Origin of the sequence: Staphylococcus pseudintermedius (genome assembly GCF_034042775.1) — a bacterium.
Taxonomy (GTDB): domain Bacteria; phylum Bacillota; class Bacilli; order Staphylococcales; family Staphylococcaceae; genus Staphylococcus; species Staphylococcus pseudintermedius.
Window position 1 is genome coordinate 1554364 of sequence record NZ_CP120150.1, and the last position, 230686, is coordinate 1785049.

218 protein-coding genes, 1 tRNA gene, 4 pseudogenes and 1 riboswitch (2 of these 224 running past the window's edge) are annotated in these 230686 nt (G+C 37.5%); of the genes and pseudogenes, 49 read left to right on the forward strand and 174 right to left on the reverse strand.

Annotated features, from left to right (window positions below):
* The 17 genes from P3U61_RS07360 to ylqF all read right to left on the reverse strand — a co-directional run.
* Positions 1-182, reverse strand: partial view of an undecaprenyl pyrophosphate synthase gene (locus P3U61_RS07360; RefSeq protein ID WP_063278811.1) — the beginning only. 580 nt of this gene lie to the left of the window's left edge; only the first 182 of its 762 coding nucleotides appear in the window; its start codon is at positions 180-182; its stop codon lies off the left edge, out of view.
* A gap of 243 nt (positions 183-425) precedes the next feature.
* A complete protein-coding gene (frr, locus tag P3U61_RS07365; protein WP_063284340.1) occupies positions 426-980 on the reverse strand; it encodes a ribosome recycling factor in 555 nt (184 codons plus the stop codon).
* A 17-nt stretch (positions 981-997) separates the two neighbouring features.
* Complete coding sequence (gene pyrH / locus P3U61_RS07370; RefSeq protein ID WP_014614080.1) at positions 998-1720, reverse strand: UMP kinase; 723 nt, start codon at positions 1718-1720, stop codon at positions 998-1000.
* Between the two features lie 151 nt (positions 1721-1871).
* Complete coding sequence (gene tsf / locus P3U61_RS07375) at positions 1872-2750, reverse strand: translation elongation factor Ts (protein WP_014614081.1); 879 nt, start codon at positions 2748-2750, stop codon at positions 1872-1874.
* A gap of 89 nt (positions 2751-2839) precedes the next feature.
* On the reverse strand, positions 2840-3637 hold the full coding sequence (gene rpsB / locus P3U61_RS07380; RefSeq protein WP_014614082.1) for a 30S ribosomal protein S2: 798 nt from the start codon (positions 3635-3637) through the stop codon (positions 2840-2842).
* Positions 3638-3803: 166 nt separating this feature from the next.
* Positions 3804-4577, reverse strand: coding sequence for a GTP-sensing pleiotropic transcriptional regulator CodY (gene codY / locus P3U61_RS07385; RefSeq protein ID WP_014614083.1), 774 nt, complete (start codon positions 4575-4577; stop codon positions 3804-3806).
* A 19-nt stretch (positions 4578-4596) separates the two neighbouring features.
* Positions 4597-6006: an ATP-dependent protease ATPase subunit HslU gene (gene hslU, locus P3U61_RS07390; RefSeq protein ID WP_014614084.1), complete on the reverse strand. Its 1410-nt coding sequence runs from the start codon at positions 6004-6006 to the stop codon at positions 4597-4599.
* 14 nt (positions 6007-6020) lie between these two features.
* Positions 6021-6563, reverse strand: coding sequence for an ATP-dependent protease subunit HslV (gene hslV, locus P3U61_RS07395; RefSeq protein ID WP_014614085.1), 543 nt, complete (start codon positions 6561-6563; stop codon positions 6021-6023).
* 6 nt (positions 6564-6569) lie between these two features.
* A complete protein-coding gene (gene xerC / locus P3U61_RS07400) occupies positions 6570-7481 on the reverse strand; it encodes a tyrosine recombinase XerC (RefSeq protein WP_015729043.1) in 912 nt (303 codons plus the stop codon).
* A gap of 99 nt (positions 7482-7580) precedes the next feature.
* A complete protein-coding gene (gene trmFO, locus P3U61_RS07405; RefSeq protein ID WP_015729042.1) occupies positions 7581-8885 on the reverse strand; it encodes an FADH(2)-oxidizing methylenetetrahydrofolate--tRNA-(uracil(54)-C(5))-methyltransferase TrmFO in 1305 nt (434 codons plus the stop codon).
* Between the two features lie 27 nt (positions 8886-8912).
* A complete protein-coding gene (gene topA / locus P3U61_RS07410) occupies positions 8913-10982 on the reverse strand; it encodes a type I DNA topoisomerase (RefSeq protein WP_014614088.1) in 2070 nt (689 codons plus the stop codon).
* A gap of 83 nt (positions 10983-11065) precedes the next feature.
* Entirely contained in the window at positions 11066-11953 is an 888-nt protein-coding gene (gene dprA / locus P3U61_RS07415) for a DNA-processing protein DprA (RefSeq protein WP_100006559.1), read from the reverse strand.
* Positions 11954-12187: 234 nt separating this feature from the next.
* Complete coding sequence (gene sucD, locus P3U61_RS07420) at positions 12188-13093, reverse strand: succinate--CoA ligase subunit alpha (protein WP_014614090.1); 906 nt, start codon at positions 13091-13093, stop codon at positions 12188-12190.
* A 21-nt stretch (positions 13094-13114) separates the two neighbouring features.
* Positions 13115-14281 (reverse strand): ADP-forming succinate--CoA ligase subunit beta, encoded by a 1167-nt coding sequence (sucC, locus tag P3U61_RS07425; protein WP_015729040.1) that lies wholly within the window; start codon positions 14279-14281, stop codon positions 13115-13117.
* A 266-nt stretch (positions 14282-14547) separates the two neighbouring features.
* Entirely contained in the window at positions 14548-14823 is a 276-nt protein-coding gene (locus P3U61_RS07430) for a hypothetical protein (protein ID WP_015729039.1), read from the reverse strand.
* A gap of 91 nt (positions 14824-14914) precedes the next feature.
* Positions 14915-15700, reverse strand: coding sequence for a ribonuclease HII (locus P3U61_RS07435; RefSeq protein WP_100007381.1), 786 nt, complete (start codon positions 15698-15700; stop codon positions 14915-14917).
* Positions 15693-16565 carry a ribosome biogenesis GTPase YlqF gene (ylqF, locus tag P3U61_RS07440; RefSeq protein ID WP_015729037.1) on the reverse strand — a complete coding sequence of 291 codons (873 nt, stop codon included), beginning with the start codon at positions 16563-16565 and terminating at the stop codon, positions 15693-15695. The genes P3U61_RS07435 and ylqF overlap by 8 nt, the downstream gene beginning before the upstream one ends.
* A gap of 227 nt (positions 16566-16792) precedes the next feature.
* On the opposite strand from ylqF, the gene P3U61_RS07445 reads away from it, so the two are divergent.
* From P3U61_RS07445 to P3U61_RS07465, 5 genes are all read left to right on the forward strand, one after another.
* Positions 16793-17176, forward strand: a complete 384-nt coding sequence (locus P3U61_RS07445) for a GtrA family protein (RefSeq protein ID WP_015729036.1) — start codon at positions 16793-16795, stop codon at positions 17174-17176.
* Between the two features lie 19 nt (positions 17177-17195).
* On the forward strand, positions 17196-19805 hold the full coding sequence (locus P3U61_RS07450) for a YfhO family protein (protein ID WP_100006556.1): 2610 nt from the start codon (positions 17196-17198) through the stop codon (positions 19803-19805).
* Complete coding sequence (locus P3U61_RS07455; protein ID WP_063284335.1) at positions 19802-22396, forward strand: YfhO family protein; 2595 nt, start codon at positions 19802-19804, stop codon at positions 22394-22396. Before P3U61_RS07450 ends, P3U61_RS07455 begins: the two co-directional genes overlap by 4 nt.
* A 227-nt stretch (positions 22397-22623) precedes the next feature.
* Entirely contained in the window at positions 22624-23256 is a 633-nt protein-coding gene (locus P3U61_RS07460; protein ID WP_063284334.1) for a hypothetical protein, read from the forward strand.
* A 704-nt stretch (positions 23257-23960) separates the two neighbouring features.
* Positions 23961-24098, forward strand: coding sequence for a beta-class phenol-soluble modulin (locus P3U61_RS07465; protein WP_014614102.1), 138 nt, complete (start codon positions 23961-23963; stop codon positions 24096-24098).
* A 267-nt stretch (positions 24099-24365) separates the two neighbouring features.
* Here the strand turns inward: P3U61_RS07465 and rplS are convergent, their stop codons facing one another.
* From rplS to P3U61_RS07570, 21 genes and pseudogenes are all read right to left on the reverse strand, one after another.
* The gene (gene rplS / locus P3U61_RS07470) at positions 24366-24716 is read right to left on the reverse strand and encodes a 50S ribosomal protein L19 (protein WP_014614103.1); all 351 of its coding nucleotides are present in this window, start codon (positions 24714-24716) and stop codon (positions 24366-24368) included.
* 107 nt (positions 24717-24823) lie between these two features.
* Positions 24824-25555 carry a tRNA (guanosine(37)-N1)-methyltransferase TrmD gene (gene trmD, locus P3U61_RS07475; RefSeq protein WP_014614104.1) on the reverse strand — a complete coding sequence of 244 codons (732 nt, stop codon included), beginning with the start codon at positions 25553-25555 and terminating at the stop codon, positions 24824-24826.
* Positions 25552-26055, reverse strand: a complete 504-nt coding sequence (gene rimM / locus P3U61_RS07480; RefSeq protein ID WP_014614105.1) for a ribosome maturation factor RimM — start codon at positions 26053-26055, stop codon at positions 25552-25554. Before rimM ends, trmD begins: the two co-directional genes overlap by 4 nt.
* Positions 26056-26377: 322 nt before the next feature.
* Positions 26378-26653 (reverse strand): 30S ribosomal protein S16, encoded by a 276-nt coding sequence (rpsP, locus tag P3U61_RS07485; RefSeq protein WP_014614106.1) that lies wholly within the window; start codon positions 26651-26653, stop codon positions 26378-26380.
* 213 nt (positions 26654-26866) lie between these two features.
* On the reverse strand, positions 26867-27538 hold the full coding sequence (locus tag P3U61_RS07490) for a hypothetical protein (protein ID WP_063284333.1): 672 nt from the start codon (positions 27536-27538) through the stop codon (positions 26867-26869).
* A 68-nt stretch (positions 27539-27606) separates the two neighbouring features.
* Positions 27607-27876, reverse strand: a pseudogene (locus P3U61_RS07495) (hypothetical protein); the annotation flags it as partial.
* 821 nt (positions 27877-28697) lie between these two features.
* A complete protein-coding gene (gene ffh, locus P3U61_RS07500; RefSeq protein ID WP_015729019.1) occupies positions 28698-30065 on the reverse strand; it encodes a signal recognition particle protein in 1368 nt (455 codons plus the stop codon).
* 13 nt (positions 30066-30078) lie between these two features.
* A complete protein-coding gene (locus P3U61_RS07505) occupies positions 30079-30414 on the reverse strand; it encodes a putative DNA-binding protein (protein WP_014614119.1) in 336 nt (111 codons plus the stop codon).
* Positions 30415-30417: 3 nt separating this feature from the next.
* The gene (gene ftsY, locus P3U61_RS07510) at positions 30418-31617 is read right to left on the reverse strand and encodes a signal recognition particle-docking protein FtsY (RefSeq protein ID WP_063278821.1); all 1200 of its coding nucleotides are present in this window, start codon (positions 31615-31617) and stop codon (positions 30418-30420) included.
* Position 31618: 1 nt separating this feature from the next.
* Positions 31619-35191: a chromosome segregation protein SMC gene (gene smc, locus P3U61_RS07515; protein WP_063284331.1), complete on the reverse strand. Its 3573-nt coding sequence runs from the start codon at positions 35189-35191 to the stop codon at positions 31619-31621.
* Between the two features lie 3 nt (positions 35192-35194).
* Positions 35195-35926 carry a ribonuclease III gene (rnc, locus tag P3U61_RS07520; RefSeq protein ID WP_063284330.1) on the reverse strand — a complete coding sequence of 244 codons (732 nt, stop codon included), beginning with the start codon at positions 35924-35926 and terminating at the stop codon, positions 35195-35197.
* 897 nt (positions 35927-36823) lie between these two features.
* Positions 36824-37057, reverse strand: coding sequence for an acyl carrier protein (locus P3U61_RS07525; RefSeq protein WP_014614123.1), 234 nt, complete (start codon positions 37055-37057; stop codon positions 36824-36826).
* A gap of 228 nt (positions 37058-37285) precedes the next feature.
* A complete protein-coding gene (gene fabG / locus P3U61_RS07530) occupies positions 37286-38023 on the reverse strand; it encodes a 3-oxoacyl-[acyl-carrier-protein] reductase (RefSeq protein WP_014614124.1) in 738 nt (245 codons plus the stop codon).
* Positions 38016-38942: an ACP S-malonyltransferase gene (gene fabD / locus P3U61_RS07535; RefSeq protein ID WP_063284329.1), complete on the reverse strand. Its 927-nt coding sequence runs from the start codon at positions 38940-38942 to the stop codon at positions 38016-38018. The genes fabG and fabD overlap by 8 nt, the downstream gene beginning before the upstream one ends.
* Positions 38935-39921: a phosphate acyltransferase PlsX gene (plsX, locus tag P3U61_RS07540; RefSeq protein WP_063284328.1), complete on the reverse strand. Its 987-nt coding sequence runs from the start codon at positions 39919-39921 to the stop codon at positions 38935-38937. The genes fabD and plsX overlap by 8 nt, the downstream gene beginning before the upstream one ends.
* Position 39922: 1 nt before the next feature.
* The gene (fapR, locus tag P3U61_RS07545; protein WP_026066989.1) at positions 39923-40483 is read right to left on the reverse strand and encodes a transcription factor FapR; all 561 of its coding nucleotides are present in this window, start codon (positions 40481-40483) and stop codon (positions 39923-39925) included.
* A 126-nt stretch (positions 40484-40609) separates the two neighbouring features.
* Positions 40610-42655, reverse strand: coding sequence for an ATP-dependent DNA helicase RecG (gene recG / locus P3U61_RS07550; RefSeq protein ID WP_014614128.1), 2046 nt, complete (start codon positions 42653-42655; stop codon positions 40610-40612).
* Positions 42656-42657: 2 nt separating this feature from the next.
* Complete coding sequence (gene sdaAA / locus P3U61_RS07555; protein WP_031254141.1) at positions 42658-43527, reverse strand: L-serine ammonia-lyase, iron-sulfur-dependent, subunit alpha; 870 nt, start codon at positions 43525-43527, stop codon at positions 42658-42660.
* Between the two features lie 18 nt (positions 43528-43545).
* The gene (sdaAB, locus tag P3U61_RS07560) at positions 43546-44211 is read right to left on the reverse strand and encodes an L-serine ammonia-lyase, iron-sulfur-dependent subunit beta (RefSeq protein WP_014614130.1); all 666 of its coding nucleotides are present in this window, start codon (positions 44209-44211) and stop codon (positions 43546-43548) included.
* A gap of 973 nt (positions 44212-45184) precedes the next feature.
* On the reverse strand, positions 45185-46849 hold the full coding sequence (fakA, locus tag P3U61_RS07565; protein WP_014614131.1) for a fatty acid kinase catalytic subunit FakA: 1665 nt from the start codon (positions 46847-46849) through the stop codon (positions 45185-45187).
* Between the two features lie 12 nt (positions 46850-46861).
* Positions 46862-47236 carry an Asp23/Gls24 family envelope stress response protein gene (locus P3U61_RS07570; RefSeq protein WP_014614132.1) on the reverse strand — a complete coding sequence of 125 codons (375 nt, stop codon included), beginning with the start codon at positions 47234-47236 and terminating at the stop codon, positions 46862-46864.
* 332 nt (positions 47237-47568) lie between these two features.
* Here P3U61_RS07570 and rpmB point away from each other — a divergent pair, with 332 nt between their 5' ends.
* On the forward strand, positions 47569-47757 hold the full coding sequence (rpmB, locus tag P3U61_RS07575) for a 50S ribosomal protein L28 (RefSeq protein WP_014614133.1): 189 nt from the start codon (positions 47569-47571) through the stop codon (positions 47755-47757).
* A 70-nt stretch (positions 47758-47827) separates the two neighbouring features.
* On the opposite strand, the gene P3U61_RS07580 is transcribed toward rpmB, so the two are convergent.
* The 3 genes from P3U61_RS07580 to rsgA are packed head-to-tail and all read right to left on the reverse strand — an operon-like array spanning position 47828 to position 49994.
* Complete coding sequence (locus tag P3U61_RS07580; RefSeq protein WP_063284327.1) at positions 47828-48469, reverse strand: thiamine diphosphokinase; 642 nt, start codon at positions 48467-48469, stop codon at positions 47828-47830.
* Positions 48469-49119, reverse strand: coding sequence for a ribulose-phosphate 3-epimerase (gene rpe / locus P3U61_RS07585; RefSeq protein WP_063284326.1), 651 nt, complete (start codon positions 49117-49119; stop codon positions 48469-48471). The genes P3U61_RS07580 and rpe overlap by 1 nt, the downstream gene beginning before the upstream one ends.
* Positions 49119-49994: a ribosome small subunit-dependent GTPase A gene (gene rsgA, locus P3U61_RS07590; RefSeq protein ID WP_014614136.1), complete on the reverse strand. Its 876-nt coding sequence runs from the start codon at positions 49992-49994 to the stop codon at positions 49119-49121. Before rsgA ends, rpe begins: the two co-directional genes overlap by 1 nt.
* 370 nt (positions 49995-50364) lie before the next feature.
* Here rsgA and P3U61_RS07595 point away from each other — a divergent pair, with 370 nt between their 5' ends.
* Positions 50365-51564, forward strand: coding sequence for an IS110 family RNA-guided transposase (locus P3U61_RS07595; RefSeq protein WP_308412405.1), 1200 nt, complete (start codon positions 50365-50367; stop codon positions 51562-51564).
* 176 nt (positions 51565-51740) lie between these two features.
* On the opposite strand, the gene P3U61_RS07600 is transcribed toward P3U61_RS07595, so the two are convergent.
* The 9 genes from P3U61_RS07600 to coaBC form a co-directional block, all read right to left on the reverse strand.
* On the reverse strand, positions 51741-53009 hold the full coding sequence (locus P3U61_RS07600) for a cytochrome P450 (protein ID WP_101458208.1): 1269 nt from the start codon (positions 53007-53009) through the stop codon (positions 51741-51743).
* Positions 53010-53768: 759 nt separating this feature from the next.
* A complete protein-coding gene (pknB, locus tag P3U61_RS07605; protein ID WP_323695684.1) occupies positions 53769-55775 on the reverse strand; it encodes a Stk1 family PASTA domain-containing Ser/Thr kinase in 2007 nt (668 codons plus the stop codon).
* Positions 55772-56515: a Stp1/IreP family PP2C-type Ser/Thr phosphatase gene (locus P3U61_RS07610; protein WP_014614139.1), complete on the reverse strand. Its 744-nt coding sequence runs from the start codon at positions 56513-56515 to the stop codon at positions 55772-55774. The genes pknB and P3U61_RS07610 overlap by 4 nt, the downstream gene beginning before the upstream one ends.
* 6 nt (positions 56516-56521) lie before the next feature.
* Positions 56522-57616, reverse strand: a complete 1095-nt coding sequence (gene rlmN, locus P3U61_RS07615; protein WP_014614140.1) for a dual-specificity RNA methyltransferase RlmN — start codon at positions 57614-57616, stop codon at positions 56522-56524.
* Between the two features lie 5 nt (positions 57617-57621).
* Positions 57622-58923 (reverse strand): 16S rRNA (cytosine(967)-C(5))-methyltransferase RsmB, encoded by a 1302-nt coding sequence (gene rsmB / locus P3U61_RS07620; protein ID WP_100006723.1) that lies wholly within the window; start codon positions 58921-58923, stop codon positions 57622-57624.
* Positions 58924-59856 carry a methionyl-tRNA formyltransferase gene (gene fmt / locus P3U61_RS07625; RefSeq protein ID WP_014614142.1) on the reverse strand — a complete coding sequence of 311 codons (933 nt, stop codon included), beginning with the start codon at positions 59854-59856 and terminating at the stop codon, positions 58924-58926.
* Positions 59849-60334, reverse strand: coding sequence for a peptide deformylase (locus P3U61_RS07630; RefSeq protein ID WP_014614143.1), 486 nt, complete (start codon positions 60332-60334; stop codon positions 59849-59851). Before P3U61_RS07630 ends, fmt begins: the two co-directional genes overlap by 8 nt.
* 256 nt (positions 60335-60590) lie before the next feature.
* Positions 60591-62999, reverse strand: a complete 2409-nt coding sequence (gene priA / locus P3U61_RS07635; RefSeq protein WP_014614144.1) for a primosomal protein N' — start codon at positions 62997-62999, stop codon at positions 60591-60593.
* Positions 62996-64201: a bifunctional phosphopantothenoylcysteine decarboxylase/phosphopantothenate--cysteine ligase CoaBC gene (gene coaBC, locus P3U61_RS07640; protein ID WP_041613233.1), complete on the reverse strand. Its 1206-nt coding sequence runs from the start codon at positions 64199-64201 to the stop codon at positions 62996-62998. Before coaBC ends, priA begins: the two co-directional genes overlap by 4 nt.
* An 837-nt stretch (positions 64202-65038) precedes the next feature.
* On the opposite strand from coaBC, the gene P3U61_RS07645 reads away from it, so the two are divergent.
* From P3U61_RS07645 to P3U61_RS07660, 4 genes are read left to right on the forward strand one after another with little or no spacing between them, the layout of a single operon-like run.
* Positions 65039-66313: a class III lanthionine synthetase LanKC N-terminal domain-containing protein gene (locus P3U61_RS07645; RefSeq protein ID WP_063284602.1), complete on the forward strand. Its 1275-nt coding sequence runs from the start codon at positions 65039-65041 to the stop codon at positions 66311-66313.
* Positions 66314-66334: 21 nt separating this feature from the next.
* A complete protein-coding gene (locus P3U61_RS07650; RefSeq protein ID WP_323695685.1) occupies positions 66335-66655 on the forward strand; it encodes an MFS transporter in 321 nt (106 codons plus the stop codon).
* A gap of 5 nt (positions 66656-66660) precedes the next feature.
* A complete protein-coding gene (locus P3U61_RS07655) occupies positions 66661-67551 on the forward strand; it encodes an MFS transporter (protein WP_323695727.1) in 891 nt (296 codons plus the stop codon).
* Between the two features lie 3 nt (positions 67552-67554).
* Positions 67555-68013 (forward strand): GNAT family N-acetyltransferase, encoded by a 459-nt coding sequence (locus tag P3U61_RS07660; RefSeq protein ID WP_037543219.1) that lies wholly within the window; start codon positions 67555-67557, stop codon positions 68011-68013.
* Between the two features lie 74 nt (positions 68014-68087).
* Here P3U61_RS07660 and P3U61_RS07665 read toward each other — a convergent pair.
* The 3 genes and pseudogenes from P3U61_RS07665 to gmk form a co-directional block, all read right to left on the reverse strand.
* Positions 68088-68168, reverse strand: a pseudogene (locus P3U61_RS07665) (IS6 family transposase); the annotation flags it as partial.
* A 407-nt stretch (positions 68169-68575) separates the two neighbouring features.
* Positions 68576-68785 (reverse strand): DNA-directed RNA polymerase subunit omega, encoded by a 210-nt coding sequence (gene rpoZ, locus P3U61_RS07670; protein WP_014614146.1) that lies wholly within the window; start codon positions 68783-68785, stop codon positions 68576-68578.
* Positions 68785-69408, reverse strand: a complete 624-nt coding sequence (gene gmk / locus P3U61_RS07675) for a guanylate kinase (protein ID WP_014614147.1) — start codon at positions 69406-69408, stop codon at positions 68785-68787. The genes rpoZ and gmk overlap by 1 nt, the downstream gene beginning before the upstream one ends.
* Positions 69409-69567: 159 nt before the next feature.
* Between gmk and P3U61_RS07680 the strand changes: the two genes are divergently transcribed.
* Positions 69568-71271, forward strand: coding sequence for an Rqc2 family fibronectin-binding protein (locus tag P3U61_RS07680; RefSeq protein WP_065354400.1), 1704 nt, complete (start codon positions 69568-69570; stop codon positions 71269-71271).
* Between the two features lie 83 nt (positions 71272-71354).
* On the opposite strand, the gene P3U61_RS07685 is transcribed toward P3U61_RS07680, so the two are convergent.
* The 23 genes from P3U61_RS07685 to P3U61_RS07795 form a co-directional block, all read right to left on the reverse strand.
* On the reverse strand, positions 71355-71768 hold the full coding sequence (locus tag P3U61_RS07685; protein WP_014614149.1) for a VOC family protein: 414 nt from the start codon (positions 71766-71768) through the stop codon (positions 71355-71357).
* Positions 71769-72202: 434 nt separating this feature from the next.
* Positions 72203-72811: an orotate phosphoribosyltransferase gene (gene pyrE, locus P3U61_RS07690; RefSeq protein ID WP_014614150.1), complete on the reverse strand. Its 609-nt coding sequence runs from the start codon at positions 72809-72811 to the stop codon at positions 72203-72205.
* Positions 72799-73503 carry an orotidine-5'-phosphate decarboxylase gene (pyrF, locus tag P3U61_RS07695; protein ID WP_014614151.1) on the reverse strand — a complete coding sequence of 235 codons (705 nt, stop codon included), beginning with the start codon at positions 73501-73503 and terminating at the stop codon, positions 72799-72801. Before pyrF ends, pyrE begins: the two co-directional genes overlap by 13 nt.
* 1 nt (position 73504) lies before the next feature.
* Positions 73505-74425 carry a dihydroorotate dehydrogenase gene (locus P3U61_RS07700; protein WP_014614152.1) on the reverse strand — a complete coding sequence of 307 codons (921 nt, stop codon included), beginning with the start codon at positions 74423-74425 and terminating at the stop codon, positions 73505-73507.
* Positions 74422-75186 carry a dihydroorotate dehydrogenase electron transfer subunit gene (locus tag P3U61_RS07705; RefSeq protein WP_014614153.1) on the reverse strand — a complete coding sequence of 255 codons (765 nt, stop codon included), beginning with the start codon at positions 75184-75186 and terminating at the stop codon, positions 74422-74424. The genes P3U61_RS07700 and P3U61_RS07705 overlap by 4 nt, the downstream gene beginning before the upstream one ends.
* A 13-nt stretch (positions 75187-75199) precedes the next feature.
* Positions 75200-78373 carry a carbamoyl-phosphate synthase large subunit gene (gene carB / locus P3U61_RS07710; protein WP_014614154.1) on the reverse strand — a complete coding sequence of 1058 codons (3174 nt, stop codon included), beginning with the start codon at positions 78371-78373 and terminating at the stop codon, positions 75200-75202.
* A complete protein-coding gene (locus tag P3U61_RS07715; protein WP_014614155.1) occupies positions 78366-79466 on the reverse strand; it encodes a carbamoyl phosphate synthase small subunit in 1101 nt (366 codons plus the stop codon). Before P3U61_RS07715 ends, carB begins: the two co-directional genes overlap by 8 nt.
* Before the next feature lie 2 nt (positions 79467-79468).
* A complete protein-coding gene (locus tag P3U61_RS07720; RefSeq protein ID WP_014614156.1) occupies positions 79469-80743 on the reverse strand; it encodes a dihydroorotase in 1275 nt (424 codons plus the stop codon).
* 15 nt (positions 80744-80758) lie between these two features.
* Complete coding sequence (locus tag P3U61_RS07725) at positions 80759-81637, reverse strand: aspartate carbamoyltransferase catalytic subunit (RefSeq protein WP_014614157.1); 879 nt, start codon at positions 81635-81637, stop codon at positions 80759-80761.
* Positions 81638-81658: 21 nt separating this feature from the next.
* Positions 81659-82951, reverse strand: coding sequence for a uracil-xanthine permease family protein (locus P3U61_RS07730; protein ID WP_100006726.1), 1293 nt, complete (start codon positions 82949-82951; stop codon positions 81659-81661).
* A 177-nt stretch (positions 82952-83128) separates the two neighbouring features.
* On the reverse strand, positions 83129-83653 hold the full coding sequence (gene pyrR, locus P3U61_RS07735) for a bifunctional pyr operon transcriptional regulator/uracil phosphoribosyltransferase PyrR (RefSeq protein WP_014614159.1): 525 nt from the start codon (positions 83651-83653) through the stop codon (positions 83129-83131).
* 285 nt (positions 83654-83938) lie between these two features.
* Entirely contained in the window at positions 83939-84856 is a 918-nt protein-coding gene (locus P3U61_RS07740) for an RluA family pseudouridine synthase (RefSeq protein ID WP_015729003.1), read from the reverse strand.
* On the reverse strand, positions 84856-85341 hold the full coding sequence (lspA, locus tag P3U61_RS07745; RefSeq protein WP_014614161.1) for a signal peptidase II: 486 nt from the start codon (positions 85339-85341) through the stop codon (positions 84856-84858). Before lspA ends, P3U61_RS07740 begins: the two co-directional genes overlap by 1 nt.
* 253 nt (positions 85342-85594) lie before the next feature.
* Complete coding sequence (ileS, locus tag P3U61_RS07750; RefSeq protein ID WP_014614162.1) at positions 85595-88342, reverse strand: isoleucine--tRNA ligase; 2748 nt, start codon at positions 88340-88342, stop codon at positions 85595-85597.
* A 200-nt stretch (positions 88343-88542) separates the two neighbouring features.
* Complete coding sequence (locus tag P3U61_RS07755) at positions 88543-89142, reverse strand: DivIVA domain-containing protein (protein WP_063278831.1); 600 nt, start codon at positions 89140-89142, stop codon at positions 88543-88545.
* A 23-nt stretch (positions 89143-89165) separates the two neighbouring features.
* The gene (locus P3U61_RS07760) at positions 89166-89936 is read right to left on the reverse strand and encodes a YlmH family RNA-binding protein (protein WP_100006727.1); all 771 of its coding nucleotides are present in this window, start codon (positions 89934-89936) and stop codon (positions 89166-89168) included.
* Between the two features lie 269 nt (positions 89937-90205).
* Entirely contained in the window at positions 90206-91321 is a 1116-nt protein-coding gene (locus P3U61_RS07765; protein ID WP_014614165.1) for a Gfo/Idh/MocA family protein, read from the reverse strand.
* A gap of 15 nt (positions 91322-91336) precedes the next feature.
* A complete protein-coding gene (locus P3U61_RS07770) occupies positions 91337-92509 on the reverse strand; it encodes a sialidase family protein (RefSeq protein WP_233506552.1) in 1173 nt (390 codons plus the stop codon).
* A 51-nt stretch (positions 92510-92560) separates the two neighbouring features.
* Positions 92561-93424: a sialidase domain-containing protein gene (locus P3U61_RS07775; RefSeq protein ID WP_233506553.1), complete on the reverse strand. Its 864-nt coding sequence runs from the start codon at positions 93422-93424 to the stop codon at positions 92561-92563.
* Positions 93425-93438: 14 nt separating this feature from the next.
* Complete coding sequence (locus P3U61_RS07780; RefSeq protein WP_014614167.1) at positions 93439-93888, reverse strand: NanQ anomerase/TabA/YiaL family protein; 450 nt, start codon at positions 93886-93888, stop codon at positions 93439-93441.
* A gap of 18 nt (positions 93889-93906) precedes the next feature.
* The gene (locus P3U61_RS07785; RefSeq protein ID WP_063284595.1) at positions 93907-95448 is read right to left on the reverse strand and encodes a sodium:solute symporter family protein; all 1542 of its coding nucleotides are present in this window, start codon (positions 95446-95448) and stop codon (positions 93907-93909) included.
* Positions 95449-95475: 27 nt separating this feature from the next.
* Complete coding sequence (locus tag P3U61_RS07790; RefSeq protein ID WP_063284594.1) at positions 95476-96399, reverse strand: dihydrodipicolinate synthase family protein; 924 nt, start codon at positions 96397-96399, stop codon at positions 95476-95478.
* Positions 96400-96495: 96 nt separating this feature from the next.
* Positions 96496-97323, reverse strand: a complete 828-nt coding sequence (locus tag P3U61_RS07795) for a MurR/RpiR family transcriptional regulator (RefSeq protein WP_063284593.1) — start codon at positions 97321-97323, stop codon at positions 96496-96498.
* Between the two features lie 356 nt (positions 97324-97679).
* Between P3U61_RS07795 and rbsU the strand changes: the two genes are divergently transcribed.
* Positions 97680-98561 carry a ribose/proton symporter RbsU gene (gene rbsU, locus P3U61_RS07800; protein ID WP_014614171.1) on the forward strand — a complete coding sequence of 294 codons (882 nt, stop codon included), beginning with the start codon at positions 97680-97682 and terminating at the stop codon, positions 98559-98561.
* Positions 98562-98579: 18 nt separating this feature from the next.
* Positions 98580-98984: a D-ribose pyranase gene (gene rbsD / locus P3U61_RS07805; RefSeq protein ID WP_014614172.1), complete on the forward strand. Its 405-nt coding sequence runs from the start codon at positions 98580-98582 to the stop codon at positions 98982-98984.
* A gap of 230 nt (positions 98985-99214) precedes the next feature.
* Here rbsD and P3U61_RS07810 read toward each other — a convergent pair whose 3' ends face one another.
* The 14 genes from P3U61_RS07810 to bshC all read right to left on the reverse strand — a co-directional run bounded on the left by P3U61_RS07810 (position 99215) and on the right by bshC (position 113649).
* Positions 99215-99508 carry a YggT family protein gene (locus tag P3U61_RS07810; RefSeq protein WP_015728996.1) on the reverse strand — a complete coding sequence of 98 codons (294 nt, stop codon included), beginning with the start codon at positions 99506-99508 and terminating at the stop codon, positions 99215-99217.
* A gap of 11 nt (positions 99509-99519) precedes the next feature.
* Positions 99520-100080: a cell division protein SepF gene (locus P3U61_RS07815; protein ID WP_014614174.1), complete on the reverse strand. Its 561-nt coding sequence runs from the start codon at positions 100078-100080 to the stop codon at positions 99520-99522.
* 5 nt (positions 100081-100085) lie between these two features.
* Complete coding sequence (locus P3U61_RS07820) at positions 100086-100760, reverse strand: YggS family pyridoxal phosphate-dependent enzyme (RefSeq protein ID WP_014614175.1); 675 nt, start codon at positions 100758-100760, stop codon at positions 100086-100088.
* On the reverse strand, positions 100761-101573 hold the full coding sequence (gene pgeF, locus P3U61_RS07825) for a peptidoglycan editing factor PgeF (protein WP_063284592.1): 813 nt from the start codon (positions 101571-101573) through the stop codon (positions 100761-100763).
* A 153-nt stretch (positions 101574-101726) separates the two neighbouring features.
* On the reverse strand, positions 101727-102899 hold the full coding sequence (ftsZ, locus tag P3U61_RS07830) for a cell division protein FtsZ (protein WP_014614177.1): 1173 nt from the start codon (positions 102897-102899) through the stop codon (positions 101727-101729).
* Between the two features lie 29 nt (positions 102900-102928).
* The gene (gene ftsA / locus P3U61_RS07835) at positions 102929-104329 is read right to left on the reverse strand and encodes a cell division protein FtsA (protein WP_014614178.1); all 1401 of its coding nucleotides are present in this window, start codon (positions 104327-104329) and stop codon (positions 102929-102931) included.
* 215 nt (positions 104330-104544) lie between these two features.
* The gene (locus P3U61_RS07840) at positions 104545-105435 is read right to left on the reverse strand and encodes a cell division protein FtsQ/DivIB (protein ID WP_014614179.1); all 891 of its coding nucleotides are present in this window, start codon (positions 105433-105435) and stop codon (positions 104545-104547) included.
* A 15-nt stretch (positions 105436-105450) separates the two neighbouring features.
* Positions 105451-106800: a UDP-N-acetylmuramoyl-L-alanine--D-glutamate ligase gene (gene murD / locus P3U61_RS07845; RefSeq protein WP_063284591.1), complete on the reverse strand. Its 1350-nt coding sequence runs from the start codon at positions 106798-106800 to the stop codon at positions 105451-105453.
* Positions 106801-107766 (reverse strand): phospho-N-acetylmuramoyl-pentapeptide-transferase, encoded by a 966-nt coding sequence (mraY, locus tag P3U61_RS07850; protein ID WP_063284590.1) that lies wholly within the window; start codon positions 107764-107766, stop codon positions 106801-106803.
* A gap of 199 nt (positions 107767-107965) precedes the next feature.
* The gene (locus tag P3U61_RS07855; protein WP_063284589.1) at positions 107966-110119 is read right to left on the reverse strand and encodes a penicillin-binding protein; all 2154 of its coding nucleotides are present in this window, start codon (positions 110117-110119) and stop codon (positions 107966-107968) included.
* Positions 110100-110486 carry a cell division protein FtsL gene (gene ftsL / locus P3U61_RS07860; RefSeq protein ID WP_014614184.1) on the reverse strand — a complete coding sequence of 129 codons (387 nt, stop codon included), beginning with the start codon at positions 110484-110486 and terminating at the stop codon, positions 110100-110102. The genes P3U61_RS07855 and ftsL overlap by 20 nt, the downstream gene beginning before the upstream one ends.
* Before the next feature lie 18 nt (positions 110487-110504).
* Complete coding sequence (gene rsmH / locus P3U61_RS07865) at positions 110505-111440, reverse strand: 16S rRNA (cytosine(1402)-N(4))-methyltransferase RsmH (RefSeq protein WP_063284588.1); 936 nt, start codon at positions 111438-111440, stop codon at positions 110505-110507.
* 17 nt (positions 111441-111457) lie between these two features.
* Positions 111458-111889, reverse strand: a complete 432-nt coding sequence (mraZ, locus tag P3U61_RS07870) for a division/cell wall cluster transcriptional repressor MraZ (RefSeq protein WP_014614186.1) — start codon at positions 111887-111889, stop codon at positions 111458-111460.
* A 146-nt stretch (positions 111890-112035) separates the two neighbouring features.
* The gene (gene bshC, locus P3U61_RS07875; protein ID WP_015728989.1) at positions 112036-113649 is read right to left on the reverse strand and encodes a bacillithiol biosynthesis cysteine-adding enzyme BshC; all 1614 of its coding nucleotides are present in this window, start codon (positions 113647-113649) and stop codon (positions 112036-112038) included.
* Positions 113650-113793: 144 nt separating this feature from the next.
* On the opposite strand from bshC, the gene P3U61_RS07880 reads away from it, so the two are divergent.
* Positions 113794-114243 (forward strand): N-acetyltransferase, encoded by a 450-nt coding sequence (locus P3U61_RS07880; protein ID WP_014614188.1) that lies wholly within the window; start codon positions 113794-113796, stop codon positions 114241-114243.
* 189 nt (positions 114244-114432) lie between these two features.
* Here the strand turns inward: P3U61_RS07880 and P3U61_RS07885 are convergent, their stop codons facing one another.
* Positions 114433-115119 carry a YjjG family noncanonical pyrimidine nucleotidase gene (locus P3U61_RS07885; RefSeq protein ID WP_014614189.1) on the reverse strand — a complete coding sequence of 229 codons (687 nt, stop codon included), beginning with the start codon at positions 115117-115119 and terminating at the stop codon, positions 114433-114435.
* 313 nt (positions 115120-115432) lie between these two features.
* Complete coding sequence (locus P3U61_RS07890) at positions 115433-115564, reverse strand: beta-class phenol-soluble modulin (protein WP_014614190.1); 132 nt, start codon at positions 115562-115564, stop codon at positions 115433-115435.
* Positions 115565-115998: 434 nt separating this feature from the next.
* Between P3U61_RS07890 and P3U61_RS12285 the strand changes: the two genes are divergently transcribed.
* Positions 115999-116067 carry an alpha-1/alpha-2 family phenol-soluble modulin gene (locus tag P3U61_RS12285; protein ID WP_224398680.1) on the forward strand — a complete coding sequence of 23 codons (69 nt, stop codon included), beginning with the start codon at positions 115999-116001 and terminating at the stop codon, positions 116065-116067.
* Between the two features lie 386 nt (positions 116068-116453).
* A complete protein-coding gene (locus tag P3U61_RS07895) occupies positions 116454-117758 on the forward strand; it encodes a TrkH family potassium uptake protein (protein WP_015728986.1) in 1305 nt (434 codons plus the stop codon).
* A 123-nt stretch (positions 117759-117881) separates the two neighbouring features.
* Here the strand turns inward: P3U61_RS07895 and P3U61_RS07900 are convergent, their stop codons facing one another.
* Complete coding sequence (locus tag P3U61_RS07900) at positions 117882-118325, reverse strand: VOC family protein (RefSeq protein WP_014614193.1); 444 nt, start codon at positions 118323-118325, stop codon at positions 117882-117884.
* 307 nt (positions 118326-118632) lie between these two features.
* Here P3U61_RS07900 and P3U61_RS07905 point away from each other — a divergent pair.
* Positions 118633-118706, forward strand: a tRNA-Arg gene (locus P3U61_RS07905).
* Between the two features lie 516 nt (positions 118707-119222).
* On the opposite strand, the gene P3U61_RS07910 is transcribed toward P3U61_RS07905, so the two are convergent.
* The 4 genes from P3U61_RS07910 to P3U61_RS12370 all read right to left on the reverse strand — a co-directional run bounded on the left by P3U61_RS07910 (position 119223) and on the right by P3U61_RS12370 (position 121822).
* Positions 119223-120179 carry a hypothetical protein gene (locus tag P3U61_RS07910; protein ID WP_063284587.1) on the reverse strand — a complete coding sequence of 319 codons (957 nt, stop codon included), beginning with the start codon at positions 120177-120179 and terminating at the stop codon, positions 119223-119225.
* A 15-nt stretch (positions 120180-120194) separates the two neighbouring features.
* Complete coding sequence (locus P3U61_RS07915) at positions 120195-120842, reverse strand: hypothetical protein (RefSeq protein ID WP_063284586.1); 648 nt, start codon at positions 120840-120842, stop codon at positions 120195-120197.
* The gene (locus P3U61_RS07920) at positions 120835-121299 is read right to left on the reverse strand and encodes a hypothetical protein (RefSeq protein WP_063284585.1); all 465 of its coding nucleotides are present in this window, start codon (positions 121297-121299) and stop codon (positions 120835-120837) included. The genes P3U61_RS07915 and P3U61_RS07920 overlap by 8 nt, the downstream gene beginning before the upstream one ends.
* A gap of 442 nt (positions 121300-121741) precedes the next feature.
* Positions 121742-121822 (reverse strand): hypothetical protein, encoded by an 81-nt coding sequence (locus P3U61_RS12370; protein ID WP_457810270.1) that lies wholly within the window; start codon positions 121820-121822, stop codon positions 121742-121744.
* A 67-nt stretch (positions 121823-121889) separates the two neighbouring features.
* Here P3U61_RS12370 and P3U61_RS07925 point away from each other — a divergent pair, with 67 nt between their 5' ends.
* Positions 121890-122564 carry an IS6-like element IS257 family transposase gene (locus tag P3U61_RS07925; RefSeq protein WP_001105987.1) on the forward strand — a complete coding sequence of 225 codons (675 nt, stop codon included), beginning with the start codon at positions 121890-121892 and terminating at the stop codon, positions 122562-122564.
* Between the two features lie 119 nt (positions 122565-122683).
* On the opposite strand, the gene P3U61_RS07930 is transcribed toward P3U61_RS07925, so the two are convergent.
* From P3U61_RS07930 to P3U61_RS07950, 5 genes are all read right to left on the reverse strand, one after another.
* The gene (locus P3U61_RS07930; RefSeq protein WP_011867731.1) at positions 122684-123376 is read right to left on the reverse strand and encodes a Crp/Fnr family transcriptional regulator; all 693 of its coding nucleotides are present in this window, start codon (positions 123374-123376) and stop codon (positions 122684-122686) included.
* A 16-nt stretch (positions 123377-123392) separates the two neighbouring features.
* Entirely contained in the window at positions 123393-123944 is a 552-nt protein-coding gene (locus P3U61_RS07935) for a Dps family protein (RefSeq protein ID WP_063284584.1), read from the reverse strand.
* 1 nt (position 123945) lies between these two features.
* Positions 123946-124182, reverse strand: coding sequence for a heavy-metal-associated domain-containing protein (locus P3U61_RS07940; protein WP_015728977.1), 237 nt, complete (start codon positions 124180-124182; stop codon positions 123946-123948).
* Between the two features lie 63 nt (positions 124183-124245).
* Positions 124246-126096, reverse strand: a complete 1851-nt coding sequence (locus P3U61_RS07945) for a heavy metal translocating P-type ATPase (protein ID WP_063284583.1) — start codon at positions 126094-126096, stop codon at positions 124246-124248.
* A gap of 305 nt (positions 126097-126401) precedes the next feature.
* A complete protein-coding gene (locus tag P3U61_RS07950) occupies positions 126402-126527 on the reverse strand; it encodes a hypothetical protein (RefSeq protein WP_257784252.1) in 126 nt (41 codons plus the stop codon).
* Positions 126528-126936: 409 nt separating this feature from the next.
* Between P3U61_RS07950 and P3U61_RS07955 the strand changes: the two are divergent.
* A pseudogene (locus tag P3U61_RS07955) lies at positions 126937-127311 on the forward strand (recombinase family protein); the annotation flags it as partial.
* Positions 127312-127346: 35 nt separating this feature from the next.
* Here P3U61_RS07955 and P3U61_RS07960 read toward each other — a convergent pair.
* The 3 genes and pseudogenes from P3U61_RS07960 to P3U61_RS07970 all read right to left on the reverse strand — a co-directional run.
* Positions 127347-127484 carry a hypothetical protein gene (locus tag P3U61_RS07960; protein WP_233508767.1) on the reverse strand — a complete coding sequence of 46 codons (138 nt, stop codon included), beginning with the start codon at positions 127482-127484 and terminating at the stop codon, positions 127347-127349.
* Positions 127485-127548: 64 nt separating this feature from the next.
* Positions 127549-127815, reverse strand: a complete 267-nt coding sequence (locus P3U61_RS07965; protein ID WP_153019462.1) for a hypothetical protein — start codon at positions 127813-127815, stop codon at positions 127549-127551.
* A gap of 265 nt (positions 127816-128080) precedes the next feature.
* Positions 128081-128620 (reverse strand): annotated as a pseudogene (locus tag P3U61_RS07970) (CHAP domain-containing protein); the annotation flags it as partial.
* Between the two features lie 170 nt (positions 128621-128790).
* Here P3U61_RS07970 and P3U61_RS12290 point away from each other — a divergent pair.
* Complete coding sequence (locus tag P3U61_RS12290; RefSeq protein ID WP_127505332.1) at positions 128791-128850, forward strand: hypothetical protein; 60 nt, start codon at positions 128791-128793, stop codon at positions 128848-128850.
* A 427-nt stretch (positions 128851-129277) separates the two neighbouring features.
* Positions 129278-129343, forward strand: coding sequence for an epsilon family phenol-soluble modulin (locus tag P3U61_RS12295; RefSeq protein ID WP_095658924.1), 66 nt, complete (start codon positions 129278-129280; stop codon positions 129341-129343).
* Between the two features lie 190 nt (positions 129344-129533).
* Here P3U61_RS12295 and P3U61_RS07975 read toward each other — a convergent pair whose 3' ends face one another.
* From P3U61_RS07975 to zapA, 12 genes are all read right to left on the reverse strand, one after another.
* Positions 129534-130043 carry a YfcE family phosphodiesterase gene (locus tag P3U61_RS07975; RefSeq protein ID WP_063284582.1) on the reverse strand — a complete coding sequence of 170 codons (510 nt, stop codon included), beginning with the start codon at positions 130041-130043 and terminating at the stop codon, positions 129534-129536.
* On the reverse strand, positions 130040-130624 hold the full coding sequence (locus P3U61_RS07980) for an XTP/dITP diphosphatase (RefSeq protein ID WP_063284581.1): 585 nt from the start codon (positions 130622-130624) through the stop codon (positions 130040-130042). Before P3U61_RS07980 ends, P3U61_RS07975 begins: the two co-directional genes overlap by 4 nt.
* A gap of 11 nt (positions 130625-130635) precedes the next feature.
* Entirely contained in the window at positions 130636-131433 is a 798-nt protein-coding gene (racE, locus tag P3U61_RS07985; protein WP_014614199.1) for a glutamate racemase, read from the reverse strand.
* A 250-nt stretch (positions 131434-131683) separates the two neighbouring features.
* Positions 131684-132499, reverse strand: a complete 816-nt coding sequence (sdhB, locus tag P3U61_RS07990; protein WP_014614200.1) for a succinate dehydrogenase iron-sulfur subunit — start codon at positions 132497-132499, stop codon at positions 131684-131686.
* A complete protein-coding gene (gene sdhA, locus P3U61_RS07995) occupies positions 132499-134265 on the reverse strand; it encodes a succinate dehydrogenase flavoprotein subunit (RefSeq protein WP_014614201.1) in 1767 nt (588 codons plus the stop codon). The genes sdhB and sdhA overlap by 1 nt, the downstream gene beginning before the upstream one ends.
* Positions 134266-134297: 32 nt before the next feature.
* Complete coding sequence (locus tag P3U61_RS08000; RefSeq protein ID WP_014614202.1) at positions 134298-134909, reverse strand: succinate dehydrogenase cytochrome b558 subunit; 612 nt, start codon at positions 134907-134909, stop codon at positions 134298-134300.
* 164 nt (positions 134910-135073) lie between these two features.
* Entirely contained in the window at positions 135074-136861 is a 1788-nt protein-coding gene (gene uvrC / locus P3U61_RS08005; protein ID WP_063284580.1) for an excinuclease ABC subunit UvrC, read from the reverse strand.
* Between the two features lie 266 nt (positions 136862-137127).
* Positions 137128-137442 carry a thioredoxin gene (gene trxA, locus P3U61_RS08010; RefSeq protein ID WP_014614204.1) on the reverse strand — a complete coding sequence of 105 codons (315 nt, stop codon included), beginning with the start codon at positions 137440-137442 and terminating at the stop codon, positions 137128-137130.
* A gap of 78 nt (positions 137443-137520) precedes the next feature.
* Complete coding sequence (locus P3U61_RS08015) at positions 137521-139869, reverse strand: endonuclease MutS2 (protein WP_015728972.1); 2349 nt, start codon at positions 139867-139869, stop codon at positions 137521-137523.
* 15 nt (positions 139870-139884) lie between these two features.
* The gene (gene polX / locus P3U61_RS08020) at positions 139885-141594 is read right to left on the reverse strand and encodes a DNA polymerase/3'-5' exonuclease PolX (RefSeq protein ID WP_014614206.1); all 1710 of its coding nucleotides are present in this window, start codon (positions 141592-141594) and stop codon (positions 139885-139887) included.
* Positions 141595-141666: 72 nt separating this feature from the next.
* Positions 141667-142188 carry a CvpA family protein gene (locus P3U61_RS08025; protein ID WP_037543270.1) on the reverse strand — a complete coding sequence of 174 codons (522 nt, stop codon included), beginning with the start codon at positions 142186-142188 and terminating at the stop codon, positions 141667-141669.
* Between the two features lies 1 nt (position 142189).
* Positions 142190-142456, reverse strand: a complete 267-nt coding sequence (gene zapA / locus P3U61_RS08030) for a cell division protein ZapA (protein ID WP_019166359.1) — start codon at positions 142454-142456, stop codon at positions 142190-142192.
* 142 nt (positions 142457-142598) lie between these two features.
* On the opposite strand from zapA, the gene rnhC reads away from it, so the two are divergent.
* Together rnhC and merB are read left to right on the forward strand one after the other, a co-directional pair.
* Positions 142599-143537, forward strand: coding sequence for a ribonuclease HIII (gene rnhC / locus P3U61_RS08035; RefSeq protein ID WP_014614209.1), 939 nt, complete (start codon positions 142599-142601; stop codon positions 143535-143537).
* A 791-nt stretch (positions 143538-144328) separates the two neighbouring features.
* Positions 144329-144922, forward strand: a complete 594-nt coding sequence (merB, locus tag P3U61_RS08040; protein ID WP_037543273.1) for an organomercurial lyase — start codon at positions 144329-144331, stop codon at positions 144920-144922.
* A 111-nt stretch (positions 144923-145033) separates the two neighbouring features.
* On the opposite strand, the gene pheT is transcribed toward merB, so the two are convergent.
* From pheT to P3U61_RS08065, 5 genes are all read right to left on the reverse strand, one after another.
* Positions 145034-147439 (reverse strand): phenylalanine--tRNA ligase subunit beta, encoded by a 2406-nt coding sequence (gene pheT / locus P3U61_RS08045; protein ID WP_101457711.1) that lies wholly within the window; start codon positions 147437-147439, stop codon positions 145034-145036.
* Positions 147426-148496, reverse strand: coding sequence for a phenylalanine--tRNA ligase subunit alpha (gene pheS, locus P3U61_RS08050; RefSeq protein WP_014614212.1), 1071 nt, complete (start codon positions 148494-148496; stop codon positions 147426-147428). Before pheS ends, pheT begins: the two co-directional genes overlap by 14 nt.
* 408 nt (positions 148497-148904) lie before the next feature.
* Entirely contained in the window at positions 148905-149651 is a 747-nt protein-coding gene (locus P3U61_RS08055) for a TrmH family RNA methyltransferase (protein ID WP_096535819.1), read from the reverse strand.
* Between the two features lie 113 nt (positions 149652-149764).
* Positions 149765-149938, reverse strand: a complete 174-nt coding sequence (gene rpmF / locus P3U61_RS08060) for a 50S ribosomal protein L32 (protein WP_014614214.1) — start codon at positions 149936-149938, stop codon at positions 149765-149767.
* A 56-nt stretch (positions 149939-149994) separates the two neighbouring features.
* Positions 149995-150534 carry a YceD family protein gene (locus tag P3U61_RS08065; RefSeq protein WP_014614215.1) on the reverse strand — a complete coding sequence of 180 codons (540 nt, stop codon included), beginning with the start codon at positions 150532-150534 and terminating at the stop codon, positions 149995-149997.
* A gap of 126 nt (positions 150535-150660) precedes the next feature.
* Between P3U61_RS08065 and P3U61_RS08070 the strand changes: the two genes are divergently transcribed.
* Positions 150661-151797 (forward strand): nucleotidyltransferase, encoded by a 1137-nt coding sequence (locus P3U61_RS08070; protein WP_037543279.1) that lies wholly within the window; start codon positions 150661-150663, stop codon positions 151795-151797.
* A gap of 333 nt (positions 151798-152130) precedes the next feature.
* Here P3U61_RS08070 and coaD read toward each other — a convergent pair whose 3' ends face one another.
* Together coaD and rsmD are read right to left on the reverse strand one after the other, a co-directional pair.
* A complete protein-coding gene (gene coaD / locus P3U61_RS08075) occupies positions 152131-152622 on the reverse strand; it encodes a pantetheine-phosphate adenylyltransferase (RefSeq protein WP_014614217.1) in 492 nt (163 codons plus the stop codon).
* A complete protein-coding gene (rsmD, locus tag P3U61_RS08080; RefSeq protein ID WP_014614218.1) occupies positions 152615-153166 on the reverse strand; it encodes a 16S rRNA (guanine(966)-N(2))-methyltransferase RsmD in 552 nt (183 codons plus the stop codon). Before rsmD ends, coaD begins: the two co-directional genes overlap by 8 nt.
* 62 nt (positions 153167-153228) lie before the next feature.
* On the opposite strand from rsmD, the gene P3U61_RS08085 reads away from it, so the two are divergent.
* Positions 153229-153618: a DUF7147 family protein gene (locus P3U61_RS08085; RefSeq protein WP_014614219.1), complete on the forward strand. Its 390-nt coding sequence runs from the start codon at positions 153229-153231 to the stop codon at positions 153616-153618.
* A gap of 2 nt (positions 153619-153620) precedes the next feature.
* Here P3U61_RS08085 and P3U61_RS08090 read toward each other — a convergent pair whose 3' ends face one another.
* Positions 153621-153866: a YlbG family protein gene (locus P3U61_RS08090; RefSeq protein WP_014614220.1), complete on the reverse strand. Its 246-nt coding sequence runs from the start codon at positions 153864-153866 to the stop codon at positions 153621-153623.
* Positions 153867-153959: 93 nt separating this feature from the next.
* Between P3U61_RS08090 and P3U61_RS08095 the strand changes: the two genes are divergently transcribed.
* Positions 153960-154892 (forward strand): lysophosphatidylglycerol phospholipase D, encoded by a 933-nt coding sequence (locus P3U61_RS08095; RefSeq protein WP_014614221.1) that lies wholly within the window; start codon positions 153960-153962, stop codon positions 154890-154892.
* Positions 154893-154956: 64 nt separating this feature from the next.
* On the opposite strand, the gene P3U61_RS08100 is transcribed toward P3U61_RS08095, so the two are convergent.
* The 4 genes from P3U61_RS08100 to cyoE all read right to left on the reverse strand — a co-directional run bounded on the left by P3U61_RS08100 (position 154957) and on the right by cyoE (position 158512).
* Positions 154957-155397, reverse strand: a complete 441-nt coding sequence (locus P3U61_RS08100; RefSeq protein WP_014614222.1) for a YlbF/YmcA family competence regulator — start codon at positions 155395-155397, stop codon at positions 154957-154959.
* Position 155398: 1 nt separating this feature from the next.
* Entirely contained in the window at positions 155399-156469 is a 1071-nt protein-coding gene (locus P3U61_RS08105; RefSeq protein ID WP_014614223.1) for a CAP domain-containing protein, read from the reverse strand.
* 642 nt (positions 156470-157111) lie between these two features.
* On the reverse strand, positions 157112-157573 hold the full coding sequence (locus P3U61_RS08110; RefSeq protein WP_014614224.1) for a DUF420 domain-containing protein: 462 nt from the start codon (positions 157571-157573) through the stop codon (positions 157112-157114).
* A gap of 27 nt (positions 157574-157600) precedes the next feature.
* The gene (gene cyoE / locus P3U61_RS08115) at positions 157601-158512 is read right to left on the reverse strand and encodes a heme o synthase (protein WP_096533598.1); all 912 of its coding nucleotides are present in this window, start codon (positions 158510-158512) and stop codon (positions 157601-157603) included.
* Positions 158513-158723: 211 nt separating this feature from the next.
* On the opposite strand from cyoE, the gene P3U61_RS08120 reads away from it, so the two are divergent.
* Positions 158724-159638, forward strand: coding sequence for a COX15/CtaA family protein (locus P3U61_RS08120; protein WP_015728962.1), 915 nt, complete (start codon positions 158724-158726; stop codon positions 159636-159638).
* Positions 159639-159775: 137 nt separating this feature from the next.
* Here the strand turns inward: P3U61_RS08120 and P3U61_RS08125 are convergent, their stop codons facing one another.
* The 4 genes from P3U61_RS08125 to P3U61_RS08140 form a co-directional block, all read right to left on the reverse strand.
* Positions 159776-163225: a pyruvate carboxylase gene (locus P3U61_RS08125; RefSeq protein ID WP_037543289.1), complete on the reverse strand. Its 3450-nt coding sequence runs from the start codon at positions 163223-163225 to the stop codon at positions 159776-159778.
* Between the two features lie 198 nt (positions 163226-163423).
* On the reverse strand, positions 163424-163606 hold the full coding sequence (locus P3U61_RS08130; RefSeq protein WP_014614228.1) for a hypothetical protein: 183 nt from the start codon (positions 163604-163606) through the stop codon (positions 163424-163426).
* Positions 163607-163783: 177 nt separating this feature from the next.
* A complete protein-coding gene (ftsW, locus tag P3U61_RS08135) occupies positions 163784-165016 on the reverse strand; it encodes a cell division peptidoglycan polymerase FtsW (protein ID WP_014614229.1) in 1233 nt (410 codons plus the stop codon).
* 70 nt (positions 165017-165086) lie between these two features.
* Positions 165087-165362, reverse strand: a complete 276-nt coding sequence (locus P3U61_RS08140; RefSeq protein WP_014614230.1) for an Fpa/YlaN family protein — start codon at positions 165360-165362, stop codon at positions 165087-165089.
* Between the two features lie 136 nt (positions 165363-165498).
* On the opposite strand from P3U61_RS08140, the gene P3U61_RS08145 reads away from it, so the two are divergent.
* A complete protein-coding gene (locus tag P3U61_RS08145; RefSeq protein WP_014614231.1) occupies positions 165499-165981 on the forward strand; it encodes a hypothetical protein in 483 nt (160 codons plus the stop codon).
* A complete protein-coding gene (locus P3U61_RS08150; protein WP_014614232.1) occupies positions 165982-166185 on the forward strand; it encodes a DUF2197 domain-containing protein in 204 nt (67 codons plus the stop codon).
* A 123-nt stretch (positions 166186-166308) separates the two neighbouring features.
* Here P3U61_RS08150 and P3U61_RS08155 read toward each other — a convergent pair whose 3' ends face one another.
* Together P3U61_RS08155 and typA are read right to left on the reverse strand one after the other, a co-directional pair.
* On the reverse strand, positions 166309-167436 hold the full coding sequence (locus P3U61_RS08155) for an NADH-dependent flavin oxidoreductase (RefSeq protein WP_063278778.1): 1128 nt from the start codon (positions 167434-167436) through the stop codon (positions 166309-166311).
* A gap of 428 nt (positions 167437-167864) precedes the next feature.
* Positions 167865-169715: a translational GTPase TypA gene (gene typA, locus P3U61_RS08160; RefSeq protein ID WP_014614234.1), complete on the reverse strand. Its 1851-nt coding sequence runs from the start codon at positions 169713-169715 to the stop codon at positions 167865-167867.
* 90 nt (positions 169716-169805) lie between these two features.
* Between typA and P3U61_RS08165 the strand changes: the two genes are divergently transcribed.
* Positions 169806-169997: a DUF5325 family protein gene (locus P3U61_RS08165; protein ID WP_225549974.1), complete on the forward strand. Its 192-nt coding sequence runs from the start codon at positions 169806-169808 to the stop codon at positions 169995-169997.
* Positions 169998-170224: 227 nt separating this feature from the next.
* Here the strand turns inward: P3U61_RS08165 and P3U61_RS08170 are convergent, their stop codons facing one another.
* A complete protein-coding gene (locus P3U61_RS08170) occupies positions 170225-171043 on the reverse strand; it encodes an inositol monophosphatase family protein (protein ID WP_014614236.1) in 819 nt (272 codons plus the stop codon).
* Positions 171044-171160: 117 nt separating this feature from the next.
* On the opposite strand from P3U61_RS08170, the gene P3U61_RS08175 reads away from it, so the two are divergent.
* A complete protein-coding gene (locus tag P3U61_RS08175) occupies positions 171161-171772 on the forward strand; it encodes a YktB family protein (protein ID WP_014614237.1) in 612 nt (203 codons plus the stop codon).
* Positions 171773-172455: 683 nt separating this feature from the next.
* On the opposite strand, the gene P3U61_RS08180 is transcribed toward P3U61_RS08175, so the two are convergent.
* The 13 genes from P3U61_RS08180 to P3U61_RS08240 form a co-directional block, all read right to left on the reverse strand.
* Positions 172456-173145, reverse strand: a complete 690-nt coding sequence (locus P3U61_RS08180) for a DUF4064 domain-containing protein (RefSeq protein WP_199612766.1) — start codon at positions 173143-173145, stop codon at positions 172456-172458.
* A gap of 226 nt (positions 173146-173371) precedes the next feature.
* Positions 173372-174382, reverse strand: a complete 1011-nt coding sequence (gene auxB / locus P3U61_RS08185) for a lipoteichoic acid stability factor AuxB (protein ID WP_014614239.1) — start codon at positions 174380-174382, stop codon at positions 173372-173374.
* A 71-nt stretch (positions 174383-174453) separates the two neighbouring features.
* Positions 174454-175527 (reverse strand): ABC transporter substrate-binding protein, encoded by a 1074-nt coding sequence (locus P3U61_RS08190; protein ID WP_015728959.1) that lies wholly within the window; start codon positions 175525-175527, stop codon positions 174454-174456.
* On the reverse strand, positions 175524-176336 hold the full coding sequence (locus P3U61_RS08195) for an ABC transporter permease (RefSeq protein WP_014614241.1): 813 nt from the start codon (positions 176334-176336) through the stop codon (positions 175524-175526). Before P3U61_RS08195 ends, P3U61_RS08190 begins: the two co-directional genes overlap by 4 nt.
* Entirely contained in the window at positions 176333-177139 is an 807-nt protein-coding gene (locus P3U61_RS08200; RefSeq protein WP_014614242.1) for an ABC transporter permease, read from the reverse strand. The genes P3U61_RS08195 and P3U61_RS08200 overlap by 4 nt, the downstream gene beginning before the upstream one ends.
* Entirely contained in the window at positions 177126-178226 is a 1101-nt protein-coding gene (locus P3U61_RS08205; protein WP_110159458.1) for an ABC transporter ATP-binding protein, read from the reverse strand. Before P3U61_RS08205 ends, P3U61_RS08200 begins: the two co-directional genes overlap by 14 nt.
* Positions 178227-178240: 14 nt before the next feature.
* Positions 178241-178780 (reverse strand): helix-turn-helix domain-containing protein, encoded by a 540-nt coding sequence (locus P3U61_RS08210; RefSeq protein WP_015728957.1) that lies wholly within the window; start codon positions 178778-178780, stop codon positions 178241-178243.
* A gap of 102 nt (positions 178781-178882) precedes the next feature.
* Positions 178883-179155 carry a UPF0223 family protein gene (locus P3U61_RS08215; RefSeq protein ID WP_014614245.1) on the reverse strand — a complete coding sequence of 91 codons (273 nt, stop codon included), beginning with the start codon at positions 179153-179155 and terminating at the stop codon, positions 178883-178885.
* An 809-nt stretch (positions 179156-179964) separates the two neighbouring features.
* Positions 179965-181371 carry a dihydrolipoyl dehydrogenase gene (lpdA, locus tag P3U61_RS08220; protein WP_014614246.1) on the reverse strand — a complete coding sequence of 469 codons (1407 nt, stop codon included), beginning with the start codon at positions 181369-181371 and terminating at the stop codon, positions 179965-179967.
* 3 nt (positions 181372-181374) lie between these two features.
* Positions 181375-182676 (reverse strand): dihydrolipoamide acetyltransferase family protein, encoded by a 1302-nt coding sequence (locus tag P3U61_RS08225; protein ID WP_014614247.1) that lies wholly within the window; start codon positions 182674-182676, stop codon positions 181375-181377.
* 155 nt (positions 182677-182831) lie between these two features.
* Complete coding sequence (locus P3U61_RS08230; protein ID WP_014614248.1) at positions 182832-183809, reverse strand: alpha-ketoacid dehydrogenase subunit beta; 978 nt, start codon at positions 183807-183809, stop codon at positions 182832-182834.
* A 3-nt stretch (positions 183810-183812) separates the two neighbouring features.
* On the reverse strand, positions 183813-184925 hold the full coding sequence (gene pdhA / locus P3U61_RS08235) for a pyruvate dehydrogenase (acetyl-transferring) E1 component subunit alpha (RefSeq protein ID WP_014614249.1): 1113 nt from the start codon (positions 184923-184925) through the stop codon (positions 183813-183815).
* 163 nt (positions 184926-185088) lie between these two features.
* Complete coding sequence (locus P3U61_RS08240; RefSeq protein ID WP_015728956.1) at positions 185089-185721, reverse strand: YkyA family protein; 633 nt, start codon at positions 185719-185721, stop codon at positions 185089-185091.
* Positions 185722-185967: 246 nt separating this feature from the next.
* Here P3U61_RS08240 and def point away from each other — a divergent pair, with 246 nt between their 5' ends.
* The gene (gene def / locus P3U61_RS08245; RefSeq protein WP_014614251.1) at positions 185968-186519 is read left to right on the forward strand and encodes a peptide deformylase; all 552 of its coding nucleotides are present in this window, start codon (positions 185968-185970) and stop codon (positions 186517-186519) included.
* Positions 186520-187132: 613 nt separating this feature from the next.
* Here def and P3U61_RS08250 read toward each other — a convergent pair.
* Positions 187133-187405, reverse strand: a complete 273-nt coding sequence (locus P3U61_RS08250) for a hypothetical protein (protein ID WP_014614252.1) — start codon at positions 187403-187405, stop codon at positions 187133-187135.
* A 338-nt stretch (positions 187406-187743) separates the two neighbouring features.
* Between P3U61_RS08250 and P3U61_RS08255 the strand changes: the two genes are divergently transcribed.
* Both P3U61_RS08255 and rnjA read left to right on the forward strand, forming a co-directional pair.
* On the forward strand, positions 187744-187959 hold the full coding sequence (locus tag P3U61_RS08255; protein ID WP_014614254.1) for a DNA-dependent RNA polymerase subunit epsilon: 216 nt from the start codon (positions 187744-187746) through the stop codon (positions 187957-187959).
* Positions 187959-189638 carry a ribonuclease J1 gene (gene rnjA, locus P3U61_RS08260; RefSeq protein ID WP_014614255.1) on the forward strand — a complete coding sequence of 560 codons (1680 nt, stop codon included), beginning with the start codon at positions 187959-187961 and terminating at the stop codon, positions 189636-189638. Before P3U61_RS08255 ends, rnjA begins: the two co-directional genes overlap by 1 nt.
* Positions 189639-190212: 574 nt before the next feature.
* Here rnjA and P3U61_RS08265 read toward each other — a convergent pair.
* The 3 genes from P3U61_RS08265 to P3U61_RS08275 all read right to left on the reverse strand — a co-directional run bounded on the left by P3U61_RS08265 (position 190213) and on the right by P3U61_RS08275 (position 193383).
* The gene (locus P3U61_RS08265) at positions 190213-190872 is read right to left on the reverse strand and encodes a potassium channel family protein (protein ID WP_014614257.1); all 660 of its coding nucleotides are present in this window, start codon (positions 190870-190872) and stop codon (positions 190213-190215) included.
* Between the two features lie 148 nt (positions 190873-191020).
* A complete protein-coding gene (locus P3U61_RS08270) occupies positions 191021-192040 on the reverse strand; it encodes a cytochrome d ubiquinol oxidase subunit II (protein WP_015728955.1) in 1020 nt (339 codons plus the stop codon).
* On the reverse strand, positions 192040-193383 hold the full coding sequence (locus P3U61_RS08275; protein ID WP_014614259.1) for a cytochrome ubiquinol oxidase subunit I: 1344 nt from the start codon (positions 193381-193383) through the stop codon (positions 192040-192042). Before P3U61_RS08275 ends, P3U61_RS08270 begins: the two co-directional genes overlap by 1 nt.
* Before the next feature lie 202 nt (positions 193384-193585).
* Here P3U61_RS08275 and P3U61_RS08280 point away from each other — a divergent pair, with 202 nt between their 5' ends.
* Both P3U61_RS08280 and P3U61_RS08285 read left to right on the forward strand, forming a co-directional pair.
* Positions 193586-193819 (forward strand): glutaredoxin family protein, encoded by a 234-nt coding sequence (locus tag P3U61_RS08280; RefSeq protein ID WP_014614260.1) that lies wholly within the window; start codon positions 193586-193588, stop codon positions 193817-193819.
* A 385-nt stretch (positions 193820-194204) separates the two neighbouring features.
* Positions 194205-195404: an IS110 family RNA-guided transposase gene (locus P3U61_RS08285; RefSeq protein ID WP_282097177.1), complete on the forward strand. Its 1200-nt coding sequence runs from the start codon at positions 194205-194207 to the stop codon at positions 195402-195404.
* A 157-nt stretch (positions 195405-195561) separates the two neighbouring features.
* Here P3U61_RS08285 and ptsP read toward each other — a convergent pair whose 3' ends face one another.
* The 5 genes from ptsP to auxA all read right to left on the reverse strand — a co-directional run bounded on the left by ptsP (position 195562) and on the right by auxA (position 200940).
* A complete protein-coding gene (gene ptsP, locus P3U61_RS08290) occupies positions 195562-197283 on the reverse strand; it encodes a phosphoenolpyruvate--protein phosphotransferase (protein ID WP_015728953.1) in 1722 nt (573 codons plus the stop codon).
* Positions 197283-197549, reverse strand: a complete 267-nt coding sequence (locus P3U61_RS08295) for a phosphocarrier protein HPr (RefSeq protein WP_015728952.1) — start codon at positions 197547-197549, stop codon at positions 197283-197285. Before P3U61_RS08295 ends, ptsP begins: the two co-directional genes overlap by 1 nt.
* A 163-nt stretch (positions 197550-197712) precedes the next feature.
* Positions 197713-198243 carry a hypothetical protein gene (locus P3U61_RS08300; RefSeq protein WP_014614263.1) on the reverse strand — a complete coding sequence of 177 codons (531 nt, stop codon included), beginning with the start codon at positions 198241-198243 and terminating at the stop codon, positions 197713-197715.
* A 60-nt stretch (positions 198244-198303) separates the two neighbouring features.
* Positions 198304-199473 (reverse strand): class I SAM-dependent rRNA methyltransferase, encoded by a 1170-nt coding sequence (locus P3U61_RS08305; protein ID WP_015728951.1) that lies wholly within the window; start codon positions 199471-199473, stop codon positions 198304-198306.
* Between the two features lie 135 nt (positions 199474-199608).
* Positions 199609-200940 (reverse strand): lipoteichoic acid stability factor AuxA, encoded by a 1332-nt coding sequence (gene auxA, locus P3U61_RS08310; protein ID WP_015728950.1) that lies wholly within the window; start codon positions 200938-200940, stop codon positions 199609-199611.
* Positions 200941-201305: 365 nt separating this feature from the next.
* Here auxA and graF point away from each other — a divergent pair, with 365 nt between their 5' ends.
* From graF to P3U61_RS08330, 4 genes are all read left to right on the forward strand, one after another.
* A complete protein-coding gene (gene graF / locus P3U61_RS08315) occupies positions 201306-201437 on the forward strand; it encodes a glycopeptide resistance-associated protein GraF (RefSeq protein WP_020219576.1) in 132 nt (43 codons plus the stop codon).
* 841 nt (positions 201438-202278) lie between these two features.
* A riboswitch (TPP riboswitch) is annotated at positions 202279-202378 on the forward strand.
* Positions 202379-202502: 124 nt separating this feature from the next.
* On the forward strand, positions 202503-203078 hold the full coding sequence (locus P3U61_RS08320) for an ECF transporter S component (protein WP_014614267.1): 576 nt from the start codon (positions 202503-202505) through the stop codon (positions 203076-203078).
* Positions 203079-203090: 12 nt separating this feature from the next.
* The gene (locus P3U61_RS08325) at positions 203091-204494 is read left to right on the forward strand and encodes an ABC transporter ATP-binding protein (RefSeq protein WP_323695686.1); all 1404 of its coding nucleotides are present in this window, start codon (positions 203091-203093) and stop codon (positions 204492-204494) included.
* Positions 204491-205282, forward strand: coding sequence for an energy-coupling factor transporter transmembrane component T family protein (locus P3U61_RS08330; RefSeq protein ID WP_063278785.1), 792 nt, complete (start codon positions 204491-204493; stop codon positions 205280-205282). The genes P3U61_RS08325 and P3U61_RS08330 overlap by 4 nt, the downstream gene beginning before the upstream one ends.
* 218 nt (positions 205283-205500) lie before the next feature.
* Here P3U61_RS08330 and purD read toward each other — a convergent pair whose 3' ends face one another.
* The 11 genes from purD to purE are packed head-to-tail and all read right to left on the reverse strand — an operon-like array spanning position 205501 to position 216686.
* Positions 205501-206754: a phosphoribosylamine--glycine ligase gene (purD, locus tag P3U61_RS08335; protein ID WP_063284642.1), complete on the reverse strand. Its 1254-nt coding sequence runs from the start codon at positions 206752-206754 to the stop codon at positions 205501-205503.
* Between the two features lie 17 nt (positions 206755-206771).
* Positions 206772-208250 (reverse strand): bifunctional phosphoribosylaminoimidazolecarboxamide formyltransferase/IMP cyclohydrolase, encoded by a 1479-nt coding sequence (gene purH, locus P3U61_RS08340; protein WP_063284641.1) that lies wholly within the window; start codon positions 208248-208250, stop codon positions 206772-206774.
* A gap of 16 nt (positions 208251-208266) precedes the next feature.
* A complete protein-coding gene (purN, locus tag P3U61_RS08345) occupies positions 208267-208833 on the reverse strand; it encodes a phosphoribosylglycinamide formyltransferase (protein WP_063284640.1) in 567 nt (188 codons plus the stop codon).
* On the reverse strand, positions 208833-209864 hold the full coding sequence (gene purM / locus P3U61_RS08350; protein ID WP_015728944.1) for a phosphoribosylformylglycinamidine cyclo-ligase: 1032 nt from the start codon (positions 209862-209864) through the stop codon (positions 208833-208835). The genes purN and purM overlap by 1 nt, the downstream gene beginning before the upstream one ends.
* A 3-nt stretch (positions 209865-209867) precedes the next feature.
* Positions 209868-211289 carry an amidophosphoribosyltransferase gene (gene purF / locus P3U61_RS08355; RefSeq protein WP_014614274.1) on the reverse strand — a complete coding sequence of 474 codons (1422 nt, stop codon included), beginning with the start codon at positions 211287-211289 and terminating at the stop codon, positions 209868-209870.
* Complete coding sequence (gene purL / locus P3U61_RS08360; RefSeq protein ID WP_063284639.1) at positions 211268-213457, reverse strand: phosphoribosylformylglycinamidine synthase subunit PurL; 2190 nt, start codon at positions 213455-213457, stop codon at positions 211268-211270. Before purL ends, purF begins: the two co-directional genes overlap by 22 nt.
* Entirely contained in the window at positions 213450-214121 is a 672-nt protein-coding gene (purQ, locus tag P3U61_RS08365) for a phosphoribosylformylglycinamidine synthase subunit PurQ (RefSeq protein ID WP_014614276.1), read from the reverse strand. The genes purL and purQ overlap by 8 nt, the downstream gene beginning before the upstream one ends.
* A 1-nt stretch (position 214122) precedes the next feature.
* Positions 214123-214383, reverse strand: coding sequence for a phosphoribosylformylglycinamidine synthase subunit PurS (gene purS, locus P3U61_RS08370; protein ID WP_014614277.1), 261 nt, complete (start codon positions 214381-214383; stop codon positions 214123-214125).
* A 2-nt stretch (positions 214384-214385) separates the two neighbouring features.
* Positions 214386-215087 carry a phosphoribosylaminoimidazolesuccinocarboxamide synthase gene (purC, locus tag P3U61_RS08375; RefSeq protein WP_014614278.1) on the reverse strand — a complete coding sequence of 234 codons (702 nt, stop codon included), beginning with the start codon at positions 215085-215087 and terminating at the stop codon, positions 214386-214388.
* Positions 215084-216217, reverse strand: a complete 1134-nt coding sequence (purK, locus tag P3U61_RS08380) for a 5-(carboxyamino)imidazole ribonucleotide synthase (RefSeq protein ID WP_020219579.1) — start codon at positions 216215-216217, stop codon at positions 215084-215086. The genes purC and purK overlap by 4 nt, the downstream gene beginning before the upstream one ends.
* The gene (gene purE / locus P3U61_RS08385; RefSeq protein ID WP_014614280.1) at positions 216204-216686 is read right to left on the reverse strand and encodes a 5-(carboxyamino)imidazole ribonucleotide mutase; all 483 of its coding nucleotides are present in this window, start codon (positions 216684-216686) and stop codon (positions 216204-216206) included. Before purE ends, purK begins: the two co-directional genes overlap by 14 nt.
* 209 nt (positions 216687-216895) lie before the next feature.
* Here purE and folD point away from each other — a divergent pair, with 209 nt between their 5' ends.
* The gene (folD, locus tag P3U61_RS08390) at positions 216896-217753 is read left to right on the forward strand and encodes a bifunctional methylenetetrahydrofolate dehydrogenase/methenyltetrahydrofolate cyclohydrolase FolD (protein ID WP_014614281.1); all 858 of its coding nucleotides are present in this window, start codon (positions 216896-216898) and stop codon (positions 217751-217753) included.
* A gap of 311 nt (positions 217754-218064) precedes the next feature.
* Here the strand turns inward: folD and P3U61_RS08395 are convergent, their stop codons facing one another.
* On the reverse strand, positions 218065-219210 hold the full coding sequence (locus tag P3U61_RS08395) for a globin domain-containing protein (RefSeq protein WP_014614282.1): 1146 nt from the start codon (positions 219208-219210) through the stop codon (positions 218065-218067).
* Positions 219211-219437: 227 nt separating this feature from the next.
* On the opposite strand from P3U61_RS08395, the gene P3U61_RS08400 reads away from it, so the two are divergent.
* The 6 genes from P3U61_RS08400 (at position 219438) to rihC (ending at position 225336) form a co-directional block, all read left to right on the forward strand.
* Positions 219438-219773, forward strand: a complete 336-nt coding sequence (locus P3U61_RS08400) for a DUF5011 domain-containing protein (RefSeq protein ID WP_014614283.1) — start codon at positions 219438-219440, stop codon at positions 219771-219773.
* A gap of 500 nt (positions 219774-220273) precedes the next feature.
* The gene (qoxA, locus tag P3U61_RS08405; protein ID WP_014614285.1) at positions 220274-221374 is read left to right on the forward strand and encodes a cytochrome aa3 quinol oxidase subunit II; all 1101 of its coding nucleotides are present in this window, start codon (positions 220274-220276) and stop codon (positions 221372-221374) included.
* Between the two features lie 2 nt (positions 221375-221376).
* Positions 221377-223365, forward strand: coding sequence for a cytochrome aa3 quinol oxidase subunit I (qoxB, locus tag P3U61_RS08410; protein WP_031253657.1), 1989 nt, complete (start codon positions 221377-221379; stop codon positions 223363-223365).
* Complete coding sequence (gene qoxC, locus P3U61_RS08415) at positions 223355-223963, forward strand: cytochrome aa3 quinol oxidase subunit III (protein ID WP_014614287.1); 609 nt, start codon at positions 223355-223357, stop codon at positions 223961-223963. The genes qoxB and qoxC overlap by 11 nt, the downstream gene beginning before the upstream one ends.
* Complete coding sequence (qoxD, locus tag P3U61_RS08420; RefSeq protein WP_014614288.1) at positions 223960-224250, forward strand: cytochrome aa3 quinol oxidase subunit IV; 291 nt, start codon at positions 223960-223962, stop codon at positions 224248-224250. Before qoxC ends, qoxD begins: the two co-directional genes overlap by 4 nt.
* A gap of 180 nt (positions 224251-224430) precedes the next feature.
* Positions 224431-225336: a ribonucleoside hydrolase RihC gene (gene rihC / locus P3U61_RS08425; protein ID WP_063284638.1), complete on the forward strand. Its 906-nt coding sequence runs from the start codon at positions 224431-224433 to the stop codon at positions 225334-225336.
* Between the two features lie 732 nt (positions 225337-226068).
* On the opposite strand, the gene P3U61_RS08430 is transcribed toward rihC, so the two are convergent.
* The 4 genes from P3U61_RS08430 to P3U61_RS08445 are packed head-to-tail and all read right to left on the reverse strand — an operon-like array spanning position 226069 to position 230309.
* Positions 226069-228108, reverse strand: a complete 2040-nt coding sequence (locus P3U61_RS08430; RefSeq protein ID WP_233506576.1) for a HelD family protein — start codon at positions 228106-228108, stop codon at positions 226069-226071.
* 24 nt (positions 228109-228132) lie between these two features.
* The gene (locus P3U61_RS08435; RefSeq protein WP_037543405.1) at positions 228133-229341 is read right to left on the reverse strand and encodes an MFS transporter; all 1209 of its coding nucleotides are present in this window, start codon (positions 229339-229341) and stop codon (positions 228133-228135) included.
* Positions 229322-229858 (reverse strand): hypothetical protein, encoded by a 537-nt coding sequence (locus P3U61_RS08440; protein ID WP_233506577.1) that lies wholly within the window; start codon positions 229856-229858, stop codon positions 229322-229324. The genes P3U61_RS08435 and P3U61_RS08440 overlap by 20 nt, the downstream gene beginning before the upstream one ends.
* Entirely contained in the window at positions 229833-230309 is a 477-nt protein-coding gene (locus tag P3U61_RS08445; RefSeq protein WP_187532036.1) for a class III lanthionine synthetase LanKC N-terminal domain-containing protein, read from the reverse strand. The genes P3U61_RS08440 and P3U61_RS08445 overlap by 26 nt, the downstream gene beginning before the upstream one ends.
* A 33-nt stretch (positions 230310-230342) precedes the next feature.
* Between P3U61_RS08445 and P3U61_RS08450 the strand changes: the two genes are divergently transcribed.
* Positions 230343-230686, forward strand: partial view of a GNAT family N-acetyltransferase gene (locus P3U61_RS08450; protein WP_037543413.1) — the 5' portion only. Its footprint extends 151 nt past the window's final position; only the first 344 of its 495 coding nucleotides appear in the window; it begins with the start codon at positions 230343-230345; the stop codon falls past the right edge of the window.

Below are 230686 nucleotides of genomic sequence, written 5' to 3' on the forward strand. Positions count from 1 at the left end.
CGCGTAATTGTTTTGATCGTTTGCATACCTTGATAATGCCCTTTAATTCTTGGCATTTTACGCTGTTTCGCCCAACGCCCGTTGCCATCCATAATAATTGCAATGTGTTCAGGTATATTATGTAGATCGAGCGCTTCGATATGGTTTTGAGTGTCATTTTTTTTCATAAATTTCTTAAACATGCGTGTTCCTCCGAGCCTATTTCGTCTCTTAAAATATTATAATCTCATAAGCGTACAATTATCTACCATTTTATCACACTCAATACCCGCATTGAATAAACAAAGAAAAAAACTGTACCAAAGTCGTATTCGGTACAGCTTAAAAGTAGACAAACTTTTTCTACAGTCTTCCTATTAAATTGGACTGAGTTCACACACCTTACATAGATTAAGCCAACATGATAAGGTGAATGACAGCGCGATTTAGACTGACATGATATCTTTTTCTTTGTCTGCCACTAACTGATCGATTTCTTTGATTGAACTATCAGTAATTTTTTGCACTTCGTCAGATCCGTTACGTAACTCATCTTCAGAAATATCGCCAACTTTTTCTTGTCTTTTTAACGTATCGTTCGCATCACGACGAATGTTACGGATAGAAACTTTCGCGTTTTCACCCGTTTTTTTCACTTCTTTAACAATCTCTTTACGACGTTCTTCAGTTAAAGCAGGTACCATAATACGAATGACATCACCATCACTCGTTGGGTTAACCCCTAAATTTGCTGCGATGATTGCTTTTTCAATGTCAGCCAAAGACGTTTTGTCATATGGAGATACAACGAGTAAACGTGCTTCGGGAACGTTAATACTTGCAAGTTGTTGTACAGGCGTAGGCGCACCATAGTAATCGACTTGAACACCTGCTAGTAAGTTTGAGTTCGCACGGCCCGCATTGATTTGAGCTAATTCACGAGATAAATTCTCAGTTGACTTTTTCATACGCGTTTTTGCATCTTGAATAATTTCTTTCATTGTTTCGCACCTCTATATTATTTTGTAATGATTGTACCGATATCTTCACCTTGAACAGCACGTTTAATATTGCCTTCTTCCATAATAGAGAAGACTTTTAACGGTATATTGTTGTCCATACAGAATGAAGAGGCTGTTGAATCCATTACTTGTAAACCTTCTTGTAATAGTTGGATATAAGTCAAGCGATCATACTTTTTAGCATTTGGGTCAACTTTAGGATCTGCTGAATAAACGCCGTCCACATTGTTTTTACCCATTAAAATCACATCTGCTTCCACTTCGGCTGCACGTAATGCTGCAGTTGTGTCTGTTGAGAAATAAGGGTTTCCAATACCAGCTGCAAAAATAACGACACGGTTTTTCTCTAAGTGACGAATTGCACGACGACGAATGTACGGCTCGGCAACTTGTTTCATTTCGATTGAAGTTAATACACGTGTGTCGCAATCCAATTGCTCAAGACTATCTTGTAAAGCTAATGCATTCATGACAGTTGCTAACATCCCCATATAGTCAGCTGTACCACGATCCATACCTAAATCGCTACCTGTTTTCCCACGCCAAATGTTACCACCGCCTACGATTACAGCAATTTGAGTGTCCATTTTAGCTACTTCTGCCACCTGTTCTGCGATACTCTTAATAATCATTGGATTAATACCAAAACCTTTATCGCCTGCTAGTGCTTCTCCGCTTAATTTCAAAACTACTCGCTTATATTTGGAAGTTTCAGTCATTATTTTTAACCTCTCTATTCGTAATATGTAAAACAATACAAGTAAAGAAGACACAATAGGTATCTTCCTTGTACACGGCTTCAATCATGCATTGAAGTCATGCTAAGGAGGACACGAAAGGTGTCTTCTTTCTTATACAAAACCGTGTTAATTATTTCATTTGTCCTTTAACTTCATCAGCAAAGTTTTCTTGGCGTTTTTCAATGCCTTCACCTACTTCGTAACGTACGAAGTCAACAAGTTTGCCACCTTTAGATTTAAGGAATGCTTCAACTGTTTGATCAGGGTTTTTAACGAAGTTTTGATCAACTGCACAAATTTCTTGTAAATATTTACGTAAACGGCCTTCAACCATTTTTTCAACGATGTTTTCTGGTTTACCTTCATTTAAAGCTTGTTGTTTTAAAACTTCTCTTTCGTGGTTAAGTTCTTCTTCGCTTACTTGCTCAGAAGATACATATTTAGGGTTGATTGCTGCGATGTGCATTGCAACGTCTTTCGCTGCGTCTTCATCAGTTGTACCTTCAACAACAGAAAGTACTGCAATACGACCACCCATGTGTAAATAAGCACCGAATGCATCGTTATCAGTTTTAGTTCTGATTTCGAAACGACGTAAGCTTAATTTTTCACCGATTGTTGAAATTGCTTCAGTCATATGTTCAGAAACTTTTTTACCATTTGGTAATGTTGTTTCATTTAATTCTTCTACAGTTGCTGCTTTTGTATCAAGAATTTGGTTAGCAATTTCTTTTACAAGCTGTTGGAAACCTTCGTTACGAGCAACGAAGTCCGTTTCAGAGTTGATTTCAACGATAACTGCTTCATTACCTTTCACTTCAACATGTGTGATACCTTCAGCTGCAATACGGTCAGCTTTTTTAGCTGCTTTGGCAATACCTTTTTCACGAAGGTAGTCAATCGCTTTTTCGATATCTCCATCTGTTGCTTCTAAAGCTTTTTTACAGTCCATCATACCCGCGCCAGTTCTTTCGCGTAATTCTTTAACAAGTTTAGCTGAAATTGCCATTCATAATTCCTCCAATTTAAAAAATGCTTAATTTATTTTAAAAAAAGGTGATAAGCATATTTATCTTATCACCCATTTCAAGATGCGTCTTAGTTAGATTCAACAGTTGCTTCAGTGTTTTCTGTCGCTTCAGTTGATTCGCCTTCTGCTGTTTCATCTTCTGTTAAGTCGATGTCTTGTTCAGCAGCCACTTCTTCGTTTGATACACCTTGTTGACCTTCTAAGATTGCGTCCGCCATTTTACCAGTTAATAATTTAACCGCACGGATTGCGTCATCGTTCGCTGGGATAACGTAGTCAATTTCATCTGGATCACAGTTTGTATCAACAATACCTACGATAGGAATGTTTAATTTACGCGCTTCTGCAATTGCATTACGCTCTTTACGTGGGTCAACTACGAATAATGCTTGTGGCATTGATTTCATTTCACGAATACCGCCTAAGAATTTAATTAAACGGTCATATTCTTTTTTAAGTTCTACAACTTCTTTTTTAGGAAGTACATCGAAAGTACCGTCTTCTTCCATTTTTTCAATTTCAGAAATACGTTGAACACGTTTAGAAATTGTTTTGTAGTTTGTTAAGATTCCGCCTAACCATCTTTGGTTGACATAGTAGTGGCCAGCACGTTCTGCTTCAGCCTTCACTGATTCTTGCGCTTGTTTTTTCGTACCTACGAATAAAACTTTACCGCCTTCTTCAGAAACTTGTTTAACAAAGTTGTAAGCTTCTTCAACTTTTTTCACTGTCTTTTGTAAGTCGATGATATAGATGCCATTTCTTTCAGTGAAAATGTACTTTTTCATTTTTGGGTTCCAACGGCGTGTTTGGTGACCGAAGTGAACACCAGCTTCTAATAATTGTTTCATTGAGATTACTGCCATAATATAAATTCCTCCTATTGGTTTACATCCGCCACGTCCACTCGTATAAAAACGATAAATAAGCTTATCGCACCCTCTTATACTTTGATGCACGTGTGTGTTTTGACTTTTTCAGCCGCATATTAATATATCACAAGATGTGACAAATTGCAACAAGTCAAGCCATTTATTCTGTGCGAGATAACTCGTCTAAAAATGCTTCTTTTTTAACTTTAATGAATGTCCCTTTCATACCGAGTGAACGAGACTCAATTACGCCCGCACTTTCTAATTTTCTTAATGCGTTAACGATCACTGAACGTGTAATACCTACGCGGTCAGCTACTTTAGAAGCAATCAGTAAACCTTCTTTACCACCAAGTTCTTCAAAAATATGATCAATTGCTTCCTTTTCTGAATAAGATAATGAGTTAATCGCCATAGAAATTGCTGCTTTATCACGCGCTTCAGATTCAATTTCTGAATGTTTTTCACGCAATATTTCCATACCGATTACTGTTGCAGCATACTCACCAAGTATGAGGTCATTATCTTCAAACTCGTCAGACACGCGTCCTAAAACGAGTGTACCTAGACGTTCGCCACCACCAATAATTGGGAATACAGTTGTTTTTGAATCTTTAAATACTGATTCATTTTCTGGTGGGAATACAGATAATTCATCATCAATTGAAATGTTAGATAACGTTTCATATACATGCATTAACTTTTCGGTATATTTTTCAGGGATATGTCGGTCTTCCAACATTTTAATAATACGTTCGTTCTTAAGTAATTCATTTAAGCTAGAACCTAATATTTTACCGCGACGAGAAACAATGAACACATTAGTTACAGTCACTTTACTAATTGTTTGTGCAACATCTTTGAAATCTACTGAGATGCCCTTATGTTTTTGTAACAAACTACTCAATTCTCTTGTTTTCGATAATAAGCTCATGTCATTACTCCTTTTTTTCTTATAAAATAAATTCGCTTAAATCTTTGTTTGTCGAAATCGTTTTTAATTTATCATCAACATATTGTGGTGTGATGTCCACTTGTGCATGCGGCATATTGGGTGCTTCGAAAGACAAGTCTTCTAACATTTTTTCTAATATCGTATGCAGACGACGCGCACCGATATTGTCCGTTTCTTGGTTGACATGATATGCCATTTCCGCCAGTCGATAAATGGCTTCATCTGTAAAGTTCACAACAACCTCTTCTGTTTTCAATAACATTTCATATTGCTTAATTAAGGACAATTTCGGTTCTTTAAGAATACGTACAAAATCATCTACTGATAAATCTTGTAATTCTACGCGAATTGGAAAACGTCCTTGTAGCTCCGGAATTAAATCACTTGGTTTCGATACATGAAAAGCTCCAGCGCCAATAAAAAGCATGTGTTCCGTACTAACAGTACCATATTTCGTCTTAACTACGCTACCCTCAAGGATAGGCAGGATGTCACGCTGTACCCCTTGTCTGGAAACATCTTGACCACTATTTTGATTCGACGTTGCAACTTTATCAATTTCATCAATAAAAATGATACCCATTTGCTCTGCTAAATCAAGTGCTTCTTGGTTCGCTGTTTCGTGATCAATCATCTCATCAGCAAATTGGTCAACTAAAATTTTACGTGCTGTTTTCACCGGCAATTCTTTTTCAACTTTTTTCTTCGGCATCAGTTGATTCATCATTTCTTGCATCTGCTCATTTTGGTTCGTGCCGAGCATACCTAGAGCGCCCGGGTCTTGCTCTACTTTCACTTTAACTTTCTCTTCTTCAAGCTGTCCGTTCAGTAACTGTACACGAATTTCAGAGCGCTTTGTTTTAATATCTTCTGTTGGTGGTTCTTCCTCATCTTCTTCGTTGTGCTGCCCAAAGTTCGGGATGGCGCCACCAAATAAAGACTCTAATGGATTGTTGGTATTTTGACTTGCTTTTTTCTTTAAACTCGGCACAAGCAATTTCACTAATTTATCATTCGCTTTTTGTGTCGCTGCTTCAACAACATTTGCTTTTTTCTGATCTTTAACTAAACGAACAGCAACGTCAACTAGGTCTCGGACCATACTTTCAACATCGCGACCGACGTACCCCACCTCAGTGAATTTCGTTGCTTCTACTTTTAAAAACGGTGCACCGACAATTTTGGCCATACGGCGTGCAATTTCAGTTTTCCCTACACCTGTCGGCCCCATCATCAAAATATTTTTAGGTGCAATTTCTTGTTTCACTTCATCATCAAGCAAACTACGACGATATCTATTTCTCAATGCAATGGCAACTTTCTTCTTAGCTTCTTCTTGACCTACAATATATTCATTTAATCGATCTACAATATCTTTGGGTGTAAATTTAATCGCATTACGATCCATGCTCGATACCTCCATTAAAGTTCTTCCACTGTGATATGGTCATTCGTGAATACACATATGTCTGAGGCTACTTTCAAGCTTTCATATGCCATTTCACGTGCGCTTAAGTGTGATGCATGTCTTTTAAACGCGCGACCGGCACTTAACGCAAAATTGCCACCTGAACCGATTGCAATCAAATCATCATCCGGCGCAATGACTTCGCCTGTCCCGCTCACGACGAGGATATGTTCTTTATCCATCACAATGAGCATCGCTTCCAGTTGACGTAATTGTTTGTCGCCACGCCACTCTTTCGCAAGTTCTACAGCTGCTCTTTCAAGATTACCGCTATATTGTTGTAATTTGGCTTCGAATTTTTCAAAAAGTGTAAAAGCATCTGCCACGCTACCAGCAAAACCTGCAATGACCTTGCCATTATATAGCTTTCTTACTTTTTTGGCAGTTTGTTTCATAATCACTTTTTCACCTAAAGTGACTTGGCCATCACCTGCCATCGCTGCGCCACCATTATGTCTCACTGCATATATCGTTGTTGCATGTATTGATGAACTCATGTATGATTACTCTCCTTTTTTCGCACGTGGATGTGCCTGTAAATAAACATTTCTTAATTGTTGATTCGTCACATGGGTGTAACGTCCTGTTGTTGATAAATTAACATGTCCAAGTAGACTTTGAACAGTTCTAAGGTCTGCCCCTTCATTCAACAAATGTGTCGCAAATGTATGTCGCAGTTTATGTGGATGTATCGATGTGACACCCGCTGTACGTTTGACAATATCATTTAACACATAACGCACACCTCGTTCTGTAATCGGCTGACCTTTTAAATTCGTAATTAAATATGGGTGCTGTACATTTTGAATCGGTGCAAACTCCGCCAAATACTGTTCGATACTTTGTCTACAAAATTCTCCAAAAGGTACGATACGTTCTTTGCCACCTTTACCCAACACTTTAATCCAACACATTTCAAGGTCAACGTCTTCTGTTTTTAAAGACACTAATTCAGAAACACGAATTCCTGTTGCATAAAACAACTCTAAAATCACTCTGTCTCTCAATCCTTTGTGTGCGTCTTGCATGACCGTTTGAAACAAGGCTTCCATCTCTTCAGTATAAAAAAACGTTGGCAAATATCGTTCTTTTTTCGGGTGGACCAACTGAACAAATGGATTCACTATCTCGTGGTCTTGCGTCATCCAAAATGCATAAAAACTCCGTAATGTAGATATTTTTCGAGATACTGTAGTCCGTTGAAGTCCCAAATCATAAAGCGTCTGTAAATAATTTCTTGCATCTATATATTTGAATGCCGTGAGCGATAATTGTTCTTGTGCAAGAAATCGATTAAATTGGACGAGATCATCATGATAAGCCTTCAACGTGTGGTCTGAGAAAAAACGTTCCCTTTTTAACATATCTAAAAATTGCTCTTGGATTTGTTTCAATTCAAAAAACCCCTCCATCATTAGCATTGTAGCATAATGATGAGGGGAACTGCATTGATTATACATTGAATTTTTATATTTATCAAAATTTTGCTTATTTTGCCATTAATTACAGTTTCATTACAACGTCTGTTTAAAGTGATCCAAATGTTCTAATGCACGATTTGCTAAAGTTTCATAACGCTCTTTTTTATCTTTAATACGTTGTTCAAGCGGCGGTACGAGACCAAAGTTCGCATTCATCGGTTGGAAATTTTTATTGTTCGTTGCATGTGAAATGTAATACGCCATACTACCGAGCATTGTTTCACGAGGGAAGACGACATCTGCTTTACCTAACATACGATGCGCTAAGTTAATTCCCGCAATCATACCACTTGCAGCACTTTCCACGTAACCTTCCACGCCTGTCATTTGACCTGCAAAGAATAAGTTTTTGCGATTTTTAAATTCATAAATCTCACTCAACACTTCTGGAGAGTTGATAAATGTGTTACGGTGCATCACGCCATATCTTACAATATCGACGTTTTCAAGTCCTGGAATAAGACGAATCACTTCTTTTTGTGCGCCCCATTTCAAACGCGTTTGGAAACCTACAATGTTGTACAAAGTCCCTGCAGCATCATCTTGTCTTAATTGAACGACAGCATAAGGACGTTTTCCAGTTTTTGGGTCTTCTAATCCGACTGGCTTCATCGGTCCGAACAGTAACGTTTTTTCACCTCTGCCTGCCATCACTTCAAACGGCATACAACCTTCAAAATACTTTTCTTTTTCGAAATCATTCATCGGTGCGACTTCAGCTGCGAGCGCGGCTTCATAAAAACGGTCAAACTCCTCTTTAGTCATTGGACAGTTTAAATAAGCGGCTTCACCTTTATCGTAACGTGATTTCAAATACACTTTATCCATATCGATAGAGTCTTTTTCAATAATCGGTGCAGCTGCGTCATAGAAATACAGTTGGTCTTTGCCTGTTAATGCAACGATTTCTTTCGCAAGTGGTTCTGTCGTTAATGGACCGGTCGCGATAATCGTTGGACCTTCAGGGATAGACGTCACCTCTTCATTACTCACAGTCACATTCGGATGATTTCTTAGCTTTTCAGTGATATATCCTGCAAAGTCATGGCGATCTACAGCTAACGCACCACCCGCAGGTACACGGGCATGATCCGCTGCTGCAATAATCAATGAATCTAAACGGCGCATTTCTTCTTTTAATACACCGACAGCATTCGTAAGCGCGTTCCCTCTTAATGAATTGGAACATACGAGTTCAGCAAATTGATTCGTATGATGCGCCGGTGTTTGTTTCACTGGTCGCATTTCATAAAGGTTCACGTGAATGCCACGTTCCGCCAATTGAAATGCTGCTTCAGACCCTGCTAAACCAGCGCCGACAATATTAACAGATGTCATGGTTTTTACCTCACTTTAATACACATATTATTTTTGAACTTCTTCTTTATAATCACAATTCGAACATACAACTTGTGTCGCACGTCCTTTTTTATTCTCTGCCAAGTAATGTTGACATTTCGGACAATCACGGCCAATCGGTTTATCCCAAGTAACAAAATCGCACTCTGGATAATTTGAACAACCATAGAAAATACGGTTTTTCTTAGATTTACGTTCAACGACATCGCCCTTTTTACATTTCGGACATGTCACACCAATCGGTTTCGTAATCGCTTTCGTATTACGACAATCAGGGAAATTAGAACATGCCATGAACTTACCGTAGCGTCCCATTTTAATGACCATTGGATTGCCACACACTTCACAATCTTCGCCTGCGGGTTCGTCTTTAATTTCAACCTTTTCCATTTCTTTTTCCGCGCGTTCAACGTCTTGTTTAAAGCTATTGAAAAAGTCACCCACCACTTTTTTCCAAGCCACATCGCCATCCGCAATTTTATCGAGTAACGTTTCCATGTTCACAGTGAAATCGACATCAATAATCTCAGGGAAGTACTCTTTCACTTGTTCATGCACGATCTCTCCCAATTCAGTTGGGACGAAACGTTTACTTTCATTCTTCACGTAATTACGCTTCTGAATCGTATCAATCGTTGGCGCATATGTTGAAGGACGACCGATTTTAAGTTCCTCTAATGTTTTAACGAGACGTGCTTCTGTATAGCGTGGTGGCGGTTGTGTAAAGTGTTGTGCCGGATCAATTTTAGTCGCCAACACTTCATTACCGACTTCAAGCTTTGGCAAACGATTTTCTTTTTCTTTACCTTTGTCATCATCTGTTTCAACATACAGTGTCATAAAACCTTTAAACTTAATCGTCTGACCGTTTGCTCTAAATTTCACATCATTTTGTGTTAAATCGACAGCAACCGTATCTAAAATTGCAGGTGCCATTTGACTCGCCACAAAGCGTTCCCAAATCAATTTATACAAGCGATATTGATCACGTGTTAAATAGTCTTTCATCTCAGCAGGTGTTCTTAACGTACTCGTTGGACGAATCGCTTCATGGGCATCTTGGTCACCTTGTTTACCCTTTTTCGTCACTTTAGATAAATACGCACTACCATATTCTGACTCGATAAATTGTTTCGCTTCATTTTGCGCATCTTTCGAAATACGGGTCGAATCCGTTCTCATATAAGTAATAAGCCCAATTGTACCTTTACGCTTCAAGTCAATACCTTCATAAAGTTGTTGTGCCACCATCATCGTTTTACGCGCCTTGAAATTTAATTTCCGAGCCGCTTCTTGTTGCAAAGTGGAGGTTGTAAATGGGTTGGCAGGTTTACGTGTTTTTTCTTTTTTCGTCACATTAGATACTGTGAATTGATTACCGTCTAACGCTTTCGTAATGACTGTCACATCATCTTTCGTCGCTAACTTGAACGGTTTATCTTTATAATGAAGAAACTTGGCATTAAACTTTGATTTTCCATAACGAAATTCGCCTTCAATCGACCAATATTCTTCAGGTTTAAAGTTACGAATTTCATTTTCACGGTCAATCACAAGACGTAACGCTACAGATTGTACACGTCCAGCTGATAAACCTTTTTTTACTTTTTTCCATAATACAGGAGAAATATTATAACCTACTAAACGGTCCAATACACGTCGAGCTTGTTGCGCATCGACTAAATCCATTTCGATACCGCGTGGGTGTTTAAAACTTTCTTTTACAGCGTCTTTCGTAATCTCGTTAAAAACCACGCGATTTTCTTTACTATCTTCTAGTTCTAAAATGTTTGCCAAGTGCCATGCAATTGCTTCACCTTCACGATCGGGGTCACTTGCGAGAAAAACTTTTTTTGCTTTTTTCGCATGTCTCTTCAAATCTTTAACAACTGGCCCCTTACCTCGGATAGTAATATATTTAGGTTCATAGTCATGTTCAACATCTACGCCCATTTGACTACGTGGTAGATCTCTCACATGACCCATTGATGCAATCACTTTGTATTTTTTGCCTAAATATTTTTCTATTGTTTTCGCTTTTGCAGGCGATTCAACAATGACAAGATTATCTGCCAAAGTAGTTACCCCCTTGCTTTTTCTGTTTACAAAGATAAATGATAAACGGTTATTTTTATATTTGTCAATCTTTTGTATTTATTTCACAAAGCGTTAACATTTAAATTTGCATAATCTTTCAATATATCCTGGGCACATAATACAATTTCTGCTCCCTCTTTGACACGTAGCATATTACCTTTCGTATGCACGTTAAACATATCCCCCGGCAGTACATAAACATTACGATTTTGTTCTAATGCCTGATCCAACGTAATGAGCGCGCCACTTTTTTCTTTTGCTTCAGTGATAAGTATTCCTTTCGACAAACCACTAATAATGCGATTGCGTTCAGGAAATCTAAATTTAGCAATAGGCGTGTAAGGTGGATATTCGCTTAGAGTCAAATGATGTTGTTCCATCCTCTGGCGTAATGCTTGTGTGTTTTTAGGATAATGATGAAAATGCCCAAAGCCGAGCACACCGATCGTGGACAAGTCATGTCGAATCGCATAATGATGTGCGAGTGCGTCTGTACCGTGTGCCAGCCCTGAAATAATCGTTAGTGGAAAATGTTGAAATGTGTTAAAAAGTGTTTCAAGCGCTTGTGGCGTGTATGCTGTATGTTGCCTTGCGCCTACAATGCCAAGACTATTAGTAGAATGTTGAAGCAGTTCAAGTCGTCCTTTACAAAATAAAATCAACGGGGGATCATAAATTTCTTTTAACAGTGGTGGATAAAGCGGTTCGTCTATCATAATCGGGACAATTTGATGTTCATGTAACGTCGCTTCAATCGTATGAATATTAAGCATATCGAGTCGTATGAGCTTTTGTTGTAAATGGAATTGCGACATGTGCGAAAGCATTGATTTGAAGGATTGAATGCGCTGAGGTAGATTTCCTGTTAAAGTACAAAGTTTAGGGTAATAGGATTGGATTTGTTGTGTTGAAAATCCAGCGTACAGTAATAATAGTAGTAATTGTTTCATACGTAGTGGTCACCTCTTGATGTGGAATAAGCGTGATGGATGATGCGGAAAATAAAAGAAGTTATGCTAAAGTGGCATGTTTAAAAAGGGAATAAAAAAGTATATCAAAATCAAGCTATCATCACACGCCCTGTTAGTGATGATACATTAACAGCCCATGTATGAATAGCTTCAAAATCGCGGTGTATCAGTTCAGTTGCCTGACACACCGCTGATGTTTGTATTGAAATTCAATTATTTAACAGTCAGTAATGATTCGTAAATGCCTGCTTCTTTAGCGGCTTCAATTAAAGTTGAACCGATTTCAGAAGGCGTTGCTGCTGTTTTAACGCCACATTCATTTAATGTTTTGATTTTTTCTGCAGCTGTCCCTTTACCACCTGAAATGATTGCACCAGCGTGACCCATGCGTTTTCCTGGAGGTGCTGTTTGACCACCGATGAAGCCGACAACAGGTTTGGTCATGTTCGCTTTAATCCATTCAGCAGCTTCTTCTTCTGCCGTACCACCAATTTCACCGATCATCACAACAGCTTTCGTGTCATCATCATTGTTGAATGCTTCTAACACGTCGATAAAGTTTGTACCGTTAACTGGGTCCCCACCGATGCCTACAGCTGTAGATTGGCCGATACCTTCTTCAGTTAATTGATGTACCGCTTCATATGTTAAAGTACCAGAGCGTGAAACAACGCCGACATGGCCTTTTTTGTGGATGTATCCTGGCATAATACCAATTTTCGTTTCATCTGAAGTGATGACACCTGGGCAGTTTGGTCCAATTAAGCGCGTCTTTTTACCTTCAAGATAACGTTTAACCTTAATCATATCAATAACAGGAATATGTTCAGTAATACAAATGGCTAAGTCTAATTCAGCGTCGATACATTCTAAAATCGCATCAGCTGCAAATGGCGCTGGTACGTAAATAACAGATACGTTGCCGCCAGTTTCTTTTTTTGCTTCTTCAACAGTATTGAAAACAGGTACGCCTTCAACAACTTGTCCACCTTTACCTGGTGTTACCCCTGCAACAATTTGCGTACCATATTCCAACATTTGCTTAGTATGGAAAAGGGCAGTTGACCCTGTAATACCTTGTACGATTACTTTTGAATTTTTATCTACAAATACACTCATTGTAGTTGTCCCATCCTTTCCTTACGCTTCGTTTACAAGTTTAACAATTTTTTGTGCACCTTCAGCCATTGTATTCGCTGGTTCAATTGCTAAACCTGAGTCTTTTAAGATTTGTTTACCTTCTTTAACATTTGTACCTTCAAGACGTACAACTAATGGCAATGTTAATTCCACTTCTTTTACTGCCGCTACAATACCTTCAGCGATAATATCACAACGCATAATACCACCAAAGATATTAACGAAAATACCTTTAACGTTTTCATCGCCTAAAATAATTTTGAACGCTTCAGTAACTTTTTCTTTAGTTGCACCGCCACCTACGTCAAGGAAGTTAGCTGGGTTACCATTAAAGTGATTAATCGTATCCATTGTTGCCATCGCTAAACCTGCACCGTTCACCATACAACCGATATTACCGTCTAATGCAATATAAGATAAATCGTATTTAGAAGCTTCAATTTCTTTTGGATCTTCTTCTTCTAAATCGCGTAATTCAACGATATCTTTGTGACGGAATAATGCGTTGTCATCAAAGTTGATTTTAGAGTCAAGTGCTAAAACATCACCTTCACCCGTTAAAACAAGTGGATTAATTTCAACGATTGAACAATCTTTTTCAATGAACACATTATATAAAGCAATTAAAAACTTAACCGCTTTGTTAATTGATTCTTTAGGAATATTGATGTTAAACGCGATACGGCGTGCTTGATAAGGCGCTAAACCAATGACTGGATCAATTGTTTCTTTGAAGATTTTTTCAGGGTTTTTCGCAGCAACTTCTTCAATTTCAGTGCCACCCTCTTCAGACGCCATTAAAGTCACACGGTCTGTCGCACGGTCAATAACAAAGCCGACATAATATTCTTTTTGGATATTGGCACCTTCTTCAATGTAAAGACGCTTCACTTCTTTACCTTCAGGACCTGTTTGGTGTGTCACGAGAACTTTTCCAAGCAACTCATTTGCATATGCTTCAACTTCTGATAAAGACTTAGCGATTTTCACACCACCAGCTTTACCACGTCCCCCCGCATGGATTTGCGCTTTAACAACATATACATCTGTGTCTAACTCTTTCGCTTTCTCAACAGCTTCTTCAGCAGAAAAAGCCACACGCCCTTCTGGTACTGCTACGCCCATTGAGCGAAAAATTTCTTTTCCTTGATACTCATGGATATTCATACTCCATCCTCCTGTTTCTTAAGGTTAAGTTCAAGTACAATTATAGGAAATGTAAGCGCTATTGTAAACAGATTCCCTCTCGTATCACGATGTTTTATAAAGGCTAACACCTCTTGTATCACACACAATACATTGTTTCAGCAGATATCAAATGATAAAAATTATTTTTTAGCACACAGAGTTTAACGCAAATAAAATGTTCCTAAAATAAAAACTAGGACAAAACGGAAACAACTCCGCCTCATCCTAGCCTATGATACACTACACTAACCCTCATCATTCACCTGGAACGAAATTTGTGTATCATCATCCATCGGCACTTGCACAATCTTTTGCTCATCCTCAGTTGACTCCACCACAAACTGATGCTCCTTCAACAAACGAATCAAATCCGCCTGCTGTTCATCCTCAATCGAAATATTCAAATTCTCTTCAATCTCTTCTTTAATCTTCTTTAACTTCGCTTCATCTTCAGTAATTTCAACTTCTTTTTCTTCAAAGTGTACGAGCACTTTATATAATTTTCGTAATGTTTCATCCATGAGTTTCTTATTCCTTTCTTTATTAGAAATTACTACTAGTAAAACATAATTCTAACTTTTTGAAAACTTTTTATATGCTGATCTATTTCGTTTAAAACTTTGAAACCATTGATTTAATAGGCTCGAAAGTCTTCCTGTGAATAGGTGTCACGCCGTATTGTTTCAAACCATCTAAATGTTTTTGTGTACCATAACCAGCATTCTGTGCAAAATCGTAACCAGGATATTGTTTTGCATATTCTGCCATCAAGTCATCACGATACACTTTTGCGATAATACTGGCTGCAGCGATGGACACACTCTTCGCATCTCCTTTAATAATCGCTTGTTGTGGTGCAGTCAAATGATCGAGCGTCATCGCATCAATTAAATAATGTGTCGGTGTGACTGACAAATTTTCAATCGCACGGTACATCGCGATTTGTGTTGCCACATAAATATTGTGTTCGTCAATTTCTTCAGGTGTTGCAACTCCCACTGCCCAAGCACGCACTTGCTCTTTTAATGACGTGTTCAACAAATTCCGTTGTGTGACAGACAACTGTTTGGAGTCGTTAATACCTACAAAGTCATGTCCGGGCTGTAAAATGACTGCACTTGCGACGACAGGTCCAGCAAGAGGCCCGCGTCCAACCTCATCTACACCACAAATCAATGCCTCTGGCTGCACATTTAAAATTTCTGTTTCGTATATACACATGTCACGATATTTTTGTTGTTGTAACGCTATTTTTTCAAGTTGACGTTGACGTTGCACAAAAGCTTGTTGGACCCCTTTTCGTTCATCTTGGAAATCAGGATGTTGCGCTAACTCCTCTAACGACGTCAAGTGTTTCAATTCTGCTTTAATCGCTTGAATTGTTTTTCCTTTACGCATCGGTCTCAGCCTGCCACTCAGAATATAAGTCAAAGCAATATGTCCCGATTTTTGCATTTCTGATGTCATAAATCAGTGCCTCAATGACCGCTTCATAATCCACTTCATTTCCACGTTGTAACAGCCCACGTTTACGTCCTATCGCATCAAACCAATCCAGCATTTCTGCATCTCGCGGGACATCAATTTTAAAATGGGCGAGCAATGCTTCATAATCATGTTCAATGAGAAATTCTAATCCGTAAATCGCCACTTCATCTAAATGGACGATGCTATCTTTAATTGCACCTGTTAAACTCAGCTTTTTACCAATCAGTTGGTCTTCAAATTTTGGCCATAAAATCCCCGGTGTATCTAACAACTGTAAAGATTTGCCCACTTTAATCCATTGCTGTTGTTTCGTTACACCCGGCTTATTCCCTGTTTGTGCAATCGAACGGTTCGCTAACTTGTTAATCAAAGTCGATTTCCCCACATTAGGGATACCGACGATCATTGCGCGTATAGCTCTCGGTTTTAACCCTTTTACTTTTTCACGTTCAAACTTTTCACGTGTTGCTTCAATCGCAGCCGCTTCTACATTTTTCAAGCCCTTACCATGTTTCGCATCAACGGCTACAGGATAAGCCCCTTTTTCTCTAAAAAACGCATACCATTTTTCCATTTCTTTTAAATTGGTCATATCTTTTTTATTGAAAATGACGACGCGTGGTTTTTGTTGAATCACCTCATCAATCATAGGGTTTCTTGAACTAAAAGGAATGCGTGCATCAACTAATTCAAAGACCACATCCACTTTCTTCAGTTGTTCCGTTACTTCTCGTTTCGCTTTGGCCATATGACCTGGATACCATTGAATCACCATAGTTTTAACTCCTCTTAATTATTCTTCCAAATCGTTTTTTTTAATGTTATATGTTATATTAATTGTTAGTTTTAAAGATATAAACATATGATATTGCATGACGAATTAAAGCATCCGCATCATGTATTGTATAACAAAATTTGATATACACCACTTTAAGTATAATTAACTTTATCGTCAATAGCTATTTACAATCACATATCGTTGAATAAAGGTAGGTATATTAAATGGTGAACTCAGCACGTTTTTTTGAAATTTTCCGTTTTGTATTAGTCGGTGGTATTAATACACTGAATTATTATATCGTATACTTAATATTATTGCGTTTATTTGATGTCCATTACCTCATCAGCCATATTGTCGGTTTCATTTTTTCGTTCGTCGTTTCTTTCTATTTAAATTGTTACTTTGTCTATAAAGTACGACCGACGTTAAAGAAATTTCTAGCCTTTCCACTCACACAAGTGGTCAATATGGGGACACAAACGTTACTCATTTTTATTTTTGTGGACCTCATGCATTTCAACGCAGCCCTTGCACCGTTTGTAGGACTCATCGTTACGATACCAATTACTTATATTTTATCTAAGTTTATTCTTAAAGATCGATAATCAAAGTGAGGTTCGGATTATGAGACGTTACATTCAACCCATCAGCTTTATTGTTTTATTTTTATGCATGTCACTTATAGGGCATGCTTATATTTTGTATCGTTTTTTTGCAGACGGTCTGTTATTTACGGGTCCCAATGACGGTATGGAACAAATGGTACCGATTCAGATGTTTTTATACGAAAAATGGTCTGAAGGTACCTTTTTCTATGCCACCGATTTTGGACTTGGCGGTGATTTTTTTACAGATCTATCGTATTATTTTTCGACAAACTTCATATTTATTTTAACTGCAGGCATCACATGGCTTTTATCCATTACACATCTTGTAGATTCTAAAGACATGATGTATTGGTTCACCCAAGCATGGGTTGTTTCAATTTTAAAATGTACCGGTGCCATGATTGGAACGTATTACTATGCACGTCAGTTAAAACTTCAACACGTCTCATCGGTCGTATTTGCGGTGTTATTCGCCATGTCGCCCCTTTATTTCCGATTCACCGTGTACTGGCCTTTTTTTAGTGATGTATTTATTTTATTACCATTACTCTTGCTCAGTATTGAACGTTTTTTGAAATCAGGTCAGTTAGGTCTATTTATTATCATGACAGCGATTTCTTTTGCGAACAATTTTTACTTCGCCTATTATCAAGTGTTGATGGGACTCATTTACTATAGCCTGCGCATGTTTCACGCACATCCTGATGATCAAAAAAGAGGCATGAAAACTGTTCTACCACTTAGCGTTGCAGCTGTTTTAGGTGTCGGTTCAAGTTTATTCTTTTTCTTTCATGGGGCACGTAGCTTTTTCAACAATCAACGTATCCCTTTTGAAGGTGACATTCCATTCATTGAACCATTCAATGAAAATACGAATCTTTTTTATGACAACTATTTAATCGTCATTTCATTTGTCGTGATTCAAGCGTTACTCTCATTCAAATTGTACCGTCACTTTTACTTTAGATTGTTCGCAATACTGAGCATTTTAACCATTATCGCAGCATTTATACCGTATGTGGACAGTATTTTCAACGGCTTTTCAGCACCACAAAAGCGTTGGCATTACTTATTAGCATTTGTGACAAGTGGTTTAGTTGCGACTTATGTACAACATTTCAAATCATTATCACGCCTTACATATAGCTTAACCGCGATACCGACAATGGCTGTCGTTTTCATCAGTGCATACGCGTATGATCGGGTAGTCTGGTGGGTTGGTCTCATTCCTATCGTATTTCTCATCGGATTACTTGTCTTAACGATTGCACGTCATGATAATAAGCCTCGTCATTTCGTAACAGTAAGCTTTGCATGCGCACTCATTATCTTACAATTTGCGATATCGGCAGTGTTTATTAAAAATCAAGTTTTCCATACAGATCATGAAAAACGTGCCAATACGTTTTATGCACAGGCCAGTTTGTACAATACACCTTTACAGCAGTCGTTGGTCGACAAAATGAATACCGAAAAACACGAAGATGAACGCATCGATTGGCGTGTGAATGAGCAGGATAATACACCGATGTATCAACATTTTAAAGGGTTAAGTTTATATTCGAGTATTTTCGACCGACAGCTCATTGAATTTTATTATCGCTATTTAATGATTAACTTAAAAGAAGAATCTGTCAGCCGTTATCAATCTACAGGAAGCCGCTCAAACATTGCGAGTCTTTTGTCCGTGCGCTACCTTATGGAAAAAGACTATCAGCACCAGCAACCTGCGAATTTTGAAAAAGTGCATCAATATGGGCAATATGTCATATACGAAAATCAATATCCATTACCTGCTGTACGTGTGAGCCATGAATATTATAACGGGGAAGATTTAACGACACCGATTGATCGTGAACATGCGATGTTAGATGGCGTCGTATTAGATCATCAAGGTCAAACATATCCTAAAAAAGCGCAAAATCTTGTTCATGAAGTTGAAATGACCACCTATGATGCCCAATGGAAGCGCTCAGATACGTTAACAGTTACCGAACTGAATGGCGGTGTGACGCTGCAACTTCCAGAAACATTGCGCGAACAATACGAAGACTTTTATCTTGTTGTCTATTTTAAACGTAATGCGCCAGATAGTAATAGCACACTCGATGTCAATGGCTATAAAAATCACCGCCTATTTAACAATTCGAAATATCGTACAGGTCAAAACACTTTGCTGTATCGTGTGCAACCTGACAACAATGGCCAAATTCATCTCGGTATATCACCAACAGGATCGTACCAATTCAATATACAAGGTTTGTACAGTGAGGATTACGATACGTTAAAACGGGCATATCATAATCAAGCCCCTCATCACTATGAAGCACATCAAGGAAAGATTAAAGTTCAGTTAGCCGAACATTCTGGGGGTGTGGCGGTCATCAATATCCCTTATCGTAAAGGTATGACCGCTATCGTTGACGGACACGCTGTCACACCACAAAAGGTCAATGGCATGATGACGGGGATCAAAATTGGGCCGCATGCGAAACAAATTGTCATTCACTACCGGCCACCTTATTTCAACACGATGGTCGTCTTGTCCATTATCTCTATTATCAGCAGCATTATTTACAGTCGCTGGTATCAACATAAACAATCGAGAAAGAGTGAAAAACATTGAAAAAACAGAAACAAAAAAGTCATTTATCACGCTTTTTAATCGTCTTTATTGCGGCCTGCCTCGTCGGATGTATCGTATACGTACCGGTCGCGTTTCGTTTCATACATGACGGCATCATTTATAGTGGAAACGGCGATGGTTTTAAACAAATGATGCCTTTCCAACGCTTTTTGTATGAACATTTTTCTCATCTCCGCTCGCTTTATGACAATGGTTTTGGACTCGGTGGTGATTATTTTACAGACCTCGCCTACTATTACACGACCTCACCGATGATGTATGTGAACTTCATTTTTGTAGGTCTCGGGCAATGGTTATTACATATCGATCCGAGTGACATTGCATTTTGGCCAGGCAACCAAATTTTCACGGCGTATTTGCGATGTGTCATTACATTTCTTGCCGCTTATGGCATGTTTCGTCAATTTAAACTCGATCGCTTTTATTGCTATTTAGGTGCCATCCTTTATGCCACTTCTACTGTGGTCTATTACTTTAATTTTACATGGTCATTTTTTGGCGATATTTTAATTTACTTGCCCCTTTCAATTTGGGGAATTGAACGCTTTTTCAGAAGTCGGCGCATCGGATTATTTATTATCGCAATTGCATTAACATTATTTTCTAACTTTTACTTTAGTTATTATGAAGCAATTATTTTAACAGTGTACTTAGTTTATCGCATGATTTGGCCGCATCGTGATGATCAAGTCGGTCGCTGGCAAAAATTGTATTTACTGATTCCAGCTGTCCTTTGTAGTTTGTGTATCGCAGCGTTAGGTTTTTTAACCGGTGTCCGGTCATTTTTAAATAATGATCGTCAAACGAATGATGTTTTTATTTCACCGATTATCGACTTTTCTCAAAAGTACCATATCTTTACAAATGGTTTTTACATTACAGTGACGTTTATTGCACTCGTCGCACTGTTTTCGTTCAAGCTGTATCGTCATTATCATTACAAAATGGTCGCGATTTTCACTTGGATTTTGTTAATCGGTTCGTTTTCACCCTATTTTGACAGTGCATTTAACGGCTTTTCATTCCCCCAGCGTCGTTGGGTGTATATCCTTGCATTAACAACAAGTGCATTAATCGCATTATGGCTCAAATATTTGACCGAGTTGACTATACAATCATTTCTACAATCACTCATTCCGATTGCGGTACTTGCGATTGCAACAGTATTCTTTTCACGCGGAGCCATGTGGTGGATGCTCGTCAGTGTCATCATTTTAATCGTGGTGGCCTATCACATTTACCAACGTCGTCCGCTGACAGGTAGGATGCGCGGTGTCCTGTTAATGCTTTTTGTCGTGCAACAATTTGTTTTATTACTGAACTATCATCACAACAATATCGCCCCGTATCAGTCAATGATAGAGGATATGAAGGCGCCGAATTATCATAGTGCAGCTTTACAACAGCAGATCGATAAGATAAAGCGTGACCAATCACCATTACAGCGCATCGATTATATGAGCACTTACGCTGTGAACTCTAGTATGATTTACGACTTTAATGGGGTCGCATTGTATTCTAGCATTTTCGACGGCAATATTTATGATTATTATGACCGTCAAATGCAAATTAACATGGAATATGACAGTAACAGTACCTATCGTTTATTAGGTGACCGTGAAAATTTATATGCATTATGGGGTGTGACAGACCGTATTAAAGATGCACCCGACCGTACAATGCCGTATGGAATGAAAAAAGTGCAAACGATTCAAGATGACAACCATGCTTGGACCCATTCGCATCAAACAATCGATTATCCAAGCGCACATCTGACCTCACGTGTTTATGACGCCAAAGATTTAAAATCACCGCTAGACCGTGAACAAGCAATGTTACAAGGTGTAGTAATCCGTCATCAACAAGCCAATGAAACATTCCAAGCGAATCCAAACTTGTTATCTACAGCGACAGTGACACCTCGAGATGCATCGATGAATGATAAAATTTTAACCGTTCACGAAAAAGACGGTGGTGTGAATATCGATTTACCTCAAAATGTAAAAGCACGGTACAACGACTATTATGTAGAGATGGACATCGAACTGTTATCACCGAATCAACCGCACTATTTAAAACTGGATGACTTTTATCAACGTCGTACCAAACTCAACTATGCCTATCGTCGTTTTATCACACCAATTACCGTGCGTGTACCGGTTCGTGACACGATGCAACTGAAGTTAAAACAAGGTGATTATCGTTTTGAGCTTAAAGGCATTTACGGCGAAGATTACAGTACGCTTAAACGAGCCGCTTCAGAAGTCGAACCCGTACAAATTGAGCAGGATCGTCGACACATCCATGCACATTTCAAAACAGACAAAGACCAATACCTTGTACTCCCGATACCTTACAGACAAGGTTTACACGCTGAAGTCAATGGTGAACCAAGACCTGTACTTCAAGGCAATGGCTTAATGACCGTTGTGCCTGTCGAAAAAGGTGATCGTGACGTAACGGTGACCTATTCACTACCATATTGGCATATTTTAAGCCTGCTGACTATATTAGGTGTTGTAGGTGCCATCGTTTATCGCTGGTGGCTCCGTCGAACAATCAAATATTAACCGAATGCGCGATGCTTCGTCGACTCAGTATGTTAGAATTGAGCAAATTCACAAATTTTAGCTGCTATTGAGTTAAGTCGAGGCATCGCTTTTGATTTATCATACATTCCCTATCGCACATTCCAAATTCACCAAACAAATAATTTTTTTATCGTATCATTGTGGAACTTTATATGTGTAAAGGTTAAAATGATATCACATGACAAATAAATAGAGGCGGTGATTTTTTGAACCACACTGAAAATGTTTTTCTAGATTTTTTACTTCAAAGTTTAAGTGGGCTCTCTCATTTTTTAACATCCTTATATGAACATTTTAATTTTCCTTGGCTCATTTTAATCGTTATCATTATTTTTAGAAAAGATATTTCAAAAATGCTGACGCGAGTGAGTGGCGTTGATTATGAAAGTAGTGCAGGTAAAGTGAGTGTCTTATTTTCAAATATGAAACAGTTGGAATCTCAGATGGAAGGTTCTGAACATGAACAAATTCGTGAATACGGGGAAGATTTAAGGAATCGTGTGAATATCGACCCGAACCCGATGTTAGAAAATGAAATGACGCCGTATGATTATTATTTTAATCTTGTGCATACACCTGCATTCACGTGTCAATCGATCGCAAAGTACGGCTACTTCAAAACGATTGAAAATTTGTACAACGCTTATCTTTTCCTTACGATGGATTATGCGAAAGACCATCACCGCCCGAGCGAAATTATAGCTAACATTTATGACACAGCCATGGATATTAAAAGAAATAGTGGCGTTTTATTTGATGAGGCCTTTATCGCGAAATATAGACGGTTTATCGAATTAACGTATATGGGGCTTGCAGAAAGTCATAAAGAAAAGAAGTAAATGGATTTTGGAATAAAGATTAAAGTGGAGGAATACGAGCTTTATCATTATACTCCGCTTTTCACATTAATCAATCGCATATTCAAAATAAGAAAAACCCCCTCAAAACCAAAATGAGGGGATTCATAAAAACTTGAGTTATTATTTTATCTAAAATAGCGGCATTAATGACACTGTTTTAAACTCTCTAATGTTTTTATTTCAAAGTGATTAGGAATTTTTCTTATTTCTTCGTCGAATGTTGGATGATGGCTATATTGTAAAACAAAAGTAAACAAACTAACTTGTGTTCCTTCTTTAGCGTATTCTTCCTAAACTTTACACATAAAATCGAATTGTGCTGTTTTAAAATAAGGTTTAGTTTTACATTCATACAGATGTACATGAAAATCTTTATGGACTTTGGGAAACATTCTATATTACAAAAATAGAATGACTTAATATGTTTATTGAAATGTATGCTCTATTCATTTTCAACTTATTAAAGAATATCAATTACTTCTACTTCCCCCGAAAACGCTATTCATCGCATTCAGTTATGCACTCTATATCGTCTTCATTTTCGACATTTAGGCATGCCTTAACGTATTTTTATATAAAATGATTTGCATTTAAGCATATTATATTTCTAACTATGAAATAATCATAAATTTATGTATAAGAGGATTTAAAATAAAGTTATACAATAAAAGGAGGTGTTTCGAATGGGTGATTTGTTTGAGTCAATCACAAACATTGTAACTTCTGCCATTCAGCACGACTGGGTGAACATGGGTGCTGCGATTGTCGCTACAGTACAGCACGGTGTCGAATTAATCGCAAAATTATTCGGTTTGGGTTAGGAATGCAAACTATAGAAAAATCTCCTAATCACGCCCACTGGAGAACTTGGAAAATGAAAAGCATAAAATGCAAACACACACCAGAGATATGAACTGTAACTTCTGATTCAATCACATTTGGGGGCTAGGGTGAATAAATATCCTAGCCCTGATCACAGTCCTCAAACAACGATAATGCATTGCAATTAAATCGTTACATCAATCAAACAGGGTTGAGACACTGAATTGTCCCAACCCTGTTTGATATGCGTGTCCTTAAGACTCGAATTAACGAATTTCTTGGATACGTGCAGCTTTACCACGAAGGCTACGTAAGTAATAAAGTTTCGCACGACGTACTTTACCGCGACGTTTCACTTCGATTTTCTCGATTTTTGGTGTGTGTAATGGGAACGTACGTTCAACACCTACACCTGATGAGATTTTACGAACAGTGAATGTTTCAGAAATACCGCCACCACGACGTTTGATGACAACACCTTCGAATACTTGGATACGCTCACGAGTACCCTCGATGATACGTACGTGTACACGTAAAGTGTCACCAGGACGGAATGATGGGATATCGTCACGTAATTGTGATTTTGTTACTGCTTCAATTAATTTGTGATTTGTCATGATTAATTCTCTCCTTCAACCTATGTTCTTGCCTCGACAATATATAGCAGCGGATCATAGTGATATTCGTGTTTCCACACTTAAAATATACTAGCATACATTCGGTCTTATTTCAATGTTCTTTTTAACGTTTGAATAAATTTCTGGTCTTGGTCTGTCAATGGATAATGGTCCAATAAATCAGGACGTTTCAACCAAGTACGTGTCAATGATTGCTCATGACGCCATTGTGCAATTTTCGCATGATCTCCAGACAATAGCACAGCAGGTACCGTCATCCCCTCATAATCACTAGGACGCGTATATTGTGGATATTCTAATAAGCCGCTCGAAAATGAATCATCTTCATGCGACACTTGATTCCCTAGTACACCCGGGATGAGACGCACAATCGCATCTGTCATGACCATCGCAGGCAACTCGCCCCCTGTCAGCACATAATCGCCGACAGAAATTTCATCTGTAACTAAATGTTCGCGAATCCGTTCATCATAGCCTTCATAATGGCCGCAAATAAAAACGAGATGTTCCGCTTCAGCAAGAGATTCCGCCAACTTTTGATTGAACGGTTGTCCTTGTGGCGTCATCAAAATCACGCGTGTGTCATCTGAAACTTCCAAATCTGCCATCGCATTAAAAATCGGTTCTGGCTTCAATACCATGCCTTGTCCGCCACCGTAAGGATAATCATCGACTTGATTGTGTTTATTGTTGGCATAATCACGAAAATTAATCAATCGCGTCGTTAATGCCTCATTTTCTCTTGCACGTTTTAAAATAGACTGATTGAGCACACCTTCAAACATTTCTGGGAAGAGCGTTAAGTAATCGATTTTCATTCGTTTAACAACCCTTCTAACGGTGTAATGACGATACGACGTCCTTCAATGTCGACTTCTTTCACAACATCTGCAATGTATGGAATGAGATGTTCTTTGTCACCTTTCACGACCCACACATCATTCGCACCTGTTTCAAAAATTTCCGTGACGCGACCAATCGGACGATCACCGTCAAACACCGTACACCCGATAATGTCTGAGTAATAAAATTCATGTTCATCTAATTCAATCGCTTCATGATCACGCTCTTGATAGAGATGTGTCCCTTTCAAATGTTCGATGTCATTAATATTCGTATAACCTTCAAACGTTAACATATGTAATCCTTTATGCATACGATGGGACTTCACCGTTAAAAGGAGCGTTTGACCTTGATATTCTGCTTGTAACACTTCGCCAGGTTGAAAGCGAATCTCTGTAAAGTCCGAATGAGACTGAACTTTGACTTCGCCTTTGATCCCGTGTGTGTTCACAATTTTACCCACTTCTACTTTCATATCGGGAGCCTCCTATTATCACTATTTATACAAAAAAGAGATGAGACCGAAGCACCTCTCATCAAGTCACTTCTCGTCTCACCTCATGATTGGTGATTCCATTTATCTAGAGTTTCAAAGCATCTCTCAACTTGAACTCTAGAAAGGCGACTCGATTTTTAAAACTTGAAATTTACTGTTTTAAAGTCAGTCACTTCTTGCACGACTATGCTTATCGACCCTGTCATGCCCTATCCGCTTGAATCACCGCGACGTCAACAAACGTTAACGCCTAAAATCAAATAGGAAAGGTGTCTATCCCTTCCCTGTTGATACGCTTACATTATTTTGCTTTTTTCTGTTCGTCAAAAGTTTTTAAAATACCTTCACGTGATAAAAGGTTGTGAACTGTATCTGTTGGTTTTGCACCGTCTTTTAACCATTTAAGTGCTAATTCTGCATCGATTTTAACTTCCGGTGCATTTACCGCTGCTGGGTTGTATGTACCGATTTGTTCGATGATACGACCGTCACGTGGTGAACGCGCGTCTGCTACTACGATACGATAGAATGGGTTTCTTTTTGAACCTAAACGTGTTAAACGAATTTTAACTGCCATTTATAATTCTCTCCTTTAATGTCATAAGTTTTGTTATCTACAAGAAATTATAATAACAGGAACTCATGGTTTTGTAAAGAGAAAATACTTTACCATTTTAAAATTTCTGTCGCACTGTGCTAAATATGTAGATGGGACACAAACATTTTCTATATCCCATTGACTTTGTACCGTTCATACAATCATCCGTCTCACAATGACATCATACGTTCATCACGCTTGTATAATCTTATGGTCGTCATCAATTGTATATAAAATTTCATCCATAGGCACTTCAACATACCGATAATCAATCTTTTTTATATCAGTGAGATAACGCTCCTGATAGACGTGCCAATACTCTGTAAGCATGGATTTCCCCATTTGCGTCACATATACAGACAAATCATTGTTCGCTTGTCTATAACCATTCAACAGTCCTGCCGCAAACAACCGCCTCAAATATTTTTGAAACGATTCTGACACCGTATTCATCTCTTTATGGTTTCGATTAAAATATCGAATTTGATAGAACAACAAGCCCATCAGCGCGCCATCGTATATCCCCATTGAGTTATCAACGTAAATCCTTAAATTTTTCATAGTGAGCTTCGTTAAAATCTTAAGTGTGAAGTAGTCTTCATATTTAAATATATACCAATCACTATGATCCAAATGCGTTCTGATTTGACCGAGTAAAACTGCTTCTTCCATTGTCGTATAAAAAGTTTTATTGGAGAAATACGAATGATTTTTATGGTTGCTAATACGAATCGGTATATACGCAAAAGCACCCTTTCGAAACAACACATAAATCGAACCATTGGAATCAGACTGCGTTAGCGACAACATCCACTCACCCTCATGTAAAACACTTTGCAATTGAGACGCAATATCTTCCACCATTAGACATTCCCCCTTACTTCACCCTACGACATTGATTCCCTCAATCAATGACACACTTTTTCTTCATTAGACTCATCATCACGTTTCAACGGCAATTTATCACGTAAAATACGCGCACTTTCAAAAATACCTTTACCATTAATCATCGTTAGTAAGCGTTGAAACTCTTTATCTGACAGTGGCTTGCCTTCTAATTTATCTGCATGGCGTTCATTTAAAATTTGACGAAAATTATCCAATAGCTGCTGTTCATTTCGAATGGTCACAGATTCATAGCCATTAGATTTTAATTGTGCCATCATTTCTTTTTCTAATGCGAATTCACTTTGGTAAACCATAAGATCCCCTACCTTTGTTTCTCTTACAACTTATTATAATATATTATGCATTTGTGTGGTGGGATTTTTATATTTATTCGTGCTTTACTCATTAGAAAACGATATATTGTGTTTCAAGATTGTTTAAAGTGTTTTTGATGGGTTTTAGAACATTTCGGTAACATGTGTATTTACAACCTTATTAATTGCTGAACGATTCTTCATTGCTATTTAGAATAAGCCCTATTGATATAATATAGGGAGCATGTTCTTGTTTTAAAAAAATATATAAGTGACGCAGGAAAAAATTTCAGTTACAACCAAAGGCTATGGAGTCTTATTTTAGTTTCATCGCATAAATGTAACTGTATTTTTTCAGCGCTGCATTATTTTTACACACTTTGAGAGGTGTAACTAGCCATAAAACTGCCATTATTCATTGTCTTCTTATAATGAAAAGAAATCATTATAACGCCATTTAAATGTTCAATCATGATGCTTTAGAGATTTATAAAGGGTTCTTATTTACATTACAAAGGGATAATAGAAGATAAAACTATCACATTTATTTAGGGTACAGGTCGGTTAGCAGTAGATCAAAAACAAGATAGTTAGAGCAAAAGATGTTTTTCCATTTGGACAACTCTAATTTTTGAACAAAAAAACGCATCGATTAGAGGCGTGGTGGGTCAAACATATACTTAATTACAGGTATTTGAGTATTGAGCTCTCGTTTGGTACGTGTTAACAGCTCAGAAGGAAGCATACTTTTAAGCTCAATTATCTTCATAAACTTTCAAAAAAACACTGCGATGCTTCACACATCCCAGTGTTCTTAAAAATTAAAATGGCAAATTCATACCTTTTAACATATTTTGCAATTGCGCTTGCTTACCTTTTTTACCTTTACCGCCACCTGTAAACTGCTTCATCATCTTCTTCATATCATTAAACTGCTTCAATAAACGGTTTACTTCTTGCAATGTGCGCCCTGAACCTGCCGCAATACGACGTTTTCTTGAAACATTCAATTTATCTGGGTTTTCGCGTTCTTCAGGTGTCATGGATTGAATAATCGCCTTAATATGATCAATTTGTTTGTCGCTCATATTGAGTTTGTCGAGCCCTTTCATCTTGTTCATACCTGGGATCATTTTCATAATGTCGTCTAGGGGTCCAAGATTTTTCACTTGATCGAGTTGTTCTAAAAAGTCTTCTAATGTAAATGAAGAAGTACGCATTTTTTTCTCTAAATCTCTTGCTTTTTCTTCATCGACATCTTGTTGTGCTTTTTCGATCAGACTCAATACATCACCCATACCTAAAATACGTGATGCCATACGTTCTGGGTGGAACAACTCTAAACCATCTAACTTTTCACTCATACCTACAAATTTAATAGGTTTTTCTGTGACGGCACGGATAGAAAGTGCTGCACCCCCACGTGTGTCCCCATCTAATTTCGTTAATGTCACACCTGTGACGTCGAGCTGTTGGTCAAACGATTCTGCAACATTGACTGCATCTTGACCTGTCATCGCATCAACCACGAGCATGATTTCGTCAGGCTTCGAAATTTCTTTGACTTCTTGTAATTCGTTCATCAATGCTTCGTCAATGTGTAAACGACCTGCTGTATCGATAATGACAAAGTCTAAATGTTCAGCTTTGGCATGTTGTAACGCGTTTTGGACGATTTGTTGTGGTGGCACTTGATCGCCTTCGCTATATACAGGGATGTCAATTTGTTTCCCAACTGTTTGTAATTGGTTAATCGCTGCTGGACGGTAGATGTCACCTGCTACGAGTAACGGCTTTTTGTTATACTTTTTGCGCATGAGCAATGCAAGTTTCCCTGCTGTTGTCGTTTTACCAGCACCTTGCAAGCCGACCATCATGACAACGGTAGGCGGTTTTTTCGCCATCGTAATCGACGTGTTGTCGCCACCCATTAATGTTGTCAGTTCTTCTTGTACGATTTTGATGACTTGTTGCCCTGGTGTTAATGACTTCATCACATCAGATCCTAATGCACGTTCTGAGACTGTGTTGACAAAGTTTTTAACGACTTTAAAGTTAACGTCCGCTTCCAGTAAAGCAAGACGTACTTCACGCATCATTGCTTTGATATCAGCTTCAGTCACTTTACCTTTACCTTTTATTTTCTGCATTGTTGCTTGCAGTCGATCGGATAATCCTTCAAAAGCCATAAAGTGACCCTCCTTATTCTAGTTCTTCAAGTTCTTGGATATATTGTTGAATGTGTTCTGGTTCATGAATATGGTTTCGTATTTGTTGAAAAATCTCTTGTCTACGGGTAAAACGGCGATAAAGTCCTAACTTTTGTTCGTAATCCTCTACTAAATCACCAGTTCTTCTTATGTTATCATACACCGCTTGACGACTCACTTCAAATGTCTCTGCAATTTCACTGAGCGCATAGTCTTCTAAGTAAAAAAGACGTAAATAGTTACGCTGCTTTTCAGTGAGTAGTGACTGATAAAAGTCAAAAAGATAATTCATTCGGACGGTTTTAATTAAATCATCGTCATGGTGCATCGTCTATCCCTCATTTTCAGGTTGATTTTCCGCTACTTCTGGTACATTTTGTTCAATCATATCTGCAAATAAACCGTAAACATAACTTTCTGCGTTGAACGGTTGTAAGTCATCCAGTTTTTCACCTAAGCCAACGTATTTCACTGGAATGTGCAATTCATTTCGGATGGCGAGGACGATACCGCCTTTAGCTGTTCCATCAAGTTTCGTTAAGACGATACCTGTCACGTCTGTCACTTCTTTAAATGCTTTCGCTTGTGCCAATGCATTTTGTCCTGTTGTCGCGTCGAGTGCCAGTAATACTTCGTGAGGTGCATCAGGTACTGAACGGCTAATGACACGTTTCACTTTTTCAAGTTCGTTCATTAAGTTTTGTTTATTTTGTAAACGACCCGCTGTATCACAAATTAAAATGTCGACACCTTTATTTTTCGCAGCGTTGATCGCATCGTACATGACAGCGGCTGGGTCAGAACCTTCACCTTGGCGAATGACATCAACACCAACACGTTGCCCCCATACTTCAAGTTGCTCAATCGCACCTGCACGGAATGTATCTCCAGCAGCTAACATCACTTTTTTACCTTGTGCTTGATAGCGGTGTGCAAGTTTACCGATAGTTGTCGTTTTACCAACACCATTCACACCCACCATTAAAATGACATTCAAGCGGCCGTCTTCAATATTCATCTCTTCTGACTTTTCATCGTCTTGTTGATAAATTTCTACAATTTTTTCGACGATTGCTTCACGCAAATCTTCTGTTTCAGTAATATTGCGACGTTTTGCTTCCATGCGTAATTCATCGACCAGTTCCATCACTGTATTGAAACCGACGTCGGCTTGGATTAACATTTCTTCTAATGCTTCAAAGAAATCTTCGTCGACTTTACGATAATGTGCTAATAAATTGTTTAATTGATTTTGGAAGTTTTCACGTGATTTTTCGAGTCCTTCACGGAATTTCGCACCAATTTTTTGTGATTCGAGCTCTTCAAATTCCTCAATCGACATCAAGCCATCATCAAATTCATCTTCAACCGAAGTTAAATCATTGTCTTGATGGACAGTTTCACTAGGAGCAGTATGTTGTGTGCGTTCAGGTTCCTGGTGTTCAACGGCATCTTGTTGCAAATCTTGTTTGAGTTGTTGTTCATTATCAGGTTTCGCAAATTTATCCTTTAATCGTTTAAAAAAGCTCATATTATGCTTGTTCCTCCTTCAATACTTCATCTATCGTATTTAAATTCACACTTACGAGTCGTGACACGCCCATTTCTTGCATGGTCACGCCGTAAAGACAATCACACATTTCCATTGTACCTTTACGGTGGGTAATGACAATGAATTGCGTCTCTTTCGACAATGTTTTCAAGTATGTCGCATATCGAACGACGTTCGCCTCATCCAGTGCTGCTTCGACCTCATCCAATATAACAAACGGTGCGGACCTTACTTTCAATATCGCAAACAGTAAGGCGATGGCACTTAACGCACGTTCGCCTCCACTTAATAACGACAAGTGCTGTAGTTTTTTACCTGGGGGTTGGACTTTAATATCAACACCAGCTGTTAAGTAATCTTTTTCTGTCAATATGAGTTCCGCTTGACCGCCACCGAATAAATTTTTGAACACGCTCGCAAAGTGGTCTTGGATCGCATGGAATGTCGTACTGAAACGTTCCGCCACTTCTGCGTCCATTTCTTGAATAATTTGTTCTAACGTCGCTTTGGCTTCTCTTAAATCATTGCGTTGCTCCGATAAGAATGTATAACGTGCAGACACTTCTTCATATTGCTCAATCGCATTCAAATTCACATGGCCTAATTCATCAATCGACATTTGTGTAAGCTTCACTTTTTGGCGTAATGCATCAATATTCGCATCGGCTAACGAATAAGACGATTTCGCATGTTCGAATGTCATATGATATTTTTCATTCAAATGTTTCAACGCTTGATCAATGAGGACATCTAGCCTTGATTGTGCAGACTTGATATTTTGATACTGGTTTTCAATTTCTAACAATTTTTGATGAATGGACTCTAACGCTTGTTCATTCGATTCAATCAAGTCTTCAATATCTTGACGCTGTTGTCGTAATTGTCGCTGTTGTTCGAGATGACGTGTTTTAGCGTCTTGATATTTTGTAATTTGTGCTTGAATTTTTTCAAGTGTCGAACGGTCATTGACTTCATCTGAATTAATCAATGCCAATTGATCCGTTAGTTTTTGTTGTTGTGCATCGATTTGTTGTTGTTCTTTTTCCATACGTTTGAGCTGTTGTTGTTGTGTCTTGATACGTTCAACAACGACAGCGAGATCAGACTTGTATTGATGAAGTTGTTGTTGTAATTGTGATGCTTGTGCTTGAGACACTTTGCGCTGTTCTGTCATTGCTTTAATTTGTTGCTCCATTTGTTCGAGCTGTTCCGCAATTTCAACTTGGCGCGCTTGTTTATCTTTTAATGTCGCTTCACTTTTATCACTTTGATACCCATCATTTTTTTCAAACTCAAACTCTTCATGTTCATTTTTTAAACGTTGTTCGATTTCACGATAACGATCATGTTCTAATGACAAATCGTGAAGTGCTTGTTTATACGTGTTGAAATCTTGTTGTGCTGTGACATATTGTTCACTCAACGTATCTTGTTGTGATTTTTGATTTTGACAAAACAGTTCCAATTGCTTCGTCTTTTCGAGATATGTCTCTAACTGGGCTTGCAGTTGTTGCAGTTCATCTTTTTGTCCGAGTAGGCTTTGACGTTGTTGTGTACCGCCCCCAGTCATTGAACCACCTGGATTAACGACATCACCTTCTAATGTGACGATGCGCGTTTGATATTGAATCGCGCGGGCCATGTCATTCGCATTTTTCAAGCCATCTACAATTAAAGTACGGCCTAATAAATTGTCGATAATCGCTTTGTATGTCGTATCAACTTTTACCGCTTCACTAGCGAGCGTCACAAATCCCGTCATTTGTTGGGCTGTTTGGACGACGCGTGGGTCTAATGTTTTTGCTTTAATGACGTTCAACGGTAAAAATGTGGCGCGTCCTAACTTTTTCGTTTTCAAAAATTGAATCGCTTGACGGGCTGCTGCTTCATCAGATACGATGACATGTTGCATGCTCGCACCTAAAGCCGTTTCTATCGCTTTCGTATATTTTGAAGGGACATCGATTTGTTGTGCTACTGCACCATGAATCCCTTGTAATTGTTGAGCTTTCGCTTTTAAAACTGCTTTAACACCTTGATAAAAGCTACTCAAATCGTCTTCTCTCATTTTCATCGTTTCAATGCGTGCTTTCAACTTATCATTGTAACGGTAAGCTTGATACAGTTGTGATTCTGCCTCGGTTTGTTCAGATTTCGCTTTTGATAATGATGCCTCAATTTGTTTGCAATCATTTTCGATTTTTGTCATTTGCCGCTTTTTTTGTTGTTGACGTTGCTCGATGTCGTGCATATGTTGTTGGGCATCTTTTAACTGCGCATATGCTTCAGTCAATCTAGAATCGATACGAGATTGTTTCGCTTTATGTTCTTCAATCGTTTTCGTCAAAAATCGAATGTCATTGTTAATATCCGCTTGTTCAGTCATTAATTGATAATACGTATCTTTTAAGGTCTCAACATCTTCTTCCATCGTTTCGTCAGACTGATACAATTGTCCTTCGAGCGTTTGAATGTGTTGATTTAATTGTTGGCGCTTTTCTTTTAATTGACTCAGCGTTTTTTCAGTTTCTGCCACATCTTGATCTAATTGTTGCTGATGTTGTGCAATAGACGCTTGTTCTTCTTCAATACGCGCATTAGATTGTGATTGATTCTTTTGACGCTCTTCAATCAATTGATATTGCCCTGTCAACTTCTCCACTTGTTCTGTCGTTTCAATCAGTTGTTGGTTGACTTTTTCTAATTGCTGATCGACTTCAAAACGTTCACCTTTTGCCTTTTGCATCGTATGTGAGATTTGCGACTTTTTATGATGCGTATCGGCTTGCTGACTCTTTAATTCATTCAATGCCGTGTCATGTTCCGCAATTTGCGTTTGATGCGACACGATGTCATGCACCGTTACACGAATATCACTTTCTTTTAAAATGTCACTCAACTGCAAATACTCTTTCGCAATCGCCGCTTCTTCTTTTAACGGTTCCACACGACCTTCTAAATCGTACAAAATGTCTTCCACACGCGTTAAATTGTCTTCGGTATGGGACAACTTTTCTAATGATGCTTCTTTGCGCTTTTTATATTTCAATACTCCTGCAGACTCTTCAATAATTTGACGGCGATCAGTCGGTTTCGCGTTGAGCACTTCATCGACACGACCTTGTGAAATAATGCTGAACGCTTCTTTACCGAGTCCAGAATCTAAAAAGAGCTCATGTATATCTTTCAGACGACGACGTTCATTATTGACATAAAATTCACTGTCACCATTCCGGTAAAGGCGTCTCGTTACGATAACTTCTGTCGCATCAAAATTCAACAAACCCTTGCTATTATCGAGTTTCAACTGCACTTCAGCAAAGTTTTGAGCATTGCGATGCTGTGCACCAGAAAAGATAATGTCTTCCATTTTACTGCCACGCAATGAACGCGCGGATTGTTCACCGAGCACCCATTTAATCGCATCAGTAATGTTACTCTTCCCACTACCATTTGGCCCAACGATGGCAGTGACACCTTTGTCAAATTGAATTTGAGTGGCTTCCGCAAATGATTTAAATCCGTATGCATCAATTGACTTTAAATAAACCATATTCTACTCCTTATGCGCCATCAATAAGTATGCTTGTTCGGCTGCTTTTTGTTCAGACTCTTTTTTCGTACGACCTTCACCTCGAGAGACGGCTTCCCCATTTAATAAGATTTCGGAGGTGAACGTTTTGTTGTGTGCAGGTCCCTCTTCTTTTGCAACCCGGTACTTAATCACACCTAAATAGTTTTGATGAACATATTCTTGAAATTTTGTTTTAAAATCGACGACACCGATCAGTTGGCGTCCTTTAACGTGTGGGAAAATGACTGCTTCTGCAAATTGCCACACTGCTTCAAGCCCTTGGTCTAAATACAGTGCACCAACAAATGCTTCAAAGACATCCGCAACTAACGATGGACGTGTTCTCCCGCCTGTTTTTTCTTCTCCTTTACCGAGCAAGATAAGCGGCATTAAATTGATATGTTGCGCGAAAACAACGAGCGAGGGTTCACAAACGATATTCGCACGCATTTTCGTCAATTCTCCTTCAGGCAACTTAGGGAATGCATCGAATAAATAACGCGATACAGTTAATTCAAGTACCGCATCTCCTAAAAACTCTAACCGTTCATTATGTTCAGTACGGTCCATGTTAAAGTCATTAATAAAACTAGAATGTGAAAAAGCTTGTTGATACAGTGACATATTATCATACGTCAAATTCAGTGCTTTCATTTTTTTCGCAAAATTCTCTTGAAACTCAGCGATGAGCGTTTCCTTACGCACTTTTGTCATGCCATCATTTCCTCCTTTATTTCTTTCAATCAGATGCATGGACATTTTCAATTTGATTATCCGACCATCCTCAGTTGCATATCACATTGTTAACACGCACATGGGATACTACAAGTTGTGACGACCGCTATAGTTGAATACGCTCTCAAACTTTTAGTGAGCACATCACATTGTCATCGTGTTCAATAAAAGTGAGACCCATCTTTTCAAAATCCATACCCATTACCATTATACGTGATATCCAAACCGAAACCTATCCATTCACTAAAACTTCTCATACTTTAAACTTCATATCAGGATAGGATTGGGGTATAAAAAATTGGATGCTATTGATGCAATATTTTTGTTAAACTTCCCTTCCTATGATTTATGACTTTAGATTGCCTTCATGGCTTCGCGTTCCTAGGGGCTAGCCCTACAACTAACTCACGCTTGATTAAACTATTACATTTGATGAGGCGTTAGTGGATTTTGGGAGCAGTACAGAAATCTCATGTGTAACAAAGAGTTCGTCGTACTGCCCCCCCCGAAAGACTGACTAGACTTCTCAAAAGGGAACGCATTGAGAAGTCAGACAGCTACTGCGATAAATAGTACCCACTAAATAAATATCAGAAATCATATTTAAGTCTTTGATTCATCCCCTCAGGAGTCTCAGCCTTCTGAGCAATCTTAAATCAAATATCGTGAACTGAAGGCAAGTTTATGAAGTCAAGAAAACAATAGCATCAATTTTTATCCCATTCACCCTCATTTTCCGACCGTATTAAAGTCATTAATGAATCAGCAATCTATGTATGGCTTGAGGCTTAATTTTTCCAAGCCCCATTCCTCGGTATACACAGCAAAATATAGTAAAGGAGCTGAGGAAACTTAATGTCCCAGCTCCGATAATCATTATTTGTCAAGTGTATTAATGTAATTAACAGCGTCTCCCACTGTGTTGATTTTTTCGGCTTCTTCATCTGGAATTTCAGTACCGAATTCATCTTCTAATTCCATTACTAACTCTGCGATATCAAGTGAATCAGCGCCTAGATCGTCTTTGAAAGATGCATCTTCAGTGACTTTGTCAGCGTCTACGCCTAAACGGTCAACGATGATGTCTTTTACTTTATCGAAGTTTTCCACGTTGTTTCACCTCCTTATAAAATAATGCTTTGTTTATGTAACGCATGTTGCGCGTTTTTTTATCGAATTGAAGTACTCGACTGTTATATTTTGCCATTTTATCGACTTAAATACAACCCATTTCAATGAAGTTCACCGCGTTCTACATACATTTCATTAACATCTTATGTGCGTTGAACAAAAATCTCTGTTTTCACTCAAGATTTCATAATCGATACGCTGTCATGATTATTCCATGTGCATGCCACCATTGACATGAATCGTTTGGCCAGTAATATATGCTGCTTTATCTGAAGCTAAAAATGCTACTGTATGCGCGATGTCTGTATCTTGACCGAAACGACCTAATGGAATTTGTGTTTTCATCGTCTCTTTCAAGTCATCGTTTAACGCATCAGTCATATCTGAAACGATAAAGCCTGGCGCAACAGCGTTGACAGTAATGTTACGTGATGCCAATTCGCGCGCTGCAGTTTTCGTCATGCCAATAACGCCTGCTTTAGACGCCACATAGTTAATTTGACCTGGGTTCCCAACTGCACCAACAACACTTGTTAAGTTGATAATGCGTCCAGCACGTTGTTTCAACATTTGTGGCGTTGCTTTTTGGATACAGTTAAAGACACCTTTTAAGTTTGTATCAATCACATCATCCCACTCATGTTCTTTCATTCTCATGAGTAAGTTGTCTCTCGTAATACCTGCGTTGTTCACAAGCACGTCAAGTGAACCGAAAGTTTTGACGATTTCTTTAATCATGGCTTTCACTTCATCACCATTTGCAACATTTGCTTGCATAGCAACACTTTCGACACCTTTATTTTTAATTTCTTCAACAACAGCCTCTGCTTTTTCTTGGTTACCCGCGTAGTTAACGACAACATTGTATCCTTCTTCAGCAAGTTGTAAGGCAATACTACGGCCAATTCCACGTGAAGCACCTGTCACTAATGCAACTTTACTCATTTCCAATCCATTCCTTTACATCTTCGAGCGTTTGAATCGAAGTTATTTTTACATCTCTACTCATTTTTTTAACTAAACCTGATAATACTTTGTTCGGACCGACTTCAATGAAATGATCCACACCTTGATCGATTAACCATTGAACAGAATCAATAAATTGCACCGGCGAATACAATTGTTTCACCATTTGTTGTTTAATCGTCTCTGCGTCTGTTTCAGGTCTTGCATGAACATTTTGTACGACGGGGGTTGTCGCATCATGCCACTCAAATTGATTGATATACGTTTTAAATTCATCTTCAATGACTTGCATCATAGACGAATGAAACGGTCCTGAAACGTCTAATGACATCACTCTTTTCGCACCAAGTGATTTACCTTCACTCACTAAACGATCCACAGCAACTTTATGACCTGACACAACGATTTGTCCTGGTGCATTAATATTCGCAGGCTCGACGATAGCATCTTCTGTTGAGATTTGATCGCAAATGGCTTTCACTTCATCAAATGATAAACCTAATACTGCAGCCATACCACCAACACCATTTGGAAATGCTTGTGCCATCAATTCGCCACGTTTACGAACGATTTGTACGGCATCTTCAAACTTTAAAACACCGCTCATCACAAGGCTTGAGTATTCGCCTAAACTGTGACCAATCGTGTAATCAGCAGTCGATTGACCCATCGCAGCATAAAGTGCAATGCTATGTGTTAACAGTGCAGGTTGTGTATTTTCAGTTTGCCCTAACACTTGATTGGGATCTTCAAACATCGTCTCAAGTAAATTAAATGGCATGTGTTCAGCGGCTGCTTCTAAAATTTTCGTCGCCGCTTCATCTTGTTGATACAAGTCTTGTGCCATCCCTACCTTTTGTGCCCCTTGTCCAGGGAACATCAACACAGTTTTACTCATCAGTGTCGCCTACCTTTGCTCTCATATTTTCAACAATTTTCGTTTCACCCGCAATTTTCGCTTGACGAATCGCTGAATAAAACGCCTTTGCATTTGAACTGCCGTGCGCTTTGACCACGATACCGTCCAATCCTAACAACACTGAACCGCCATATTCGGAATAGTCCAACTGTTTCGCGATACGTTTAATGTCATTTTTTAAGACGAGTGCTGCTAATTTATTCTTAAGGCTCGATAACAAATCATTTTTCAAAATTTTACCGAATGATTTGGCAGTGCCTTCTAGGTTTTTCAATACGATATTACCTGTAAAACCATCTGTCACAATTACGTCAGCTTCATCTTCCATAATCGATTTTGCTTCAATATTGCCGGTAAATTTGAATTGGTCTGTTTCAGACATTAAACGAAATGCTTCTTTTGTTAAGCTATTCCCTTTTTTATCTTCTGTCCCAATATTCAATAATGCCACTCTCGGTTCTGCAATATCTCTTAACTTTTGCGCATAAATATGACCGAGTACCGCATTTTGATACAAATGATCCGCTTTCGCATCAGCATTTGCACCGACGTCTAAAAATACGACACCTTTACCGCTCACCGTCGGCAAAGTAACGACTAACGCTGGTCGCGCCACCCCTGGCAAACGCCCTACAATAAAGAGGCCTGCCGACATGAGTGCGCCTGTGTTACCTGCTGAGACACATCCGTCTGCTTCTCCATTTTTCACTGCTTCCGCCATACGGACCATAGAGCTGTCTTTTTTGCGTTTAATGGCACGCACTGGCTCATCTTCCATTGAAATCTCTTCAGTTGTATGATGTATTTCAACTCTTGGATGGTTCAAATGACATTGCTTTTCATCACCGAAAAGAATAATCTCCAAATCATCGAAATCTTGTACCGCTTTTTCAACAGCTTCAAGTACGATGTGAGGGGCATCGTCGCCACCCATCATATCTACAGCTAGTTTTACCATCTTATTCATCCTCGCTTATGTAATACATTTTAAATAGGCCTTCAAAGACTTTTTCTTGCGCAACGAATGACGTCACACTCATTTCATAATATTTATCATCATGAAATTGGACTTCCGCTTCTGCAACAACGACATCACCCAATTGTACAGGTTTGACAAAGTGGATGTGACTTTCTTTCGTCAGTACGGATGCGTGTTTCACAATCGCGACACATAATGAATTCGCTTGTGCAAACAACACATGTCCACGTGCAATCGCATTTCGCGTAAAGACATCTTTTTTTGAAATCGTCATAATTGACTTCCCAGATAAATTAGGTTCTAGTGACACGATATCACCTATAATGTCTTGATCTTCAAGGGCACTAATATTTTGATATTGATCTTTTGCTACATTTTTCACGCGTTCTCGAAGTTCAGGAATTTGTAACTGGCTTCGATCAAGGCGTATCGTCTGTATGCTCACTTCAAACATGTCACTCAAAGCTTGATCAGTGATAAATGGATTTTGCTGGATGGTAGTTTCAATAAGTGTCCGTCTTTCATCTTTCGTCTTTTTCACATCATCGCCACCCAAATTTAGTACCAAGTCTTAATCGACTCCATTTTATTTTAACATGTTTACAGCACAGTTCAAAATGATTTCATGTCACATCAACACGCGAATATCAGGTCATTTGACTACCGATTAATCAAAGCTTTGGTACAACACTTTATCTTCAATAAATGTCCGCAACCGTTCAAATTCATTCGTAAAAAACACACCTGACTGCATTAATTGAGCTGCTTCATCTCTCGCTACTTCTAACATGCGATAATCCTCGACCAAATTGCCCACTAAAAAGTCAGGCAAACCACTTTGTTTCACACCAAAGAAATCGCCGGGCCCCCGCATTTCTAAATCTTTCTCACTCAATTCAAACCCGTCCGTCGTTTGCGTCATAATTTGCATACGTTCGATTCCTGTTTCTGTTTTAGGGGAAGCAATGAGTACACAATAACTTTGAAAATCACTACGACCTACACGACCACGCAATTGATGTAACGTCGACAACCCGAAACGATCCGCGTCATAAATCATCATAAAAGTCGCATTGGGCACATTCACACCGACTTCAACAACGGTTGTTGCAACAAGGACATCGAGTTCATGTGCACTGTACCGATGCATGACGTCATCTTTTTCATCTGCGCTCATTTTCCCATGTAATAAACCGATTCTTCGCTGTGGTAACGCTACTTGTAAATTTTCATACAGTGCAATCGCGTTTTGGACGTCTTCTAAATGTTCCGAGCTTTCGATAAGCGGTGAAATGACATACGCCTGTCTCCCTTGTCGCAACTCGCGTTCCATATGTTCAATGACTTGGGCGTATTGCTCATGTTTCACCCAGTAAGTTTCAATCGGTTTACGGCCTTTTGGTAAACTTTTAATTGAGGAGACATCCATTTCACCAAATACTGAAATGGCGAGCGTTCTAGGAATCGGTGTTGCAGTCATAAAGAGAACATTGCTGAGTGCACCTTTTTCACGTAACTTTTGACGCTGTTGCACCCCAAAACGATGCTGTTCGTCCGTAATCACAAGACCCACATTATGAAACGCCACATCATCTTGAATCAATGCATGTGTACCAATCAAGCAATCAATTTCGCCATTTGCTAACCGTTCAAGCAAGAGCTGACGTTTTTTCCCTTTGACAGAACCAGTTAACAGCGCTACGTTCATATACGGTCCAAATAATTCGACCAAACTTTCCGCATGCTGTTCCGCTAAAATCTCTGTCGGTACCATCAATGCTGATTGGTATCCTGCTGTTTTCATCGCATACATACAAATCGCCGCTACGACCGTTTTACCGGAGCCCACGTCCCCTTGTAATAAACGGTGCATACGTATTGGTGCTTTCAAATCACGAAAAATTTCATTCACACTTTGTTTTTGCCCCTCTGTCAGCTCAAAAGGCAACGTCTCTATAAACGTTTTAACTTGCTGAATATCATATTGTACTTCTATCGCTTCTTCTGACATTTTTTCCATACGATTGAGCCACTGCATACGAAGCTCAAACATAAAAAATTCTGTAAAAGCAAACGTCCGGCGTGCACGTAATAACGATTGCTGATCTTTCGCTTCATGAAGGGCATGTATAGTATCATGTAACGTTTCTAACTTGTATTGTTCACGCATCGAAGCCGGCAACCATTCATGAATTGTAATGTCTTGTAGTGTTTGTTGAATCATATCGCGCAACGTTTTTTGTTTTAACCCTTCTTTCACACGATAAACAGGTGTAAACTGCGCATCCGCTAACTGCGACAGATCAAAAAACATTTTCTGACCATTAATTTCTTGTTTACGGCGAGACCATTTTCCTTTAATAACGACCGTCTCATGCAACTGAATTTTATTTTTCAAATAGGGTTGATTGAAGAACACTGCTTTGACCGCAATCCCATTAATCATGAGATGAACTGTCAATTTTGAACGATTTCTTCCAAAAAAAGCGACAGTGGGGGTTGAATATACTTCCCCGCGAACTGTCACATGAGATTCATCTTCAGCCGTCGTCAAATCAACCAACGTATTATCTTCATAACGCGTCGGTAAATAAAGCACCAAATCTTGAATGGTATGAATATTCATTTCGTTTAAAATGGCCAACCGTTTAGGACCTAACCCTTTGATGTCCTTAAGCGCATAAGGATTTTCAATGAGGTTTAACTTTGTCATTATTAATCACCAAAAATCTGTTGTTTTAATCGCTGACCTGTTGGTGTACCCGCTAAGCCACCACGACCTGTTTCACGCAAAGCAGATGGCATCGTTTGACCAATTTTATACATCGCATCAATGACTTCATCTGTTGGAATGCGAGATGTAATACCTGCCAATGCCATATCCGCTGACACAATCGCATTGGACGCGCCCGCCGCATTACGTTTTACACAAGGTACTTCCACTAAGCCTGCCACTGGATCACATACGAGACCTAACATATTTTTAAGACAAATCGCAAAACCTTCTGCAGATTGTTGCGGTGATCCGCCAGCTGCTTCAACAATTGCCGCAGCTGCCATTGCACTTGCTGAACCGACTTCTGCTTGACAGCCACCTGCCGCACCAGAAATAGACGCATTGTTCGCTACAACAAAACCAAAAGCACCCGACGTGAGTAAAAAGTTCAACATATCTTGTCGGTTTAATTGTAATCTATTTTTAAGTGAAAATAAAACACCAGGAACAACGCCAGCAGAACCCGCAGTAGGTGTTGCACAAATTTTCCCCATCGCTGCATTCACTTCATTTGTCGCTACTGCTTTACTTACTGCATCTAACACTAGATTACCTGCTAATGCTTGGCCGCTTTCGATGTATTGTTTCATTAAGACCGCATCGCCACCCGTTAATCCTGTTTTAGAAGTGACCCCTGCTAATCCTTCTTCAAGTGCATTTTCCATCGTTTGTAAATTACGATCCATGTGCGTATACACTTCTTCAGCTGTCATACCCGTTACAGCCATTTCTTGCTCTAACATAACTTCATAAATCGCTTTATTCTCCGCTTCACATCTCTCAATTAATTCTTTGACACTTTTAAACATTTTCACGTCTGTCATCATTTAATTATCCCCCATCAACGAAACTGTTACGACACCTGGAACTTGTCGAATCGCATCTAAAATCTTGTCATTCACTTCATCGTCCAGTTCACACGTCATTAACGCTTGATCACCTTTTTCTTTTCGTGACACTTGCATACTGCCGACGTTAATACCGTCATCACCTAAAATATTGGCAACTTTACCAATCGTACCAAATGTATCTTGATGAAATACGAGTAATGTCGGATAGTTACCACTAATGGCTAATGGAAAACCGTTAATCGCGACAATTTCAATTTTACCGCCACCAATCGATACGCCTTCAACAGAAATATTTTTTACTCCATCGGTCATGTCGATAATTGCTGTGTTTGGATGTGAACGTTCTTCACTCATTTCAATAAAGTGTATGCGCATGCCGGCCTCTTTTGCAGTTTCGAGACTCGTTACAATGCGATCGTCATCTGTGTCATAGCCGAGTAATCCCCCGACTAATGCGACGTCTGTACCGTGCCCTTTGTATGTTTCCATAAATGAGCCGTATAGATAGATGTCTGCCCGTTCTGGTTGTTTGCCGAATAGATCTCTTGCGACAAGACCGATTCTGACGGCACCTGCTGTATGTGAAGATGACGGACCAACCATTGTAGGTCCGATAATATCAAATACGCTTTTATATTTCATTTTTGCTCCCCCCGTTTTTGACCATCAAATGTGTCTCTTTATTATATCAATGTTCTTTGTAGAATGTAATTTTTGTTGTTTTTTATTATTTGTGTTTGATTGTGTTGTTTTTCCTATATGGTTTTGAACATTTGGTGTTTGTGATACGTTTGGTTTTGATGCGGTGTTTTTGATACATTTCAGGTTATAATGTCGCGTTGGTTTTGACATTGTAGTGTATTGGATACGTTGGTTTTGACATTGTAGTTCACAGAATACTATTCCTTTAACATTTCAGTTATTTGGATTGCTTGCCACCCTCACGTTCCTAGGCGCTCGCTTCAACTCAATTCGGCTTAATTGTGGTGTACATGGGGTGGTTGCCGAATTGGATTTTGGGAGCAGTACAGTAATCTCATGTGTAACAAAGATTTCGTTGTATTGCCCCCGCAAGGCTGACTGGGCTTCTCAAAAGCAAGCGTATTGAGAAGTCAGACAACTACTGCGATAACCATTAACCACTTTCAAGGTTTAAAGACATGCATTTGTATTGAACTCTATGCCTCAGGAGTCTTGGGTGGCTTTGGCAATCTCTGGCATCGTTTTTGAGCCGTCATGATACATGGAAGGCATGTCCACTTGTTGCCTAAGAACAGTTCAATAGACTTAATGCCTACACCATTACACTTCTGTACCAAGAAGCACCTTTGAAAATCAAAAGCAGTCCATTTTAACTACAGTTTCAAAAAGGCATATGCTCATTTTCAATACCCTTTTCTAGAATTATCAAGACACACGATGCAAATCAAAAAAATATACTAACATTAAGTAAACATCAAGTGGTGAGTTGATTTCTGCCCTAGGAATGCGAAAGTTAAGTTCGTCAATCTGATAACAACGCTCTACTCCGTAATACGGAAAACCCAACGACCATTAAAAAGCATCAAACAACGATGATACGTCGTCTGATGCTTTTTAGGTTCTATCAATCAAACTATTCTACTGCAAATAAGTATGGATAAATTGGCTGTTGACCGTCTTGTACTTCAACTTCAACGTCTTCATAGTGCTCACCTACGAATGTTTCAATCCAATCTGTTAATTCGCTCTCCGCTTCTTCACCTGTGATAATCGTTAAAATTTCACTATCTTCGCTTAACATGTGATTTAAAGTATCTTTCAATACGGTTTGCTTATCTCGGTCACTTGCGATGATTTTATCTTCTACAAGTCCCATGAAAGCACCTTTTTCAATTTCGATACCGTCAATTTTCGTATCTCTCACGGCATAAGTCATCGCACCTGACTGGATGTCGTCAATAGCTGCAGTCATTGCTTCTTCGTTAGTCGCTAGGTCCGCGCTTTCATCATAATGGAACATGGCTGCGATACCTTGTGGGACAGTACGTGTTGGAATAATGATTGTTTCAACTTCAACAATATCTGCTGCTTGTTGACTCGCCATTTGAATATTTTTATTATTCGGTAAAATAATGGCACGCTTACAACCACTGTCGTTAATCACTTTGACAATGTCTTCAGTTGAAGGGTTCATCGTTTGACCGCCACTAATGACATGTGTCGCACCCATTGATTTGAACAGCTTTGTAATGCCGTCACCCATTGAAATGGTAATGACCGCTGTTTCTACAGTTTGTGTTGTATCATTTGTATTTTTTGTTTTAGATTGATGTGCTGCTTCTTTACGTAAAACTTCACGGTGTTGTTCACGCATATTTTCAGCTTTAACTTTAATCAATTCACCGTACTTTTGACCGAATGAAAAGACTTCACCTGGTGTTTCTGTATGAACATGGACTTTCACGATTTCGTCATCACTAATTACCAATAATGAATCCCCAAACTGGCTCATTTCTTGTCTAAAGTCAGCTTCATCAAACGGTGCTTTATCTGCTTCGAAACGCACCATCATTTCTGTACAATAGCCATAGACGATATCATCTGTATCAATAACCCCATGAAAATCGTGTTCATCATTAAAGAAAGCTTCACGATCGACTTTCGGTGCTTCTGCGACAATTTTTTCACCTTTCATCGCTTTAAGGAAACCTTCATAAACTAATGTCAGGCCTTTACCACCGCTATCTACAACGCCGACTTCTTTCAGCACTGGTAATAAATTAGGTGTATTTTCAAGTGACTTTTGCGCTTCTTCATAAACATACGCCATCACTTCCAAACAATCGTCTGTTTCTTGCGCTTTTTTAACAGCTGCTGCACCGGCATCTTTAGCGACAGTCAAAATTGTCCCTTCTACCGGTTTCATGACTGCTTTATAAGCTGTTTTAACACCAGCTTCAAAACTTTCCGCGAATTGTTTGACATCAATTTCTTCTTTATCTTCTAATGCTTTTGAAAATCCGCGGAAAATTTGAGATAGAATAACACCAGAGTTGCCTCGTGCGCCCATCAATAATCCTTTAGAAAAAGCTTTACCTAAGTTCCCAATATGAGCCGTCAAATGGGCCTGTACTTCTTCACGTCCAGAAGTCATTGACAAGTTCATATTTGTACCTGTATCCCCATCAGGCACAGGGTAAACATTTAATGCATCCACCATGTCCGCATTATTTGATAAATTTTGTGCCCCTTGTATAATCATGTCGGCAAATAGATTACCGTTGATCTTCGTTATCATGCAAATATCCTCCTATTTGTCTTTCCCGTCATTATTAAAGCGCACGCCCTGAACAAAAATATTCACAGAGTTGACTTTAAGTTTTAATGTATTTTCTAAAGTATATTTCACAGTTGATTGCACGTTTTGCGCAACTTCTGAAATTTTCACACCGTAACTTACAATAATGTGCATATCTACGTCTAATACACCATTATCTTCCCTCACTACGATCCCTTTCGCATAGTTTTCATGTCCTAAAATTTCAGCAATACCGTCTCTCACTTGTTGACGTGAAGCCATTCCAACAATACCATAACATTCTACAGCTTTACCGCCTACAATTGACGCGATTACTTCATTTGAGATATCGATACTTCCATAATCATTTGTAATTTCTAAAGCCATCCTTTTCGCCTCCTATTTACAAATTCACTCTTTTATATCATCTATCACTATATTTATTAAAATTGATTACCAATCATTAAAAAACACTCTGATTTCTAATAATATTATATTACTATATCTGACGAGTCGTTGCCAATATACGCATGTGCACGATTACATTTTCTCATATTTCAGTTAATCACAGTTTCAAATTATATCAGAAAGTGCATAACACAAAAAGTGATTTATGAAAATATAACCTAACTTTTTATTGCATGTCAATTATTAATGTGGTATATTACCTTAGTATGTAGTAGAAAAGTGTATTTGTATTTCTTAAAGGAGGTACGATGATGGGTAAAGAATGTTTCGTAACAGGACGTAAAGCTTCAACAGGTAACAGACGTTCACACGCGTTAAACTCAACTAAACGTCGTTGGAATGCTAACTTACAAAAAGTTAGAATCCTTGTTGATGGTAAACCTAAAAAAGTTTGGGTTTCAACTCGTGCTTTAAAATCAGGTAAAGTTACTCGCGTATAATTAACAACATATATCGAAATAAAAAACAGGTCTTTATGTGGGAGACCTGTTTTTTTATTGATACTCATTTTTACTTATCTCGACTTCTCATGACATAGACGCCACCTCGATGAACGATGACCTCTCCTTGTTTTGCATCAAATTCGTTTGAGACTGTTAAAGTTTCGCCTCGATTCAACTGCTGCTCGCACAATTCATATTTAAAGCCTTTTAATGAAAGTACGACTTGATCCACCCCTTGCATAAACGAAACATAACGATAAGCTGTATCATTTTGTAATACATGCTGACCTTTAGTTAAATATTCGATTTCATTTTGTTGATCAATGAGTTGAATACGCACCGCTTCAAAATCAGGGTGTTGCAGGAGTTCCATAGCGCCCATAAAATGATCTAAACGTCCACCTGTTGCCCCAAAAATTTGAATATGATGATACCCTTGTTCCGCTGCAGTGCGTACAGCAAGGGCTAGGTCTGTATCGGCTTTTTCGGCTGGTACGGGCTCAATGGCAATGCGTGATTGTACCCATTCGCGTTCACTTTCAGAAATTGAATCAAAATCGCCTACCGCAAAGATTGGCGTAATATTGTGTTGTAATAAAATCATCGTCCCTCTATCTACGCCCCCCCATGTTTGATGGCGTTGGTTGTCGAACAATGCTTCTGGCAATTCGCGATCACTACAGAGCAAGCCAATGACTTTATCATTCATTACAGTTCACCTTTTAAACGTTGGTTCGCTTCTTTATAGTCTGCTCGGCTAAAGAAATACGAACCTGTTACTAACCAATCTGCACCTGCTTCAATGACTTGTTTCGCTGTTTGATCATTAATACCACCGTCGACTTCAATTTTAAAGTCAAGTTGGCGATTTTTTCGTATGTCATCTAATTGTTTAATTTTATCTACGGCAGCTGGAAGGAATGCTTGACCGCCAAAACCTGGATTCACAGACATGACTAAGACGAAATCCACCTCCTCAATGATCGCATCTAAAGCATGTACAGGTGTCCCTGGATTGATGACAACGCCCGCTTCAACACCATGTTTCTTAATATTTTGAACCACTCTATGAATATGTGGATTACCTTCCATGTGCACTGAAATTTTGTTCACACCTTTTTCCGCAAATGCTTCGACATAGTCATTCGGCGTCTCAATCATCAAGTGTGCATCAATCGGTAAATCCGTTGCCGCACGAATCGCTTCAAGCACTGGAAAACCAATTGAAATATTAGGTACAAATTGGCCATCCATCACATCAAAATGTAATGCATCAATCCCACTTTCTTCTAATTTTGTTAATTCTTGTTTTAAGTTTAAAAAATCAGCTGATAATAAAGAAGGAAAAACTTTTGTCATTAGTATCTTACCTTTCGATTTGATATTTCATTATATAATTGTACGTAATGGTCATAACGGAATGCTGGCAATTTTCCTGCATCTAACATCGCTTTGACATGACAACGCGGTTCATTAATATGATAACAATCTCTAAATTTACAGTATGCCCCTAATTCGGCAATATCGATAAAATAGTCTCGCAAATCTTCTTTTTCAATATGATCAAAATCGAGCGCACTAAAGCCAGGTGTGTCGGCGATATGACCTTGCTCGCGTGGATAAAGTTCGACATGGCGCGTCGTATGCTTGCCTCGGTTGAGTGATTGTGAAATTTCATTCGTCTCCAACGCAAGACTCGGCGCATAACGGTTGAGTAATGTCGATTTCCCTACCCCTGATTGTCCACTCAATACGGCAAGTCCAGGTGCCCAATGTTGAAATACTTCAGCCACATCATCATCTTTACCAATAAACTGTGTTTGATAACCAATTTTTTCGTAATATTTGAGAACTTCTTCAATAGCTGCTTGCTCTTCTTTTGATGCAAGATCCTTTTTCGTAATGAGTATACTCGGTTGTAACCCATATGAATGACCAATCACGAGAAAGCGATCTAACAATTGTGTTGAAAAATCAGGAGACACCGCACTCATCACGACAATGAGTAAATCGATATTGCTCACTGGCGGCCTTTTTAATTCATTACGACGTTCATGTACGTGTTGGATATAACCCGATGCATGTGTTTCCACATCAATATCCACAATATCTCCAACGATAGGCGTAATTTGCTTTTTTCTGAAGAGTCCGCGTGGTTTTGCATCAAACATTTCACCGTTGACGTCAACGCGATAGACACCGCTGATTGATTTAATAATTCGACCTGTTTTCAAATTCACACCTCTTTTTTGTTAATATCCTCAATTATTATATCAAAGCCTTATAGACAATGATATGATTTAATACTTGCAACAATTTTTGACATTAATGGATGCCATCTCATTTAAAAAACATACTAAGATTAGCTGTGAAGAAATTTATGACGATAGATTTCTTCACAGCTATTTTTTATAGTTGTAGAGAGAAGTAGATCGCGCAGTCTCGTGGATCTTTGAATCCGTAAAAAAACTGATCAGCTTTACTCTCCTTTTGAAATTCGATTGAAGTATGTTGGGTTCTAGAAACCGTGTATAGGAAAATGAAATGAAAAAGGCTAAGTAAAGTTAAAGATTTCTCAATTCAATAAAGAAAGGTATGATTTTTATCAATTGTTTAGGTATTGATATAGGTAAGTCAGAAAGTGTGGTCGCACATTATAAGGATGAAGTTTTGGTTAAAGAAATGGTCATTCAAAATAATCAAAATGGCTATCGTTATCTTAAAAATTACATCAAGCATCTGGATTCTCTATTTATCCTCTTTGAATCAACAGGTATTTATTCAAGAGGCATGAAACGCTTTTGTGAAATTCACAAAATAGATTACTTAGAAATGAATCCCCTAGAAGCCAAGTTCAAAACGAGCTCATTAAGATCATGGAAAACAGATAAGTCAGACGCACATAAACTCGCACTTCTTGCCTTTAGAATGAAAGATTCAAAGGTACAACGTCATCCTGAAGAGATATACTTTGAACTGAGAGAACGTGCGCGCTTTCACTTAGAAATGGAGATAAACCAAAATTGTCTCAAAGTTGAGTTAGTCGAAACACTACATCAAACATTTCCAGGGTTAGAAAAGCTATTTACTAACAGATATTCAAAAATCGCATTAAATATAGCTAAAGCATTTCCTCATCCTGATTTTGTAAGTACTTTGACTCATGATGAATTGGTGGAAAAAGTACTTCATTCAACTGATAAAGGCATTTCAGTTAATAAAGCTCACAAGTATGTCCAAAAATTAATTGAAATACAGATTAATAGTTTTCCGAATGTGGACAAGTCTTCTTTCCTCCTACAAAAAGTCCAATACTTATGCGACAAACTGCTTATTGGGATAGAAGAAATGAAAGAATTTGATCAGGAAATGATTGACTTAGCTAAAAATACAACTGAGTTTGAAAACATTATTTCAATTCCTGGCATCGGAGAACTCACAGCTGCATTGCTTATTGGGGAACTTGGTAATATTAGAGAATTTAAAACAAATAAACAATTGAATGCATTTGTAGGTATTGATATTAAACGGTATCAATCAGGAACTTCAAAAAGTAGGGATACGATCAACAAAAGAGGAAATAAAAAAGCAAGACGTTTATTGTACTTAATCATTATGAACATTATTAGGGGAAGAAATCATTATCAAAGCCATATTGTGGATTATTATTATAAATTAAGAGAGCAGCCTCATGGGAAAACCCACAAGACTGCCGTAATAGCGAGTATCAATCGCTTATTAAAGACCATTCACTACTTGATAGTCAATAATAAATTATATGATTATCAGAAAGCACCACACTAACGCAACCATATAATCATATACATCATAACACCTTATTCAAAAAAGTAAAAATTGGACGGTCTAGTTCAGTAATGTCAATTTTAATTATTGAACCCTTGACAAATCGTAGGAAAGAGACTGAGAAAACAATGCCCCAGTCCCATCTCGCTTTATTTCAGCCTATTCATACACACAAATTAAATTCTTGGATATACATTTTTAATCATCGTCCCACTTGTCACTTTACCTGGAAATTGACTTAACTTCACAGACAAGTCTTGTGGAGGTGCTACGAAATCAATTTTATTCGCAAAATATTGAATCGTTTCTTCCATCACAATCACTGTCATCCACTCACCCGCACAACGATGATTCGTATAGAAATCTCCGCCACCTTGTGGAATTAAATCAAATGGACTGCCATCCCAATTGTCAAAACGGTCTGGGTTAAATTGATATGGATTTTCAAATAATTCAGGGTCATGTGTCGTCCCAAAAATATCCAATACCGTCAATGTGCCTTTTTTCAGTTTAAAACCGTCAAATTCAACCGTTTTCTTTAATCGACCTGGTAAAAATGGCACAAATGGGAAAATTCGTCGCACTTCTTGAGCGAATTTATAAGCGTAATTCGGATCGTTAGTCACTTGTAACTTTTTACGTTCTTGATCAAATTCAATCAACGCTTTCACACCATAGCTCACAAAGCGATTCACCGCAACAAGTGGACGTACAATATTCATTAAATCTACTGCACATAAGTGAGGGTCCATCGGTTGATCATTCAAATCTTTCCAATGCGCAAACTCATATAAAGCCGTTCCTGGTTCTGCATATTGCTGACCCACTCGCACCGCTTCGATTTGCTCTTGTAAAAATTGTTCAACACGTGCACGCGCCTTTTTCGCTTCACGATACCCTTTCAAAGATTGGCCGAGCCCGCTAAACGAATCAATCATCGTATTCATATCTTCCGCATTTTGCACTGCTTGTTCATCTGTTTGTCTTAAACCTGCCCAGCGAAAACCGACTTTTGTTAAAATCAGTCCCGCTTCTTGGTAGACGTTAACTTCATCCTTATTTTGCATGCGTTCTGTATGCATAAACCAATAATTTCGTGTCAATTCACGTAAATATTTCAAATTTTTCTCAGTCATCAAAGACATAAAAAGCGCTTTACGGTCGACATGCACTTTACCTTCTGTCGTATGAATCGCACCTTTTCCGAATAAAGTATGAACAATACGTTTCGGCAACGTCCCTTTTCTTGAAATCTTATCGTTGTCATAAAATAGTTCTGCCGCTGCTTTACCACTGATTACAACAATAGGTTTCATCCCTAATGCACGCGTTTCAAAAGCTTTCGTTCCAAACTTTTCTAGACGCTTAGGTACATAAGTATAAGCTTCGTTGATCATTTTAAGCGTATTGTCTAATCCCGTATCTTTTGGTAATTTCTTTGCCACTTTAAATCCCCCCGAAAAACAATTTTTTATCTTCTCCCCCATTATACGTGGTTAACAGCGAAATGTAATCCCAAAACCCAACTTTCAAAAGCATTCTTAGCAAATTAATCTGTTTTCTTAATCACAGATATCAGAAAGCCATTTTCAACATAAAAAACAACCGTCAAAACGAACCCCACGTCCATTTTCACAGTTGATAAATGATATGCTATTAAATGTCAACAATCTCCAATATCTCACCCACACATAATAGTGGCGAAAGATGATAAATTTATTTTTACCGAGCACAACGCAATCTATGTCTCTCTATACAAAAAAACAGATTGCTAGAACGATGCTTCCTAAAAACAAAATAGCCTTATTGATTAACAATCCTGGCAAGACTCCTGAGTGGTTATGTTAAAGGCAAAATAATGTTACTTAACTTCAAAAGTAGTTACTGTTTAACGCAGTAGCTGTCTGATTTCTCAACGCGTTCGCTTTTGAGAAGTCTAGTCAGCCTTGCGGGGGCAGTACGACGAAATCTTCGTTACACATGAGATTTCTGTACTGCTCTCAAAATCCAATTCGGCTACCACCAAATGTACACTATAATCAAGCCGAATTGAGTTGAAGGACCCACCCCTAGGAACGCGAGCCTTAGATTGCATCAATAAGGCTAAATCAATATAACAACGAAGCATCGTTCAGCAATCTGTAGGATTAAAACACACATGTCACCGAAATACTAAAAACCTAACAAAAACTACACTTCATCTTCTAAAAATCATCAAAATCAATCGTCTTTCTCGCCACTGTTTTACCATCCACTTTAATCACATATTTCGCCGATTTATTTTTCTCTATCACAAATTGCATCGTTTGCGGCGTATCTCGTGTAATATTAAACGTTTCAGCAGGGCTTTGACCATTATCATTTTTATCTGTAATAAAAACTTCTACTTTTTGAGGCTTATCATTTTCACCTGTATAAGGAATGTTCACCGTCTCACTGTACGCCTTCACCGCTGAATCACTGTCCTCATCATCTTCTTTCTCACCTGTAGATACGATAAAGCTCACCGTATCGCCCTCTTCTACATTTGTCTTTTTAGGCGAGTGATTGATAATATGATGTTTTTTCACACGGCGGTCTGAACGTTCTTTTTCAATTTTAACGACAAGTCCTTTTTCTTCTAATTCTGCTTTCACATCATCTATGTCTTTGTTCGTATAATCACCGACATATACTTGACGTTTACCGAGTGATTCTGTGACTTCAACTTTATCTTGCGTCACTGCCACGTTTTGACCTGGCTGAATACTTTGCGACTCAATATGACCTTTTTCAATATTATTCTTAGTATAGGCCGTTGTAAATGTCACATGCGTGAAGCCTAATTCTTTTAATCTTCGTTCGGCATCTTGTTTCGTCATACCTACCAAGTTCGGCATGGCTTCCACACGTTGACCTTTTGAGATGACAAGGTCCACACTGCTTTCTTGTTCCACCTTACTGCCTTCTTCTGGATCGACGGTCATCACTTGATCTTTACTGTAACGGTCACTGTAATCATATGTGACGTCACCTACAGTCAATTTATTATCTTTTAATAGTTTTTCGGCTTGAGCTCTCGATTTGCCGAGCACTTCAGGCACTTGACTATATTTATCTCCAGTCATCGCTGCACCCATAAAAATAAACAAGCTACCTAATAAAAGTAATAAAATCACACCGAAAATCCATTTTTTGCGTCCCGAGCGCTTCGGTGGCGTACTATAATAAGCAGGTTGTGGTTTCGGCTTAGGTTGTCCCTGAGGTTGCTTCTCAGGCGTGACAATTGGAATTTGTGCCGTTTCATCAACAGCTTGACCTTGTTTCGCTTGCTCAGCTTTTAACGCATTTTTATTGATGGGTACAGTTTTTGTTGCTGTACCGTCCACTTCGTATATTGCTTCATTTTGACGGGTCGGATCTAAAGTCGACATGACATCGTGCGCCATTTCTGATACTGAACGGTAACGGTGACTTTGATCCTTTTCTGTGGCTTTTAAAATAACATTACTTAACGCTTGAGGCACATCTCTTCGCGTATCTGTCACGTTCGGCACAGCTTCTTGTATTTGTTTAATTGCAATACTCACTGCCGTTTCGCCACTAAAAGGTGGATGCCCCGTCAACATTTCATACAATACAATACCTATTGAGTAAATGTCAGAACGTTCGCCTGTTTTTTCACCTTTTGCTTGTTCAGGCGATAAGTATTGGACAGTGCCAACAACATGATTCGTTTGCGTCATCGTTGTTTCACTGAGCGCTTTCGCAATACCAAAGTCTACAATTTTTAACGTTTGATTCCTGTCAATCATGACGTTTTGCGGCTTAATATCACGATGCACAATGCCACGTTCATGTGCATGACGAATCCCACTTAAAATTTGCTCGATAAAATAGAGCGCTTTTTCAGGCTTTAACGGCCCGTTCGCTTTAATGTAATCGGCTAAGGTGGGCCCTTCAATATATTCCATCACGAGAAAGAAAAAGTCGACTTCTTCACCCACGTCTAAAACACTGACAATATTTGGATGTGTCAGTATCGTCGTGTTTTGAACTTCGCTTTCAAAGCGTTGGATCGTCGCTTGCTTTTCGTTCGGTGGAATATGAATGAGTTTCACAGCGACTTGACGATTCAAAATAGTATCCATTGCGACATAAACATTCGACATGCCACCGCCACCAAGAATTTGCTTCAACTCGTAGCGGTCATCTATTAAACGCCCAATCATACAGGTTCACCTGCAATTTCAGCGAGTATAAAAGAAACATTATCTTTTGCTTCTTGTTCTTCAGCAACTGCAAGCATGTCATCACCAATCTCTTGAATAGTCTTACCCTCATTCAAGAGTTCATGCAATTGGTACGGCTTCACATAATCTGTTAAACCATCAGAATTTAAAATCAGATATTGATAAAATTGCGTACGTTTAGTGAAAATATCAGGTGTCACAAAACGATTTGTACCCATCACTTTCGTAATAATGTGTCTTCTCGGATGTACGAAAGCTTCTTCTTCGGTAATTTCACCTAACATCACGAGCTGATTGACAAATGTATGGTCAATTGTAATTTGGTCCATCGTTCGACCATTCGTTAAATACGCACGTGAATCGCCTACATTTGCGACAACAATATGATGATCAAATACTAATGCACATACACACGTCGTCCCCATGCCATGGTACTCAGGATTTTGTTGGGCTTGATCGTATAAATCACGGTTGACGATTTGAAGTTGATGTTTCAACCAAGCTTCTGCCTGCTCAGGCTCAATATAGTTTTCCGCTTCAAACCTTTCCTGTAAAGCATCTACAACAAATTGAGATGCAACTTCACCTGCTTGATGACCACCCATACCATCACATAATACTAAAAATTGTTGTTCTGTTTTATTGTAAAACACGCCACCTGCATCTTCATTGTTTTCACGAAAATCCCCTGCTACTGAAAAAAATTCTGCATTTAACATTATGTTCTACCTCGTTTCTGCTTGACGTTCCTTTGCTCTAAGTTGTCCACACGCTGCGTCGATATCTGCGCCTTGTTCACGTCTAATTGTAGCATTAATGCCTAATTTTTTTAATTCTTTTTCAAATTTAAAAATGTCATCTTTAGGCGTTTTAACATAATTACGCTCCGGAACGTGGTTCACTGGAATTAAATTCACATGACAATTTAATGGTTTAATCAATTTTGCCAGTTCACGCGCGTGCTCAAGCTGATCATTCACACCGCCAAATAAGCCATATTCAAACGTAATACGACGCTTTGTTTTTTCTTGATAATATTGAATCGCTTCCATCAATTTATCCACATCGTATGCTCGGTTAATCGGCATTAATTTTGAACGAATTTCATTATTCGCTGCATGTAAGCTCACCGCAAAGTTAATTTGAAGTGATTCATCAGCAAAATCATAAATTCTCGGTACAATACCTGATGTTGAAACTGTAATATGACGCGCACCAATGTTTAAACTGTGATCATCGTTCACTATTTTCAAAAAGTCCATCATTTCATCATAGTTTTCAAACGGCTCACCAATCCCCATAATAACAATAGAAGAGACACGTTCGTCTGTTTCATCTAACGCTTTTTGCACAGTTAAAACTTGTGAGACGATTTCACCCGCTTCTAGATTACGCTTCAGTCCGCCTAATGTTGACGCGCAAAACGTACAGCCAATACGACAGCCCACTTGTGTCGTCACACATACAGAATTTCCGTAGTCATGACGCATTAATACCGTTTCAATCGTATACCCATCTTGTAATTCAAATAAAAACTTGATTGTACCATCGCGACTTTCTTGGCGGACAACCGTTGCCAAAGTCGTTATCGTAAAGTGATCCGCGAGAAGTTGACGTAATGCTTTCGATAAATTTGTCATTTCTTCAAAAGAATCTACACGTTTATCATAAAGCCATTCGTAAATCTGCTTAGCCCGGAAACTTTGTTGGCCATTCTCTTTCAACCAACCTTGCAATTCATCAAATCTAAGTGAATAAATCGATTGTTTTTCAAAGTCTGGCAAAAATTTATTCTTCTTTTTCTTTTCTGCAGTAATCATATTGTCTACCCTTTCTTCCTTACTCTCGTTATAAAAAAGCCATCTGCATGCATATCTTGTGGCAATAGTTGCAATGTTTTCACTGGTTCATGTGTCCGAGGGTCTTCTATAGGATCAAATTCGAAATCAGGATGTGACTTTAAAAAAGTATAAATCACATTATCGTTTTCTAGTTGTTCAATGGTACATGTCGAATAAACCATTGTTCCCCCAGCTTTAAGATGCTTTGAAACATTGTCAATGATGCGTAATTGTAAGTCTACTAATCCCTTAACATCTTGTGGCGTTATCACATATTTAATTTCTGGTTTATGTCTCAAAACACCTAGCCCACTACATGGCGCATCGAGTAAAACTTTGTCAAACTGCTGGTCGTATGGTTGTGTTGCATCATGTTGCATCGCACGAATCCCTGTTAAATGCAACTTGCGGATGTTATGGTCAATGAGCTGAATTTTATGCGCATGTACATCTGTTGCGAGCACTGTTCCTTGACCATTTAAAATTTCAGCCATGTGACACGCTTTACCGCCAGGTGCACTACAGCTGTCTAACACGGCGTCACCCGGTTGTAATTCCATATATTCAGCGACAAACATAGAGCTCTTATCCTGGATACTGATCAAACCTTTTTGAAACAGTTCAGACGTCATCACGCCATGACCTGACACGTGTAGACAAACGTCAATATGAGTATCTGATTGAACTTCAAAACCTTCAGCGCGTAATTGTTCGATAGCTTCATCTACAGTGATTTGCGTACGGTTCACACGTACAGTTTGTGTTCCTGGGAGAAGCAAATTCGCCGCAATCGCTTCAGTTGTATCAGCTCCGAAATGCGTTAACCAATGTTTAATAATCCAAGTTGGTATGCTGTACTGAATTGAAAGTCTCTCAGGTTGCTTTTTAATCGCTGTGATGTCTGGTAACGGCTGCGATGTCATTTGACGTAAAATCGCATTGACCGTATTGCCTGTTTGTGCACCACCGCGCTTCTTTGCGATATTCACGGCTTCGTTAATTAAAGCATGCGTCGGCACTTTATCTAAATAAAGGAATTGATACAGACTCATCCATAACAAACGACGCACCCAACCTTTAATTTTTGTTTTCACGAATGGTTTTAAATAATAATCTAAAGTCAGTTTGCGCTTAATTGTCCCATACACGAGCTCTGTATATAAACCGCGATCAGCAGGATTTAATGGATATGTCTGTAACATCTCATTCATTTTTAAATTACTGTAAGCGCCGTCTTTCAACACTGCTTCAATTGTCATTAAACTTAATTCACGAACTGTGACCATTTAGATGAGTTCCTTTCCAACTAGAGATGTTTGGAAACCACTTAAAAATTGTGCAACAGACATTCTTTTCTTACCCGCTAATTGAATTTCTGTCAGTGCAATCGCATCGTCTGAACCTGTACCGACAATGATATGTTTTTTCGTAACATCGATTATCTCACCCGGACGCCCAGATTGACCTTTTACAAATTGCGCTTCATATAACTTCATATTTTTATCTTCAAATGTCGTGTAAGCCACTGGCCATGGAGATAAACCACGAATATGGTTGAAAATCGTGCGTGCATCTTGTGTCCAATCTATGCGTTCATCTTCACGTTGAATATTGGATGCAAAGCTCACTAACGCTTCATCTTGTGGTGTACGGTCGTTCGTCCCATTTATAATTGATGGGAGCGTTTCTTTCAATAACTCCGTACCAAGTCTACTCAACTTATCATGCATAGTCCCCACATTGTCTTTGTCTTCAATAGGAATCGCTTGTTGTGAAATGATATCACCGGCATCTAACTTTTTCACCATGTACATGATTGTCACACCTGTTTCTGCTTCACCATCAATAATCGCTTGGTGAATCGGTGCACCGCCGCGATATTTTGGCAATAATGACGCATGTACATTGACCGCGCCAAATTTTGGATGTTCAAGTAATGATTCAGGTAATAATTGACCAAACGCCGCTGTCACGATTAAGTCACATTCCGTTTGAAGTAATGTTTCAAGTTCTGCTGAGCCACTTAACTTTTCAGGTTGGTACACAGGAATATCGTGTGCAACCGCAACCTTTTTCACTGGAGGTGGCGTGAGTACCCGTTTACGTCCTACGGGTCTGTCGGGTTGAGTGACAACTGCAATCACCTCTTCAGTGTCGATTAACATTTCTAAAATTGCGGTTGAAAAATCAGGTGTCCCCATAAAAATAATCTTACTCATCTTCTAAATAAGCCTCCAATTCTGCATTTGAAATTTCTCGATCCATCATATCTACAAATAAAATGCCATTTAAATTATCAATGACATGTAAAATCATCCGAGCAATGTCATCATAAGCCGTCATTTCAACTTCATTGCCATTTAAATCGTAACTTCGAACCGTAATCATACGACTGCGCGTCACTTCACCAAAACGCCCTGGCACACTCAAGCACCCTTCAAGTTCCGTCGCTGTTTCATCTGATTGGGCAATGACTTCAGGATTGATCAGCTGCAACAAACCATCTTGCTCCATGTCGACAATTGCGACACGCTCACTCACACCAATTTGTGGTGCAGCTAACGCCTGACCTTCTGCATCATATAACGTATCTTCCAAATCTTGAATGAGATCTTTCAAATGTGCATCAAAATCAGTTACAGGCGCTGCTTTTTTCCTCAAAATCGGATGCATATGTGTTTTAATTTTTCTGATCATATCCTTCATCGCCCCTCACGAAAATTTATCATTATATTATAGCTTATTCTCACCTAAAATGCGATAGTCTCTCATCGACATCATAACAAAAAACACATCATTCATCATTATGCGTATGCAAAAAAAGGGACAAACTACTCAATGATCAATTAAAAATCTATCACATTAAGCTATTTGCCCTTTTGTTGCATGAATCATATTCGATTACCATATCACTGTATCAAAACACTGGCATATGAATACTTAGTCCAATCTATTACATCATCATATAAGGATTGATATCTATTTTAAGCCCCAACTTATTTTTCACAAACATTTCGTGGTAATAGTCATCTAAATACGTCAATGCATGGATGAGTGACGGTTCACTTTTGTATTTCACTAATATTTGGAAGCGGTACTCGTTGTTAATACGCGGAATAACTGACGGTGACGGCCCTAATATGAATGCTTTATCTGTTAAATGTTGCAACAAAATTTGATGAATATGTGTTGCTGCTTGTAGGACTTCTTTCGTCTTTTCATGCGTGATTGTAAAGTTAATTAAATAATAGTAAGGCGGATATTGTCCTAACTTACGATACTGCATTTCTTTTTGGTAAAAATTCAAATAATCATTTTGTTGTACGTCTTTAATCGCGTAATGGTCCGGATTATACGTTTGAATGATCACTTCCCCTTTTTTCTCATGACGTCCTGCACGTCCTGCGACTTGCGTCAAAATTTGAAAAGTCCGTTCACTCGAGCGAAAATCAGGCAAATTCAACATCGTATCTGCATTCAGTACGCCAACGAGGGTAATATTCGGAAAGTCCAATCCTTTCGCAATCATCTGTGTGCCTAACAATATGTCGCCGTTCCCTTCACCAAACTGTTTCAATAATTTTTCATGACTGCCTTTTTTGGTCGTCGTATCAACATCCATGCGAATCGTTCGGGCGTCAGGGAATTGTTGTTGCAGCAATTCTTCTACACGTTGGGTCCCTGTCCCCATTTGACGAATATGTTCACTTTCGCAGTTCGGACACTGAAACGGTGCTTGTTCTTGATAACCACAATAGTGACATTTCAATTGGTCACTCGATTTGTGATACGTTAATGAAATATCACAATTCGGACATTGTGGCACATGACCACAGTCGCGACACAACATAAATGATGCATACCCACGACGATTCAAAAAGAGGACGACTTGTTCTTTGCGCGCAAGTCGTTGTTCGATCGCTTCAACGAGACGTGCTGAAAACATGGAACGGTTTCCATTTGCCAGTTCTTCTCTCATGTCTAAAATCTCAACATCAGGTAATGGCTGTTGGTTGACACGTGACGGCATTGACAATAACGTATAAACGCCTTTTTCGGCACGTGCATAACTTTCCAAACTTGGTGTCGCACTGCCTAACACGAGTGGACATTGATGATATCGACTGCGCCACTCTGCAATATCTTTTGCATGATAACGCGGATAATCTTCTTGCTTGTATGTCGATTCGTGCTCTTCATCAATAATAATCATGCCAAGATTTTTAAACGGCGCAAATACACTCGAACGCGCGCCAACACTGACACGTGCACGGCCATCACGAATTTTTTGCCATTCATCATAACGTTCGCCGTTCGACAAAGCAGAGTGTAGGACGGCTACTTCATCACCAAAGCGTCGTTTAAATCGTAATACCATTTGCGGTGTTAAAGCGATTTCTGGCACGAGCATCATCGCCTCTTTACCTTGTGTGAGGACATCTTCAATAATTTGGAGATACACTTCTGTTTTGCCGGAACCCGTTACGCCATGTAGTAAAAACGTTTCAGCTTGTTGTTGACGGACCGAATGCAGTAAAGTGTCATATGCGACTTGTTGTTCTGGCGTGAGCTCACGTTTTTGTTCTTTCTCAAAAACACGTCCTTCATATGGGTTTCGTTCCACAATCGCATCATATTTTTCGATTATACCTTGTTTTTCTAACGTATTGATGGCTGAAGTAGAAAATGCCATTTCTAATAATTCTTGCAACAATACATCACGGTGACGTTCATCGAGTAAAAATACGAGGACCTCATACTGCTTTTGTTTCTTTTGCGCGGTTTCCAAATACGCTTCAGCCATTTCTGTAGACACCACTCTGACCGCACGTCGCTTTTTCTTCGTCGTATTTTGCGATAATATCGTAACAGCTTCAATATAGCCTTCTTTCAAATACGGTATGAGCTGTTCAATATTTTCATCTTGTTGCGCGTCTTTATAATAGTACAGCCCTTCATTATTAAAATACGCCACCACTTCATCAGGCAAATCCGCATCCTCTTTTAACTTGAATGCTTTTGAATATTTCGCTTTAATCGCACTGGGCAACATCGCTTCAAGAATAGAGATGCGCTTCGATAAAAAATAACGGCTATACCATTCACTTAATTGGACGAGTTCTGTCGTCAGTTCTGGCTGAATATCTTTCACTTCTAAAATCGGTCTTAATTTCTCCAAATCATATTCCGCTTCTTCATCCGGTACACATCGCATGACGTACCCTTGAATTTTGCGCGGGCCGAATGGCACAATGACACGAACCCCCGGCTGAACGATATTTTCTAAATCAGCGGGTATGGCGTAATCAAACCTTTTATCTACACTTTTCGAGGCAACGTCTACAATGACTTGCGCGATCATACATCCCATCTACTTTCTAAAATTGATAAGATTTGGAAAGCCAATTTCTTTTTAGGGCCTTTTTGAAGCGTTTCAAATGTCCCGTCTTTAAAATAAAGTGACACTTCATTGTTGTCTGAACTAAAACCAATAGACGTATCGCCCACATTGTTCGCAATAATGACATCTGCATTTTTACGCGCGAGTTTGTCTTGTGCGTAGCTTTCCATATTTTGTGTTTCTGCAGCAAAGCCTACCAGTTTTTGTGTCGTTTTGTGTTCACCTAAATATTTCAAAATGTCTTGTGTACGTTTGAACGTGACAGTCACATCACCGTTTTGCTTTTTCATTTTATGTGGCAACGGATCAACCGGTGTGTAATCTGATACGGCAGCAGTTTTGAATATAATATCTTGTTGCTTGAAACGCTGCCTTACCGCTTGAAACATATCTTCAGCTGTCGTCACTTGTACGACTTCGACATGACGTGGTGCTTCGATTGACGTAGGTCCAGTTACTAGAGTTACCTCTGCACCGACTTTTTGAAGTGCCTCTGCGATGGCGTATCCCATTTTCCCTGATGCTCTGTTCGATACAAAACGTACAGGGTCAATCGTTTCGATAGTTGGCCCTGCAGTAACAAGCACTTTTTTATCACGGAAATATGCCGATTGTATCTTTTCTGCATTTTTCTGACCTTGTCGATCGATGACTGCTTTAATTTCGAGAGGTTCCGCCATACGTCCTTTCGCTACGTAACCACATGCTAAAAAGCCTTCTCCCGGTTCGATAAAATGATAACCATCGTCTATGAGTGTTTGAATATTAGCTTGAATTCGCGGATTTTCAAACATATGGACATTCATTGCAGGCGCCATAAATTTAGGTGTCGTCGTCGCTAATAACGTCGTCGTCACCATATCGTCCGCAATACCGTGACTTAATTTTGAAATGATGTTCGCTGTCGCGGGTGCAACGACAATCGCATCCGCCCAATCTCCTAAAGCAATATGTTGGATTTCAGCTGGATTCTCTTCTAAAAACGTATTCGTATAAACTGCGTTACGACTAATCGCTTGAAATGATAATGGTGTTACGAATTGTTGTGCATGCTCTGTCAACATGACGCGCACATCATAACCCCCTTGTGTCAGTTTACTTGTTAAATCTATGGCTTTATATGCAGCGATACCGCCTGTTACAGCTAGCAAAATATTTTTCATCATTTCCACTCCTGTTTTTTTCACTCTTAAAAGCATTATAATATATTTAACGTTTTGTTTCATATGACGTTGCTTTTTAGAATCATAGCATCGGACATAAAAATTTCAGCGATTTAAATTATTATATTTTAAATCAGATACGCTTCATTGATTATTGTTCTGAATTCTACACGATTGTCATTATAAAATCGCGCTCTATGGACTTGTCTCAACTCATTTTGGTTCGATTCAAATATACATTTGATGGAATTCGGATTGGATGTTTAAGCAGTACAGAAATCTCATATGTAACAAAGATTTTGCAGGGTTCTGTATCAATATCGGTTAGTGAGACGATAACACATTAAGCAACGTTTTTGTGGTTCAGTACGTTTTTTATATTCACTTATAAACACCCTAGAAATCATTTAAATTCAATTCCTAAAATTCCAGAAATTTCTGTCACCATACTAATAATGAAATATGCTTGTATTTTACATTATATTCTTATAGCCAAACACTGAATTTATTTTGATGGTTCTGTTGCAAAGTCGAAAAAACTGAATAAGTAAAAAGTGAATTTAATTGTATATAGGTAATAGTTGGATTAATCCTAAAATTCCCACATTCATAAATTTCTGAAAATTCATTGATTTCCTTTTTTTTTGTGTGATAATATTTAAATACATTAACTTTAAAGGAGGTGTTAAATATGAAAGAGATTTTAAATTTACAAACTTTTTAATCTGAAAATTCAAAAAAATCTTATCCAGGTACTACACCATAAAAGTACATAATTATAGAGGACGCTAGTTAGCGTTCTCTATAATTTATGTTATAAAAAGGAGATATAATAAATTGGCTTATTTTAACTCTTTAACTAATGGAGTGATTCGAAAAAAAATTTATAAGTTAGTAGGATCAATTAACAATTTACCTTCTTATGGTTTTAAAATACATATATCTAGTGAGCCTTTAACAGCTCAAGAATTATTAAATATAGTAGAAGCGTATTGTATTGAGAATGAGCTAACCTATAAATATATTTTTAAAAAAGAAGATTATTATGCTTCTTTAAAAAAAGACTTTGATAGATTTTCTTCAGGAAAATTTATTACTATTTATCCTCCTACAGAATTTATATTCAAAAAAGCCTTGTATGATTTAAATGAATTGTTAGGTGAAAAATATAAAGGACCATATATTTTAAGTGATAAACAATATAGTGGTTCGAGCACTTTATATTATAGATATGGACGCATGAAAGAAGAAGCACCATATAAAATAACTAAAAATGGTAAATTTTATATAGACAATAATCGTTCTTTATATGAATTACCTGATTGGATTGAAGAACCTTTTCCAGTTGTTGATAATCAAGAGAGTAATTATCTATTAAAAACATATAAAATTGAAAAGTGCATACATCTATCAAATACTGGAGGAGTATATTTAGGAGTAAATAAGAATAATGAAAAGTATATTATTAAAGAAGCTAGACCATATGTTGGATATTCTGCAAATTTAAAAGATGATAGTGTTGTTTATAGAAAGAATGAATTCAACAACTTTAATAATATGTCAAATTTGTTGAACGTACCTAAAACAAAAGAGAGCTTTTTTGATTCTGGTCATTTTTTTACTGTAGTTGAATATATAAATGGATATACCTTATTTGATATCTTTGAAAATAATAATCTTTTAAACCACTATCTACCAACTAAAGAAAAAAAAGAAGAATTTCTATTTAAATTAATAGAGCAAGTAAAATGCGTTCATAAAATCAACTTTTATATTGGTGATATTTCGTCAGTTAATATTATGTACAATAAAAATGACAATAAACTTTACTTTATAGACTTAGAATATTCAGGTTTTGGTGAAAGTACTACTTATACTGAAAACAACACTCCTGGTTTCAAAGTAAAATCAGATAAATTAAATGTTTTTGAACAGGATATTCAAAGTTTAGCTTTAACATTTGCCTCAATGTTTTTTAAAGATAGAGAGGAAGTAACTTCCAATACCAATTTAATAAAGTATCATTTGAGAAGAGTTGAAAAATTAGGAATTATTACATATAAAACGTATAAAACTCTATTGAAAATGATTTTTGAACCTGGATTTTTTTAACTTTAAATCAGGAGAGCATATATGGAATTTTTCAATTTTAATGTCACTATTAGATTAAGACTAATTTGTGGGTTTGTTACACGATTGTTCAATATGGCTGTTATCCCATTTATGGCTATTTATTTTGCTGAAAAAACTACCCCTTTTGTTTCAGGAATAGTTTTAACTTTTTCTATTATATTAAATGTAGCTTCAAATTTATTCGGAGGATATTTAGCAGATATTTTTAATAAAAAGAACGTTTTAGTTACTGGTATTTTATTAAATAGTTTAAGTTTGATTTCCATTGGTATATCAATGTCGGTTTTGTTTATATATCTTATTATTTTTTCTTTTTATTAAATAGTATATTTTCCTCATTATACAAACCTTCCCTTTCAGCAATGATAATTGAAGCAACATCAGATAATAACAGAAGAAAAGTCTTTAGATATAATTATTGGTTAGTTAACCTTTCAGTAGCATTAGGAATATCTATAGGTGGAATTTTTTTTAAAGAATACTCAAATTATATATATATAATTGCTGGATTATCGACCTTAATAGTTTCTATAATCTATTATAAATACATGAGAAATTACGAAAAAGAGAAATCTAGTATCAAGGAAAACCCATCAATCAAAAAAATTTTTTATAATTATTCATATGCAATAAGGGATAAAAGTTTTTTATATTTTATATTAGCTGGAGGTATTATATTCAGTAGTGAATGGCACTTAACTAATATAGTAAGTGTAAATTTAAGTGAAAATAATATAATAAATTCAATCGGTAATTATTCGTTTGATGCTGCAAAAACTATTGCCTTTTTGCAAGTAATAAATACTTTTATTATTCTATTATTATCTATATATATAGGTAAATATATGGAACGTTATAAAGTGAAGTACGTCTTACTTATTGGAACAAGTTTTTACTCCTTTTCGTATCTCTTCATGTTAACAACCAATAATATATATTTAATGATACTACTTATTATAATCGCTTCTTTAGGAGAATTGGTATTCGCCCCCTCTTATCAAGTAGCGCAAGTGAATATTATGAATCTAGATAAAAAAGGATCCTATTCAGCTCTAGGATCACTGGCCACGCAGAGTTCTTCTTTAATTGCATCATTGACTCTAATGATTAGCCAATACTTAAATACTTATTTCATTTTTATAATACTTCTATTATTAAGTATTTTTGCGATTTTAACGCTTTACACAGTATATAATAAAAGAATGGAGAGTGTGTAAGATATGGCGGTTTATTTTAAAAAAACTACCTTGAAGAATGCGGATTTTATTTTAGAAATGCAAAAGCAATGCTTTAGAAATGACTTTTTAGAATATGAAGATTATGAAACCAGTCCATATTATGAAACCTTAGAAGATTTACAGAATGATATATGTACAAATCATCATTTTACGATTTTTTTAGACGAAAATATAATAGGTGCTTTTGAAATCAAAGAAAAAAAAGACAGTCAACATTTATATAAAATTTTTATATCTCCGAATAAACAAAATAATGGAATTGGAAAAGTAGTTATGAAAATGATTTTTGAAAAATTGACTAATAAAAACAAATGGACTGTCTATACACCACACAAAAGCTTTAGAAATCATCATTTCTATGAATCTTTAGGTTTTAAAAAATATGGCGAGGCTATTTTATCAGATAAATTAACATTGTTTAAATACGTTAAATACAATTAGCTTATTTCTGGTTCTGTTGCAAAGTTGAAAAATAAGCGGTTAACCCCATGTTTAAAAGAATCAGTTGTGTTATGTTAACTAGCTAGCATAATAGTAATTTCATGGCATGGCGAAAATCCGTAGTTCTGAAGACACGTGCGGTTATAGGTTGTATATTTTTAACGGTTGGTGAGAGATTCACTGACCGTTATTTTAATTATTGATATTAAAAAAGCACAAATATCTCTATAATTGTAAGTGACCAAACCGACGATTAAGGAGATATTGTGCCTATGTGTAATGATATATCAGAAATACTAGGAATTAAAGTTAAAAATTTAAAAATCACTCAAAATTTAGGATTACATGTTCATAAAAACGTACAGGCTATGTAAATCATGCGTTAGAAACTACTAATAATAGATATAGACTATGTCATTTTATCGTCTCATTCACCGACGTTTGATAAAGAACCAAAATATACAATCAATGTAAAAAACGCCTTTCAAATTCATCTCAACGGATAGAGACAACTTTGAAAAGCGTATTTTAAATGTCATATGCATTTATCGATTGTATTGAATTAAAAGTGTGATTCATCAACGTGTGGATGAATTTTGCTTGCGGCAATTTCTTCTAACGCACGGCCTACTGTTTTTTTGCTTTCATAACGATCTAATAATAAATGATCAGGGTCAGCTTGTAACTCACGTGCACGTTTAGCGGCTGTTGTCGCAATTAAATATTTTGAGTTAATTTTATCTTGTAAATGGTGTAACGGTGGGTATAACATTATTTTTTGGCCTCCAATAACATTTTTCTGTATTTCGCTTCAATGCGTTCTCGCTTTAAATGTTCAGCTTCAACAATGGACTGAATGCGGTCTTTCGCTAGATCCACTTCATCGTTTACGACAACATAATCGTAAAGATTCATCATCTCAACTTCTTTTTTCGCTTCTTTTACGCGACTTTCAATTTTTTCTTTTGATTCTGTTCCACGACCGATTAAACGCTCTGTTAAATGGTCTAGACTTGGTGGTGCTAAAAAGATAAATAGCGCATCTGGAAATTTCTTGCGCACTTGCTTGGCCCCTTCAACTTCAATCTCTAAAAATACATCATGACCTGCATTCATCGTATCTTTAACATATTGCACGGGTGTGCCGTAATAATTTCCTACATACTCTGCGTATTCAATAAACTCATCTGCTTCAATGAGTTTTTCAAATTCTTCTCTCGTTTTGAAAAAATAATCAACGCCATCTTGTTCACCTTCTCGCATTTGACGCGTTGTCATCGAGATAGAATATTTATAAGATGTGTGTGGATCATCAAAAATACGTTTTCTAACTGTGCCCTTGCCAACACCAGAAGGGCCTGAGAGTACTATTAGTAAGCCTTTTTCAGTATCCATGCCTTACGACCTTTCTTCGCTATTCTTCTATTTATTAACATATCTTACCACAATTTTTATTGAATTGCATAGAGGGCCAAGCGAAAACTTTAGTTCTGACGTGCATGGATAGGCATGTTATAATAATGTAATGAAAATTTTTAAAGGTGGCAGATAATTATGGCATTTGATGGTATGTTTACAAGAAAAATGGTAGAAGATTTACAATTTCTCGTTTCTGGGCGTATTCATAAAATCAATCAACCGGAAAACGATACAATCATCATGGTTATAAGACAGCAACGCCAAAATCATCAATTGTTGTTGTCGATTCACCCGAATTTTGCACGGATTCACCTCACTACAAAAAAATATGATAATCCATTTGAACCGCCGATGTTTGCGCGCGTCTTTCGTAAACATTTAGAAGGTGGACGTATCCTTGCCATTCGCCAAATCGGAAATGACCGTCGCATCGAAATGGACGTGGAAAGTAAAGATGAAATTGGTGACACGATTCATCGTACAGTGATTTTAGAAATTATGGGAAAACATAGTAATCTCATTCTCGTTAATGAAGAACGTAAAATTTTAGAAGGTTTTAAACACCTTACACCAAATACGAATCAATTTAGAACCGTGATGCCAGGTTTTCAATATGAAGTGCCGCCAACACAACATAAACAGAACCCTTATGCGTATACTGGTGCGCAAGTGCTCCAACATATTGATTTCAATGCGGGCAAAATTGATCGCCAACTGCTTCAAACGTTTGAAGGTTTTTCACCGTTAATCACAAAAGAAATCACATCAAGGCGCCATTTTATGACCACACAAACTTTACCTGAAGCTTTTGACGAAGTGATGGCCGAAACGAAAGCGACACCCCAACCGGTATTTCATAAAAATAACGAAACAGGTAAAGAAGACTTTTATTTTATGAAGTTACATCAGTTTTACGATGATTGCGTCACATATGATTCACTCCATGAACTGCTCGACCGTTTTTATGATGCACGCGGTGAACGTGAACGCGTCAAACAACGTGCAAACGATTTAGTCAAACTCGTCCAACAATTACTTCAAAAATATCAAAATAAATTAAGTAAGCTCGTCGATGAACAAGCGGGGACTGAAGAAAAAGAAAATCAACAATTGTACGGCGAGTTAATCACAGCGAATATTTATCAACTCAAACCTGGAGATCGCCAGTTAGAAACAGTAAATTATTATACAGGAGAAAACGTGACTATTCCGTTAAATCCACAAAAGTCACCTGCTGAAAATGCGCAATACTATTACAAGCAATACAACCGAATGAAAACACGTGAGCGCGAATTGACCCATCAAATTACTTTAACGGAAGAAAATATCGCTTATTTTGAAAATATCGAGCAACAGTTGTCACACATTCAAGTTCATGAAATTGACGATATTCGTGAAGAACTAGCAGAACAAGGCTTTATCAAACAAAAGAAAAAGCAAAAAAAGAAAAAGCAACAAAAAATCCAGTTACAATCCTACGTTTCGACTGATGGCGATACGATTTTAGTCGGTAAAAATAATAAGCAAAATGATTATTTAACGAATAAACATGCGCAAAAATCGCATTTATGGTTCCATACAAAAGATATTCCAGGAAGCCATGTCGTGATTTTAAATGATGTGCCAAGTGACAAAACGATTGAAGAAGCGGCGATGATTGCAGCGTACTTTTCAAAGGCGGGGCAATCGGGACAAATTCCAGTGGATTATACAACAATTCGCAATGTGCATAAGCCGAGTGGCAGTAAACCTGGATTTGTAACGTACGATAACCAGAAGACGCTTTACGCAACGCCGGATTATGACATGATTCGTCGATTGAAAGCTGAAGAAGCGTAAAAGATTAAATATCAACATAAAAATCCGAGCCTTTTCGTCACACGTAACGAAAGACTCGGATTTTTGCTTATCTTATTCTATTGTTATTTCTTTGATTCTGGTAAGGCGAGTTGGAAGTTCACGCCGAATTTATCTTGAACCCAGGCGAATTCACGAAATTGTGGTGGCATTGCTGTTTTCGGCATTAATATCGCGCCACCATCTTTTAAACCATGATATAATGTATCCATTTCAAATTGATCTTTCACTGTCACATACAATGACATCGCTGGGTTCATTTCAATATCCGTGCCATTCATATTATCAATCGCCATAAAGACTTGACCATTTAATGTAAAAATAGAATGTTGTACTTTTCCTGCTTGTTCTGGAATCGTGTCATCGTATTTCACCATTGTAATAATCTCGCTATCTTCAAATAATGATGTATAACGTTGAATTGCTTCTTCAGCGTCACCATTAAACATTAAAAACGTCGTAATTTTAGGTATTTTCATAACCGGTCCTCCTCAAATGTCAAGCGATACTTTCATTTTGAAATTCACAATCATCAGTTACAACTGCGTCATACTGTGAAGTGTTTATTTCTATTTCTATTGTTTTTGCTTTCACTCTATATTATAACCGGTTACAATAGTGTTAAATCATTTTTGGAGGTTATTTTATGATTAGTATGCATTTATTAATCCCTCTTTTAGTATTTTTATTGATCTTAATTGGCGGTTGGCTCTTTTTACGTTGGTACTTAAGATAATAGTTTACACGTTTAAAAGAAGTCATCGAACGCTAAACCTAAACGATGGCGTATAGGAGGATTTTCTTCTCATCACAATAGGTTTTCAGTAATGTTTTATTGTGCAGTTCGCAACTAATTCGTTATATTAACAAATACAAAAAGAAGCTGGGGATATGAACCAGCTTCTTTTTCTGCTTATAATTGATTACGCCATTCGACTAATGTCTGAATGTCATCTTCTGAAATTTGGTCTTCTTCACGTGCGACTTCAATTAGCTCGTCATAGTTGCTTAACGTATAGAAAGGGACACCGGCTGCTTTAAACGTTTCGCCAGCTTTATTTAAACCGTATGTGAAAATTGCAACGACACCTAACACTTCAGCACCCGCTTCTTGTAAGGCTTCAACAGCTGTGATGCAAGAGCCACCAGTTGAAATTAAATCTTCAATGACCACTACTTTTTTACCTTCACTGCGCGCGCCTTCAATTTGATTTTGCTTGCCATGACTTTTACTTTTTGAACGCACATAATTCATTGGCAAATTCATTTTATCTGAAATATATGCCGCATGTGGAATGCCGGCTGTTGCTGTTCCTGAAACGATTTCGACATCAGCAAAATGTTGTTCAATCAGTTCAATTAAGCCGTCACGGATCGCGGTACGTACTTCTGGATATCCGAGTGTGACACGGTTATCACAATAAATAGGTGATTGAATACCGGAACTCCATGTATACATTTCATTCGGTGATAATGATACGGCTTCGATATCTAATAATGCTTTTGCGATTAATTTTGACATGCATTTAACCAACTTTCTTTAATTTGATGATAACTTTGTACTGGATTGTCGCTTTGTGTAATCGGGCGACCGACAACAATATGTGTCGAACCGAGCTGACGTGCTTTTTCAGGTGTTGTGATGCGTTGCTGATCGTCTTTTGCACTATTAGCTAGACGAATACCTGGTGTCACTTTTAAGAAGTCGTCGCCGCAATGTTCGCGAATCATTGTCGTTTCTAACGGTGAACATACGACACCATCTAAGCCTGCTTGTTGCGCAAGGCTAGCATAGTTTAAGACGGCTGTTTCCATCGACGTTTGGATATTTTGTTCTTCATGCAACTGTTGTTCAGATGTAGATGTTAATTGTGTGACGGCGATGATTTTAATAGCTTTGTTGTGTCGACGTAACCCTTCCACTGCACGTTGCATCATGACTGTACCACCAGCTGCATGGACATTGACGAGATCCACGTTCAACTTTGCAAGACCTTCCATCGCTTTACCGACCGTATTCGGAATGTCGTGCAATTTTAAGTCTAAAAAGATGTCATGACCAAGTGCTTTAATTTGATCAATGAGTGCTGGTCCCGTCTGATAAAATAATTCCATACCAATTTTGACGAATAATGGTTCGTCAAATTGCGCTAAAAATGACATCACTTCTGCTTCGGTTGCAAAATCTAAGGCGATAATCGGATCTTGTCTCATGTTACTGCAATCCTTTCAATGTACGACCTTTAAGTTCTGAAATATGATGCACATTTAAGGCATCTAAATATTCAGGTAAAGTATCGATAATTTCTTTGCAGACCATTGGATTTTGGAAGTTTGCTGTTCCGACTGCCACTGCATCTGCACCGACTGACACGTAATCAATGACGTCTTGCGCATTTTGGACGCCACCCATTGCGATAATTGGAATATCAGGTAAAGCTTTACGAACGTCATGCACCATTCTTAATGCGACTGGCTTAATCGCTGGCCCACTTAAACCACCCGTAACGTTATAAATAATTGGTTTGCCTGTGCGTGCGTCAATTCTCATACCGACAAGTGTATTAATCATCGTTAAACCGTCTGCATACTGTGCGATCGCTTCCGCCATTTCAACAATGTTTGTTACATTAGGCGACAGTTTCACATAAACAGGTACTTCAGACACTGCTTTTACTTTACGTGTTAATTCAGAGGCGATGGTCGGGTCTACACCGAACTGCATGCCACCTTCTTTTACGTTTGGACAGGAGATATTCAGTTCTAACGCTTTCACATTTGGTGCTTTGGAAATGTGTTCAGCTACGTATACATAGTCTTCTTCCATCGAGCCGGCTACATTTGCAATAATTGGAACGTCGTGTTGTGCTAATGCTTTAAGTTCATGATCAATAATATGATGGACGCCTGGATTTTGCAGTCCAATCGCATTCAACATCCCACTATCTGTTTCCGCGACACGTGGCGTTTCATTGCCAAAACGTGCTTCTTTCGTTGCAGCTTTAATCATGATGGCCCCTAACTCAGACAAATCGTAAAACTGACCGTATTCCGCACCGAATGCGAAACACCCACTTGCCGGCATAATCGGATTTTTTAACGATAATCCTGGAATTTTTACTGCTAATCGACTCATAGTACAACCGCCCCTCTTTCAAATACTGGTCCATCTGTACACACTTTCACATAATCTGTTGGACTTTCTGGTACGTGACAAACACACGCAAAGCATGCACCGACACCGCAGCCCATGCGCTCCTCTAATGAAATGTAACCCGGCACATCTTTCAACGTTTCTAACTGTGTTAACGCCTTTAACATGGGTAACGGCCCACACGTGTAAAAAATGTCATAATCGACTGGAAGTGCATCAATGACCGTTGTGACAAAACCTGTTGTACCTAATGAGCCATCTTCTGTAACAATGTGCGTTTCTCCTAATGCCTCAAATTGTTGTTGATAAAACACATCTTTAGCAGAACGGAAACCTAAAACATGTACTGTTTCGATGCCTCGTTCATTGAGTTGTTTCGAAAGTTCATAAAGCGGCGGAACACCGATGCCCCCTCCGACGAGTAAAGCTTTTTTCTTCGCTTTGTCTACTGGAAAACCATTACCTAGTGGTGCTAAAATATCAATTTCGTCGCCTTCATTTAAGGCAGCAATACGCTTTGTGCCTTCCCCTTCAGCACGAAATAGCATTGTAAATTGTTGTTGCGCTTGATCGATATGACAAATCGAAATCGGTCGACGCAACATGTGTAATGAGCCTTCTCCAGCTTTAATATGCACGAACTGACCAGGTTGCTGAAGTTTTTCAACAACCGGCCCTTTGACTGTTAATTCATAAATGCGTTCTGCAATAGGTGCATTTGAAACCACTGTTAATTTTTCCACCGCTTTTGACCTCCTACATATTTCTCATTGAAAATGTCATGCTTTCAATAACATTTGTTAATGCGTTCGCTGTATCGAGTGAAGTGAGACAAGGCACCCCATTTTCAACTGATGCACGGCGGATTTGGAATCCGTCACGTTCAATTGTTTTACCTTTTGTCATCGTGTTAATGACAAGTTGGACTGAACCGTCTTGAATTTTTGTAATCAAATCGTCGTGGCCTCCAATTTTTCCTACCGTTTCAACGTTGATGCCATGATCTTTCAACGTAGCCGCTGTGCCTGCTGTTGCCACGATTTTGTAGCCTACTTCACTTAAACGCTTCGCAATTTTAACCATTTCTTCTTTATCTTTATCGCTGACGGTAATCAATGCTGTACCGTAATCTTTGACTTCCATCCCTGCTGCTGTTAATCCTTTATATAGCGCCTTTTCTAACGTAATGTCGCGACCCATCACTTCTCCTGTTGATTTCATTTCAGGTCCAAGTGTGATGTCGACATTTTTCAATTTATTAAAGCTGAATACCGGTGCTTTAACAAATACCCCTTCTTTATACGGTTGAATGCCTGGTTGATAACCGAGCGCTGTTAGTTTTTGACCTATAATCGCTTGCATTGCGAGTTGTGCCATTTGAATTTCTGTAATTTTACTTAAGAACGGCACAGTACGGCTCGCTCGCGGATTCACTTCTAGCACATAAACCCCATCATGTGCGAGGACGAATTGGATATTGATTAAACCGATAACGTTGAGCCCTTTCGCTAATTTGATTGTATAAGCTTCCAACGTATCAATGACGTCTTGACTTAACGTTTGTGGCGGATATACTGCGATAGAGTCACCTGAGTGAACACCTGCACGCTCGATATGTTCCATTATCCCTGGAATCATAACTGTTTCTCCGTCAGAAATGGCATCCACTTCAATTTCTTTACCTGTTAAATAACGGTCCACGAGTACGGGATGTTCTGGACTGGCTTTCACCGCTTCATTCATATAGTTTTCAAGTTCTGCATCATTGTACACAATTTCCATCGCACGACCACCGAGCACGTATGATGGACGGACCACAACAGGATAACCGATATCGCGTGCATTATCGAGTGCTTCTTGAGCCGATGTCGCTGTTTTCCCTTTCGGCTGAGGCACGTCGATTTTGTTCAGTAACGCTTCAAATTCTTTACGGTCTTCAGCACGGTTTAAATCTTCAAGTGATGTACCTAAAATTTTTACGCCGTATTTCGCTAATTTGTCCGCTAAGTTGATCGCTGTTTGACCACCGAATTGCACGACGACGCCTTTAGGTTGTTCTAGATTAATGATGTTCATCACATCTTCTTCTGTGAGTGGCTCGAAATACAACTTGTCTGAAATTGAGAAGTCTGTCGATACCGTTTCCGGGTTATTGTTAATAATAATCGCTTCATAACCAGCATTTTGAATTGCCCATACAGCGTGTACTGTTGCATAGTCGAATTCTACCCCTTGACCGATACGAATAGGCCCTGAGCCGAGTACGATGATTTTCTCTTTTTCAGTGACGAGCGATTCATTTTCTTCTTCATAGGTACCATAAAAGTAAGGTGTTGTGGATTCAAACTCTGCTGCACACGTATCGACCATTTTATACACAGGGCAAATGTTGTGCTGTTGACGTAACTTATACACTTCTGCTTCTGTCATTTCAAAACGATGTGCAATGACGCGGTCGCTAAAACCAAAACGTTTTGCAAATCTTAAGTAATCAATATCGCCTGGATGTGCCTTCAATGCATGTTCCATATCGATAATATTTTTGAATTTATTTAAGAAGAAGTAATCGATTTTCGTCATTTCATGTAATTCTTCAAGTGTTGTGCCACGACGAATCGCTTCACCAATGAAGAACAATCTTTCATCATCTTGCGCTTGAATACGTGCCTTAATGTACTCTAAGTCAAAAGATTCACCATTAGGTAAGCCAAGATGATGCACGCCGTATTCTAAAGAACGAATTGCTTTTAATAAAGATTCTTCGTACGTGCGACCAATCGACATGACTTCCCCTGTCGCTTTCATTTGTGTACCGAGTTCGCGTTCACCTTTTTCGAACTTATCGAATGGAAAACGTGGGATTTTCGATACGATATAGTCTAAACTTGGTTCGAATGCCGCGTAAGATGTGCCAGTAACTGGATTTTTCATCTCATCTAGAGTCAGACCTACCGCAATTTTCGCAGCGAGTTTCGCAATCGGATACCCTGTTGCTTTTGAAGCGAGTGCCGACGAACGGGATACGCGCGGATTCACTTCTATAATGTAAAACTGCATGGAATGCGGATCCAAGGCGAGCTGTACGTTACATCCCCCTTCAATTTCTAGTGCACGAATGACTTTTAATGACACGTCACGCAACATTTGATATTCCACGTCTGACAATGTTTGACTTGGTGCAACAACGACTGAGTCACCCGTATGAATACCGACTGGATCAATGTTTTCCATGTTACATACGACAATCGCGTTATCATTTTTGTCACGCATCACTTCATATTCAATTTCTTTAAAGCCTGCGATCGACTTTTCAATTAAACATTGCGTAGCCGGACTATATTTTAATCCGTTAGAAACGACTTCACGGAGTTCTTCATCATTATGACAAATGCCGCCCCCTGTACCGCCCATCGTAAATGCTGGACGTACGATTAACGGATAACCGACTGCTTCTTTAAATGCAAAGGCTTGTTCAAGTGTATTCACAATGTCACTTTCAGGTACTGGCACATTCAAGTCATTCATTAACGAGCGGAACAATTCACGGTCTTCTGCTTGTTCAATAGATGACAATTTCGTACCGAGCAGTGTGACGTTATTTTCAGCTAAGACCCCACTATTATGTAATTCGATCGCCATGTTGAGCCCTGTTTGTCCACCGAGCGTCGGTAAAAGTGCATCCGGTTGTTCTTTACGGATAATGCGTGCAATAAAATCGTGTGTGAGCGGTTCGATGTAAACTTTGTCAGCAATTTCTTTATCCGTCATAATCGTCGCAGGGTTTGAGTTAACTAAAATGACACGGTAACCTTCTTCTTTGAGTGCGAGACATGCTTGTGTCCCTGCATAGTCAAATTCTGCTGCTTGACCAATGATGATAGGACCTGAGCCAATCACTAAAATCGTTTGAATATCATTTCTTTTAGGCATGTGTAACGCGCTCCTTTTGCTTATTTTGTTGCATCATTTCTACAAATTGATCAAATAAGTAATTAGAATCTGTTGGACCTGGGCAAGCTTCTGGATGGTATTGTACCGAAAATGCTGGTAACGTACGGTGTTTCAAGCCTTCAACCGTGCCATCATTTAAGGCGATATGTGTAATTTCTAAATCTGTTGCAGCCACAGAATCCGCGTCGATTGCATAACCGTGGTTTTGACTTGTGAGTGCGATTTTACCTGTCGCCAAATCTTTAACAGGGTGGTTGGCACCTCTATGTCCGAATTTCATCTTGAACGATTTCGCACCTTGACTGAGCGCAAAAAGTTGATGACCAAGACAAATGCCGAAAAATGGAATGCGCCCTAAAATACCGTTAATCATATCAAGTGCAACTGTCACGTCATCCGGATCACCAGGACCATTTGATAACATGACACCGTCTGGCGCCATTTTAATAATTGTATCTGCAGAAGTGTCATATGGTACGACCGTTACCTCACAGCCACGTGCATTCAATTCACGGACAATATTTTGCTTCTTTCCGAAGTCCACAAGTACAACGCGCAAGTCAAATCCTGTTGAGACGTAAGGCGTTTTCGTAGAGACAGTTGGCACTTCAGTTCTTGGAAATTCTGCTGTTTTGAGTGCTGTCACAGTTGTTTCAATTTCTGATGGATCATCGACAAATGCTGCTTTGAGCACACCATGTTGACGAATTTTTTTCGTGATGCTGCGCGTATCCACGCCACTAATACCTGGAATATCATATTCTTTCAATACATCGTCAAATGATTTCTGTGCTCTAAAGTTACTCGGCATTGTGCACGCTTCTTTCACGACGACACCATTAAGGCTTGGTGTAAGTGATTCAAAGTCATCGTGGTTAATGCCGTAATTACCGATTAAAGGATACGTAAATGTAATGATTTGGCCTGTATATGAGGGGTCAGAAATGGTTTCTTGATAACCTGTCATTGCAGTGTTGAATACAATTTCACCGCGTGTTAATTTGTCAGACCCTAACTTAAAACCTGTATAATGTGAACCATCTTCTAAAACAAGGTAACGTTTCTCAAACATGTTTATTTTGCCTCCTCGTAACGAATGTTGCCTTCAACCATAGTTAAAATAGGATTACCGTATACTGTTTCACCTAAGAATGGTGTGTTAGACGCTTTTGATAAGAAATCTTCTGCTTTAATTTCGTACGCATCGTCTAAGTTGATTAATGTTAAATCTGCAAGTGCACCCTCTGCTAACTTGCCATAAGGGAGACCGAACACTTCAGCTGGTTTTGTTGTCAAGTAATCAACGAGTTGTTGTAATGACCAATCCCCATTTTTCACAAAGTGTGTATAAAGTAATGGGAATGCTGTTTCACTGCCGACAATGCCGAATGGTGCACGTGTCATCGGTTGTGCTTTTTCGTCTGCTGCATGTGGTGCGTGGTCTGTCGCAATACAGTCAATCGTACCGTCAAGTAAGCCTTCTAATAACGCCGCTCTATCTTCTTGACTTCTTAAAGGCGGATTCATTTTATAAATCGCATGATCTCCTGGCACATCATCTTCTGTCAGTAATAAATGGTGTGGCGTCACTTCCGCTGTCACTGGAATACCTGCTTTTTTCGCATCACGAATGACACGCACGCTTTCTTTCGTTGATACGTGGCACACGTGATAATGACATCCTGTTGCTTCACTCAGTAACACGTCACGCGCGATTTGTACCGATTCACAAATATTTGGAATACCTGGAATGCCAAGCTCTTGACTGCGGCGGCCTTCATGCATGGCACCACCATAGATAAGACTATTATCTTCGCAGTGTGCAACGACTGCTTTATTTTGTGCCTTCGCTTGTTGCATCGCTTCATACATCATCGCCGCTTCTTGAACACCGACCCCATCATCTGTGAATGCAAATGCGCCATTTTCAGCTAACGCTTTGAAATCGACATGCTCTTTTCCTGCTTGACGTACTGTAATAGAGGCATACGGTAGGACACGAACTTGTGCATTTTTGTCAATTAATTCATTCAGCTGTGTTAAATGTTCCAACGAATCAGGAACAGGTTTCGTATTTGGCATAGGACAAACCGTTGTAAAACCTCCACGTGCCGCTGCTTTGGTGCCTGTTTCAATCGTTTCTTTATATTCGCCACCTGGCTCTCTCAAATGCACATGGACATCGATAAAACCTGGCGCTAAAAAGTGACCTTTTGCATCAATGACTGTCATGTCTTCAGTTGGTTCAATCGTTTCTGCAATCTGTTTCACTGTCTTGCCTTCGATTAATACATCAACTTTTTTCAACGTACCTGCTTCTAACATCTTTGCATTTTGAATTAATTTCATCATCCTAATCGCTCCTTAACCATTTAAAATTTCAGTTAATACTGCCATTCTTATGTACACACCATTTGACATCTGTTCAAAAATACGTGACTTCGGTGCTTCTACTAATGTATCTGCAATTTCTACATCGCGATTTACTGGTGCGGGGTGCATCACAATCGCATGATCTTGAAGTGTGGCATATCGTTCTTCAGTCAAACCATAACGACGGTGATATTCTTCTTTTTCAAAACCTTGTGAAACGCCTGCATGTCGTTCATGTTGGACACGTAATAACATTACAATGTCGACCTCGTCAATCACATCATCTAATTCAACGTAATCTGCAGCCATGCTGTCATCTTTCCAAACGTCAGGACTTGAGAAAACGACCTTTGCACCAAGTGCAGTTAAACTATGGTAATTACTACGTGCCACTCGTGAGTTTTTAATGTCACCGCAAATGACCACTTTTAGTCCTTCAAAACGACCATATGTTTCGTAAATCGTCATTAAGTCCAATAAGCTTTGCGTCGGATGCTGGCCACTGCCATCCCCTGCATTAATAATCGGAATCCCCATATTCAACAAGGGTTCGTAGTAATGATTTTGTTCGTGTCGGATGACTAGTGCATCACAGCCAATGCTTTGTAATGTTCGGCATGTGTCATACAGCGATTCCCCTTTTTGTACAGAAGAGGCACTTGATTCAAAGTTGATTTGCTTCATATCCAAACGGTGTTCTGCCATTTCAAAACTACATTTCGTACGTGTCGAATTTTCGAAAAACAAGTTCGCAATGTAACGTCCTTTCAAATTCGGTACCGCTTCTCCTGCTTTATACTGCATCGCTTTTTGAATTAAGTTTTCAATTTCTTCTACAGCTAAATGTTCCATTGATACGAGATGTTGCATAATAATCAAGGCCTCCTATAATTAACTTTTTGGTAAAATTAAGTTCAGTAAAATCCCTGCTGTTGCTGATAATGCCATCCCTTCAATTGTGAGATGTACACCTAAATCAGATAAATTCAACATCATGTTACCGATACCGATGACGAGAATGACTGACGCGATGACTAAGTTACGGTTTTGCGCAAAGTTGACTTGACTTTCGACAATCATACGTAAGCCACTTGCCGCGATAGTCCCGAATAATAAGATAGACACACCACCCATTACTGGTGTAGGGATAGATGAAATCAGTGCTGTGAATTTCCCAACAAAGCCAAGCATAATGGCGATAACTGCCGCACCGCCTATGACGTAAATACTGTAAATTTTCGTAATCGCGAGTACACCGATATTTTCACCATAAGTCGTACTCGGTGGCCCCCCGATGATACTTGAAAACATTGTCGATACCCCGTCACCGATGATGGAGCGGTGTAGTCCCGGATCTTTAAAGAAGTTACGGCCGACGATTTTGTTGATGACCATTTGGTGTCCGATATGTTCACTCACCGTTACAAACACGATTGGGAGCATCACTGCAATTAATCCGAGATGCACGGAAGGTTGATAATCTGCAAATGGAATGTAAATATCTGGGAACTGGAACCAAGCGGCCTCTGCGACAGGTTTGAAATCTACAATGCCAAACACTATCGCTGTAATGTAGCCGACGATGATACCGATTAACACTGGAATGAGCGAGAAAAAGCCTTTCGCAAATCCTTGAACAATCAATGTCACAAGTAAGGTAATCCCTGCCACGGCTACAAAGCTTAAATTGTACCCTTTCATCTCAGCTGAACTTTCAAACATCGCCATGTTGACAGCAGTCGGTGCTAAACTTAAACCAATCACCATAATGACTGGACCGACAACGACAGGTGGTAATAAATGCATGAGCCAGTCTGTGCCACTCACTTTGATCGCAACCCCGATGATAACGTACATAACACCACTCATGAATAATGCAACGAGCATATCACCTAAGCTATTCGTACTTAAACCGGTAATAATCGGTGTGATAAACGCAAAACTTGAACCGAGATACGCTGGAATCTTCCCTTTTGTAATCAAGATGTAGAGTAATGTTCCTACTCCTGATGCGAGTAACGCTGATGATACAGGTAAGCCTGTTAAAAACGGTACTAATACTGTTGCACCGAACATCGCAAATAAATGTTGAAGACTTAAAAATACCCATTGCCCCGCTTTTGGTCTTTCATTCACATCGAGTACCGGTTGAACCGTTCTCGTAAACATTTGTTCATTTTCCATTGTTTTCTTCCTTTCTTATAAAAAAAGCCTCTTCACCAATTAAGGTAAGAGACTGAGGTGATTACAAACAGATATACACACATACACCGACTATAATCGGCGGCCGACATCGTACGTCATTGGCTCTATTTGCAATTATACCTTTGTCAGTCTCTCGTACTGAATTAAAAGGTGTCATTATGTGATGACAACCGCATTGCGATCGTCTATTTCTTCTAGGTAAACATTGACAGATTCTTCATGAGACGTTGGAATATTTTTCCCTACAAAATCTGCACGAATCGGTAGCTCTCGATGACCACGATCCACGAGTGTCGCTAAACCAATCTTTTTCGGTCTCGCATGAAGTAAAATCGCATCAAGTGAAGCACGTACTGTACGTCCAGTATAAAGCACATCGTCCACAATAATAACCACTTGATGATTCAAATCAGTGTCGATGTTAAATCCTGGTGCATCTTGTTGTTGGCGCGAATCGATATCATCTCTAAAACTTGTAATATCGATTGCTCCTGTTGGGATTTGGACCTCTTCAATCTGTTGAATCTTTTGTTGTATACGTTGCGCTAAATACTCACCGCGCGTCTTAATACCGAGTAATACAAGGTTTTCTGTGCCTTTATTGTATTCCAATATTTCATGGGCAATACGTGTTACTGTGCGTTTGATAGCAGATTCGTCTAATACAACGCGTTCAACCAATCCTTTCACTCCTTACGTAAAAAAACTCATGTCTTTAAGTAGACATGAGTTTTAAGCAATTTAATATGATAGACTATCAAAAACTGTCCCATTACGTCTCTCGTACGTACAATGCAGCATCTATATGATAGTTCTCTAAATTGAATGATTGATATCATGTCTTTTGAGCCTCACTGGACTCCCTCTTAAAGACGATTCAGTTTTTATTCGTTTTTAACTTGTTCTTATGGTAACGTTTTTAACACCAAAAGTCAAAGCAAATCTGGCTATTTTTTAAAATTTTACTTAAATATCTTCTTTACGCACTTGTTCAATGACAGCTTCAAATTCTGCAGGAAGCGGCGCAAAACGTTCAATGTATTCCCCTGTTTTAGGATGTTCAAAACCGATAAGACCCGCATGTAAAGCTTGTCCGCCTATTTCTAACGTCTTTTTCGGACCATATTTCGGATCGCCTACAAGCGGATAACCGATATACTTCATATGCACACGAATTTGGTGCGTACGTCCTGTTTCTAGTTCACATTCAACCAATGTATAGTTTTTAAACGTTTCAATGACATTAAAATGCGTCACAGCTTCTTTACCGTCATCAACGACAGCCATCGATTGACGGTCATTTTTATTGCGTCCGATAGGTGCATCAATCGTTCCAAACTCATGTGGAATATGGCCATGTACGAGCGCAATATACTTTCTTTTCACAGTTTTTGCCATCAATTGTTCAACTAAACTGCGATGTGCCACGTCATTTTTCGCAACCATCAGTAACCCTGAAGTATCTTTATCGATACGGTGCACGATACCTGGACGAATTTCACCGTTAATACCTGATAAATTTTTGATTTGATACATTAAACCATTTACAAGCGTCCCAGTATAATGCCCTGGCGATGGGTGAACGACCATGCCTTTAGGTTTATAAACAATCGCCACGTCGTCATCTTCGTAGTAAATGTCTAAATTTAAGTTCTCTGCTTGAATATCTGCTTCTACCACTTCTTTTTCAGTGATTTCTATACGGTCACCTAATTTTAGTTTATAGTTCGACTTGACAGCTTTACCATTAACTTCAATTAATCCTTCTTTAATCCACTCTTGTAATTGACTGCGTGACCACTCCGAATTGAATTCAGGCAATATTTTGTCAATACGCTGTAAATGATGCGTTGCGTCTTCAATATTAAATATATGTTTTTCCATTACGACACCTTACCTTTTTGATTCTGATCTTTTAATAATACAATAATCAACAAGACCACACCTATTGTCAAACTCGCATCTGCAATATTAAAAATAGGAAAATCATAACCGAAAATGACTGTATCTATAAAGTCCACCACTTCACCGCTACTGACACGATCAATAAAATTACCTAACGCGCCCGAAAACAACAGGCTTATCGCAATTTGCATCAGCATATTATTTTTCGCTTCTTTAATATAAAAGACAATGAGCGCAATTAAAACGATTATCGTAATAATATAGAAGAATGTCATCTTCCCACTTAGTATACCCCAAGCGGCCCCATTATTGCGATGAGAAGTAATGTATAAAAATTTTGGAACTACTGCAAATGACTCACCCAACGTCATTTGTGTACGGATAATAAATTTAGTCAGTTGGTCGCCTATCAAGATGATTAATGTAATAAAGAGCGATAGGCCAATGTAATATTGTTGTTTCATACTTTTTGTCCTTTCTGTTAGTCACTGATATATTATAACACGATATATTTTAACTATGTAATTATTTCATGATAACTACATTTGAAATACATCCTAGGGTTGTCAGTGATACAGTGTTGGACCGTTTACAAAAGATTGATTTAAATGGAGTAATTTGTAACTCAAAGTTATGTATGTTTCACACAAACAAAAAAGACAATGTTAGCACTTAGCCAGTACCAACATTGCCTTCTTTAATATTTCATTGATTCGATTATACTAACGTTTTTACGACTTCTTGACAGCGTGGGCATAAATCATCTAATTCACCCACACTACCTAATGATTCGCTGTAATTCCAACAACGTGCACATTTCTCTCCATCAGCTTTTGCGATTTCGATTGTACCGTGTTGATATGCTTCACCTTTTGTATCTTCTACTAATTCAACTTGAGACACGATGAACAATTGATGTAAATCATTAAAACCTTCTAAAAATGCAAGCGTATCAAATGAAGAGCTGTTGCCGATTTTCACTTTAGCTTCTAAAGATTTACCGATAACTTTTTCATTTCTTGCCGCTTCTAATGCACGGTTCACATCATCACGTAAAGCCATGAATGTGTTCCATTTATCTAATAACGCTTGGTCCACTTCTTCTTTAGCCGGCATATTTGTTAAATGAACACTTTCTTCGTCCACTTGTTCGATATGTGACCAAACTTCTTCTGCGGTATGCGGAATGATTGGCGCAAGTAATTTAGTCATATTCACTAAAATTTCGAACAATACTGTTTGCATACTACGACGTTTATGCGCATTTTTTTCTTCAATATAAAGAATATCTTTACCATAATCTAAATAGAAGTTACTTAATTCAACGTTGATAAAGTTTTGAACCTCTTGGTAAATATTTAAATAATCGAATGATTCGTAATGATCTAATGTACCTGCTGTAAATTCACGTAAGCGATTTAAGATATAGCGGTCCACTTCTAATAAATCCGCTTCAGCAATTCGGTCTGTTGCTGGGTTGTAGTCGTTGATGTTACCTAATAAGAAACGTAAAGTATTACGGATTTTACGGTATACGTCAGCAACTTGGTTTAAAATTTCGTCTGAGATACGTACGTCAGCAAGGTAGTCCACTGAGCTCACCCATAAACGTGCAATGTCGGCACCTTTTTGTTTCACAATCGTATCAGGCACGATCACGTTACCTAATGATTTACTCATTTTCTTACCTTCCCCGTCCATTACGAAACCGTGTGACAATAACATTTTGTATGGTGAACGGCCGCGCGTCGCAACGGATGTTGTAATTGAAGAGTTGAACCAACCACGATATTGGTCACTGCCTTCAAGATACATATCTGCTGGGAAACTTAACTCTGGACGTGTTTCAAGGACACCGCGATGTGATGAACCAGAGTCGAACCATACGTCCATAATATCTTGTTCTTTTGTAAATTCACCGTTAGGGCTACCCGGATGTGTAAAGCCTTCTGGTAATAAGTCTTTCGCGTCACGTTCGAACCAAATGTTAGAGCCGTGTTGTTCGAATAAATCTGCTACGTGATAAACCGTTTCTTTCGTCATAATGATGTCACCGTTTTCAGCATAGAATACTGGCAATGGCACACCCCAGACACGTTGACGAGAGATGACCCATTCGCCACGGTCACGAATCATGTTGTAAATACGTGTTTTACCCCAGTCGACTTTAAACTTTGTATCTTCAATCGCATCTAAAATGTCTTGGCGCACTTTAGAAATCGACGCAAACCATTGTGGTGTCGCTCTGAAAATCACTGGTTTTTTCGTACGCCAGTCATGTGGGTAACTATGTGTAATAAAGTCTAATTTGAGTAATGCACCTTTTTCAGTTAACAATTCTGTAACAGCTTGGTTGGCTTTATCGTAAAACATACCTTCAAATGGGCCACCTTCAGCAGTGAAAACCCCTTTATCATCTAATGGGCTAATGACTTCTAAACCGTATTTTTGACCTACAATAAAGTCATCTTCACCGTGTCCAGGCGCTGTATGCACACAGCCTGTACCAGCATCTGTTGTGACATGCTCACCATTGATGATTAATGAAATACGATCAATAAATGGATGTTGTGCTTCGATATATTCTAATTCTGAACCTTTGAAATCTTTTTCGCGAACAACAGCTTCTTTATCCCAACCTAATTGTTCAGCAACTGCATCAACTAATGCTTCGGCGATAATGTAACGTGTACCGTCCACATTCATTTGAACATATGTCAATTCGGGATGCACTGTAATGGCTACGTTTGACGGTAATGTCCAAGGTGTTGTTGTCCAAATGATAAACTTCGCATCATCCGCAACGATACCTTTACTGTCTTTCACGTCAAATGCGACATAAATAGAAGCTGAACGTTTGTCGTGGTATTCGATTTCCGCTTCTGCTAATGACGATTCACTTGAAGGTGACCAGTAAACCGGCTTTTTCCCTTTATATATTAAACCTTTGTCAGCCATTTCACCAAATAAGCGAATTTGTGCCGCTTCGTATTCTGGTTTTAACGTAATGTATGGGTTGTCAAAATCGCCGTTAACCCCTAAACGTAAGAAGTCTTTTTTCTGAATATCGATTTGTTCCATCGCAAAAGCTTGACATTTATCACGAAATTCTGCAGTTGTCATTTCTTTACGTTTAACGCCTTTTTTCGTTAACGCTTGCTCAATCGGTAAACCGTGTGTATCCCAACCCGGAACATAAGGTGTATAAAATCCTTGCATCGTTTTGTAGCGGTTGATAAAGTCTTTCAAAATTTTATTCAACGCATGTCCCATATGTAAGTTACCGTTTGCGTATGGCGGACCATCATGCAAAATAAATGACGGTTGTCCTTCATTTTTTTCTAACATTTTGCGGTATAAATCTTTCTCTTTCCACTCTTGTTGTATTTGTGGTTCCTTTGTTGGAAGTCCTCCGCGCATTGGGAATTTTGTTTTTGGCATGAGTAACGTATCTTTGTATTCCATTTTAAACTACACTCCTTTAACTGAAAAAGAACTCTAAGCTCAGATATTCAGGGACGGACATGCCGCGGTACCACCCTGCTTAACTCAGCTTAGAGTTCTCTCATTGATTTTAATATGACATGGCGAATCAGTGATATAAAATAAGGTCATCTGTTAGGCTCTCACCACTTCCTAACTCGCTGTATGGATGATTATCTCTTTTACTTGTCTGTTTCGCTTGATGATGTTTCGTTTGGTTGTTGGTTCGCTTGTTCAGCTTGTCGCTTCTCTTGTGCTGTAATGTCTTGTTCATTTAAATGTTGGAAGTTTTCTTCTGTCACTTGTTGTGAATCTAAATCATAGTTCAACAAGTATTCCCAGTCATCACTTTTCAACAAGTCAAGCTGTGCTTCTACAAGCATTCTAAAACGTGAACGGAACACTTTAGATTGACGCTTCATATCTTCGGTTTGGAAAGATAAACGACGCGCCTTTTCTATACCATCATTCACAATTTGACTTGCTTCTGCTTGTGCTTTTTGAATGATTGCATCTCGCTCTTTTTGTGCTGCTGCTTTTGTTTCATCGGCAGCGCGTTGGGCACTGACAATCGCTTCACCGACTGATTTTTCAACCTCTTTGAATGATTGAATGTGTGCATCACGTTCTTCTAACACTTTTTCTAATTGTTTTTTATCCTCTTTTAAACGTTCGATTTCATGGCTTAACTGTTCTAAATATTGTTCTACTTCTGTAGGTTCGAAGCCGTTTTTAATACGTGTGAACGCTTTGTTTTTAATCTCGCTAGGTGTAAAAGCCATTTCTTGCCCTCCTCCATCATACACTATTTAAATAAAGTTTGATAGGTGATTCTTAATTTATCTTTCTTCGTACGATTACCAATTTCTGTAATCTTTGCACGGCCATATCCTTGTATGGACAACAAATCGCCTGCTTCAAGTTGAAAGTCCGCTGCCTCAATAAGCGTATGGTTCACTTTGACACGTTTTCGCTGAATGTGTGTCTTGGCAATTGTACGTGACTTCCGAATCATTTCCTTTAATACGACATCGAGTCTTGTTGCGCTCACTGTTGCTTCATACGTCTCCCAATACTCTTCTGATTGTATCATATCTTCAAACGGAATCACATGAAGTTTAATTGTTGCCCCTTTAATACGTGTTAATTCTAACATAATATATGATTCTAATTGCTTTGTCAAAACAAATTGGATGCGTTCAGCTACGATAATATCACCGACTTGTTCACGTTCTATACCTAAAGACATCAATGTTCCTAACACATGTTGATGTTGCAATGTCACAAACTTTGTCGGATAATCAATTTCAATTAAAGCCAATTCAAAGTCATCCCGCGACGGTTCATAATAGCTTGGCGCAATAACCGCCCGACACCTCTCCGCATCACGTCCCCCATCAAATGAAACGTGCAAATCGTTGAAACTGCCTGCTATCACTTCTAACATATATTGTCCACGAGGATCTAAAAAATAAGTCAGTACTGGGGCATATTGTGTTTCAGCCTGGCGCACTTTATCTAATAAATAATCAATTTGTTCATGCTCTTCAGGTCTAAAATGTTGATAAATATCCAAAGGTGGAACTCCTTTTCCTCATTAATCCTAACTTTCGATTGTCATTCACTTTAATAAAGAATGTACAAGTTTTACCTATACAGTTTATCATTAATTGAAGTATAGAAGAAAGGAGAATAGCTAATTCACAAACATTTTAATATAAGTTACATGACTTGTCTTTAAAAAATTAATAAAGGCTCATTATAATTTGAAATGAGCCTTTCATTTACTCAAAAATGTAAGATGATTAAACTTATTTATACTTTTCCTATTACTAAATCATCTTATTACGCGTGCTTTTTCGTAATCTCATCCAATGATACTTTTCTATCCTCATTTAGCGACAATGTGCATGCGTCCGCTGTAGCAATTGATTCTAGCGCAGCTACTCCATTTAAAAGTTTCAAATATTCTTCAGAAACTGTTCCCCCTTTTAAAACTTCATGAAGATATGTCATTTCTTTATCTATGCACGTTTGTAGCCATAAAGGCGTTCTTACACCTGGTTTGCCATATGCAATAGCACCATCCATACCACGACCATTATAAATGATAGTTCTTTCTTCATCTTCTTCGATACTTTCATGGACTAAGAAATAAGATTCTCCTTCACCTTTTACACGTAATGTTCCTCCGGTCTGATATAAATCGAGTTTTATCGCGCCTTTTGTACCTTCTATTAATACATAATGCTCTCCCCAACGGAATGCATTTCCATATTCTAGTAATGCATATCTGCCATCACTATATTCTAAATTGACAATGAGCATATCATCTTCGTCACCAAAATTGTCACCTTTATGATATACATTTCCACCTACCATCGTTACTCTATCTGGCAGTCCTCCCATAATAAACTGTATGCAATCTAATTCATGTATATGATGATATAAATGGCCACCTGATTGTGATCGTATTTTTTTCCAAGATACCGTCGGTTGTTGTTCTTCCCAACCAGTGCGTGCAGCGTGACAATAAAGAACTTTTCCTATTTTACCTTCATTTATCAAATTCTTTGCATGATGAACACCATTAAAGAAGTTCATTATATGTCCTGCCATAAATATAACGTTATGTTCTTTACATGCATCCACCATAGCTTTACAATCTTCAAAATTTAGCGCAATTGGTTTTTCACAAAAAACATGTTTGCCATTCTTTGCTGCCTTAACAACTGGATCACGATGAAGATGACTTGGAGAAGCCACAATTACGCAATCCACATCGTTTCTACTTACTAATGCATCTATACTATTAGAAACTTCTGCATTTAATTCAATCGCAACTGCTTCTGCATTATGCGGATCAAAAACTGCAGTAACTTTTGCATCATCTATTTTGTTAATAGATCTTGCTAAATCCGCCCCAAAATATCCTGTGCCAACAATACCATATTTAATCATTTTTTCACTTTCTTTCTAATTGTTTTTCAAGTCTTCAATTTTATAACTGACATACGGAATTACATTTTTAATATGCAGTTCATTTCGTGACCAAGAGTCGAATTTTTCATACATCAACCCTATATCATGGTTAGGCAGTTCTGTTAATGTTGAATATGAAAAGCCATATTGACTGTAGTCGACATCGTGGTGATAACGCCACTCAACCTTGTTATTTTCTCCTAATAAACCAATCCAAATTTGACCATTTCTTCTACCATTTTTTGAATTTGGTGTACTAAGAATTACGGCATTTTTGCCATCTATTTTCTGACTATAATTAATAATAGACAGTTCTGTTCCGTAATTAGGATTAGAAATAAAATCTAAATAGTTAGGATTACTCCACGTATTACCTGCATCTTTACTAGTAATGAATGCAATTTTCCCATTATTCGTTCTCATATAAGCTTGTAAAACACCCGGTTGTAATTCTATTATTTGAGCCTCTGCAGACCAGCTTGAAGGAAGCGGAATAATTTTAGTCTTCCACGTTCTTCCATTATCGTCACTATAGATAAACACAGAATCTTTACCAGTATAAGAAGGTATTAGAATTCTCCCCTTACTATGCTCCACAATACCTCGGCCAGGACCTAAATATGGAGAATTATGTTTATCTCCAAGTAACGACGGGATAAGTGTAGGTTTAGTCCAAGATGTTCCAAAGTTATCACTTACTGAATATGCTATGAAATTAGTTGGAACTACTTTAAATAAAGCGTCTTTATAAAAAACATTCATATCAACAAACTTACCATTTTTAAATTCAGTTTTTTGTCCATTGATAACTTTTGCTGAATATTGCTCTACCTTTAATTTTTTATTATTTTTACTTATTGCAAAGTTTTTATCTACAGAATACTCAGTAGGTTTATTTGTTCTATCATCATAAATGATTCCATTTTCACGAACTGTATATTGATAATCATTTTCTCCACTTTTTTTCAATTTAAGATAGTATTTTTCGTTAATTTTTTTAAATCCTGAATCATTTCTTACAGCCTCCCTAAAGCTAACTCCTGCAGGCATAACATCAGCAAAAAGCATAACCTGTTTATCCTTTTTTTCCAATAAAACCGAATCTATATATGTCGCACCACCACTAATTTGCCAATCACGTTTCCTCGGATCACGAGGCCATTCCAATGGTACTGATTCAAAATCATCAAAAGATAATGTGAGCTTTGGTTTTGTCCATTAGTTACCATTATCATCACTATAACTAGTTGCAATATTAATTTTATTCAAAAAGTCATGTGTACCCCCATAACGAGCGTCGATACTTGATAAAACTCTACCATTACTTAATGTATATAAAGATGGTATTCTGAAATAATTTGAATGCGTTTCATCATTCGCCTTATAAATTAACCGTTGAGTTATGTCATTTTTCGTCATGCTTTTTATTGTATTTTCATCTAGTGCATTATTGAAGATTTTAATATTTTCGATTGTACCGTTAAATCCAAAACTATTTTTTCCTTCTCTATTTACTCCGCCAATAACAAATGAGTCTAACCCATTGATGTTTGAAAGCATTAAAAAATTATTAATCTTCTTTTCTTCTACTTTATATCCGTTAGAAAATAAAGAATACGTTTTGGTATAATGATTTAATACCAACGCCACTATATTTGATGCTGGTTTATTTTTGTATTTCCCCCATACAGAAGCAGGTCTTGATACCAGATGATTTGTTTTTGTATTAGTGTCACGAGCTTCCATACCTAATTCTCCATTTTCTCTTACATACATATCTAAATAACTACTTGGGTTACCTTTTTTTGAATTAGAAATACCAAATAAAGCTTGAATTCCATCAGGTTTCAATTGATGATACTTGATTATCACTGTAAAATCAGGTCCAGTTAGTTTGTTTAAGGCACCAGATGTTATATTCATTCCATTACCTGCTAACTGAATATTATCTTTTTCGAAAACTAGTGTATTTGCTTCATTTCCATTTTTCTGTCCAGCAACTTGAGCGAAAGCATTTGGAGTAACGAGGCCAATTATTAGCAATAATGACAGTATATATATCCATACTTTTAATACCCTCATCCATTTTCCTCCTCTTAGTTCAAAACTTTAATCACAAGTTTCTTCACAGTTTGATCATTGACGCGCACTTTAGGTTGATGTAAATCTTCTTCAAAAGTCACAAGAAGGTTCGTTTCATTCAATTCTACAATTTGATATTTTTTACTATTGAACAATTCAAAATCATTTTCTACATCGAATTCTGTTTTTGAAGATGCATCTTGAGGTGTGCTCACCGCCATTTTTTCAGTGTTACTGATGACAAGATGAATATCTAAATATTTTTTATGGTTTTCAAATTGCTCCCCTGCAACGCCATCTGCAATATAAGTCATGCAGTTTGCAAATACGTGATCTCCGTCAATTTCAATCCGACCATCTTCTAACTGTGACAAATCCGTATGTTCTAAAAAGTCATTTACTTTTTCAAAATGTGGATTAATCGTAATATATCTTTTAAAATCTTTTCTTTCAGCAATAATCATTACAAACATCCTCCTTAATTAATGACGTTTTGCCCAACTCTTATCTGCAAGAATTTCAGGAATGTCATGAATCGTTGTAAATTGTGGTGCTGATGTTTTGTTTCCAGTTAATAATGACACAACATAACCTACCACTAAAGACACACTGATTGAAATGAACGAATACGCCCAGTAGTTTACCGCTTCTGGAGGCAACACGTATTTAATGCACACCATCACAATTGTCGCAACAATTAGCGCCGCATAAGCCCCTTGTTTATTCGCTTTTTTAGTGACAAATCCTAAAATGAAAATCCCACCAAGTAAACCTAACACCAGTCCCATAAAGCCGTTGAACCATTCGTACGCAGATTTAATATCAGAATGTGCCATCACGATCGCCACGACAATTGAGAAAATACCGACCAATAATGAGACGATTTGTGCAATTCGTGTACGCACGCTATCCGACATTTGTTTCGCAACAACTTCTTGAATATCTAAGGTCCATGACGTCGCAACTGAGTTTAAACCTGTCGAAATCGTCGACTGTGCTGCGGCATAGATCGCTGCTAAAATGATACCTGTCACCCCAACTGGTAGCTGGTAAGCGATAAAATACATAAAAATTTGGTCACGTGGAATGGCTTTCGTTGCTTCACTCACATTTTGAAGTTGGTAAAACACATATAAACCTGTTCCAATTAAATAGAATACTGTCGCTACACCTAATGACAATACCCCGTTTGTGAACAACATTTTATTTAACTTTTTAATATTTTGTGTTGTCGTAAAACGTTGTACTAAATCTTGAGAAGAAGCATAAGATGAGAAAATCGTTAAACCAGAACCAAACACGATTAAGAAAATCGAGCCTGATAATATGTTTGGATCAAACCATTTTTCTGTCGGTGCAATAAACTTCCCGTGAGCCAATTGTTCTGCAATCGCGCCCATACCGCCATCGATATCTTTAATCAATACGAACAATGCGATTAATGCCCCACCAGATAAGATGACGCCTTGAATAAAGTCCGTCCAAAGTACAGATTTCAAACCACCTGTATACGAGTAAACAATTGCGATGACACCCATTAAGATGATTAAAATATTAATGTCAATACCTGTTAATTTTGCCAAACCGATTGAAGGTAAATACATAATAATGGACATACGCCCGAGTTGATACACGATGAACAGTAACGCTGAAATGACACGTAACGATTTCGCTTCAAAACGGCGTTCGAGATAATCGTAAGCCGTATCAATGTCCATACGCGCGAAAATTGGCAGTACATATTTAATGGCTAATGGAATCGCAATGAGCATCCCTAACTGCGCAAACCATAAAATCCAACTGCCTGCATAAGAGTTCCCAGCAAGCCCTAAAAACGAAATCGGACTTAACATCGTTGCAAAAATAGATACTGACGTCACGTACCAAGGGACCGAGCCATCCCCTTTAAAGAATTCTTTCCCTGACATTTCTTTTTTCGAGAAGTAGAGCCCCGCTAATAAAACAATGAGTAAGTAAACAATTAACACAAATAAATCAACTAAAGTAAACCCCGCTGTATTCATTTTAAACACTCCTTTATGATGCGTTCACTACGATGCAAGAAATTGTTGTCTTGTTGCGACAATCATGTCAGCTGCTTGTTGTGCAATGATTTTATCTTCTTCTGTCAATGGTTCTAATGGTGCACGCACTGAGCCTAAATCCACTTTTTCATTAATTCTTAACACTTCTTTTGCGACTGCATACATATTGCCATGACCAGACACTAATTTTGAAATGATATCATTAATTGCAAACTGAAGTGCTTGTGCTTGTGTAATATCATGTGTCTTAAATAATGAATCTAATTTCAAAAATAAATCAGGCATCACACCATATGTACCGCCAATGCCAGCTTGCGCGCCCATCATTCGACCACCGACAAATTGTTCATCTGGACCGTTAAATACGATATAGTCCTCACCCGCTGCCGCTGCAAACGTTTGAATGTCTTGTACAGGCATAGAAGAGTTTTTCACGCCAATCACACGAGGGTTTTTACGCATCTTTGCATACAACTGATTCGTCAACGCGACACCCGCTAATTGCGGAATATTGTAAATAACAAAATCTGTATTCGGTGCCGCATCACTAATCGTATTCCAATACTTTTCGATTGAGTATTCTGGTAATTTAAAGTAAATCGGTGGAATCGCCGCAATCGCATCGACACCGAGTTGTTCAGAATGCGCTGCTAAAATCGCACTCTCTTTGGTGTTGTTACACGCGACATGATTAATCACGGTGATTTTACCTTTCGCGACATCCATCACTGCCTCAATAATTTGTTTACGCTCTTCAGTTGTTAAATAAATACATTCTCCAGAAGAACCATTCACGTAAATCCCTTTTACACCTTTATCAATTAAATATTGCACTTGTTGGCGTACGCGTTCTTGACTGACTTCCCCGTTTTCGTCGTAACATGCGTAAAATGCCGGAATAATGCCTTGATATCGATTTAAATCTCTCATATCCATTCTCCTCTTCTTAATGATTTTAGTGAATTTTATTAAAATGTTTATATCAATATTTTATTGTAAAACACTTATAAAACGGTATAACACGCCCTAATCATGATGATGAGATTGCGCTTCTTTATCTATAATCGTTTGATTGTAATACATCCCCCTTTGAGGATCCTCCAAATAATAAGAAAACAAACAATCTGTCATGAGTAATATCGGAAATTGCGGTGAAATGACATTGCCATACGATAAATGTTTAGCTGCTGCTAACAACAAAATTTCATCACATCCGAATTCATGTGCATTAAAATTTCGGGTCGTCATCAAAACAGTTTGTGCACCTTGTGCTTTGGCACGTTTTAATGCATGTAGGACGGAACTTGTTTTGCCTGAAATTGAAGCACCAATCACGAGACATGACGCATCTACTAATAAATTATTCCAGACAAGCATGTCATTATCTTCAATCACTTCACAAATAATGCCGAGTCTCATAAATCTCATTTTCATTTCTTTTAATGCCAGCGCCGAACTTCCCTTTCCATAAAGATATACACGTTCAGCTTGATTAATCATCTCTTTAATATGTTCTAACTGACTTTCATTGAGAATCGAATAATTTTTACGAAGCATCTCTTCATAATCAAACAAAACTTTTTGTATTAAATCTTTGTATGCGAGAATTTCCTCTTTTTCGCGCATCATTTCTCTATAATGAAACAAAAATTCTCTAAAACCCGTGAAACCACACTTTTTCGCAAACCGTGTTAATGTTGCTTTTGACACGTGCAGTTGGTGGCTAAACATTTCAGACGATAAATCCTCAACAGTTACTTGTTTCAGAAAAAATTGTGCGACCTCTTTTTCTGTTGTTGTCATATTTTCAAGATTCGATTCAATCATAGGAACGAGTACCTTATAAAATCTCATTGTTCACACCTCATCGTTGCAAGCGTTTACAAATTTAATTGTATGCCGTTTCGTTCTACTTTTCAAGCAATACTATTATTTTAGAAACGAGTTTCAGAATAAATATAATATCATTTGGAAATAACTTTCTGATTGGCTTTCGCTTTATTTTTAATTCGTTAACTGACACTATTACCTAAATCCCTCTTCTTAGCCGACATGTGTGACAAGTTTGTTTCAATCCTTAAATTTCCCAAATAATAGTTTTGAATTTTAGTAAATGTTAGTTTATATATTCATATAGAAATGGTATATTTTAAAACGTGGACTTGTTAATGAAAGACAAAATGTTTAATAGAAATAGAGGAGTGTAAGTAATGAACATGGTCGCATTATTAATTGGCTTAGGACCGCTCATTGGTTGGGGCCTTTTTCCTACAATCGCATCAAAATTTGGAGGTAAACCAGTCAATCAGATTATCGGCGCTACTGTTGGGACACTGATTTTCGCAATTGCCTTTTTTATATTTTCAGGGCGTCAATTCCCAACAGGACTAGATTTGTTTTTCGCCTTACTCTCAGGAGCCGGCTGGTGTTTTGGTCAAATTATGACTTTCAAAGCATTTGAATATATCGGGTCTTCTCGTGCAATGCCTATCACAACAGCTTTCCAATTACTCGGTGCATCACTTTGGGGTGTATTCGCATTAGGTAACTGGCCAGGTGTTACAAATAAACTGATTGGTTTTGCCGCATTAATCGTGATTTTAATTGGTGCATGGATGACAGTTTGGAGTGAAGATGCACAAGAAACAAAAAGTAGTAACTTGAGAAAAGCAGTCCTTATCCTATTAATCGGTGAAATTGGATATTGGCTTTACTCTGCTGCACCACAAGCGACAGACATTGGTGGTAAAGTAGCATTTTTACCACAAGCCATTGGAATGGTATTGTCGGCCATCATTTATGGTTTAATGACAATGAAAAAAGACAATCCATTCAACAAGAAAGTTACATGGTTGCAAATCATTTCTGGTTTCTTCTTTGCTTTCGCAGCATTGACATATTTAATCTCAGCACAACCTGATATGAATGGTTTAGCAACAGGTTTCATCTTATCTCAAACTTCAGTTGTTTTAGCTACGTTAACAGGTATTTATTTCTTGAATCAGCGTAAAACTTCAAAAGAAATGTTTATCACAATCATTGGTTTAATTTTGATTTTAGCAGCCGCAACAGTCACTGTATTTATTAAATAATATCCAGAGGTGAAGAGAATGAAAAAAGCAGCTTTACTTAACAGCCACGTTTCTCAAGTTATTGCAACAATGGGTCACTTCGACTTGTTGACCGTCAATGATGCAGGGATGCCAATTCCTAATGATGACAGAAGAATCGATTTAGCTGTAACAAAAGCATTACCGCTCTTTATCGATGTATTAGCAACAGTGTTAGAAGAATTAAAAATCCAAAAAATTTATCTCGCCGAAGAAATTAAAACACATAACCCGACACAATTGAAACAAATTAAAGCATTGATTGATCAAGATGTCGAGATTGCGTTTATTCCACACTCAGAAATGAAATCATATTTAAGTCACCCATTGAATAAAGGTAATATTCGCACTGGTGAAATCACTCCGTTTTCTAATATTATTTTAGAATCTGACGTGACATTTTAAATCAATCTAAAATAAGCCCTTCCAACGCGTTCGTGATGATTACGTTATGGAGGGGCCTTTTTGTTGAGGGGGACAGTTGCTGTTGATTTTATGCGCTTAAGCATTAGATCACTGCTGATTATATCGTATTAAACTTGATGCCTATTTCTTAACATCACCACACAAATAAAAAATAGACTGTTCAAACACGTCGTCATCACGTCTGAACAGTCTTTTGATTATACTGTATTTTATGAATAAATTTGATGCAAAATAAGTTTAAAAATGGCTACAAGTCCACGTTCAAACAAATTGAGCACTAAAAAGGCTACAATCGGTGAAATATCAACTAGACCTAATGGCGGAATGATACGTCGAAATGGTTCTAAAAATGGCTCATAAATTTTTGACATCCATCTTCCAACTGCGCTTTCTCTTGCACCTGGTAACCACGACATAAAAATGTAAATAATCATTCCAAATGTGTAAGCTTTAACAATAAACAGTAGAAATTCAAGGATGGATGTTAATAACTCGATGTTCATAGCATACTCCCTTATTTATAATGATTTTCCATAGATTCGATATGATCGGTAATACTACCCGCAACTTCGACATTGTCTGGTGTACATAAGAAAATATCTGCACCAACACGTTGAATATCGCCACCAATCGCATAAACGGTACCACTTAAAAAGTCGATAATACGTTTTGCAGAAACTTGATCAATACGTTGAAGATTCACAAGTGTGGCACGACGATTTTTCAATTCATCTGCAATGTCTTGTGTATCAGAAAATACACGTGGTTCAAATAAACACATTTTAGAACTCCCATTTTGATAAGTATCTTGTGTTGGGCTCATATTCACCACATTCCCTTGCTCTTGTTTTTGGGCAACTTGCAACTGTTTATCATTTTGAGAAGATTTGGAACGTGACGCTTGACGTTTGGGTACGGATTGGACTGCTCTTGGACGCTCAGATTGTTGTTTGTTCGCTTGTTGTTGCACTTGCTGTTGCTCACGTTCACGACGGCGTTCTTCTTCTTGAATGAAATCTTCATCTTCCTCTTCTTCAATTGTGAAAAAATTGTTGAACAAATCTTTTATAGCCAATGGATTCACTCCTCTTTTCCTACAAGACGCGTTCCAATTCTAACAAATGTGGCACCCTTTTTCGTGGCAATATGATAATCATTACTCATACCCATCGAAAGCTCTGTACAAGGTGCATATGTAAGGTTCAATGATTGGACTTCATCGCGTTTATTTTTAAGTTTTTCAAAAATGTCTTCTAATTCAGCTTCATTATCTGTGTATGGTGCCATCGTCATCAGACCTACAACACGAATATGGTCATAGTCCACTAACTTTTCAATGAAGGGGATAACCTCTTCTAAAGCAATGCCATGTTTAGATGCTTCACCAGAAACGTTCACTTGGACAAAACATTTGATTTCATGTTCTGCGCGTTTACTAATTTCTTTGGCCAAACTTTGACGGTCTAATGCATGTAAATAGTCAATATCATTAATGACTTCTTTCACTTTACGTGACTGCAAAGAACCAATAAAATGCATGTGGACATCGTCTGGTAAAGCTGCTTTCTTCTCTAAAAAACCTTCGATGCGGTTCTCACCAAAATGACGAATGCCTGCTTCATAAGCTTCTTTCGCTCGGTTTATTGTAACATATTTTGTGACAGCAATCACGTGAGGTCTTGTTGGGTCCTCACGAAAAGTCACATTTTCAGTTATGGTGTGCTCTATTTCTGCTAAGTTTGTCTTCACTGACATTTAATCATCTCCACTTTCATTCAATGATTGAGAAATAAATGCTAACATTCTTCCCGTTTTTCCTTTTTCTAAACGATACGAGAAAAATAAATCCAAGTCTTCGGAAGTTGCATATTCTGTACGATAAATATGGTCACGTGGCACGCCGTATTGTTCTAACAATAGTTGGTTCGCATATTTCAAATCAATTCCATGACGGTCTTCATCACGCGTTTCAATATAAGCTGCACTGTCAATCGGCAGTTGCTGAAATTGTTTGAAAATATCATCATTAATTTCATAACTATCAGATGTTGCTGGACCAATAACCACGTATAAGTCGTTGTAATCATAAGGAAATTGGTCTAATACACGATGTACAATAGTTGCGACAGTGCCCCGCCAACCTGCATGTGCCAAAGCAATAAAGTGATGAGAAGGACTATAAAAGTAAATCGGCACACAGTCTGCATAACACATCGTCAACATCGTATCCTCATCATATGTGAACATCGCATCGATACCATAAAGTGTGTCTTTCGAAAGTGTATCAATATTTTTACCACGATCCGCTTGAGTCACTTCTACGACATTTGCTTCGTGTGTCTGTATTGGAAAGACCCATTGCGCTCTCGGAATACCGATTTCTTGTGCCAATACTTCCTGATGATGGGTAATATTTTCCGGCTTATCATCAATATATCTTGCCATGTTGAATGCTCCATTTGGATATGCACTCACGCCATCACCTCTTGTCGTGATGCCAATTTGAACACCTTGTACTAAACTCGGCTGGTAAGATAAATGATGTCCCTTTTTCGTAAATAATTCCATCTTCATCCCTCCTTTTTTACTTTTATCTATTAAAAACTGCTAGGACATTGATGAAGTGACAATTGTCCTAGCAGTTCTTGACATCCTATGTAAGATAAATATCACACTTTATCCTGTTGATAGGTGTACTTTATATTTCAACATATCACACGATTAACGACGTGTTCTTCTTGAGCGTCTTTCTTCTCTGTTACGAATAAAGCTTGGAATATCGTCGTCCGCTGTCGTATGGCTACGTCCACTTTCAACTTCTTTATCTTGTGTTGAAGTTTGACCAGTGTGCCCACCACCGAAGCTAGATTCTTTTGAGCTTGTTGGTGTAGCACTTGCACCGAAGCCAGAGTGACCTTGTTTACGGGCTTGTGATGAAGGCTTATCTTCAAAACCTGTTGCGATCACAGTAACAACAATTTCATCTTGTAATTCTGGGTTAATGACTGTACCAAAGATCATGTTCACATCTTCATCTGCAGCGTCTTGTACGATGTCAGCAGCTTCTTGTGCTTCGAATAAAGATAATGATTCGCCACCAGTAATGTTCATTAACACACCTTGTGCACCTACGATTGATGTTTCAAGTAAAGGAGAAGAAATGGCTTTTTTAGCCGCTTCAACTGCACGGTTTTCACCAGATGATACACCGATACCCATTAATGCAGAACCTTGGTTTGACATGATTGTTTTAACGTCAGCAAAGTCGAGGTTCACTTCACCAGATACTGCAATTAAATCAGAAATACCTTGTACACCTTGACGTAATACGTTGTCAGCTTCTTTAAATGCTTCCATCATTGGTGTAGATTTGTCTACAATATCTAACAAGCGATCATTAGGAATGACAATTAATGTATCAACAGCAGCTTTCATTGCTTCAACACCCGCAGCAGCTTGTGTTTGACGTTTACGACCTTCGAAACTGAATGGACGTGTCACAACACCCACTGTTAAAGCGCCCATCTCTTTAGCGATTTTGGCTACAACAGGTGCTGCACCTGTACCAGTACCGCCACCCATACCAGCAGTTACGAATACCATGTCTGCACCTTGGATCGCATCTTCAATTTGTTCACGTGATTCTTCTGCAGCTTTCTTACCAATTTCAGGGTTCGCACCTGCACCTAATCCACGTGTTAACTTTTCACCAATTTGGATTTTAGATTCTGCTTTAGATAAGTTTAAAGCTTGTCCATCTGTGTTAATTGCAATAAATTCAACATTGTTCATACCGTGGTCAATCATTCGGTTAACAGCATTATTACCGCCACCACCGACACCGATGACTTTAAGTGTCGCTAAATGATTAAATCCTTGTTCAAATTCTAACATTTAAATTTCCTCCTAATCTTTGTAGCCAATCAATCAAACAGTGATTTCATAATCTTCTTGAACTTACTTTCTTCTTGTTTAGGTTCTCCGTGTTCATGTCCATCAATGTCTTCATATACCTCTTCCGAAGTATCATCGTCGACAAATTCAGAATTTGCCGTGTCTTGTGATTGTTGTTTTTTTGGTTTTTTCTTGAAGAATGACTCAAAACCACTTGATTTATGTTCTTGTCGTTTTGAATCGCTTTCAATGATTTCTTCTTCAATTTCTTCATTATCATGATTACTAATTGTAACATAATCCAATAGCTCATCGAAAGCAATACTACTAGAAATTGTGGAAATTGCTGAAGAAAATTCTGGTTTTCTTACTCCCATTTGTGAAGGTGTATGAATGCGTACTTTTTCATTCACCATATCGAGAAGTAATTCTTTCACACCAAGTAAGTTAGCAGAACCACCTGTCACTACAAATCCACCATTGACTTTCGTTAAACCTAACTCTTGTAAAACATCGAATACTTTAATGAGAATGTCTTCAACACGTGCTTCAATGACATCGCTCAGCTCTTTTTGTGTAAATTGTGCAGGTTCATCAGAGTCAAGTTGGTTTACAGTAAACACATCTTGGTCTGAAGCTGAATCATAAAATGCATGTCCGTATTGTTGCTTAATCTTTTCTGCTGTATCATATGTAGTATTTAAAAATTGAGCAATATCTTCTGTGATGTGACGCCCTGCCATGAAAACGACATCCGCATCGACGAGCTCTCCGCGTTCATAAAACGCAATTTGAGTTAAATCTTCACCAATATCAATCACACATGCACCAAGTTCTCTTTCAGTTGCAGTTAATGCGGAACGGTAATTCAATGCATCAGAATAAACGTCTAATACATCCACACCACAAGCTTCTACGCATTTAATCATATTAATTAAAATCGATTGATTAATCGCAATGACGCCCGCATCCACTTGTAAAGAGTGACGCGCGACAAGCTCTTTTGGATCTGAAACTTCATTGTTGTCATCCACGATAAAGCGAATCGGGAATGTATCAATGACTTCCGTTTCAGGTTCCGTATTTTTTTCACGAATTCCTTCAAGCACCTCTTCAATATGTGTGCCGTTAATTTCTGTATCTTGATGAAATTCGATTTTATTTGTTTCATCAAAAACTTCAGTACTAATGATTGGTAGCTTTAAAAATACTTCTTTAATATCCACACTTGAAGCGATTGAAGCTTTCTTTAGCGTATCTTTAATGGCCTGTTTAGCAAGGTCGAAATCATCAATCAAACCATTCTTGATTCCATTTGTATAGGTCTGCCCTGTACCTATCACATTAATTCCGTTATGAAATTTTTCACCAACAATCGCTTTCACGCTTGATGAGCCGATATCTACACTAACATAATAATGCTCTTCCATAGATAGGCACCTCCTGACATTTCTTTACATAATTAAGCTATTTTAAGTTTACAATAACACACTATCAATGTGAACTATAAACACAGTGGAATTTCAACTTTTTATCACATTTATATATTAATGTAATCTTTTTGTAACGCGCAATCATCTATTTACAAGGTAGATGGCGGCTCAAAATCATTATGATAACAAAATATTTTTGAGCCTCAACTTTGCTATTCCGATGATTCTTCATCTTTAATCTTGTTCAAAGCCTTTTGTAAATCATCTTTAGCTTTGTCTTCACTCGCTGTACCACTTTGAACTTCTTTGGCGCTCGCCGAACTTGTTTGTCCGTTGTTCACATTGTCATAAGGAATAAATGTCGCACCAACTGATAAATCTATAAAACCAGATTTTTTCAATTTGCCTGTTTCATCTTTTTCTAAAGCTTGTGACATACTTGGATAGTATTTCAACTTTTCAGCAATGGTGTTTGTATTCCCAACGACTTCAATCCCATCACGCATGAACAGTTTAATTAAATGGGGTTGATCTTTTTGTGGTGCACTCACAATTTCTGAAATTTGTGCCCGCGTCGTTCGATCCATTTTTTGTAAAGCATCAATGAGATTGCGTTTTTCAGCACCTTTAAACCCTTCAATGTAAGGTGCTTCATTCGGTACTTCCTGTTTATAATCTTTTAACACTTTGCCATTTTCAATCATTGGGACCACACGTGACTTTTCTGTCGTGATTGCGATGATAGTATGTTCTTTCACGTTGACCTCGATCGGATTGAACAGTCCTTTTTCAATCGTCACTTCATCAATCAATTCGTTTTGTTTCAAACGTGTCTCAGCATCATCAGAACTATAGGCGTAAATGCGTGGATGGTTTTGAATATCCAGCTCTTTCAAGATATCTTGCTTAGACACATAATGGTTCCCTTTAATGTCAGCACTTTTAATGTGACTGATAGGTGTAAACATATAAACCAGGATCAATAAAACAATGACAACGAGTATCCCGACAATCATACGTTGAACACGACGTTGCTGAATACGTTGCTTTTTTCTCTTTTCTTTTAAATATTCGTTATTAATCTTGGGTATTTCTTTTGTCATCAATCGTCACATCCTTTAATGTGATGGCAAATGTGCTCTGAAAGCTTCAATAAAACGTTCTCCACGTTGTTCAAAGGTGTCATATTGATCCCAACTTGCACAAGCAGGGGATAATAATACAACATCATTCGGTTCGATGACATCTTGGACTTTAGCTACAGCATCTGTCACATCTTTTGCTCGAATGACATACTTTCCTTGACTCTCTCCTAGCTTCACAAATTTATCTTGTGTTTCACCAAACGTCACCATTACGCGCACATTGTTCATATACGGAATCAGTTCGTCAAAACCATTTCCACGGTCTAAACCACCACATAACCAAATGACAGGTTGCTTGAATGAACTTAACGCAAATTGTGTCGCTAATGTGTTCGTTGCTTTAGAATCGTTGTAGTATTTATTCGTTTTGTTATTGCCGATGTATTGCAGACGATGTGCAATGCCTGAAAACGTAGACAACGATTGGACGATAGCACTAATGGACACCCCTGCTAAAATCGCCGCCATGACTGCTGCTAAAATGTTTTCTAAGTTGTGTTCACCTGGTAATACGATATCATCTAAATGAATGAGACGTACACCGTTATAAACAATATACTCTTTTTCAACATAAATACCGTCTACACGATGTTGCGTAGAAAAGTATAAAATTTTAGCTCGAATTTTCGATGTACCAATGAGGTGTCTTTGTTTATCATTGAAAATTAAATAGTCGCTCTCAGTTTGATTTTCAAAAATACGTTTTTTCGCATTTTGATAGTTTTCAAGATTTTCATGGTAATCTAAATGCGCTGAATAAAGATTTGTGATGATCGCAATGTGCGGACGATAATGTTCAATACCGAGCAATTGGAACGAAGACAATTCCGTCACTAAATACTCATCTGTCTTCACTTCTTGTGCGACTTTTGATGCAACGAAACCAATATTTCCCGACAAACGGCCATTTTCACGGCTTTTGTTAAACATGTCACCGATTAATGACGTTACTGTCGTTTTACCATTTGTCCCAGTAATGCCTATAATTGGTGCTTCAGAAATTAAATAACTTAATTCTACTTCTGTTAAAATTTTCAATCCTTGTTTTTGTGCTTCTTGAATAATAGGTACTGTATATGGAATACCTGGGTTTTTGAAAATGATCGGTGCCTCATCTAATAACGCAAGCGGATGTGCACCACTGACGACACTAATGCCTAAGTCCTCTAAATCTTTCGCGTGAGCATCGTTTGATAAATCATTGCCATCGTTCACCGTCACCTCAGCGCCTAAACGATGTAACAATTTCGCTGCTTCATAACCACTTTTCGCCATACCGATAACGAGTACTTTTTTACCTCTAAGCCCTGTATAATGTATCAATTAATTCACTCCCATCCATAAACCGATTAAACCAGTAATTAATCCTACTGACCAGAATACAGTCACAACTTTCCATTCACTCCAACCGACTAATTCGAAATGATGATGTAATGGACTCATCTTAAAGACACGCTTTCCTGTTAACTTGAATGATGTCACTTGAATCATCACTGACAATGTTTCTAGTACGAAAACGAGACCGATGAATAACAAAGATATTTCTTGGTTTAACATAATTGAAATTGTAGCGAAAATACCCCCTAGCGCTAAACTTCCTGTATCCCCCATGAACACTTTCGCTGGGTTAATATTATATGGAAGAAAGCCGGCTAAAGCTGCGACCATGATAATACAAAATACGCCAATTGCTGGTTGTTCATGCGCAAAACTCATAATGGCATACATCGTAAAACCAATAATAGATAACCCTGTCGCTAAACCATCAAGACCGTCTGTTAAATTAACTGCATTAGAAAAACCAACTTGCCAGAACACGATAAAAATTACATAAGCAAATGATAACGGGATACTCACATCTGTAAACGGAATATGAATATCTGTAGAGAAATTAAACGCTTTAAAACCTTTAGCGACAATAAAGAAGATGACTGCGATTGCGATTTGCGCTAAAAATTTCTGCTTACTTGTAAGCCCTTGGTTGTTTTTCTTCACTACAATAATATAGTCATCAATAAAGCCAATTAAACCAAAACCAATTGTGACAAAGAGTAGTAACAGCAATGGACTTGCTGGTTCTACAAAAATACTTGCGATTATCGTTGTAACAATTGCACCAATTAAAAATGTTAACCCACCCATCGTTGGTGTACCTGTTTTTTTCATATGACTTTGTGGACCTTCTTCACGAATGCTCTGACCAAATTTCATCCTTTTTAATGTTGGAATCAAAATCGGTACTAAAACTGCTGTAATAACAAATGCGATAATTGCGCTAATCAATCCCATAATATTCTCCTTATCTTATCTTCTCTTCTTTTGCTCACATTCTTAGTCATTCTAAACATGATGCGATCACTTCAATGCGCGTATTCGTATAAGTCGACTGAAGTGATTGCATTCATGGCCGTTCTTTTCAACTTACGCATCGTCATAAACATCAACATGCCGTGATAGCCTTTCGCACAGTGTCTGTTTATCACGTTGCCTATTCTGTTTTTTGGGAATCTAATGTTACTTCAAGTTTAGTGTTTTTATCTATCGCTGACTGTGGTGTTTTCGATTGCGACTTCACAAAACCACTGCCTTTGACATCAATTTTGATATCTGTCAATGATTGGAAGGCGACAATATCATCTCTTGTCCATCCTGTCATATCTGGCATTGTTAAATCACCTTCAGTTAACAAGAGGACATTACTATTTGGCAATAATCGACCATTTGATGACGGCGATTGACTCACAACTTTTTTACCATTACCAATGACAATTGGGTTGAGTTTTTTACCTCTAATCTCATCTTCAGCACGTTGTACACTACGATTTTCAACATCTGGAACATTGCTGATCTTCGTTTTACTGTCATCTACTTCATTATCGCCGACATTTAAATATTGTAAAGTGTTTTTCATAATCGGATTAAATGCTTTGCTGACACCCATTTCGTATGCTTCTTGATCGTTCTTTTGCGCTAAGCTCATCCCTGCATAAACAACAACACGCGGATTTTTACTTGGCGCATGCCCCATAAAGCTCACAAAGTATGGATTAGGTCCTTTCACATAGCCGCCATTTTCAGGGTCAGCCACCTGTGCAGTACCTGTTTTACCACCAATACGATATCCGTCGACACGATAGTTTTTCGCATGGCTATCTTCACTGTTCACCACTTCATCCAATTGTTTGTTCACTTTCTTCGCTGTATCGTTTTTAATCGGTTTGCCCGTAACTTCGCGTTCACCTTTATAATATGTGTTTTTAGTCACAGGATTTATAATGGATTGGACGAAGTATGGGCGTAACATTTCGCCTTTATTGAAAAATGCCGATTGCGCTTGCAACATTTGTGCCGGCGTGACTGTTGTCGATTGACCGAACGCAGATGTTTTTTGCATCAATTCATTTTCCCAGGCAATATTGCCGGATTGTTCACCATCAAACAAACTTCGCGTTGACTTGCCAAAACCGAACTTTTCATACCAAGACTTCATTTTGTCTGCACCGACAAGGTCTTGAAGGCGCATCATCAAAGTATTAGATGAATACGTGAAGCCGAGACTCATATCAATTTCGCCCCAACCTTTTTTATTCCAGTCATAAATACGTGACCCTTGAATATCTCTGTAACCCGATTGATATTTACGGTCTGGTTTAAATTCCCCTTCTTGAATCGCTGCGGCTAAACCAAAACTTTTGAATGTCGAACCTGGTTCATACGTATTTTGATATAAATCATTCGCCCATTTTTTACCAAAATCTTCACCTGTATCTGGATTGAATGTTGGACGCTGACTATAAGCTAAGATTTCACCTGTTTTCGCATCCATGACAACGGCGAAGATGTCTTTTGGTTCATAATGCTCAACCATTTTATCTAATGCTTCTTCCACAAAGACTTGAATATTAGAATCAATCGTTAAATGCACATCATCGCCACGTTGCGGTGCGACTTCATTTTTCGAATTCGGAATAATGTAACCCCAAATATCTTTTGTAAATGAAGTATGGCCGGCTTTACCTTTAAGATAACTGTCGAAAATCTTTTCAACGCCTAAAGCCCCTTTTAATTTGCCGCTATCGGGATCTTTTTGTGCCATCCCAATCAAGTGTGAGGCAAACTTACCATTTGGATAAAAGCGCTTCACTTCCGGATAAAGTGTAATCCCAGGTAAATTCGCTTTTTCAATTTTTTCTTTATCTTGATAAGTCAGATTTTGACCAGATCGGCCGAACTCGACTTGGAATGCCTTTTTCGTGTTGAGACGCTTCTCGATGTCCTTTTCAGGCATATCGATAATTTTAGCGAGAACTTTAGCTGTTTTTTTCTTATCCACAACGTGACGTGGTTTGTCTGAATCTTTACTTGCTTGTGGATCAATAACTGCTGCCAAACGGAAACGGTCCACGTCTTCTGCCAAAACTTTACCGTTACGGTCATAAATCTTACCTCGTTCAGCATCTTCATCTAAATGAGATAAATATTTTTCATTTGCTTTGGCGATCAAGTCTTCCCCTGACGAGTGTCCTGTCAACATGACATAGCCATATCTTAAAACCAAAAGAAAAAAGAGCAGCCCGAAAACACCCATCAGGAGGACTGCTCCTAGCTTATTTTTTTTAATTTTAATTTTTCGTTTCGCCATCTTTACGCACTACCTTTACATTGTCGTTCTTCAAGCTCATCCCTTGATCTTCAGCCTTTTTATAAATGCGTTTGTACGATGAATTCTCCATTGTTTCAGACTTTAATGCGCTATTTTGACTTGTTTGCTTTTCTATTTTTTGATCTAAATCTGCAATTTTCCCTCTCGTATCATATGCATCCATTTTTAAAGATAGCATATAGATACTGATGACAGCAATAATCGTAACTAGCGTTATGTATAACATCTTTTCAAATCGTGTTAATTTGACAACAACTTGCTTCTTGATAGTTTGTTTTTGTGTCGATTGTTTTCTCTGTGGTTCGACTTGCGGTTGATAGGTATCATATATTCTTTCTACAGCCATAGTCTCTTTTTCGCCCCTCTATTTTAATATTTCGGCTACTCGAAGTTTTGCACTTCTCGCACGATGATTGTCTTCTAAGTCTGTCGCATCCGCTACGATTGGTTTTCGGTTCACACGTTTCAATTTAGGTGTGTACGCTTCTGGAAGTACGGGTAATCCTCTTGGGACGTCTGGCCCTTTTTCATACTCTTGAAACATTTGCTTACATAAACGATCTTCTAATGAATGGAAGGTGATAACAGAAATTCGTCCGTTCACTTTCACATGGTCAATCGCTTGTTCTAATGAATCTTCAAATGCAGCAAGTTCATCATTCACTGCAATACGAATCGCTTGAAATACACGTTTCGCAGGATGACCACCTTTACGTCGTGCTTTTGCTGGAATCCCTTCCTTAATACACGTCACTAGATCAAAAGTGGTTTCAATCGGTTGTTGCTGTCGTCTTGCTTCAATTTTTCGTGCGATTTGTTTCGAAAATTTTTCTTCCCCATATCGAAAAAAGATTTTTACGAGTGTTTCATAAGACCACGTATTGACAACTTCGTAGGCGGAAAGAGGTTGCGTTTGATCCATTCTCATGTCTAACTTGGCATTATGTTGGTAACTAAACCCTCGTTCTGGTACATCCAGTTGCGGGCTCGAAACACCTAAGTCATATAAAATGCCGTCCACTTTGTCTATGTTTAATTCAGCTAAAATATTAGCTAAATTTCTAAAGTTGTTATGTACAAACGTGACTTTATGTAAATCTTGTTGCAATTTTTCTTTAGCATGATTGATTGCCGTCATATCTTGATCAATCGCAATCAATCGACCTTCATCCGATAATTGATTCAGAAGATATTGCGAATGTCCTGCGCCACCTAACGTGCAATCAACATAGACGCCATCTTCTTTAATATTCAGTTGGTCTACAGTTTCTTTTAATAACACGCTAATGTGATGAAACACCGCGAACCCTCCGTTTTTTAAAAATCAAAATCAATTAAGTCTTCTGCAATCTCTTCAAAGCTCTCTTCAGATTCATCATAGAAATCATTCCAAGTGTTGCGATCCCAAATCTCAATTCGATTTGACACACCAATCACCGTACATTCTTTGTCAAGATGTGCATACTCTCTTAATTTAGCTGGGATGTTAATTCTCCCTTGTTTATCGATTTCCACTTCGATAGCACCTGAGAAGAACATGCGCACAAACTTACGTGCATCACGTTTAGTTAAAGGTAAGGATTTCATTTTCTCCTCAATCGTTTGCCATTCTTCAAGTGTGTAACCAAATAAACATTTATCAAGGCCTCTTGTGAGAATAAAACGTTCATTTAAGTCATAACGAAATTTTGATGGTACTATCATACGGCCTTTAGCATCGAGTTTATTTTCGTATTCACCCATGAACATTCTATTATCACCTCACCTTTATTCTAATTTACCACATCTCACCACTATCCTCCACTAATTCTGTAAAAATCTCCAATATTTATCAAAATAGACACAAAAAAAGAACCCTGCTCATATTAAGAAGGGTTCTCAAACCGTTGATATTATCATGTTTTAATGACATATTGATCAAAAGAGTAACGAAGTGGAGGGAAAGTGGAGGACGTGTACATCTCCATCCCAAATTCATTTAATAATTGGAGTGGGTTCCAGATACGTTCTTGCAATCCCCCCATCGGATGTAACGTTTGTGACAATAAATGGAAGTGTCGCATACTAATTTCATTTTCACGCTCAATATTTTTAAGGTAACGTGACTGTAAATATTCATATTGATGGGTTTGGATTTGATGATTCTTCTTCAGTAACTTGCGCTGATCTTCCGAATCATTTAACTGTGCTTGCAAACGCTCATAAAAGGCATGTTGCTGGTCGAGCATTTGTTGCATATCCACAAGCACCTCTTCAGAAGCTTGAGCACGTACAAAACGTTGACGTGCTGCTTCCGTACCATTCGCAATCATATCTGCTAAATCAAGGTCATATGAAGCTAACAATTTTTCGATTTTAGGTGTCACATATGTGAAACGTAAGCGCGGCAATACAATCGGCATTTCAATGCCCATTTCATGAAAGACCGTTTGCAACTCTGCCCAGTATTTAATTTCACTCGGTCCACCGATAAATGCAACAGTGTTAAACAACCATTCTTCGGTAAGCGGACGCGTGACCACATTGTTAGAAAAATCTGTTGGTGTCGCTTCAATTTTTTGTAATAACGCTGCTTGACTGAACGTGACATCCGATTTACTTAAACGATAGACACCATCTTCATACTTTAATAACTGACGTTGCCCATCTTCATGCATGAACAAGTGGACATTTGTATCGGTTTGAATCATTGGTGTTAACCCAGCAGCACCTGTACGTTGTTGTTGCGTTCGAAAAGCGTTGTCAATTTGCTCGTGATGTTGAATGATTTGTTTGAACAACGGCACTTCTATTTCACGTAACGCTTCAAATTGGGCATCAATCAATAATAAGCCTGACTGACTAAAACATTCATGTACGATTTGTTTGAATAACGATGTCCAATTGTCTGCTTGATCGATAAAATGAGCAATTTGTTGATACAATACTTTCGAATGCGGTGTTTCAGGTAATGCTGCAAAATAATCAGTCAATGCTTGTTTCAATGCCGCTTTATCAGGGGTATAGCGGGACACATTGGACTCTGGTGGTGCCATCGTGTGATATTTCACTTTTTTCAGCGTCCCAGTTCGTTGTTGCATCACATACGTATGATTGACTTCATCAAAGTCGTGGTCCTCACCTGCAATCCAAAAGACTGGAACGACAGGCGTCTCATATGTAGATTCCAGTTCGTTGGCCTTAACGATGATAGAAATAATTTTATGGAAAGTATAAAGTGGACCAGTAAACAACCCTGCTTGTTGACCACCTACGACGACTTTCGCGCCATTTTCTAAAGCATCGAGTGCACGTTGTTGGGCTTCAGAAAGGTTTAAATCCGCCATATACGCGCGCACAACTTTCGCCATTTCATGTTCTCTACCATTGTTAGGTTGTTGCATACGGCGTGCATAACTTTCCTCTTCAACCGGATCATAATCAAAAAATTGCAATATATTTTCATCTTGTTGTTTTAAACGGTTTATAAATTGATCCGACTCATTGACTGTAATATTTAAACAATCCATGCTCATTTCTCCTTAAACAGTATTCCATAACAGTATTCCATAACAGTATAAAGGTTCCACACGCACATGACAATCTAACGGCTTGCTTCAAAATTTAAAATAAATAGGCTATAATTAAATTATTAAAGACAAGGGGGTAATCACATGACAAAAGTTGAGCACCTTGACATTAACTACAAAACAGAAGAACTTTTTGAAGACTTTCGTCAAAATTTTGGCAACAAAGATTTATACATGGTGAACGAACTGCACGGTGAGATGATTGATGCCAGTTCTGAGTCACCATTTTATGGTATTTATGTTGGGGAAAAAATTGGCGCACGTATGGCACTTTATCGAAAAGGCGAAGTTGAAGAGACATTTTTTCCGAACTTTGACGATTATCTCGTCGTTTGGAAACTCGAAGTACTTAAAAAATATCAAGGCAAAGGTTACGGTTCTGCATTAGTCGCATATGCAAAATCATTCGACCTTCCTATTAAAGCGATTGCGAGAAATGAGTCTAAAGACTTCTTTATTAAAAATGGTTTTAAAGATTTAGAAGTCAAAAATGACGATGGGCACGATATACTCGTTTGGGAACCCCAAAAATAATAACAAAAGTTGAAGGGTGCTGTTCTCAGTTGAAAAACTAAGAACAGCACCCTTCAATTTTAAGACAATCCTGAATCCCTTCTAAAAAATTGAGGAGATTGGATTTCTGAAAAATGATAATCTAGTTTTTGGAAATCTAATCATCTTCCACTTACATTACAACCATACAAATGATGGTAGTTACTTGAATTACTTTAAAATCTCTTTTAATGCTTCAATATGGTTAATCGTATACGTCGGTTGAATAGACGTTTTATTTTCAAGCTGACGGTGGTTAAACCAGCAAGTATCAATTCCAGAATTAATACCACCTTGAATATCAGAAGTAAGTGAATCCCCCACGATTAGGAAGTCCTTTTTATCATACTGATGAAACACTTTAAAGACCTCTTCAAAAAATGCGACATTCGGCTTCTGTGCTCCAATTTTATCTGAAATAAAAATATGATCCATCATGGAGTGAAGGTCCGTTCGTGCGATACGTCGTTCTTGTGTATCTGTTACACCATTCGTCACTATCGCTAATGCATAATTTGATTGAAGTGTTTTCAACATAGGAATGATACCCGTGAGCCATTTAATGGGAGCACGTGCAAGACCATCACGAAAGACAACATCCGCTTCTTGACCATCAACTGTCATGCCATATGTCGCAAATGTTTCGATAAAGCGATGACGCAATACTTCCGCTTTCGTTATTTCTCCACGTTGAAATGCTTCCCAATGATTTTGATTAATTTCCTTAAAACGGTGATAATCATGTAGTTGAGAAGGTACGGCATAATGACGCATTAAATGGGCATATGCCTGTACTTCAGCGTCATGAAAATCTACCAATGTATCATCAAAATCGAATAAAATTACTTTATAACTCAAATTTCACGCCTCCCGAAAGTCAAAAGAATCTTTCTAAGTGTATCAAAATACGTATGATCTGTCATACGATTTCACTGATGGAGTAAGAATGGGCCGATAAAACTATGACAGAGTGGACTACTTGATTGCACACTTCGACATGTCATTCAACGTAAAAAAAGATGATACATTCCAGTGCCCACGTTCACCCTATGCGCACGAAATCTATCATCTCTATCAATAGTCAAGTTCATCATCTTAACTGATTCGACATTTGAATTTATTTATTGTTAAGGAAAGTTGATATTCAATTGTCAAAAGTAGAAACGATTAATTAACCAAAGAAGCCACTAATTACATTAATACCATTTGCTACGATATCAGCAATGCTTGTGCCTAATGTGACCCAATCATGGTTAATACCTGCCTCGATTGTGTTTTTAATTGCGTCAAATAATTCTGTCATAATAGAACCCCTCCATAAAGATAATTTATATTACAAAGCATTGAACGGTTTGCTTTGTTAAATTAACTATAACGTATTTTATAAATATTGCCGTCAATCTTTCTCAACTTGTTGGTTAGCATTCCTAATCGTCTGAAACCATCGTCATTTTTCACAGTTAAGATGCCCAACTGTTTTCCAAAAGATAATAATTACTTTTGATAAACATCTATAAAATATAATTAAGATTACTTACAGATTTAACTTATCAATATATTTAGTTTCTGGATTATCATTAACATATTGGCAAAGATATATTGCCTAACTGTAAAAAGAATTCATCTTTATTTACACTTAAGCATTCAAATAAACGAGTTAGGCCATATCCTCCTTTTAATCACCCGCATCGTTTAAAATATGGTTACAGTATAAATAAAGAGGAGGTCATCGCTATGATGTGGGCAGATATCATTTTAGGCATTGTTAAATTAATTAAAGGGTTAATCGATACATTCAAAAAATAATCCGACATGATAAAGGCTGAGACATTCAATTGTCCGGCCTTTTTTTAGTGAGTAAAATAGTACTTCGATTCCCTTACAACAATCTGGCTCAACATGCATGATGTTCAAATACTACTCTGCACATTGACCACCTTACACCCCTTATACTACCTCACCCGCTTACCATTTTCGTCCGTAAACTTTTCACATGCGCATCCATGCAAAGATTATGCTTCACACCGTCCCTTCATTATGAAGCAATCTATATGTTATCACTACAAAATACATACAAAACCTGCGCTCGATGTGACGATTCAAAGCCGATTTGATATACTTTTGAAAAATAGTGATTTGTTTTTGAAACATATCGTGATATTATAACTTCAAAAAGAACCGAGGCGTCAAAGATGTATAGTAAAAGGCAACCTATCTTGTTTTATCTTATTTTATTTTTAAGTACTACTTTCATTGGTAGTCTTCTTCTTTACTTACCTTGGACTGGTCAAAAGCCGATTTCTTTTGTCGATGCTATGTATGTAGCGACGAGTGCTTTTACAGTGACCGGCCTGACAACCGTGGATATTACAGAGCAGTTTAACGTTTTAGGTCATACTGTCATCATGCTTCTCATTCAAATTGGCGGTATGGGAATTGTAGCCGTGTCTCTATTGACACTAATGATTTCACAAAAGAAGATTACATTTCAAAATAATCAATTATTCAAGTTAGAACTTAACATCGATGAGACCATCAATGTTGTTAATTTCGCAAAATTTATTTTCATTTTTACGGTAGTATTTGAAGCGCTAGGTGCCATGATCCTCGCAACAGTATTCGTGCCTGAGTATGGATGGTCTAAAGGTATGTTCATTAGTGTCTTTACGTCTATTTCAGCACTCAATAATGCTGGATTTTCTTTATTCAGTGACAATTTAGTTTCTTATGCGAGTGATCCCGTAGTCAATTTGATGATTGCGATATTAATTATTGTCGGTGGGATAGGCTATATCGTGTTATTCGACCTAATGACAACACGCCATTTAAAACGACTTCACGTTCATACGAAGGTCACATTATTTGTCACATTTATTTTAATTGTTGTTGGGACACTCGGCTTTTTAATATTAGAACATCATCACGCATTAAAAGGGATGTCTTTTCCGCAACAAATATTAGTTTCATTTTTCCAATCCGTCAGTACACGTACAGCCGGTTTTAACACGATAGACTTTTCACATCTCGCGCCGGGCACACTCATGTTGACCATGATTTTAATGTTTATTGGTGCAGGTCCGATTAGTGCAGCCGGCGGGATTAAAGTCACAACATTTACACTTGTACTATTATATGTGATCACCTCATTGAAAGGTCACCGCTATACACAAGTCTTTCATCGTTCGATTGATCAAAAACAAACACAAAAAGCAGTTGCGATTACATTAACAGCAATGATGTTCATTATCTTTATTATATTTTGGTTTGCAGTGGCGCAACCGAACTTACAATTTGAGGCGATCGCTTTCGAAGTCATTTCCGCATTTGGAACAGTGGGCTTATCTACAGGCATTTCTACAGAATATGATACCTTTGCGAAGGCACTGATTATTATTACAATGATTGCCGGTAAAATAGGTGTACTCACATTGTTAGGTGTTTTACATAATCGCACAAGAGAAACTTTCCATTACGCGAAAAGCCATTTATATTTATAAAAAATCAAAACACGCCATCACACTGTTTAAAATGTGATGACGTGTTTTTAGTTGATGTGATTCCTAAGTATGCACCGGACAATATCTCAATGATAGCGCACTGCCCTATGCGACTACTTTGAATTATTGTGCCGTTGTATCTTGACCGTGAATCATCCAACGAATACCGTATCGATCTGTAAATACACCCATTTTCCCGCCCCAGAACTGTTCTGCTAAAGGCATTTCGACTGTAATACTGTTATGATCTTTTACGCGGTCATACAGCGCTTCAATTTCTTGAGCATCTTCCCCAACATTCACATCATAGTCTAACATGAGTGAAATCGCACCGTTAATTGACGCCGCTTTACCAAATGAATCAGACGCAAACAATTGCGTTGAAGCAATAGTGAATTCCGCATGCATCGTCGCATCAGTTGCATCCTCTTGTGACAGTCCAAAATGACCTGCTTGTTCTTTTGTTACTGGTAAACGATTAATCTCAGTGGCTCCGAAAACTTCCTCATAATATTCTAACGCTTCTTTGGTATTTTCAAACGCAATATATGGATATAATTTTGTCATAGTCCCTATCCCTTTCATATCACTTACTTTATTACTATATACCTTTTAGTTAGATAAAAGAAACAAAGTGTATGATAAGGGCCATAACTGTCATACTATGGATTAAAGTCTTATCAAAAAATTGAAAACTAACCTAAAATATTTTAAAGGTATAGTGAAAAGCATTGTTCATTTTTTAGTGATAATTTAAATTTTACTATCTATTTGTTGTAATTTTTTGTATTAGGTGTTAAATGTTTAATTTTTTTCTTAAGCTTATGTTGATTTATAACGACCAATTCGCTATAATTATCCTTGTGTTGAAAATGTCCTGGTAGCTCAGCTGGATAGAGCAATGGCCTTCTAAGCCATCGGTCGGGGGTTCGAATCCCTCCCAGGACGCTAATTAATGAAATTTAAGCACTTTTTAAAATTAAGAATCCCATAACGGCGGGGTTCTTTTTATTTTGCCTATCAATAACACACCATATAAAACGAATTTTTAGGGACTTTTTAGGGACCCGAGTCCTTATTATTACACCCCACCTATTGCAGGCGGGGTTTTTCCATAAAAAATACCACACCGCTAGGGTGTGGTGGGTAATTACTTAAGCATTCAAATACTTATTCACTGCCTGCAACGTGTGAGATCATACCTGACATTTTGTATTAGTATGAATTGACTTAAATATATGCCAAAAACCCTATTAAATCAACATATATCGTTTTTCATTGCAGTTATTATTAGTTTTTACCTTCCAAATTATGCCACTCCAAATACATATCTCAAACATAAGAGGCCTCTTTCTTCATAAAACACCTTAATCGAAAAAGCTATTGCAGCACAGAATTCTTCTCAACATATAAAACATCACTCCAAAGTGGCGTTTGAAGTTTGATATTCAACTTTTCCATGTGCTAATCATCTATATCGCTTTCGTTGTTAAAACTAGAATCGTCATCGGACACTTCATAGTTTATCAACTCATTGTTTATTCTACTAATAACTTCTTGTCCTATACTTTTATTAAATTCATCCTTATCCCACTCAGCATTAGTATATATTGAACTTAATAGTGGCAAAACCTCAAACATAACCTTCATTACAACATGTGCAACAAAATTCCCCGGCTCTAACTCATCATAATTTCCTTTATACTGATTGATATCAATTTTCAAATTATTAGACGTTCCATTATCAAAAAATTCAGTTACAAACAAATGATCTTCAAACTTAATTTTCACCTTAACTTTATTAATATCTTTAATTTCAAATAGAAACGTTAGTGTACTTAGTAAATTCATTACTTTACTACCAGTACCTGATACATTTGTTAACTTATCTATATATGTATTACCACTGTATGCTTCTATAGATTGAACACTTAATTTTTCATTATCGTTTTCATCATTTAAAACCACGTAAAATAACCATAAATAGAAATCTTTATTACTTAATAATGATACTTGGTTATTCTCAATTTCACCTTTATCCTCATATTTCATTAACTTTCTTATTATAGACTTACCTTTGCTATCACTATTACTTTTACTAATAACAAATTGATTAATGCTTCCATTTGTTAGAACAATTAAAATAGCTTCAGTACTGGAGACCCTTGCTTCTCTGTTAGAATCGTTTTCAAACCCTTTATTAATTGATTCATTAAAGTACTTATAGACTTTATAACTATAAGTATTTCCTGAAATAGTTATTTTATCTAACTCAGTATATTCTTCAAATATAGTATTTAGTCTTTCGTTATGAACTTCTTCAAAAGTTTCTCCTACTTCCGAATCTAAATGTTTAATTATATCTTCAAAAGACTTATCAGTTTTATCTGTAAATTTAGAATAGCTACTAATATTTTTCATTTTAAATTCCCCTTTTTAATTGTCTAACTGTGTAAATGAAATTGATTTATAATTAAGAAAATACAGTTTTTTTATAAAATTGTCATTGCTATTTTTTTCAAATTGAAAACTATTAGTATTTTGGTCTCCAACATTATTATTTATAACATAACACTTAATAGTTGCAGTATAACAATCCTTTTCTTTAGAAAAGCTCAGATACTTTAAATTAATAAAATAAGCATCATTATTTTCAATAATAATTCTTTGGTTTTGAGGAGATTGAAAACTCAACCAAAAAGGACATTTTATTTCAATAAGTTTATCTTTTTTTTCTTGCTTTTTAGCTTTAATACTAACCATAATCGCAGTTGGTAAACCCTCTAATGATGGAGGAGATAACTTGACTTCCAAATCTTTTAAGTTTTCAGCACCAACCTCAATATTAATAGTATTAACAAAAATATCGCATATAATACCTATTAGAATGATAATAACAAATGAAAATAAAGGGATAAAAATGGCAAAATCTATAGCAATAGCATCAGATAAGCTATTAATTTTAAATATAGCTTTGGATACAGAAAAATTAAAACATGAGATTAGCACCACTATAATAATACCAATTAAGGTATTCACTAGCAGTGGCCATGAATTTTTAATGAATTCTTTAGTTTTATTCATTGAATGCTCCAGTAAATAATCTATTTATTAATTGGATATCTTCATCCCCTTCATTATCAGTAAAAATTACACCATTTGATCTAATTGAAAAGTATTTGTCCTTATACTTTACATCTATATTTAGAATATCAATTGAATTTTCAACATCATAACCTTGCATAAATTGCTTGATGCTAAATTTCTTATCTTCTCTCATTTTGAATGGAAGTCCATTAAAAACATTTAATGTATCTGAATCATAAAAATCTTCTTCAATATTAATATTTTTAACAATACCTTTGTTATTTCTTACAAATTGCATTAAGTTTATCATTATATCAGTGGTTACAATAAACTGACTATAACCTTTGGAAGTGAACGTTTTTATGAATTCTAAATAAGAATTTTCATTTTCATTAAAAGTAAAAACTCCAAATTGATTATTTTTCTTAAAAATTTTATAAATCACATCATTCACTTCCTTCCTCCTAATTCTTAACGTTACTTTGATTATAGAAAAAAAAGTTAGAGTTGTAAATTTTATTTACTATTTTTTTACAATCCTACTAAACTTAAAACTTACTTTGTGTTAAGAGATGGCGTCACATACTTCTTTAACCACATTGCTAAACCAACAAGTTGATCAATGCTGAAATCCTAAATTAGAAATTTACTTATTTATCAAAGTGGTTGCTTTCTTCACTTGCCCAATGTAACAAATTACGACACATAGAGGAAACTTTTCTTTCAGTTAGCTTATAGATAATATATCACTCACAAAAAACACCACCCTCAACTAGCACAGGGGCGGTAAATAAAGCCGGATTGGTTACCGGTAATCTATATGTATTATAGCACAAAAAAACAGGGCAGTCGCAATGACCGCCCTTAATATAATATAGTATGAACTTTTTAACTTATTACTTAACTTCTAACTTGCCCCACAAGGCTTTTTCTTTCAACAATTTACCATCCTTGTCAGTAATTTTACCAATAGGCATATAAAAATTATGGTTCTGTTGCAAAGTTGAATTTATAGTATAATTTTAACAAAAAAGAGTCTTCTGTATGAACTATTTCAGATATAAACAATTTAACAAGGATGTTATCACTGTAGCCGTTGGCTACTATCTAAGATATGCATTGAGTTATCGTGATATATCTGAAATATTAAGGGAACGTGGTGTAAACGTTCATCATTCAACGGTCTACCGTTGGGTTCAAGAATATGCCCCAATTTTATATCAAATTTGGAAGAAAAAACATAAAAAAGCTTATTACAAATGGCGTATTGATGAGACGTACATCAAAATAAAAGGAAAATGGAGTTATTTATATCGTGCCATTGATGCAGAGGGACATACATTAGATATTTGGTTGCGTAAGCAACGAGATAATCATTCAGCATATGCGTTTATCAAACGTCTCATTAAACAATTTGGTAAACCTCAAAAGGTAATTACAGATCAGGCACCTTCAACGAAGGTAGCAATGGCTAAAGTAATTAAAGCTTTTAAACTTAAACCTGACTGTCATTGTACATCGAAATATCTGAATAACCTCATTGAGCAAGATCACCGTCATATTAAAGTAAGAAAGACAAGGTATCAAAGTATCAATACAGCAAAGAATACTTTAAAAGGTATTGAATGTATTTACGCTCTATATAAAAAGAACCGCAGGTCTCTTCAGATCTACGGATTTTCGCCATGTCACGAAATTAGCATCATGCTAGCAAGTTAAGCGAACACTGACATGATAAATTAGTGGTTAGCTATATTTTTTTACTTTGCAACAGAACCGCCTTTTTGTATACCCAAAAAACCGTGAGAGTATTATCCTCTTACGGTTTTTTCGGCACTTTAACTTGATGAAAATAATAATTCATCTAAATCAAATATCTCAATATATTTATGCGTATGTTGTTTAATTAAACCTTTTTCTTCCAATGCTGAAAACTTTCGACTTATTGTTTCAGGAGTTGTACCCAAATAAGAAGCTAGATCCTTCTTTGACATTGGTAAGGTCACATAAGTATGATTTTCTTCATTCTCAACGTATTCTGATAGAAAATCAATAATACGAGACTCTACTTGCTCCATACCAACCTGCATCGTTTGCTTTTCTGATACCTGTAAACGTTTCGTAACGTCTGATAGGATTCTTCTCATAATTTCTGGGTAAGCATCTAAATAGTCATTCATATCCTTTTTATGAATTCTACATATACTTACTTCTGATATTGCTTCAGCATAATTAGAATGGTAACTTTCAGTTTGAAAAATAGCCACTTCTCCCATAAAATCACCAGGATTTAGTATGCGTACAGTTTGTTCACGACCGGATTCATTTAAGTTATAAATACGTACACGCCCATTATTTACGATATATAGTGTGTCATCTTTATCACCACTTCCAAATAACAACGCATTCTTTTCATAATGTACTTCATGCGCTGATTGTGCAATTAAACTCATTTGTTCTTCATTTAGGTGGTTAAAAATCGGAACTAAACGTATACAATCTACATGACTATGGTGATGATGGTGTGCCATACAACTTTCCTCCTAATTAATCATTATCTATATAGTCATCGTCTTCTAGCGCATCCTTGTTAACAAAGGCTTGAAGTTGCCAAATATTTACATCTAAATAATCTTTATAACTAATTAGTAAATCCTCTAACGCATCATCTGCTTCTTCTTGGGCTAAACGCATTGCACGAATGGTAAATTCACGGTTAGATCTAAAATCCTCTACTAACTGTAAGACCATTTCCTCAGCAGAATAATATTTTTCAGACAGATCTTCAGAAATCGTTGTGAATTTTTGGAATTCGGTAGTTGTTGATGCTGGCTTAAATCCTGAAGCTAGTAAACGTTCTGCAATTTTATCAAACCATGTTTCATTTTCATTATATAGTTTTTCAAATACCTCATGCAATGAATAAAAATTTGTGTCTTTTACATACCAATGATATTGGTGTAATTTTACATGAAAGGTATGAATATTAGCCAGTACATGATCTGTAACAGCTGCTGCATTAATCTTAGTATGATGAATGTGTTCTTTATAGGCTTGTTCAGCAGCTAATTTTTCTTGTCTTTCATTTACTGTTGTCATTTTATACACCTTCCTTTACTTTTGAATTAATAACGGAATATCCTAAGTTTTCAATAGCTTTTTCAATTGTATTCAAATTGACTTGTTCTTCATCAAAATCCACTTTTACCTTACTTGCATTGAACAGCACTTTTACAGAATCTTTTTCTACACCAGCAGTCTGTTTTAAACCACTTTCAATTTTTTGTAAACATGATGGACAAGTTAATGTTTCTAATTTTAATGTTGCTTTAGTCATATCTATCACTCCTTTAAATAAATTATACAAGGTATTTTTTTAAAAATAATTGACACGGATCAATTATCTTAATTGATAACTTCTTAATCTCATTGCATTTAAAATAACGACCAAAATACTTGCCTCATGAACTAACATACCAATTGACATAGACATCCATTCACTAAATATTAAACTACCCAATAATATTATCACCACACCAACAGCAATGAGAATATTTTGTTGCATATTCGCGTATGTCCCTTTAGCTAAACCTAAAGCATGGGGGAGACGATTAAAATTGGAATTCATTAGAACAATATCTGAACTTTCAATAGCCACATCTGTCCCATTTCCCATAGCTATCCCTACTTCTGCAATAGCTAGAGAAGGGCTATCATTCACACCATCACCAATAAAAGCAACAATTTCACCAGTAGACTGTCTTTCTTTTAAAAATGCTTGCTTCTCCTCTGGTAGCATATCGCCTTGGGCCTCGGTTAATCCTATCTCCTTTTTAACTAAATTAACTGTACCTTGATTATCCCCTGATAATACAATGAGATTTTTAACACCAAGTGATTTTAATTTTTGTAGGTCTTGTTTAACGCTTGGTCGAACTTGGTCACGGATTCCCATTAAAATGATTAACTGACGATCAACTGCCGTTAATACAATTGAACTACCGGCTCTTTCTAATTTATCTAATTCTTTAAGAACATCATTAGATAGTGGAATACTTTCTTGTTCCATTAAGGTTTTATTCCCTACTGCAACAATGTGTCCGTCAACGTGAGCAATTATACCCCCACCTTTTATAACCTGTGTACTCTCTACAGGTCTTAGTTTATATTGCGCTAATTTATTTGTAATAGCGACAGCTAAGGGATGGTCAGATTCCCTTTCAATCGAGTATAATAAAGATAAATCCTCCTCTTGATTATTTCCATAGTAAACGAATTCGCTAACTTCAGGCTTTCCTTCAGTTAAGGTACCTGTTTTATCAAATAGGACTGTATCTACATTCGCAAAATGACTAATCACTTCAGAACCTTTAAACAAAATACCATTCTTTGCACCATTTCCTATACCCGCGACATTTGAAACAGGTACACCAATGACCAAGGCCCCTGGGCAACCAAGTACTAATACAGTAACTGCAAGTGCTGTATCTTTAGTTAATACCCAAACTAATAGCCCAATGATAAGTACTACAGGTGTATACCAACGAGAGAACTGGTCAATAAATCGTTCAGCTTCCGATTTAGAATCTTGTGCTTCTTCTACTAACTCAATAATTCGACCAAATGTAGAATCTTCCCCAATTCTATCAGCAACTATTTGAATAGTCCCATTATCCATAATGGTACCGGCAAATACTTCATCACCTTTCTCTTTCTTTAGAGGTAAAGATTCACCGGTGATATTAGCCTCATTTACATGTCCTTTTCCAGTAGTTACCCTACCATCTACTGGAATCTTAGCCCCAGTTTTTACTATGAGAATATCTCCTTCCTCTACTTCATCAATATCTACTTCTTCAAATTGTCCGTCGTACAATTGCTTAAAAGCAGTCTCTGGAGCCATTTCCGTCAACTCTTTAATAGCAGACCGTGTTTGCTTAAGTGTACGCTGTTCTAAATATGATCCAAATAAAAATAAGAAAGTAACAATAGCTGACTCTTCGTAATTTTGAATAAAGAAAGCACCAATAACCGCTATAGTTACTAAAACATCAATACTCACTACTTTTACTTTCATAGCCTGATAAGCCTGTATTGCGATTGGTATAACACCCAATATAGAAGCAATTATAAAAGCACTATTAAAGATAACCATATTGCTAAAGATAAAATGTGCAATAAAACCTATAATAATAAGTAAACCACTAATAACAGTAATATGATTTTTATGTTTCAAAATAGTCTGTTGCATATAAACCTCTCCTACACTTTAGTTTAACCATAGTGTATTCGTTTTTAAGAAATATAAACTTGACCTATATCAATCTTATCTAATAAATATAGCGAATAATATTTAGGCTTAAACAGATAGATATATATAAATAACTAGGACATATACTCATGACCTAATTATTTTTATTATTGACTATTTACTCTTTCATATAATTTTTGTTAGCATTTAATTCCTTTTTATAGCTCAAATGCTCATTCATCTTAAGCTTATTCTCTAAACGGCTAGCAGTCGCAATGCTAGCCGTTTTCTTTTTATTATTGTTTTTAACTTGTACTTTCTAATTCTTGAGGGATTAATATAATTGTAAACCCCTTTTCAAAATATTCTGAACTATCACTAATTAAAATAAGTAAATATTCATTATCTTTTTTCTCAATAGTATATTTCATAACTACTTCTTCTGATTTATTTCCAGTATAACTAGGTTTATTAAGTGTAAATGTTATTTCTGTTTCTTCTTCATTTAATGTATATTGATAAGCTGTTGTTATTGATAAAATATTAGAAGAAGAAAATATAACGGTGTCATCAGCGAAATCTGCTTCACCTGAATTACCATTACTTTGGACAATATTCCAATTATTTTCTTGTAAATCATCGTTTTTGAGACAAAACCTCCTACTACAGAATTAGGAGGTTTTTCTTACATACTTTAGTTTCTAAACTTGTGTTATAATCAATGTGTCATAAATATCAAAAAATACGAGTTTTTAGACGATGAGAGTCATGTTTATTTGCATCGAGAACCAGATTTCATTAGTAAGTACCTATAAAACTATTAAAAGAGGTGGTATTCAAATGGCTAAAATTGGTTATGCACGTGTATCAACACAAGATCAAAGTTTAGACGGACAAATAGATACACTTGAAGAATATGGTTGTGAACGTATCTTTAGTGAGAAAGCAAGTGGATGTAAAACAAAAAGAACGGAACTTGATAAATGTTTAGATTATTTACGTGAAGGCGATGTGTTGGTTATTTACAAACTCGATCGTCTTGGTCGTACAACGAAACAACTCATCGAACTTTCTCAATGGTTGGACGAAAATAACATCGATTTACATATTATTGATATGAACGTATCGACCAAAGATGCGATGGGAAAAATGTTCTTTACCATGATGAGTGCATTTGCGGAACTTGAAGCTAACTTATTAAGTGAACGTACAAAACCTTTTTCCTTTAACATATAAACCTCCTAAACATATTAAAATAACCAAGATATAGCTTCCTTTAAAGTCACTCCTAAAGTATGGACTTGTGACTCAGATAAACCAGCTGCACGACCCGCTCTAATAGCAGCATCTCTAACTGCATTAGCAGGGACTTCACTCCATTTCAACAAATGCTTTAACTCTTTTACTAAAGGAGTGTATGCTTTATTAAAAGCATTAACCGCTTTTTTCCACCTACTTTTCTACTACTGCAACCGCATTGCTTTTATTGTTAATGATTAATTTAATAGCGGTCTTAACAATCTTTGTAGCCCCAATTCGATTTTGCGCTTTTGGGTTAATAGCCAAGTCAGAATTTTTATTTATTTTAACTCCATCGGCACTTACATATATGGCTTCCGTACTATCATTGGCTGTTTTAAAAGTCTGACTGTTCACATTGCTTGCTTTAGGATTTGCTAATGGACTCATCTCCATTAATAAAGCTGCACTCGCTAACAATGTTCCAAATGTTTTTCTTAGTTACGAATTTAAAAACCCTTAGTTTTAATTTTACTTCCAAGTTTTAATAACATCTCCTTCGTAACCATAAAATAGTTCAATCTTATTACAAGTAATTTATTGCCATGGGTTCACTTGAAATAATAATTAAATAATTTAATGTCCCATGATTTATCTCCGAAATATGTATAGCATTAAGAAACTAAAAAGTCATTTCCTAACACACAAAAAAGGCAATCCATATAGGGATAGTCCCAACTTACAATTAAAAAACTTCTTTAACGATTAGTCTTTCATGCCAGATCCATTCATTATGATTATTCCAATAGATGCGACACCAACCGTCAATCATCTCAAATACATAAATTAAAGTACCTGTTACATATTCAGCTTGTCCTACATTAAATTGATAAGTAGCACGGCTGTCACCGTATCGCGTTGCTGATGTAGCACCTAGACCATCCACTTTCGCATTAAAATAAGCACCTTTTGACCATTTGAGGTGATAAGGCGCTCTACTTCCACTGGTAATCTTACTAGCTGAGTTACTTGCAGCACTATGTGATGGTGGAGTGATTTTATTAGCGATTTTAGAAGTGGTATTCTCGCTTTTGTAATGAGGGCGGATAAAATGCGTACCTCCATAGTAATTGTTCATCTTAATGTTGCGGTCATGTTTGCATTGCCATCAAAATTTTGCTCTAAAATTAAAAACTGATTCGTATTACCACCATTGTAAACAGTACCGGCCGTATTGTTTATAAATACCGTCTCTATATACTGCCACATCACCCACTTGCGGTACGATGTACTATATAAGCACTAATTTCTATTTTTTTAAAAGTGTAGTCACTGTGCTACGTTATTTGTGAGGTCATAAAAATGATAAAGGATACTAACACAAGAATTAGCGTTATAGTTTCAAAAGATAATTGAGACAAGTTGAAGGAACTCGCTAAAAAAGAAAACAGAAGTATGTCGAACATGGTTGAGCATTTGATTACATCTTACATCGAGAGAAGTTCAGAAAAATGAGGTTAATTGATGCTAGACTAAGAAACGGACACAGTAAATTGATGAAGAACTTTATGCATCATCAAAGAAATCAGTTGATAGGCGTGTCAGTAATGGTAAGAAGAAAATAAAATCTTAACACGTCTCTATTTTCTCGATATTGCGACTTTTAAAATTAAATCCACTAAAAGGATCATTGAAGCCATTTAATCATCCACTTTCCGAAAATTTTTCGAATCCTTATTGATATTCAACGTCTTCATCATGGTAGCAACACTAAAATAAACGGAAGCCTTTCATTTTTCGGACATTTCGGCATGCACAACTGTCTGTACTTTTTATTATTTAAACAGTTGCGAATGAATTTAAACAACTTGAGGACTTTTCAAAAATTAATGCCTTACGTGATTTATAATGACATTAATCAAACATTAGGAGGTGAATCGACATGTTTATCATCGACTTAATCAAAAAAGTTATCGAATTCTTGAAAGGTTTATTCGGTAACAAATAAGACATCGTTTGACTGAGTTTGAGGCTGAATCATACTAATGGAGATACATATCTTCATTCCGATTCTCACCTCTAACGTCACCCTACTACGTTTCATTTCATATGAATCGTTAGTAGGGTGGCTTTGTTTTCATCAATTAAAAAGCAATACAGTGATAGGTCTGAATCCCAAAACTGTACTGCTCAATAATTTATTCCTCTATTTGAAATGTCACTTTATCGATGATGTCATGGTGACGATTGCGGAAATTCACAAAACTGTCTGTACCCTCTAGTATAATTTCAGCATACGTTTCTTCAATGTCGCTCCGTGATTGTGAAATACTTCCCGGATTGATCACATGTACACCATGAATTTGTTCATATTTTGCGACATGCGTGTGACCATACAAGGCAATGACTGCTTCATGTGCAATTGCGGCTTGTGCAAGTTGTTGACGTGAACTGTTAACGCCATAGAGGTGTCCATGCGCGAAAAATATACGATGACTACCAACCGATGTGACTTGATTGTCAGGAAATTCAGGATAAAAGTCCATATTCCCTTTCACACGTTGAAATAGACTTAACTCTGTGTCATCATATTTAAATTCTGAATCACCTAAATGAAAAAATGCATCTGCGTCTTCATGTTGTTGGTACACATCATATAAAATACCTGTTTCTGAATGATTGTCACTCAGGACGATAAGCTTTTTCATTTTCCCTCACCCTCAATATATGCTTTTAATTGGTCAATGGCTTTACGACGATGACTGATTTCTGATTTTTCTTCGGCAGTCAGTTGGGCCATTGTTTTTTGGCGTTCAGGAATTAAGAAAATCGGATCATATCCAAAACCATTCTCACCAATTTGACTTAACGTGATTTCTCCTTCAACCGTGCCTTTAAACGTTGTTGTTTCTCCAGTTGCTGTCGTCATACTAATCACACATACAAAACGGGCTGCACGGTTCTCTTCATTTTCTAATCCTTTAAGCACTTTTTCAATATTCGCTTCGTCACTTTTTTGTACCCCTGCATAACGTGCTGAATAGACGCCGGGTTCGCCGTTCAATGCAGCAACTTCTAAGCCACTATCATCAGCAATCACCGTTGCATTCAGTAACTTTGCGGCTGCCTCTGATTTCAAGCGGGCATTTTCTTCAAATGTCGTGCCTGTTTCTTCAACATCAAAATCTTCAATCATCTCGTTGATTCCAATGACATTGTCTTCAGAAAAAATGACTTTAAAATCATTAATTTTCCCTTGATTTGATGATGCAATGACGATATCTGCCATATCTACCTCTCCTATCCTAGCTGAATTCTTTCAACTTCAGCGTCTATTTTGAGCCACTCTTGAATAATATAAGTCATATGACGTACTTCACCGTTCGCAAAAAAGCGATGTTTTGGCTGAGGCGTGTAGTGCGCATGTTCATGACTAAATGTAAGGAGTGCACTGACCTCTCTCGCTGTTTCTAACCCTGATGAAATAACGGTTTTCGTCTTTCCAAAGTAATCAAATATCGGTTGATAGAGTAACGGATAATGTGTACATCCTAAAATGACCGTATCTGCTTCTGTTTGACGCCAACTTTTCAATGTTTGGTGAATTACGATATTTGTAATCGTCGGGTCTTTGTACTTCATCTCTTCTACTAATGGTACAAACCCTGGACATGCCACACCGTATACATCGACATGCGGGTTAATTTTTTTAATATGCGTACGATAAGCTTCTGATTTAATCGTTCCTTCTGTACCAAGTACGAGGACATTTTGATTTTTAGTCGTCATAATTGCTGTTCTCGCACCGGGTTCAATAACGCCGATAACTGGAATTTTCAACTGTTCTTGTAAGGGCTCCAATGCAACAGCTGTTGCCGTATTACATGCGATGACAAGCATTTTTATATCATACTGTACTAAATAATTGGCCATTTCGATTGTAAATTTTTTAACTTCCTCTTGATCTCGAGGACCGTATGGGCAACGAGCGACATCCCCTAAATAATAAATGGTTTCATTGGGGAGTTGTCTCATAATTTCTTTTGCTACTGTGAGTCCCCCGACCCCTGAATCCATAACTCCAATTGGTCTATCCATCTCTTTCATCCTATTCGTGTTCATTATTGCTTTTTATTTTATCACATCTAATATGAAGTTGAACAATCTGACATTCCGTAAAACTACACTGAAAGATACCATTTTAAATATTTATTGATATTCATTACACTCATAATAGGATATATATTGATATATGATTGACTCTTCTTTTACACACTTGCATACGAAATTGACTTTTTTCATAAAAATAACGCATGCTCTATTAAGAACATGCGCCATTTTAATATACTTATTCTACTTCATGATCGGAACCAAAGAATGATTTGAACATATGGAATGATGTTTCACGGTTCATCGCTGCAATAGAAGTTGTCAACGGAATACCTTTCGGACAAGCTTGCACACAATTTTGTGAGTTACCACAAGCTTGTAAACCACCTTGATCCATTAACGCATCTAAACGTTCGTCTTTTGTCATTGCACCAGTCGGATGTAAGTTAAACAAACGCACTTGAGAAATGGCTTGAGCACCGACGAAACTATTGGTTTTTGTGACGTTTGGACATACTTCTAAACATACCCCACATGTCATACATTTTGATAATTCGTAAGCTGTTTGACGTTTTTTTTCTGGCATACGTGGACCAGGACCTAAGTCATACGTACCATCAATCGGCACCCATGCTTTCATACGTTTCAAGTTGTCAAACATACGCGTACGATCTACTTGTAAGTCGCGAATGACTGGGAATGTCGTCATCGGTTCAAGACGAATCGGTTGTTCTAATTGATCGATAATCGCTGAACATGATTGACGGGCTTTACCATTAATGACCATTGAACATGCACCACAGACCTCTTCTAAACAGTTCATATCCCATGTTACCGGTGTTGTTTTTTCACCTTTTGTATTGATTGGGTTACGACGAATTTCCATTAATGCTGCGATGACATTCATATTTTCACGATAAGGAATTTCAAAAGATTCTTCATATGGTGATGAATTTTGATCCTTTTGTCGTTTAATAATTAACTTAATTGTTTTATTTGAAGTGCTATTTTGAACTTGTTGTGATGTTTGTTGTTTCTCTTGTGTTTCTGCCATTATTTTTTACCCCCTTTTGACTTACTTGTGTAGTCACGTTTACGAGGTGGGATTAAGCTGACATCAACAGGTTTGTACGTAAATGCTGGTGGTGCATCTGGCCCTTTATATTCAGCTAATGTGTGTTTTAACCACTCATCGTCATTTCTTTCTGGGAATTCCGGCTTATAGTGCGCACCACGAGATTCATTACGATTATAAGCACCGATTGTGATTACGCGCGCCAACACAAGCATGTTCCACAATTGACGTGTGAAGAATACAGCTTGGTTACTCCATTGCGATGTATCTTCCATATCAATATCTTGGTAACGTTTCATCAATTCAACAATTTTCTTGTCAGTTTCTAACAATTTGTCATTATGACGAACAACCGTCACATTCGCAGTCATAATTTCACCAAGTTCACGATGCAATTTATATGCATTTTCAGAACCTTTCATGTTTAACAACTTGTCAAAACGTGCTTGTTCTTCATCCACACGTTTTTGATACATGCTATCATCCATGTCAACGTAAGATTTTTCAATGTTTTCTACATATTTCACAGCATTAGGTCCTGCAACAGTACCACCATAAATAGCTGATAATAATGAGTTGGCACCTAAACGGTTACCCCCATGTTGTGAGAAATCACATTCCCCTGCCGCAAATAAACCATCAATGTTCGTCATTTGATCATAATCTACATAAAGACCACCCATTGAGTAGTGTACTGCTGGGAAGATTTTCATTGGTACTTTACGTGGATCGTCACCTGTGAATTTTTCGTAAATTTCGATGATACCCCCTAATTTTACATCTAATTCATGTGGATCTTTGTGTGATAAGTCAAGGTATACCATGTTTTCACCGTTAATACCGAGCTTTTGATTCACACAAACATCGAAAATTTCTCGTGTCGCAATATCACGAGGAACGAGGTTACCATAATCAGGATACTTCTCTTCTAAGAAATACCAAGGCTTACCGTCTTTATACGTCCAAATACGGCCACCTTCACCACGTGCTGATTCACTCATTAAACGTAATTTATCGTCACCAGGAATTGCTGTTGGGTGAATTTGGATAAACTCACCGTTACCGTATTTTACCCCTTGTTGATATACGATAGACGCAGCTGATCCTGTATTGATCATAGAGTTTGTCGTTTTACCAAAAATAATACCTGGACCACCAGTTGCCATAATCACTGCATCAGAACCGAAAGATTGAATTTCAGAAGTTGTGATGTTTTGCGCAACAATACCACGCGCCGCATTTTCATCATCTTTAACGATACCTAAAAATTCCCATCCTTCATATTTGGTCACAAGTCCATCCACTTCATAACTACGCACTTGTTCATCTAATGCATATAATAATTGTTGACCTGTTGTCGCACCAGCGAATGCAGTTCTGTGATGTAATGTTCCACCGAAACGACGGAAATCGATAAGTCCTTCAGCTGTACGGTTAAACATGACACCCATGCGGTCTAATAAATGGATGATTTGTGGTGCTGCTTCAGTCATTGCTTTAACAGGCGGTTGATCCGCTAAGAAGTCCCCACCGTAAACAGTGTCATCAAAATGAACCCACGGAGAGTCACCTTCACCTTTTGTATTTACCGCTCCGTTAATACCGCCCTGTGCACATACTGAGTGAGAGCGTTTTACTGGAACAATTGAGAACAAATCAACATGTGCCCCTTGCTCCGCTGCTTTAATTGTTGACATTAAACCGGCAAGACCGCCTCCGACAACAATAATTTTCTTCTCTGCCATAGAATTGTCACTCCCCTGAAATGATTAAACGTTTATACGAAAGCTAAAATTGCACTTACACCGATATAAGAAATCACAAGGAAGATGACAAGGGATACCCAAGTGAATACCTTTTGTGATTTTGGTGATTGCAAAATGCCCCAAGTTACTAAAAATGACCATAAACCATTAGAGAAATGGAATACGACCGCAATGATACATATGATGTAGAACACTAACCAAATCGGATTCGATACGATATCATGTACCATATCGTAGTTCACTTCTTGACCAAAAAACTTTTGAATACGTGTTTGCCACATGTGAATCATTACGAAAATAAACGTTAAAATGCCCGAAATACGTTGAAACAAGAACATCCAATTTCGCATATACGAATGATGCCCGATGTTGTGGCTCGCTGTAAACGCGATATGTACGCCATAGACTGCATGATACAAAATTGGAATATAAATCATGATAATCTCTAAAGCATATAAAAATGGTAGCGACTCCATCATGCTTGCCGCCTTATTAAATGCTTCCACCCCTTGAGTTGCTTGATGGTTAACCAATAAGTGAACGAGTAAAAAGCCACCTAACGGAATGACACCAAGTAAAGAATGTAAACGTCTAAGGTAGAATTGGTTCTTTGAATGTGCCAAAGGAAGTCCCCCCTGCGATACTATTAATTTTTTTGATTTCTTTTTGTAATTGACTATCGAGAAAACGTTTGCATATCATATAAAAAAAAGAAATCAACTCTCTATTATTGTAACATTAATTGTGACAAATTTGGGTATGAGAATGATTCTCATACCAAATTTATCTAGCCTTCCTCTTGTAATGCTTTAAAAAGGACCTCCGCCGTTTTTTTCGGCAATCCCGCTCCTTGTAGTGACTCTACAGATGCTTCACGCATTTTTTTTATTGAACCAAATGTACGCAATAATTTTGTTTTCCGCTTTGGCCCGATGCCTTCAACTTGATCTAAAATCGAACGCAATCCCGTCTTTTGTCGTGTTTGACGATGAAAAGTAATCGCGAATCGGTGCACTTCATCTTGAATGCGTTGTAATAAATAGAACGCTTGACTATTTTTCTTTAATGGGACGACTTGCGCAGTTTCTCCATATAACAATTCTGAAGTTTGGTGTTTATCATTTTTTGCAAGTCCTGCAATTGGAATGTCTAGACCAAGTTCATTTTCAAGGACATCTGCCACACTCGACATATGACCTTTCCCACCGTCAACAATGATTAAGTCTGGCAACGGTAACCCTTCATTCAACACACGTGTGTACCGGCGACGTACGGCTTCTTGCATTGATTTATAATCATCTGGTCCTTCAACAGATTTAATCTTATATTTACGATACCCTTTTTTATCTGGTTTCCCGTCCACAAAGCTAACCATTGCTGAAACCGGATCCACACCTTGGATATTGGAGTTATCGAAGGCTTCAATACGAATCGGTATCTGTATTCCCATCGCATCAGCAAGTTGTTCAATTGCTTTTACCGTACGGGATTCATCACGCGCAATCAGTTCAAATTTATTCTCTAATGATATACGTGCATTTTTATTGGCCATATCGACCAATTGCTTTTTCTGTCCACGTTGCGGTGTGACGATGTTTGTATCCACAACAGTATGCACCATTTCTACATCTAGCTGTTTCGGAATATGCACTTCTTTAGGTAGAAAATGTTGATTTAGCTGATAAAATTGTCCGATAAAAGTATAAAACTCTTCTTCAGGCGTTTGTTGTAACGGAAACATTGTTGCTTCACGTTCAATCAAATTCCCTTGTCGAATAAAGAATACTTGAATACACATCCAACCTTTATCGACGTGATAACCAAATACATCTCGCACCGTTTGATCGACAGACATAATTTTTTGTTTTTTCGTCAAATTATTCACGTGTTGAATTAAATCGCGATACTCTTTCGCTTGTTCAAACTCTAGATTTTCACTCGCCTTAATCATTTTTTCTTCTAAATTTTTTAAAATCGTTTTGTCTTCACCATTCAAAAAATCAGTAATTTCTTTCGTCATGCGTCCATATTCTTCTTGCTGAACGGGATAAACACATGGTCCTAAACATTGCCCAATATGATAATACAAGCATAAACGGTCCGGCATTTTATCACATTTTCGAAATGGATAAATCCGATCTAATAACTTTTTCGTTTCATGTGCAGAGTAGGCATTCGGATAAGGACCAAAATATTTTCCGCTTCCTTTACGCACTGTTCGCGTCACAATCAATTTTGGATGACGTTCTTTCGTGATTTTTATAAACGGATAACTTTTGTCATCTTTAAGTAAAATATTATAGCGCGGTTGATATTTTTTAATTAAATTCAGCTCAAGCAACAATGATTCCGTTTCACTTGAAGTGACGATATATTCAAAATCAACAATCTCTCGAACTAAACGTGTCGTCTTTGTATCATGTGCGCCTGTAAAATAAGAACGCACACGATTGCGTAGCTTTTTCGCTTTGCCAACATAGATGACTTGGTTTTGCCGGTCTTTCATTAAATAGCAGCCCGGCTCCATTGGTAACACACCTAACTTTTGTTTAATTCGACTTTGGGTCTCCTCCATGCATCATTCACCTTCTTTACATCTCCTACCTTAAACAAGCTCATTTTCAAATAACACCATCATCATTATAAACAACGAAAAGGAGTGAAACGAACATCATCGCAATACTTCAATGACTGTTTCACTCCCGCAACGGTGATTCACTTCATATTTAACAAGCACGCGGAGTCACTTATCACCGACTGCGCTTTACATTTAATAAAATAACTGTAATTTGATACTCTAACTATTTAAATTCATTTATTTTTATAAAAGTGAATATGAGATTATACGTGTTTATCTAATACTTGTGCTAAGTTTTCTTTTGGTTGGAATCCAACAACTTTGTCCACGGGTTGACCGTCTTTAAATACGATTAATGTTGGAATACTCATTACTTCAAATTTTGCTGCTGTTGCTTGGTTTTGGTCAACATCTAATTTTAAAATGTCAGCTTTACCTTCGTAGTCAACTGCTAAGTCTTCTAATACAGGTGCAATCATTTTACATGGGCCACACCAAGTTGCCCAAAAGTCTACTAACTTAACACCTGATTGAATTTGTTCGTCAAAATTGGAATCTTTCACTTCTATTATTGCCATAGGAAGTTTCCTCCTTAAATATCGTTTGATGTTAAAATTATAACAAATTGTATGCATGATTTCATTATCATTGCTCAATTATTTCAATGTTGCGACTGTAACACCAAATCCACCTTCACTTGGCATGCCACCTCTGTACGTAGCCACACTTTTATGACGTTTCAAATGTTGTTGCACGCCTTTTTGTAATGCTCCCGTCCCTTTACCATGAATAATGTAAACATCTTCATAATTACTGAGCACAGCTTGATCGAGATACTGATCAAGTGCCACCATCGCTTCATCATAACGATAGCCTCTTAAATCCAGTTCCATTTTTACAGTAGAACGATTCGTACGTGTGACCACTTTTTTCGGTTGCTCTTTAGCCTTTTCTTTTTTCTCAAGGTCACTTAATGGTAATTTCATTTTAATAATGCCCATTTGAACGACCGCTTCTTCATCACTCAATACTTCAAGCACTTCTCCTTTTTGACCGTAAGAAAGCACCTTGACTTCGTCGCCTGCTTTAATTTCATCCCATTTTTGCTTTTGCACATTTTGTTTAATGGATTTCGCTTCATATTGATCTTCTAGGCGTTTACGTTGATCAATGAGCTCATGTTCTTTCACTTCTGCACCTTTTTGATCGCGCATATCACGTAATGATTTCAAAATATCATCCGCTTCTTCCATCGCTGCTTTGACACGCTGATTCGCCTTATCTTTTGCTTCTTCAATTAAACGGGATTCCATGTTTTGATATTGTTCATATGCACGTGATAAGTCGTTATGAATTTGTGAAGCTTCACGGACCAGTCGATCAAGTTCAATACGCTGATCATCCACACGTTTCGCATTTTTTTCGAGTGACGCAATCATTTCATTAATTTCTTGTTCATCTTGACCGATCATAGATTTCGCATGATTAATGATTTTCAAGCCGAGACCTAAACGTTTCGAAATATCAAACGCATTTGAACGTCCTGGCACACCCATTAAAAGCTTGTAAGTCGGGCTTAACGTATCCACATCAAATTCCACACTTGCATTCATGACACCTTCACGATTGTAACTGTATGCTTTCAATTCAGGATAGTGCGTCGTGGCCATAACAAGCGCGCCCATACCGTGCACGTGATCTAAAATGCTCATCGCAAGGGCCGCACCTTCACTTGGATCAGTCCCAGCACCAAGCTCATCAAATAAAATCAAGCTCTTATCATTGGCTTCTTCTAAAATATTTACAATCGTTTTCATATGAGACGAAAATGTAGACAATGATTGTTCAATCGACTGTTCATCGCCAATGTCACAAAAGACGTTGTCAAACACGCTCAACTGGCTGCCATCTAGTGTTGGAATTAACAAACCAGACTGTGCCATTAGAATAATTAAGCCTAATGTTTTTAATGTGACTGTTTTACCACCTGTATTCGGACCGGTAATAATAACAGTTTGAATAGAAGACTCAAATTCAATCGTATTCGCTACAACTGTGTCTCGGTCCAACAACGGGTGAAATGCTTTCGGTAAATACACTTGGCGCTCTACTGCAAATGTCGGCTTCGTCCCTTTAATTTTAGCAGCATAACGCGCTTTACCAATCAGAAAATCTAAATGCCCCATCACTTGTTCAGAAATCAAACATGCTTCTGCTTCTTCTGCTACTTCGGCCGTTAACTCAGCAAGTATGCGTTGAACTTCCGTTGCTTCCTCACTGCGTAAACGACTAATTTGATTGTTCAACTCGACGACTGCAGAAGGTTCGATATAAAGTGTTTGACCTGAAGCAGATTGATCATGCACAATCCCGTTAAAATCTTGGCGATATTCTGCACGTACAGGAATTACATTGCGCTCATTTCTCACTGTCACAATGGCATCGGATAACTTTTTCTGATTACTTGTCGACTTCACCATACGATCTAATTGTGCACGAACACGTTGATTCGTTTTAGCAATCCGACTCCGAATCGCCTGTAACTCCATACTTGCAGAATCGAATAAGTCTTGCGTATCACATTTTTGATGAATCGATTGGTATAAATGCGTTAATACAGGTAATTGCTGCATCTGCCCATCTAAAATCTCATAATTGACCGTTTCTTCATCTTCAACAAGTTGGTTATAAAATGTTTTAAACTGGTTTTGAACTTGAATTAACGTTTTAATCGCATTCAGTTCTTGCACATTCAATGTCCCACCAATTTGCGAACGCTTAATATACGGTTGCACGCGTGACAAACCGCTCATACTTGGCAAACGGTATTGATTATAGATTCGTGAAATTTCGTCCACTTCATCCATTTGATGGACGACCGTCTCATAATCAGACGATGGCGCTAATTGTTTTACTTTTTCAATCGCTAAATCACTGATGACCTCTTGCTCAATCAATGACTTCACTTTATTAAATTCCAATATTTCTAACGTTTTTTGTTTCATCCAATCCCTCAATTTCTATTCAACAGATTTGGGTTGCGTAATAAATTGTTTAAATGCTTGTCGAGACATCGCATTCACCACGTCCTCTTTTTTGACGAAGCCTTTTTGTGCTGTAGCGATACCATAATTCATAAAGTTGAGATGGTCGACATGGTGCGCATCTGTATTAATCGTTACTTTCAAACCTGGATTTTGTCGTAACACTTCCGCACTTAAATCTAAACGTTTCGGGTTCGCATTGATTTCAAGCACGGTCCCTGTTTCGCGACAGAGCTCAATCAACTTCGTCATATTCGGCGCATAACCATCACGACGCCCAATAATTCGACCAGTCGGATGTGCAATATGACGTACATAAGGATTGCGACATGCGGCTTCTAATCGCTTCATAATCTCTTCTTCCGATTGATTGAAACTTTGATGAATCGCCGCAATGACATAATCGAGTTGAGCGAGCACTTCATCATCGTAATCTAATCGACCATCAGGCAAAATATCCATTTCCGTACCTGAATAAATATCAATTTCTGGGTACGCTTGGTTTAATTTTTTAATCTCTTCATTTTGTTTCAATAAACGGTCCACAGACAAACCATTCGCCACACGTAAGCTTTGTGAATGGTCTGTAATACACATGAATTGGTAGCCTTTTTCGATATTTGCTTCTACCATTTCTCTTAATGAAAACGCACCATCACTCGCAGTCGTATGCATATGAATATCCCCATTAATATCATCGAGTGTGACAATTTCTGATAAATCTTTATCAAATTCTGTACCATCTTCGCGCATACTTGGCGCCATCCATTTCACACCAAAATGTTCATAAATCGCCGCTTCACTATCGAATTGTAACAAAGAGCCATCCGGTTGTTCGATGCCGTATTCACTTACTTTTTCGTTCGTTTGTTTCGCAATTTGACGTATTCGAATATTATGCTCTTTAGAACCTGTAAAATGTTGCAACGTATGATAGAATGCAGCAGGTTCAATTAGGCGAAAGTCCACACCAATTGTTTCATCATCAAAAGCCAGTTCCAGAGATACTTTCGTTTTTCCTACAGCAACCTCTTCCACTTTTTCAGGTATCGCTAACAATTGTTGTTGAACTTCAAGCGGATCATTTGTACTAATAATATAGTCTAAATCTTTACTCATTTCTTTCTTACGACGAAAACTGCCTGCCACTTCAAAACGTTCAATCGCTTCTATCGACTGTAGATGTTTTGTAATCAGCGTGTTTAATCCTTTCATCGTGTCGATTGGGTACGCATCTTTTTTCGCACCTAACTCACGAATGGCTTCTAAATATTTTTCTTCAGTCTTCTTACCAAAGCCGTCTAATGCACTTATTTCATGGTTTTCAGCCGCTTTTTGAAATGAATCTTTATCCGTAATATTGAGTTCTTGATAGAGTCGTGCAATCCGTTTACTGCCGAGCCCTTTAATTTTCAATAATGGAATTAATCCACTTGGCACTTCTTTTTTTAAAGCATTCAGTGTAGGTGAGTCACCTGTTTCTAAAAATGTGTTAATGACTTCGCCTACACCTTTACCAATATTTTTTAATTCTGTTACATCATCAATTTGATCCATTGTGCGTTCATCTGCTTCTAAACTTTGGACAGCTTTACGATATGCAGAGACTTTGAACGCATTTTCTCCCTTTAACTCCATATAAGTCGCGATTTCTTCTAATAAACGAATAACATCTTTCTTAGTCATCTCATCACCTCATTAAAAAAGAGGGTGAAACCATGTGACAACACATATCCGTCTCAGCCTCATTCGTCTGTTTTATTTCAAATTCAATGTAAATTCTGATAAAAATGGAATGCCATTAATAAACCATTGAGCCACTTGTGATTGTGCAAGTGCATATTGCATCATCTCATTCGGATACAATGCTGTGACATAACAAGTAAAATGGATAAAAATGATGCCCGAACAACAAGCGAGACATGCGCCTATAATTCTACTGGACCATCCGAGGCGTTGCAATGCAAACACACCATTAAAGCTGCCAATCACAAAATACAGCATCGTTTTTACAATCATCACGAGCAACAGGAATACGATGACATAATTGAATCGCACTTCTGGTTGCGCAATATCCATAGCAAATTGGGTATCGTATGCGACAGTTCGTGGATAAGGAATAAACAACCTAAAATAATGACTGAGTGGTTGATAAAATTGAGCTGCAACCCACAAAGAAAAAAATGTACTTCCCAAATGCAACGCACTGACATTCCAACCTCTATGAAATCCTGTCATTGCAAAAAGCAGTAAGACAATGATAATAAATAGTAGATACACATTAGTGTCCTCTATGTTTTAAACGTTGAATTTCTTCTCGTAACAGTGCATTCTCTTCTTCTAATAACACGAGTTCATGCATCACATTGACCGCAGTTAGTACAGCTTTGCGCACAGAATCCAGTCCTGCGTTTCTACGTCCCAACTCTCGAATTTTACCATCGACTAAGTCAGCGACATAACGAATGCGTTCAGGGTCATCTTCCCCTAAAATCGTATAGTTTTGATCATTAATCGTTACATTGATTCGGTTTTTAAACTCACCCATTTCACTCACCTAGCCTTATTATCTTTTTGTTTGATCATGGTACATTATACACGAGTTAGGCTTATTTGTGTATCATTCATTGTTCCCGTCTTATCGATTCTATGTTACCATTTTAAAGTAAAAATAGAAGAGAGGGTATTGGATGACAAATATTGTTAAAAAGTTAAATGCAAACGAAATTGAACAACTTTTAAAGCACCTTCATCCCGACACGCAAGATCTCCCTACTGGCATGCGCGCACGGGCGAAATATGAAGGGGTCACGATCAGTATTTACAATTCACAAAAAGTCATGTTTCAAGGTAAAAATGCAGAAGCGTTATGGCGTAAACTGATTGACCACTCTGAAAGGAAGTCCCCTGCGAAGTCGAAATCGAAAAAGAAACCCGTCACATCGACACAGTATATTCGTTACAATGCACATAGTTGTATCGGCAGTGATGAGGCAGGTAGCGGTGATTATTTCGGACCATTAACAGTATGTGCGTGTTACGTTTCTGCACAGCATATTCCTATATTGAAAGAATTAGGTGTAGATGATTCCAAACGTTTAACTGATAAAAAAATTGTTGCCTTAGCTGAGCAACTCGTTACATTTTTACCTCATTCTTTACTCGTATTGGATAACCCGAAATATAATGAACGCAAACAACTAGGCTGGTCACAAGTTAAAATGAAGGCTGTTTTACATAATGAATGTATTAAAAATGTATTGAAAAAAGTGGATGCAACTGAAGTGGATTATATTGTTATTGATCAGTTTGCGAAACAAGAGGTTTATGAACATTATGCGCTAGGTGCGATTCCAGAACGTCAGAAAACGCAATTTGAGACGAAGGGTGAGTCGAAATCTTTGGCGATTGCGGCGGCGAGTATCATTTCACGGTATGCGTTTGTGAAACATATGGATCAGTTGTCGAAGCGTTACCGTATGGAAATTTTGAAAGGGGCGAGTCATAAGGTGGATGTGACTGCGGCAAAGGTGATTGAGAAGTATGGGCTTGAGGTGCTTGATGGAATGAGTAAAAGTCATTTTAGTAATCGAAATAAAGCGTTGGCACTGGTGAATTCAAAGCGTTAATTGTGGTTATGAACATTTGTTGACAGTAGGCGTTGCAACCTTAGACTGTTTGAATCGCGCTGCGCTTTCCTAGGGGCTGGCCCTTCAACTCAATTCGGCTTAATTAAAATAGATACTTGTTCGAGGCCGAATTGGATTTTGGGAGCAGTACAGAAATCTCATGTGTAACTAAGATTTCGTTGTACTGCCCCCGCAAGGCTGACTAGACTTCTCAAAAGCATGCGCATTGAGAAGTCAGACAGCTACTACGTTAAACGGTAGCCACTTTTAAAGTAAAGAAGTGACTGCTAGCAGTATGCACGCGTCCCCTCAGGAGTCTTGCGCGATTCTTGCAATCTTTGGTACTTTTCTGTTTTTTCGACATGTGGATAACTCTAATCCTTACCCCTTTGATTCAGTGTGCATCTGGTTTTCTTTCGGTTACTATTTTTCTCAACCTACACTACTTTTTCTATTGCAGATACCCTCTCTTTTATTGTATATGATCCGTGCCTTCTACACCTTCTTGATTTTTGAGTCATGTTTATATTTGTCGGTGCTTTTCTGTTTTTGCGACATGTTGATGACTTTAATACTTACCTCTTTGATTCACTGTGTATCTGGTTTGCTTTCGAATACTATGATCATTGATTCACTTTTACGTTTTGATAGACGATTTTTCAATTTTATTCATTTCTGCTTTTTGCGTATCAAAATTTATACTTTCTTTGCTCGTTTGGACGTTTATATTTTACTTCAAAGTGTGTTTCCATATATAATAAATCGAAATAATTACGATTTGAGGGATTGACTTGAATTTTACCCAGGGTTTAACTGAAGCAGAGAATGACTTAAGACTTGAGATGATTCACTATATTTGCGACAACCCAGAAACACCACTTAAAGTAAAGCCTGAATATCAAACACTCATCAACAAAAATGTTGTGGTTGCCGAAAATGGTGAATTGATTTCTATTTATCCGATTTCACTTAAAGCAACGAATAAAAAAGTATACACAAATCAAAATACGTCGCCAGTATTTGCAATGTGTGCGATTGATGCGATAGGTGTGCATTATACGATTCATTCGAATATCACGATTGAGAGTGAAGACGAGTTGATGCACACACCCATCCACTTTGAAATGAAAGACGGACATATCATCAATCGAAATGAACACGACATTTTTGTTTTATACAAAGATGTGCTAAAAAAAGAAAATTGCAATGTTGACTGTTGTCCTTATATTCACTTTTTTACAAGCGAGCAAAATGCCCTAGAATATCTTAAACAAGTTCAATATACGGGACCTTATCAAATATTAAATTTAGATGAAGCGAATGAAACAGCAAAGGCATTATTTCGATATCAGCCAGTGGAATGTGGTCGCTGTTGTCAATCATGACATGTACAGTTAAGGTTATCATTTGAAATACATCAATTTTCGATATAACGAGACAACTCAAAAAACACCAAGTAACTTCAATCGTTACTTGGTGTTCCCTGTTATCGTTTTTTATCCACGTAATGTTGCACCTTGTGCTTCTAACACTGCAAGAATCGCTTGATGAACTTTTGTCACTTGTTCTTCTGTTAATGTATTATTTTCATCTAAGTAAGTTAAACGAATGGCTACTGATTTTTTGCCTGCTTCCATATGTTCACCTTCATAAACATCAAATACACGGGCATCTTTTAAAATTGCACCACCATTTTGATGAATCGTATGAACAAGGCTTGCGGCACGTACTTCTGACGCTACAACAAGTGCAATGTCACGTGTCACGCCCGGAAATTTCGGAATCGGTTGATAGTTAATATAACCGACTGACTGTTGCATGATTTTTTCGTAATTGAGTTCAAAAACATACGTACGGCCTAAATCATATGTTTTCGCTACAGTTGGATGTAATTCCCCGATAAAACCAATCGCTTCACCATTTAACGTCACTGCTGCAGTACGACCTGGGTGAAGACCATCGATTTGGGTTGTTTCATATTCAAAACGTAATGCGAGTTGGTCAGCAATACGTTCGACAATACCTTTCACAAGATAAAAATCAACCACTTCTTTTTTACCTTGCCATGGATTAGATACATATTCACCTGTCATAATCCCACTTAAATATTCCACTTGTTCTGGTAATGTTTGGCCTTCTTGACCGAAAAAGACATTTCCTATTTCATAAAGTGCAATATCTTGATTTTTACGCGCAACGTTATATTGCGTTGCGTCAATTAAATGTGGAATTAAGCTTTGACGTAATGTTGAATGGGCCTCACTCATCGGCATCAACAGTTCAACCGTTTGATGCGTTGTTGTTGTAAATGCGGTTGCACGTTCACGATCCACTAATGAATACGTAATCGCTTGTGATAGACCCGCACCTTCTAATGTACGTTTCACGACACGTGTTTTACGTTGACGGTCAGTCAGTGCACCACTTGTTACATCTTCAAATACTGGTAACGTCGATGGAATGTTATCGTAACCGTAAATACGTGCGATTTCTTCAATTAGATCCGCTTCAATCGTAATATCGCGACGACGCGATGGGACTTTTACATGAATGTCGTTATTCGTAATTTCAGTGTTAAAGCCAAGTTGTTCAAATACACGCACGATATCCGCTTCTGTCAAATCAAAGCCGACTGTACGATTTACTTTATCTGCTGTAATCGTAATATCTGTGACTAATGCACCTAAATCACCGTCTGTCACACGGCCGTCTAACACTTGACCTTGTGCCAATGTTTCAAGTAAGAAACATGCACGATCAACAGCTTCATCTAAAAATTCAGTCGCAATGCCTTTTTCGAAACGACTTGATGATTCGCTACGTAAGTTTAAACGACGTGATGTATGACGAATCGCAACTGGGTTGAAAATCGCCCCTTCAACGATAACATTTTTAGTTTCTGGTGTTACTTCAGAGAAATCGCCACCCATCACACCACCAAGTGCAATCGGTTGTTGACCATTGGTAATGACGATATCGCTTGATAATAATTCGCGTTCTTGATCATCTAAAGTTGTCATTTTTTCATTTTCATGAGCGAGTCGAACGACAATATCGTTTGACCCAATGTGATCTTTGTCAAACATGTGCAATGGTTGACCGTATTCTAACATGACATAGTTTGAAATATCGACAACGTTATTAATTGGACGAATGCCTGCCTTCATTAAACGCGCTTGCATCCATTCGGGTGACGGTGCGATTTGGACATTTTCAACGACGCGTGCACTGTAGTATGGAACTTGTGTCGTATCTTCAACTTTGACCGTCAAGGTTTCATGCGCTGCTTTCGGCTGTGCTGTCACTGTTGTTTCTGGTTTGCGAACTTGCTTATCGTACAAGGCAGCTGCCTCGTAAGCTGTTCCAATCATACTTAATGCATCAGAACGGTTCGGTGTTAAATCAAATTCCATCATTTGATCATCTAAATATAACGCTTTTAATGCATCTGTGCCTGGTTCAATAGCAGTCGCAAATTGATAAATGCCATCTTCAAACTTTTTCGGTACAACATTGCTTGGCAGACCGATTTCTTGAAGCGAACAAATCATACCTTCAGATACTTGGCCACGTAATTTAGCACGTTTAATTTTAATACCGCCTGGTAAACGACCGCCTACTTTTGCGACGATGACTGTTTGACCTGCACCTACGTTCGGCGCACCACAAACAATTTGTACAGGGGTCTCTTCACCGATATTCACTTGGCAAATGTTAAGTTTATCTGCATCTGGATGTTGTGCAATTTCTTCAACATAACCGACCACTAAATTTTTAATCTCTTTCGTAAAGTCTTGAATATCATCAACTTCAATTCCTGTACGCGTAATACGTTCCGCCAACGCCTCAATTGAAACATCTAAATCAACATATGTTTCTAACCATTCTTTAGATATTAACATGTTGTTCACCTCTATCTTCTACTGCTTTAAATTGATTTAAGAAACGGATATCGTTCGTATAGAAATGACGGATATCTTCAATACCATACTTCAACATCGCGATACGATCAGGCCCCATTCCAAACGCAAAACCTGAATATTTTTTCGAATCAAAGCCTGCCATTTCAAGTACGTTCGGATGTACCATACCTGCTCCTAAAATTTCAATCCAGCCAGTATGTTTACACACGTTACAGCCTTTACCCTTACATTTAAAACATGACACGTCAACTTCCACAGACGGTTCAGTAAATGGGAAATAACTTGGACGTAAACGAATTTCACGATCTGCACCAAACAGTGATTTCGCTAATAATTCGAGTGTTCCTTTTAAATCACTCATTTTAATGTTTTCGTCGACCACGAGCCCTTCGATTTGTGTAAATTGATGACTATGTGTCGCGTCGTCAGAGTCACGTCGATATACTTTACCCGGGCAAATGATTTTCACTGGGCCTTGACCATTACGTTGCTCCATTGTACGCGCTTGTACGGGTGACGTATGAGTACGTAACAATACTTCTTCAGTAATGTAAAAACTGTCCTGCATATCGCGCGCTGGATGTGATTTCGGTAAGTTGAGTGCTTCGAAGTTGTAGTAATCTTGTTCCACTTCAAATCCTGTTACAATTTCATAACCTAAACCTAAAAATAAGTCTTCAATTTCTTCAACTGTACGTGTTAAAGGATGTTGTGCTCCCGTTGCGACTGTACGCCCTGGTAATGTCACATCGATCGACTCTTCTGCTAATTGTTGATTTAATTGTGCTTCAGCAAGTAGCGTTTGACGTTCAGCAACCGCCCCTTCAATCGCTTGACGCACTTCATTGACTCTTTGGCCATATGCAGGTCTGTCTTCTTTCGGCAAGTCTTTCATTTGTTTCATCAGACCTGTCACTTGACCTTTTTTACCTAAATATTTGACCTTAACATCTTGTAACGCTTTTTCATCTTGTGCTTGTTCAATATCAGTCATTGCTTCATTTTTGATTTGAATCATTGCTTCATTCTGCACCATTGTCATTCCTCCTTTAATTCTTTAACGCCATTCATACTGAAACCTCTTTATCGCACTTCATTTTTGTCAATTGTCGGATATGTCTTTTGCCCTCAATCACAGCGCACACAAATAAAAAAGACTCCGCCCGCACTATTGGGACGAAATCTCTTCCGTGGTACCACCCAGTTTTATGTATCCAAGACACATACACTCTGAATTCATATTGATAACGGATTTTACTTCCGACTTAAATCTCTTTAAGTAGCTAAAAAGGTGAAAAAAACTATGTAGATTGAGTCCAACTCACAGTTTATGCCAGACCTCCCTGAACAATCCCGATAATAGTTTACGTCTTTTTATCAGCAGTTTGTTGAATTGTTAATACGTCTATTATATACATGCGTTCATCAAGGGTCAACCCAAAGTCTAACCCTTTAAATAAAACATTAAAATCCCTGCAGCGACGGCAACATTTAAACTCTCAGCTTGTCCATAAATTGGAATAATCAAGTTTTGTGTCGTATGCGCTAATAAATCCATCGCGACACCTTCCCCTTCATTGCCGAGGATGAGTGCAAATGTATCTTGTTGGCTAGCGACTTGATGATACGTCGTTGCATCTTGGAGCGCAGTCCCATATATTGGTCCTTTAAACGATGACATCCAAGCTGACATGTCATCTACATATTGAATTGGAATGTGAAAGACGCTACCTTGACTAGCACGTAATACTTTATCTTGGTAGACATCAGCAGTTCCTTTCGTCATCACTATTAAGTCTAACCCTGCTGCATCAGCCGTACGAATCATCGTGCCGAGGTTACCTGGGTCTTGAATACGATCTAAAATTAACACTTGTTTTGCTGCAGTGACATCAACTTGCGGCTTTTCAATGATTGCAAATATCCCTTGAGGTGTGACAGTTCCTGATAATGTTTCAGCGACTTTTTGCGTAATTTCGTATACTTCCTCTGCCGCTTCAATGAGTTCTGTCGGCACACGGCTCGGCTCAATCATAAACAATTGCGTCACCTTAATTTGACTTTCGACCGCTTCTTCAATTAAATGAAATCCTTCTAGAATTGCAAGCCCTTGCTTATCGCGTTCTTTTTTCTTTTTTAATTTATTATAATTTTTAATTTTAGGATTTTGTATCGATGTAATAGCTTCCATTTTGGGTTCATCTCATTTCATCTTATGTTCATGTACTGCTCAAAAAATAGGACTGGAACAGTGATTGTTCCAGTCCTATTTTACATTAATATCCAGTTACTGTAAAAAGTCTATTATTTAGAAACGACTTCTTCACCTTTGTATGAACCACAGTTTGGACATACACGGTGAGATAATTTTAATTCACCACAGTTTGGGCATTCTTGCATGCCTGGTACTGCTAATTTAAAATGTGTACGGCGTTTGTTTTTTCTTGTTTTAGAAGTTCTTCTTTTTGGTACTGCCATGGTTAGTTCATCCTCCCTTTTATTCGATTCATTTGACGCATCGTAGTTCAAAAAACTTAGCGTGCATGATTACTATCATCGTATAATTGTTGTAATTTCTGAAGCCTTGGATCGACATTCACATGTGATTCATCTTGAGATGGGTCGTTATCCAAATTATCTTCGTCAATAACTTCCCAACCTTGACCACCAGTAAGCATTTGATCGCTGTCATCCGCAACGACACGCATTGGTTTCTCAAGCATAACAATCTCTTCGGCAATTTCACGAAGATCAATCATACCATTAGTGACAAGATGATAATGTTCATCGTCCTCATCCTCATACAAACCATCTAAATCAAACACTTCCGTTGTTGTTGCATCCAACGGCACATCTACAGGCACTAACGTACGCGCGCACGCCATCTTATACTGCCCAGTTAAATGCATTGTCGCAACAACCTCATTCGATTTAACAATCAACTCACCCTCGATATCAATCGGTGACAAGTCTAATAAATCCAAGTTTTGAATCAGATGGTTAAACGTTACGGTCTGATTAAATTTAAAAGGTTGTCCTTGGTATTTTCTCAATTGTGTTATTGACCACTTCATATGGCTTCACCTCTAACAAGCACAAAATTTATTTTAACTATTGATAGTTAAGTTGTCAAGATTTTTTCTTAACATCTTAAGTTCTGATACAATATTCATAATGAGACACGAAAGGACAGAATGCAAATGAAAAGTGTCGCAATGATTACAGAGTATCACCCTTTTCATCACGGCCATCTCTATCATGCGCAACAAAGTAAAAAACTTTCTCAAAGTGACGTTGCAATTGCCATCATGAGTGGCCAATTTATGATGCGTGGGTTGCCCGCGATGTACAACAAATTTAAACGTGCACAAATGGCTACAGTAGGTGTTGATTTAGTAGTCGAAATGCCATTAGTCGGCTCACTATCATCGAGTGACATTTTCGCTCAAACCGGTGTTAAAGTAGCAGACTATTTACAAACTGATGTGTTAAGTTTCGGAAGTGAAAGCGGTGACCTATCACAATTAGAACACGCCGCGCAACAACTCATTCAACTCGAGCAAACATCCGCTTTTCAAACAGCAATCAAATCAGGGAAAAGTTATGCCAGAATCGCAGCGGAAACATTGCAAAGCGACCTATTAAGTACACCGAATAACATTTTGGCTATCGCCTACTTGAAGCAATTGCACTTACAACGCAGTAGCATGCAACCGATGACCGTAACGCGTGCACACGCCCAACACCACGATTCCGAAATGCATCACACCTCCATCGCGAGTGGTACAGCGATTCGCGAAGGCATCATGAGTGGCGATCGGACATGGCAAAAAATGGTACCTGAACAAAACATACCTTTAATGACCATCCCATTTCACGATCAACAGCGTTTATTCGATTTGATTAAATTTGCGATTTTGCAACATACACCTGAAACATTAAAGCAAATTTATACGATGAGTGAAGGTTTTGAAAATCGTTTATACCGTGCAGCGTTGTCAGCAACAGATTACACAACTTTTATGCACGCATTAAAAACGAAGCGTTATACTTATACCCATATTCAACGTATTTTAATGAATGTGTTGTTGCATTTTCAATATGCTGATGTTACCGAAGACGTCCATGCCGTGAGAGTATTGGCGATGACGCCTCAAGGGCAACGCTACTTGAAATATTTAAAAGTACATTTTCCAGAACGCCGCATCGTCACATCGATTCATCGTGAGACGGCAAAGCTATTTCCAAACGAAGTGAAAGCAACAAATATTTATAACGTTTTGACGGGCGATACTATGACCGACTTTAATACACCTGTGTATATTCGCAAGCATTAAATCATTAAAATATCATGCTGCCTTAAATATGTTTTATTTTCGGCATCAACTTCAACTATTTTAATTCGGACTGTCAACGCATTGTATTCTAAAATCTTAAGAAAAGGGCTAGAGGCAAAAAATATTTTTTACCTAGCCCTTCCTAATATATATCAATCGTATTAGCATAATCAAAATCCAAACTTATTTTGGCACAATACATTTGATAGTGATGACAATTTGACCTTTTACCGAATAAGATCTTAATGATGTCTCACCATCTTTTTAATGCTTAATTAACCGTATACTTCTATTGTTTTCTCAAAAGCAATATCTGGGTCATTCGTTTCCATTTTACTTATCAAGCTTAAACTTTTTCAACAACGCCTCTTCTACATGTTTCGGCACAAATTCAGAAATATCCGCATCATACTGTGCGACTTCCTTCACCATACTCGAACTAATGAAGGAATAGTCTGTCGAACTCATCATATATAAGGTTTCTACTTTGTCATTCAACTTTTTATTCATTGAAGTAATTCTCAACTCATATTCAAAGTCACTGACCGCACGCAATCCACGAATGATCGTTGTTGCACCAATTTCGTCACAAAAATCTACTAATAAGCCACTGAAGGAATGCACATACACATTCGGTAAATGCGCGACGGACTTTTCAATTAACTCCAAGCGTTCCTCCACTGTAAACGTCCCTTTTTTACTACTGTTTCGTAATACACAGACGTGCAATTCATCAAAACGGTCGGCACTTCTTTCAACGATATCGATATGTCCTTTTGTAATAGGGTCAAAACTTCCAGGAATAACAGCTTTCGTATTAACCATGACTTTCTCCTTTTTTCAAAACACAAGTGTCAGTTAAACCATAGTGATAGCGTTTGACTTCTTCAAAAAGTGAAGTATCAATGGATTCACGATGGCTATACTCACACACGATGATACCATTTTGCTTTAATAAATCAAATTGATGAATACTTTTCAGCGCTTCATCAATTAATCCTTTTTCGTATGGTGGATCAAGAAAAATTAAATCGAACTGAATTTCTCGTTTATTCAACGCTTTTAACGCACGGTCTGCATTATTTTTATATACTTCAGCTTGATGTGTTAAGTCTAACTTTTTTAAATTGTGTTGAATTACTTTAACAGCACGGATGTTTTGATCGACGAAAATGACTTTGTCCATCCCTCGAGAAAGTGCTTCAATGCCTAAACTGCCACTTCCAGCAAACAAATCAAGCCCCAGCCCTTCAACTGTATGTAAACTATTAAAAATACCTTCCTTCACTTTGTCCATCGTCGGTCTCGTATTGCGCCCTTCCAATGTTTCGAGTGATTTACTTTTATGTTTTCCTGCGATGACACGCATGTTTTTACACTTCCAATCCGATTTCATTTTTAATATACTTTGTTTTAAGAGGAGGAACCCAAATGCAACAATCTTTTATCGTTTTAGGACACGGATTGACGGATCTGTACGAATTTAAAACGCTCATTGAATATAATCATGAACGTATCGATCGCATTGTCTTTTTCCATACACCAAAGTCCACGCGCCAATTGACATCTGTGGCGATCATTATGCAACCTACTGAAGGGCGTAAGTTTCAAGCCATGTATATCATGTTAGATGCCTTGCGTTATCCTTATCCCGAAAGCAATCGTAAATATGAGCTCATTCAATCATATGCAGCACCCTACCATATCGAAATGGTCGGTGTAGATGTCCATGCACCCGATGACTATCCTGAGCTTGATTTATACTTTAACTATTTAAAAAGTGTATTACGCTTGCAACATTGGATTCCCGCACTGGAATAAGGTTATTCATTTGCTTCTTTTGGATATTCTTGTTTCAAATCTTTATAAGGTGAGCCGACCACGCGAATGACATATTTCAGTTTCATCAGGCGCGTCACCACATCGTCAATATCCTTTTGATTCACATACATCGATACGTATTTTTGTTGTGAATTCGTATAGACAATGTGACCATATTTTCGAATATGACGTTCATGCTTCATGTTTTTAAGATAAATAATTATATTTTCACGTTGTATGATATCCATTTTTTCACCTCGAATTTCACATTATTATCGTACCATGTGCCGCTAACTACGGAAAGCATAAGTATCACTTTATTCTATAGGAGGTATTAGACTATGACACGCAAATCGCAAATTTTAAAAGGAATGCTATTCGGTGCTGTTTCCATGGTGACTGGTGCCCTATTAATTCAAAAGACTACAAAAACACCTACACTTCGAACGATACCGTCATTTTTCAGTGGCCAAGCGCCTTACCTATTCAGTCATCGTGGTGGTATGGGTGAACGTCCTGAGTCAACTGCACTGGCATTTGATTATTCTGTGCAGATGCAATTGACTGGTTTCGAAACAGATATTCGTATTTCTAAAGACGAACAAGTGATTGTCTTTCACGATGCTGAAGTGGATCGTACAACAAATGGTTCTGGGCCCGTTAGCGCACATACACTTGATGCATTGAAAGCGTTAGATGCGGGTTACCATTTTAAAGATATTAACGGCGACCGTCCTTACCAAAATCACCCAGATGCAAAAATTTTAACAATGGGTGAGCTTTTGTCGCGTTACCCTGAACAACTTGTGAATATTGATATTAAAGATCATCCAGATAGCTATGAAGGACAAATTGCTGCTCAACGCTTATACGATGTCATTGTACAACATGAAGCTAAATCACGGGTGCTCGTCACAAGTTTTTATCGCGAACAAATTGAACGTTTCCATAAAATTAGCCAAGGAACTGTAGCAATTGGGGCAAGCCAAGCTGAAGTGACAGAGGGCATTTTAAAACTTTATTCAGGGTTGAAACACTTTTATCACGGAAAAGCGCAAACATTCCAAATGCCAACACACTTCCATGGTATTCCGCTCGTTCAACCGAAGCTGATTCAATGGTTGAACAACACGAATCGAATGCCGGGCTATTATGACGTTAATAGTGTCGATTTAATGCACCATCTTGTGTCGCTAGGTGTGCATACTATCGTGACAGATCGCCCATCACTCGGTCGTCAGTTTCTCACTGCCTATCGCCAACAACAGCCTTAATACAGTGAAGTGGTTAGGATAATATTTCCTAACCACTTTTATGATATATTCAATTTTCATTTACTTAAACTCGGCATTGACACGTCGCACCTGTAGCACATCCCCCACCTGTCGTTAACGCTTCAAACAACGGCGTTCCCGCATCGATTTTGACATGCTCTGATACGCTTGTCGCAATCATCGTAACAATCTCATCCAATAATTGTTGAAGTGCCGTTTCACTTTGCTTAAATGCGACAACAGTATCATGCATTTCATATTCCCGCTTCAGTCGTCTCGTCGTTAGCATCACTTCTTGATAATCAGGGTGATAACGTCCAAATCGTTGCACTTCATCATAATTAATCTTACTTTTCAAAAACTGACCATATAATCGTTGTGCTTCTCGATCTTCCACTAAAGCTTGTTTTGCTTTTTGATAAGTAATAAACAAATCAGATTGGCGAATTTGATCGGCTAAGTCATCGGTTTGATCAAGTACTTTCATCAACGGTTCATCGTACATGTTACGCGTTCTCCCCTTTCTCTAGAAAGATTAACATATAGTATTGGTACTGGACTTCTCCACCCATTTCAACATACTTTGCATTGAGCATACGTGAACGGTGAACATCTGAATTAATCCAACTGTGTACCAACGTAGGGACATCATTAAAGTTATACCCTACATTCTGAGAAACAGATTGATAGTTAAGTGGTGTTTGTTTCATCAAATTAATCAAATTCTCTTCTGTAAATTCCGTATTTTTTTGATTACCATAATTAAACAAATCAACCGTTGCGACATTTTCAAGCGTATCATTCACTTTTAAAGGTTGACGTTCATTCAGTTGACGCATTTCATTCGTTAATTCGTATAACGTGAGTCGCTCATTCACATTTTGATCTGCAGGACGCGCTCCTTCTTCTTCTGATGCTTCTGTTTCTTGAGACGTCGTTTCTTCATTATTTTGTGCATACGGATTCATATCTGCCAAAGCTTCTTTATCTAAATAGCGTAATCCGAGTACTTTATTTTTTTGTTGATCTATAAACACTTGCGCAAATGTATCATCAAACTGGATTAAAGCTTGTGTTTTAACGTCTTTATCCGATAGTTCGTAATGATACGTTTGTCCATTCACTTTAAATTGAGGCTCTGTATTGATTGAAAATTTATCAAACAAATCGGACGCTTGTTCATTAATTTTAATAGGCCCCGTTAATTTTTCCGTATTTTTGCCCGTCACATAAACAGACTTCACTTTGTCATCTTTAACCGCAAAAATAATATACCGTTTGTCACCTTTATAAATGTATTTACGATAGCCTTGCTGAAAAGAATAAATGCGATCCGGTGTTCCAAATTGTGATGTGATTTGATTAAGTGATTTGCCGATATACGTTCCGACACCACTTTCCAATGGCGGATTCTGCCCCTCATTTTGGTTCACATTTTTAGGCTTTTCAGGTTGTTGATGATTGGCGCGATTTGGGTTTTCTAGTACATCAAATTCAAGTTGAGGGGAATAAAATAAATAGACTAAAAAGCCGACTAATAACAACACCGCTAATACTTTAATCAATTTTCTTCGCATACGTTCCCCCCTCATTTTCATTATCGTTTTATTTCAATTAATATAGATAAAATCGTTCATATTGACTTATCCGACTTTAAAACTCACTTTTCATTATAAAACATTCAACCACTTTGTGAATGGGCAAAGTTAAAAAATAACCAATCCACTGATTTCACTTTATCGTATCACTGTTGAAAAAGACTTTCTACTATTAACAAAATAGACGTCGAAATTTTGTCATACACGCATATCAAACTTCATCACCTTGTCATATGCTTCAATTGAAGTACAATGACAGTTGAGCTCTAAATGTCAGCACTATATACCTCATACGCTCTATAAATTCTACACATTTAATTAGAATCTCAAAATAGCTTGATGACTGACTTTATAAACAATCCCTTATTTATTCACTATGATTTTTCCAGGTTTTTAAAAGCCTTTTGATTTACAATTAATTGTATGGTTATGGAAACTGTTTACAGTAAAACATGCGGCTGCGTTTTACCTCTTTTTTGTTTTTAACGATATTGAGCGAAATTAAAATAGAAAACACTTACTTTTAAATTGGCTCTATTCATATCAATGATTCATCAAATGATTGACTTCAATGTGCAAATAAAAAAGCAACAGAATGATTTCCCATCTGTTGCTTTTTTATTATAAACCAAATGTTGCTTTAATAAGCGACGTCGTTTCGCCACCAGGATAAAGCACATAAAGTAAAATATATACCGCTACACCTGTAATCGCTGTAAAAAACCAAATCACTGATGCGACAGGTCCGATTTTACGGTGAACGCTGTAACGATCTTTTAAACCTGTAAAAATTTGGATTAAACCAAGTACTGCCCCCACTGTTGCTAGTGTAATGTGGAAAACCAAGAAAATCGTGTAATAAACTTTTACTGAATCTGGTCCTCCAAATGCTGTATTACCAATAAAGATAGTACGACTCGCATAAATTGTAAAAAAGACAACTGCGAAAATAGCAGCCCACAGCATCGTTTTTTTATGACGCTCAATTTGACGCTTCCAGATGAGGCGCCAACCGATAGCGACTAAAATGGCACTAATTACAATACAAGTTGTACTTAACGTAGGTAAAATAGGTACATTCATTTTATTCATTCCTCACTCGTAGATCTTCTAAATTAATTGTATTAAAGAAATCACGACAACAAGTGCAAAAAATAGAACAAGATAGTTTAATGAGTAAATAAACATTTTTGTTGCCCATTTTGTTTCATTCGCTGACGATTTAAAACTTGTAAGCCCTAATGCAATCCATCCGACGTTCAGTAACGTGGCTAAAACGACGAAGACGACACCTAAATCTTGCATTAAAAATGGAAGTGGTAATAATGCGATCAACCATAAAAACATGCCGACACGTGTGCGCGAAAAACCTTTAACAGATGGTAACATTGGAATACGTGCAGTTGCATATTCATCTTTACGTTTAATTGCTAACGCGTAAAAATGAATGGGCTGCCAACAAAACACAACTAAAAATAATGCCCAGGCCATCAAACTTAAGTGACCTTCAATTGCAACCCAACCGATTAATGGTGGTACCGCTCCAGGCACACTGCCTATCACAGTATTCCATGTCGTATGTCGCTTTGACCAAATGGAATAAAATGAGACATAACCAACGATACCAACGAGTCCAATAACACCTGCTTGCATATTCAACATGAACAATAATATTTCACCAACGACCATCATACCAAAGCTTAATAACAATAAATGACGATCTGAAATACGATTGTTAACAGTTGGTCGATTTTGTTTGCTTGGCATTAATCGATCAATATCTTGGTCATAGAAATTGTTCAATGCACATGCTCCGCCCATTACTAACGTAGAACCTATGATCATCACAATAATTTGTGGAATAGCAGCTAAAAATGCATGATGTGTCATGACGATAGCCAACCATGCGCCCGCAAATGATGGAATTAAGTTGCCTTGAACAAGACCTAACTTAATGATTTGTTTCAGCTCTTTATAAGTAATACGACCGGAAGTTTGTGATACAACCTCTGATTTGGACATCAGTTCCCTCCCCCTTAAAATAACATATACATTTATGATATATGAAAGCGTCGTGAATGACTAGGTTAAATAAGAAAAATTTGTGACACTTTAACGACATTCAAAAAACGTCATGATAAATTCACATTTTTTAGTTCAGTTTTTGTTATAATGTGGGTGGTATTGATGAATAGCGATTATTTAACTTTGATACATAATGAGGTGTTTGAGATTGTTTAAAAAGCGAAACCTAAAGTGGCTTGCTGTCGTAACGACGTTGATTATGACTTGGGTTCAGCTTGGTGGTGCACTCGTAACAAAAACAGGTTCTGAAGATGGTTGTGGTTCAGATTGGCCGCTATGTCATGGCGCATTATTACCACAAAACCTACCGATAGAAACAATTATTGAATTGAGTCACAGAGCTGTATCTGGATTATCTGTAATTTTTGTGACATGGCTTGTGATTACATCTTGGAAAAACATAGGGCATATTAAAGAAGTAAAGCCTTTAGGTGTGATTAGCATTGGCTTTTTACTCGTTCAAGCTTTAATCGGCGCTGCTGCCGTCATGTGGCAACAAAATGATTATGTATTGGCACTTCATTTCGGCATTTCCCTTATTAGCTTCTCGTCCGTTTTCGTGTTGACATTAATCATTTTCGACATGGACAAAAAATATGAAGCCAATAAAGTCCATATCCGTAAGCCATTGCAGCGCTATACGTGGTTGATGACCATTGTTGTATATTTAACGATTTATACTGGCGCACTTGTCAGACATACAGATTCAAGTCTTGCATACGGTGCATGGCCATTACCATTTAACGATATTGTGCCTCATGATGTACATGACTGGGTTCAACTGACACACAGACTGATGGCGATGGTAGCGTTTTTCATCATTATGTTCACGTATATCCATGCAGTCAAACATTATCCAACAATGAGAACGATTCACTACGGTTATACAGTGAGCTTTATTTTAATTATTTTACAAGTTTTAACAGGGGCACTCTCTATCGTGACTAACGTGAATTTAATCATCGCTTTACTTCATGCGTTATTTATCACGTTACTGTTCGGTATGATTAGCTATTTCATCTTGTTAATCCTACGTACGAATCGTGGAGATCAACAAGCTTAAAATGATACAAGTTTTAAAAGACATCAAACAGCAAAAATCGTTGTTTGATGTCTTTTTGATTGCTTTGTTATTCGGGTTTCCATATCCTGGATAAAATAATAAATGTCGGTTTTATCGTTAATCTTCCAAATTTACCTCTATACTTCTGGTTCAATTTCAATGAGTAAATCTTGGGTTTCGACGCTATCGTTTGCAGCCACATAAATTTTTGAAATCGTTCCTTTAAACGGCGCTTGTACTGTTGTTTCCATCTTCATTGCTTCACTAATAATGAGTGATTGCCCCGCTTCAACTTGATCTCCTTCAGCGACATTTACTTCAATAATCGTACCCGGCATTTGTGCACCGATATGGTTTGGATTGCTCTTATCTGCCTTCATTTTCGCTAAATGGGACGTTTGAATATTTTCGTCTTTCACTTGAATACGACGCGCTTGACCATTCATATCAAAGAATACAGTACGCACACCATTTTCATCAGGTTCTGTAATGGTTTTCAACTCAACGATTAAAATTTTACCTTTATCAATTTCGATTTGAATTTTCTCGTTGTTACGCATACCGAAGAAGAATGTTGGTGTATCTAACTTTGAAACATTGCCAAACATTTCATAAGTTTGCATATATTGTTCGTACACTTTTGGATACAATGCATAGCTGATTAAGTCTTGTTCCGTCACTTGAGCTTGTTGCTTTTCTTGTAATTCTTCGCGTAAAGCTTCGAAATCAATCGGTGCTAAATATTCACCGGGACGTGCAGTTAATGGTTGTTGGCCTTTTAAAATGACCCGTTGCAATGTCTCGTTAAATCCATTCACTGGCTGACCAATATCGCCTCTAAAGAAAGAGACCACAGATTCAGGGAAATCTAACTTATGGCCTTGCTCGATTACAGACGTTTCATCCAATTCATTTTGTACCATGTAGAGCGCCATATCGCCGACTACTTTTGATGATGGTGTCACTTTCACAATATCACCGAAGAGGAAGTTGACACGTCGGTACATGTCTTTCACTTCACTGAAACGTTCACCGAGTCCTAAACTTTTCGCTTGTTGTCGTAAGTTAGAATATTGGCCCCCTGGCATTTCATGTTGATAAATTTCTGTATGTGGCGACTTCATATCACTTTCAAAATCACTATAATACGGACGTACTGCATCCCAATAATGCGAAAGTGTTTCATGGCCTTCAATATCCATACGAATATTACGTTCAAAGCCACTCATGGCATAATACAATGAATTGCTACTTGGTTGACTTGTTAAACCTGACATTGCCGCAACTGCCGTATCAATGACGTCAACGCCCGCTTCGATTGCTTCTTTATAAGTGAGGATTCCGTTACCGCTCGTATCGTGTGTATGAAGGTGAATCGGCAGGTCAACAGCTGCTTTCAATTCACCGATTAACTCATAGGCGGCTCTTGGTTTCAATAATCCTGCCATATCTTTAATCGCTAACATATGGAAACCTTCACGCTCTAGCTCTTTCGCGAGTTTTACATAGTAGTCCAACGTATAAATATTAGAACGTTCAGGATTTAAAATATCACCTGTATAACAAATCGTTCCTTCAGAAATTTTACCGGCTTTTTGGACTGCTTCGTTAGCGACTTTCATTTGTTCTAACCAGTTCAATGAGTCAAATATTCTAAAGACGTCGATCCCTGCATCGGCACTTTCCGCAATAAACTTTTGAATGACATTGTCAGGGTAATTGCGATAACCGACTGCATTAGAAGCACGTAATAACATTTGGAATAACACATTCGGAATGGCTTTTCTTAATTTTTCGAGACGTTCCCATGGATTTTCTTTCAAGAAATTATAGGCGACATCAAACGTCGCGCCACCCCATAATTCAAGTGAGAAGTTATCTTTCATCACTTGTGCAGTTTCTGGGGCAATTTTGAGTAAATCATGCGTTCTCACACGTGTTGCGAGCAAAGATTGATGTGCATCACGGAATGTCGTATCAGTGAGCAATACGTCTTCTTGTGCTTTCACCCATGCTGTTACGGCATCAGGCCCTTTTGCATCAAGTAATTGTTTCGTACCACTTAATGAAGCAATCGCCTTCGTATCTGTCGTCGGAATATGAGGTTTCTCGAAATGAGGCTTCGGTCTTTTTTCAACACTTGGAAAGCCGTTAATTGTTACATTCCCGATATATTCTAACGTTTTTGTACCTCTATCACGTGACGTTTTAATTGTGAATAACTCTGGTGCCTCTTCTAAAAATTTCGTCGTGTAATCACCCGAAGCAAACTTGGCATGTTGAATCACATTACGTAAAAATGGAATATTCGTTTTCACACCACGAATACGCATTTCTTGAAGAGAGCGTGCCATTTTTTCTCTTGCTTCTTTATAACTGATTGCATGCGTAGACACTTTAACGAGTAGTGAATCGTAATACGGTGAAATTTCTGCCCCTTGGAATGCATCGCCAGCATCTAAACGGACACCGAACCCTCCACTCGATCGGTAGGCCACGATACGCCCTGTATCCGGCATGAAATCTTGCGTTGGATCTTCAGTCGTAATACGGCATTGAATTGCGTAACCTAACGTGCGAATATCACTTTGTTGCGGCATTGCAATCGCGTCGTCATGTAATAACTGGCCATCTGCAATCAAAATTTGTGTTTTAACAATGTCGACACCCGTAATCATTTCCGTAATGGTATGTTCAACTTGTACACGTGGATTCACTTCAATAAAGTAAAATTCGTTGCCAGAAACTAAAAATTCAACCGTTCCTGCATTCACGTATTGAATTTGGCGCATTAAATCGACAGCCGCTTCACAAATTTGTTCGCGCAAATTATCTGGTAAGCTGACTGATGGGGCTACTTCAACCACTTTTTGATGACGGCGTTGAACCGAGCAGTCTCTTTCATAAAGGTGAATGATGTTGCCCGCTTCGTCACCCATCACTTGTACTTCAATATGTTTTGGTTGATCAATAAATTTTTCAATATACACTTCACTATTGCCAAATGACTTTTCTGCTTCAGATTTAGCACGAGTGAACGCCTCTTGTAATTCAGATGGTTCTCTGACGATACGCATCCCTTTACCGCCACCGCCACTTGTTGCTTTAATCATCAACGGAAAGCCGGCTTTTTCCGCAAACGTTTGTGCCTCTTCAAATCCTGCCACAGGGCCATCTGTACCTGGAATCACAGGCAAATCAGCTTTAATTGCAGTGGCACGTGCTTTCACTTTATCCCCAAACATATCTAAATGTTCGACATGTGGACCGATAAAAACAATTCCCTCTTCAGCACAGCGTTGAGCAAACTGCATATTTTCACTCAAAAACCCATAACCAGGGTGGATGGCATCAACATTTGCCTCTTTAGCAACTTTAATGATCTGTTCAATATTCAAATAACTTTCTGCTGGACCTAAGTTTTCACCGACTAAATAAGACTCGTCCGCTTTATATCGGTGTAATGACCCCATATCTTCCTTAGAATAAATAGCTACCGTTTTAATATTCAATTCTGTTGCGGCTCGAAAAATTCGAATAGCAATTTCACCGCGGTTAGCGACTAATAATTTATGTATACGCTTCATGAAGTGAACCTCCTTAATAGTGGGAAAATTCTAAAAATACAATCTCTATTATATCAATAAATGAGGTGTGATTAAAAGATTCTGGTGTAAAAATGATTTTAAATTTGAAATCAAAAACAACCAATGTGATAATAATATTTTATCATTTATAATAATTTAAACTAATGATTCATATTGTATCTATATTTTTTGATGATGTCAAAGGTTATACTGTATTGTCTTTTTTAACGTGACAACTCTGTCTCCCCCTTTTTCACTATACGCATGTCCAATTTCAAATTCTCGACAAAGGGCTTGAAGCAATGAGTTGTTATCCTTCTCCGTTCGCGGTATCGTTTGTATTTTGTCATCCTTCATCAATCTTTCCACAATTATGTCCATCCTAAAACCCCCTGTTACATGTTCTTTAGTATTAATGATAAGTTCATTATTAGAAATTTCAGAATTTTAATGGTTATATGATCCCTTTTCGATGAGAAAAAGCTAACTTCTATATAAAGTATAGAAATTAGCTTTTGGTGCATCACAAGTATCCGTCATACACACGCCATCTATTTGTTAATAACGTCTCATTTTAGCTTGTTGTTTTTTCATGTAGCGTTGTTTCGCATCATCATATTTAATTTGCTTAGCAATAATGAGTAGTAGTCCCATCGCGATACTTAAACTTAACATCGATGAACCCCCAAAACTAATAAATGGGAGCGGTACACCTGTTAATGGGATTAAGCCTGAAATACCACCTAAATTGACAAAAGTTTGTAATGCAATATAACTCGCAATACCAACACATACCAATTTGTAAAAATATGACGCTGTACGGGAAGCCAATTCGAAAGCACGATAGACGATAAAGAAAATCATACCTAACACGATGAAAGCCCCCACAAAACCAAGCTCTTCACTAATAATCGCAAAAATGAAGTCTGTATGCGGTTCAGGTAAGTATCCGAGTTTCATAATACTGTTGCCCAATCCACGTCCAAACAGTCCTCCATTACCGATAGCGAGTAACGAATTCGATAAATGGTAACCAATACCAGACTCAAAATTAAATGGGTTTTCCAATGCGCTAAAACGTGCTGTTAAATATGATGGTAAAATATTAATGCGGAAAATGACAATAATTAAAATTACGACAATTAACGCTAACATCGCGTAAGAGCCGATTTTAATCAAGTTTTTGACACCGATACCAGAGTAAACGATAATACTAAAAAATATACCGCCTATCAACAATGTTTGACCGACGTCTTTTTGTAGTAAGACAAGGCCAAGACAAAAACCGACAAATGCAATCGGCCACAAAATAACGATCGGTTGTCGTTGAATTTCGTAATGCTTTCTTTCTATTATATATGGTACGTAGAGTATGATAGCAATTTTTAAAAGTTCAGAAGCTTGCAAGTTCATAAATCCTAACTTTAACCAGCTTCGTGAACCGTTAATCTCACTACCAAATAATAGTGTCGCAAAAAGCAAACCGAGCATGATCGCCATCATCCCAAGTTGAATATTACGCTGCTTTAAAATGCGTACGTCCATAATATACGCCATAAAAAACACAATAAAAAAACCAACGATGACGTAAATGAGTTGTCTCGTATAAAAATATGTACCTGCAACAGGAATACCACCTGTGAGTGTGCCTCTTGTTGCTGCGACCATACTTGCACTATAAACCATGGTCAAACCAATAAAGCAGAGTGCAAGATATGTGATTAATAATGGAAAATCGATATATTTAGAAGATCTCAAAATATACCGAAATAGTCTTTTCATATTATTCATATGTGTCAATCATCCAATTCTCGCACTTAGACGTCGAAAAAACGTGCTATTGTATGTTAGATAGCAACTATTAAACGCGAGTAAATGCTTCGTGTAATTTTGATAATTCTTTCTCTAAACGTAACATTAACTTTTTGCCATCTTCTTCGCTAACAAGTCCAAGATTTACTGCAAAGTCGACTTCTTTTTGTAAACCATACATCTGTGTATCTAAAACTTCCTCGTATAAAGGGCATTGTGGTAGTGTAAGATTATCTATTTGAACTTTAATGAGTTGTAGAATACGATCTGCGTCTTTATTCAGTTGGTCATATGCAGCATTGCTCATTTGTTGTTGCTTGCTCATGACATAGTCCCCCTATTAATTTTCTTCTTATGTAAAAAGTTTATCTCATCGACTGTTAAAAAGCAAGTAAATTTGGCATACGCTCTGGGACAAGTATGTTAAAATAAACGTAGCTAAACTGAGGGAGTGCATACAAATGATTCAAATCAAAGGTGACGTTAAATTTCCAATTACACTCGATAGTACGACTTGGATTTTTGACGATCGAAAAATTTCACTTGAGGATTTAGAAAAAGGTATTTTTGAAGGACAAAAGCCGATTGAATTTGAGGACAACAGAGAATGGAATCGTGCCATATTAGAAGGTCAAACGAATCCACCTACTTTAAATTCTGAAATTGATTATAAAAAACGTGCTGTATTACAAGGTTCTTTTGCGATTAATATGACACCTTTTTTCAAAAATGCAGAACCATATGAAAACGTCACAACGATCAGGCTGTCTAACGATGAAGCGCATATCGATGTGCCATTCGACCTGTTGCCTTATCTTTTCTTCCAATTCGCTAAAGATGGCAAGCGTCTCTATCACGATGATGGTGTAGACAGTTTTGTTTATACGTTAGAAGACGGTTATGACTATGTTTTCGAGCACGTTACACATATAGAGGTGTTCTAAATGCGTAAAGTCACTTGCATCATATGTGACACTGAAGTTTTGTTAGATGAAAATACACGATTAGCGAAACGTTTGAAAAATAATCCCATTAAAACGTTTATGTGCGATGAATGTAAGAGCCGTCTTGATACACCGAAGCAACGTCCACCTATCTTGACTACCCATGATAAAAAGGACGCGACTTCTTATCATGATGAAGCTTAATATGAACCGGGGCATGGACTTAAGATGCCCCGGTTTTTGTTTGTCAAGCATAAGAAAAAGGCGAATGGCTTGACCGTTTAAGACGTGGAAGCGATTCGCCCTTTTTATATCGTTTAACTCAGATTATGCATTTGGTTTTTCTGGATATGGATACCATTTATCAGCAAATGCTTTCCATAATAAATATGGCATGTTGTGATGATCTGCTTTTTCTGGGTCGAAGTAAGAAATGATTTCGTCTTCTCTACCTTCTTTTGTTTTACTAATAAGATTTTCATCAAATAATAAACCACGGCCCATCGCAATTAAAGGTACGCCTGTTTCGATGGCACTTAATGCGTCATCTGCTGAGAATACTGAACCGATTGCGATGAGTGGCATACGGTCTTCCATCCAATCAAGAATTAAATCTACACGTTTTTTACCTTCGTGTTCACCACGACGTACAACGGAATGCACATTCATTAATGACACGTGTAAATAATCAAGTGGTTTTTCGATTAAGTGTTTGATTAATTTTTCAGTGTTATCCATTGTAATACCTGGATCTTCTGCTTCTTCAGGTGAGAAACGGTAACCGACAATAAAGTCTTGTGGTCCTTCTTCTCTGGCTACACGTAACACTTCATCTGCCACCGCATTTGGTAAAGAGAATAATTCTTTCCATTTGTCATCGCGGCGGTTGTAGTATGGTGATTGAAATTGTTCGATAATGTAGTGGTTTGCCCCGTGAATTTCGACACCATCAAATCCAGCTTTAATTGCAAGTGATGTCGCTTTACCGAAATCTTTAATCATTTGTTCAATTTCTTCAGCTGTAATTTCACGCGCATCATGTGGTTCTGTATGACCGAAACCTACAGTTGAAACAGCACTTGGCGCTTTAACGTCACCATTAGGTACCCATTCAGGTAAGCTTTTCGCACCACCGTGATGGATTTGAACGATTGCTTTTGCGCCACCTTTTTTCATTCTTCTTGCAAGTTCACTTAAACCTTCAAGATCTTCCTCTTTAGAAATAGATGGTTCACCTGGAAATGCTTTCCCCTCTTCATTCACATATGTTGCTGCTGTAATCGCTAAACCGACATCTTTTGAGCGAGATTCCATATAGTCTAATTCCACATCTGAGGCAGTCCCATCGTCATTAGATAATGTATGTGTCATAGGTGCTAAAACGAAACGGTTTCTTAATGTTGTTCCGTTGGGTAATTCAAGTGTTTCAAATAATTTTTCATACTTTGTGTTCACTGTATTTCCCTCCTATTCATTAACTGCCTTCATTTTAATACATCGCCTGAGGAAAACAAAATAATTGGCTTAAAAATAAAATTACTTTGAAATAAGACTAATTAATATACCTTTTAAATTCGAGAAACCCTATAATTACTTTTATAGTTTAAATAGCTTGAGAGTTTGATTATAAAATCAACTTATACGTAATGCTAGTATAAAAATTACAGTTTATATAGGTAAAAACTACGTCGTCACAGACATTTATTGGTTTATAGTAAATGAGCGTATACCCATTTCCTCGATGGCTTACGGTCTGTTTAAGAGAAAAGTGATCAGCATTGACTACCATTCAAAAATGTGCACTGCCTCCAAAAAATTAAAAAAGAGCCTGAAGATTTTCACTCTCCAAGCTCTTTCAAAATATGATTCAATGACGAATTAAATTAATTTTCTTCAGATTCCATCATTTGTTTGATACGTTTTGCTTCTTTTTCACGTTGCCCTTTATTTAAGATTTTCTTTCTTAAACGTACATTTTCAGGCGTTACTTCCACAAGCTCATCATCATTAATGAATTCTAATGCTTCTTCTAATGATAATTTACGTGGCTTTTTCATCGTTTCAGTTTGGTCTTTCGTCGCTGAACGCACGTTTGTTTGATGTTTAACTTTTGTAATATTCACTGTTAAATCATTTTCACGGTTGTTTTGTCCAACAATCATGCCTTCGTATACTTCAGTTCCTGGTTCCATAAAGTTGATACCGCGGTCCTCAAGTCCTAAAATCGCATATTCACTCGCTGAACCTTGGTCCATTGAGACAAGTACACCGTTACGACGGCCACCGATACGTCCTTTAATGCGTGGTCTAAATTCATCAAATGTATGGTTGATAATACCGTAACCACGTGTCATTGACATAAATTCTGTCGTATAACCGATTAAGCCACGTGCAGGGACGTTAAAGATAAGGCGTGTTAAGCCATTGTCTGTCGTTACCATGTCGACCATTTCACCTTTACGTTGACCTAAAGATTCAATAATTGCACCGGCATATTCTTCTGGTACTTCAGTTTGTACCCGTTCAAATGGTTCATGTAAAACACCATCAATGTCTTTTAAAATAACTTGTGGTTTCGAAACTTGTAATTCAAAACCTTCACGACGCATATTTTCAATTAAAATAGATAAGTGTAACTCTCCACGACCGGCAACTGTCCATGCATCTGGTGAATCAGTTGGCGTCACTTTTAAGGACACGTCTGTTTCTAATTGATTATCAAGACGTTCTTGAATTTGACGTGCAGTGACAAATTGTCCTTCACGACCAGCAAAAGGTGAATTATTAACTCTAAATGTCATTTCAAGTGTTGGTTCATCAATACGTAATACTGGTAACGCTTCTTGATGATCTTGTGGTGTTATCGTTTCACCGACGTTAATGTCTTCCATACCCGATACTGCAATAAGGTCTCCAGCATAAGCTTCTTGGATTTCTTCACGTTTCAGACCGAAATAACCGAATATTTTCGTTACACGGAAATTTTTCACAGTGCCATCTAATTTAATTAATGACACACTTTCACCGACACGCATCGTTCCTCTGAAAATACGACCGATACCGATACGTCCTACATAATCGTTATAGTCTAATAATGCAGGTTGGAATTGTAATGGTTCATCTCTGTTGTCTACTGGCGCTGGCACATACTCTAAAATCGTTTCGTATAGACTTTGCATGTTTTCATCTTGTTTCTCTGGATCTAAGCTCGCTGTACCGTTAATCGCCGAAGCATACACTACAGGGAAATCAAGTTGTTCATCATTGGCGTCTAATTCAATAAATAAATCTAAAACTTCATCGACAACCCCTTCCGGACGGGCTGAAGGTTTATCAATTTTATTCACAACGACAACAGGTTTTAAATTTTGCTCTAACGCTTTTTTCAATACGAAACGTGTTTGTGGCATTGTCCCCTCATAAGCGTCAACCACTAATACAACACCATCTACCATTTTCATTATACGCTCTACTTCTCCACCAAAGTCAGCGTGCCCTGGCGTATCTAAAATATTGATTCTCGTATCTTTATAGTCAACCGCAGTATTTTTCGCTAAAATTGTAATACCACGTTCTCTCTCCAAATCATTTGAGTCCATCGCACGTTCTTCTACACGTTCATTTTCTCTAAAAATACCGGATTGTTTTAATAATTCATCAACCAAAGTTGTTTTACCATGGTCTACGTGAGCGATAATCGCAATGTTACGAACATCTTCTCTAAATTTTGTCATACTGTAATTCCTTTCTCGGGTAAATTATCACTTTCTTTTACAACTCGTTTATTATATCATAGAAATGGAATGAAGAAACAGTGAGGTGGGCTGATAATGAAAAAATCTCAATCCATTTTTTTAATCCTTGCAATCATCGCTGTATTCTTTTTAACAATGTTTAGCTTTGCCGTTGCTGCAACGAACATTTTTTGGATGATTATTATGTTTATCTTAATGGTCGTTACTTTTGGTGTTGGCTTTACATTAAAAAAGAAATATCGTGAAAATGATTGGTTATAACTGAAATTTACACATCGCTTCGTATCACAACACGCATGCCACATCATGGGCTTAGTGATGGAATGATAAACTTTTACATAGATAGTGCTTGATGAACAATCATTGGCACTATCTTTTTTATGTGACTATGCCCATTACCCTTTTATCAATAAAAAACACCGCTACGCATTGAATATCTTTGTAGCGATGTATGTATTCAAATCATTTTAATTGTGATAGCTCAATGTTTATTTGCGTTTAAACTTTTGTTGTAAAGCGGTTAACACATGATCATAACCTTGAAGATAGTCACGTCTAATTTCTTCGTGGACTTGCGCATTCCCCATTAAAATAGAGTTTGGCGCTGTGATTGATAACGGCTCTCCGGCAAAGTTAGTTGCCACACCACCGACTTCATTTAAAATAATCATACCACCTGCATAATCCCAAGGCTGTAATCGTGGTGTTAAATACGCCGCAAGTTGACCAGTCGCAACATAAACAATTTCTAATGCAGCTGAACCATATGCACGTGCACTTCTCGAGTCACTAATAATCGGCTGTAAAATTGAACTTAAAATCGGTTTCGTTAACCAGTTTGGATTCATACCGATAATACTTTCACGAACTTGCGTACCCTCTAGTTGTGGAATTGCATTTTGATTAATGTAAGCGCCGTGACCTACTTTAGCATGATACAATAAATCAGCCATTACATCATAAACAAATCCAGCATAGGGCTTGCCATCTTTAAAAATACCTACAGAAATCGCAAAATTCTCGCCTTGATGAATGAAATTAAGCGTGCCATCGATGGGATCAATGACCCAAACAACACCTTCAGTCGACTCAATATCATGGCCGTGCCCTTCTTCACCGATAATACGATGGTGCGGATAACTTTCTTGAATTTGTTGTACGATGAATTGTTCAATCGCTTTATCTACATTCGTAACAAGATCATTTGGATTTGATTTTTCTTCTATAGCGAGGTCTTCCACCATCCATTTTCGAACATTATTCCCCGCTTCTAATACTAGACTTTTCGCATAATCATATAAATGCATTTGCCTCACTCCTATTGCATTTATTATACACTAATTTGATTCAATTTAAATGTTCAAACGACTGTAATATGCTACAATAAAAGTAATTTCATAGACATACGATAAGGAGGTCAATCCATGACGAAATACATATTTAAACCAAAAGATTTCAAAGTTTTTCAAATTGAAGGACTTGACGCACGAATGGAAGGGCTCGAAAAGCAAATCCGTCCTCAATTGAACGCTTTAGGTGACTATTTTGCAGATTACCTAGAAACAGTAACAGGTGAAACGTTTTATGCGCACGTGGCGAAACATGCACGTCGTAAAGTGAACCCCCCTAAAGACACATGGGTGGCATTTGCTACAAATAAACGCGGTTATAAAATGATGCCTCATTTCCAAATCGGCTTATTTGAAGACCATTTATTTGTAATGTATGGTGTAATGCACGAGGATCCAAACAAAGCGGAGGACGTAAAAGTGTTCGAGCAAAAGTTAGATACATTACTCAACTTGCCTGAAGACTTCCAAATTTCGTTAGACCATATGCAACCGACGAAATCACGTATTCAAGACATGTCCCAAGAAGAAATTGAAGCAGGTATCACGCGTGCAAAAAATGTGAAAAAAGGGGAATTTTTTGTAGCTCGTGCTATCACGCCACAATCTGAACATTTAAAATCAGATCGTAAATTCATTGCCTTTTTAGAAGACACGTTTGAGCAATTATTAAAATTTTATCAATAACACCAAAATTTGTAGGTATAGGACACAAAAATTTTGATGTTATTGATGCAATATTCTTGTTAAACTTGCCCTCTTCCACAAATTGTGTTTATGATTGCCCTCATGGCTTCTTTCTTAGGGGCCGCCCCTTCAACTCGGCTCGATTAAACTGTTACATTTGTTAAGACGTTAATGAATTTTGGAGCAGTTCAGAAATCTCATGTACAATAAAGATTTCGTCGTACTGCCCCCGCACGGCTGACTCGACTTCTCAAAAGCGTATGCCATTGAGAAGTCAAACAGCTACTGCTGGTAGTAACCACTATTAAAGAGAAGCTATCACTACCAGCAGTATTCACGCATTCCCTTAGGCGTCTCATCCTTCTGGACAATTTGATATCAATTACAGCAAAACTGAGGGTAAGAGTATGAAAACTAGAAAGCATTAGCATCATTTTTTGTATCCTATTTCCCCTCATTTTCCATTGCTTTAAAGTCATTAATGAATCATCAATCTATGAATAGATTACGGCTAAAGCTTTCTATGTCCCACCCTTTTTCCATTTTTATTTTCAAATCCCCTTACGTCTTATTTTCGTACTTAAATTTATGAAAACAAAATAACGTTGCAACACAATGTCTCAAAAATAAAAAATCCCAAGTATTCTAGGATAAAACCTAAACATACTTGAGATTTCGAATGATTAACGCAGACGGTCTTCTGTATCGCCTTTACTATCGTTCAAATCTTTTTTTAAATCTGTTGTATCGTCTTTAATATTTTGTTCAAAACCATTGCGTTCTTCGTCGTGATTTTCTCGGTTAAAATTTGACTCATGTTCATCACGCACTGATTTTGTTGTGTCGTTACCATAAACGTAAGGATCCGTAGTTGTGCCACGTTGACGGTCGGAATCATTTGCATTATTGTTATGCGCATCGTAAATCACAGTATCTTGACGTTTCGGTTTACGCACGATTAGCATAATACCGGCAATCAACCATAATACTGCTGAAATTAAGCTCATCGTTAAAAACAAACCTGTCGCAGCTGCTAAAATTAACAGAATCCCAGCTAAAATGTTCTTTTTAAAGATAAACACTGCAACAATCGCAAATACAAGCGGAATTAATGCTAACAAAAATGTACTTGACCCTAAATTCTCTATCTGTGCAATATCTTGACCTGTTGCTTGAATTTCTTGTTGGAATTCAGGTGTCTGAATTACTTTTACCAAACCTACTAAAAGCAAAATCCAAACAATATGTAACACAATTCCAACCCAAGTTAATACTTTTTCAACTGTGCGTTTAAACGGTTTTGGTGTCCCGTTCAAATCGTTTGAATGCATTTGATTATGCTGTTGTTGATTATACGTATATTGATTTGTCATCTAAAAACCCTCCTTGATTAGTATATTACCTGTTTTAATTAAAATAAACCATACTTTAATTTTTTTCACTAAATTTATCACTTTAAATTTATATGTGTATCTATCTATAAAATAATATGACATAACAAAGCGGATAGGCAATCTTTCATGTCATACATGTCTGACTCCACTCAAAGTGCGTGTCGCCGTGTGTATCACATCAAGTGACCTATCCGCTTTTTTGATATTATTGATCCTTATCTACTTGTGAATCACTTTTTGAACGGTCTTGTTGTAATTTCATCCGATCATCATAATTTTGACGTCGTTGTGAGGAAGCACTTGGTCGAAGCTTACGTTGTTCTTTTTCGTATGCTTTACGCGCTTTCTTTTCTTCTTTACGCTGTTGTTTCATTTCCGCTCTAGACATCGATGCCGCCTCATCTTCTATATCAGTATCTGTCGACAGTTCATCATCATGTTGACGTTGCTCGACATTTCTTGACATCGCTCGACTGTCATACACTAATGTATCGTCCGCTTCATCTGCTTGTGAAACCTCTCGATGCTTTTGTGATTTTTGATGGTATTTAGCAGAGCGAGATAACACTTCTGGTTCATCGTCATTGACTACCGAAGAATCATAAGCTGGTGTTTCTTCATAAGTTTGATATGATTCATTTGATGGACGTTCATTTTCTGTGTATGCAACAGGTTCACGATATGTCTCATGTTGTTGATAGTCTTGTGGTTCATGAGTCGCATATGGTCCATACGAGTAACCCTCATCGTAATACGTCGGCACCGCTTCATACTTCTCTTTTCGAACGAACATCATGAGCGCAATGATAAAGAAGAAGAGTGGTACTAAAATAAAGAATAATGGTAAAGTCACGATTGCTACAAGCAAAAATAACAAACCTGATACGATACGATGATTCATTGAAATCAACGCTAGGAATGAAATCAACAGACATATGATTAAATATACGATAAATGCCCATACACCGTTTTGTAACATGATAACAAACTGTGTCGCATTCATATTATTGTTGGTTAATAACTCTTGTAATGTCGCGTTATTAGCAATACTGTTTTCTAAACTTTGAATTGAACTTTCATTACTAAACAAAACTAAGCCAAAAAACATCGCGACTACAGTAGTACCTAGCAGCAATAGCCAACTCAACCAACCTAATATTTTTTCGGCGAGTCGATTTACAGGACGACTAATATGTGTATATGTTTCTCCCGTCATGCTTTCACTCCTCATATTTATCTTACTCTCCTCATTATAACTAAACTTTGGCGAAATCACTACATTCGCAGTTAAAGCGCCATTTTAAAATTAAGAAAACGTTCGTTGTATTCGCTTAAAACATCTGGTCCTAAATCATGATAAACCTCTAACCTTTGTTGTTCTTCACGTGTCGGGTATACACGTTTATCATCGCGAATCTCTTCTGGTAATTGCTTTCTCGCTGTTTCATTAGGTGTTGCGTATTCTACCCATTCGGTATTTTGTTTATTCACTTCTGGGTCTAACAAGAAATTAATAAACTTGTGCGCGCCTTCCACATTTTGTGCTGTTTTAGGAATGACCATATTATCAAACCACAAATTGGAACCTTCTTTCGGAACGACATAATCAAAGCGTTCATCTTCATGGAAAACAGGGGCTGCCGATCCACTCCAAATGACAGCGGCACTCGCTTCATGTTGTTCAAGCATCATTTGAATCTCATCCCCTACGACACCACGAATGTTTGGCGCAAAGGTTTTCAGATGCTGTTCCGCTTGCTTGAGATGTTCAGGGTTTTTATCATTTAAACTATACCCTAAACTATTCAATGAAATACCCATAATTTCACGTGCACCATCGACTAAGAGCACATCATTTTTAAGTCTTGGATCTTTCAAAGCATTCCAGCTGTTGAAATCAATATCTTCATATTTTTCTTTATCATATAAAATCCCCACCGTACCAAAAAAGTATGGCATCGAATATTCATTTTTACGATCGAACGGTTGATTCATATAATACGGATCGAGGTGCTTCATATTAGGAATCTTTTTATGATCGAGCGGTCGTAATAAATGTTCTTTTTTCATCTTTTCAATGGTATAGTCACTCGGAAATGCGACGTCATAATGTGTGCCGCCATTTCGAATTTTTGCTTCCATCGCCTCGTTTGAATCAAATGTTTCATAGACGACTTTAATACCCGTTTCTTCTTCAAATTGGTCTAACAACTCAGGGTCAATGTATTCTCCCCAGTTGTAGACGTAAAGCTTCTCTTGTTGTTTGCCACCTATACCGTCATGATTAATCCAATACCCGACACCTAAACTAATTAAACCCAATAGCAGTGCACCACCAACGAGCTGTATTAATTGTTTCATAATGACACACCTCTTTTATTGGATTGAATTTTTTGTTTTTGACGTTGAATGATTTGATAAATCAATAAACCGAGCATGATTAACGCAAACAAAATGGTAGAGATCGCATTGATTTCCATACTAATACCACGACGTGCCATAGAATAAACTTCTACAGATAACACACTGAAACCATTTCCGGTAACGAAGAAACTTACTGTAAAATCATCTAATGAGTACGTTAATGCCATGAAAAAGCCACCGATAATTCCCGGCATAATGTATGGAATCACAACTTTACTTAACAATTGAAACTCTGATGCTCCTAAATCTCGTGCTGCATTCATAATCGAATCGTTCATTTCATATAACTTTGGCAATACGATAATGACCACGATTGGAATACAAAACGCGATATGTGAGATGAGAACAGACGTAAAACCTAATCCAAATCCTGTAAAATGTCCTAGTGCAGTAAACATAATTAAAAATGACGCACCGATCACAACATCTGATGATACCATGAGCACATTATTTAACGTTAATAACGAAATTTTAACGGTTTGATTACGCAATTGATACAATAACAACGCACCGAATATCCCAATGATCGTCGCAATACCAGCTGCTAATAACGCCACCGCAATCGTGTTGAACACAACTTGAAGTAAACGTTTGTTGTCGAATAACGTTTGATAATGTTCCCAAGTAAACCCTTCAAACTGCACCATATTGCCTGCACTATTAAACGAGTACAGCATTAAAAAGAAAATAGGCAAGTACAGTACAACTAACATTGCAATTAAATAAAACTTTCCATACCATCTCATTTTGAAGCGCCTCCCTTATGCTTACTGCGTGTTAAAATCATAACCAATGCCATGAACAACACTAAGAAGAGCGCAATTGTCGAACCCATTCCAAAGTTTTGAATGACTAAAAATTGCTCTTCAATCGCTGTACCAATATTGATGACTTTGTTACCAGCGATCAGTCTCGTAATCATGAAGAGTGACAACGCAGGAATAAATGTGACTTGAATCCCTGTTTTGACCCCTTCCGCCGTTAAAGGAAGCAGCACTTTACGAATGACAGTAAACGTATTCGCCCCTAAATCTTGTGCTGCGAAAAACAGCTGGTTTGGGATATCTTTCATACTGTTGTATATTGGCAACAACATGAATGGAATATAAATATACGCCGCTACAAAAATAAATGCAGGTGCAGTAAATAAAATCGATTGAGATGGAATGTTTAAAGCTATCAAGATTTTATTGATAAGACCATCATGACTGAAAATCCCAATGAATGCATATGTCTTAAGTAGTAAATTCATCCATGTTGGAATAATCATCACCAACAACCAAGACGCGGCGTGACGAGATTGATGAATGAAGTAAGCTGCGGGATAACTTACTAATAAACATATCAGCGTAATTAACGTCGCATAAACAATAGATTCAAATAGCATTCTCATATAACGGACAGAGAAAAACTGTTCGTAATTCATCAATGTGAAGTGCCCATGATCGTCAACAAATGAAAAGTAACAAAGTAATATGACTGGAATGACAATGAAGAAAACCATCCAAAGTAAATACGGTATAGCGAGCCAACGATTAATATGTTTCATGGTTCAAATCTCCATAACCTTCAATACGTTTGTCGAACTCTTCTTCTGTTTCACCCGGTACCATGATATGAATCGCTTCAGGTTCAAAGTCTAAACCTACGCGTGTACCAATCTCTGCGTTTTTCGTTGACTGAATCATCCACTCATAGCCTTTGCGATCTTCACAAATCATCTCATAATGCACGCCTCTAAATAACGAGCTCGTCACAGTCGCTTTAAATAGCCCTTGTTCTTCCGGTACGAGTGTAATATCTTCTGGGCGAATGACAACATCAACTAAAGTTTGAGGTGGAATATCTTTATCAACACAGTCAAAATCTTGGCCGTAAATGTTCACCACATAGTCTCTGATCATCGTTCCCTCAACAATGTTCGACTCGCCAATAAAGTCTGCTACGAAGCGATTGACCGGCTCATCATAAATATCAAGCGGCGTTCCAAACTGTTCGATTTTACCTGCGCGCATGACAAAAATAAAGTCACTCAAAGCAAGGGCTTCCTCCTGATCATGTGTAACGAATACGAACGTAATGCCTAAGCGTGATTGTAATTCGCGCAACTCATATTGCATCTCAGTACGTAACTTTAAATCGAGCGCCGATAAAGACTCATCTAATAACAAGATTTCAGGTTCATTGACAATTGCCCGTGCCATTGCAATACGTTGCTTTTGGCCCCCACTTAACGCATGAATCTCACTGTACATATAGTCTTCTAATTTAACGAGCTTTAACGCTTCTATCACTTTTTTCTCGATTTGATCTTTTTTCATCTTTTTTAACTTCAATCCAAATGCAACGTTATCATAGACGTTCAAATGTGGAAACAACGCATAGTCTTGGAAAACTGTGTTCACTTGACGTTGATTCGCTGGAAGTTGATTAATGTTTTTCCCTAAATAAATCACTTCTCCTGCATCGGGGGTTTCAAAGCCAGCAATCAACTTCAACATTGTCGTTTTACCACAACCTGATGGTCCTAAAATGGTATAAAAATGTCCTGATTCGATTTCTAAATCAATATCATTCAAAATGGTCGTTGTATCATACTTTTTTGTAACATTTTTAAACTTTAGTAATTCACTCAATTCTTTAAAACCTCCTATAAATACGATGACGTTGCAACAATCATCAATTTCGCACTCACTTGACTTGTATTCGATAAACGATGAGTAGCCAGCGCTTTAAAATATAATGCATCTCCCTTTTCTGCAGTATATTGTTGCTCCCCTAAAGTTAAAGTCACTGCCCCTTCTAAACAATAGACGAAAGTATCTGATGTTGAGGGCTGAAAATCTTTATATGATGCGTGTGGTTCTAATGTGAGCAATAATGGCTCCATATCAAACTCATTTGAACGCTTCACAGGCCACTGCAAATAATATCCCTTTTCATCTTCACAATAACTTAACTGTTCACTTTTCGGATAATGCACTTTCGCTACTTGTTTGTCATCAAAAAAATCGCGTGGTGACGTTCCAAGCACCTCTAAAATATTTAAAAAAGTTTCCATATTGGGTGACGTTTTATTACTTTCTATTTGAGAAATATAACCTTTAGATAGATCCGTGCGTTCTCCAAGTTCCTCTTGCGTTAAGTTTTTTAAACGTCTTAAATTTTTTATCTTTTGTCCAATCTCCATAGAGTCCCTCCACTCAAAAAAAGCGACTTGTTTACTTTTACTAAACATTTTGTTTAATGCTTAATAAAAATAACAAATCGCGCACTAAATTACAATACCTTTTTAGCTGTTCTTTAAAGTTTTTTGATCAGGATGTTGTTTCGCTTCTTGAATGACTTGATAACTGTCGTAGCCACTCTGCTTTTTAAAATCATTGAAGAGATTTTTTTCGTCTGCTTTGCCTGGGACAACTTGTTTAAATTCTCGGTATCGTGTCATGAGTGTGTCACGTTCAATTTGGCTTTCGTAATACGATTCGATGGCGTTAAAAAATGAGACGACAGCCACCATTTCTTCTTGAGACCAATCGACATCTATCGGATATGTGTATTCCATCATTTCACTCCTTTATGATTGAACTTTTATGTTGACTATAAATCATTTTGTGCCAGTTTTAAAGTGCTTGGGTAGGGAAAATAAAAATAATGATACTATTGATACATTATTTTGTCTAACTTGCCCTCTTCTTGCTATTTATACTTTTGATTACCTTTATGCTTCCCTTTCCAAGGTGCTGTCCCTTTAACTCGCTAAAGTTTGATTAAACGGTTACATTTGTTGCGGCGTTAGTGAATCTTGGGATCAGTACAGAAATCTCATGTTCAACAAAGATTTCGTCGTACTGCACCCGTAAGGATGACTCGGCTTCTCAAAAGCGAGTGCCTTGAGAAGTCTGACAGCAACTGCAATAAATAGTAATCACTATTAAAGTAAAGAAGTGGTTGTTAGCAGTATGCACGCATTCTATCAAGAGGGTCAGCATTCTGGGCAACCTTACAACAAATAAAGCGGAAGATGAAGGAGAGTTTATGTCATCAAGTAAATCAATAGCATCTATGTTTTATATCCAATTCATTCTCGTTTTATGTCTGTTCTGTCATCAATAATGGCTACAAATCCATCAATAGGATTGGGACTGGGAAAACCTGGTATACCAACCCCATTGCGCTTCTATTCGCTTTATATCATGTTGTTGTGTATATGCGTGTTCAAACAAAGCATGTTTAATTCAAACATGTATATAAAATGTTTTGAAAAAGCGAGCAAACAAATTTATTTAAGTAACCCATAACCAAACAACAAATTCTATTAAATAAAAAAGAGACTGCACAATTCTGCACAGCCCCTTATCTATTCAACTATTATTACATTGTGTGAATTGGTAAACCTAAAGCTTTTTCAGCAGCTTCCATGCTCATTTCACCTAATGTTGGGTGAGCATGAACTGTTAAAGCGATATCTTCAGCATTCATACCCGCTTCAATTGCTAAACCAAGTTCAGCGATAACGTCTGAAGCGTTTGTACCCACAACTTGTGCACCAATAAGCGTGTCATCTTCTTTAAGCGTCACAAGTTTAACGAAACCGTTTGTATCATTTAATGATAATGCACGGCCGTTTGCTTGGTAAGGGAATTTAGAAGCTTTGATATCAAGACCTTCTTCTTTCGCTTGTGCTTCAGTATAACCTACTTGTGCTAATTCTGGCTCAGTGAAACATACTGCAGGCATACCGATGTAATCCACTTCTGAATTTTGTCCTGCAATCGCTTCAGCTGCTACTTTAGCTTCGTAGCTTGCTTTGTGTGCGAGTGGTAAGCCTGGAACGATATCACCAATTGCATAGATACTGTCAACAGATGTACGGCTTTGTTTGTCAACTTCAACTAAACCGCGGTCAGTTAATTTCACGCCAACTTCTTCTAAACCAAGTTCGTCAGTGTTTGGACGACGACCTACAGTTACTAATACGTAGTCAGCTTCGATTGTTTTTTCTTCACCTTTAACTTCGTAAGTCACTTTAACACCATTATCAGTTTCTTCAGCTGATTTAGCTAAAGCTTCTGTTTCGATGATCATGCCTTTTGCTTTCATTTCTTTTTTAACTGGTGCAACCATTTGTTTTTCGAAACCACCAAGGATTTCTTTTGCACCTTCAAGAATTGTCACTTCAGTACCGAAGTTAGCATAGGCAGTACCTAATTCTGAACCGATGTAGCCGCCACCAACGACAACTAATTTTTTAGGCACTTCTTGTAAGTTTAACGCACCAGTAGAGTCAAGGATACGACCACCAAATTCGAAGTTAGGAATTTGAATTGGACGTGAACCTGTTGCTACGATAGCATTTTTGAAGTTGTAAGTTTGTGCGCTCTTATCGTCCATTACACGTAAGCTGTGTTCATCAACGAAGTAAGCTTCACCGCGAACGATTTCAACTTTGTTTCCTTTTAATAATGATTCAACACCGCCAGTTAATTTGCTAACAACTGAACCTTTAAAAGATTGTACTTTATCGAAATCTAAAGATACATTCTCAGCTGTGATACCTAAGTCCGCACCATGTTGCGCTTGTTCGAAACGGTGAGATACGTTTAACAATGCTTTTGAAGGAATACAACCTACGTTTAAGCATACGCCACCTAAATTGCCTTTTTCAACGATCGTTACTTTTTGACCTAACTGTGCTGCACGGATTGCTGCAACATAGCCACCAGGACCTGCCCCAATGACAATAGTATCTGTTTCAATTGGAAAATCTCCGACTACCATATTTTACCCCTCCATTAATAATAGTTCTGGATTGTTTAATAAACGTTTGATGTGGTTCATTGCGTTTTGACCAGTTGCACCATCAATTTGTCTGTGGTCAAAGCTTAGTGATAATGCTAACACAGGTGCTGCAACGATTTCGCCATCTTTAACGATTGGTTTTTGAGCGATTCGACCAATACCTAAGATTGCAACTTCTGGGTGGTTGATAACTGGTGTGAACCATTGGCCACCTGCAGAACCGATGTTACTAATTGTACATGTTGCACCTTTCATTTCGTCAGATGTTAATTTACCGTCACGAGCTTTGACAGCAAGTTCGTTAATTTCATCTGAGATTTGGAAGATTGATTTACGGTCAGCATGTTTAACAACAGGTACTAAAAGACCTCTGTCAGTGTCTGCTGCGATACCAATGTTCCAGTAATGTTTTTGTACAACTTCGCCAGCTTCTTCGTTAAATGAAGTGTTAAGTGCTGGGTATTTTTTCAATGCTGATACTAAAGCTTTAACAACATAAGGTAAGAATGTTAATTTAGTACCTTGTTCAGCTGCAATTTCTTTGAATTTCTTACGGTGATCCCATAACTCTTGAACATCAATTTCGTCCATTAATGTTACGTGAGGTGCAGTATGCTTAGAGTTCACCATTGCTTTTGCGATTGCTTTACGCATTGCAGAGATTTTCTCAGTTGTTTCAGGGAATTCACCTTCAGTTGAAACTGCTGGTGCTGATGCTGCTGGTGCAGTTGATGCTTCTGAAGATTCAGCTGATGCAGTATCTTGAGCTGTCGCTGCTTGTTCGCCACCATTTAAGTATGCATCTACATCTTCTTTAGTAATTCTACCATTTTTACCTGTACCATTAACAGCTTTAATGTTCACATTATTGTCACGTGCATATTTACGCACTGATGGCATTGCTTTTACTTGTCTGTTTTCATCCACTTCTACAGCTTCTTGAGCAGCTGGTGCCGCTTCTTCTTGAGGTGCTTCTTCTTTAGCTTCTTCAGCTTTTGCAGGCGCATCATTACTATGTCCGCCTTTGAACTCCATTTCTTCAGCGTCAGGTGCATCTATTTTAACAATGATGTCACCTACAACAGCTACAGTACCTTCTTCAACTAACACTTCAAGTACTGTACCACTTACAGGTGATGGGATTTCTACAACTGATTTATCATTTTGTACTTCACATAGTACGTCATCTTCTTCAATAGTGTCTCCAGCTTTAACGAACCACTTTACGATTTCACCTTCGTGGATACCTTCACCAATATCGGGTAATCTAAATTCAAATGCCACGTTCTTTCCTCCTAAATAATTAAATTATAAATAATACTTTGTTTACACACATATAGGAGAAGAAACGAAAAATCATTTCATTCTCCATATGCAAGGGCGTGGGACAGAAAACTGATGTCACAGTCCTCTTTTCCACTCTTCTCAAAAATTACACATTAAAATTCTAAAGTTTTCTTCGCTTGTTCAACGATGTCAGTTTTGTTTGGTAACCAAACGTTTTCAGCTTGTGTAAATGGATAAATTGTATCTGGCGCTGCAACACGGCCGATCGGTGCTTCTAATGAAAGAATTGCACGTTCTGATAATTCAGCGACAACATTTGCACCTACACCTGCTTGTTTTTGTGCTTCTTGAACAACAATAACACGGCCTGTTTTTTCAACTGATTTTACAAGTGTGTCAACGTCTAATGGTTGAACTGTACGTAAGTCAATCACTTCAACAGAATGGCCATCTTTTTCAAGTTCTTCAGCAGCCTTCATTGACTCTTGAACCATTGCACCATAAGTGATGATTGTTAAGTCAGTACCTTCACGTTTAACATTCGCTTTACCAATTTCGATTGTGTACTCTTCTTCAGGTACTTCTTCACGGAATGAACGGTATAATTTCATGTGCTCTAAATATACGACTGGGTCATTGCTACGGATACTTTCGATTAATAAACCTTTTGCATCGTATGGACCTGATGGAATCACCACTTTTAAACCTGGTGATTGCGCTAAAATACCTTCTAAGTTATCAGCGTGCAATTCTGGTGTATGTACACCACCACCGAATGGCGCACGAACTGTAACTGGAGCTACTTTTGAGTTACCTGAACGGAAACGATGACGTGCGATTTGTCCTGCAACAGAATCGAACACTTCAAATACGAAACCTAAGAATTGGACTTCCATAATTGGACGGTATCCTTGAGTTGAAAGACCTAACGCTAAACCACCGATACCAGATTCAGCTAAAGGCGTGTCAAATACACGGTCTTCACCGAATTCTTTTTGCAAGCCCTCAGTTACACGGAATACACCACCGTTTACACCAACGTCTTCACCAAATAACAAAGTGTTTTCGTCATTTTTAAGTTCAGTTGCTAGCGCGTTGTTAATCGCTTGAACCATTGTCATTTGTGCCATGGCCTATTTCGACTCCTTCTCTTTGTAGATTTCATATTGTTCTTTTAAGTTTGCAGGCATCTCTTCATACATGATTTCCATTAATGAAGTCACTGTTTGTTTTTCAGTGCTGTCAGCCTCTTTGATCGCAGCTTTGATTTCATTTTTAGCTTGTTCAATCACTTCATTTTCTTTTTCTTCAGACCATAAGCCTTTGTTTTCTAAGAATTTTCTGAAGCGAACAAGTGGATCTTTTTTCTCCCACTCTGAATCTTCATCAGATGTTCTGTATTTCGTTGGGTCGTCCCCAGCCATTGTATGCGGACCATAACGATATGTCATTGTCTCGATTAATGTTGGACCTTCACCATTGATAGCACGGTCGCGAGCTTCTTTCGTTGCTTGGTATACTGCTAATGCATCCATACCGTCAACTTGAATACCAGGGATACCTACTGCAATCGCTTTTTGAGCCAATGTTTGCGCTGCAGTTTGTTTATCACGCGGTGTTGAAATCGCGTAATTGTTATTTTGAATCACGAAAATTGCAGGCACTTTGTACGCTGAAGCAAAGTTGATACCTTCATAGAAATCACCTTGTGAAGAACCACCGTCTCCTGTATACGTAATCGCAACTGCTTTTTTACCGCGTTTTTTAAGTCCTAATGCAACACCAGCTGTTTGGATGTATTGCGCACCGATAATGATTTGTGGACTTAACGCGTTCACACCTTCAGGCATTTGGTTCCCTACGAAGTGACCACGTGAGAATAAGAAAGCTTTTGTTAATGGTAAGCCATGCCAAATTAATTGTGGTACATCACGGTAACCAGGAAGAATAAAGTCTTCTTGCTCTAATGCGAATTGTGAAGCAAGTTGTGATGCTTCTTGACCAGCAGTTGGTGCATAGAAACCTAAACGTCCTTGTCTATTTAATGAGATTGAACGTTGGTCTAAAATACGTGTCCAAACCATTCTTCTCATTAATTCTACTAACTGCTCATCCGATAAGTCCGGAAGTAAATCTTCATTTGTTACATTTCCATCTGCATCTAAGATTTGAACCATTTCAAATTTTGCCTCAGTATCTTTCAATACTTTTTCAGCATCGAACTGGTTGTTTAACTTAGTAACCATGCAATTCACCATACCTTTCCCGTATATAAAATAAATAACATTCGACTTACTCTAGTGTAACACAAAATATACGAACTGTTAAACAGTTTTCCTAAAGTTCTGTAACACTTGATAACACAACAGTAGAAGCAACTGTTATACCAATCCTTTCAAACTGTTATAGTTATTTGTTAGCGATTTCATCAACGTCTTGCTTTTCTGTTTGTACTTTACGAATCGCTTTTGTATAGTCCTCTACTTTTTTCTGCATATTTTTTTGAACATCAGATAACGCTTTAGAACGTTTGTCGACTTCCTCTTGTGAACCTGAATCTTCTTTAAAATAACTGAACAAATCTTTTTCTTTGTTGATGACATCTTGATAGCCTTTAACGAAAGCATCGTGTTTTTTATTTTTTTCTTCAATGGCTTTGTTCAATTCATCAAACTCTTTTTTATCATCTTCATCTTCAATTTTGTTCGACTCTGCTTTTGCCTTTTCGAAAGCTTTTTTAGAATGATTCATCGCTTCAACTTCTTTTTTTAATTGCTTTTCACGCTTTTTCGCATTATCGAGTACTTGATCCACTTTATCTTGTACTTCAGCAATGTTTTTACCACTAATTTCTTTTGATAGCTTTTCTTTTTCTTTCTCAAGTTTATTCATTTCTTTATTAACTTCTTGAATCGGTGCTTCAGCTTTTTGCATATTTTCAAGTCCGTCATTGTACTTTTCAATATGTTCACCATCTTTGCTACAAGCTGCCAATAAAAATGTTGTTGCAACTGCTACTCCAATTGTTTTATGAAATTTCATTCTGGAGACCTCCTTATCTGTCACTCGTAATATTAATGAAAATAACGTTATAATTCAAATATTGATTCGTACATTTTTCGTTCTTTTACACATTTTTCAAGGACATACGCACAATGTTCCCTTTATAATACGTATTAAATGCAGAAGTTAAAAAATACATCTATATACGATTTTAATTTTGAAAGTTTTCGACTATCACTTTATGGAATTTTTTTGATATATTATTAAATAAGGAAGGTGTCAAAAATGTTAACAATGAAAGATATTATTAGAGATGGACATCCTACACTTCGCCAAAGAGCAAAAGAAGTGGAGTTCCCATTAACTGAAGAAGAACGACAAACTTTATTAGATATGCAAACTTTTTTAAAAAATAGTCAAGACCCAGAAATTGCTGAAAAATATCAATTACGTAGTGGGGTTGGATTAGCAGCACCTCAAATTAATGTACCGAAACGCATGTTTGCGGTTTATTTACCTGATGATGGTGAAGGACATTCATATGATTTTGCGATTGTAAACCCAAAAATTGTGAGTCATAGTGTTCAAGATGCGTATTTGCCAACAGGTGAAGGTTGCTTGAGCGTGGACGAAGATGTTCCAGGCCTTGTTCATCGCCATTACCGTATCAAACTTAAAGGTTATGATATTGATGGCAATGAGATCAACTTACGCTTGAAAGGTTATCCAGCGATTGTAGTACAACATGAATTGGACCATCTTAACGGCGTACTGTTTTATGATCATATCGACCAAGAACATCCATTGCAACCTAAAAATGGTGCGATGGAAGTTTAAGAATAACAAACTATTTAAAACGATTAAAAAGGTAGCGGATGGAATATAAGAATTGGGTTGCCATCATAGCCTCGCGTTTATAGGGGCTGGCCCTTCAACTTACTAACGCTTGATTAAACTATTACATTTAGTGAGGACTTAGTGGATTTTGGGAACAGTACAGAAATCTCATGTGTAGCAAAGATTTCGTCGTACTGCCCCCTCACGGCTGACTCGACTTCGCATAAGCGTGTACATTGAGAAATCAGATAGCTGCTGCGATAAACAGCAACCACTTTTAATGTAAAGAAGTAACTGTTAGCAGTATGCACGCATTTCCTCAGGTGCCTCAGTCTTCTGAGTAACCTTATATGAAATACAGTGGAACTGAGGCAAGTTTATGAAATCATGAAAACAAGAGCATCCATTTTCATCTAATTTGCCTTTATTTTTCGGTCGTTTTATCATCTTTAATGGTATAACGCCATATGTATATAGGGATTGGGAAAATGTAATGTCCCAATCCCATTCCTTTTTTCATTTGCACAATGTTGTAGGATAAAAAAAGAGCGGTAAAGTCAATCCTTCGCCGCTGTTTGATTCGTTGTGATGCTATTTCGACTCATCCGATACGTTACATAAACATGTCTCTACGTTGTTTATAACGAATCCCCTCTTCTTCCAATGCCTTTTTAAGTGTTTCAAATGTTTCAATATCCAAAAATTCAGGGTCATGATTGTGTTTTCTGAAATAATGTGCTTCTTGCGTCGCCATTTGAACTTCTTCATACTCAAAAAACATCGTTACTTCATTACGTCTTACTTCAAATTGAATTTCACACAAAAACTTATCTTCCCGGTTCCGTTCGTTTTTAACTTCTTCTAGTAATTGACTCGCACTTTTCATCTTCATCACCTATTTCGGGGAATTTTAAATGAGATTCCATTCATTTAATTATAAGATACTCTCTAGTTTATCACATTCCGCTTTATTTATTCGATAACATCATGTAAAATAAAACCAACTGGGCTGTATGCGCACATCGCCATACACTCAAACGAGAACGGAAATTTAATAACCGCTATACATATTGAAAATGAGCTGTGAGTGACTGGTGAATTGAATGATGTAGACATTCCTAGAGATGCATATTCGATTCATGTTTTTTATTTTCACTGTTCATTTCAATTGTTCAAGCATATCCATCAATTAAAGATAAGTGATTCAACTTAGGAGGAAAATATATGTCAATTTTTAAAGTTTTTTATCAACATAATCGCGATGAAGTCATCGTACGTGAAAATACACAAAGCATTTATGTTGAAGCACAATCTGAAGAACAAGTTCGTCGTTATTTGAAAGAACGCAACTATAATATTGAATTCATAACTAAATTAGAGGGCGCACATTTAGAGTATGAACAACAATCCGAACGTTTTAATGTGGAGCGCGCGCAATAATGAAACAACTTCAAAAAAATGAAGTTGGCGTATACGCATTAGGTGGTTTAGGTGAAATTGGTAAAAACACTTACGCCATCGAGTATAAAGATGAAATTGTAATCATTGACGCAGGAATCAAATTCCCCGATGATAATTTACTCGGTATCGACTATGTCATACCTGACTACACGTATCTTGAACAAAACCAAGATAGAATTGTAGGCTTAATTATCACACATGGTCACGAGGATCATATCGGTGGTGTGCCCTACCTGCTCAAAAAGATTAATGTACCAATTTACAGCGGTCCACTCGCACTCGGTTTAATTCGTAATAAATTAGAAGAACATCATTTATTACGCCAAGCTGAATTGATTGAAATTGATGAAGATACTGTCATTGATTCAAAACATTTTAAAGTGAGTTTTTATTTGACAACACATAGTATTCCTGAAACATACGGTGTTATTGTCGATACGCCTGAAGGTAAAATCGTGCATACTGGTGACTTTAAGTTTGACTTCACACCCGTCGGCGCACCAGCCAATATTGGTAAAATGGCGCAACTCGGTGATGAAGGTGTACTCTGTTTACTTTCTGACTCTACCAATTCACTCGTACCAGACTTTACACTAAGTGAACGTGAAGTCGGTCAAAACGTAGATAAAATTTTCCGTAATTGTACAGGACGTATTATTTTTGCGACTTTCGCGTCAAACATTTATCGTGTGCAACAAGCCGTCGAAGCCGCAGTTAAATACAACCGTAAAATCGTGACGTTTGGACGTTCGATGGAAAATAATATCAAAATCGGAACAGAGTTAGGGTATATTAAAGCACCCCCTGAAACATTTGTTGAGCCAAACAAAATTAATAGCATTCCAAAGCATGAATTATTAATTTTATGTACAGGCTCGCAAGGTGAACCGATGGCGGCGTTATCACGTATCGCAAATGGTACACATAAGCAGATTAAAATCATTCCTGAAGACACGGTTGTATTCAGTTCGTCACCTATTCCAGGTAATACGAAAAGCATTAACCGTACGATCAATGCCTTGTATCAAGCCGGCGCTGAAGTCATTCATAGTAAGATTTCAAACATCCATACGTCTGGTCACGGCTCTCAAGGTGATCAACAGTTGATGTTACGCTTAATTAGACCGAAATATTTCTTACCAATCCACGGTGAATATCGTATGCTCGTTGCACACGGTCAAACAGGTGTGGACTGTGGAGTACCAGAAGAAAATGTCTTCATCCATGATATCGGTGACGTTCTTGCGTTGACACGAGACAGTGCACGTACAGCAGGCCGTATCCCATCAGGTAATGTATTAGTCGATGGTAGTGGTATTGGTGATATTGGGAATGTTGTCATTCGCGACCGTAAGTTATTGTCTGAAGAAGGATTAGTCATTGTCGTGGTTAGCATTGACTTCAACAAAAACCAACTGTTATCAGGTCCAGACATTATTTCACGTGGCTTTGTCTACATGCGAGAATCTGGTCAATTGATTTACGACGCCCAAAAGAAAATTAAGCAAGATGTCATCTATAAATTGAATAACAACGAAAACATTCAGTGGCATCAAGTGAAATCATCTATTATCGAAACATTACAACCGTACTTATTTGAGAAAACAGCACGTAAACCAATGATTTTACCAGTCATTATGAAAGTGAATGAAAAATAGATATATCAATAAGGAAACGAGTCTAGGACAACAATATGCCTAGACTCGTTTATTTTATGTATAAAGGGTTGAAAAACGCAATGTCGTTAGTCCTATGCATGAGAGATTTTTTTATACAACGCTCTATCGCTATAACCAATCAAACTTTTTGTCTTCTTTAATTTTATAATGTCGAAAATTAAAGTGATGATGAGTAGTATCCCTCTTAATATGTGACCTAACCATCCAAAACCCATAGTAAAGTAAACAACAATAAAACTAATAACCACGAGGAACGTTACAAGTCTTATAAAGTTTATCACATTCATCGCAATCGCCCTTTTGCCGATATATTCATATAGGTGAGACACAACTCAAATTAGCGCAGTGAACAGTGGATTAACGCACTACAAATAGTTGGATACCACATTTGTAATTATTAATTTTCATTTTTTAATCTTATCGTTCATACTATAATGCATTAAAGTAAAAAAGATACTTGATTTTTCACATTTCATCCATCACGATCATCGTTTAACCACTCACGATGAACATAAAAAAGCGGAACAGTCTCCACCATTCCACTTCTCAATGATTAATGCGCCATTTTCTTCTCAAATCGTGTTAAATCATTATCATGACCAATCATAATTAAAATATCATCAAATTCTAATCCCATATCTGGATCGGGTGCCACAATGATTTCCTTCCCTCTTTTAATCGCAATAATATTAATCCCAAACTTCGCACGAATATCTAAGTCAATAAGGGTTTGTCCTGCCATCGTTTCGCTCGCTTTAATTTCTACAATGGAGTGTTCATCAGAAAGCTCTAAATAATCGAGCACTGTTGCACTAGCCACATTATGCGCGATACGACGACCCATGTCTCTTTCAGGATGCACGACTGTATCGGCACCAATTTTGTTTAAAATCTTGGCGTGATAATCGTTTTGTGCTTTAGCCGTTACTTTTTTAACACCGAGTTCTTTAAGAATCAATGTTGTTAACGTACTTGCCTGAATATTTTCTCCGATTGCCACAATGACATGATCAAAATTTCGAATCCCTAAACTTTTCATAACGGCTTCGTCAGTCGTATCAGCCACAACGGCATGTGTCGCAATATCACTGTATTCATCGACACGATTTTCATCTTTATCTATCGCCATGACGTCCATATCTAACGCGTTCAATTCTCTTACAATACTGCCACCGAAGCGACCTAGACCAATGACTACATACTCTTTATCCATTTTTGGCCTCCTGAATTAAGTTAAATTAAAAATGCGGGCTCAAAGTGCTCAGATGTTGATAATCCTTGACTTTAAGCCACACATGTATTCAATACTATTATCATATTACTACAAAATGATTTATGATGCACCGTTTTACTGGTCCCGCTTACTTTTTACCACGGACGTAATCTTTATCAAACACGAACAATTTCAATATGAAAAAGAGTGATGGTAACAATAATAGTAAACCACCGATAAAGGCGATTGTTAACACTAACGCCATACTATCATTGGTCACCGCATCGTCAATGTGCACGTATGGATATAAAATGTATGGCAGCTTGCTTAACCCATATCCGAAAAAGGCTGTGCCCATTTGAATGATGACAAAAATAAATGCGATACCGTGTGCTTTTTTCAAGAGCGTCAATACGCCAGCAATGGCAAAAGCGATGAAACTGATGATAAATAACCAGCCATAATCAAACACTGCTGACATAAAGTGTGCTTCATTTTGTATTCTTAATGATAAAAACACAAACAACGACATCATGATCATCGGTGCACCCCACATTAAAAACCATTTACGCATCAATTGATATGCGGATGTGTCTTTGGCACGGTGCGCATAAAATGTTAAAAATCCTGATGAAATGTATAGCACAGACACAATGGCTAATAGGACGACCGCCCAACCGAATGGACTTAATAGTAATTCTGTCCAATTCAAATCAACGTTGCCAGAAGACGACTCAATGATATAACCACCTTCAGAAATGGTTAATGCCGTTGATAATGAAGCCGGAATCAATAATCCTGATACCGCATATAACATAAGCCAAGACAATTTACTATCTTGACCGTAATTTTCGAAGGCATAAAAGGCTCCTCGAATTGAAAGTAAAATAAGTGCGATCGAACCTGGAATAAGTAAAACTGTGCCATAATAATAAGCTGTATCTGGGAAAAATCCAACAATGCCTACAAAGAAAAAGACAAAAAATACATTGGTAACTTCCCATACCGGGTTCAAGTAACGTTGAATTAAATCATTAATTTCATGCGATTGTCCAAATAATTTTGCGTGTAATGAGAAAAATCCTGCGCCGAAATCAATCGAAGCAACGATGATATAACCAAATAAGAAAATCCAGAGTACTGTTATCCCTATCACTTCATAAACCATCATGCATCACCTCGTTGACTTAAACTTTCAATGTGCTGATAGGCCGGTTTATTTTTAAACATTCTTACAAGCACGTATGTGGCTGAGAATAACAGCACGAAGTAAAGTATCGCAAATAAAATCGTCACAAACACGAGCCCACTTGCGTCTGTCGCGGCATCTTGCACTTTTAAGAAGCCTCTCACAATCCATGGTTGGCGTCCAAGCTCAGTTAAGAACCAACCGAACTCAATCGCTAACATGGCTGCTGGACCACCTAACAACGTTGCATAGAGTAATAGTTTATGATGTGGGTTGAATCTTTTAATCCACAATGCCATGACATAAGCGAATGAAATGACGAAACAGAAAATCCCAAAGAACACCATTAAATCAAAGAAATAATGGACAATGAGTGGGGGTAATTCATCTTTTGGAAATTCATTGAGTCCTTTGACTTCTGTATCAAAACTTGAATCCGATAAAAAGCTTAACGCACCTGGAATATGGAGGGCGCCTTTCACTTCTTGCGTTGATTCATCAAGCACGCCAAATAACACGAGATCCGCTTGTGATTCTGTATTAAAATGCCATTCATATGCTGCAAGTTTCTCAGGCTGTTCTTGATGTAAAAACTTCGCTGATAAGTCCCCTGCTAACATCGATAACATTGAAAAAATCAATCCTGCAATCATCGTCATCTTCAGTGCCGCTTGATGATAACGACGATCCTTTTCAATTTTGTTTTTCAGTAACTTAAACGCTGCAATACTTGCTAAAATGAACGCCATTGTCATAAGCGCTGTCGCAATCACATGGAAAGATCGAACAAAAAATGATGCGTTGAACATCGCTGCAATTGGATCCACATTAACCATGCGACCATTTTCTATTGTCATACCTGCCGGCGTATTCATGAACGAATTGACCGACGTAATAAAGAACGCAGAAAAACTACCACCGATAATCACTGGGATACTAATGAAAAAGTGTATCCATTGATTTTTGAAACGATTCCAAGTATATAAATAAATACTTAAGAAAATCGCCTCAAAGAAAAACGCAAATGTTTCCATAAATAATGGCAAAGCAATGACGTGCCCACCTATTCGCATAAATGTCGGCCATAGTAATGATAACTGTAAACCTATAATTGTCCCTGTTACTACGCCTACTGCCACGGTAATCGTATATCCTTTAGCCCAACGTTGCGCTAATGCTATATATTGAGCACTTTTCTTTTTAATGCCGATAAATTCTGCCATCGCAAAGAAAAGTGGCATACCTACACCAATCGTTGCAAAAATAATGTGGACTGCAAGTGTCATACCTGTTAAAAACCGGCTAATATCCACTGCATCCATTTCACGACCTCCTTAACTATGATGAAAATGTCTATTCATTATAAACAATATACAGGTCACATATATATTTTTTTGTTCATTAAGACATTGACAATTTAATGACATGACTAAAATTTGTCATTTTTATACAGTCGTTTCAGTTGCATTTTATTAAAGTGTCGATTAAGATGTAACAACAATTGATATGAAAGTAGGCGTCTCTATGTCAGAAGTGATTATTTACACACAAAATGAATGTCCGCCATGTTCATTTGTCAAACAATATCTTGAACAGCATAATGTCCCATTTGAAGAACGAAACATTGTCAATTCAACGTATCGAAACGAAATGATCGAACGCGACGCTTTTTCAACACCGTTCATTTTAATTGATGGCGAGCCGATGTATCAAGTCGATTTAGATTTGATGAACAAAAAGCTCGGTATTCAATCATAAACACATTATTTGAATATTTTAGTTTTAGCTAAAGACTGGGAGTATGCATCTCCCAGTCTTTTTAAGTTTAGTCTTTCATCCTATACATACTTCTTGAGAATATGTATAGCAAGTATGAGACACACCCAAAAAACATACTAAGATTAGCTGTGAAGAAATTTATGACGATAGATTTCTTCACAGCTATTTTTTATAGTTGTAGAGAGAAGTAGATCGCGCAGTCTCGTGGATCTTTGAATCCGTAAAAAAACTGATCAGCTTTACTCCCTTTTTGAAATTCGATTGAAGTATGTTGGGTTCTAGAAACCGTGTATAGGAAAATGAAATGAAAAAGGCTAAGTAAAGTTAAAGATTTCTCAATTCAATAAAGAAAGGTATGATTTTTATCAACTGTTTAGGTATTGATATAGGTAAGTCAGAAAGTGTGGTCGCACATTATAAGGATGAAGTTTTGGTTAAAGAAATGGTCATTCAAAATAATCAAAATGGCTATCGTTATCTTAAAAATTACATCAAGCATCTTGATTCTCTATTTATCCTCTTTGAATCAACAGGTATTTATTCAAGAGGCATGAAACGCTTTTGTGAAATTCACAAAATAGATTACTTAGAAATGAATCCCCTAGAAGCCAAGTTCAAAACGAGCTCATTAAGATCATGGAAAACAGATAAGTCAGACGCACATAAACTTGCACTTCTTGCCTTTAGAATGAAAGATTCAAAGGTACAACGTCAGTCTGAAGAGATTTACTTTGAACTGAGAGAACGTGCGCGCTTTCACTTAGAAATGGAGATAAACCAAAATCGTCTCAAAGTTGAGTTAGTCGAAACACTACATCAAACATTTCCAGGGTTAGAAAAGCTATTTACTAACAGATATTCAAAAATCGCATTAAGTATAGCTAAAGCATTTCCTCATCCTGATTTTGTAAGTACTTTGACTCATGATGAATTGGTGGAAAAAGTACTTCATTCAACTGATAAAGGCATTTCAGTTAATAAAGCTCACAAGTATGTCCAAAAATTAATTGAAATACAGATTAATAGTTTTCCGAATGTGGACAAGTCTTCTTTCCTCCTACAAAAAGTCCAATACTTATGCGACAAACTGCTTATTGGGATAGAAGAAATGAAAGAATTTGATCAGGAAATGATTGACTTAGCTAAAAATACAACTGAGTTTGAAAACATTATTTCAATTCCTGGCATCGGAGAACTCACAGCTGCATTGCTTATTGGGGAACTTGGTAATATTAGAGAATTTAAAACAAATAAACAATTGAATGCATTTGTAGGTATTGATATTAAACGGTATCAATCAGGAACTTCAAAAAGTAGGGATACGATCAACAAAAGAGGAAATAAAAAAGCAAGACGTTTATTGTACTTAATCATTATGAACATTATTAGGGGAAGAAATCATTATCAAAGCCATATTGTGGATTATTATTATAAATTAAGAGAGCAGCCTCATGGGAAAACCCACAAGACTGCCGTAATAGCGAGTATCAATCGCTTATTAAAGACCATTCACTACTTGATAGTCAATAATAAATTATATGATTATCAGAAAGCACCACACTAACGCAACCATATAATCATATACATCATAACACCTTATTCAAAAAAGTAAAAATTGGACGGTCTAGTTCAGTAATGTCAATTTTAATTATTGAACCCTTGACAAATCGTAGGAAAAGAGACTGAGCCGCAATGACTCAATCTCTTTTTATTTGATTCAATTAAGCTTTTGTTGTTTTCGCTTTTACTAGGTCAACAACTTCATCAACAGTTGCGCAATTTAATGCACGGTCTGCTAATTGCACCATTTCAGTTCGGCTTAAATCTTTAATTTGACGACGCGCTTTTAAGATAGAAGTTGCACTCATTGAGAACTCATCTAATCCTAAACCAATTAATAATGGAATTGCTGTTTCATCGCCAGCCATTTCACCACACATACCTGTCCATTTGCCCTCTTGATGAGAAGCGTCAATCACTTGTTTAATTAAACGTAAGATTGAAGGGTTATATGGTTGGTAAAGATAAGAAACACGTTCTGACATACGGTCTGCAGCCATTGTATATTGAATTAAATCGTTTGTACCGATACTGAAGAAATCCACTTCTTTCGCAAATACATCTGCAAGTGCGGCTGTTGCTGGGATTTCAACCATGATACCTAATTCGATATCGTCGCTCACTTCTACGCCTTCTTGTTTCAAGTTTTCCTTTTCTTCAAGAAGTAACGCTTTCGCATCACGGAACTCTTGAATTGTTGCCACCATTGGGAACATAATATTCAATTTTCCGTATGCTGAAGCTCTTAATAGTGCACGTAATTGTGGACGGAAAATTTCTGGTTGATCTAAACATAAACGAATCGCACGGTATCCTAAGAATGGATTCATTTCTTCAGGTAAGTTTAAATATGGTAGCTCTTTGTCGCCACCGATATCTAATGTACGTACGACAACGCGTTTACCTTCCATTGATTCGAGCACTTTTTTGTATGCTTCAAATTGCTCATCTTCAGTCGGCATGTTGTCGCGACCCATGTAAAGGAACTCAGTACGGTATAAACCGATACCTTCTGCGCCATTGTTGTGCACACCTTCTAAATCATTCGGTGTACCAATGTTCGCTGCAAGTTCTACTTCGTGTCCATCCAATGTTTTTGATGGTTCATCACGTAATTGTTTCAACGCTTCACGATCTGCAAAGAACGATTCACGCTTGTGTTGATACGCTTTGATTTCATCGTCTGAAGGATTAACAATAACATCCCCTGTTAAACCGTCGACGATAACCATGTCCCCTTGTTGTACAGATTCAGAAATTGATTTTGTACCTACAACAGCAGGAATCTCTAATGAACGACTCATAATTGCTGAATGTGAAGTACGACCACCAATGTTGGTAACGAATCCTTGAACATATTGTTTGTTTAACTGTGCAGTATCTGATGGCGTCAAGTCGTGAGCCACAATGATGACGCTTTCATCAATGATACTCGGATTTGGTAATTCCACCCCTAAAATGTGCGCTAAAACACGTTTAGCTACGTCGCGGATATCCGCAGCACGTTCCTTCATATATTCGTTATCCATTGATTCGAAAATAGTAATGAAGTTTTGTGTCACTTCAGTTAATGCTTGTGGTGCACTTGCGCTTTCATTTTTAATTTTCTCTTCAATTGGTTGAATTAACTCAGGATCATCTAAAACGAGTAAATGTGCGTCAAAGATAGCCGCTTTATCCGCACCTAATTGTTCCTCTGCATGATTACGAATTTTCGTTAATTCAATTTTAGAGTTATTCAGCGCCTCATTAAATTTTTGGACTTCCGCTTCCGGTTGGTCCGTCTTTTCGTTACTAAAACTTAAATCGGGTTCTACGAGCAGATACGCCTTGGCAATAGCAACACCATCAGAAGCTGCAATTCCCTTAATAATATTTGACATTATTTTGTTAATCCTTCTTTAGATAATACTTCAGTGATTGCGTCGATTGCGCCTTTTTCATCGCTACCATCAGCATAAATTGTAATTTCTGCGTCTTTACCCACACCTAAGCTCATAACACCCATGATAGACTTTAAGTTAACTTTTTTACCGTTATACTCTAATTGAATATCTGAATCGAATTTTGAAGCTGTTTGAACAAGCATTGTTGCAGGACGTGCGTGAATACCTGTTTCGTCAATAATTACATATGATTGTTGTTCCATCTGTCATCTTACTCCTTCTACTTCTAGATTTACTAGCATAAATTATATTTAACTTCGCTACATAGCATTACATTACCAAATTCTATTGTTAAATTCAATTCGTAAATGCCCCGCCATCTCTTTTTTAACGGCATTCATAATGCTTTGTGATTTTTTTTACAAGCTACAATAATGATTTTACTACATTTTCGCATTTTTGAATATGGTCTTTGCCGACTTTAACCATAAAATAATAACTAATAGATGCTGACACAGCTTGTCCGACAATTGGGAACCAGCGTGTTTGTTTCGCAGCAGTTCGCTTAGCTACATCACGTATAAAAACTTTCAACAAACCGCTCGACACTTTTTTACCAATTAATTGACTGCCTTGAATACCCGCTGCCATTAAGATACGATTTTTCATGTCATCACTCATTTGGTTCACTTGTTGATGATCTAAGCCATAAATTTTATTCACATCTTCAATGACATCGCGCATCAATTTCATGTCCATCCCAAAATCAAATCCCGGTATGGGCACAACGGTTGCACCTGAAGATAACAACGCTTTTTTTCTCACAAGCACTTCTGCACGTTCGCGTCTTGCACGTATCTCTTGTACTGATGCCGGTAGCGCGTCTTTTCGATTAATCGTTTCAATATCTAGTACTTTATTACCTAATGTTTCAGAAATTTTTTGTTTAAAATTCATCTTCCATACTCACCTCATTATGAAAATTCTTCACATCTATACCCCTTTTAACAATTTTTACTACTTGATTGTAATAAAAATAACTTTCAGATACTTCGACGGTTTATAGTGTGGATGTGTTTTAAAATCTTTTGGCAAGCCCATGACTTCATTCATTTCATACGTGAACCCTTGATTTTCAATCGTTTGTTTGACCATATTTTTAAATACCTTTAGCGAATAAGCACTATGATTCGTGCTCAATACGAGACTGCCACCTGGGTTCAAAATACTAAGTGCCCCTTCAATTAACTTGTCATAGTCTTTTGTCACAGAAAATGTTTTCTTTTTATTGCGCGCAAAACTCGGTGGATCGATGACAATCGTATCGTAAGTCAAACCATGGCGTAGTGCGTATTTGTAGTAATCGAACGTATCCATCACGTAAATATGTTGTGATTTAGGATCAATACCATTCAAACCAAAGTTCTCTTCAGTCAACTGACGTGAGCGATTAGCCAAGTCCACGCTCGTTGTTTGACTGTCAGCTGTTGCAGCGATAACCGAAAATGCCCCTGTATAACTGAATAAATTGAGTAATTGGCGTCCTTTAGCATAATAGTCTCTAATCTTTTTACGCACTTCTTTTTGGTCTAAGAATATCCCCGTCATCGGACCGTCATCAAGATGTACATTGTAAAACGTGAAATTTTCTTCAACGACAATCGGAAACTCCGGTGCTGTCCCCGTTACAAAACCGCCTTCAATAGATTGATGTTTAAAACGCGTTTTTTCATATATAGACGTATAATTATAAATCTTTTTAATCGCGCTCACAATTTGTGGACGAAAATGATAAATCCCTTCTGAGTACCATTGAATTAATAAGTGGCCATCATAGTTGTCAATCGTGAGACCACCCACGCCATCGCCTTCACCATTAAATAGACGAAATGCATTGGTGCCTTCAATTTGATAGTAATACTGACGGACTTCGAGCGCTTGTTCGAACAGTTGCTCAAAAAATGCTTGATCAATCACTTCATCTTCTTGATACGTTAATATCCAACCTAATCCTTTATGCTGATGCCCTACATAACAAGTCGCGATATAGACGTTTGTTGAAGTCAAGAGATGAAAGACATCCCCTTCTTCTAATTGATCATGCTGAAATAAATCCTCTTCCTCCACAAGTGGGTACTGATTGAAATATTTTTCTTCCTTACCTTTATTTAAAATAGCTGTCTTCATTTTATCAGCCTTTCTTTTCTTATCATTATTCTGATTTTAACACGGATGATTTCACAATGATATCTTTCACCCAAACACGCCATTATAAAAAGGACTAGGAAATGGTCTCCCTAGCCCTCATCAAGTCAAGCATTATTAATGTTTTTTAACTTGTGTATCCACGGGTTGTCTCAATTGTAAGACGAACGCGACAATTGCTGGTACTAACATTAATACAAGAATCGGTGTAATGAAAATAGATAATAATAGTCCGTGGAACAAAATGACAATGTATTCCGTTAACAATTTGAAGAATAAAATACTGATCATGAAAAGTTGTAAATAATAATACTTACCTCTTAACATTCTCACTACAGTTGTAAAAATAAAAACAATCGCCACGATGAGTAATAACAGCAAGCTCACCCATTCATAAACGTATTGCGTTTGAGATAACTGCCAGTCCCCTGACATAAATAGCGCATTACGGTTATTGAACTCTAGTAATATAAAGAATAACAGAATCACGCCACAAGCAATCATGACATAATTGCGGTTCAACCATTTAGGTCTTATTTTAAGAAACGTCGGAATGTCATCTTCTTCTAGTTTAGCCCATGAAAACCATTTTTTTCCTAGTGTTTCTCGCTTTTGACGTAACTTCTCTAAATCAATACTACGGCGTGTGCGACGTGAAATACCATGTGTGAATTCAGCCGTACGATCTTGAAAGTCTTTGAAATGGTTTTTAGAAGTATTCGTAAATTGATACTTTTTACTTCTTGAATACGCATTCGCTTCACCAGTGATTTCTTCTTCAGACACTGGTAATGCACGACGTAAAAAGAGAAAATTCCATACTGCCATTTGTCCTATCAACCATAAAACTACGAAAAATGTATTAATACTCAGAACGTCAATCGATGCAACATCTTTCGCTTCAATACGGGCATAGAGCGCTATTTGTGTAAGGATGTAACAAAGCCCATAACTGAATATAATCCATAAATAATGTTCTTTACGGTGCAATGGATTTAGTTCGTCTTTGTATGTGATATAACCAATATGTACAAGAAATGGAATAATAAAAATAAACGCAATCCAACCATAAACTTGAGACATGAAAATTAATGTTAATACGAAGAAAATAATGCCGACGAGTAAAAATAATATTGAAATGTCATAATCAAATCGTGTTGTATTCGTTAATGTCCGACCAATTAAAATCATTAAAATTCCAAACAATAAAATAACAATGCCGCTCGCAAGTGGAATGTCACCAATATATCGACTCATGACTCGAATGATTTCATTAAAGAATGCCATAATAAAATCCCACAAATTGTCGATGTTTGTGCTCGGTTGTTTGCCTGACTTAAACTGTTGAATGAGTGGAATATTAATAAAAATAATGATGCTTAATAAAATTGAAAGTCCACCGATAATATAGCTATAAATCACTTCGGTGTATTTGTTTAACAAAGACATCCTCTCACCTCAAAGCTATTATATACGAACTCTTGTCACCTGTCTTTATATTTCAAAAATATCAGTCTTCAGAATGACCTATTAAATTTAATCCATAATACTATAATAAAACGGATTTATTTTCAGTTTCAAATATCTTAATTATCTATGTGTTGTTTTTACCTTAAAATGATGCGTTAAGTATATCAAAGTTCATTTATTTTTATACGAGAATAGGAGATAAAATATTTAATATGTCTCTATAGCTAGGCGCACGTGATGTCCAATCCTCATTTCTGTATACATTTAATAAGGCGATGATGTTTAGGTTGTGCACATAAAGGTTATATTGATGATACAAACAATTTGAAAGGTAGGCGTTGGAAATGGGTGAAAAAGATATTAAAAAAGCTGCAGAACAAGCGAAGGATAAAGAGAAAGAATTGAAAGATAAGACTGAAGATGCGAAAGATGGTGCAGAGAAAACGAAAGATGATATTCAAAAAACATTTGAGTAAACTTTAATTTATGTTTAATGTGTGAGGAACAGGATGATTATGGCCTGTTCCTTTTTTCGTTTTAAATTATTTCTTTTTCATTTGTTTAATTTCATCGTTTCTTACAGATTGACAAACTAGCTCTTGCTTTCCCAAGGTCTTGACTCAACTAAGTTTGGCTTGATTTAAGTGTAAACTTGAGAGAAACCAAATTGGATTTTGGGAGCATTACAGAAATCTCATGTGTAACAAAGATTTCGTTTTCCTGCCCCCACAAGACTGAGTGGCCTTCTCAAAAATGCAAACATTGAGACTTAGGCAGCTACGTCGCTAAACAGTAACCACTATTAGAGTAAAGAAGTAACTATGAGTCATATACACGCATCCCTCGGGAGTCTCGAGCCGTCCCGTCAACCTTCAACGAGTCTCATTAACTATGATAGTGAAATGCTTTTAATGAAAAAATTAAATTCACCTCTCCTCAAATCGCTCGCCTCGTCATCAAAAACAAATTCTAACTTTGAATATGCATATCATCTTTATTACTTTAGGCTGCAGATGCTGGCAATTGTTTAAGTAGCTCAACTCTGACATAGACAGTGAAAGATTTTGAAAACTACGTCTAGTGTTTTTCTTCAAATACTGTCATTTATTGATGCACACTGATGTTGCATTTATCAAAATTCATTGGGGTCACTGTCGTATCCTACTTTATGCATATGAACTCACAGTGAGATCTTTCGTATTCATTTTTTCAATATATACATTTTTAATGGTTTAGGGTTTTTCAAATTTGAATCATCAGCCGTTTGAAACCTTGACTTTTCAATATTCTAGGTGTACATTGACATTATCAATTAAATACGCACACTAGGGGTGTGAAAGCTGAGATGAGGTGTCACCTCAAACCCTTTGAACCTGAACTAGATGATACTAGCGTAGGAAAGTGTTTTGTTATGATATGTATATTGTGCGGTGGACTTATGTCTGTCATACCAATAACGTATCCATATATCAATGAGCACATGATGCGCCTATCTTCAGTTTAAGATATGCGTATTTTTTATTTTTGGGAGGAATTTACATATGAAAAAAGGCTTAACGTTGTCAGACATCCTCGTCACTGTACTCGTATCCGTGATCTTTGCAGTGATTTATAATTTATGGTGGGCTGTCACAAATACTTTACAGCCATTAGGTTTACATCTTGATCAATTAATGTATGGTATGTGGTTTAGTGCTGCAGTCGTTGCATATCTCATTATTCCTAAAATGGGGATTGCATTATTAGCTGAATTTGCTGCAGGTGCTGGCGAAACAATTATGATGGGACGTTTTGATATCCCAACAATTATTTACGCTTTACTTCAAGGTTTGGCATGTGAGATTATTTTTGCGATTTTCCGCTACAAATCACGTGCTTTTATGGTCGCTATCCTTGCAGGTATGGCAGCCGCAATCATTAGTTTACCTATCGACTGGTACTATGGTTACTTAAATGAAGTTGCGACTTGGAACTTAATTCTACTGATTGCTTTTCGTATTATCAGTGGTGCTATATTAGCCGGTGTGTTCCCATACTTACTCGTTAAGGCATTGGATCAGACTGGCGTAACGAAACTGTTTCGTCCTGCTTCAAAAGACGATTACGATGCATTATAAGGGTGACTTATCGTGTTAAAAGTTAAAAATTTACGTTTAAAATACCCGAGCGCAGATTATAAAATTTTTGACGGGATTGACGTAGAAATCAAAGATAAAGAAAAAGTACTTTTACTTGGGCCATCTGGTTCGGGTAAAAGTACGTTACTCAATGTATTAAGTGGCATTGTGCCGAACTTAATTGATTTACCAATGAAATATGATGCATTAGAAATTGCTGAAAATTCAGGTGTCATTTTCCAAGACCCGGATTCGCAGTTTTGTATGCCACAAGTGAACGAAGAGTTAGCCTTTATTTTAGAAAACCAACAAATTCCACGTCACGACATGGACAGCCGTATCCATGAAGCATTAAATCATGTCGGTCTTGATGTAAATCCAAAGCAACGTATTCATCAATTAAGCGGCGGTATGAAACAAAAATTAGCGATTGCGGGAACGTTACTTCAAGGGGCAGATACATTGTTTCTTGACGAACCGACTGCGATGTTAGATGTAGAAGCGACCGAAAATTTATGGAATCTTTTAAAGGATTTGTGGGAGGACAAGACCGTACTCATTGTCGAACACAAGGTAGAACATATTTGGCAACATGTCGATCGTGTCATACTGATGAATCATCACGGCCATATTATCCAACAAGGCACGCCTGAATATATTATGGCGCATTACGAATCTTTATTAAGTGAATATGGTGTGTGGCATCCAAAAGCGTGGTCACATGCACCTATGCCTCAACATCCCGTTCAATCTACTGCTCAAAATTTTTATTTTTCATTCGAACAAGGCGCGATACAAAGGGGCCGTCGTACATTATATGAAGTAGACGCATTACATATTGAACCGAGAGAATGGATAACACTCACTGGGAAAAATGGATCAGGTAAGACATCGCTATTAGAGTCGATGATGCAATTGATACGTTATAAGGGGAACATGCATTATGGCGGGCAGAAATTAACTAGAATTAAAGATGCCGCGCAACATATGTTTTTAGTGTATCAAAATCCTGAACTGCAATTTATACAAAATAGTGTGTTTGATGAAATATGGGTCAACTATCACCATATGGATCCTGAACACGCGAAAGCAAAAACTGCAGAAATGTTAGCACTACTTGATTTGGAGCATGTGTCGAGTCAACACCCATTTGAATTATCTATGGGGCAAAAACGTCGACTGAGTGTCGCTACCGCACTAAGTACCAATGCAGATATTATTTTATTAGATGAACCGACATTCGGCTTAGACAGTCACAATACGTTTAAATTAATTGAATTGTTCCAAAGTCGTATTGCGCAAGGTCAGACGATTTTAATGGTCACGCACGACGCACATATTATCGAACGTTACCCTACTCGTCGGATAGAAGTCAAAGAAGGCAAACTTTATGAAGTCGAGGAGGTGCGCACATGATTGAATCTTGGAAAACACGTCACACGTTCATGGATGATGTGAATATCGTCACCAAATTGTTTTTAGGCGTCGCACTTTTCTTCTTCATTATTTTCGTTCATCATTTTGACGTCATGATTTATCTTGCGACATTGATGCTCATTTTTATGTTACTCGTTGCAGGGACAAAATGGAAAGTCGTCTTGACGTTCACAATACTCGCAACCTTTTTCGCCCTCACCTCTTCGTTATTTATGATCTTTTACGGCGATGGGCAACATGAATTATTGAAATTCGGCTTCGTCAACATCACGACGGAAAGTCTTGTGCGTGGATTGCATCTTTCATTCCGGACGATGACTGTGAGTTATTTTGGGTTGTCTATTGCCTTTACATCACAAGTCATTATGATTTTTTACAGCTTGATGCAACATTTAAAAGTAAAACCGAAAATTGCCTATGCTTTTATGGCGGCATTTCGTATGATTCCCATCATGTTAGAGTCACTTTTTCAACTACGCAACGCCTTAAAAATGCGTTATCAAATGATTGATAACCGCAACTATTCAGGCTTCAAACGTCTGAAACATTTATTAATTCCATTGCTCAGTCAAAACATCAGAAAAGCGCATCGTCTATCTGTAGCGATGGAGAAAAAAGGCTTTAAAGATGGACCACGGACGTATTATTATCATGTCCCGTTTAGTTATAAAGACTTGATTCTGATTGGGCTCACTGTGGTCATCGTTATACTCGCATTTACATTCGCACAAATATTACCGATAACTGGTATTACTGATGCACGTTAATCGAACTGAGATTTTGCGTTTTCATGATCTCGACGATGTGAAAAGGCAGGTCTAGATTTCCTTTTTAACTTTCCCGTATGACCATCTGCAAAGGAAATCGTTTCCCTTTATTGATTTTTGATAGTCAATAAAGGGATTTTTATTTTTTATTCAACCCAAAAAAGCGTAAAATCCTTAGTCATTTTACCTAAAAGATTTTACGCATCTTTAATGTTCATTCAATATTCATTCGCTTTAATCGCTTTATGGGCAATGTCTTGACGATAGAATAAACCGTCACTTTCAATTTTTTCGACACGTGCATAAGCTGCTTGTTGTGCCGCTTCGATTGTCGCGCCTTCACCAATCGCCAGAATCACGCGTCCACCTGATGTGACATAGTGTTCTCCATCATGTGTTAAACCACTGATAAAGTATGCGCCTGGTTCATCTTCAAAACCTTTGACAGTTGCACCTTTTTCATATGCACCTGGATACCCTTTTGAAGCGAGCATAACACCTACAACCGCATCATCTTTCCACTTCATATTGATCGGTGCTTTTTCATCTAATTCAACGATGTGCGCCATGAGATCACTTTCTAAACGTGTCAATAATACTTGTGCTTCAGGGTCACCGAAACGTGCATTAAATTCAATGACTTTCGGCCCTTCTTTGGTTAAAATCGCACCGATGTATAATAAACCGAAGAAATCATGCCCTTCTGCTTGCATCGCTTTGGCAATCGGTTGCGCGATTTTGTCATTCGCTTCATCTAAGACACTTTGACTCATATGTGGTACAGGACAGTACGCACCCATACCGCCTGTGTTCGGTCCTTTATCTTGATCATACGCACGCTTATGATCTTGCGCAATTGTATCGAATGGAACAGCGTAATCACCATTGACAAATGTCATGAGTGAAAATTCTTCCCCTTCTAAAAATTGTTCGAATACGACTTTACTATTCGCTTCTGGATATAATGTTTCTACCGCTTCACGTGCTTGTTCGCGTGTTTCAGCAATGATGACCCCTTTACCTGCTGCGAGTCCATCTTTTTTCAACACAATCGGTAATTCACACGTTTCAATGTATGCCACTGCTTCATCTTTTTGGTCGATTTCTCGGTATGCAGCAGTTGGAATATCATATTTGGCCATGAGACGTTTCGCAAATGACTTTGATCCTTCGATTTGAGCCGCATCTTGGTTTGGACCAAATACTTTAATGTCTACCGCTCTTAATGCATCAGCTAAGCCATCTGTCAACGGCTGTTCAGGTCCAATCACGACCCATGTCACATCATGTGCTTGTGCAAATGCGACGATTGCTTCATGATCTGATTCTGCAATCTCACCGTGTACTTCAGCCACATGGGTCATTGCAGCATTGCCTGGAATGGCATAAACATGTGAAACTAATGGCGATTGATTTAATTTGTGTGCGAGTATATGTTCACGTCCCCCGCCACCAACGACTAATACGTGCATATTCGATATCCTCCTTATTAATGTTTAAAGTGACGCATGCCTGTTGTCACCATAGCAATACCATAGCGATTCGCCATATCAATAGACTCTTGATCTTTAATCGAGCCACCTGGTTGAATAATTGCTTTAATACCTGCTTTTGCTGCTGTTTCGACAGTGTCACCCATTGGGAAGAAACCATCTGATGCTAAGACGACATTGTCATTTATTTCAATCGCACGGTCAATCGCAATTTTAGCTGAGCCTACACGATTCATTTGGCCTGCACCGATACCGACTGTCTGCTTGTCATTTGCAAGGACAATCGCATTACTTTTCACTGATTTCACAACTTTCCATCCTAATAATAATGCGTCCCATTGTTCCTTCGTCGGTTTCACATCTGTCACAACTGTCATGTCAGCTTGTGCTACATCAAAACGGTCTTTATCTTGAACTAAATAACCGCCTGAAACCGATACAAATTCTGTTGCATCTGATTCTTCAGTCATTTCAATTTCAAGTAAACGAATATTTTTCTTCTGTTGTAAAATATTTAAAGCAGCTTGTTCGAATTTTGGCGCAATAACGACTTCTAAGAAAATCGCATGTAAGTCTTCTGCGAGTTCAGCTGTGACTGGACGGTTTAATGCGACGATACCACCGAAAATAGATTGACTGTCCGCTTCATACGCATGTGTGTACGCTGCATGAATGTTTTCGCCTGTACCGACACCACAAGGATTCATATGTTTTACCGCGACCGCTGCAGGTTGTTCGAATTGTTTCACTAAACTTAGTGCCGCATCCGCATCTTTAATATTGTTGTAGCTCAGTTGTTTACCGTGTAACTGTGTCGCGCCCGCAATCGTATTTTTCGCTGTAGATGTACGAATAAACTGTGCAGATTGTTGTGGGTTTTCACCGTAACGTAATTGTTCAAGTTGATGCCCAAAAAATTGTGTAATCGCTTGATCATATTCAAATGTATGTTGGAATACTTTAATCATTAATGACTTGCGGAATGCTTCATCTAAAGAACCGTTTTGAATGCGTTGAATGACTTCATCATAGTCTGTTGGGTCAACAATTGTTGTGACATGTTTGAAGTTTTTCGCAGCTGCACGTAACATCGTTGGACCACCGATATCGATGTTTTCAATCGCGTCCATTTCAGTGACGTCTGGATTTTTCACCGTTTCTTTAAATGGATATAAATTCACAACGACCATATCGATTAAATCAATATTTTGTCCTTTTAATTGCTCAAGATGTTCTGGTTTGTCACGATCTGCTAAAATACCGCCATGCACAGCTGGGTGTAATGTTTTCACACGACCATCCATAATTTCTTCAAATTGTGTCAGTTCAGAAACCGATGTCACCTTGACACCCGCTTCGTCAATTGCACGGAAAGTCCCGCCTGTTGAATACAACTCATAACCTGCTTCAACGAGGGATTGTGCAAATGGAACAATACCAGTTTTGTCTGAAACACTTAAAATTGCTTTTTTCATAATTGATGATATCTCCTTATCGAATAATCTTCTTAATGACTGCTGGGTACAATTCATACTCTAATGATTTAATACGTTCTTCTAATGATTGTTGTGTATCGTCTTCATAAATTGGACATGTGCGCTGTTCAATCATCTGACCTGTATCCATACCTGCATCGACGTAGTGTACTGTTGAACCTGTTTCCTTATCCCCACTGTTTAACGCTTGTCCGACTGCATTTTTACCTTTATATTTCGGCAATAATGAAGGGTGAATGTTCAAAATGCGTCCTTCATATGCTGATAACAATGTTTCATCGATTAAACGCATATAGCCTGCTAATACAATCCACTCTACACCTTCCTGACGCAACCAATTTAATACAGCCGCTTCATAAGCTACTTTATCATCGAACGTGCGTGGTTCGAATGCATGGACAGGAATGCCATGTTGTTGAGCAAGCTGAACACACGCTGCTTCAGGTTTGTCAGTGTACAATGCCGTGACTTCGATATGCGCGAGTTCACCCGACTTGACACGTTTCATAATGTTATCGAAATTTGTGCCGGAACCAGATGCAAAGATTGCAATTTTAACCACTATTTTGCCTCCGTTAAGCGAATGGCACTGTCTTCTTCAGCAATATGACCGATTGTGTATGCGTCCACATTCGCATTTTTTAAGATTTCATGAACTGCTACTTCATCTTCAGGCGCAACGATGAGTGTAAAACCAATCCCCATGTTGAAGATATGGTACATTTCGTCTGTATCGATGTTACCTTGTGCTTGTAACCAATTGAAAATAGCCGGTGTTGGAAACGATGCTGTGTTCACAACAGCCGTTTTGCCTTCTGGTAAAGCTCTCGGAATATTTTCGTAAAAACCACCACCTGTTATATGTGTCATCGCTTTAATTTGAACATCTTTTTTCACCGTAAGCACAGGTGACACGTATAAAGCAGTTGGTGTTAAGAGCATGTCTAAGAAGCTTTGTTCACCTTCAAATGTATCGTTCACATCAATACCTGATTCCGCGACAAGACGACGGACTAAACTGTAACCGTTTGAATGAATGCCGTTTGAGGCAAGGCCGATGATGACGTCACCCTTTTCTACTTTTGAGCCGTCAATGTATTCTTCTTTTTCAACTGCACCGACAGCAAAGCCCGCAACATCGTATTCACCTTCATGATACATTTCACCCATTTCAGCTGTTTCGCCACCGATTAAAGCTGTGTTTGTTTCAACACAACCATCACTAATGCCTTTTACGATTTGTTCGATAATTTCCGGTACCACTTTATGTGTCGCAATATAGTCTAAAAAGTATAGCGGCTCTGCGCCAGTCGTTAAAATGTCATTTACACACATTGCAACGGCGTCAATACCGATTGTGTCATGTTTGTCATAGTCGATAGCGAGCTTTAACTTTGTACCGACACCATCTGTTCCTGATACGAGTACGGGGGCTTTCATATTGAGTTGTGATAAATCAAATGTTGCACCAAATCCTCCTAAGCCGCCAAGTACTTCTTTACGCATCGTTCGTTCAACGTGGCTTGACATTCGTTTTACCGCTTCATAGCCAGCTTCGATATCGACACCAGCCTTTTTATATGATTCAGCCATTGATTACACTCCTCTTCTTTTCATTTCCTTAACTTCTGGTAGTTCATGATCCACAATTTCAATCGGATATTCACCCGTAAAACAAGCGTTACATTCGCCTTTAGAATCATGGGCTTTAAACACTTCATGCATGCCTTCAACAGATAAATATGTCAATGTATCTGCGCCAATCATTTCGCGAATTTCTTCTACAGTATGTTGAGCCGCCATCAATTCTGCATGAGTAGACACGTCAATACCGTAGTAACACGGATCTTTTAATGGGGGTGAAGAAATGCCCATATGCACTTCTTTCGCACCTGCAGATTTCAATGCTTTAACGATATATTTACTTGTCGTTCCGCGCACGATCGAGTCATCAATCACGACCACACGTTTGCCTTCAATCACATCACGAATCGGTGAATGCTTCATACGGACCTGTCTTTCTCTCACAGACTGATCTGGTGTAATAAACGTACGACCGATATAACGGTTTTTCAGCAACCCTTGTTCGTTCGGAATCCCTGTTTGTTCAGAAAAGCCTTTCGCCGCTTGTAATGAAGAATCGGGAACACCAATCACGATATCCGCATCGATGCCCATTTCTTCAGCTAATTTACGTCCAAGTGCTTTACGGACATTGTAAATCGAGTGTCTGTGAAATTCTGAATCCGGACGTGCAAAGTAGACATATTCCATCGAGCACATCTTATGACCGATATCTTGTGTATACATGTCGTAGTCCACTTCGTTCTCACCAGAAAATGTAATCAATTCACCTGGTTCGATGTCACGGATGTATTCTGCACCAATTGCTGTAAAGGCACATGTTTCACTCGCAACACAGTATGCGCCATCGACTTGACCTAACATCAATGGGCGGACGCCACGATTGTCACGTGTCGCTGTCAGTTGTTCTTCGTTTAAAATGACACAACTGAATGCCCCTTTCACTTGATTCAATGCTGCTTTTTGGTTTGTTTTAATATTTTCCGATTTTCCTTTAATCAACAGATGAGCAAGTACTTCTGAGTCACTCGTCGTTTGGAAAATGCCGCCTGTTGATTCAATGGCTAAACGAATTTGATGTGCATTCGTTAAGTTTCCATTGTGTGCCAAACCTAAGTCACCTTTAGAATGTTTGAACAAAAACGGTTGCACGTTGGAAATCTCGCTCGCTCCTGTGGTCGCATAACGGACATGACCAATGGCGTTCGGATAACCTTGTAATGACTCCAATTGTTGTTGTGAAATTGCCTCAGTTAACAATCCCATACCACGCGCACCAAAAAGTTGTTCACCGTTCGAGCACACAATCCCTGCACCTTCTTGACCGCGATGTTGCAAACTGTGCAATGCCATGTAAGTCAAATAGGCTGCATGAGGATGGTTCCAGATGCCGAAAACACCGCATTCTTCGTTTAGTCCACGGATGTCATACATGACTCAATAGCTCCTTCCCATTCACGTTTAAGTTCAGATGTACGACGTTCAATCACACTGTCTTGTGCAACGACTTTAAAGTCATCTGTATCCGTCAATGTACCGATACGTGTTGCGCCTTCGATATTTAATGTTTGACCTGCTTTCACTGCAACGATATAACGTCCTTGCGTTTCACTAAATAATTGTGCATTTGTTAAATTGACTTCAGCGTCAATACCTAGGCTGTAATGCGCGCTAATTTTAGCAAGTGTAATCGCAATACCCCCTTTACCGACAGTTTGTGTATGTGAAATCACACCTTCACGAATCGCACCACGTATTGCTTCACCTTTCGCTGCTTCTTGTGATAAATCGACTTTTTCAACTTCATGGTTCACATCGCTATACAATAATTTTTCGATTTGACTCCCACCATAGCTATCTGTCGTTTCACCGATGACATAAAGTGTGTCACCTATAGACGGTTGATATGATTTTAAGAAGTCGATGTTTTCAATTAAACCTACCATCCCTACAACAGGTGTTGGGAAAATAGAAGATGTACGTGTTTCATTATAAAGTGAAACGTTACCTGATACGACAGGTGTTGCAAGTGCTTCACATGCTTCTGCCATCCCACGTGTTGAGTCTGTCAATTGTTGATAAATGTGCTTTTTCTCAGGTGAACCATAGTTTAAGCAGTCCGTCATCGCTAATGGTTTTGCACCGACAGCAATTAAGTTACGGTATGCTTCGGCTACGACCATTTTGCCGCCTTCATACGGATCGTTAAAGACATAACGTGCTTCACCATCAATCGTAGACGCAATTGCTTTGTTTGTACCTTCTACACGGACCACAGACGCTTGTAAACCTGGTTTAATAATTGTATTTGCACCAACTTGTTGATCATATTGGTCATATAAATAATGTTTTGATGCAATCGTTGGATGTGTTAATAAACGATCAAAAACATCATTCACGTCAATATCATCATAACGGTTCGGTGCTGTATCGTGTTGTAACGGTTCACCTTCAAGGATGTATACTGGCGCTTCATCCGCGAGTGGTTCGACAGGAATATCTGCAAATACTTCACCTTCATAAGTGAGGACGAAGCGGTTCGTATCCGTCACTTCACCAATGACTGCACTGTCTAGTTCATGATAGTTAAACAAATCTAAAAACTTTTGTTCAGTCCCTTTTTTAACGACAAGTAACATACGTTCTTGTGTTTCAGACAACATCATTTCATATGGAGAAATACCTTTTTCACGTACTGGGACTTTTTCGAGCTCAAGATGAATCCCGCTGCCCCCTTTAGCTGCCATTTCAGATGATGAAGATGTTAAACCAGCCGCACCCATGTCTTGAATACCGACAAGTTCGTCATAAGTAATCGCTTCTAAAGTGGCTTCCATTAATTTTTTACCAACAAATGGGTCACCGATTTGAACAGAAGGACGTTTGCTTTCACTTTCTTCAGTTAGCTCTTCTGATGCAAATGTCGCACCATGAATACCGTCACGTCCTGTTTTCAAACCAACGTAAATGACAGAGTTACCGACACCTTTAGCTGTACCTTTTTGAATCATATCGTGATCAATGACACCGACACACATCGCATTGACAAGTGGATTGCCGTCATAACGTTCGTCAAATTCGATTTCACCTGCAGTTGTCGGAATACCGATACAGTTACCGTAACCACCAATACCTGCAACGACACCACGTAATAAACGACGGTTTGTTTTTTCAGTCAGTTCACCAAAACGTAAGCTGTTCAATAAGTTAATTGGACGCGCACCGATAGAAACAATGTCACGAATAATCCCACCGACACCTGTCGCAGCACCTTGATAAGGTTCAATTGCTGAAGGGTGGTTATGTGATTCCACTTTAAATACAACAGCCTGATTGTCACCAATATCAACTACCCCTGCACCTTCACCAGGCCCCATTAAAACATGTTCACCTGTTGTCGGGAATTGTTTTAAAAATGGTTTAGAATGTTTATATGAACAGTGTTCACTCCACATAACAGAAAAAATACCTGTTTCCGTAAAATTAGGTGTACGTCCTAAAATTTCAGTTACTTTTTCAAATTCTGCATCGCTTAACCCCATGTCACGATATAATTTTTCAACTTTGACTTCTTCTGCAGTTGGCTCTAAAAATTTAGGCATTTTGTTCCCTCCAGCTATTCACCATTGATTCAAATAATTTCACACCACTGTCTGTACCAAGAATGGCCTCTAATGCACGTTCTGGATGTGGCATCATGCCGCAAACATTCCCTGCTTTGTTGACGATTCCAGCAATATCATCATGTGAACCGTTCGGATTGTCCATATACTTTAAGATGATTTGATTATTGTCGATGAGTTCTTGATAAATCTCTTCTGTACAATAATAATGACCCTCACCATGTGCTACTGGGTAAACAACTTCTTCACCTTCACTATAACCTTTCGTAAATGGTGTTTGATTATTCACAATTTTAAGGTGTTCATTTCGACTCACGAATAAATGTGAATCGTTGTGTAATAACGCACCTGGTAATAAACCAATTTCCGTTAAAATTTGGAATCCGTTACATACGCCAAGAACGGGCTTTCCTTCATCAGCCAATCTTTTCACTTCTGCAATAATCGGTGCTACACTTGCCACCGCACCTGAACGTAAGTAGTCACCAAATGAGAAACCACCAGGAATCAATACGCCATCGTACCCTTTTAATGATGTTTCACGGTAATCGACATAATCCGCATCGACACCTGATTTCAATGCTGCATTATACATATCACGATCGCAGTTAGAACCTGGGAATCTAAGGACAGCGAACTTCATATTATTGATTCTCCTTTTCATCCAAAACTTTGTAACTATATTCTTCAATCACTGTATTCGCAAATAACTTTTCACTTAAAGTTGTCACAACATTGTGTACCGCTTCATCAGTTGCTTCATCTACTGTCATGTATAAAACTTTACCAACGCGGATATCATTGACTTGTTCATAACCTAAGTCATGTACAGCGCGAGTCAACGCTTGACCTTGTGTATCTAAAACTTGTGGTTGTAAAGTGATGTGTAATTCGATTGTTTTCATGATTAAAGTGCCTCCAATTTATTTAAGAAAGTTTGGTAAGTATCAATTAAAGATCCTGTATCTTCTCTATAAACATCTTTGTCAAAGTTTTCTTGTGTTGCTTTATCCCAAATACGACATGTATCCGGGGAAATTTCATCAGCGAGCAACAATTGACCTTCATGATCAACGCCGAATTCAATTTTAAAATCAACTAATGCTAAGCCCATTTCATCCATTAATTTGATCAATGCTTGGTTAATGCGTAATGCCTGTTCTTTCAACTGTGCAATCATTGCATCATCCGCAACCCCCAACAGCTTGACATGATCATCAGTAATAAGCGGGTCATTAAGGTCGTCATTTTTATAGAAAAACTCTACAAACGGATAATCAAACACATGTCCTTTTTCAAATCCGAGACGTTTCGTAATTGAACCCGCTGCAATGTTACGTACAACAACTTCTAAAGGAACGATGTTGACTGCTTTAACAAGTTGTTCTGTTTCTGAAAGTTGCTCAACAAAATGACTCTCGATACCTTCATTTTTAATGTATTCAAAGATGCGCGATGTAATTTGATTGTTTAAGCGCCCTTTACCTACCATTGCATCTTTTTTCGCACCATTACCAGCTGTGACTTCATCTTTATATTCAATTCTCAATACATCCGGTTGTTCTGTTGAAAAAACACGTTTTGCTTTGCCTTCATATAAAAGACTCATTTGTATTCGTCTCTCCCTTCAAATTTTACGATCAGTTGTTGTTCAGTCTTTGAAACATCATCAGTTAGTATTGTTAAATGCCCCATCTTACGTTCAGGTTTACGTGAAACTTTGCCGTAGAGGTGAACATGCCAATCAGGATGTGCAAACAATTCTTTCTCCAACAAATCCAAATCCTTACCTAACAAATTCATCATGATTGCAGGTTTTAACAATTCAATGTGTTCAGGTAAACGATGGCCTGTCACAGCTAAGATGTGGGTATCAAATTGCGAATAATCACAGGCTTCAATTGAATAATGTCCTGAATTGTGTGGACGTGGTGCAATTTCATTGACGTACAATTCATTTTGTTGATTAATAAAAAATTCCACTGTAAACGTCCCTACAAAATGTACCGCTTGGGTAATTTTGTCGACTTCACGACGTGCTTCTTGTTCGTGATTCGCCCGTGCAGGTACAACAGTTTTAAATAATACTTGGTTTCGGTGTTCATTTTCTTGTAATGGGAAATAGACCATTTGCCCTTCATTACCGATTGTGACAGTTAAAGACACTTCTTTCGCTAAGTCTAAAAATTGCTCCGCGACACATTCTTGGTTGGCAATCAATTCACGTGCTTCATCTAATTGTGCTTCTGAGGTGAGACGGATTTGACCTTTGCCATCATAACCACCAAAACGTGTTTTCAACATGAACGGAAAACCTAATGTCTGTACCGCTTCATCTAAATCCGCTACAGAAGTCACTTGAACAAATGGCACCACTTTCGTTCCTGCTTGAGCAAGTGTTTGTTTTTCTGTCAAACGGTCTTGCAACAGTTGAATGGCTTGATAACTTTGTGGCACATTATATTTCGAAACTAATGTTTGGAGCTGTTCCGCCGCGATATTTTCAAACTCATAAGTAATGACATCTGATCGTTCACCTAATCGCTCTAACGCTGGCATATCATCGTAAGCTGCGTGTATAAATTCATGAGCAACGTAACGACAAGGACACGTTTCATCAGGATCGAGCACAACTACTTTAAATCCCATTTTTTGTGCGGATTGTGCCATCATTTTTCCCAATTGACCGCCGCCGATAATGCCAACTGTTTGGCCAATTTGCAACTTATTGAAGATCATCTTGCATCGCCTCCACTTTCTCAACAAGCGATTGTTCATATACTTCGAGTTTTCGTTGTACCTCTTGATCGGTCATACCAATCATTCTTGCCGCTAAAATGCCTGCATTTTTCGCCCCTGCTTGACCAATGGCTGTCGTCGCAACGGGTATCCCTCCTGGCATTTGTACAATTGAAAGTAAAGAATCTAGCCCTTTTAAACTTTTTGACTCAATCGGTACACCGATGACAGGGAGTGTTGTCATCGAAGCCACCATTCCTGGTAAATGCGCGGCTCCCCCTGCTCCTGCAATAACGACATGATATCCATTACTGCGCGCATTTGTGGCAAAATCGACCATCATATGTGGCGTACGATGTGCAGATACTACTTTTTGATCATACGGAATGTTAAATTCTTCTAACATGGCACATGCTTCTTTCATGACATTCCAGTCTGAAGAACTCCCCATAATGACTGCTACTTTCACAATGAACACCCTTTCAAAAGTTTGAAATACTATTCTTAATAGTTGTATATTACAGGTATAGCATAACAAGCTTAAATTGTTTTTTCAACGCAAAAATCGAACTTTAATACTTTTTTAACATCTATATTTCGTATTTCAGTTCATTTTTGTTATAATCAAATTGCAATCATTCGTTAATGTTCGAATTATTATGAGGAGGCTAATATTTTATGAGTGCAAAGATTTTAGATGGCAAGCAAATTGCGAAAGATTATCGTCAAGGTTTACAAGATGAAGTAGAAAGATTGAAAGAACAAGGCTATACACCAAAACTTTCGGTTATTTTAGTTGGGAATGACGGTGCGAGCCAAAGTTATGTCCGTTCTAAAAAGAAAGCAGCTGAAAAAATCGGCATGATTTCAGAAGTGATTCATTTAGAGGAAAGTACTTCAGAAGCAGATGTTTTAAAAGAGTTAGATCGTTTGAACCAAGACGATTCAGTTAGTGGTATTTTAGTTCAAGTGCCACTCCCTGATCATGTAGATGAGCAAAAAGTGCTTGATGCGATTGATCCAGATAAAGATGTCGATGGTTTTCACCCTATCAATATCGGTCGCTTATACTTAGACAATGCACAATTAATTCCTTGTACCCCCCTTGGCGTGATGGAATTATTAAAGCACGCTGATATTGAACTTGAAGGAAAAAATGCAGTAGTCATCGGTCGCAGTCATATTGTAGGCCAACCTGTTGCGAAATTATTACTTCAACAAAATGCAACAGTGACAATTTTACACTCTCGCAGTCAAAATATTAGTGAACATTTAAAACAAGCTGATGTGATTGTTAGCGCAGTAGGTCGTCCAGGAATGGTGACGAAAGATGACGTGAAACCAGGTGCTGTTGTCATTGATGTCGGCAATACACCAGATGAAAATGGTAAGCTTAAAGGCGATGTCGAATACGATGAAGTGAAAGAAGTAGCTGGTGCAATTACACCTGTACCTGGGGGTGTAGGTCCAATGACAATCACAATGGTATTGAATAATACGTTAATCGCTGAAAAAATGCGTCGCGGTATCGAATAGTGAGATGAAGGGATAAAACAACAACAATTTTTGATGCGATTGATGCAATGTTTTTGTACCCTAATTCATTCTCATTTTCCGATGAACAGTCAGGGGCTGGGACACAGACCTTCATATTCATTAAGAAAAAACCGTCAAAATTCATTTTTTAGAATTTGACGGCTTTTTTCTTAATTAGCGAACGAAAACTAGCACTTATTTTGGCCAGTTTCCGTATATTTACTGCCATGAGTGTTATGCCAAGTTCGCACTCAACATCGCTTTTTTAACGAACTAGGGGGGCTATGTCCTAGCCTCTGACAATCTCTTTTTTATACAGGTACACTTAAACGCGGTACAAACGTTTCGAAATGGACGCGCTCTTGTTCCACACCTAATGCTTGTAATGATTTAAGCATCGATTGTAAAAATGCTGTGCCACCACAAACGTAAACTTCTGTATTATCTGAAAGGTACGTTTTTAATTCGTCTGCTTCTAAATACCCTTCTCTGTCTCTCAAATGAATGTGTAAATGATTGTTTTTACCTGATGCAGTAATATGCTCAAGCTCAGGTACAAATGCCGCTGCTGTTTCAGTTGCCGCAACATGAATCATTTGTGCAGATACAGCATCACCTGCAACTTGACGATACATTGAGATGAGTGGCGTAATTCCTACACCTGAACCAAGGAATAATTGCGGACGCTCAGGATGATGGATTTTGAAACCACCCACCGGCGCAGATAAGTATAATGTGTCTCCTTCATGAACTTCATCATGTAATGCCGTTGATACTTCACCTTCATGTCCTTCATTCACGTCACGTTTAACGCCAAATGTTAAGAAATCTTTGCCACCATCAACAATGGAATAGTGTCGTTTCGCTTTGTACGGTAATTTTTCACTTTCGATATCGACTGTAATGTATTGTCCTGGTGTGAATTGACTTAAATCTTGTGTTTCAGAAGTGACTGTAAATGCCTTAATGTCAGGTGTTACTGTCTCAATTTTTGATACTTTAAATGGTTTAAAACCGTCCCAAGCCATGCCTTCATAGATTTCTTTTTCAACCATAATAAATGCGTCTGCAATTACGCCGTACGCTTTTGCCCAAGTTTGAATGATTGGGTGATTTTCATCAATACCTACGACCTCTTGAATCGCCGCTAGTAAATTTTCTCCTACAATAGGATAATGCTCTGGTAATACTTGTAACGCACAATGTTTATAGCCAATTTCTTTCACTACTGGCAAAATCGGTGTTAGATCTTCAATGTTCATCGCAGCAGCCAATACAGATTGAGCCAGTGCAGTAGATTGGAATCCTTTCTTCTGGTTCGTCTGATTAAACATGTTACGTAATTCAGGGTGTTGGTTAAACATGCGATGGTAAAAATTAGAAGTTATTGCTGTTCCTTTTTCTTTTAATACCGGTACTGTTTCTAAAATAATCCCTTTTTCTTCTTGCGTTAACATTGATCATCACTCCTGTTTAAAGTTTACATTTTATAGTTTATATGAATTGATATAGCGCGCGCTATTAATAAACCGTCTTTACATCAACGCTTTCAATCATTCAATAAACTTACAAATTTTTAATCATAATTCGGTCCATAGTAGGATAGCTTATTTTGCTCAAAAATGTATAATACTAATTAATCACACGACATCGAAATCATTGCGTTGAATGGAGGCCTTATTTTATGAACAAAATACTTCAATCTTTATCAGCACTGGGTGTATCAGCGACACTTGTTTCACCTAATCTTAATGCAGAGGCAACTACGAATACTGTTCCCTCTATCAAAGGTGTAGACGATTTAGTCATCAAAGTCGGCGAGGACTACAATCCTTGTGATGGTGTCAAAGCATATGATAAAGAAGACGGTGACTTGACTGATAAAATTAAGGTCAATGGACATATTGATACAACGAAACAAGGTATTTATACATTACAATATGAAGTCACTGATTCTGATGGTGCTATAGAAACGTCATCACGTACCATTAAAGTTGTAGACGCCCCACTTAACGAGTAGCTAACAATACAATTATTATAAATGCATAACGTTTTATCATATTTTGTCGCCAACTTGTCCATTGTTTTATCCTAAGCATCGAAACTGAATCCCATCATCATCCCACATAGTATATAGAGCAGAACTTACCTTTTCATCATCAGGCTCTATATACTATCGCACCCTACACTTTTATTTTACACTTTTTTTCACAAACTTTTATTAGTCAATTCCCTAAATTTCAATTCAAAATCCCCTCTGTCTAAGCCGTAAGAATTTTCTGTTAACAGACGTGAATTTTATTATTTCCCCCTTTTTTCTTCATTAATAAGTAAACATTGTGACATTTCACAAAATGTACACATAATTTTAATAAATGCCAAAAACGGCGCCATTCCTAGAGTGACAAGGCCTTCTACAATTTGATTTAATTGTTTTTTCAAAAAGCCACTTGTAAATATCCCATATTATTTTAAAATTAATGTAAGCCCTACAATTGTAGTATTAGGAGGTCAAAAAAAGTGTCAAAATTAAAGTCTTTGCTTCTTGCATTTGGAACATTGTTTTTGCTTGCGGGCTGTTCTGATGTAGAAGTTTTAAACGCAAAAGGGCCAATGGCCAGCGACCAAAGATTTTTGATTATCTATTCAATTATCTTTATGGTTGCCATTGTTGTAGTTGTACTTATTCTTTTCGCGATATTCACTTATAAATACCGCTATAATAATACACGCGAATCTGGTAAAGTACACCACAACGCACTTCTCGAAACAGTATGGTTCCTTATCCCTGTAATTATCTTAATTGCATTGATGATTCCAACTGTAAAAGCCTTATATCAATATGAGGAACCACCAAAGTCTGAAGATGACCCTATCGTCATTTATGCAGTAAGTGGTGGATACAAATGGTTCTTCGCTTATCCGGATGAAAAAATTGAGACGGTTAACCATCTTAAAATTCCAACTGATCGTCCAGTGACATTCAAACTTCAAGCGATGGATACAATGACAAGTTTCTGGGTTCCACAACTCGGCGGTCAAAAATACGCAATGACTGCGATGACTATGGAGTGGACTTATGAAGCACATGAAGAAGGTACATATCGTGGCCGTAACTCAAACTTCAACGGTGAAGGTTTCTCACGTCACACATTTAACGTTGAAGCTGTGAGCCAAAAAGAGTATGATGCTTGGGTTAAAGAAGCACAATCTAAGAAACAACTCGACCAAGATACATTCGATAAACAACTTCTTCCAATCACTGAAAATAAGGAATTAACTTTCAGTGGTACACATATGGCATTTGTTGATCCAGCAGCTGATCCAGAATATATTTTCTATGCTTATAAACGATTTAATTATGCACCAAAAGATCACAACTTCTATGATGATAAAAAAGGTGTCTTAAGCGAACCGAATAAGCCAGCACGTAAATCTCAAATTACGAATGCCAACTATGAACGCCATGGTATGAAAGCTGCAATTCTTAAAAATGATCAACCATTTGATAACGAATTCAAAAAAGAGCAAAAACATACTATGGATGAAATGGAATCAATGCATGAAGGTGCCAAAGACGCTGAGGCACACAAAGATCATAAAAGTGGAGGTGGACATTAATGATGGACTTTCCATGGAATGAGCTTATTGTAAAAGGTAACTGGATGATTACATTGGCTCAAATCAGTGCACCTTTCTTAGTTATCGGTGTCATTGCAGCCATTACTTACTTTAAGCTCTGGGGATATTTATATAAGGAATGGTTCATGTCAGTCGACCACAAAAAAATCGGTTTGATGTACTTAATCTGTGCGGTATTAATGTTCGTACGTGGTGGTATTGATGCAATTCTATTACGTATTCAATTAACAGTACCCGACAACCCATTCTTAGAGTCAAATCACTATAACGAAATTTTCTCAACGCACGGTGTCATCATGATTATTTTCATGGCAATGCCACTTGTAATCGGTCTAATGAACATCATTATCCCATTACAAATCGGTGCTCGTGACGTTGCTTTCCCAGTATTGAACAACATTAGCTTTTGGTTGTTCGTAGCGGGTATGCTTTTATTTAACCTTTCATTCATCGTGGGTGGTTCTCCAGCTGCAGGTTGGACAAACTATGCGCCACTTGCCGGTGAATTCAGTCCTGGACCTGGTGTCAACTATTATTTAATTGCCATTCAGATTTCAGGTATTGGTACTTTAGCAACGGGTGTGAACTTCTTCGTAACAATCATCCGTCTAAAATCACCAAGTATGACATTTATGCAAATGCCAATGTTCGTTGTGACAACATTTATCACAATGTTAATCATCATCTTGGCATTCCCAGTGTTAACTGTAGCACTTGCATTAATGACTGCTGACAGAGTGTTTGATACTGCATTCTTCACAGTAGCTAATGGCGGTATGCCGATGTTATGGGCAAACTTCTTCTGGGTATGGGGGCACCCTGAAGTATACATCCTTGTCCTTCCAGCATTCGGTATTTATTCAGAAATTATTCCAACATTTGCACGTAAACGTTTATTTGGACACCAAAGTATGGTGTGGGCAACAGCTGGTATCGCATTCTTGAGTTTCTTAGTTTGGGTTCACCATTTCTATACAATGGGTAATGGTGCATTAGTTAACTCATTCTTCTCTATCACAACAATGTTGATCGCTGTGCCAACAGGTGTAAAAATCTTTAACTGGTTATTTACACTACACAAAGGACGTATTTCATTTGAATCGCCAATGTTATTCTCATTAGCGTTTATTCCTAACTTTACAATTGGTGGGGTTACCGGGGTTATGCTTGCGATGGCATCCGCAGACTTCCAATACCACAACACATATTTCTTAGTGGCACACTTCCACTATACAATTGTTGCCGGTGTTGTATTTGCATGTTTCGCAGCTATGATTTTCTGGTATCCAAAAGCTATGGGTTACAAATTATTCGAAAAACCAAACAAATGGTTCTTCTGGATCTTCATGGTTGGTTTCAACGTGACATTCTTACCACAATTCATTTTAGGTCTTGATGGCATGCCACGTCGTTTATACACTTACATGCCAGAAGATGGTTGGTTCGTATTAAACGTGATTTCTTCAATCGGTGCTGCAATGATGTCGATTGCGTTCTTAATCTTTGTAGGTAACATTGTATACAGTCACCTCAAAGCACCACGTGAAGCAACTGGTGATAACTGGAACGGTTTAGGTCGTGGTTTAGAGTGGTCTACTGCATCTGCAATTCCACCTAAATACAACTTTGCAATTACACCTGATTGGGATGATATTGATACATTTGTTGAAATGAAAAAACAAGGTAGACACTATCTTGACAATCACAATTACAGCGACATTCACATGCCGAACGATACACACATCGGTTTCTGGATGGGTATCTTTTTCTTCATCGGTGGTTTCTTCTTAGTATTCGAAACATTATTACCTGCGATTCTTGCATTAGCTGGTATCTTCGGTTTAATGATTTGGAGAAGTTTCCAACAAGATCATGGTTACCACATCCCTGCAAGTGAAGTAGCTGAAACTGAAGCGCGCTTGAGAAAAGCTCGCCAAAAAGAAAGGGAGGCTATGAATCATGAGTCATAAAAATGTGAATACTATTGATGCTCGTACACATGAAGGCGATTTAAATAAACTCGGTTTCTGGATCTTCCTTACAGCTGAATTCGCACTTTTTGGTACACTTTTCGCAACATTGTTAACGCTCCAACATGGTGGTAGCTACGGTGGTATGTTAACAACTGATTTGTTTGAATTACCACTTGTTTTAATCATGACATTCCTACTTTTAGCAAGTTCTTACACTTGTGGTATTGCAATATACTACATGCGTAAAGAGAACAAGCAATTGTTATTAATTTGGATGATTATTACAATTATTTTAGGTATTGGATTCGTTGGCTTTGAGATTTTCGAATTTAGTCACTATGTGCATGAAGGTGCTACACCACAACTTGCATCTTATTGGTCAAGTTTCTTCATCCTTTTAGGAACGCACGGTGCCCACGTGACAGTTGGTATCTTCTGGATTATTTGTTTATTAATCCAAGTTGCCACTCGCGGACTTACAAAATATAATGCACCAAAATTATTCATTGTAAGTTTATACTGGCACTTCTTAGACGTTGTGTGGATCTTCATCTTCACTGCAGTGTATATGATAGGGATGGTGTATAGCGGATGAATACAATTGTAAAACATACAATAGGCTTTATCGCCTCAATCATTTTAACTTTACTCGCTGTTTTCGTGACTCTATATACATCATTGTCATTCCAAGCAAAAGTAACAATTATTTTCGGTTTTGCATTCATCCAAGCGTTTTTACAGCTCTTAATGTTCATGCACTTAACTGAAGGTAAAGATGGTCGTGTTCAACTTGCAAAAGTTATCTTCGCGATTATCATTACATTGATCACAGTTATCGGAACATACTGGGTAATGCAAGGCGGACATGGTTCACATATTTAATCCATGACGCAAAAAGCACTAACACATCGCGTGTTAGTGCTTTTTTATACCTATTTTAGTATGACACTTCTATTGCACTCCCCCTTTGTGGTATTGTCACATCTTTTTTCCTAAAACAATTTTAACAAGTTGAAGCGAACGTACACAGCCATTACTATAGATAAAAAAGGAGGTTTTACTATGCCCATTCCAATCATTATTGATACAGACCCTGGCATTGATGATGCAGCTGCCATCAGTTTGGCACTTCATCATCCACAACTTGACGTACAACTGATATCAACCGTACATGGTAACGTGCCACTCCAGCGCACAACGAGAAATGCCCAACAATTGATTGAACACTTTCATGCCCATGTACCTGTTGCATCAGGTGCAGCATCACCACTCGTTCAAAAGGCCGTCCACGCCCCTCATGTTCATGGTGAAAGCGGTATGGCGGGTTACACATTTGACGAACCGACTACCTCTCTCATGTCAAAGAATAGTGTAGAAGCGATGAAAGACCTACTTCTCCAATCGACGACACCGATAACATTAGTGTCAATTGGACCACTCACAAACATCGCATTACTTTTAAAAATGTATCCAGAAGTTCATACATATATACATCAGATCGTGCTTATGGGTGGTAGTGTCGGTAATGGCAATGTAAGTGTTGCGGCAGAATTTAACGTCTATGCCGACCCTGAAGCTGCACATATTGTCTTCAACTCAAACTTACCTATCGTGATGGCTGGTTTGGATATTGCGCGTGCATCTAACCTACCTCATGCATTATTGCCAAAGATTAAGGAAATGAATCACACCGGTCACATGTTGTATCATCTCTTCCAACATTATGGTGGTGAATCATTTTTAGATGGGTTAAACGTTTATGACGCTTATACAATAATGTATTTATGCTATCCTGAGTTATTTACAGTTCGCCCAGCTAAAGTAGACGTGGAGTTAAGTGGTAGCCATGCACGTGGCGCAACATTTGTTGACTTTAATGTGACAGACAGTTCAACACACGTGCTCATGGATATTCAAGCAGAAGCCTTTCAAACTGCTTTCCTTGATATGTTGAAATATTGCCCTTAAAATCGTTAAGCAAAAAGGAGTTTACTTTTCAATGTCCTCTGCTAATTCTATATGTACTGCCTTGCTACGTATGGACACACCCCCATTTTCACATGTACAGACACACCCATCAACAGTTCTACCTTATCTCAAAAAAACAGAGCGAGGTCATTCAATTTACCTTGCTCTGTCTTCTTATAGTTAAAATAAATTAAAAAGAGATGCTACTTTTTATAAGGTTACTTGAGTCGATGATATGACGTTGCTCTCTTTCCTTGCCTTTGTTCATGCAAAATTACCGAACGAACGAAACTCCCTAGGTAAATGAGAAAAATAATAGGATAACTTTTTGATGTTTGCATGTAGCCAATGTTTAACGCAGAATCAGAATAAAAATAGATTGAAATGAGATTAAATTTTGACGTTAACTAAGTCGATAGAATGGGAATGCCCTCTTTCCTTACGCCTGTTCATGCAAGATTGCCGGGCGGACGAGACTCCCGAGGGATCAGCTGAACCGGAAAATCCACCAACGCTTCAACAAATGTAACAGTATAATCAAAGCGTTGGTTAGTTGTAGGTTCAGCCCCTGGGAAACGCGAGTCCATGACGGCAATCGTATGCAAGCGACATGTTCAAAAAGGAAAGACGGCAATCGCATACAAGTGACATGTTCTTAAAGGAAAGAGCGTAAGTTCAGCAAAATATGTGATTGAAGTTTCTAAAATATCAATCCACTGCTACATTCTTTAATCACCCATTCACTTCTAATAAATATAATTGTGAGATAGCACGTGACGCGATAATATATTGTATATTGGTACTGTCATATTCGTTATTCCGCCATGAAATCACAGTATGGTATTCAAATCCTTTAACAAGATCATAAGGAATGATTATATGTCCTGCTGTTACAAACGAATCATCCTCTTCAATTAATCTTAATTTTATGTCATGTCGAAGCGCACTGTATAGTTGCTCCCCTTCTATACGAGAGGGTACGACGATCGCTACGTCATGTGCTACCTCCATTATAATGTCTTTTACATGTTGTACTTTAGCACTTGAAATTTTGATTACAGGGTCACCTTCAACACTTACGACTTTTGTATCAGTATGCTTAAGTTCGTCTAAGTAGCGACTGATTGCCTTCGTAGAGCGATATGAAGTCGTCAACTGTTTTATTGTCATATCCCAGTCTTCAAATTCAATGAAAGATTTTGGTAAGAAATTTTGATTCAAATCTCCTAAAAATGTAAAATTGGCCTCATCATAACATTGACGTAAAATATCTAATTGAAATACGCTATAATCTTGTACTTCATCAACTATAATATGTTTGAAAAGAGAGTGAGATCCTCGCACTATTTTTGTATAAAGCCAAACAAGTATCCAAAAGTCTTCATATGCCATCGCTTCTTTTTTTAATTGGACGTTCACTTGAAAATCTTTACATAAACGTTGATATAATTTTTCTATGTTGATAAAGCGGTACGATTGAATCATATGCTTCACACGTTTTAATGTTCGTGCTGTCTTAGCTTTGGATTGCGCTACAATTTCGGACTTTTCACCGATGTAACTATTTTGATTTTCTAATTCTGTATAGTTTTGAACAAATAAACGTTTGTAATCAGCTTGGTACAATGCCACTAAATTCTGTTTTAATTTTTGAATTGCAGTCGTTAAATCATGATTCACCCGATACCCGTTAAATATCATCGCAATTTCTTCTTTAGATATCACTATACGCCCTGTTTGATCCATTACATTTTTAAAATAAAATCGACATGTAGCATTTATTAATTGCTTTGAAATCCATTGAAAAAATTCTACACTCGACTTGCGATAAAATTGTTGTTCTGACGCTTTATCACGATATATTCGTGCGATCATGATTCTCTTTTTTTCAACATGTATAGACTTAAAATAAGCAATTTCCCTGACAATGTTCATCAAACTTTTCACTTCGATATGACGTTCGCCAAGTTCTGGCAGGACATCCGAAACATAATCATGGAAAATGCGATTAGGTGCTATTAACATTAAATTTTCATGTGTGATTTTTTTCTTATATTTAAATAGCAAATAAGCAATACGTTGCATAGCGATGGCTGTTTTCCCACTACCTGGCGGGCCAAGTACGACAACATCTTCATTGATTGGTAAACGAATAATTTCATTTTGATCTTTTTGAATTGTACTAACAATATTGCCTAATTTATGACGAGAAGTGCTCATCTGATAATCCATTAATCCTGTATCACCAATAAACATTTCACTATCGACATAATCAACTAATTGCCCTTTAATAATTTTAAACTGACGTCTGCCTTTCACCTCTTCAAAAAAGAGCTGACCTTTTTCAGTTTCATATGACAATCGCCCTAATTCATTTTCATAAAACAGACTTGCAATCGGAGTCCTCCAATCACAAACTAATACACGATAGTTGTGATCCATCAAAGTTTGAGTACCTATATATAACGTTTCATCTTCCAGTACCACTTTACCGAAATAAGGACGGTCAAGTAAATTTTGATAGAGCTTAAGTTTCTCGTGGTACTGATTATAAGTACACTCATCCATCCGTAAAGCATTTAAATCTTGCGCATTATCACTACCATTGCCATTGTCCATATTGAGTATCCATGTCTCATGTGCATTCATCTCTTTACGTCGCTCAATAATTTTACTTTTAATGACGTTTTGAGATTTGGATAACGTTTTTAATGCGTTCTTAATGAAATGTTGCGTCTCATTTAAATATGCTTGTTCTTCTTCAAAACTCATTAACACTTGACATCCCCCTTTATATCAAACGACTTGATTGAAACGAACCTTCATTTTTTTGTCTAATAATAAAGCCAATACAATGAATAATTGAATACAACCTGCAACTAAATACACAAAATTTGCACCATATTTTTCGGTAATATATGCAGAAAAATAATAGGACAATGGTATAAATAAAGTACTTATCGACTGAATTGCGCCTGATATACGGCCTCTGTACTTATCGTCAATGATTAATATCTTATAAGTATTAAATAATATGGTCGGTAATGTTAAACATATCCCTATTATCATACCTAAGAAAATTGCAATATAAGCATAAATATTTACAAACATATAAATAAAAGTTATTGCCATGATCGACCAAAAAGTGACTAAAATGTTATAAGAAGACATCTTATGCTTTAATTTTAATCCTATTGAAGCTGCGAGTATACTTCCTAAAGCGATAAAAAACTGAAACATACCATAATCTTTAGGTTGCGCATGTAAATATTGATTAAAATAGACCACAAATGTCGGGGCGACCATACTAATAATATTCAACATCATCGCAGTAATCATTACACGTTTTAAGTAGTAATCTTTTAAAATCATATTGAGAACTACTTTGAATTCGTCCAGAGATTTCTGCTTTTTTCGTTTTGATTTGAACGTATGCATCTTGTTTGTCACCTTTATAGTATTAATTGCACTTGAACCGATGATAAACAGCACCATGATCAATAGAATTAATATAAAAAAAGGGACTGCAGAAAATAAAAATCCCGCTATCGCAAAACCTAACATCATGGACAGATTCTTTGTTAAACTTCTATAACTCAAAATACGCTTTACATCTTCTTGAGCCTGTACTAAACGCGGAATTAATTTGTTTTGATTTGGCAGTTGAAAAACCATCGTCACTTCTCTCAAAAACAATAAAACAATCAATAAATAAAGATTGAAATCAAGTATCAAGACAACAAAACCAATAATTAAAAGAAATATGCCATTAAAACGAAGGCTATAGACCATCATTTTTACAGGTTGATTCATTTGATCTGCTTTAATTCCTGCATAAGAGCCAACTAATATTTGAGCAATATGTGATAAAGAGCCAATTGTTGCCGTATAGTACGCTGAGCCAGTTTGATTGAGTACATACCACATCATCACCAGACTAAAAATACTGTTCCCCAAACCTACAACAAAATCATTTGAAATTAATTTAAAAATTTGCGATGTCATGCTGATATTTTAACCTCGTATAGTAATTTTCAGAATTCAGTATATCATCATATTTAAGTAATTCTTCTATATTATTACCATTTAGGTCAAAACATTCTAATTTTCCATGTTTCAAACTCGGATACTTTATAAAGAATTTGTCATCTTTTTCCCCAAGATACGGACGAATAACTATAATATAGATATCAACTTTTTTTGCATATACTTTACCGTACACTAAAGGCGCTTTTTTATAAATCAGCTTATTATAATAGAGAGATCTATTGTATTCAAACTCTTTTATTCTAATATTCTTAAGGTTTATTATTGTAGAGACGTAAACTTTATTTATTTTTTCTTTTAACATACATTTCAAAATAATATCTGATTGTTCAGAAATTATTTTGAAAATCATTTCTTCTTGTTTGTGAATTCCTACTTTTATTAAATCGAAAGTTTTTAATTTTATAAGATTACTTTTCCAAGCATTCAATAAAAATGGGCACTTGTCTTTATACTTTTTTACGATGCTTTCCATATCCAAGATTCTCTTCCTCCTTATTATATTTTCTATAAAATATTCTACTTTTTCTCCATCGATGCTCATCTTTGATATTAATACAATTTTCAAACATACCTTTAACTTCTATTAATTCTTTTATAATAAAATAAAATTCTCGAAAATCTCTCGGATAAACTGTAATCAACTTTCCTTTGATAATACTATTATTATCTGAATTAACAATAAAAGAAGCTATTAAATTGTTATTAGGAATTTTCCAAATGCAATTATTTTTGTTTAGCTGTTCTGCTACTTCCATTATAAATTTAGCAGAGATCACATTACCATTTGAGATGTGGATTTTAATTCCTGAATTAGGTATCTCTGTTTTTTCTCCAAAAACGATCCAGTGTTTTTTTAACGTAATCTTCCTAACCCCTTTACTCATTAACAATAATTTTGTTACAATATTATTATAGTCATCCATGAAAATTCACATCCTATTGTAGAGGTCCTTTGTATGAAATCAATTATTAAAACCGATAGATTAGAACTAAAAACTCCAGAGCTGTACATGGCGCACGAAGTTTTTAATTTAATAACTCAAAATAGAGAGTATTTTAATAATTATCTTCCTTGGGTAAAAAGTATTTCAACTATAAATGATATTGAGACTATGATAGACGGTTATATAAATGCATTTATCAATAAGTCAGAATATAGATATTATATTTTCTGTAAAAAAAGAGATAAAATCATTGGTTCCATAACAATTCGTAATATTAATCTTATAGCTAGACAAGCAGAACTTGGTTTTTGGCTAGATTATTCAGAGACAGGAAATGGATATATTATTGAAGCCTA

Coding starts and splice junctions, on each gene's coding strand:
- frr (WP_063284340.1), bottom strand. CDS start 980: ATGAAAGAAATTATTCAAGATGCAAAAACGCGTATGAAAAAGTCAACT.
- pyrH (WP_014614080.1), bottom strand. CDS start 1,720: ATGACTGAAACTTCCAAATATAAGCGAGTAGTTTTGAAATTAAGCGGA.
- tsf (WP_014614081.1), bottom strand. CDS start 2,750: ATGGCAATTTCAGCTAAACTTGTTAAAGAATTACGCGAAAGAACTGGC.
- rpsB (WP_014614082.1), bottom strand. CDS start 3,637: ATGGCAGTAATCTCAATGAAACAATTATTAGAAGCTGGTGTTCACTTC.
- codY (WP_014614083.1), bottom strand. CDS start 4,577: ATGAGCTTATTATCGAAAACAAGAGAATTGAGTAGTTTGTTACAAAAA.
- hslU (WP_014614084.1), bottom strand. CDS start 6,006: ATGGATCGTAATGCGATTAAATTTACACCCAAAGATATTGTAGATCGA.
- hslV (WP_014614085.1), bottom strand. CDS start 6,563: ATGAGTTCATCAATACATGCAACAACGATATATGCAGTGAGACATAAT.
- xerC (WP_015729043.1), bottom strand. CDS start 7,481: ATGATGGAGGGGTTTTTTGAATTGAAACAAATCCAAGAGCAATTTTTA.
- trmFO (WP_015729042.1), bottom strand. CDS start 8,885: ATGACATCTGTTAATATTGTCGGCGCTGGTTTAGCAGGGTCTGAAGCA.
- dprA (WP_100006559.1), bottom strand. CDS start 11,953: ATGAAACAATTACTACTATTATTACTGTACGCTGGATTTTCAACACAA.
- sucD (WP_014614090.1), bottom strand. CDS start 13,093: ATGAGTGTATTTGTAGATAAAAATTCAAAAGTAATCGTACAAGGTATT.
- sucC (WP_015729040.1), bottom strand. CDS start 14,281: ATGAATATCCATGAGTATCAAGGAAAAGAAATTTTTCGCTCAATGGGC.
- P3U61_RS07430 (WP_015729039.1), bottom strand. CDS start 14,823: ATGGATGAAACATTACGAAAATTATATAAAGTGCTCGTACACTTTGAA.
- P3U61_RS07435 (WP_100007381.1), bottom strand. CDS start 15,700: ATGCGTAAAGGAAAAACAATTCAAGCGATTAAAGCAGAATTGAAACAC.
- ylqF (WP_015729037.1), bottom strand. CDS start 16,565: ATGGTGATTCAATGGTATCCAGGTCATATGGCCAAAGCGAAACGAGAA.
- P3U61_RS07445 (WP_015729036.1), top strand. CDS start 16,793: ATGGTGAACTCAGCACGTTTTTTTGAAATTTTCCGTTTTGTATTAGTC.
- P3U61_RS07450 (WP_100006556.1), top strand. CDS start 17,196: ATGAGACGTTACATTCAACCCATCAGCTTTATTGTTTTATTTTTATGC.
- P3U61_RS07465 (WP_014614102.1), top strand. CDS start 23,961: ATGGGTGATTTGTTTGAGTCAATCACAAACATTGTAACTTCTGCCATT.
- rplS (WP_014614103.1), bottom strand. CDS start 24,716: ATGACAAATCACAAATTAATTGAAGCAGTAACAAAATCACAATTACGT.
- trmD (WP_014614104.1), bottom strand. CDS start 25,555: ATGAAAATCGATTACTTAACGCTCTTCCCAGAAATGTTTGAAGGTGTG.
- rimM (WP_014614105.1), bottom strand. CDS start 26,055: ATGAAAGTAGAAGTGGGTAAAATTGTGAACACACACGGGATCAAAGGC.
- rpsP (WP_014614106.1), bottom strand. CDS start 26,653: ATGGCAGTTAAAATTCGTTTAACACGTTTAGGTTCAAAAAGAAACCCA.
- P3U61_RS07490 (WP_063284333.1), bottom strand. CDS start 27,538: ATGGTGGAAGATATTGCGTCTCAATTGCAAAGTGTTTTACATGAGGGT.
- ffh (WP_015729019.1), bottom strand. CDS start 30,065: ATGGCTTTTGAAGGATTATCCGATCGACTGCAAGCAACAATGCAGAAA.
- P3U61_RS07505 (WP_014614119.1), bottom strand. CDS start 30,414: ATGCACCATGACGATGATTTAATTAAAACCGTCCGAATGAATTATCTT.
- ftsY (WP_063278821.1), bottom strand. CDS start 31,617: ATGAGCTTTTTTAAACGATTAAAGGATAAATTTGCGAAACCTGATAAT.
- smc (WP_063284331.1), bottom strand. CDS start 35,191: ATGGTTTATTTAAAGTCAATTGATGCATACGGATTTAAATCATTTGCG.
- rnc (WP_063284330.1), bottom strand. CDS start 35,926: ATGACAAAAGTGCGTAAGGAAACGCTCATCGCTGAGTTTCAAGAGAAT.
- fabG (WP_014614124.1), bottom strand. CDS start 38,023: ATGAGTAAAGTTGCATTAGTGACAGGTGCTTCACGTGGAATTGGCCGT.
- fabD (WP_063284329.1), bottom strand. CDS start 38,942: ATGAGTAAAACTGTGTTGATGTTCCCTGGACAAGGGGCACAAAAGGTA.
- plsX (WP_063284328.1), bottom strand. CDS start 39,921: ATGGTAAAACTAGCTGTAGATATGATGGGTGGCGACGATGCCCCTCAC.
- recG (WP_014614128.1), bottom strand. CDS start 42,655: ATGACAAAGTTAAACCTCATTGAAAATCCTTATGCGCTTAAGGACATC.
- sdaAA (WP_031254141.1), bottom strand. CDS start 43,527: ATGTTTAAAAGTGTCAAAGAATTAATTGAGAGATGTGAAGCGGAGAAT.
- sdaAB (WP_014614130.1), bottom strand. CDS start 44,211: ATGAAATATAAAAGCGTATTTGATATTATCGGACCTACAATGGTTGGT.
- fakA (WP_014614131.1), bottom strand. CDS start 46,849: ATGATAACGAAGATCAACGGTAATCTATTTGCCGACATGATTATACAA.
- P3U61_RS07570 (WP_014614132.1), bottom strand. CDS start 47,236: ATGGCTTTAGAAATTACAAATGATTATGGAAGTATCGATATCTCAAAT.
- rpmB (WP_014614133.1), top strand. CDS start 47,569: ATGGGTAAAGAATGTTTCGTAACAGGACGTAAAGCTTCAACAGGTAAC.
- P3U61_RS07580 (WP_063284327.1), bottom strand. CDS start 48,469: ATGAATGATAAAGTCATTGGCTTGCTCTGTAGTGATCGCGAATTGCCA.
- rpe (WP_063284326.1), bottom strand. CDS start 49,119: ATGACAAAAGTTTTTCCTTCTTTATTATCAGCTGATTTTTTAAACTTA.
- pknB (WP_323695684.1), bottom strand. CDS start 55,775: ATGATTGGGCGTTTAATAGATGACCGCTACGAGTTGAAGCAAATTCTT.
- P3U61_RS07610 (WP_014614139.1), bottom strand. CDS start 56,515: ATGTTAAATGCAGAATTTTTTTCAGTAGCAGGGGATTTTCGTGAAAAC.
- rlmN (WP_014614140.1), bottom strand. CDS start 57,616: ATGATTACTGCAGAAAAGAAAAAGAAGAATAAATTTTTGCCAGACTTT.
- rsmB (WP_100006723.1), bottom strand. CDS start 58,923: ATGGTCACAGTTCGTGAATTAAGTTTAATGACAATTGAAGCAGTGTTG.
- fmt (WP_014614142.1), bottom strand. CDS start 59,856: ATGAGTAAGATTATTTTTATGGGGACACCTGATTTTTCAACCGCAATT.
- P3U61_RS07630 (WP_014614143.1), bottom strand. CDS start 60,334: ATGATCAGAAAAATTAAAACACATATGCATCCGATTTTGAGGAAAAAA.
- priA (WP_014614144.1), bottom strand. CDS start 62,999: ATGATCGCGCAAGTCATTGTAGACGTTGCCTCGAAAAGTGTAGATAAA.
- coaBC (WP_041613233.1), bottom strand. CDS start 64,201: ATGAAAAATATTTTGCTAGCTGTAACAGGCGGTATCGCTGCATATAAA.
- P3U61_RS07650 (WP_323695685.1), top strand. CDS start 66,335: ATGGAATTTTTCAATTTTAATGTCACTATTAGATTAAGACTAATTTGT.
- P3U61_RS07660 (WP_037543219.1), top strand. CDS start 67,555: ATGGCGGTTTATTTTAAAAAAACTACCTTGAAGAATGCGGATTTTATT.
- rpoZ (WP_014614146.1), bottom strand. CDS start 68,785: ATGTTATACCCACCGTTACACCATTTACAAGATAAAATTAACTCAAAA.
- gmk (WP_014614147.1), bottom strand. CDS start 69,408: ATGGATACTGAAAAAGGCTTACTAATAGTACTCTCAGGCCCTTCTGGT.
- P3U61_RS07680 (WP_065354400.1), top strand. CDS start 69,568: ATGGCATTTGATGGTATGTTTACAAGAAAAATGGTAGAAGATTTACAA.
- P3U61_RS07685 (WP_014614149.1), bottom strand. CDS start 71,768: ATGAAAATACCTAAAATTACGACGTTTTTAATGTTTAATGGTGACGCT.
- pyrE (WP_014614150.1), bottom strand. CDS start 72,811: ATGTCAAAATTAATCGCAAAAGCATTATTAGATATCGAAGCCGTATCA.
- pyrF (WP_014614151.1), bottom strand. CDS start 73,503: ATGAGACAAGATCCGATTATCGCCTTAGATTTTGCAACCGAAGCAGAA.
- P3U61_RS07700 (WP_014614152.1), bottom strand. CDS start 74,425: ATGAGTCGATTAGCAGTAAAAATTCCAGGATTATCGTTAAAAAATCCG.
- carB (WP_014614154.1), bottom strand. CDS start 78,373: ATGCCTAAAAGAAATGATATTCAAACGATTTTAGTGATTGGCTCAGGT.
- P3U61_RS07715 (WP_014614155.1), bottom strand. CDS start 79,466: ATGTTTGAGAAACGTTACCTTGTTTTAGAAGATGGTTCACATTATACA.
- P3U61_RS07720 (WP_014614156.1), bottom strand. CDS start 80,743: ATGAAATTAATTCAAAATGCAAAGATGTTAGAAGCAGGTACGTTGAAA.
- P3U61_RS07725 (WP_014614157.1), bottom strand. CDS start 81,637: ATGCAACATCTCGTATCAATGGAACATTTAGCTGTAGAAGAAATTGAA.
- P3U61_RS07730 (WP_100006726.1), bottom strand. CDS start 82,951: ATGGAAAATGAACAAATGTTTACGAGAACGGTTCAACCGGTACTCGAT.
- P3U61_RS07740 (WP_015729003.1), bottom strand. CDS start 84,856: ATGGAAAAACATATATTTAATATTGAAGACGCAACGCATCATTTACAG.
- lspA (WP_014614161.1), bottom strand. CDS start 85,341: ATGAAACAACAATATTACATTGGCCTATCGCTCTTTATTACATTAATC.
- ileS (WP_014614162.1), bottom strand. CDS start 88,342: ATGGAATACAAAGATACGTTACTCATGCCAAAAACAAAATTCCCAATG.
- P3U61_RS07755 (WP_063278831.1), bottom strand. CDS start 89,142: ATGGCTTTTACACCTAGCGAGATTAAAAACAAAGCGTTCACACGTATT.
- P3U61_RS07765 (WP_014614165.1), bottom strand. CDS start 91,321: ATGATTAAATATGGTATTGTTGGCACAGGATATTTTGGGGCGGATTTA.
- P3U61_RS07775 (WP_233506553.1), bottom strand. CDS start 93,424: ATGAGGGTATTAAAAGTATGGATATATATACTGTCATTATTGCTAATA.
- P3U61_RS07780 (WP_014614167.1), bottom strand. CDS start 93,888: ATGATTATTGCTGAAAGAAAAGATTTTAAAAGATATATTACGATTAAT.
- P3U61_RS07785 (WP_063284595.1), bottom strand. CDS start 95,448: ATGAATACAGCGGGGTTTACTTTAGTTGATTTATTTGTGTTAATTGTT.
- P3U61_RS07790 (WP_063284594.1), bottom strand. CDS start 96,399: ATGAGAGATTTAAATCGATATCAAGGCATTATTCCGGCATTTTACGCA.
- P3U61_RS07795 (WP_063284593.1), bottom strand. CDS start 97,323: ATGAGATTTTATAAGGTACTCGTTCCTATGATTGAATCGAATCTTGAA.
- rbsU (WP_014614171.1), top strand. CDS start 97,680: ATGAACATGGTCGCATTATTAATTGGCTTAGGACCGCTCATTGGTTGG.
- rbsD (WP_014614172.1), top strand. CDS start 98,580: ATGAAAAAAGCAGCTTTACTTAACAGCCACGTTTCTCAAGTTATTGCA.
- P3U61_RS07810 (WP_015728996.1), bottom strand. CDS start 99,508: ATGAACATCGAGTTATTAACATCCATCCTTGAATTTCTACTGTTTATT.
- P3U61_RS07820 (WP_014614175.1), bottom strand. CDS start 100,760: ATGTCAGTGAAGACAAACTTAGCAGAAATAGAGCACACCATAACTGAA.
- pgeF (WP_063284592.1), bottom strand. CDS start 101,573: ATGGAATTATTTACGAAAAAGGGACATCATTTATCTTACCAGCCGAGT.
- ftsZ (WP_014614177.1), bottom strand. CDS start 102,899: ATGTTAGAATTTGAACAAGGATTTAATCATTTAGCGACACTTAAAGTC.
- ftsA (WP_014614178.1), bottom strand. CDS start 104,329: ATGGAAGAGCATTATTATGTTAGTGTAGATATCGGCTCATCAAGCGTG.
- P3U61_RS07840 (WP_014614179.1), bottom strand. CDS start 105,435: ATGACAAAAGAAATACCCAAGATTAATAACGAATATTTAAAAGAAAAG.
- mraY (WP_063284590.1), bottom strand. CDS start 107,766: ATGGGATTGATTAGCGCAATTATCGCATTTGTTATTACAGCAGTTTTA.
- P3U61_RS07855 (WP_063284589.1), bottom strand. CDS start 110,119: ATGGCGAAACGAAAAATTAAAATTAAAAAAAATAAGCTAGGAGCAGTC.
- ftsL (WP_014614184.1), bottom strand. CDS start 110,486: ATGGCTGTAGAAAGAATATATGATACCTATCAACCGCAAGTCGAACCA.
- mraZ (WP_014614186.1), bottom strand. CDS start 111,889: ATGTTCATGGGTGAATACGAAAATAAACTCGATGCTAAAGGCCGTATG.
- bshC (WP_015728989.1), bottom strand. CDS start 113,649: ATGGATTGTTTAAATATTACAGTCAATGAGTCGGATCAATTTATAAAC.
- P3U61_RS07880 (WP_014614188.1), top strand. CDS start 113,794: ATGACAAAAGTTGAGCACCTTGACATTAACTACAAAACAGAAGAACTT.
- P3U61_RS07890 (WP_014614190.1), bottom strand. CDS start 115,564: ATGACAGAATTATTTGACGCAATTAAAAACACAATCGAGGCAGGTATT.
- P3U61_RS07895 (WP_015728986.1), top strand. CDS start 116,454: ATGTATAGTAAAAGGCAACCTATCTTGTTTTATCTTATTTTATTTTTA.
- P3U61_RS07900 (WP_014614193.1), bottom strand. CDS start 118,325: ATGACAAAATTATATCCATATATTGCGTTTGAAAATACCAAAGAAGCG.
- P3U61_RS07910 (WP_063284587.1), bottom strand. CDS start 120,179: ATGAAAAATATTAGTAGCTATTCTAAATTTACAGATAAAACTGATAAG.
- P3U61_RS07915 (WP_063284586.1), bottom strand. CDS start 120,842: ATGAATAAAACTAAAGAATTCATTAAAAATTCATGGCCACTGCTAGTG.
- P3U61_RS12370 (WP_457810270.1), bottom strand. CDS start 121,822: ATGCCTATTGGTAAAATTACTGACAAGGATGGTAAATTGTTGAAAGAA.
- P3U61_RS07925 (WP_001105987.1), top strand. CDS start 121,890: ATGAACTATTTCAGATATAAACAATTTAACAAGGATGTTATCACTGTA.
- P3U61_RS07930 (WP_011867731.1), bottom strand. CDS start 123,376: ATGGCACACCATCATCACCATAGTCATGTAGATTGTATACGTTTAGTT.
- P3U61_RS07935 (WP_063284584.1), bottom strand. CDS start 123,944: ATGACAACAGTAAATGAAAGACAAGAAAAATTAGCTGCTGAACAAGCC.
- P3U61_RS07940 (WP_015728977.1), bottom strand. CDS start 124,182: ATGACTAAAGCAACATTAAAATTAGAAACATTAACTTGTCCATCATGT.
- P3U61_RS07945 (WP_063284583.1), bottom strand. CDS start 126,096: ATGCAACAGACTATTTTGAAACATAAAAATCATATTACTGTTATTAGT.
- P3U61_RS07950 (WP_257784252.1), bottom strand. CDS start 126,527: ATGAAATATACTATTGAGAAAAAAGATAATGAATATTTACTTATTTTA.
- P3U61_RS07975 (WP_063284582.1), bottom strand. CDS start 130,043: ATGAAAAAGCTTATCGTCCTGAGTGACAATCATTCAGAAACAGGTATT.
- P3U61_RS07980 (WP_063284581.1), bottom strand. CDS start 130,624: ATGGCAGATATCGTCATTGCATCATCAAATCAAGGGAAAATTAATGAT.
- racE (WP_014614199.1), bottom strand. CDS start 131,433: ATGGATAGACCAATTGGAGTTATGGATTCAGGGGTCGGGGGACTCACA.
- sdhB (WP_014614200.1), bottom strand. CDS start 132,499: ATGGCAGAAACACAAGAGAAACAACAAACATCACAACAAGTTCAAAAT.
- sdhA (WP_014614201.1), bottom strand. CDS start 134,265: ATGGCAGAGAAGAAAATTATTGTTGTCGGAGGCGGTCTTGCCGGTTTA.
- uvrC (WP_063284580.1), bottom strand. CDS start 136,861: ATGGAGGAGACCCAAAGTCGAATTAAACAAAAGTTAGGTGTGTTACCA.
- trxA (WP_014614204.1), bottom strand. CDS start 137,442: ATGGCAATAATAGAAGTGAAAGATTCCAATTTTGACGAACAAATTCAA.
- P3U61_RS08015 (WP_015728972.1), bottom strand. CDS start 139,869: ATGAAACAAAAAACGTTAGAAATATTGGAATTTAATAAAGTGAAGTCA.
- polX (WP_014614206.1), bottom strand. CDS start 141,594: ATGACTAAGAAAGATGTTATTCGTTTATTAGAAGAAATCGCGACTTAT.
- zapA (WP_019166359.1), bottom strand. CDS start 142,456: ATGGGTGAGTTTAAAAACCGAATCAATGTAACGATTAATGATCAAAAC.
- rnhC (WP_014614209.1), top strand. CDS start 142,599: ATGACAAATATTGTTAAAAAGTTAAATGCAAACGAAATTGAACAACTT.
- pheT (WP_101457711.1), bottom strand. CDS start 147,439: ATGTTAATATCTAAAGAATGGTTAGAAACATATGTTGATTTAGATGTT.
- pheS (WP_014614212.1), bottom strand. CDS start 148,496: ATGGTGCAGAATGAAGCAATGATTCAAATCAAAAATGAAGCAATGACT.
- P3U61_RS08055 (WP_096535819.1), bottom strand. CDS start 149,651: ATGGAAGCTATTACATCGATACAAAATCCTAAAATTAAAAATTATAAT.
- rpmF (WP_014614214.1), bottom strand. CDS start 149,938: ATGGCAGTACCAAAAAGAAGAACTTCTAAAACAAGAAAAAACAAACGC.
- P3U61_RS08065 (WP_014614215.1), bottom strand. CDS start 150,534: ATGAAGTGGTCAATAACACAATTGAGAAAATACCAAGGACAACCTTTT.
- P3U61_RS08070 (WP_037543279.1), top strand. CDS start 150,661: ATGAAAAGTGTCGCAATGATTACAGAGTATCACCCTTTTCATCACGGC.
- coaD (WP_014614217.1), bottom strand. CDS start 152,622: ATGGTTAATACGAAAGCTGTTATTCCTGGAAGTTTTGACCCTATTACA.
- rsmD (WP_014614218.1), bottom strand. CDS start 153,166: ATGCGTGTCATCGCAGGAAAACATAAAAGTAAATCACTCGAAACATTG.
- P3U61_RS08085 (WP_014614219.1), top strand. CDS start 153,229: ATGCAACAATCTTTTATCGTTTTAGGACACGGATTGACGGATCTGTAC.
- P3U61_RS08090 (WP_014614220.1), bottom strand. CDS start 153,866: ATGGATATCATACAACGTGAAAATATAATTATTTATCTTAAAAACATG.
- P3U61_RS08095 (WP_014614221.1), top strand. CDS start 153,960: ATGACACGCAAATCGCAAATTTTAAAAGGAATGCTATTCGGTGCTGTT.
- P3U61_RS08100 (WP_014614222.1), bottom strand. CDS start 155,397: ATGTACGATGAACCGTTGATGAAAGTACTTGATCAAACCGATGACTTA.
- P3U61_RS08105 (WP_014614223.1), bottom strand. CDS start 156,469: ATGCGAAGAAAATTGATTAAAGTATTAGCGGTGTTGTTATTAGTCGGC.
- P3U61_RS08110 (WP_014614224.1), bottom strand. CDS start 157,573: ATGAATGTACCTATTTTACCTACGTTAAGTACAACTTGTATTGTAATT.
- cyoE (WP_096533598.1), bottom strand. CDS start 158,512: ATGTCCAAATCAGAGGTTGTATCACAAACTTCCGGTCGTATTACTTAT.
- P3U61_RS08125 (WP_037543289.1), bottom strand. CDS start 163,225: ATGAAGCGTATACATAAATTATTAGTCGCTAACCGCGGTGAAATTGCT.
- P3U61_RS08130 (WP_014614228.1), bottom strand. CDS start 163,606: ATGGACATAATTGTGGAAAGATTGATGAAGGATGACAAAATACAAACG.
- ftsW (WP_014614229.1), bottom strand. CDS start 165,016: ATGAATAATATGAAAAGACTATTTCGGTATATTTTGAGATCTTCTAAA.
- P3U61_RS08140 (WP_014614230.1), bottom strand. CDS start 165,362: ATGAGCAAGCAACAACAAATGAGCAATGCTGCATATGACCAACTGAAT.
- P3U61_RS08145 (WP_014614231.1), top strand. CDS start 165,499: ATGATTCAAATCAAAGGTGACGTTAAATTTCCAATTACACTCGATAGT.
- P3U61_RS08150 (WP_014614232.1), top strand. CDS start 165,982: ATGCGTAAAGTCACTTGCATCATATGTGACACTGAAGTTTTGTTAGAT.
- typA (WP_014614234.1), bottom strand. CDS start 169,715: ATGACAAAATTTAGAGAAGATGTTCGTAACATTGCGATTATCGCTCAC.
- P3U61_RS08170 (WP_014614236.1), bottom strand. CDS start 171,043: ATGCATTTATATGATTATGCGAAAAGTCTAGTATTAGAAGCGGGGAAT.
- P3U61_RS08175 (WP_014614237.1), top strand. CDS start 171,161: ATGACGAAATACATATTTAAACCAAAAGATTTCAAAGTTTTTCAAATT.
- P3U61_RS08180 (WP_199612766.1), bottom strand. CDS start 173,145: ATGACAAATCAATATACGTATAATCAACAACAGCATAATCAAATGCAT.
- auxB (WP_014614239.1), bottom strand. CDS start 174,382: ATGACGGGAGAAACATATACACATATTAGTCGTCCTGTAAATCGACTC.
- P3U61_RS08190 (WP_015728959.1), bottom strand. CDS start 175,527: ATGAAACAATTAATACAGCTCGTTGGTGGTGCACTGCTATTGGGTTTA.
- P3U61_RS08195 (WP_014614241.1), bottom strand. CDS start 176,336: ATGAGATGGTATGGAAAGTTTTATTTAATTGCAATGTTAGTTGTACTG.
- P3U61_RS08200 (WP_014614242.1), bottom strand. CDS start 177,139: ATGAAACATATTAATCGTTGGCTCGCTATACCGTATTTACTTTGGATG.
- P3U61_RS08210 (WP_015728957.1), bottom strand. CDS start 178,780: ATGGAGATTGGACAAAAGATAAAAAATTTAAGACGTTTAAAAAACTTA.
- P3U61_RS08215 (WP_014614245.1), bottom strand. CDS start 179,155: ATGGAATACACATATCCGATAGATGTCGATTGGTCTCAAGAAGAAATG.
- lpdA (WP_014614246.1), bottom strand. CDS start 181,371: ATGGTAGTCGGAGATTTTCCAATTGAAACAGATACTATTGTCATTGGG.
- P3U61_RS08230 (WP_014614248.1), bottom strand. CDS start 183,809: ATGGCACAAATGACAATGGTTCAAGCGATTAACAACGCGCTAGCAACT.
- pdhA (WP_014614249.1), bottom strand. CDS start 184,925: ATGGTTACTAAGTTAAACAACCAGTTCGATGCTGAAAAAGTATTGAAA.
- P3U61_RS08240 (WP_015728956.1), bottom strand. CDS start 185,721: ATGAAATTTCATAAAACAATTGGAGTAGCAGTTGCAACAACATTTTTA.
- def (WP_014614251.1), top strand. CDS start 185,968: ATGTTAACAATGAAAGATATTATTAGAGATGGACATCCTACACTTCGC.
- P3U61_RS08250 (WP_014614252.1), bottom strand. CDS start 187,405: ATGAAAAGTGCGAGTCAATTACTAGAAGAAGTTAAAAACGAACGGAAC.
- P3U61_RS08255 (WP_014614254.1), top strand. CDS start 187,744: ATGTCAATTTTTAAAGTTTTTTATCAACATAATCGCGATGAAGTCATC.
- rnjA (WP_014614255.1), top strand. CDS start 187,959: ATGAAACAACTTCAAAAAAATGAAGTTGGCGTATACGCATTAGGTGGT.
- P3U61_RS08265 (WP_014614257.1), bottom strand. CDS start 190,872: ATGGATAAAGAGTATGTAGTCATTGGTCTAGGTCGCTTCGGTGGCAGT.
- P3U61_RS08270 (WP_015728955.1), bottom strand. CDS start 192,040: ATGGTTTATGAAGTGATAGGGATAACAGTACTCTGGATTTTCTTATTT.
- P3U61_RS08275 (WP_014614259.1), bottom strand. CDS start 193,383: ATGGATGCAGTGGATATTAGCCGGTTTTTAACAGGTATGACACTTGCA.
- P3U61_RS08280 (WP_014614260.1), top strand. CDS start 193,586: ATGTCAGAAGTGATTATTTACACACAAAATGAATGTCCGCCATGTTCA.
- ptsP (WP_015728953.1), bottom strand. CDS start 197,283: ATGTCAAATATTATTAAGGGAATTGCAGCTTCTGATGGTGTTGCTATT.
- P3U61_RS08295 (WP_015728952.1), bottom strand. CDS start 197,549: ATGGAACAACAATCATATGTAATTATTGACGAAACAGGTATTCACGCA.
- P3U61_RS08300 (WP_014614263.1), bottom strand. CDS start 198,243: ATGAATTTTAAACAAAAAATTTCTGAAACATTAGGTAATAAAGTACTA.
- P3U61_RS08305 (WP_015728951.1), bottom strand. CDS start 199,473: ATGAAGACAGCTATTTTAAATAAAGGTAAGGAAGAAAAATATTTCAAT.
- auxA (WP_015728950.1), bottom strand. CDS start 200,940: ATGTCTTTGTTAAACAAATACACCGAAGTGATTTATAGCTATATTATC.
- graF (WP_020219576.1), top strand. CDS start 201,306: ATGGGTGAAAAAGATATTAAAAAAGCTGCAGAACAAGCGAAGGATAAA.
- P3U61_RS08320 (WP_014614267.1), top strand. CDS start 202,503: ATGAAAAAAGGCTTAACGTTGTCAGACATCCTCGTCACTGTACTCGTA.
- P3U61_RS08330 (WP_063278785.1), top strand. CDS start 204,491: ATGATTGAATCTTGGAAAACACGTCACACGTTCATGGATGATGTGAAT.
- purD (WP_063284642.1), bottom strand. CDS start 206,754: ATGCACGTATTAGTCGTTGGTGGCGGGGGACGTGAACATATACTCGCA.
- purH (WP_063284641.1), bottom strand. CDS start 208,250: ATGAAAAAAGCAATTTTAAGTGTTTCAGACAAAACTGGTATTGTTCCA.
- purM (WP_015728944.1), bottom strand. CDS start 209,864: ATGGCTGAATCATATAAAAAGGCTGGTGTCGATATCGAAGCTGGCTAT.
- purF (WP_014614274.1), bottom strand. CDS start 211,289: ATGTATGACATCCGTGGACTAAACGAAGAATGCGGTGTTTTCGGCATC.
- purL (WP_063284639.1), bottom strand. CDS start 213,457: ATGCCTAAATTTTTAGAGCCAACTGCAGAAGAAGTCAAAGTTGAAAAA.
- purQ (WP_014614276.1), bottom strand. CDS start 214,121: ATGAAGTTCGCTGTCCTTAGATTCCCAGGTTCTAACTGCGATCGTGAT.
- purS (WP_014614277.1), bottom strand. CDS start 214,383: ATGAAAACAATCGAATTACACATCACTTTACAACCACAAGTTTTAGAT.
- purC (WP_014614278.1), bottom strand. CDS start 215,087: ATGAGTCTTTTATATGAAGGCAAAGCAAAACGTGTTTTTTCAACAGAA.
- purK (WP_020219579.1), bottom strand. CDS start 216,217: ATGATCTTCAATAAGTTGCAAATTGGCCAAACAGTTGGCATTATCGGC.
- folD (WP_014614281.1), top strand. CDS start 216,896: ATGAGTGCAAAGATTTTAGATGGCAAGCAAATTGCGAAAGATTATCGT.
- P3U61_RS08395 (WP_014614282.1), bottom strand. CDS start 219,210: ATGTTAACGCAAGAAGAAAAAGGGATTATTTTAGAAACAGTACCGGTA.
- P3U61_RS08400 (WP_014614283.1), top strand. CDS start 219,438: ATGAACAAAATACTTCAATCTTTATCAGCACTGGGTGTATCAGCGACA.
- qoxB (WP_031253657.1), top strand. CDS start 221,377: ATGGACTTTCCATGGAATGAGCTTATTGTAAAAGGTAACTGGATGATT.
- qoxC (WP_014614287.1), top strand. CDS start 223,355: ATGAGTCATAAAAATGTGAATACTATTGATGCTCGTACACATGAAGGC.
- qoxD (WP_014614288.1), top strand. CDS start 223,960: ATGAATACAATTGTAAAACATACAATAGGCTTTATCGCCTCAATCATT.
- rihC (WP_063284638.1), top strand. CDS start 224,431: ATGCCCATTCCAATCATTATTGATACAGACCCTGGCATTGATGATGCA.
- P3U61_RS08430 (WP_233506576.1), bottom strand. CDS start 228,108: ATGAGTTTTGAAGAAGAACAAGCATATTTAAATGAGACGCAACATTTC.
- P3U61_RS08435 (WP_037543405.1), bottom strand. CDS start 229,341: ATGACATCGCAAATTTTTAAATTAATTTCAAATGATTTTGTTGTAGGT.
- P3U61_RS08440 (WP_233506577.1), bottom strand. CDS start 229,858: ATGGAAAGCATCGTAAAAAAGTATAAAGACAAGTGCCCATTTTTATTG.
- P3U61_RS08445 (WP_187532036.1), bottom strand. CDS start 230,309: ATGGATGACTATAATAATATTGTAACAAAATTATTGTTAATGAGTAAA.